Source organism: Sphingobium sp. TomTYG65, from assembly GCF_055395525.1.
Genome location: NZ_AP027332.1, coordinates 57672 through 288357, shown reverse-complemented (window position 1 = coordinate 288357; position 230686 = coordinate 57672). Strand labels below are relative to the sequence as shown.

At 60.5% G+C, this 230686-nt stretch carries 202 protein-coding genes and 12 pseudogenes (2 of these 214 only partly in view); 125 read left to right on the top strand and 89 right to left on the bottom strand.

Annotation, left to right across the window (positions count from 1 at the left end; all coding sequences use genetic code 11):
* Positions 1–408 carry the 3' portion of an acyl-CoA synthetase gene (locus tag ACZ5Y5_RS20930; RefSeq protein WP_464811744.1) on the top strand. The gene continues 1218 nt to the left of window position 1, outside the view, so only the last 408 of its 1626 coding nucleotides appear in the window; its start codon lies beyond the left edge, outside the window; the stop codon is at positions 406–408.
* Positions 409–446: 38 nt separating this feature from the next.
* Here ACZ5Y5_RS20930 and ACZ5Y5_RS20925 read toward each other — a convergent pair whose 3' ends face one another.
* The 8 genes from ACZ5Y5_RS20925 to ACZ5Y5_RS20890 form a co-directional block, all read right to left on the bottom strand.
* The gene (locus ACZ5Y5_RS20925; protein ID WP_464811743.1) at positions 447–1202 is read right to left on the bottom strand and encodes an aspartate/glutamate racemase family protein; all 756 of its coding nucleotides are present in this window, start codon (positions 1200–1202) and stop codon (positions 447–449) included.
* 70 nt (positions 1203–1272) lie between these two features.
* On the bottom strand, positions 1273–1566 hold the full coding sequence (locus ACZ5Y5_RS20920) for a hypothetical protein (protein ID WP_464811742.1): 294 nt from the start codon (positions 1564–1566) through the stop codon (positions 1273–1275).
* Positions 1567–1627: 61 nt separating this feature from the next.
* Positions 1628–2023: a PIN domain-containing protein gene (locus ACZ5Y5_RS20915; protein ID WP_464811741.1), complete on the bottom strand. Its 396-nt coding sequence runs from the start codon at positions 2021–2023 to the stop codon at positions 1628–1630.
* 2 nt (positions 2024–2025) lie between these two features.
* Positions 2026–2259 carry an antitoxin gene (locus ACZ5Y5_RS20910; RefSeq protein WP_464811740.1) on the bottom strand — a complete coding sequence of 78 codons (234 nt, stop codon included), beginning with the start codon at positions 2257–2259 and terminating at the stop codon, positions 2026–2028.
* A 165-nt stretch (positions 2260–2424) separates the two neighbouring features.
* On the bottom strand, positions 2425–2598 hold the full coding sequence (locus ACZ5Y5_RS20905; RefSeq protein WP_464811739.1) for a DUF6771 family protein: 174 nt from the start codon (positions 2596–2598) through the stop codon (positions 2425–2427).
* A 160-nt stretch (positions 2599–2758) separates the two neighbouring features.
* The gene (mobF, locus tag ACZ5Y5_RS20900) at positions 2759–5782 is read right to left on the bottom strand and encodes a MobF family relaxase (RefSeq protein ID WP_464811738.1); all 3024 of its coding nucleotides are present in this window, start codon (positions 5780–5782) and stop codon (positions 2759–2761) included.
* 3 nt (positions 5783–5785) lie between these two features.
* Positions 5786–8083 (bottom strand): type IV secretion system DNA-binding domain-containing protein, encoded by a 2298-nt coding sequence (locus ACZ5Y5_RS20895; RefSeq protein WP_464811737.1) that lies wholly within the window; start codon positions 8081–8083, stop codon positions 5786–5788.
* The gene (locus tag ACZ5Y5_RS20890) at positions 8073–8363 is read right to left on the bottom strand and encodes a hypothetical protein (RefSeq protein WP_037466103.1); all 291 of its coding nucleotides are present in this window, start codon (positions 8361–8363) and stop codon (positions 8073–8075) included. Before ACZ5Y5_RS20890 ends, ACZ5Y5_RS20895 begins: the two co-directional genes overlap by 11 nt.
* Positions 8364–8935: 572 nt before the next feature.
* Here ACZ5Y5_RS20890 and ACZ5Y5_RS20885 point away from each other — a divergent pair.
* Entirely contained in the window at positions 8936–9154 is a 219-nt protein-coding gene (locus ACZ5Y5_RS20885; RefSeq protein ID WP_037466106.1) for a hypothetical protein, read from the top strand.
* Positions 9155–9267: 113 nt separating this feature from the next.
* Here the strand turns inward: ACZ5Y5_RS20885 and ACZ5Y5_RS20880 are convergent, their stop codons facing one another.
* From ACZ5Y5_RS20880 to ACZ5Y5_RS20855, 6 genes are all read right to left on the bottom strand, one after another.
* On the bottom strand, positions 9268–9489 hold the full coding sequence (locus tag ACZ5Y5_RS20880) for a hypothetical protein (protein WP_464811736.1): 222 nt from the start codon (positions 9487–9489) through the stop codon (positions 9268–9270).
* A gap of 556 nt (positions 9490–10045) precedes the next feature.
* Positions 10046–11977 carry a ParB/RepB/Spo0J family partition protein gene (locus tag ACZ5Y5_RS20875; protein ID WP_464811735.1) on the bottom strand — a complete coding sequence of 644 codons (1932 nt, stop codon included), beginning with the start codon at positions 11975–11977 and terminating at the stop codon, positions 10046–10048.
* Between the two features lie 643 nt (positions 11978–12620).
* Positions 12621–12944, bottom strand: a complete 324-nt coding sequence (locus ACZ5Y5_RS20870; RefSeq protein ID WP_464811734.1) for a single-stranded DNA-binding protein — start codon at positions 12942–12944, stop codon at positions 12621–12623.
* A 505-nt stretch (positions 12945–13449) separates the two neighbouring features.
* The gene (locus ACZ5Y5_RS20865) at positions 13450–14424 is read right to left on the bottom strand and encodes a CHC2 zinc finger domain-containing protein (protein ID WP_464811733.1); all 975 of its coding nucleotides are present in this window, start codon (positions 14422–14424) and stop codon (positions 13450–13452) included.
* Between the two features lie 26 nt (positions 14425–14450).
* Positions 14451–14849: a thermonuclease family protein gene (locus tag ACZ5Y5_RS20860; protein ID WP_464811732.1), complete on the bottom strand. Its 399-nt coding sequence runs from the start codon at positions 14847–14849 to the stop codon at positions 14451–14453.
* 320 nt (positions 14850–15169) lie between these two features.
* Complete coding sequence (locus ACZ5Y5_RS20855; RefSeq protein WP_464811731.1) at positions 15170–16108, bottom strand: ArdC family protein; 939 nt, start codon at positions 16106–16108, stop codon at positions 15170–15172.
* Positions 16109–16417: 309 nt separating this feature from the next.
* On the opposite strand from ACZ5Y5_RS20855, the gene ACZ5Y5_RS20850 reads away from it, so the two are divergent.
* A complete protein-coding gene (locus ACZ5Y5_RS20850; protein ID WP_464811730.1) occupies positions 16418–16768 on the top strand; it encodes a hypothetical protein in 351 nt (116 codons plus the stop codon).
* Between the two features lie 134 nt (positions 16769–16902).
* Here ACZ5Y5_RS20850 and ACZ5Y5_RS20845 read toward each other — a convergent pair whose 3' ends face one another.
* A complete protein-coding gene (locus ACZ5Y5_RS20845; RefSeq protein WP_464811729.1) occupies positions 16903–17292 on the bottom strand; it encodes a DUF3768 domain-containing protein in 390 nt (129 codons plus the stop codon).
* Positions 17293–17967: 675 nt separating this feature from the next.
* Here ACZ5Y5_RS20845 and ACZ5Y5_RS20840 point away from each other — a divergent pair.
* The 3 genes from ACZ5Y5_RS20840 to ACZ5Y5_RS20830 all read left to right on the top strand — a co-directional run bounded on the left by ACZ5Y5_RS20840 (position 17968) and on the right by ACZ5Y5_RS20830 (position 21624).
* Positions 17968–19167, top strand: a complete 1200-nt coding sequence (locus ACZ5Y5_RS20840; RefSeq protein WP_464811728.1) for an AAA family ATPase — start codon at positions 17968–17970, stop codon at positions 19165–19167.
* Positions 19164–20174, top strand: coding sequence for a ParB/RepB/Spo0J family partition protein (locus ACZ5Y5_RS20835; RefSeq protein ID WP_464811727.1), 1011 nt, complete (start codon positions 19164–19166; stop codon positions 20172–20174). The genes ACZ5Y5_RS20840 and ACZ5Y5_RS20835 overlap by 4 nt, the downstream gene beginning before the upstream one ends.
* Before the next feature lie 106 nt (positions 20175–20280).
* Positions 20281–21624 carry a replication initiator protein A gene (locus tag ACZ5Y5_RS20830; RefSeq protein WP_464811726.1) on the top strand — a complete coding sequence of 448 codons (1344 nt, stop codon included), beginning with the start codon at positions 20281–20283 and terminating at the stop codon, positions 21622–21624.
* Positions 21625–23972: 2348 nt separating this feature from the next.
* Here ACZ5Y5_RS20830 and ACZ5Y5_RS20825 read toward each other — a convergent pair.
* Positions 23973–24941: a hypothetical protein gene (locus ACZ5Y5_RS20825; RefSeq protein ID WP_464811725.1), complete on the bottom strand. Its 969-nt coding sequence runs from the start codon at positions 24939–24941 to the stop codon at positions 23973–23975.
* A 179-nt stretch (positions 24942–25120) separates the two neighbouring features.
* On the opposite strand from ACZ5Y5_RS20825, the gene ACZ5Y5_RS20820 reads away from it, so the two are divergent.
* Together ACZ5Y5_RS20820 and ACZ5Y5_RS20815 are read left to right on the top strand one after the other, a co-directional pair.
* The gene (locus ACZ5Y5_RS20820; RefSeq protein WP_464811724.1) at positions 25121–26308 is read left to right on the top strand and encodes a tyrosine-type recombinase/integrase; all 1188 of its coding nucleotides are present in this window, start codon (positions 25121–25123) and stop codon (positions 26306–26308) included.
* A gap of 277 nt (positions 26309–26585) precedes the next feature.
* A complete protein-coding gene (locus ACZ5Y5_RS20815; RefSeq protein ID WP_464811723.1) occupies positions 26586–26852 on the top strand; it encodes a hypothetical protein in 267 nt (88 codons plus the stop codon).
* 171 nt (positions 26853–27023) lie between these two features.
* Here the strand turns inward: ACZ5Y5_RS20815 and ACZ5Y5_RS20810 are convergent, their stop codons facing one another.
* A complete protein-coding gene (locus tag ACZ5Y5_RS20810; protein ID WP_464811722.1) occupies positions 27024–27719 on the bottom strand; it encodes a FadR/GntR family transcriptional regulator in 696 nt (231 codons plus the stop codon).
* 222 nt (positions 27720–27941) lie between these two features.
* Between ACZ5Y5_RS20810 and ACZ5Y5_RS20805 the strand changes: the two genes are divergently transcribed.
* The 4 genes and pseudogenes from ACZ5Y5_RS20805 to ACZ5Y5_RS20790 form a co-directional block, all read left to right on the top strand.
* The gene (locus ACZ5Y5_RS20805; RefSeq protein WP_464811915.1) at positions 27942–29084 is read left to right on the top strand and encodes an NAD(P) transhydrogenase subunit alpha; all 1143 of its coding nucleotides are present in this window, start codon (positions 27942–27944) and stop codon (positions 29082–29084) included.
* Positions 29071–29361, top strand: a complete 291-nt coding sequence (locus ACZ5Y5_RS20800; RefSeq protein WP_464811721.1) for an NAD(P) transhydrogenase subunit alpha part 2 — start codon at positions 29071–29073, stop codon at positions 29359–29361. Before ACZ5Y5_RS20805 ends, ACZ5Y5_RS20800 begins: the two co-directional genes overlap by 14 nt.
* 3 nt (positions 29362–29364) lie before the next feature.
* Positions 29365–30757 (top strand): annotated as a pseudogene (locus tag ACZ5Y5_RS20795) (NAD(P)(+) transhydrogenase (Re/Si-specific) subunit beta).
* 268 nt (positions 30758–31025) lie between these two features.
* Positions 31026–31964: pseudogene (locus ACZ5Y5_RS20790) on the top strand (IS630 family transposase); the annotation flags it as partial.
* A gap of 255 nt (positions 31965–32219) precedes the next feature.
* Here the strand turns inward: ACZ5Y5_RS20790 and ACZ5Y5_RS20785 are convergent.
* Together ACZ5Y5_RS20785 and ACZ5Y5_RS20780 are read right to left on the bottom strand one after the other, a co-directional pair.
* The gene (locus ACZ5Y5_RS20785; RefSeq protein WP_464811720.1) at positions 32220–32597 is read right to left on the bottom strand and encodes a hypothetical protein; all 378 of its coding nucleotides are present in this window, start codon (positions 32595–32597) and stop codon (positions 32220–32222) included.
* 1260 nt (positions 32598–33857) lie between these two features.
* On the bottom strand, positions 33858–34736 hold the full coding sequence (locus ACZ5Y5_RS20780) for a LysR family transcriptional regulator (protein ID WP_464811719.1): 879 nt from the start codon (positions 34734–34736) through the stop codon (positions 33858–33860).
* An 86-nt stretch (positions 34737–34822) separates the two neighbouring features.
* Here ACZ5Y5_RS20780 and ACZ5Y5_RS20775 point away from each other — a divergent pair, with 86 nt between their 5' ends.
* Genes ACZ5Y5_RS20775 through ACZ5Y5_RS20755 form a run of 5 tightly spaced genes read left to right on the top strand, consistent with a single transcriptional unit; the run spans position 34823 to position 40701 of the window.
* Complete coding sequence (locus tag ACZ5Y5_RS20775; RefSeq protein ID WP_464811718.1) at positions 34823–35968, top strand: isovaleryl-CoA dehydrogenase; 1146 nt, start codon at positions 34823–34825, stop codon at positions 35966–35968.
* The gene (locus ACZ5Y5_RS20770) at positions 35965–37566 is read left to right on the top strand and encodes a carboxyl transferase domain-containing protein (protein WP_464811717.1); all 1602 of its coding nucleotides are present in this window, start codon (positions 35965–35967) and stop codon (positions 37564–37566) included. Before ACZ5Y5_RS20775 ends, ACZ5Y5_RS20770 begins: the two co-directional genes overlap by 4 nt.
* A 5-nt stretch (positions 37567–37571) precedes the next feature.
* The gene (locus tag ACZ5Y5_RS20765; RefSeq protein WP_464811716.1) at positions 37572–39416 is read left to right on the top strand and encodes an acetyl/propionyl/methylcrotonyl-CoA carboxylase subunit alpha; all 1845 of its coding nucleotides are present in this window, start codon (positions 37572–37574) and stop codon (positions 39414–39416) included.
* Positions 39416–39868: a MaoC family dehydratase gene (locus ACZ5Y5_RS20760; RefSeq protein ID WP_464811715.1), complete on the top strand. Its 453-nt coding sequence runs from the start codon at positions 39416–39418 to the stop codon at positions 39866–39868. Before ACZ5Y5_RS20765 ends, ACZ5Y5_RS20760 begins: the two co-directional genes overlap by 1 nt.
* Positions 39865–40701 carry an HpcH/HpaI aldolase/citrate lyase family protein gene (locus ACZ5Y5_RS20755; protein ID WP_464811714.1) on the top strand — a complete coding sequence of 279 codons (837 nt, stop codon included), beginning with the start codon at positions 39865–39867 and terminating at the stop codon, positions 40699–40701. Before ACZ5Y5_RS20760 ends, ACZ5Y5_RS20755 begins: the two co-directional genes overlap by 4 nt.
* Before the next feature lie 41 nt (positions 40702–40742).
* Here ACZ5Y5_RS20755 and ACZ5Y5_RS20750 read toward each other — a convergent pair whose 3' ends face one another.
* The gene (locus ACZ5Y5_RS20750) at positions 40743–41210 is read right to left on the bottom strand and encodes an Lrp/AsnC family transcriptional regulator (RefSeq protein ID WP_464811713.1); all 468 of its coding nucleotides are present in this window, start codon (positions 41208–41210) and stop codon (positions 40743–40745) included.
* 123 nt (positions 41211–41333) lie between these two features.
* Here ACZ5Y5_RS20750 and ACZ5Y5_RS20745 point away from each other — a divergent pair, with 123 nt between their 5' ends.
* From ACZ5Y5_RS20745 to ACZ5Y5_RS20720, 6 genes and pseudogenes are all read left to right on the top strand, one after another.
* On the top strand, positions 41334–42563 hold the full coding sequence (locus ACZ5Y5_RS20745; protein WP_464811712.1) for a thiamine pyrophosphate-dependent enzyme: 1230 nt from the start codon (positions 41334–41336) through the stop codon (positions 42561–42563).
* Between the two features lie 6 nt (positions 42564–42569).
* Positions 42570–43583, top strand: a pseudogene (locus ACZ5Y5_RS20740) (alpha-ketoacid dehydrogenase subunit beta).
* Positions 43584–43586: 3 nt separating this feature from the next.
* Positions 43587–44885 (top strand): dihydrolipoamide acetyltransferase family protein, encoded by a 1299-nt coding sequence (locus tag ACZ5Y5_RS20735; RefSeq protein WP_464811711.1) that lies wholly within the window; start codon positions 43587–43589, stop codon positions 44883–44885.
* Between the two features lie 3 nt (positions 44886–44888).
* Positions 44889–46289: a dihydrolipoyl dehydrogenase gene (lpdA, locus tag ACZ5Y5_RS20730; RefSeq protein WP_464811710.1), complete on the top strand. Its 1401-nt coding sequence runs from the start codon at positions 44889–44891 to the stop codon at positions 46287–46289.
* Positions 46290–46788: 499 nt separating this feature from the next.
* A complete protein-coding gene (locus tag ACZ5Y5_RS20725) occupies positions 46789–48624 on the top strand; it encodes a flavin-containing monooxygenase (protein ID WP_464811709.1) in 1836 nt (611 codons plus the stop codon).
* 79 nt (positions 48625–48703) lie between these two features.
* On the top strand, positions 48704–48844 hold the full coding sequence (locus ACZ5Y5_RS20720; protein ID WP_464811708.1) for a hypothetical protein: 141 nt from the start codon (positions 48704–48706) through the stop codon (positions 48842–48844).
* On the opposite strand, the gene ACZ5Y5_RS20715 is transcribed toward ACZ5Y5_RS20720, so the two are convergent.
* Positions 48817–49749: an Lrp/AsnC family transcriptional regulator gene (locus ACZ5Y5_RS20715; RefSeq protein ID WP_464811707.1), complete on the bottom strand. Its 933-nt coding sequence runs from the start codon at positions 49747–49749 to the stop codon at positions 48817–48819. The two genes, ACZ5Y5_RS20720 and ACZ5Y5_RS20715, sit on opposite strands and share 28 nt — an antisense overlap.
* Before the next feature lie 762 nt (positions 49750–50511).
* Between ACZ5Y5_RS20715 and ACZ5Y5_RS20710 the strand changes: the two genes are divergently transcribed.
* The 3 genes from ACZ5Y5_RS20710 to ACZ5Y5_RS20700 all read left to right on the top strand — a co-directional run bounded on the left by ACZ5Y5_RS20710 (position 50512) and on the right by ACZ5Y5_RS20700 (position 51403).
* Positions 50512–50799: an AMP-binding protein gene (locus tag ACZ5Y5_RS20710; protein WP_464811914.1), complete on the top strand. Its 288-nt coding sequence runs from the start codon at positions 50512–50514 to the stop codon at positions 50797–50799.
* On the top strand, positions 50799–51068 hold the full coding sequence (locus tag ACZ5Y5_RS20705; RefSeq protein WP_464811706.1) for a hypothetical protein: 270 nt from the start codon (positions 50799–50801) through the stop codon (positions 51066–51068). Before ACZ5Y5_RS20710 ends, ACZ5Y5_RS20705 begins: the two co-directional genes overlap by 1 nt.
* Positions 51069–51226: 158 nt before the next feature.
* A complete protein-coding gene (locus ACZ5Y5_RS20700) occupies positions 51227–51403 on the top strand; it encodes a hypothetical protein (protein WP_464811705.1) in 177 nt (58 codons plus the stop codon).
* A gap of 27 nt (positions 51404–51430) precedes the next feature.
* Here ACZ5Y5_RS20700 and ACZ5Y5_RS20695 read toward each other — a convergent pair whose 3' ends face one another.
* The 5 genes from ACZ5Y5_RS20695 to ACZ5Y5_RS20675 all read right to left on the bottom strand — a co-directional run bounded on the left by ACZ5Y5_RS20695 (position 51431) and on the right by ACZ5Y5_RS20675 (position 57720).
* Positions 51431–52078, bottom strand: a complete 648-nt coding sequence (locus ACZ5Y5_RS20695; protein WP_464811704.1) for a TetR family transcriptional regulator — start codon at positions 52076–52078, stop codon at positions 51431–51433.
* A gap of 3 nt (positions 52079–52081) precedes the next feature.
* Complete coding sequence (locus ACZ5Y5_RS20690) at positions 52082–53272, bottom strand: CaiB/BaiF CoA transferase family protein (RefSeq protein ID WP_464811703.1); 1191 nt, start codon at positions 53270–53272, stop codon at positions 52082–52084.
* On the bottom strand, positions 53269–55614 hold the full coding sequence (locus ACZ5Y5_RS20685) for an enoyl-CoA hydratase-related protein (protein ID WP_464811702.1): 2346 nt from the start codon (positions 55612–55614) through the stop codon (positions 53269–53271). The genes ACZ5Y5_RS20690 and ACZ5Y5_RS20685 overlap by 4 nt, the downstream gene beginning before the upstream one ends.
* 145 nt (positions 55615–55759) lie before the next feature.
* Positions 55760–56719 (bottom strand): SDR family NAD(P)-dependent oxidoreductase, encoded by a 960-nt coding sequence (locus ACZ5Y5_RS20680; protein ID WP_464811701.1) that lies wholly within the window; start codon positions 56717–56719, stop codon positions 55760–55762.
* Between the two features lie 392 nt (positions 56720–57111).
* Positions 57112–57720: a TetR/AcrR family transcriptional regulator gene (locus ACZ5Y5_RS20675; RefSeq protein ID WP_464811700.1), complete on the bottom strand. Its 609-nt coding sequence runs from the start codon at positions 57718–57720 to the stop codon at positions 57112–57114.
* A gap of 266 nt (positions 57721–57986) precedes the next feature.
* On the opposite strand from ACZ5Y5_RS20675, the gene ACZ5Y5_RS20670 reads away from it, so the two are divergent.
* Both ACZ5Y5_RS20670 and ACZ5Y5_RS20665 read left to right on the top strand, forming a co-directional pair.
* Positions 57987–58787 (top strand): SDR family oxidoreductase, encoded by an 801-nt coding sequence (locus tag ACZ5Y5_RS20670; RefSeq protein ID WP_464811699.1) that lies wholly within the window; start codon positions 57987–57989, stop codon positions 58785–58787.
* A gap of 47 nt (positions 58788–58834) precedes the next feature.
* On the top strand, positions 58835–59686 hold the full coding sequence (locus tag ACZ5Y5_RS20665) for an enoyl-CoA hydratase/isomerase family protein (RefSeq protein ID WP_464811698.1): 852 nt from the start codon (positions 58835–58837) through the stop codon (positions 59684–59686).
* Positions 59687–59706: 20 nt separating this feature from the next.
* Here ACZ5Y5_RS20665 and ACZ5Y5_RS20660 read toward each other — a convergent pair whose 3' ends face one another.
* Together ACZ5Y5_RS20660 and ACZ5Y5_RS20655 are read right to left on the bottom strand one after the other, a co-directional pair.
* Positions 59707–60465 carry an SDR family NAD(P)-dependent oxidoreductase gene (locus ACZ5Y5_RS20660; protein WP_464811697.1) on the bottom strand — a complete coding sequence of 253 codons (759 nt, stop codon included), beginning with the start codon at positions 60463–60465 and terminating at the stop codon, positions 59707–59709.
* A gap of 71 nt (positions 60466–60536) precedes the next feature.
* Positions 60537–62717 (bottom strand): TonB-dependent receptor, encoded by a 2181-nt coding sequence (locus tag ACZ5Y5_RS20655; RefSeq protein ID WP_464811696.1) that lies wholly within the window; start codon positions 62715–62717, stop codon positions 60537–60539.
* A 481-nt stretch (positions 62718–63198) separates the two neighbouring features.
* Here ACZ5Y5_RS20655 and gor point away from each other — a divergent pair, with 481 nt between their 5' ends.
* The gene (gene gor, locus ACZ5Y5_RS20650; protein ID WP_464811695.1) at positions 63199–64545 is read left to right on the top strand and encodes a glutathione-disulfide reductase; all 1347 of its coding nucleotides are present in this window, start codon (positions 63199–63201) and stop codon (positions 64543–64545) included.
* 47 nt (positions 64546–64592) lie between these two features.
* Here gor and ACZ5Y5_RS20645 read toward each other — a convergent pair whose 3' ends face one another.
* Positions 64593–65576, bottom strand: coding sequence for an NADPH:quinone oxidoreductase family protein (locus tag ACZ5Y5_RS20645; protein WP_464811694.1), 984 nt, complete (start codon positions 65574–65576; stop codon positions 64593–64595).
* Between the two features lie 124 nt (positions 65577–65700).
* On the opposite strand from ACZ5Y5_RS20645, the gene ACZ5Y5_RS20640 reads away from it, so the two are divergent.
* The 4 genes from ACZ5Y5_RS20640 (at position 65701) to ACZ5Y5_RS20625 (ending at position 69823) form a co-directional block, all read left to right on the top strand.
* Positions 65701–66498, top strand: a complete 798-nt coding sequence (locus ACZ5Y5_RS20640; protein WP_464811693.1) for an enoyl-CoA hydratase/isomerase family protein — start codon at positions 65701–65703, stop codon at positions 66496–66498.
* Positions 66499–66759: 261 nt separating this feature from the next.
* Positions 66760–67479 carry an SDR family NAD(P)-dependent oxidoreductase gene (locus ACZ5Y5_RS20635; RefSeq protein ID WP_464811692.1) on the top strand — a complete coding sequence of 240 codons (720 nt, stop codon included), beginning with the start codon at positions 66760–66762 and terminating at the stop codon, positions 67477–67479.
* A gap of 78 nt (positions 67480–67557) precedes the next feature.
* Complete coding sequence (locus ACZ5Y5_RS20630; RefSeq protein ID WP_464811691.1) at positions 67558–68730, top strand: acyl-CoA dehydrogenase family protein; 1173 nt, start codon at positions 67558–67560, stop codon at positions 68728–68730.
* A gap of 16 nt (positions 68731–68746) precedes the next feature.
* The gene (locus ACZ5Y5_RS20625; protein WP_464811690.1) at positions 68747–69823 is read left to right on the top strand and encodes an acyl-CoA dehydrogenase family protein; all 1077 of its coding nucleotides are present in this window, start codon (positions 68747–68749) and stop codon (positions 69821–69823) included.
* 89 nt (positions 69824–69912) lie between these two features.
* Here ACZ5Y5_RS20625 and ACZ5Y5_RS20620 read toward each other — a convergent pair whose 3' ends face one another.
* Positions 69913–70938, bottom strand: a complete 1026-nt coding sequence (locus ACZ5Y5_RS20620; RefSeq protein ID WP_464811689.1) for a zinc-dependent alcohol dehydrogenase family protein — start codon at positions 70936–70938, stop codon at positions 69913–69915.
* A gap of 236 nt (positions 70939–71174) precedes the next feature.
* Between ACZ5Y5_RS20620 and ACZ5Y5_RS20615 the strand changes: the two genes are divergently transcribed.
* The 4 genes from ACZ5Y5_RS20615 to ACZ5Y5_RS20600 all read left to right on the top strand — a co-directional run bounded on the left by ACZ5Y5_RS20615 (position 71175) and on the right by ACZ5Y5_RS20600 (position 76911).
* Entirely contained in the window at positions 71175–72317 is a 1143-nt protein-coding gene (locus ACZ5Y5_RS20615) for an acyl-CoA dehydrogenase family protein (protein ID WP_464811688.1), read from the top strand.
* Positions 72318–72360: 43 nt separating this feature from the next.
* Positions 72361–74427: a 3-hydroxyacyl-CoA dehydrogenase NAD-binding domain-containing protein gene (locus ACZ5Y5_RS20610; protein ID WP_464811687.1), complete on the top strand. Its 2067-nt coding sequence runs from the start codon at positions 72361–72363 to the stop codon at positions 74425–74427.
* Between the two features lie 123 nt (positions 74428–74550).
* Positions 74551–75294: a tyrosine-protein phosphatase gene (locus ACZ5Y5_RS20605; protein ID WP_464811686.1), complete on the top strand. Its 744-nt coding sequence runs from the start codon at positions 74551–74553 to the stop codon at positions 75292–75294.
* A gap of 60 nt (positions 75295–75354) precedes the next feature.
* A complete protein-coding gene (locus ACZ5Y5_RS20600) occupies positions 75355–76911 on the top strand; it encodes an acyl-CoA synthetase (RefSeq protein WP_464811685.1) in 1557 nt (518 codons plus the stop codon).
* A 63-nt stretch (positions 76912–76974) separates the two neighbouring features.
* On the opposite strand, the gene ACZ5Y5_RS20595 is transcribed toward ACZ5Y5_RS20600, so the two are convergent.
* Both ACZ5Y5_RS20595 and ACZ5Y5_RS20590 read right to left on the bottom strand, forming a co-directional pair.
* Positions 76975–78138: an acetyl-CoA C-acetyltransferase gene (locus ACZ5Y5_RS20595; RefSeq protein ID WP_464811684.1), complete on the bottom strand. Its 1164-nt coding sequence runs from the start codon at positions 78136–78138 to the stop codon at positions 76975–76977.
* A 122-nt stretch (positions 78139–78260) separates the two neighbouring features.
* Positions 78261–78947 (bottom strand): nitroreductase, encoded by a 687-nt coding sequence (locus ACZ5Y5_RS20590; protein WP_464811683.1) that lies wholly within the window; start codon positions 78945–78947, stop codon positions 78261–78263.
* Between the two features lie 211 nt (positions 78948–79158).
* On the opposite strand from ACZ5Y5_RS20590, the gene ACZ5Y5_RS20585 reads away from it, so the two are divergent.
* The 7 genes from ACZ5Y5_RS20585 (at position 79159) to ACZ5Y5_RS20555 (ending at position 85897) form a co-directional block, all read left to right on the top strand.
* Complete coding sequence (locus tag ACZ5Y5_RS20585; RefSeq protein WP_464811682.1) at positions 79159–80394, top strand: acetyl-CoA C-acetyltransferase; 1236 nt, start codon at positions 79159–79161, stop codon at positions 80392–80394.
* Positions 80395–80415: 21 nt separating this feature from the next.
* A complete protein-coding gene (locus ACZ5Y5_RS20580; protein WP_464811681.1) occupies positions 80416–81411 on the top strand; it encodes an NADPH:quinone oxidoreductase family protein in 996 nt (331 codons plus the stop codon).
* Between the two features lie 93 nt (positions 81412–81504).
* The gene (locus ACZ5Y5_RS20575) at positions 81505–82278 is read left to right on the top strand and encodes an enoyl-CoA hydratase-related protein (RefSeq protein ID WP_464811680.1); all 774 of its coding nucleotides are present in this window, start codon (positions 81505–81507) and stop codon (positions 82276–82278) included.
* A 17-nt stretch (positions 82279–82295) separates the two neighbouring features.
* Positions 82296–83183, top strand: a complete 888-nt coding sequence (locus ACZ5Y5_RS20570; protein ID WP_464811679.1) for a crotonase/enoyl-CoA hydratase family protein — start codon at positions 82296–82298, stop codon at positions 83181–83183.
* Positions 83184–83195: 12 nt separating this feature from the next.
* A complete protein-coding gene (locus ACZ5Y5_RS20565; protein ID WP_464811678.1) occupies positions 83196–84008 on the top strand; it encodes an SDR family oxidoreductase in 813 nt (270 codons plus the stop codon).
* An 85-nt stretch (positions 84009–84093) separates the two neighbouring features.
* Complete coding sequence (locus ACZ5Y5_RS20560) at positions 84094–85200, top strand: CaiB/BaiF CoA transferase family protein (protein ID WP_464811677.1); 1107 nt, start codon at positions 84094–84096, stop codon at positions 85198–85200.
* Positions 85201–85270: 70 nt separating this feature from the next.
* Positions 85271–85897 carry a TetR family transcriptional regulator gene (locus ACZ5Y5_RS20555; RefSeq protein ID WP_464811676.1) on the top strand — a complete coding sequence of 209 codons (627 nt, stop codon included), beginning with the start codon at positions 85271–85273 and terminating at the stop codon, positions 85895–85897.
* A gap of 175 nt (positions 85898–86072) precedes the next feature.
* Here ACZ5Y5_RS20555 and ACZ5Y5_RS20550 read toward each other — a convergent pair whose 3' ends face one another.
* The gene (locus tag ACZ5Y5_RS20550) at positions 86073–87140 is read right to left on the bottom strand and encodes a phosphotransferase (RefSeq protein ID WP_464811675.1); all 1068 of its coding nucleotides are present in this window, start codon (positions 87138–87140) and stop codon (positions 86073–86075) included.
* The gene (locus ACZ5Y5_RS20545; RefSeq protein WP_464811674.1) at positions 87137–88315 is read right to left on the bottom strand and encodes an acyl-CoA dehydrogenase family protein; all 1179 of its coding nucleotides are present in this window, start codon (positions 88313–88315) and stop codon (positions 87137–87139) included. The genes ACZ5Y5_RS20550 and ACZ5Y5_RS20545 overlap by 4 nt, the downstream gene beginning before the upstream one ends.
* Positions 88316–88472: 157 nt before the next feature.
* On the opposite strand from ACZ5Y5_RS20545, the gene ACZ5Y5_RS20540 reads away from it, so the two are divergent.
* A complete protein-coding gene (locus ACZ5Y5_RS20540) occupies positions 88473–89162 on the top strand; it encodes an SDR family NAD(P)-dependent oxidoreductase (protein ID WP_464811673.1) in 690 nt (229 codons plus the stop codon).
* 289 nt (positions 89163–89451) lie between these two features.
* Here the strand turns inward: ACZ5Y5_RS20540 and ACZ5Y5_RS20535 are convergent, their stop codons facing one another.
* The 3 genes from ACZ5Y5_RS20535 to ACZ5Y5_RS20525 form a co-directional block, all read right to left on the bottom strand.
* A complete protein-coding gene (locus ACZ5Y5_RS20535; protein ID WP_464811672.1) occupies positions 89452–90435 on the bottom strand; it encodes an NAD(P)H-dependent flavin oxidoreductase in 984 nt (327 codons plus the stop codon).
* 69 nt (positions 90436–90504) lie between these two features.
* Positions 90505–91647, bottom strand: a complete 1143-nt coding sequence (locus tag ACZ5Y5_RS20530) for an acyl-CoA dehydrogenase family protein (protein ID WP_464811671.1) — start codon at positions 91645–91647, stop codon at positions 90505–90507.
* A 27-nt stretch (positions 91648–91674) separates the two neighbouring features.
* A complete protein-coding gene (locus ACZ5Y5_RS20525) occupies positions 91675–93120 on the bottom strand; it encodes an aldehyde dehydrogenase family protein (protein ID WP_464811670.1) in 1446 nt (481 codons plus the stop codon).
* A gap of 130 nt (positions 93121–93250) precedes the next feature.
* Between ACZ5Y5_RS20525 and ACZ5Y5_RS20520 the strand changes: the two genes are divergently transcribed.
* The 4 genes from ACZ5Y5_RS20520 to ACZ5Y5_RS20505 all read left to right on the top strand — a co-directional run bounded on the left by ACZ5Y5_RS20520 (position 93251) and on the right by ACZ5Y5_RS20505 (position 97281).
* Positions 93251–94042 (top strand): enoyl-CoA hydratase/isomerase family protein, encoded by a 792-nt coding sequence (locus ACZ5Y5_RS20520; protein ID WP_464811669.1) that lies wholly within the window; start codon positions 93251–93253, stop codon positions 94040–94042.
* A gap of 21 nt (positions 94043–94063) precedes the next feature.
* Entirely contained in the window at positions 94064–95074 is a 1011-nt protein-coding gene (locus ACZ5Y5_RS20515) for an NADP-dependent oxidoreductase (protein ID WP_464811668.1), read from the top strand.
* Between the two features lie 89 nt (positions 95075–95163).
* Positions 95164–95943, top strand: coding sequence for an SDR family NAD(P)-dependent oxidoreductase (locus ACZ5Y5_RS20510; RefSeq protein ID WP_464811667.1), 780 nt, complete (start codon positions 95164–95166; stop codon positions 95941–95943).
* A gap of 114 nt (positions 95944–96057) precedes the next feature.
* Entirely contained in the window at positions 96058–97281 is a 1224-nt protein-coding gene (locus ACZ5Y5_RS20505; RefSeq protein ID WP_464811666.1) for an acyl-CoA dehydrogenase family protein, read from the top strand.
* A gap of 245 nt (positions 97282–97526) precedes the next feature.
* Here ACZ5Y5_RS20505 and ACZ5Y5_RS20500 read toward each other — a convergent pair.
* Positions 97527–100456, bottom strand: a pseudogene (locus ACZ5Y5_RS20500) (Tn3 family transposase).
* 143 nt (positions 100457–100599) lie between these two features.
* Here ACZ5Y5_RS20500 and ACZ5Y5_RS20495 point away from each other — a divergent pair.
* Together ACZ5Y5_RS20495 and ACZ5Y5_RS20490 are read left to right on the top strand one after the other, a co-directional pair.
* Complete coding sequence (locus ACZ5Y5_RS20495; RefSeq protein WP_464811665.1) at positions 100600–101193, top strand: recombinase family protein; 594 nt, start codon at positions 100600–100602, stop codon at positions 101191–101193.
* Positions 101190–102550, top strand: a pseudogene (locus ACZ5Y5_RS20490) (DUF7986 domain-containing protein). Before ACZ5Y5_RS20495 ends, ACZ5Y5_RS20490 begins: the two are co-directional and overlap by 4 nt.
* 258 nt (positions 102551–102808) lie before the next feature.
* On the opposite strand, the gene ACZ5Y5_RS20485 reads toward ACZ5Y5_RS20490, so the two are convergent.
* Positions 102809–103891, bottom strand: a complete 1083-nt coding sequence (locus tag ACZ5Y5_RS20485) for an MBL fold metallo-hydrolase (RefSeq protein ID WP_464811664.1) — start codon at positions 103889–103891, stop codon at positions 102809–102811.
* A 203-nt stretch (positions 103892–104094) separates the two neighbouring features.
* Positions 104095–106248 carry a TonB-dependent receptor gene (locus ACZ5Y5_RS20480; protein ID WP_464811663.1) on the bottom strand — a complete coding sequence of 718 codons (2154 nt, stop codon included), beginning with the start codon at positions 106246–106248 and terminating at the stop codon, positions 104095–104097.
* 147 nt (positions 106249–106395) lie between these two features.
* Here ACZ5Y5_RS20480 and ACZ5Y5_RS20475 point away from each other — a divergent pair, with 147 nt between their 5' ends.
* The 3 genes from ACZ5Y5_RS20475 (at position 106396) to ACZ5Y5_RS20465 (ending at position 109437) form a co-directional block, all read left to right on the top strand.
* Entirely contained in the window at positions 106396–107580 is a 1185-nt protein-coding gene (locus tag ACZ5Y5_RS20475) for an acyl-CoA dehydrogenase family protein (protein WP_464811662.1), read from the top strand.
* Positions 107581–107684: 104 nt separating this feature from the next.
* Entirely contained in the window at positions 107685–108458 is a 774-nt protein-coding gene (locus ACZ5Y5_RS20470; protein ID WP_464811661.1) for an SDR family NAD(P)-dependent oxidoreductase, read from the top strand.
* A 13-nt stretch (positions 108459–108471) separates the two neighbouring features.
* Positions 108472–109437 carry an oxidoreductase gene (locus ACZ5Y5_RS20465; RefSeq protein ID WP_464811660.1) on the top strand — a complete coding sequence of 322 codons (966 nt, stop codon included), beginning with the start codon at positions 108472–108474 and terminating at the stop codon, positions 109435–109437.
* A 353-nt stretch (positions 109438–109790) separates the two neighbouring features.
* On the opposite strand, the pseudogene ACZ5Y5_RS20460 reads toward ACZ5Y5_RS20465, so the two are convergent.
* From ACZ5Y5_RS20460 to ACZ5Y5_RS20450, 3 genes and pseudogenes are all read right to left on the bottom strand, one after another.
* Positions 109791–110946: pseudogene (locus ACZ5Y5_RS20460) on the bottom strand (IS110 family RNA-guided transposase).
* Positions 110947–111107: 161 nt separating this feature from the next.
* Positions 111108–111674 carry a transposase gene (locus ACZ5Y5_RS20455; RefSeq protein ID WP_464811913.1) on the bottom strand — a complete coding sequence of 189 codons (567 nt, stop codon included), beginning with the start codon at positions 111672–111674 and terminating at the stop codon, positions 111108–111110.
* Positions 111675–111695: 21 nt separating this feature from the next.
* Positions 111696–112043 carry a transposase gene (locus ACZ5Y5_RS20450; protein ID WP_464811659.1) on the bottom strand — a complete coding sequence of 116 codons (348 nt, stop codon included), beginning with the start codon at positions 112041–112043 and terminating at the stop codon, positions 111696–111698.
* Positions 112044–112190: 147 nt separating this feature from the next.
* On the opposite strand from ACZ5Y5_RS20450, the pseudogene ACZ5Y5_RS20445 reads away from it, so the two are divergent.
* A pseudogene (locus ACZ5Y5_RS20445) lies at positions 112191–113347 on the top strand (IS110 family RNA-guided transposase).
* 203 nt (positions 113348–113550) lie between these two features.
* Here the strand turns inward: ACZ5Y5_RS20445 and ACZ5Y5_RS20440 are convergent.
* The 9 genes from ACZ5Y5_RS20440 to ACZ5Y5_RS20400 form a co-directional block, all read right to left on the bottom strand.
* Complete coding sequence (locus ACZ5Y5_RS20440) at positions 113551–114426, bottom strand: enoyl-CoA hydratase (RefSeq protein ID WP_464811658.1); 876 nt, start codon at positions 114424–114426, stop codon at positions 113551–113553.
* A 45-nt stretch (positions 114427–114471) separates the two neighbouring features.
* Complete coding sequence (locus ACZ5Y5_RS20435; RefSeq protein ID WP_464811657.1) at positions 114472–114849, bottom strand: EthD domain-containing protein; 378 nt, start codon at positions 114847–114849, stop codon at positions 114472–114474.
* Positions 114850–114883: 34 nt separating this feature from the next.
* A complete protein-coding gene (locus ACZ5Y5_RS20430) occupies positions 114884–115729 on the bottom strand; it encodes an SDR family NAD(P)-dependent oxidoreductase (protein WP_464811656.1) in 846 nt (281 codons plus the stop codon).
* A gap of 78 nt (positions 115730–115807) precedes the next feature.
* Positions 115808–116683, bottom strand: coding sequence for an alpha/beta fold hydrolase (locus ACZ5Y5_RS20425; protein ID WP_464811655.1), 876 nt, complete (start codon positions 116681–116683; stop codon positions 115808–115810).
* Between the two features lie 69 nt (positions 116684–116752).
* The gene (locus tag ACZ5Y5_RS20420) at positions 116753–117940 is read right to left on the bottom strand and encodes a phosphotransferase (RefSeq protein WP_464811654.1); all 1188 of its coding nucleotides are present in this window, start codon (positions 117938–117940) and stop codon (positions 116753–116755) included.
* Positions 117941–117971: 31 nt separating this feature from the next.
* The gene (locus tag ACZ5Y5_RS20415) at positions 117972–119729 is read right to left on the bottom strand and encodes an N-acyl-D-amino-acid deacylase family protein (protein WP_464811653.1); all 1758 of its coding nucleotides are present in this window, start codon (positions 119727–119729) and stop codon (positions 117972–117974) included.
* 114 nt (positions 119730–119843) lie between these two features.
* Positions 119844–120272 carry a GFA family protein gene (locus ACZ5Y5_RS20410; RefSeq protein ID WP_464811652.1) on the bottom strand — a complete coding sequence of 143 codons (429 nt, stop codon included), beginning with the start codon at positions 120270–120272 and terminating at the stop codon, positions 119844–119846.
* Positions 120265–121026 carry an SDR family NAD(P)-dependent oxidoreductase gene (locus tag ACZ5Y5_RS20405; protein WP_464811651.1) on the bottom strand — a complete coding sequence of 254 codons (762 nt, stop codon included), beginning with the start codon at positions 121024–121026 and terminating at the stop codon, positions 120265–120267. Before ACZ5Y5_RS20405 ends, ACZ5Y5_RS20410 begins: the two co-directional genes overlap by 8 nt.
* A 67-nt stretch (positions 121027–121093) precedes the next feature.
* Positions 121094–121744, bottom strand: a complete 651-nt coding sequence (locus ACZ5Y5_RS20400) for a TetR/AcrR family transcriptional regulator (RefSeq protein ID WP_464811650.1) — start codon at positions 121742–121744, stop codon at positions 121094–121096.
* Between the two features lie 113 nt (positions 121745–121857).
* Here ACZ5Y5_RS20400 and ACZ5Y5_RS20395 point away from each other — a divergent pair, with 113 nt between their 5' ends.
* The 9 genes and pseudogenes from ACZ5Y5_RS20395 (at position 121858) to ACZ5Y5_RS20355 (ending at position 133337) form a co-directional block, all read left to right on the top strand.
* The gene (locus ACZ5Y5_RS20395; protein ID WP_464811649.1) at positions 121858–123612 is read left to right on the top strand and encodes an N-acyl-D-amino-acid deacylase family protein; all 1755 of its coding nucleotides are present in this window, start codon (positions 121858–121860) and stop codon (positions 123610–123612) included.
* 131 nt (positions 123613–123743) lie between these two features.
* Complete coding sequence (locus ACZ5Y5_RS20390) at positions 123744–125042, top strand: cytochrome P450 (RefSeq protein WP_464811648.1); 1299 nt, start codon at positions 123744–123746, stop codon at positions 125040–125042.
* Positions 125043–125052: 10 nt separating this feature from the next.
* The gene (locus ACZ5Y5_RS20385; protein WP_464811647.1) at positions 125053–126174 is read left to right on the top strand and encodes an NAD(P)-dependent alcohol dehydrogenase; all 1122 of its coding nucleotides are present in this window, start codon (positions 125053–125055) and stop codon (positions 126172–126174) included.
* On the top strand, positions 126171–127613 hold the full coding sequence (locus ACZ5Y5_RS20380) for a coniferyl aldehyde dehydrogenase (protein ID WP_464811646.1): 1443 nt from the start codon (positions 126171–126173) through the stop codon (positions 127611–127613). The genes ACZ5Y5_RS20385 and ACZ5Y5_RS20380 overlap by 4 nt, the downstream gene beginning before the upstream one ends.
* Before the next feature lie 20 nt (positions 127614–127633).
* The gene (locus ACZ5Y5_RS20375; RefSeq protein WP_464811906.1) at positions 127634–129172 is read left to right on the top strand and encodes an acyl-CoA synthetase; all 1539 of its coding nucleotides are present in this window, start codon (positions 127634–127636) and stop codon (positions 129170–129172) included.
* Positions 129169–130770 carry an AMP-binding protein gene (locus ACZ5Y5_RS20370; RefSeq protein WP_464811905.1) on the top strand — a complete coding sequence of 534 codons (1602 nt, stop codon included), beginning with the start codon at positions 129169–129171 and terminating at the stop codon, positions 130768–130770. Before ACZ5Y5_RS20375 ends, ACZ5Y5_RS20370 begins: the two co-directional genes overlap by 4 nt.
* Before the next feature lie 29 nt (positions 130771–130799).
* Positions 130800–131498 (top strand): glutathione binding-like protein, encoded by a 699-nt coding sequence (locus ACZ5Y5_RS20365; protein ID WP_464811904.1) that lies wholly within the window; start codon positions 130800–130802, stop codon positions 131496–131498.
* Complete coding sequence (locus ACZ5Y5_RS20360; protein ID WP_464811903.1) at positions 131495–132136, top strand: DsbA family protein; 642 nt, start codon at positions 131495–131497, stop codon at positions 132134–132136. The genes ACZ5Y5_RS20365 and ACZ5Y5_RS20360 overlap by 4 nt, the downstream gene beginning before the upstream one ends.
* 138 nt (positions 132137–132274) lie before the next feature.
* Positions 132275–133337: pseudogene (locus ACZ5Y5_RS20355) on the top strand (IS630 family transposase).
* A 305-nt stretch (positions 133338–133642) separates the two neighbouring features.
* Here the strand turns inward: ACZ5Y5_RS20355 and ACZ5Y5_RS20350 are convergent.
* The 6 genes from ACZ5Y5_RS20350 to ACZ5Y5_RS20325 form a co-directional block, all read right to left on the bottom strand.
* Positions 133643–134812, bottom strand: coding sequence for a tyrosine-protein phosphatase (locus tag ACZ5Y5_RS20350; RefSeq protein ID WP_464811902.1), 1170 nt, complete (start codon positions 134810–134812; stop codon positions 133643–133645).
* The gene (locus tag ACZ5Y5_RS20345; RefSeq protein WP_464811901.1) at positions 134799–137159 is read right to left on the bottom strand and encodes a TonB-dependent receptor; all 2361 of its coding nucleotides are present in this window, start codon (positions 137157–137159) and stop codon (positions 134799–134801) included. Before ACZ5Y5_RS20345 ends, ACZ5Y5_RS20350 begins: the two co-directional genes overlap by 14 nt.
* 245 nt (positions 137160–137404) lie before the next feature.
* Positions 137405–138385, bottom strand: a complete 981-nt coding sequence (locus ACZ5Y5_RS20340; RefSeq protein WP_464811900.1) for a FecR family protein — start codon at positions 138383–138385, stop codon at positions 137405–137407.
* A complete protein-coding gene (locus ACZ5Y5_RS20335; RefSeq protein ID WP_464811899.1) occupies positions 138375–138911 on the bottom strand; it encodes an RNA polymerase sigma factor in 537 nt (178 codons plus the stop codon). Before ACZ5Y5_RS20335 ends, ACZ5Y5_RS20340 begins: the two co-directional genes overlap by 11 nt.
* 360 nt (positions 138912–139271) lie before the next feature.
* Entirely contained in the window at positions 139272–139859 is a 588-nt protein-coding gene (locus ACZ5Y5_RS20330) for a TetR/AcrR family transcriptional regulator (protein WP_464811898.1), read from the bottom strand.
* 335 nt (positions 139860–140194) lie between these two features.
* Positions 140195–141280, bottom strand: a complete 1086-nt coding sequence (locus ACZ5Y5_RS20325; RefSeq protein WP_464811897.1) for an alkene reductase — start codon at positions 141278–141280, stop codon at positions 140195–140197.
* A gap of 369 nt (positions 141281–141649) precedes the next feature.
* Between ACZ5Y5_RS20325 and ACZ5Y5_RS20320 the strand changes: the two genes are divergently transcribed.
* Positions 141650–142153: a nuclear transport factor 2 family protein gene (locus ACZ5Y5_RS20320; RefSeq protein WP_464811896.1), complete on the top strand. Its 504-nt coding sequence runs from the start codon at positions 141650–141652 to the stop codon at positions 142151–142153.
* Positions 142154–142216: 63 nt separating this feature from the next.
* On the opposite strand, the gene ACZ5Y5_RS20315 is transcribed toward ACZ5Y5_RS20320, so the two are convergent.
* The 8 genes from ACZ5Y5_RS20315 to ACZ5Y5_RS20280 all read right to left on the bottom strand — a co-directional run bounded on the left by ACZ5Y5_RS20315 (position 142217) and on the right by ACZ5Y5_RS20280 (position 154026).
* Positions 142217–143026, bottom strand: a complete 810-nt coding sequence (locus ACZ5Y5_RS20315; RefSeq protein WP_464811895.1) for an IS5 family transposase — start codon at positions 143024–143026, stop codon at positions 142217–142219.
* Between the two features lie 1021 nt (positions 143027–144047).
* Positions 144048–144434, bottom strand: coding sequence for a nuclear transport factor 2 family protein (locus ACZ5Y5_RS20310; protein ID WP_464811894.1), 387 nt, complete (start codon positions 144432–144434; stop codon positions 144048–144050).
* 68 nt (positions 144435–144502) lie between these two features.
* The gene (locus ACZ5Y5_RS20305; protein WP_464811893.1) at positions 144503–144820 is read right to left on the bottom strand and encodes a 2Fe-2S iron-sulfur cluster-binding protein; all 318 of its coding nucleotides are present in this window, start codon (positions 144818–144820) and stop codon (positions 144503–144505) included.
* A gap of 28 nt (positions 144821–144848) precedes the next feature.
* Positions 144849–147218 carry a membrane-bound PQQ-dependent dehydrogenase, glucose/quinate/shikimate family gene (locus tag ACZ5Y5_RS20300; protein WP_464811892.1) on the bottom strand — a complete coding sequence of 790 codons (2370 nt, stop codon included), beginning with the start codon at positions 147216–147218 and terminating at the stop codon, positions 144849–144851.
* 67 nt (positions 147219–147285) lie between these two features.
* Positions 147286–148065, bottom strand: a complete 780-nt coding sequence (locus ACZ5Y5_RS20295; protein WP_464811891.1) for an SDR family NAD(P)-dependent oxidoreductase — start codon at positions 148063–148065, stop codon at positions 147286–147288.
* A 114-nt stretch (positions 148066–148179) separates the two neighbouring features.
* Complete coding sequence (locus tag ACZ5Y5_RS20290) at positions 148180–150042, bottom strand: flavin-containing monooxygenase (protein WP_464811890.1); 1863 nt, start codon at positions 150040–150042, stop codon at positions 148180–148182.
* A 520-nt stretch (positions 150043–150562) separates the two neighbouring features.
* The gene (locus ACZ5Y5_RS20285; RefSeq protein ID WP_464811889.1) at positions 150563–152983 is read right to left on the bottom strand and encodes a TonB-dependent receptor; all 2421 of its coding nucleotides are present in this window, start codon (positions 152981–152983) and stop codon (positions 150563–150565) included.
* A 563-nt stretch (positions 152984–153546) separates the two neighbouring features.
* Positions 153547–154026, bottom strand: a complete 480-nt coding sequence (locus ACZ5Y5_RS20280; protein ID WP_464811888.1) for an Lrp/AsnC family transcriptional regulator — start codon at positions 154024–154026, stop codon at positions 153547–153549.
* Between the two features lie 103 nt (positions 154027–154129).
* On the opposite strand from ACZ5Y5_RS20280, the gene ACZ5Y5_RS20275 reads away from it, so the two are divergent.
* Genes ACZ5Y5_RS20275 through lpdA (ACZ5Y5_RS20260) form a run of 4 tightly spaced genes read left to right on the top strand, consistent with a single transcriptional unit; the run spans position 154130 to position 159063 of the window.
* Positions 154130–155359 (top strand): thiamine pyrophosphate-dependent enzyme, encoded by a 1230-nt coding sequence (locus tag ACZ5Y5_RS20275; RefSeq protein ID WP_464811887.1) that lies wholly within the window; start codon positions 154130–154132, stop codon positions 155357–155359.
* Between the two features lie 2 nt (positions 155360–155361).
* A complete protein-coding gene (locus ACZ5Y5_RS20270; protein WP_464811886.1) occupies positions 155362–156378 on the top strand; it encodes an alpha-ketoacid dehydrogenase subunit beta in 1017 nt (338 codons plus the stop codon).
* Complete coding sequence (locus tag ACZ5Y5_RS20265) at positions 156378–157661, top strand: dihydrolipoamide acetyltransferase family protein (protein WP_464811885.1); 1284 nt, start codon at positions 156378–156380, stop codon at positions 157659–157661. The genes ACZ5Y5_RS20270 and ACZ5Y5_RS20265 overlap by 1 nt, the downstream gene beginning before the upstream one ends.
* A gap of 4 nt (positions 157662–157665) precedes the next feature.
* Positions 157666–159063, top strand: a complete 1398-nt coding sequence (lpdA, locus tag ACZ5Y5_RS20260; RefSeq protein WP_464811884.1) for a dihydrolipoyl dehydrogenase — start codon at positions 157666–157668, stop codon at positions 159061–159063.
* Between the two features lie 56 nt (positions 159064–159119).
* Here lpdA (ACZ5Y5_RS20260) and leuD read toward each other — a convergent pair whose 3' ends face one another.
* Entirely contained in the window at positions 159120–159710 is a 591-nt protein-coding gene (leuD, locus tag ACZ5Y5_RS20255; protein WP_464811883.1) for a 3-isopropylmalate dehydratase small subunit, read from the bottom strand.
* A gap of 16 nt (positions 159711–159726) precedes the next feature.
* Complete coding sequence (leuC, locus tag ACZ5Y5_RS20250) at positions 159727–161166, bottom strand: 3-isopropylmalate dehydratase large subunit (protein ID WP_464811882.1); 1440 nt, start codon at positions 161164–161166, stop codon at positions 159727–159729.
* Between the two features lie 240 nt (positions 161167–161406).
* On the opposite strand from leuC, the gene ACZ5Y5_RS20245 reads away from it, so the two are divergent.
* Both ACZ5Y5_RS20245 and ACZ5Y5_RS20240 read left to right on the top strand, forming a co-directional pair.
* The gene (locus tag ACZ5Y5_RS20245) at positions 161407–162663 is read left to right on the top strand and encodes a cytochrome P450 (protein ID WP_464811881.1); all 1257 of its coding nucleotides are present in this window, start codon (positions 161407–161409) and stop codon (positions 162661–162663) included.
* A 204-nt stretch (positions 162664–162867) separates the two neighbouring features.
* The gene (locus ACZ5Y5_RS20240) at positions 162868–163590 is read left to right on the top strand and encodes a GntR family transcriptional regulator (RefSeq protein WP_464811880.1); all 723 of its coding nucleotides are present in this window, start codon (positions 162868–162870) and stop codon (positions 163588–163590) included.
* Positions 163591–163644: 54 nt separating this feature from the next.
* On the opposite strand, the gene ACZ5Y5_RS20235 is transcribed toward ACZ5Y5_RS20240, so the two are convergent.
* The 3 genes from ACZ5Y5_RS20235 to ACZ5Y5_RS20225 are packed head-to-tail and all read right to left on the bottom strand — an operon-like array spanning position 163645 to position 167955.
* A complete protein-coding gene (locus tag ACZ5Y5_RS20235; protein ID WP_464811879.1) occupies positions 163645–164394 on the bottom strand; it encodes an SDR family NAD(P)-dependent oxidoreductase in 750 nt (249 codons plus the stop codon).
* Positions 164395–164429: 35 nt separating this feature from the next.
* Entirely contained in the window at positions 164430–166343 is a 1914-nt protein-coding gene (gene prpE, locus ACZ5Y5_RS20230) for a propionate--CoA ligase (RefSeq protein WP_464811878.1), read from the bottom strand.
* A gap of 43 nt (positions 166344–166386) precedes the next feature.
* Complete coding sequence (locus ACZ5Y5_RS20225) at positions 166387–167955, bottom strand: class I adenylate-forming enzyme family protein (protein WP_464811877.1); 1569 nt, start codon at positions 167953–167955, stop codon at positions 166387–166389.
* Positions 167956–168199: 244 nt separating this feature from the next.
* On the opposite strand from ACZ5Y5_RS20225, the gene ACZ5Y5_RS20220 reads away from it, so the two are divergent.
* The 4 genes from ACZ5Y5_RS20220 (at position 168200) to ACZ5Y5_RS20205 (ending at position 171938) form a co-directional block, all read left to right on the top strand.
* The gene (locus ACZ5Y5_RS20220; protein ID WP_464811876.1) at positions 168200–168694 is read left to right on the top strand and encodes a redoxin domain-containing protein; all 495 of its coding nucleotides are present in this window, start codon (positions 168200–168202) and stop codon (positions 168692–168694) included.
* Between the two features lie 251 nt (positions 168695–168945).
* Positions 168946–170259 carry a homogentisate 1,2-dioxygenase gene (locus ACZ5Y5_RS20215; RefSeq protein ID WP_464811875.1) on the top strand — a complete coding sequence of 438 codons (1314 nt, stop codon included), beginning with the start codon at positions 168946–168948 and terminating at the stop codon, positions 170257–170259.
* An 80-nt stretch (positions 170260–170339) separates the two neighbouring features.
* Entirely contained in the window at positions 170340–171431 is a 1092-nt protein-coding gene (gene leuB, locus ACZ5Y5_RS20210) for a 3-isopropylmalate dehydrogenase (RefSeq protein ID WP_464811912.1), read from the top strand.
* Positions 171432–171500: 69 nt separating this feature from the next.
* Positions 171501–171938, top strand: a complete 438-nt coding sequence (locus ACZ5Y5_RS20205; RefSeq protein WP_464811874.1) for a YybH family protein — start codon at positions 171501–171503, stop codon at positions 171936–171938.
* A 121-nt stretch (positions 171939–172059) separates the two neighbouring features.
* On the opposite strand, the gene ACZ5Y5_RS20200 is transcribed toward ACZ5Y5_RS20205, so the two are convergent.
* The 3 genes from ACZ5Y5_RS20200 to ACZ5Y5_RS20190 form a co-directional block, all read right to left on the bottom strand.
* Complete coding sequence (locus ACZ5Y5_RS20200) at positions 172060–172554, bottom strand: nuclear transport factor 2 family protein (protein WP_464811873.1); 495 nt, start codon at positions 172552–172554, stop codon at positions 172060–172062.
* Positions 172555–172683: 129 nt separating this feature from the next.
* A complete protein-coding gene (locus tag ACZ5Y5_RS20195; RefSeq protein ID WP_464811872.1) occupies positions 172684–173169 on the bottom strand; it encodes a VOC family protein in 486 nt (161 codons plus the stop codon).
* A gap of 52 nt (positions 173170–173221) precedes the next feature.
* Positions 173222–173653, bottom strand: a complete 432-nt coding sequence (locus ACZ5Y5_RS20190; RefSeq protein ID WP_464811871.1) for a nuclear transport factor 2 family protein — start codon at positions 173651–173653, stop codon at positions 173222–173224.
* Positions 173654–174537: 884 nt separating this feature from the next.
* Here ACZ5Y5_RS20190 and ACZ5Y5_RS20185 point away from each other — a divergent pair.
* Both ACZ5Y5_RS20185 and ACZ5Y5_RS20180 read left to right on the top strand, forming a co-directional pair.
* The gene (locus ACZ5Y5_RS20185) at positions 174538–175086 is read left to right on the top strand and encodes a c-type cytochrome (RefSeq protein WP_464811870.1); all 549 of its coding nucleotides are present in this window, start codon (positions 174538–174540) and stop codon (positions 175084–175086) included.
* Positions 175083–176621: an outer membrane protein assembly factor BamB family protein gene (locus tag ACZ5Y5_RS20180; RefSeq protein WP_464811869.1), complete on the top strand. Its 1539-nt coding sequence runs from the start codon at positions 175083–175085 to the stop codon at positions 176619–176621. The genes ACZ5Y5_RS20185 and ACZ5Y5_RS20180 overlap by 4 nt, the downstream gene beginning before the upstream one ends.
* Here the strand turns inward: ACZ5Y5_RS20180 and ACZ5Y5_RS20175 are convergent.
* Positions 176618–177913 carry a spinster family MFS transporter gene (locus ACZ5Y5_RS20175; RefSeq protein ID WP_464811868.1) on the bottom strand — a complete coding sequence of 432 codons (1296 nt, stop codon included), beginning with the start codon at positions 177911–177913 and terminating at the stop codon, positions 176618–176620. The genes ACZ5Y5_RS20180 and ACZ5Y5_RS20175 overlap by 4 nt on opposite strands.
* Before the next feature lie 436 nt (positions 177914–178349).
* On the opposite strand from ACZ5Y5_RS20175, the gene ACZ5Y5_RS20170 reads away from it, so the two are divergent.
* The 8 genes and pseudogenes from ACZ5Y5_RS20170 to ACZ5Y5_RS20135 all read left to right on the top strand — a co-directional run.
* Positions 178350–179216, top strand: coding sequence for an SDR family oxidoreductase (locus tag ACZ5Y5_RS20170; protein ID WP_464811867.1), 867 nt, complete (start codon positions 178350–178352; stop codon positions 179214–179216).
* Positions 179217–179281: 65 nt separating this feature from the next.
* Positions 179282–180454 carry an alpha/beta hydrolase gene (locus tag ACZ5Y5_RS20165; RefSeq protein ID WP_464811866.1) on the top strand — a complete coding sequence of 391 codons (1173 nt, stop codon included), beginning with the start codon at positions 179282–179284 and terminating at the stop codon, positions 180452–180454.
* A 49-nt stretch (positions 180455–180503) separates the two neighbouring features.
* Positions 180504–181301, top strand: coding sequence for an enoyl-CoA hydratase-related protein (locus ACZ5Y5_RS20160; protein ID WP_464811865.1), 798 nt, complete (start codon positions 180504–180506; stop codon positions 181299–181301).
* A 105-nt stretch (positions 181302–181406) separates the two neighbouring features.
* Complete coding sequence (locus tag ACZ5Y5_RS20155) at positions 181407–183788, top strand: TonB-dependent receptor (RefSeq protein ID WP_464811864.1); 2382 nt, start codon at positions 181407–181409, stop codon at positions 183786–183788.
* A gap of 37 nt (positions 183789–183825) precedes the next feature.
* A complete protein-coding gene (locus ACZ5Y5_RS20150) occupies positions 183826–184257 on the top strand; it encodes a nuclear transport factor 2 family protein (protein WP_464811863.1) in 432 nt (143 codons plus the stop codon).
* A gap of 105 nt (positions 184258–184362) precedes the next feature.
* Complete coding sequence (locus ACZ5Y5_RS20145) at positions 184363–185142, top strand: SDR family NAD(P)-dependent oxidoreductase (protein WP_464811862.1); 780 nt, start codon at positions 184363–184365, stop codon at positions 185140–185142.
* A 91-nt stretch (positions 185143–185233) separates the two neighbouring features.
* Positions 185234–186424, top strand: a complete 1191-nt coding sequence (locus tag ACZ5Y5_RS20140) for a cytochrome P450 (protein WP_464811861.1) — start codon at positions 185234–185236, stop codon at positions 186422–186424.
* A gap of 286 nt (positions 186425–186710) precedes the next feature.
* Positions 186711–187611: pseudogene (locus tag ACZ5Y5_RS20135) on the top strand (IS30 family transposase); the annotation flags it as partial.
* A 317-nt stretch (positions 187612–187928) separates the two neighbouring features.
* Here the strand turns inward: ACZ5Y5_RS20135 and ACZ5Y5_RS20130 are convergent.
* From ACZ5Y5_RS20130 to ACZ5Y5_RS20115, 4 genes and pseudogenes are all read right to left on the bottom strand, one after another.
* Positions 187929–189152, bottom strand: coding sequence for an IS256 family transposase (locus ACZ5Y5_RS20130; protein ID WP_464811860.1), 1224 nt, complete (start codon positions 189150–189152; stop codon positions 187929–187931).
* A 284-nt stretch (positions 189153–189436) separates the two neighbouring features.
* Positions 189437–189772, bottom strand: a pseudogene (locus tag ACZ5Y5_RS20125) (transposase); the annotation flags it as partial.
* Positions 189773–190203: 431 nt separating this feature from the next.
* The gene (locus ACZ5Y5_RS20120; RefSeq protein WP_464811911.1) at positions 190204–191451 is read right to left on the bottom strand and encodes an alpha-N-arabinofuranosidase; all 1248 of its coding nucleotides are present in this window, start codon (positions 191449–191451) and stop codon (positions 190204–190206) included.
* A gap of 209 nt (positions 191452–191660) precedes the next feature.
* Entirely contained in the window at positions 191661–192554 is an 894-nt protein-coding gene (locus tag ACZ5Y5_RS20115; RefSeq protein ID WP_464811859.1) for a LysR family transcriptional regulator, read from the bottom strand.
* A 149-nt stretch (positions 192555–192703) separates the two neighbouring features.
* On the opposite strand from ACZ5Y5_RS20115, the gene ACZ5Y5_RS20110 reads away from it, so the two are divergent.
* The 5 genes from ACZ5Y5_RS20110 (at position 192704) to istB (ending at position 197382) form a co-directional block, all read left to right on the top strand.
* Complete coding sequence (locus ACZ5Y5_RS20110) at positions 192704–193687, top strand: aldo/keto reductase (RefSeq protein WP_464811858.1); 984 nt, start codon at positions 192704–192706, stop codon at positions 193685–193687.
* 21 nt (positions 193688–193708) lie between these two features.
* Positions 193709–194566 carry an aldo/keto reductase gene (locus ACZ5Y5_RS20105; RefSeq protein ID WP_464811857.1) on the top strand — a complete coding sequence of 286 codons (858 nt, stop codon included), beginning with the start codon at positions 193709–193711 and terminating at the stop codon, positions 194564–194566.
* Positions 194566–195045 (top strand): aldo/keto reductase, encoded by a 480-nt coding sequence (locus ACZ5Y5_RS20100; protein ID WP_464811856.1) that lies wholly within the window; start codon positions 194566–194568, stop codon positions 195043–195045. The genes ACZ5Y5_RS20105 and ACZ5Y5_RS20100 overlap by 1 nt, the downstream gene beginning before the upstream one ends.
* Before the next feature lie 104 nt (positions 195046–195149).
* Positions 195150–196715 carry an IS21 family transposase gene (gene istA, locus ACZ5Y5_RS20095; protein ID WP_464807974.1) on the top strand — a complete coding sequence of 522 codons (1566 nt, stop codon included), beginning with the start codon at positions 195150–195152 and terminating at the stop codon, positions 196713–196715.
* Positions 196648–197382 (top strand): IS21-like element helper ATPase IstB, encoded by a 735-nt coding sequence (istB, locus tag ACZ5Y5_RS20090; RefSeq protein ID WP_031293458.1) that lies wholly within the window; start codon positions 196648–196650, stop codon positions 197380–197382. The genes istA and istB overlap by 68 nt, the downstream gene beginning before the upstream one ends.
* Positions 197383–197877: 495 nt before the next feature.
* On the opposite strand, the pseudogene ACZ5Y5_RS20085 reads toward istB, so the two are convergent.
* The 3 genes and pseudogenes from ACZ5Y5_RS20085 to ACZ5Y5_RS20075 all read right to left on the bottom strand — a co-directional run.
* Positions 197878–198246, bottom strand: a pseudogene (locus ACZ5Y5_RS20085) (alpha-N-arabinofuranosidase); the annotation flags it as partial.
* A 36-nt stretch (positions 198247–198282) separates the two neighbouring features.
* The gene (locus ACZ5Y5_RS20080; RefSeq protein ID WP_464811855.1) at positions 198283–200751 is read right to left on the bottom strand and encodes a glycoside hydrolase family 3 C-terminal domain-containing protein; all 2469 of its coding nucleotides are present in this window, start codon (positions 200749–200751) and stop codon (positions 198283–198285) included.
* Positions 200752–200787: 36 nt separating this feature from the next.
* Positions 200788–200952 carry a hypothetical protein gene (locus ACZ5Y5_RS20075; protein ID WP_464811854.1) on the bottom strand — a complete coding sequence of 55 codons (165 nt, stop codon included), beginning with the start codon at positions 200950–200952 and terminating at the stop codon, positions 200788–200790.
* A gap of 293 nt (positions 200953–201245) precedes the next feature.
* Here ACZ5Y5_RS20075 and ACZ5Y5_RS20070 point away from each other — a divergent pair, with 293 nt between their 5' ends.
* From ACZ5Y5_RS20070 to ACZ5Y5_RS20015, 12 genes and pseudogenes are all read left to right on the top strand, one after another.
* Positions 201246–201455 (top strand): hypothetical protein, encoded by a 210-nt coding sequence (locus ACZ5Y5_RS20070; RefSeq protein WP_464811853.1) that lies wholly within the window; start codon positions 201246–201248, stop codon positions 201453–201455.
* Positions 201456–202321: 866 nt separating this feature from the next.
* Positions 202322–202552: a type II toxin-antitoxin system VapB family antitoxin gene (vapB, locus tag ACZ5Y5_RS20065; RefSeq protein WP_464811852.1), complete on the top strand. Its 231-nt coding sequence runs from the start codon at positions 202322–202324 to the stop codon at positions 202550–202552.
* Positions 202552–202668 (top strand): annotated as a pseudogene (locus tag ACZ5Y5_RS20060) (VapC toxin family PIN domain ribonuclease); the annotation flags it as partial. The gene vapB and the pseudogene ACZ5Y5_RS20060, both read left to right, overlap by 1 nt.
* A 472-nt stretch (positions 202669–203140) precedes the next feature.
* On the top strand, positions 203141–203959 hold the full coding sequence (locus tag ACZ5Y5_RS20055) for a hypothetical protein (protein WP_464811851.1): 819 nt from the start codon (positions 203141–203143) through the stop codon (positions 203957–203959).
* A gap of 308 nt (positions 203960–204267) precedes the next feature.
* Positions 204268–204513 carry an AbrB/MazE/SpoVT family DNA-binding domain-containing protein gene (locus tag ACZ5Y5_RS20050; RefSeq protein ID WP_464811850.1) on the top strand — a complete coding sequence of 82 codons (246 nt, stop codon included), beginning with the start codon at positions 204268–204270 and terminating at the stop codon, positions 204511–204513.
* Positions 204510–204899: a type II toxin-antitoxin system VapC family toxin gene (locus ACZ5Y5_RS20045; RefSeq protein ID WP_464811849.1), complete on the top strand. Its 390-nt coding sequence runs from the start codon at positions 204510–204512 to the stop codon at positions 204897–204899. Before ACZ5Y5_RS20050 ends, ACZ5Y5_RS20045 begins: the two co-directional genes overlap by 4 nt.
* Positions 204900–205146: 247 nt before the next feature.
* Complete coding sequence (locus ACZ5Y5_RS20040) at positions 205147–205551, top strand: DUF411 domain-containing protein (protein WP_464811910.1); 405 nt, start codon at positions 205147–205149, stop codon at positions 205549–205551.
* Positions 205552–205701: 150 nt separating this feature from the next.
* Positions 205702–207039 (top strand): anti-phage deoxyguanosine triphosphatase, encoded by a 1338-nt coding sequence (locus tag ACZ5Y5_RS20035; RefSeq protein WP_464811848.1) that lies wholly within the window; start codon positions 205702–205704, stop codon positions 207037–207039.
* 466 nt (positions 207040–207505) lie between these two features.
* A complete protein-coding gene (locus ACZ5Y5_RS20030; protein WP_464811847.1) occupies positions 207506–207988 on the top strand; it encodes an Lrp/AsnC family transcriptional regulator in 483 nt (160 codons plus the stop codon).
* Positions 207989–207993: 5 nt separating this feature from the next.
* Positions 207994–208551: an Lrp/AsnC family transcriptional regulator gene (locus ACZ5Y5_RS20025; protein ID WP_464811846.1), complete on the top strand. Its 558-nt coding sequence runs from the start codon at positions 207994–207996 to the stop codon at positions 208549–208551.
* Positions 208552–208676: 125 nt separating this feature from the next.
* Complete coding sequence (locus tag ACZ5Y5_RS20020; RefSeq protein ID WP_464811845.1) at positions 208677–208940, top strand: hypothetical protein; 264 nt, start codon at positions 208677–208679, stop codon at positions 208938–208940.
* Positions 208941–208973: 33 nt separating this feature from the next.
* Complete coding sequence (locus tag ACZ5Y5_RS20015) at positions 208974–209291, top strand: 2Fe-2S iron-sulfur cluster-binding protein (RefSeq protein WP_066532176.1); 318 nt, start codon at positions 208974–208976, stop codon at positions 209289–209291.
* Between the two features lie 167 nt (positions 209292–209458).
* Here ACZ5Y5_RS20015 and ACZ5Y5_RS20010 read toward each other — a convergent pair whose 3' ends face one another.
* Together ACZ5Y5_RS20010 and ACZ5Y5_RS20005 are read right to left on the bottom strand one after the other, a co-directional pair.
* Entirely contained in the window at positions 209459–209812 is a 354-nt protein-coding gene (locus ACZ5Y5_RS20010; RefSeq protein ID WP_464811844.1) for a hypothetical protein, read from the bottom strand.
* Positions 209813–209862: 50 nt separating this feature from the next.
* Complete coding sequence (locus tag ACZ5Y5_RS20005) at positions 209863–210753, bottom strand: GGDEF domain-containing protein (protein WP_464811843.1); 891 nt, start codon at positions 210751–210753, stop codon at positions 209863–209865.
* 132 nt (positions 210754–210885) lie between these two features.
* Here ACZ5Y5_RS20005 and ACZ5Y5_RS20000 point away from each other — a divergent pair, with 132 nt between their 5' ends.
* From ACZ5Y5_RS20000 to ACZ5Y5_RS19990, 3 genes are all read left to right on the top strand, one after another.
* Positions 210886–211152, top strand: a complete 267-nt coding sequence (locus tag ACZ5Y5_RS20000; RefSeq protein WP_464811842.1) for a helix-turn-helix domain-containing protein — start codon at positions 210886–210888, stop codon at positions 211150–211152.
* 186 nt (positions 211153–211338) lie between these two features.
* Complete coding sequence (locus ACZ5Y5_RS19995) at positions 211339–212322, top strand: Ros/MucR family transcriptional regulator (RefSeq protein WP_464811841.1); 984 nt, start codon at positions 211339–211341, stop codon at positions 212320–212322.
* 133 nt (positions 212323–212455) lie between these two features.
* A complete protein-coding gene (locus ACZ5Y5_RS19990) occupies positions 212456–212878 on the top strand; it encodes an HIRAN domain-containing protein (RefSeq protein ID WP_464811840.1) in 423 nt (140 codons plus the stop codon).
* A 26-nt stretch (positions 212879–212904) separates the two neighbouring features.
* Here the strand turns inward: ACZ5Y5_RS19990 and ACZ5Y5_RS19985 are convergent, their stop codons facing one another.
* The gene (locus ACZ5Y5_RS19985) at positions 212905–213441 is read right to left on the bottom strand and encodes a hypothetical protein (RefSeq protein ID WP_464811839.1); all 537 of its coding nucleotides are present in this window, start codon (positions 213439–213441) and stop codon (positions 212905–212907) included.
* 145 nt (positions 213442–213586) lie between these two features.
* Here ACZ5Y5_RS19985 and ACZ5Y5_RS19980 point away from each other — a divergent pair, with 145 nt between their 5' ends.
* From ACZ5Y5_RS19980 to ACZ5Y5_RS19970, 3 genes are all read left to right on the top strand, one after another.
* A complete protein-coding gene (locus ACZ5Y5_RS19980) occupies positions 213587–213892 on the top strand; it encodes an HU family DNA-binding protein (protein WP_464811838.1) in 306 nt (101 codons plus the stop codon).
* 384 nt (positions 213893–214276) lie between these two features.
* Entirely contained in the window at positions 214277–214642 is a 366-nt protein-coding gene (locus ACZ5Y5_RS19975; RefSeq protein WP_464811837.1) for a DUF4186 domain-containing protein, read from the top strand.
* Positions 214643–214768: 126 nt separating this feature from the next.
* Entirely contained in the window at positions 214769–215752 is a 984-nt protein-coding gene (locus tag ACZ5Y5_RS19970; RefSeq protein WP_464811836.1) for a GSU2403 family nucleotidyltransferase fold protein, read from the top strand.
* A 240-nt stretch (positions 215753–215992) separates the two neighbouring features.
* Here ACZ5Y5_RS19970 and ACZ5Y5_RS19965 read toward each other — a convergent pair whose 3' ends face one another.
* Positions 215993–216460, bottom strand: coding sequence for a PIN domain-containing protein (locus ACZ5Y5_RS19965; protein WP_464811835.1), 468 nt, complete (start codon positions 216458–216460; stop codon positions 215993–215995).
* Complete coding sequence (locus ACZ5Y5_RS19960; RefSeq protein WP_464811834.1) at positions 216457–216687, bottom strand: type II toxin-antitoxin system Phd/YefM family antitoxin; 231 nt, start codon at positions 216685–216687, stop codon at positions 216457–216459. The genes ACZ5Y5_RS19965 and ACZ5Y5_RS19960 overlap by 4 nt, the downstream gene beginning before the upstream one ends.
* Positions 216688–216805: 118 nt before the next feature.
* Between ACZ5Y5_RS19960 and ACZ5Y5_RS19955 the strand changes: the two genes are divergently transcribed.
* The 3 genes from ACZ5Y5_RS19955 (at position 216806) to ACZ5Y5_RS19945 (ending at position 218720) form a co-directional block, all read left to right on the top strand.
* A complete protein-coding gene (locus tag ACZ5Y5_RS19955) occupies positions 216806–217144 on the top strand; it encodes a hypothetical protein (protein ID WP_464811833.1) in 339 nt (112 codons plus the stop codon).
* 52 nt (positions 217145–217196) lie between these two features.
* Complete coding sequence (gene trxC / locus ACZ5Y5_RS19950; protein ID WP_464811832.1) at positions 217197–217655, top strand: thioredoxin TrxC; 459 nt, start codon at positions 217197–217199, stop codon at positions 217653–217655.
* Positions 217656–217817: 162 nt separating this feature from the next.
* The gene (locus ACZ5Y5_RS19945; RefSeq protein WP_464811831.1) at positions 217818–218720 is read left to right on the top strand and encodes a lytic transglycosylase domain-containing protein; all 903 of its coding nucleotides are present in this window, start codon (positions 217818–217820) and stop codon (positions 218718–218720) included.
* 8 nt (positions 218721–218728) lie between these two features.
* Here the strand turns inward: ACZ5Y5_RS19945 and ACZ5Y5_RS19940 are convergent, their stop codons facing one another.
* Positions 218729–219226 (bottom strand): hypothetical protein, encoded by a 498-nt coding sequence (locus ACZ5Y5_RS19940; RefSeq protein WP_464811830.1) that lies wholly within the window; start codon positions 219224–219226, stop codon positions 218729–218731.
* A gap of 119 nt (positions 219227–219345) precedes the next feature.
* On the bottom strand, positions 219346–219723 hold the full coding sequence (locus tag ACZ5Y5_RS19935) for a hypothetical protein (protein WP_464811829.1): 378 nt from the start codon (positions 219721–219723) through the stop codon (positions 219346–219348).
* Positions 219724–220166: 443 nt separating this feature from the next.
* Here ACZ5Y5_RS19935 and ACZ5Y5_RS19930 point away from each other — a divergent pair, with 443 nt between their 5' ends.
* The 14 genes in view from ACZ5Y5_RS19930 to traU are tightly spaced (at most 59 nt apart) and all read left to right on the top strand, a layout consistent with a single transcriptional unit that may run on beyond the window.
* Entirely contained in the window at positions 220167–220406 is a 240-nt protein-coding gene (locus ACZ5Y5_RS19930) for a hypothetical protein (RefSeq protein ID WP_443019163.1), read from the top strand.
* Between the two features lie 59 nt (positions 220407–220465).
* Entirely contained in the window at positions 220466–220756 is a 291-nt protein-coding gene (traL, locus tag ACZ5Y5_RS19925; RefSeq protein ID WP_464811828.1) for a type IV conjugative transfer system protein TraL, read from the top strand.
* Position 220757: 1 nt separating this feature from the next.
* Complete coding sequence (locus ACZ5Y5_RS19920; protein WP_464811827.1) at positions 220758–221321, top strand: type IV conjugative transfer system protein TraE; 564 nt, start codon at positions 220758–220760, stop codon at positions 221319–221321.
* A complete protein-coding gene (locus ACZ5Y5_RS19915; protein WP_464811826.1) occupies positions 221321–222124 on the top strand; it encodes a type-F conjugative transfer system secretin TraK in 804 nt (267 codons plus the stop codon). Before ACZ5Y5_RS19920 ends, ACZ5Y5_RS19915 begins: the two co-directional genes overlap by 1 nt.
* Positions 222124–223440: a TraB/VirB10 family protein gene (locus ACZ5Y5_RS19910; RefSeq protein WP_464811825.1), complete on the top strand. Its 1317-nt coding sequence runs from the start codon at positions 222124–222126 to the stop codon at positions 223438–223440. Before ACZ5Y5_RS19915 ends, ACZ5Y5_RS19910 begins: the two co-directional genes overlap by 1 nt.
* Positions 223427–224296, top strand: coding sequence for a DsbC family protein (locus ACZ5Y5_RS19905; RefSeq protein ID WP_464811824.1), 870 nt, complete (start codon positions 223427–223429; stop codon positions 224294–224296). Before ACZ5Y5_RS19910 ends, ACZ5Y5_RS19905 begins: the two co-directional genes overlap by 14 nt.
* Positions 224293–225084: a TraV family lipoprotein gene (locus tag ACZ5Y5_RS19900; protein ID WP_464811823.1), complete on the top strand. Its 792-nt coding sequence runs from the start codon at positions 224293–224295 to the stop codon at positions 225082–225084. The genes ACZ5Y5_RS19905 and ACZ5Y5_RS19900 overlap by 4 nt, the downstream gene beginning before the upstream one ends.
* A complete protein-coding gene (traC, locus tag ACZ5Y5_RS19895) occupies positions 225084–227666 on the top strand; it encodes a type IV secretion system protein TraC (RefSeq protein WP_464811822.1) in 2583 nt (860 codons plus the stop codon). The genes ACZ5Y5_RS19900 and traC overlap by 1 nt, the downstream gene beginning before the upstream one ends.
* A 5-nt stretch (positions 227667–227671) precedes the next feature.
* Positions 227672–228007, top strand: coding sequence for a hypothetical protein (locus tag ACZ5Y5_RS19890; protein ID WP_464811821.1), 336 nt, complete (start codon positions 227672–227674; stop codon positions 228005–228007).
* On the top strand, positions 228000–228650 hold the full coding sequence (locus ACZ5Y5_RS19885; RefSeq protein WP_464811820.1) for a type-F conjugative transfer system protein TrbI: 651 nt from the start codon (positions 228000–228002) through the stop codon (positions 228648–228650). Before ACZ5Y5_RS19890 ends, ACZ5Y5_RS19885 begins: the two co-directional genes overlap by 8 nt.
* On the top strand, positions 228631–229167 hold the full coding sequence (locus ACZ5Y5_RS19880) for a S26 family signal peptidase (RefSeq protein WP_464811819.1): 537 nt from the start codon (positions 228631–228633) through the stop codon (positions 229165–229167). The genes ACZ5Y5_RS19885 and ACZ5Y5_RS19880 overlap by 20 nt, the downstream gene beginning before the upstream one ends.
* Entirely contained in the window at positions 229164–229820 is a 657-nt protein-coding gene (gene traW, locus ACZ5Y5_RS19875; RefSeq protein ID WP_464811818.1) for a type-F conjugative transfer system protein TraW, read from the top strand. Before ACZ5Y5_RS19880 ends, traW begins: the two co-directional genes overlap by 4 nt.
* Positions 229820–230089 (top strand): hypothetical protein, encoded by a 270-nt coding sequence (locus ACZ5Y5_RS19870; protein WP_464811817.1) that lies wholly within the window; start codon positions 229820–229822, stop codon positions 230087–230089. The genes traW and ACZ5Y5_RS19870 overlap by 1 nt, the downstream gene beginning before the upstream one ends.
* On the top strand, positions 230086–230686 hold the 5' portion of the coding sequence (gene traU / locus ACZ5Y5_RS19865) for a conjugal transfer pilus assembly protein TraU (protein ID WP_464811816.1). The gene runs 419 nt beyond the window's last position; only the first 601 of its 1020 coding nucleotides appear in the window; it begins with the start codon at positions 230086–230088; its stop codon lies beyond the right edge, outside the window. Before ACZ5Y5_RS19870 ends, traU begins: the two co-directional genes overlap by 4 nt.

Sequence of the window (230686 nt, the reverse complement as noted above, 5' to 3'; positions counted from 1 at the left end):
GCCGCCGCCACGCAGCAAGCTTTCGCTGGAGGATGGTTCCACAGCGGCGACCTCGCCGTAGTGCATCCTGATGGCTATATACAGTTGAAGGACCGATCGAAGGACATCATCATTTCCGGGGGCGAGAATATCTCCTCAATCGAAGTCGAGGACATGCTCTACAAACACCCGGCGATATCGGCCTGCGCCGTCGTAGCCCGTCCTGATGACAAATGGGGTGAGACGCCATGCGCCTTTGTCGAATTGAAATCAGGCCACGCTGCGACCGAAGCGGAGATCATCGCTTGGGCTCGTGACCATATGGCACGGTTCAAATGCCCGCGGACTGTAGTCTTTCTCGACCTCCCGCGAACAAGCACAGGCAAGATCCAGAAGTTCAGACTGCGTGAACTGGCCGCCAAGCTCTGACTTCGCGCCGGTGCCGCCCTGATGCACCGGCGGCAGTATCAGAATGCCTCAGCTACCACGCAGACGGGGCAGTTCTCGTCGGCTTCCCCAGCAATCGCGTCCACCATGCGGCGCACCAGATCGGCGCGGTCCGTCGCCACGCCTTTCGCCGCGCCGTTCCTCGCCAACACGACAGCCCTTTTCGCGGCTTCGGCAAGCGGGTTGATGACCGGCACGCTGACCGCCACCGCGACCTTGTCCGCCATGGGCGACATGCAGGTGCAGCCGAGCATGATCGCCTCGGCCCCTTCTGCGATGGCCGCGTCGATCTCGGTTACGACCTGATCCAGGATGGACGCTTCGGCCTGGTTCACGCGGCTCAGATAGCCATCGGCGCCGGCGATCATGCCGAGCACATCTTCGCGTCCGACATTGCGAATGCCAAGGCAGCTCTCAGCATGACCATGAATGTGCAGCAGGCTCTCCGCCGCGAAGTTCATGGATCGCGGCCAAACCGTAACGATGGCAAAGCGGCCATGGACGGCAGCAGCAGCCAGGCCGGCTTCGCCTGACCCGACCACGGGAATGGCGAGTGCGGCACGCAGGGCGTCCCTCCCATAATCCGCAACGCTGTCGATGACGACAGCATCGACCCCTGCCTCTGCCGCGCTGAGGCCGGCCTCCATATGGCCGATGTCCTGCATCGCGCGCTCTACCGGTGTAGAAGGGAACACGCCGATCCGAGACGGCCATGCGGACAATATAGTGCCGGCTGGCAGGTCGGCACGAAGTTCGGGCCTGATAGCGGAGCTCATGCCTCGCACTGTGCCGAGAAGACCAATTTGCATATGCCGCCCTTTCGCCATGAATTGGCTCAATCGTAGATCATTTCAGCGTGAGGAGGAACGACATTTGGTCCGTGAAAGGAGAAACCGAGAGCAGCGGCAACGCCAGTGTGAAGCGCGTCGACCCTGCAAGATACAACGCAACCGAGTGAAGCTTCGGCCCGGGCAGATCAGCTTCGGCCCCGCCACTTTCCAGATCGTCGATCGGGTCCTCAATGACCAGTTTTGGGCGCAAAACGGTGGCGATGATAAAGGTGGCGAATGTCTGCTTCCTTGGATGAACGTCCGAAAGTTGACTGTCGCGAATGTCCCAAGGCTTGCCGTTTCCGGGCATGCGATACCGCCTCACGTTCAAGCGCTCCAACCAAACCACGCTCTGGCGGCTACGCGTCAGGTTATCGAAGCCAGTTCTCGACCCGCAATCCCGGCACACGCTCAAACTCCCGGACATTGTCCGTCACGAGCGTAGCGTCGAGTGCCAGGGCATGAGCGGCAATGAACATATCGTTTCCGCCGATCGGTTTGCCTTGACGTTCCAGCTCCGCACGAAGAGCACCATAGTGGCGATCCGCGTCGTCCTCGAGCGGCAGCACAGGCAGACGTTTGAGAATCCCTTCCAGCTGCGCCGTCAACCGCTCTGATCCCCTACGCTCCGCCCCGAACCGCAGTTCGCTGGCGACAATGATGCTCGTGACAATGGTCTCGGTAGTCCCCTTCGCGATATGCGCGCCGATTACACCCCGCGGATGCCGGACCAGATCCGAAAGAATGTTGGTGTCGAGAAGGTACATGATCAGAATTTCACGGCATCCGCGGGAAGATCGTCGATCGGGCCAAAATCTTCCTCGATGTCATTAAGGGTAGCCAGATAGTCGGCCAGCGACAGGGCAGGCGCGGGTTCGATGATGAGCCGGCCGCCTTCCTTGCGCATAATGGCATCTTCCCCCGGCAACTCGAACTCGCGCGGGATACGGACGGCCTGACTGCGACCATTTTTGAACAGTTTGACGTGGCGTTCAGCGTTCATGGCGACTCCTTGGCATATGACACTAGCATATGCCAAGGGAGAAGGCGAGCAGGCAGTCAGTACGGACGCATCGTTCCCGAGCGGACCGTGATTGCGAAGAAGAACAGCCGTTCGGCGGGGATGCGGTAAATCCCGCCAAGGCGAGACCTATTAAACCGGCCGGACTCAATCCAAAGGCTGCGTGGGAGCTCCATTCGCGAGCGCATCAGCAATCATGGCGGCCAGGGTTTCTTCGGCGCGCCTGCGTGCGCTGGGGTCCTTAGCCTCTAATTCATGCCGGACCCATTGTGGCGCGCGTTCTATCACTCGCAGAATCATGTCGGTGGTATTCTCGTCCATGGGCGCAGCCTATGACGGTGGATACAGGCGAACGCAACGCGGTTGTCGGCGTTCCAAGCCGAGCTTTAACCCAGAAAGCGTCAATCGAGTTTCACCCGTGCTTCGGCTTCTTGCGCCGCCGCACGGAACTATACGTCCAACATGCGCGCGCGGCTCCCGGTCAAAGATCAAGGCCCAGACTTCGCTCAGGGAGGGCTGCCAAAGTATTGGAGCGATCCTTTTCGGTGCGCCCCTGCGCACCGCTGCCTGGCCCGCCCTTCCCTGCTGCGCCCCGATATTGCGCTTTGTCGCTCGCTCCTGATTTGGGACCATCGGGAAGGCCAAGATCCTGAGCCCTCGGCCACTCAGGACCGCCATCGGCCATATTATCGATATTAAGCCGCCCCGTGGCTTCCAGCGCCGACGTCTTGTTGCCAGCATTGCTGGCGAGCTGGCGCTCCAGCTTGGCCTTGTCGTCCACGATCATGGTCAGCTCGTCCCGAACGCGCGTGACGCCGACATTGAACAGGCGCTGATTGGAGAGGTTTGTTTCGTAGCTCGCCATGACGGTGATGGCCTTGTCCGTGGTGATCCCCTGCGCCATGTGCATGTTGAGGCTGTAGGCGAGGTCCAAACGCGACAGCATCGGGTCGGAAAGGCCCAAGGTCAGTCGCTGCCGCGAAGCCGTTTCGACCGTAACCGCATTCTCGTCCACGGCGACCACCGTCGCGATGGCGGCGTTGTGGAGATCACGCGGCTTGTCATTCGAGGTCCAGCGGATGCGATCGCCCTCGCGGATCTGAACAATCTTCTTTTCCGAAAGCTGAAGCCGATCGTGAGTTTCCTGAGGCGAGAGCTTCCGCGGATCGAAAAGGACGCGCTGGCCGCCCTTGCGAAGGTCAATCTTGCCATTGGCATGGACCTTGGCGACGTCATAGCGTCCTGCCTTGAGGCCGACATCCCGCATACCGCCGCGCCCAACCTCCAGCGTCTGCCCCTCGCGGTAGTTCTTCGCATAACGCAGCTCCTCCCGGGTGAGATTTACCCGCTCATAGACGATGACCTCGATCGCCTCGCCACGCAGCGATCCTTCAGCAACAAGGCCCTCCTGGATGCGCATGTTGATCGCTGCCCGGGCGTCTCTACCCGACGCGAACACGGCCGTACGCTCCCGATCTTGGGGCGAAAGGCCAAGCCAGCGATCGGCGGCATCTTTCGCCGGACTCTGCGACTCAATGACCTTATTCCCCAGCAGGCGAAGGGCATGGCCGGCCTTCCCGGCGTTGGCCAATGACGCGACCGTTCGCAGCAGCGTCGTGCGCTGACGGATATTCTGGTCCATCCGCGCCATGGTGCCGCCGCTGGCCTGGATCATGGCGAAAGCCTTGCCGGCATTGATCGAGGAGAGCTGCTGACGGTCCCCGACCAGCACCAGCTTATCGATGCCGAGCGACTCCACGACCTGATGCAGGGTGAGCATATCCTTTGACGACACCATCGAGCTTTCATCGACCACGATCATGCTGTTGGCGAGTGCCGCGCGCACTTCGTCATAGCGCGGTGCGCTACGTTCAGTGATGAAGTGCTGATGGGCAAGAAGGAAGGACGCGATCGTCTGGCTTTTGATGCCTGCCCCTTGCGCCATATCGGCAACCATCTTGTTCTGGAACGCAAGGCCCAACACTTTGCGGCCTTCCGCCTCGGCAACCCGCGCGACGGCGGAGAGCATGGTAGACTTGCCCGCACCCGCGATGCCCTGGACGATGACCGTGCGGTCGGCAGAGGAAATAATCAGGCTGGCGGCCGCCAGCTGCCCGGGGTTGAGCTCATGAACGCTTACCGATTGAAGTCGGTCCTGGGCATCGCCAGCAGCGACAATCGGCGTCGCCCTGCCCTTTCCCGCTTCTACCAGGTCAAGGATCTTCTCCTCGGTCGCTAAAGCATCTCTGGTGGTGACCATGGAGACGACACCATCACTTTCGCGGCCAACGCCTGGGATGAGCGAGCCGCGCTTGGTGAGCGTAGCGATGCGCTGATCGACAAGATCGACGGTGACGCCCTTCAGCCCTAGGTCGAGCGCGGTTTTGGCAAGGTCCGTCATCTTGTAGGCGGCTTCCCGCTCGGCATGAATGCGAATGGCAGATGCAACGGCAAGCTGCGCCCGCGCCGCTGCCGGCGTCTGTCCCGTGCGGGCGAGGCCACGATCGACCAGCGGATCGTCAGGTCCAAGAACATCGGAAAGTTTCTCATATGTCATCGCGATCACCTCCTTGATCGCCTGATAGCCGCGCTGAAGGGTTGACCCTGCCTGCTCCTGCATGCTGCGGGCTCGCGCGAGTTCGAGCAGATCCTTGCCGCTAAAGCCAAGCTCTGCAGCCTTGTCCTTCCAGGCTCTGCCGAGTGCATCGCGATCACCGACGTTGAGCTTTGGATCACGGGTACGAAGGGTGATGGACGCGAGGGCATCGCGCGATGTAACGCCCAGTTCAGCGGCCTTTGCTAATATGTCCTGCCTGCGCTGGCTAAAGGCATCGATCACTTCTCTTGGCACACCCGAAATTTCAAAGGTGCCGTGCTTGCCGGTCATCTCGGTCTGGTAGCCAAGCTTGCCCAGCTCTTCGCGCAGGGCGGCATGATAGATGGTGCCAATGACGCTGTTTGCTTTCCAGATCGCGCGATTGTGGAGCGCCTGCCATTTCCCGTTTGGCATTTGGGTCAGATTGGCGATCACCGCATGGACATGGCCCTGGGGATCGAGCGCCCGGCTCGTGTCATGCTCGAACAGGGCATAGACGAGGTTACCGGTGCGTGTCGGTGCTTTCTTGCCATCTATATCTTTGCGTCCCTCAGCAAGATTGGCTTCGGCCCATTTCATGGTGGATTGCACCGCGCGCAAATTGGCTGACAGGATGTTCCGGTCCCCCGCGATGTAGGCCATTATCGAGGCAGATTTGGGCATGGAGAAGGTAAGGTCAGTGCCCGCCTGCCGGTTCTCCACTTGGGCTACCCCGGTGCCGTCAGGCAGGATGCCATTCAAGATGCCTTCGAACGCATCTTTTGTGACCTGTCCCGCGAGGCCAAGCTCGCGAGCCCCCTCCCCGTCCCAGATGCTGACCTCCCCCGATCCCTCGATGGTATAATAATTGTCTTTCGCGAAATAGTTAGCGGCGCCAGAGGAGGAGCGCACGGCGGCTACCGAGAGCATGGATCAGATCCCGAAATCATTGCCATCAAGACCCGCGGACAGGTCCTGTCGCAACTCGATAAGCGTCTGATCCTCCACCACGGGAACGGCAGGTGCCTGCCTGTACCCGCGTTCGGTTTGGTCCCGCTCCTGGGGAGCCGTCTCTCGCTGCTCACCGCCTTTGGATTGGGCAGCGGCGTCGCCGCTCCGCCGCCGCGCTGCATCGACCAGCGGGTCGCGAATGGGCTCTGTGCGCACCCCATCCTGTGACTCCACCTCTCCAGCGGCGGGCCCATGGCGCTCCTGATCCTGCGCACTGCCTGGAACGGTCGGGTCAGTGACATTCTCAATGACCTGCGCGGCGCCATCACGACCACCCGCTTCACCGCTCTGCCCCTTCTCCTGGAAGGCCCCCTCCCCGCGCCGCGAGCGGATCGGCCTTACCTCCTTACGACGGACGAAGCCGACGGCCACCGACGGGTAATCCTTATACTGCAGCACAAGCCGCGCCGCCGGAAGGCCGTCCGGAAATTTGACGAAGGCATGAAGCGAGGGAAGGTTCGTGATGTCGTCCGCGATGACCAGCGGTTCGGTCTGCTTGCGCGGCGTCAGGGTCGAGGCATCACGGGTGTTGTTGTAGCCGTAGCTGTAGGCCTCATCCATCTGGCGCACCTCACGGTTGCCGATATAGCGCGCGCACTGTTCGGCCGTGTCCAAATCGGAGGTGGCGAGGATAAGTTTGGAGCGCGCAAGCGAGGCCAGATTTTTCGCGCCATGCTCGCCATAAACCTCCACCAGCTTTTCAAAACTATGGAGGCCAAGGATCATCGCGCCGCCGTAGGCACGGGCGGTCTGAAGACCGTTTTCGATCGCGGGCAGACGGTGCAGCGCGCCGAGCTCGTCGAACATGAACCAGGTGCGCAGCGAGCGCGTCCGCGGCATTGCCATCAGGTTGTTGATGGCAAGGTCCATCCACAGCGTCAGGAGTGCCTTGTTCATCGGCAGATCGAGATAATGGGAGGTGATGAACAGGATCGCGCCGGGCTTCTTCTCGCCAGTGATCCATTGACGAATAGAGAAGGGTTCGCCTTCCTCTGGAAGGAAGCGCAGCACCTGCGCATTGGTGTTGAAAACGGCGCGGATCGACTCCGCCATGCGCGCCGCTTCCGGCGCCGTGAGCGGGTCCGCGATCGTGTTGGAGAGATAGCGGTGAACGCGGGCCAGATCGGCCGTCATCAGATTTTCAGAAAGGGCAAGATTGGTGGCCTCGCCCCGCTCGATCAGCCGGATGCACATTTCGATGAACAGCGTGCGGGCAGCGAGCGCCCAGAAGGGTTCTGAGGACCCGCCGTCAGAAGGGATGAGCGCGGCCGCCGCAGAGGTGAAATCGCTATGCGTGGAGCAGTCGTTGAAGATGGACCAGGCTGGGCAACGTTCATCCATGGGATTGAGAATTGTGTCGCGCGCGGGATCGTAAAAGGACTCCACATAAGCGCCGGTCAGATCGAAGATTACAGCGCTGTCCTGCCGCGCGCGCATCTGCGCAACGAGGCTCCGCAGCTCAGTGGTCTTGCCCGAACCGGTGGTGCCGATCAGCATGACATGGGACTGCTCGAGCCGATAGGGAAAGGGGATGCCGCCAAGGCTGTACGGGTGATGGATCCCCCTCCCCTTTCGCTCGGCAAATGGGAGACGCAAAACGTCCGCAGGCTTCATGCCGGGACAGAGCTGCGCCACATCCTCTTCAAACTTGATCCGGTTATGCTCAATGATCTCCGATCGCAGCAATTCGACATCAACCAGCATGGCGCCGCGCTCATGCCGTTCCTGAAGGATCGACTTTCCCCGCCGTTTGGACATATCGACAAAGGCGATGGCTGCAGGAACGGTGATGAAGACCGACAGCAGGAAGGATCCAAGCAGCCCTTTCATGGCCACCGCCCAGGCGCGGATCACGTCCGGGATATACGGTACGGCTGACATGATGGTCCGCACGATCTTGCCGCTCGCCAGGGTGACGTTGACGCGCTTCATCGGATCGAGATCGACCCAGTCCCAAAGCTCGGCATAGACCTTCATGCAGATGAGCTGAAAACCATGCTCATCAAGCTTCACCGACATGATGCCAAACCAGCAGCTCAGGAACACAAAGAACCAAAAGATGACGGGCATTTTTGCGCCCGAAAGCCACATCATCAGTTCGTGAGAAAGGAGCTGGCTGCCGCGCGTGAAATTGCCCGAGTTTCGCTGTACTTCGCCGCGCGCCGAATGATGGCTGAGCGGGATGTTCTGCCCGTTGGTGCGGATGTCCTTACCGGCCATGGTAGAGCTCCATCCGCTTGTCGGTTTCTGCGACCACGCGGTCACGATATTGGGGGAATTGTTCGCGCAGGATGATGTCGAGCGCGAGCTGCTGAAATTCGCTGATACGCGCCAATCGCAGCCGGCTTGCATCCTCGAGCGCATCGCCCGACAAAGACTGATCGATCGCCGCGCGAATAAGATCGGCGGTCGCGACCCCACGGGCCAGAGCGTGCCGCTCAAGGCGCTGCCATTGATCCTGCTCAAGCCGGATCGTGTAACGCCGTTGTTTAACTGTCATCCACCATTCCTCCAAGCAGCGAGGTTGGTGGGGATTACGAAAGTTCGGCCTCGATACCTGATCGACTGAATGATTGCAAGTCGTCGGACATTGCACGCCGATAAACACCTCTATCGCTTATGTTTCCTCTTAGATCGGCTTACGGCAGACATTTGGCAGACATCGCAAACACGCCAAAATGCCAATATTCTGGTCTTTTCTTGAACCGAAGGTGCATACGGTGTGCTGCCTGACCACTTGGGAAGGCACTCACGCAAATGGCGCGCTGGTTACCTGTAACCGGCTCCTTCTTTCCCGGCCCAGGGCCGGGTCGCCGATCCGGCAGGGATTGGCTCCGCCCATCGGGCGGAAGGATATGGCATGGCCATATCTTCGATGCGGCATGAGGGGCTGAGCCCCTTTAGGTCGCATCGAAATGGGCCCGCCAGGGAAGCAGCAGGGCGCGACCAACTGGCGTTGATACCCCCCCAATCAGATCGGCATTTCTTCTTCATCTAGACAGGCTTGAGCGGCAGAGATCGGGAGCTATAACAGCGCTGTCCACAATCCGATCCGACTATGAAAGATGATCCATGGCCAAAGATCTGGACAAGGAACGGGCTGCCATTGCGGCGGAAGAAGCCAAGCTGGTTGAACGCAAAAAGCAGCTTGCTGAAAAGGAACGCGATGCCTCATTGAAGGTCATTGAAAAGGCGGGCCTGATGAAGCTCTCCCTGGAGGATCTGGAAGCGCTGGTCGGGCGCATCCGCAAGCTGGGGGTTGAGGAGGTTCAGCGTCGCCTAGCGGCGTGAAGAGCGATCCGATCCTCACGGATCTGGGCAGGCCGGGCTCGATGCCCAGCCTGCCCAATGACCCCAACCAAGAAAGTCATGGGGAGAGCCTCACCGGCCCTCCCCTTATCGGATCAGTAGCTGTCGTCCAGCTTGCCCGGAATGCTGTGCACCACCCGGTCGATGATCGTGATCGGCAGGGCGCCATAATCCCCTTCGTCGACGGCGAAGAACCCACCCTCTTCGTCGCGGATGATGTGCTGCGGAAAGTAGCTGCTCATCGCGCGCAGCTCGGCATGGGCAAATGCTGCGATGTAGGTGGCCTGTGCGGCGAAAGCATTGTGATTGATGTGCATTGGGTTTTCCTCCTTAGAATTAAATGATGGAGGCCAGCGGGCATGTGGGGCGCGGCTGGGTCAACGACGGCGAAGCCGCCGCGAAGCGGGGAGCGGAGGACCCGATTTTGCTGCGGCCGGAACGGAGCGCAGCGCAGTGGAGGGCGCGGCAAAATTGGAGGGGCCGCTCATCGTTGAGGCAGCCGCGATCCACATGACAGGATAGGAAATCAGTGAGATATTCCCCCCTCTCGTCGGCAGAGCGTTTCCAAGCATCGCGTCCGGCGGACTAAGGCGGCTCTGACACAGCGCTATTGACGCTCTTCGCCGGAATATTTCGCATGCGACCGAACGAAATTAGCCCCGCCTCGAAGGGGACGAGGCGGGGCTGGTCGGGACCTCCAAGGGGGAGGCGGGGGAACAATGCGCTTTCACAGATGAGTCGCCTATTTATCCTGCGCATTATATCGTCGGATTCTAGACGATGGCTGACCGTCCCTTGCGGGGCGCTCAGCCGGGAATGGCGATCTCTCGCAGCAAGCGAGCCGCCCTAGAAAAGGGCGGCTCGGTCGTCCCGCTATTCGGCGGCAACAGCAAAGGAGATATTGTCGTTCAAAGGTTCGCCATCGCTCGCCGCCCCGCATTCGGGATCATTAAGTTCTTGCGCCTCTTCATCCTCCTCGAAGGTGCCGGGCTCCTCTTCCTCCGCTTCGATTTCCGGGGCGTCCGGAGTGATAAGAGCGGGCGGCAACCAACCGCGACCGGGAATGCGTTCTGCGCAGGCAGCAGCGAGGTCGCTCTTTTTCATTTTCTCGCAGTTCGCGGCGGACTCTTCTCCGCAGGCTTCGGTGAGCGCGGAGAGCAGCGCCTTCTTGCCGATCCGATCAAAAAACTCGATCCCGCTAGCCCAATGCTGACGCATATCGAGCTTTGCAGCGCGCGCGATCCGATGGGCAGTTTCGAGCCGTGCGGGGTCGGTATATTTTGCCTGCGTGGCGGTGATGAGCGCTCCCGAACATGCCGCGAGCATCCGCAGCACATCCCGATGATCGAGCGACAAGATCCAATCAAAGCGGTTCGCCGCGTGTTGGGGTGCCGCGCCGATCAGCTCAGCCACTCCATCGAAGGGCGTCGCCATTTCCATGCTGTTGTAATCGAAGTGCTGGCACGGCTCCTGAATGTCCGCGCCAGCGCGAAGCTGCACCGCATGGTCCGGGACAAAACGCTGGGTGAGGATTGGCAACAAAGCATCCAGCAGCACAGCAAAGGCCAAGGGCTGATTGCTGGCCACTTCTGACTGGAGCGCGACGGTGCGCATCCGTGTCAGTTCCTCGGTCATCCGCGCATCATAAAGGGGTCGAGGGGCGGGGAGACCGTCACGGTCGCGGAGTGCGGCGCGCTGCGCCTTCATGCTGTAGGCGCTGCGATTGATGCCGCCCTGATGGTTGAGGACGATAAGTAGGCGACCCGATGCTCTGGCCTCCGCGGAGTAGAGGCGCTCGACCGTGCCGAGGCGCTCGATTTCTTCCTCGAGCTCAATCAGCAGGTCGTCACTCTCGGGGTCGAAATCGGGATCATTGTCGGCCCCCAACTCGGCAAGCCGTGCTTCGCGCTTTGCGCTCAGCTCATCCATCAACGCCTGCTCCGCCTCGCTATAGGTGCGGTTCGCCACGTCCGCATAGAGGCGATTCCAGCTATAGCTGTTATAGGGTGTCTCCATGGCGGCGATCACATCGCCCCAGCCCTCAGCCTTCGCTTCCTCGGCAAGCTGATCGAGCTTTTCATCGGCCAGTCGCTCGACGAGTTCAGGATCGTCGGCATAGCCCTCGCCCTCTTGCGCAAAAAGATCGCCAGTGATTGTGCCACCGGCAGCGCGATACGCGTCCATACCGATGAACTTGAACAGGCGGTTTGCCGTCGTCAGCTTCTCTTCCGTCAGCAATTCGCGAACCTGATGGGCGCTGCTCGCCCGCTTCAAAATTCGATCCTGCCGTGCATGGTCGTCGGTGAGGGTGAAAGCCTGTACGCAAGCCAGGTCGATCTTGTCAGAGGCAAGAGCATTGAGCACCTTGTAACTGACGTTGGCGAGCGCAAGATATTTGCGAACCTCCCGCAGATCATAGCCGTAGCGGTTGGCGATTGCCTCCTCACTTTGCCCCTCGCTGTGAAGCTGGCCCATGGCCCGGATCGCATCAGCAGGATGCATGGCGACCCGCTCCCGGTTCTCGGAATAGCTCATCGAGGTTGCTTCGTCGCGCTCCGCGATCTTGCAAGGAATCTCCACATCCTTGTGCCAGATCTTGTCCTTGATGAGCTTGGCGATGGCGCGGCGACGGCGCTCGCCTGCAATCACCTCGAATTTCCCGTCCTCGCGCGAGACGACCACGAGATTTTGCATCAGGCCGTCTCTCGAGGCGATGCTGGCCGCCAGTGAATCGATGCCGGTCTTGACCTTGCGGACGTTGAGCGGGGTCGGAACAAGCATGTTGAAGGGGATATTCTGGATCATCTGTCACTCCGTTGGTTCGTGGTTTGCAGCTGCTGCTGCAAACCCGAGCTCGCGCGGAGCAGCGGGGGTGTGGGGGGCAATGAGAATCCGCAGGAGTGGTGCGGGCGCAGCTTGGGGACCCAAGCGAGCCACGGTCCTGCTGATTGTCGTTGCAGGGGAGAGGGCGGCGGCGCCCCCTCTCCCCCACATCAGATGATCGTCGTTCTGCGATTTGCGCCACATCAATCCGGGGCCATTCTGGATTGCAGAGGCGGATGAAGGAACCGGCACATTTATAACAAAGGCGCGGCTATCGGAATGAGAGCCGGGCCAGTTGAAGTCTCTTAGCCCAAAGCCAGAGCCTCAGGGTCGCGCTAATCGTATAGCAGAAATGGGCGGCGCACCGAATTGGATTAACTCTGTTCACGCTTGCAGCCGGGGGCGTTGCGGGGGTGCCCCCCGCACGAGGGGGTAGGGCGAGACGCGGAACGCGGCTCGATCTCAGGGGGAAACTTCCCCCTCCCGTACTCCTTCGATCAGGTCGGTAGAGGGAGCAAGGCCCATCGCTGGATCACGGCAAGCTAAGCCTGGCAGCGGATTTCAATCAACGAGCCGGCGAGTCCTGGTGGCACTGCGAGGCGGGCCGAATGCCCGCCCCGTCGCGTCAGTCCGCACTGGCCTTGGACGAGAGAATACCGAACTTCTCGACGATCCGATCGGTTGTGAAGACAGTTTCGCCATCGCGCTCGTAGGAGGTGTCGCGCATGGTGCCCTCGGCGAAAATCAGGTCGCCCACCCGGAGACGTTCGGCGATTATTTTGCGGTAACGCTCATTGAAGATGGTGACGCGGTTCCAGTTAGTGTCATCGACCCATTCCTCGCCGTCCTTGCGGCGGAAATTGCTGGCGATCTTGAGATGCGTGACATTGCCGCTGGCCTGGATTGCGCCAACATTGCCAATGATTTCGAATTTGGCGAAATTGATCATTATGATGTCCTTCCTTCTTCCGTTGCTAACGCAAGGTTTGGCAAGCGCAGATTGAGGCGAGGACAAGTGAAAAAACGGAGGGTCCGCCGTAGGCAGGAAACCGTCGCAATGCGCAGCATTGCATTTTTTCACTAGTCCTCATTAGCCGTATCGAAGCTAGATCAATCCGGTAGCGACGAGAGAAGGAGAGATGGCGGATATCCACTCGTCCTCCGCTTGAACATGGCTATGATCTGATCCAGTTCCGTTGAAACATCATCCACATCGCAGCCGATGTGGTGCGTGGATTGAAGTTCATGGCAAATCCAATCCGTTGATCGCGGTCGCGCCGCAGGTTGCTACATCAGCTGGCGGCGGCTGTTGTGGATCGCCCACGCGCCCGATGAAACATTGTCTGGGCTGAAATGGTCGATTTCAGCAGCGTCTGCTGAAGCATGGGCAACACGGCCCTGCGCGCGCGTGCCGTTCAGCAGCACCGAACAGTCCGCCGCCGTCAGGCGGCCGCTTATTTTTTCATCCTGATGCCCCGATGCTCATCATTCCAATCCTCATATCTGCGGTCGGGGAAGATCGCATCCACCCTTTTTCCTTGGGCCTTATATTCTTCGGCCGCTCGCTCAACCGCCGCTCGTCCCGCAGCATTATGATCGCCCGCTAGCGTCACATGCTCCACCTCGTCAGGGAGGTCGACATAGGGCATCGAGCCGGTGCCCAGGGTGATCCACACAGGAGCTTTGGGCGATTTCATTCTCAGGGTCAGCCCATCCTCCGGTCCTTCGGTCAGGATGATCCGCTTTTCCGGCGGGGCAAGCCGAACCGCACTGCCACGGATCTGCCCCAGGCTGAGCTTAGGGTTTGCCATGTCGGCCTTTTGGCCGTCCTCCGTCAGGAAGATACTTTGGATGCCAACGATCTTACCGCGGCGATCCTGCGCTCCGAGCACCAGAGCCGAACAACGGCGTCCACTAGCGCCGGTCTTTTTGTCGCGCCAGAGTGCCACCCGCCCATATCGCACGGTTGCAGGAACATCAGCGGTGATGCCGCGCGAGGCGAGATAAAGCTCTGCTGGCGTGCCCTTGATGCTTCGGGCGTCCTGCCATTCGGCCTGCGCGGCCAGAACAGCCGCAGCACGGTCTGCCTTCTCCTGTCGCACCAGAGCGGCGCGATTCCGTGGTGCCGCCTCGGGCAAGCCCTCTTCTCCGAGCAGAATGGCGACCGCGTCGGCAAATTCGCGACCCTCAAAATCCATGATGAAGTCGATGGCATCGCCCCCTGCGCCGCAGCCAAAGCAATGAAATACGCCCTTCGCATCATTGACGCGGAAGCTCGGTGTCTTCTCATTATGGAAGGGGCAAAGGCCGACATGTTCATTGCCCGCTTTACGCAGCTTCACATGTCGCCCGACAATGTGGCTGAGATCAAAGCGCGCTTTCGCGCGCTCGACGTTCTGCCTGAATTGATCGCTACGCCAGTTCTTCATCACGGGTTTGCCTTACTCAATATCGCTCAACGATAGGTGGCGCCAGGACACTCGCCCGCGACCATCCTGCCGTTGTCCCATTTCGGTTTGTAGATCGCCCTCCCCGCCTCGAGTTGCAGACAAGAGAGGCTGCGGCCTCGGACATAGACCATGGCCAATGTCCGGCCATAATCGTCAGTGCTGATCCGCGTCACCCGCAAGGGGCCGGTTATGATCTGCCGCATTGACGCCTTGCTGGCGGCGGCAAGCCGCGCATCGCATACCGCGCCGGGCTTGGGATAGGGACGACAGCGGCCATTGCTGGGATCATCGGGGGCATCGATGCCAAGAAGCCGAATGCGCTCGGCGCCGCAGCGAAGGGTGTCGCCATCGACAACAGTGCAGCTGGTCGATGCGGCAGCGAGAAGCGTGAAAGCAAGAAACACATAATCTCCTGAACCGGGGAATTTCTCTTTTTCTTTGAGGCACATGGTGCCCGAAAGTGAACCCAAATGGAAGCGATAACCGATTGAAACCGTTTCCTTTTTCTCGGCTTGCAACTCCGAACGGGGCTCGGCTGCCGCGCGATCTCGGCTCTCAGAGCCAGCCCTCTGCTTACGAAGCCGAAGTCCCTCCATCAGCTGCCCCTTTGGCTATGCGGCCGGGCCGGTCACGCCAGCGCAGGACAGTCTCGGGGCTGATCTGAGCATCGTTCAATCCTTTCGCGGGAGGGAAAGTGGGCGGCGCTATGGCCGCCCAGTCCGGATCAGGCGGCGCAGGCGGTTGCAGGCGCGGCCATCTGGGCAAGGATGAATTCGCTGGCGGCCTGCGCGGCAGTCGCGGCGCGGAAAATGGCCCGCTTGTCACCGTGTAAAATCTCGAGCCAGTCCGCCACGTATGCGGCATGATCCTCGCGCTGGGTCGGCGCCATACCAAGCTGCGCGCAAAGCATGGCTGCGCCGACCTCGGCCACAAGTTCCTCGGCAGCCCGGATTGCAGTGCTTTTGCTGTATTGGTGCAACGTCTCCCGATCGAGGCGCGACTTGTGACCACTCGCGTGCACCATCTCGTGCGCTAATGTGGCGTAGAAAGCATTGCCGCTTTTGAAGGCTGCGAACGACGGCATCCGAATATTGTCGGTAGCAGGCATATAATAGGCTTCGTTGCCGCCCTCGGTATAGGGAACACCATAGCGAGTGAAGGCGGCATCAAGCTCAACGTCTCCCTCATCGCGATTTTTCACTTCGACAACTGGAGCGGGATATTGGCTCATGTCCAAGCCGTCGATCTGCTCGACGTTGAACACGACATATTTTTTCAGATAGGAACGGGCGCGGTCTTCGCCCTCCTCCCCTTCCCTTTCCTGCTCGGCTTCACCCTTTGGCGTGAAGGTGCCGGCATGGACAACAAGATTGCCTTTCTCGCCCTTCCTGACCTGCCCACCCAACTGGCTGGCCTGCCTGTACGTCATCCAATAGGGATTGGTGTATGCGCGCGACATGGACGCAGACCAAAGCAGAAGGACGTTCACGCCACGATAGGCGGTCCCCTCGTGCCGGAGCGGAAGCGATGCAGCGCCGGAGCTCCAAGTGGGCGACCATGGGCGGCTGCCCGCCTCCAGCAGGGTGATGATCTGGTTGGTCACCTCTTGGTAAACGTCGATGCGCTTGACCTCGGAACGGCGGGCGGAAGGCTTGCGGGTCATGTCGTCTATTCCTTTTTAAATGGAGCCGAAGGCGATGGCGCGCCATCGGCTTCTGCCTGCTGGCGAAGCGGGTCGGGGAATGGCGCATCGAGGGCTGATCGCGGCGGAGGGGGATCACCCGCTCTGCACGGAGCGAAGCGCAGGAAGGGCGGGGAAACCGACGCGATCACGAAGTGGAGCCGCGCAGCGGCGCAAACGGCCAGGCCCTTGCGCCAGGGGGCCGGAACAGGCCCCGGTATACGAACATGCGCGGCGGCTTGCCCGCCTCAGCTTGTCGAGCGCGGATCAGAGCCTTAAAGTCGCGCGTTAATGAGCTGCATTGATCGCATCTTTCCCCAATGGGCTGCCAGCTGGAGCAACCTCGCCCGATCCAAAGCGCTGGTTCGCTCACAGTGCCGGGACTGCGGTATTCAGTTGCGGGTCGATGCGAGGGTGCAGGCGTATAAGTTCGGGTCCACCGCCTCACCGGTCGATCAGCTCGATCCATGGAATGTTGTTGGATGCCACGGCCAGACCTTCTTCCTGGTGGCGCGCAGCTACGGTCGGCAGTGGCTCACCATGCTATCGCGTGACGATCTCCGCGACACGCTCCTGACTGCGGCACCGGCGGCCAACGCTGTGTCGTTGGATCTGTTTGGCACTGGACACTCGCGCACCTAAGCTGCTCGTTCCAGCATAGGCGCGCCCGTCGCTTGCGGCGGGTGCGCCGGATTTTTTCATGAGCAAGGGATTGCTCCCTCCTGCTGCGGCAGACTGGCGCGACGGCGAAGCCGTCGCGCGCGCACGTCATGACTTCAATATTCATCGGCGCGAAGGATGGTGAGGACACGCGCCGTTTGTGCGGGATCGGTGGGATCGTTCGATCCCCATTCCAGCTTGGGATCGTAATAGTCGATCTTCCAGAAGCAGCGGGTGCCTTGCCATTCAAAGGCTCCGAAATCGCGTTCGCCGTGCGGATCGTTTCGTTCTGAAAAGTCGCCATATTCCCTCACCAGGCGGAGTAGTTGGCGCTGGCGGCGAAAGGCCGTCCACAAGGTCGCATCTCCAATCATCGCTGATATTCCGGCCGTCACGACAATTCGGTTGAAGCCTTGCGGACGGTGGATGTGCTCACGCACGGCATCATTCAGAGCGGCGATTGTTGCCGTCGATGCTGCCGAGTTCGCTGTGTTTTTGTTGATCATGTCCTCTATCCCTTTTGAAATGGAGCCGAAGGCGATGGCGCGCCATCGGCTTCTGCCTGCTGGCGAAGCGGGTCGGGGAATGGCGCAATGAGGGCTGATCGCGGCGGAGGGGGATCACCCGTCCTGCACAGAGCGAAGCGAAGGAAGGACGGGGAAACCGACGCGATCACCAAGCGGAGCCGCGCAGCGGCGCAGACGGCCAGGCCCTTGCGCCAGGGGGCCGGAACAGGCCCCGACATCAAATAGACGCGTCGACTTGCTCGCCACCAATCATACTGGCGCTCGCTCCCCCGGTATCTCGGGTCTCGTGGATCAGGCTAAAGGAAGCTGTTGTTGGCTCACCGGAGCTGAAACGGGATCATGCGCACCGTCAGCGCACGACTTCGATCGCAGTCCCGATCTCGAGATTTTGCCAGTGGCGGTCGGCCGTAACAGCAGTCGCCTCGAGTGAGTTCGCCAGTGTCAGACAAGCCCGCCCCCCCCCACGAGAGGCCAGCAGAACGCGCAGCGGGCGCGTAACAGCTTGGTATGGATCGCGTGAATGGCGTCTCACAATCCCAAATCACGATTAGGAGTCAGTGCTCGAAACCTCTCACAGTTTGACTTCGGGACCAGATTTAGGGCATGGAACACGAACCGGATCGGAATGGTTGATCCAAAGGGAGGCTAACGGGGATGTCATACACCGTAAACACACTCCGGACGATGACGCGCTCGTGCGAGATGATGCGCGATCGGGTGAAATCAGTCGTTTTCAAACCCGAGGACCGCAAAGTTCTTGACCTCACTTTTGGACCGACAGCGGCTGCAGAACTGGTCGGGCGGACACCAGAAGCACTTGCCAAAGCTGAGAAGGAAGGAAGGCTCGCTCCTCCCAAGCAGCTCGGCAATGGGCGTCGTTATTACACGCTCGAGGACCTGACAAACATTCGTGAAGCGCTGCATATCCATCCCGGTAAAGCCTCCGATGAGGACGCCGTCGTGGTTGCTGTCCAGAACTTCAAGGGTGGCGTGGGTAAAAGCACGGTCACCAAGCATTTCGCAGACTATCTGGCACTGCATGGATACAGCGTGCTCGTTATCGATTGCGACCCGCAAGCTTCAACTACCACAATGTTTGATATTCAGCCGGAGTCACTCATCGACGAGGAAAAGACGCTCGGTAACTTTTTGTCGCCTCGAAGCACCTTTGATGATTTCCGCCAAGCCATTCATGCAACTGCATGGCCAACGATCAAGATCGTCCCATCCAGCCTCGGCCTTCAAGACGCAGAGTGGGACCTGACAGCCACTTTGCGGGAAGGCGGGCAAGCGGTCCGCGAGGGACTGCAACGGCTTCGCATTGGAATTCAAGGGGTGATCAAAGACTTCGACGTCATTCTGCTCGACCCGCCTCCGGCTATGGGTTTCCTGGGCTTGAACGTGATGGCGGCCGCAACTGGACTCCTGGTGCCGGTTCCTGCGCGACAACTCGACTACCTCTCAACGATCCACTTTATGGATACCATCGCAGATAATATCGAGATTCTTGAAGAGAATGGGACACCTGTTGACTACGGCTTTATTCGGGTGGTGTGTTCGACATACACACCGAGTAAGCCCGGCGAAGCCGATATGTGGAAAATGATGCAGGCAACCTACGCTAACTTTCTCCTGAGCCAGCCAATCTTGGCGTCCGAGGAGATCAAGAACGCCACTCAAGCGTTCCGTTCAATTTATGAAAGCAAGCCCTCTGCCGCTCATGCAACCTATCAGCGTTGCCGTGACAACCTGGACTCCGTATTCAATGAGGTTCTTCAGCAGATACGAGAGCAGTGGCCGTCGCAAAGCATCTCGAAGCGCGCCAATGACGCGGTAACGAGTGTTGCAGCATGAGCCGCCGGTCTCTCATCGGCGAAGCACTTGCGGCACCAGCGCCCTCGCTTGTGTCGGACGTCGAGGCATCCCAATCGGGAGCAGCGCGCACATTCACCGCGCGTAGGCTAGAGGGCTTCACAGAAGCCGCTCGGATGGTGAAGCGACCCACAATTCGATTGAAGCCCTCCGAATGTTCGATTTGGCCCGGGAATGCCCGCGATTATGCGCTGCTCACTGAGGATCGCGTTCGTAGTCTCATCGATTCAATTCAGGCCGAGAACGGCAACCGGATTCCCGTGGTTGTTCGCCGCACCAAGAACGCCGCGCTCGAATATGAACTCGTCATCGGGACTCGACGCCATTGGGCTATCTCTTGGCTGAACGCAAACCATTATCCCGACATTGAGCTAGTCGCGATTATCGAGGATCTCGATGATGAAGCCGCATTTAGGCTGGCGGACATCGAGAATCGGGAGCGGGAGGACATCTCCGATCTCGAGCGGGGGGCAAATTACAAGGCTGCCGTCGATGCCTACTACGATGGCGTTCAGGCGCGTCTCGCCGACAGAGTGAAGCTCTCCAAATCAATGCTGTCCCGCTATATCGGTCTCACAGAAATCCCGCAGTCGATCATTTGTGCATTTAGTTCGCCAATGGATCTGCAAGTTCGGCATGGCGACAAGCTCCTCCCCGCGCTCCGTAATCCAGTTCTTCGTGAGAAGATGGAAGCAGCAGCAAGGGAAATTGCTACTGAGCAAAGCTTCCGGCAGTCCGGTGATGAGGAACCGATCAGCGGTGCTGATGTCGTGGCCCGCCTTATTAAGGCGACAACAAGCCGAACCGGCCGGGTACAGAAGGCCACAATTGAGGCAAATGGCTCAACAATTGGCCAGGTTGAGCGCGACCGCGCCCGGGCCCTCACCATCACACTCAATCCCACCAATCTCTCTGCAGATGATATCCTGGAGGCGTTAAGGCCCTTAATCGAACGGGCGAAGATTATGAAAAGGTCCGCTCGGCAATGATGGATGTAAGCGCTCGGAAAGGGAGTGAGTTCGCCACTCTGGGAATCTGTAATTCTTCCTTATATTACAGATGGTTAGCTGCGACGTCCCGCGCGTGGGACGTCGCATGAAGACCCGAGAAGTTGAGGCAGCTCCGACGGTCGTTGGAGGACGCCGAGTCCAGTTTGAGATGTTCTTTACGCTTCCGGACTTCAGCGACATTTCGCTGCGAGACTATCAAGAGACAATGCAGCGCCCCTTCTTTAGTCTCTCTAAGAAGAAGCGGGTCAAGCCTATCGAGTATGTCAGCCCCGATAAGCAGGTCACGGTACATGTGTCTGCCAATCCAGAATACGGGATGGCGACGATTTGGGACGCAGATATCATGATCTATCTGGCCTCCCACCTGAATGAGCTGCGTGAGCGAGGCGCAAATGATCTCTCGCCTACCATCCGCCTCCAGCCTGGCGACCTTCTAAAACGAATTTGTTGGGGAGTGAGCGGACGAGCTTACGAACGCCTCATCGGTGCCCTTGACCGCCTTCAAGCTACGACCATTAAAACTAATATTCGAGCGAATTCAAAAACGCGCGAGACGACATTCTCGTGGATCGACAGTTACACTCACCTGGTGGATGAACGCACCCAACGCTCCCTGGGGATGGAGATCACGTTATCAAAGTGGTTCTTTGATGGAGTGATGGATAAGCGGAATGTTCTCGCGATCTCCCCTCTTTATTTCGAGATCACCAGCGGCCTCGGCAAATGGCTTTACCGAGCGAGCCGCAAGCACGCGGGTGGAAACGGTGCTGAAGGTTTTACGATCGGCTTCGAAACGTTGCATCAGAAGAGTGGTAGCGAAAGCTCCCTCCCCTCATTCAAAAATAAGATCTTGGAGCTCGCGCGCGCCAACGCCCTGCCCGAGATCAGTTTAGAAGTCATTGGCGCTGAAACGCCCCGGCCGAAGCTCAAGATGGTGATGCGCCGATATTTGGACGGCCATCAGGAGCTAAATTCCCGTAAAAAGGCCGCCCTCCCGTCCCCTACCCTCTCAGGCAAGGGCGAGGTGCCTTCCGCCCCCGCCGAGCGGCGCCTTAGGCCGCTATCAGGGGCCACTGCTGCCGACGTCGTCGATCCGAAGCTGACGCGTCGTCTTGTTCAGCAAGCCATTTCTGGTCTCAAGGTGATCGAACCCCATCGCAGTGGCGACCCCCACGATCCCAGTTATGCCGCAGCGGCGGCAGCAACTCCCAGGCGCCGCGGTGGACGGGCTCACGAAGTTCTCGATCCTGAAACCTATGCTGCGATCAAGGCTGAATGTCCCGGCTGGGACTTAGATGTTCTCATCAAGCAGTTCGACGCATTCCTGAACAGCAATCCAGATGAAATGCCGCGAAACTATTCTAAGCGCTTCTACGGCTTCATGAAGAAGCACCATGAGCGCAACAAGTTTAGTCTTCCAGGCTTCTAACCAGCAGAAGGCCTCGATCCCTCCACTGCAGCGCCATATCCGTTCAGCGCATTGCATTTACTGGGAGCGCGAACATATTCGCGAGTTAGCCGAGGCATAAATTCATACAAGCTGCGGACATCGCTCGGGTGGGGTTCTCCCGTTCCGTAGTGAATCCAATAGCTGATGACGCCCTTGGTCCGTACGGGCCTGACGCTGAGGCGCAATTTGCGCTCTCGGGTAGTGCAACGATCGGGCTTAAGCGAAGAAGCGGAGAATCAGAGCCCTAAGTGTCAGCAGCGTTGTTGCGGATGATTTTGGGCGACCTACTGATCGTGTTTTCGGAAATCCGCCTCGACCGCGGCGAAACGGCACCCATTGCCTATCTGCAGAGATTCTAAAAGCACGTCGACGCAACAAAGCGTCGTTTCGGATGAACGCCGGTGGGTCAAGAATTCTGGAGATGATGCCTCCTCCAAACTGAGATAATGGACCTCCCGAACTGGCGGAAGAGGGAGGCTCCCCAAGCACCATTCCTAATAACACGATCGCCAATACCGCTGACATTCCTGATAACACGCATGAATGCCACCATGCAGATGACAACTGATGTTCCGGTTTGGTCTCCGCGAACCAAAAGCGAATCGAAACACTAACCGCACCCTCACGGGATGCTACTTAAGCCGCCCCATTCACATTTAACCCCAGCGAAAGCCGGCTTCTCGTGTTATCACATTGAGGGTGTCGTGTTATTAGAATCGTGGCGTCGTGCTATCAGGTATGCCGCGTCGTGTTATTAGAATCGTTCCATCTGCTCCGAATCGCGAGATTCCCGCGATTCCGCTAAGGCGCTCCATCGGGTAACTTAATAACTCTAAGATATAACCGACTAACGTTAGCGCCTGCGGCGGATTTGAAATGATTATCTTTTATGAGAGAGATGCCGCAGAGTTGGGATAGCTCGGTCCGCCAATTCGACGCCTGGATGCCAGGGTCTCGCGTGGAAACGTCCCAATGAACCAAGCGCTAAAGCCAGCTTTTCGATGGCCACCTCAGCACGCTATTCGGCTCTTTGAGCCCGGCAATCGGGGTGCTCTCTCGAGCTTCTGGAAAGGACAATGCGAAAGCAGATAGCGCGGGTGGACGGCGCGCGGCATCAATTGTGGCCCACCAAGTGGTTGGCGCGCAAGCAGGCCCCGCAGTTTGGCGGCGCCTGCAGGGACCGAGTCCCACCGCCTCGTGTGACGATTCGCATTGCTTGCGATGGCATCGGCGCCCGCGCGGAGATTGAGACTGAACGCTCACACCTAGCGAGCCGACGAGGGGAGGAGCCGCGCTCCTCGGCCCGTGCCTGCAGCCAAGCCTGGACAATTGCATGCCGCCTTCAGGCGCGGCTAAGAGTTCGTGCACGCCCGTTTCGCGATACCTCATGAGGGCTAGGTAGCAAGGCAGCGCGAAGTCGAAGGCGGCTTTTGCAGTCCGTGGTGGGCCCCGTCTAGCCTGCCGCTCAGCTCTATTCAGATGTGGCGGCGGCCCTCTTCTGAAGCGAAAATCAGGTGGGAGCGCTTTCGCCCGCATCGTGCGAGAGACAGAGGGGAGGGGAGGGGAGGGGAGGTGGAGCCGGCATTTCTCGGCCAAGCAGGCCTCGAGATGGATTCGACTGAGGACAGTAATGACGATTCGGACCGAGGTTCAAGCGACGGTTGCCCTCGCTCCGCTATCCACCGAGGCGACACGAAATTCGATGTCAGCGAGCTGGCGAGATAATGTCAGCTGCTCCAATCCGCATCGACTTGATGAAAGCAGTTCGCGTCACAGTTGCCTGACAAAGCGACTTTGCAGCTGAATTCCCGCGCTGTAGGTGCGCCCCCGAGGGGAATTGCTGAAATTCGCCCTCAGAGCCCCGTAGGGCGCTCTCGGAGCTCCTTGGCATCCTCACCCTATCCGAAGCCTCTTTTGGCGCTCTAAGGCCCGTTTGCGGGCACTTTTGCTTCGGCAATAAAAACAATGACTTATCGAAAAGCGGCTCGTCCGAGCGCGCGAGACCAGTTTTTGGGCAGAAATTTGAGCTATCATCTGCCTTTCGAATTACGGAGGATACAGCGGCTCTCTGCTGTTCGCAGAGCACCCGCCTAAGCTCGCGCATGAGCAGGGAGGGGGAGAGATCGACCGCTAGTCGCACGGACGAGGGCGCTTCCGCTTTCTGACAATGGGCAGCCGCCATGACTCCCGGCGGCCTCCTCCAATGACCGTTCTGGCTCAGCGTCGGAGGTGACTAATGTTGCGACGGCAAGCGGGCTGAGCGAAAGTCATGTTGAGGGTCTCGGGAAACACCTTCGGGCCACGCCGCCGCCGCCAAGCAGGCGGCCTCAGCGCGGCCCGCCCTCCCACAGCTCAGGAAATGCGACAGGCAGGGTGACGGTTGTGCTGAAGGGTGCAAAGGGAGCCGGGCAGTTGGCCAAATGGTTTGCTTCCAATTGACGCAGCAGCTTCGCGGCACCGGCCTTGGTTGCGGGGAGGGCGCGGGCGAGCTGGGCCGGGGTGAGGGCACCCAGCGCAAACAGCAGCAGCCAGCTCGGCAAGAGCCGCGAGTTCGATCGCTGATCGGGAAATTCTCGCGCAAAAATCTCGGCGGCGCGGGGCAGGCGGGCGATATCGCAGGCGGTGTCGTGGAGTGCCTCGCGCAGGATCTCGGCTGCGTCGGACCGGCGGTCCTCGGGCGAGCGGTCGGCGCGGAACAAGCGGCGTTGAACGATGCCGGGGCAGGGGAGGGGGGTCGCGCTGAGATGAAAAGCCTGGCTGTTTGCTGCGGCAGCGAGGTTCACCGCCCAGCAAGGGGTGAGAGCGGTGGCTGAGAGCGGGTCATCGTCGATCGCGGTTGACGTGCGAAACCGGTCGATGAGCGCGAGCAGCCGTTCGAGTGAAGCCGAAGGCAGCACCGGATCGGTGAGGGCGGCGAGCACGGCATCTAACGTGCCGGCGCTGGCGGCGACAATCTCGGCCGCTGCGGCGGCTTCGCTGGCGAGGGGACGAATGGCGAGCCGGCGCACCGCGCCGATCGCTTGGGCGAGGGGATGCATGCGGTCCGGCAAGGCGCGCTCGAGCAGCGTCAGGAAGGCGTTGCGCTCGGCCGCGCACTCCGCGCCGATTAGCTGCGCGCCGAGGCTGATGGCGCGGTCCTGGCGATACTGCTCCCACGCGCGGGCGAGGCAGCGCAGATGGAAAGAAGCCCGCATTTCCGGGCTGTAGAGGGCAGGGGAGGCGAGCAGGGTGCGCGCCAGCGCGTCAAGCTGACCCAAGCGAAAGGCGATGGGAAGGACGTCAATCGCGGTGCGCACGGGCAGCCTCCTCGCCGTTGGGGCTAGCCGGAGCGCAAGGTGCGGTCAAGACCGAGTATACTAAAGTCTTGCTTTGGTATTCTATCTAGACGAGCGCCAAAAACGCGAATTTCCCATAATCGGAGCTTATGGTAAAATCGAGGTTGCCGAAAGGCGCTTTTTCGTCGAGGAAAACTTTCGTGGAATCCGCTTCAGATCCTCTTGTCGCTAAGGCTTCGCCCGTGCCCCTGGCGATGATGCTGCGCCTCCATGGCGGTTTGATCGACGGCAGCCGGGCCAGCCAGCTCGCGCTCGAGGCGGCCGCCGGGGCGATGGCGCCAGCGACCAAGGCGGCGGTCCTTGCCGACCTGCGCTGCTTCTTGCGCTGGTGTGGGCGGCAGAAGCCGCCGCTCCAGGCGGTGCCGGCGAGCCCCGACACCTTGGTCCATTATCTGCGCTGGCTCGGCACCGCCAAGCGCAAGCCCGCCAAAGCCGCAACGCTCGCGCGCCGGCTCGCCAGCATCGCGCGGATGCACCGGATCCTCGGCTTTGGCGAGAGTGAGCCGCTGCCAACCCAGGCGGGGATGGTGCGCGATACGCTGAAGGGCCTGCGCCGGGCCAAGCGCGCGCCTCAGCGCCAGGCGGCGCCGCTGCGCTATGGCGCAGCAATGAGCGAGGCGGAAAGCGCGCCGACGGGGGTGACGCTGCGCGCGCTGCTCGACAGCTGCGGCGGAGATTGGATTGGTCTGCGCGATGCCGCGCTGCTGTCGCTGGCCTATGATGCGGGATTGCGGGTCTCCGAACTGATTGGCGCGACCGTCGTGGACGTCGCGCGCAAGCCCGACCGCACCGGCCGCCTCACTATCCGCCATTCCAAAACCGACCAGGACGGGAAGGGGGCCTTGGCCTGGCTCTCACCCGACACGATGGCGCGGCTCTCGGCCTGGCTGCATGCCAGCGATCTCCACGACGGGCCGCTGTTCCGTCGCATCCATGTGCTGACGCGCGACGCTGCGGGGGAGGGGCAGCCGAGCGTGCGCCATTATGTGGGCGCCAAGGCGCTCACCCGCCAGGGGGTGGTGGCGATCCTGCGCCGCCGCGTGCTGCACGCGATCGATGCGGGACTGATCGAGCTCGAGCCCGGCGTTGAAGGCCAAACCCTGGCGTCGCTCAGCGCACACTCGTTCCGGGTCGGGCTGACCCAGGACCTGTTTGCGGCCGGCGAAGATGGCTCCGGCATCGCGCTCGCCTTGCGTTGGTCCTCGCCTACGACGGCGCTGCGCTATGCGCGCGACCTGGCGGCCGGCAGCAATGCGGCCGCCAGGGTGCTCGGGCGCGTGCGGGGCGGGGAGGATCGCTCGGCGGCCGATCAGGCTGGTCAGGCTTAAAGGGACGGCTGCGACCATTCCGTTCGGCAGGGCTGCACCGCGGACAAGCGGCACTCGAAAACGTCCCCGACTTTCCGGCATCGGTTAGCCTAACGATGTGGTAATTATGGAAGAGACGCGTGCGGATCTTGCTGATGATCGGCTGGCGGTGCTGAGCGCCTGGGAGCCTGCGGAGCAGCAGACCGCCGCGTCGTCGTGCACCAGCAAATAGGAAGAGCAGCCGGCCGTTCCGCACCAAGTCCGAGCCGGTCGTACAGCCGCCCCGGCGAGTTTTGCGATGCCGTCGTTTGCACTGCTGTATCCGGCCGCCAAGATCCAGTCGGTCAATAGCGGGTCAGTCGGCGGCGAAGCCACGCACGAAGTGCGCCTCGCCACCAGCTACGATGCAGCAACGGTGGCGGCCTTTTACCGCAACCGCTTTGCCGCTGAGGGAATGCAGACGAGCTCCGACTTTCTGTTCAGCGAAACCGCGATGCTGTCGGCAATGGGCAAAGCGCGCAATGCCGCCTCCCGATTACCAAAGGCGAGCGGGGCAATGTGGTGATCGTCAGTTATTCGGGGGAGTGACGTCCGACTTTTCGAGGCGAGGGCGGCAGAGATACCTCTCGGTAGAACCCTCCTCTGGTCCTGGCGAGTCAAAGCAGTAAGGGTTTGCTTATGCGGATTTGGTCACGTCTGTGGCAAGTGCTCGAGATCCGCGCCGTCTTTTCGCGTTTTATACATCAGCGTGTAGCCGACGCATGATCTCCCGGCGTCGTCTCTGCGCTTCAAATCGGGCTCGCTCCGAATCGCCATCGAGAATTGCAGATATGATCGCACGCCGTTCGCGCTTCCAACGCTTTTTACCTTCGTCGCCGCTATATACGGGTCCACGAGGATATTCGGCGTAGTGATGCACTGCGACGCGCGACAGCAACTCCATCAACGGCCGGTCCACCATGAGATAGAGAATATCAAGCATGGCCTGATCGAATGCGCCGCGCTGGTGCGCGGTGTTGCGTTCATCAACGGACTGCACCAGCTCCGCCAGTTTCTTCCGAAGCACCTCGTCCTTGGCCAGCGCGGCTGCTGCCATCAGTTCGCAATCGAGTAGGGTGATGATATCGATCGCCTCGGGATGTGCTGAGTGATGCATCGCGAGAAAACCGGAAATGGCTTGGCTCAGCCCTTCTGCATCGGGCCGCGTGCCATAATAGCCGCCGCCAGGTCCGCGACGGACCTTCAGAAAACCTTCATGCTCCAGAACCCGCGCAGCCTGTTGCACGGTGACAATGCCGACCCCAAGGATTTTGGCAACATCAGGAAGTGAGCCGATCTGTGTTTCGGGCGGCTGCTGGACAATCATGTCCCGCAGCTTCGCCACTGCTGCGGTCACTAGGCCCTCGCGGGTATTTTGCGGACGTTTGCTCATCATGCTCCTCGGAACGACGAGTGACCTTTAGCCAATTTTCGCGTCGGAGGGCACCGCCCGTTGTACACGCGGAGATATGTGCACATAATTATGCCGACATCCGCCCATACCCAGTATAAGGGGAGCACAGAAGGTGATAACAAGCGCATTTATAGAACGCGTCGGTCTTTTAGAGGCTAAGCGCGCATGAATGACGTGGCCCTTTTTTATGGAGTAGAGCAGGTGAAGATCTGCATCGTAAAAGAAATGGCTCTTGATGAGCGCCGCGTTGCCGGTACGCCGGAAACAGTCAAGAAGTTCAAGGCGCTTGGCGCCGATGTCGCTGTGGAAGCTGGCGCGGGTCTCTCCGCCGCCATCGCCGATGCCGACTATGCCGCGATGGGCGCGACGGTCGCCGATCGGGCGGCAACGGTCGCTGACGCAGACATCATATTGGGTGTGCAGGGTCCTGAAGTGGCCAGCATCGGCGGCGCCAAGCCCGGTGCGTGGATCGTCGCGGGGCTGAACCCCTTTGTCGAGCGGGCGCGTGTCGATGCCTATGCAGCTGCGGGCTATGAAGCGCTGGCCATGGAATTCATGCCGCGCATCACGCGCGCGCAGTCGATGGACATTCTTTCCTCGCAGTCGAACCTTGCCGGTTACAAGGCTGTGCTGGACGCGGCTTATGAATATGGCCGGGCCTTCCCGATGATGATGACCGCGGCAGGCACTGTCTCGCCGGCCAAGGCATTTATCATGGGCGTGGGCGTCGCAGGGCTTCAGGCGATCGCAACTGCCAAGCGTCTGGGTGCGCAGGTGTCGGCGACCGACGTCCGCTCCGCGACCAAGGAGCAGATCGAGAGCCTTGGCGCCAAGGCGGTGTTCGTCGAAAGCGTCGCTGGCATCGAAGGCGAAGGCAAGGGCGGCTATGCCACCGAGATGTCGGACGAATATCAGAAGGCGCAGGCCGAACTGGTATCCAACCACATTGCCAAGCAGGATATCGTCATCACCACAGCGCTGATCCCGGGCAAGCCCGCGCCGCGCCTCATCACCGATGCGCAGATCGCGACGATGCGGCCGGGCAGCGTGATCGTCGATCTGGCGGTGGAGCAGGGCGGCAATGTTGAGGGCGCGGTGCTGGGCCAGGTGGTCGAACGCCAGGGCGTGAAGATCGTGGGTCACAAGAATGTGCCCTCGCGCCTCGCTGCAGACTCGTCGGCCCTGTTCGCCCGTAACCTCTACAATTTCCTCTCGGCCTTTTGGAACAAGGAACAGAATGCGCCGGTGCTGGACGAGGAAATCGGCAACGCCATCCGCCTGACGCAGGGCGGCAAGGTCGTCCATGAAAGATTGTTGGGGGAGAAGATCCTTGAGTGCGCTTAATTCGGACTATCTGTTCGTCTTCATATTGGCGGCTTTCGTCGGTTTTCAGCTGATCAAGAAAGTGTCGCCACTGCTGCACTCGCCGCTGATGTCGCTGACCAACGCGATCGCGGCCGTGGTCATCGTGGGGGCGATTACGATCACGGGTGAAGAAGGCGCGACGCCTCTCGCCAAGACGCTGGGCTTTGTGGCGGTGTTCTGCGCGACCGTGAACCTGGTCAGCGGTTTCATGATCACGGATCGCATGCTCAAGATGTTCAAGCCGCGGGGGAAGTAACCGATGGACGCTTTCGTTCCTTTCGCGGCGATTGCCGCATCGACCCTGTTCATCCTCTCGCTGATGTGGATGAGCCATCCTTCGACTGCCCGGCGCGGCGTGCGCGCGGGCGAGATCGGCATGGTCATCGCCATCATCGGTGCCCTCGTCCAGCATGAGGTCGTCGATTACAACCTGATCATCATCGCCATGATCGCAGGCGCGGCTGCGGGTATCCCGATGGCGCTCCTCATGCCGATGACGGCGATCCCGCAGCGGACCGCCATCTCCCACGCCTTCGGCGCGCTCGCCGTCGGCCTGATCGGCGCGGCTGAATATTATAAGCATGCCCATGCCGAATATGCGGGCAGCTTCGTGCTGTGGGCGCTGATGTTCGAAATGGCGCTGGGTTTCCTGACCTGCACCGCTTCGGTCATCGCCTTCGCCAAGCTGCAGAACTGATGGGCAGCCGTCCGGTGTCCTTCCCCGGACAGCGCATCGTCAATGGCGGCGTGGCGCTGGCCGCGGTGGTAATCGCGATCATGCTGGCCCTCGACCCCACGCAGACCTGGCTGTTCCCGGCCTTCGTCGCGCTGGCGCTGCTCTTCGGTATCCTGCTCGTCATCCCGATCGGCGGCGCGGACATGCCGACCGTCATCGCGCTGTTGAACAGCTATGCGGGTCTTGCCGCATCGGCCATGGGCTTTGCGCTTGGCAACAAGCTGCTGATCGTGGCGGGCGCGCTTGACGGCGCGTCGGGCTTCATCCTCGCGGTCATCATGTGCAAGGCGATGAACCGCAGCTTCGCGAACGTCATGTTCGGCGGCTTCGGCACGGTGGTCGCAGGCGCTGCGGGCGGCAAGGACGACCGCGTCGTCCGCTCCGCCTCGGCCGAAGAAGCCGCGATGCAGCTGGAAAATGCCAGCACCGTCGTCATCATCCCGGGCTATGGCATGGCCGTCGCCCAGGCGCAGCACAAGGTCAGCGAACTCTATCAGGCGCTCACCAAGAAGGGCGTGGACGTCAAGTTCGCGATCCATCCGGTGGCGGGCCGCATGCCCGGCCACATGAACGTGCTGCTGGCCGAAGCCAATGTGCCCTATGAGCAACTGGTCGATCTCGACGACATCAACCCCGAACTGCCTCAGGCGGATGTCGCCGTCATCATCGGCGCGAACGACACGGTGAACCCTCGGCCCGCGACGATCCCAAGAGCGCGATCGCAGGCATGCCGATCATCGAGGCGGACCGCGCCAAGTCGGTCTTCGTCATCAAGCGCTCGATGAACGCTGGCTTCGCCGGGATCGACAATCCGATCTATTACAACGCCAACACCCAGATGCTGTTCGGCGACGCCAAGGACATGGTCGGTTCCATCGCAAAGGAACTGAGCGGCCAGGGGTCGAGGCTGCACTGAACTTGCAAACTGTCACTTTCTTCTTCTTTGGAGCATTAGCCCGCGTCATTCCGCTCGGCTTAAAATCGAGACGGAGCCGAACTTGCAGTGTTGACTGAAAGGAAGGCACACATGATCTGTTCCGTTTGCGTCAGCCCCTGGAGCTGCTGGATAGCGGCCCCAATCTGCTAGAGCATAATCCGACCTAACTGAATCTGGACGATTCCTTTTCGTTGGGAAATCTGATTCAAGATGTCAGCTGGACAAGGAGGTCAGCCTGGCATGACGAAGTCTATCTCGAGATTTACGTTCGCGGGTGATTGCGGCGGTTGACGGGGGCCTGTCACGGCGCGCAGCAGCTGAGCGTTTTGGAGTTGCGGCGGCGAGCGCGATCCGTTGGGTTCGCGAATGGCGGGAGACTGGATCGACGCGGGCGAAGCGGCAAGGCGGCGACATGCGGTCGCGGCGGATTGAAGCCCATCGCGACATTATTCTCGGTGCGGTCGAGGAGCAGGTGGACATCACGCTTGTTGAACTTGCCGAGATGCTTCGAGCGCAGCATGGGGCCGTATTTGCGCCGAGCACGATCTGGCGTTTTCTTGATCGTCACTCAATGACCGTGAAAAAAACAGCGCACGCCAGCGAGCAGGAGCGGCCCGACGTTCTCGCGCGGCGACGCGCATGGTTTAAGGCCCAACCTGATCTCGACCCGGAACGGTTGGTGTTCATCGATGAGACCGGCGCATCGACGAAAATGGCGCGTCTGCGTGGACGGGCCCAGCGCGGCATGCGCTGTCGCTCCCCAATTCCGCACGGTCATTGGAAAACCACCACCTTCACCGGCGCGCTGCGCCTAACGGGCATGACCGCACCCATGGTCTTGGACGGTCCCATGACTGGCGAATGGTTCGCTGCCTATGCAGCGCAGGTTCTGGCGCCAACGCTGCGTCCCGGCGACATCGTCATCCTCGACAATCTGCCAGCTCATAAAACGATGGCGGCCCGTGAAGCCATCGAAGCAGTCGGGGCGCGAATGCTGTTCCTGCCGCCATACAGCCCCGACTTCAATCCAATCGAAAATGCCTTCTCGAAGCTCAAGGCCATCCTGCGGAAAGCCGCCGCCCGAACCGTCCCCGACCTATGGGATGCAATTCGCGAGGCACTGCCCCGCTTCACTCCCGAAGAATGCGCAAATTACTTTACTGCCACCGGGTATGAGCCAGAGTGATCGGATTCTGCTCTAGCGACCGGATAAACATAGGGGTCTTAATGCGACGATTTGGTTCGTGTCCTTTGTATCGAAGCTTGGGTGATTGCTATCGAGGCGGGTTGAGTTGAGCCGCATCTGAATTGGGGAATCGTCGGTTCGAATCGGCCGAGCATTACGAATAGAGGAAAAGCGCCCAAGCGTCAGCTTTAAATGGACTTTGATCGGCAGCTCGATAAGTCCAATTTCGGGGCGCGGACTGTCGATCAAGGAAGGTTATCGACAACTTACATATTCGAAAGGACCACCACCATACATGCCGCCGAGCAAGGTTGCCGAGCCGTCCTGCTTGCCCTCATTATTGAAATAGCCCGGCGTACAATCCGCCTCGAACTGTTTGGTCGGGGGGCGCTTGGCGCACAGGGCGTCCTGCCACTTCTCCTCAGCCGCTTCCGTCACTTCGAACGTGCGGATACCCTCGCGCAGGCACTTGGCAACAATCTTGGCGGCGTGCGCGGCCTGAAACATCGTGACATGGGAGTAGCTGAAGGACTGCGAGGCCTGGGTATATGTGCCGACAATGTGGAAGTTGGGGACACCTGACGTCTTGGTGCCATGCACGGTCCGCGGTCCCTGCGCCCATCGATCAGCCATGTCGACGCCGTTCCGGCCGCGCAGCGTGTAGCCGCCCGACTTGTAGGAATAGGCTCCCTGCTGAAAACTCGTCGCGAAGATGACGCAATCGACCGGCTAGGATTGACCGTCCGCGATTGCGGCGCCGCGTGATGCGCTCCACACTTTAGCCGTGCCTGTCGACCAGCGACACGTTGGGACGGTTGAAGGTTCATAAATTTCGGCGCTGAATAGGGGGCGCTTACATAGCAGATTATACCAAGGCTTCAGGCTTCCGCCCATTTTCGGGACGTCGATCTGGTCTTCGAAGAAGGAGCGCAGATTCTGCATCGTGAACTAGTCGGCCATTTGCATCCGCTCCTCGACTGGCGCGTTCTGAATACCCTCGTTCCGCGACTCGCTTAGGAGGCCAAGTAATTTGGGGTCGTCGGTCCAGCAGTCGGCGACCAGATTACTCGCCGCTTTCAGACCCATCAGCTTAGGCTCGAAGTTGTCTATGCAACGCTGCTGCCAAACGTTTTCCTGGTATTCGAACCACTGTCTGTCGGAGGGCGGATTGTTGCGCCGGTCTACTGCCCGGGGTGTGCGCTAGAAGACATAGAGATGCTCGGCTGTTTCCGCGAAATGGGGCATGACCTGGATGCCGGTCGCGCCGATACTGACCAACGGGACGCGCTCGCTGCGCAGCCCGTCCGGATTGCCATAGGCTTCGCCACTGGTACAGCCATAGTCCCATCTACCGGTGTGGAACGCCTTGCCTTCGCAATCTCCAAGTCCGGGAATACCCGCAGCTTGAGGCGATGCAGCGGGCCGCCGCCGACCATGACATGGATGCGAGAATCGTGTCGTCTGCGCCGGTCAGCACTCCCAGCTTGGATTGGCGTCCACCCATCGGATGGATGGCCACGGTGCGGAACCAAGTCTGGTCATATGGGTCATATTGCGACCCAACGGGCCGAATTGCGTCTGGTTTCCGGCGTCATGGGCATATTTTTCTCAAGGCACAGTCCCAGTTCTTCCAGCCTGAAACCTAAACATAGGATCCGCTATCGACAGTCTTGGCACCCATGCGGCGCTTTGACAGCTCTGCCAGGCTCATGCCAAAGTGAGGCGGACAAGCGGCCGAGCCGATTGCGAGCACACTGATCGAATCTCGAGCATTCCTGAACAGGACTTCTGTCCTAATATGTTCGTGCGAATGTTCGTACTGCTGAGGCCGAAGGTTATATGTCGGATTATCCAGAGGCAGACATTATTGTCACGATAGTATCTCGCTTTTCTTCACTCATTCTCCGGCATTGACACCTGCCCCTGGAGAACTTCCGTAATCGCGCCAAACAGCGGATGCGTGCCATGCTTTTTGGTCGCGGTGTAAAAGCCGAGGGTCCTGCGATGCTCGAACCCGGTTAGCTTGATGTGGCGCACGCCGCTCGCGTGATGGCTGTCGGGCATGACCGTGATACCAAGACCCGCCCGCACCATCTCAAGCGCACGCTCGTCATTGATGGTGCGAAGCGAAAAATGGGGCCGCACGCCCCGTTCGAGAAAGTAGCGGCTCGTCTGCGACAATATCTCGCAATGGCGACGCACGATCATGACCTCGCTGGCCAGTTCCTCCGCGTGCAATGCGCGCCTGTCGGCCAGCGAATGATCGGAGGCCAATACCATGGCATAGCCTTCGTCCAGCACCTCCTGCGAGGGAAAATCCTGAATAGCTGGCCGAATGATCGTCAACATTGCATCCAATCTGCCGCGCGTCATTTGGCCCAGCAGTTCACGCTCGCTCGCGAACGTCAATTCGATCTGCCCGTTGGAGTTTGCCCGATAGTGCCGACCAGCCTTTGCGATCGCGGCGCTGGAGATGCTGTGCAAAATGCCGAGCCGAAGTGAATCCTGCTGGGGCGCCATGCCCAGCATGGTGAGCGCATTGTTGAATTCTTGCTCGATCCTGCGGGCGTGGACAAGAAAGCGGGTACCTGCTTCGGTCAACTCCACCCGCTGGTTGGTCCGGACGAACAGTCGGCGGTCGATGGCCTTTTCCAGCTTGGCGATGCCTACCGAAAGTGTGGGCTGCGATACATTGCAATGGCTCGCAGCACGGGAAAAGTTGCCTTGCTCGACGACGGCCAGGAAATAGCGGATCAGATAGCGGTCGATCATAGGTACGGTATATAAACTTCTTACCTAACTTCAATTTTTCACTTGTGACTGGCGGCGGTATTTCGGGATGGAAGGAGAGAGCTCCCATGACCGATTTCAATTTTGCGCTCGGCGATAATGCCGACATGATCCGCGATAGCGCGGCCCGCTTTTCAACCGACAAGATCGCGCCCCTGGCCGCTGAGATCGACGAAAAGGACTGGTTCCCGCGGGAATTGTGGCCGGCGATGGGCGAGTTGGGCCTGCACGGCATCACCGTGCCGGAAGAGGATGGGGGCCTGGGGCTTGGCTATCTGGAACATGTCGTCGCGCAAGAAGAAGTGGCCCGCGCATCAGCGTCCATTGGCCTGAGCTATGGCGCCCACTCGAACCTTTGCGTCAACCAGATCCGCCGCTGGGGCAATGAAGCGCAGAAGGCCAAATATCTTCCCAAACTGATTTCAGGCGAGCATGTTGGCTCCCTCGCCATGTCCGAGGCTGGTGCTGGCTCCGACGTTGTGTCGATGAAGCTCAAGGCCGAGAAGAAGGGTGATCTTTACATCCTCAATGGCACGAAATTCTGGATCACCAACGCCGCCTATGCGGACACACTGGTCGTCTATGCCAAAACGGGCGAAGGGTCTAGAGGCATCACCACCTTCCTCATCGAGAAGGACATGAAGGGCTTCTCGATCGGCCAGAAAATCGCGAAGGTCGGGATGCGCGGATCGCCGACGGCTGAACTGGTGTTCGAGAATTGTGAGGTGCCGCAAGAGAATATCATGGGGCCGCTCAATGGGGGCGCAGGGGTGCTGATGTCGGGCCTCGACTATGAGCGGACCGTACTGTCGGGCATTCAGCTCGGCATCATGCAGGCCTGTCTCGACGTGGTCCTGCCCTATGTCCGTGAGCGCAAGCAGTTCGGCAAGCCGATCGGCGCCTTCCAGCTCATGCAGGCGAAGATCGCGGATATGTATGTCGCGCTCAATTCGGCGCGTGCCTATGTCTATGCCGTTGCCAAGGCCTGCGATGCGGGCAAGACGACGCGTTTCGACGCTGCCGGCGCGATCCTGCTGGCTTCGGAAAATGCCATGAAGACCGCTTTAGAAGCAGTGCAGGCGCTGGGCGGCGCGGGCTATACCAAGGATTGGCCAGTCGAGCGCTACATGCGCGACGCCAAGCTGCTCGACATCGGCGCGGGAACCAACGAAATTCGCCGCATGCTGATCGGCCGGGAGTTGATCGGGGCATGAGCGGGCCTGTTCTCGACACGAAGCTTTCGTCCCAGAACGAAGGCTTCCGCGCCAACGCCGCGCACAATGCTGCGCTAGTCCAGGAACTCAAGGCCAAGGTCGCGGATGCGGCGCAAGGAGGTTCGGAAAGCGCCCGCGCCAAGCACACCGCTCGGGGCAAGCTGCTGCCCCGCGACCGCGTCGAGCGGCTGCTCGATCCGGGCTCGCCGTTCCTTGAGATCGGCCAGCTCGCCGCCAATGGCCTCTACCACAATGAGGTGCCCGGCGCGGGCATCATTGCCGGTATCGGCCATGTCTCCGGCCGGCAGGTGATGATCGCCTGCAATGACGCGACGGTGAAGGGCGGGACCTACTATCCCGTCAGCGTCAAGAAGCATCTGCGCGCGCAGGAGATTGCGCTAGAAAACCGGCTGCCCTGCGTCTATCTCGTCGATAGCGGCGGCGCAAACCTGCCCAACCAGGCAGAGGTCTTCCCCGATCGCGAGCATTTCGGCCGCATCTTCTATAATCAGGCGAACATGAGTGCGCGGGGCATCCCCCAGATCGCCTGTGTGATGGGATCGTGTACCGCCGGCGGCGCCTATGTACCGGCCATGTCGGACGAGACGGTGATCGTGCGCAATCAGGGCACGATCTTTCTCGCCGGGCCGCCATTGGTACAGGCGGCGACGGGCGAAGTCATCAGCGCAGAGGATCTGGGCGGCGGCGAGCTGCATGGCCGTAAGTCCGGCGTGGTCGACCATGTCGCGGAAAATGACGAGCATGCGCTGTCGATTGTGCGTGACATCGTCTCAACGCTGCAACCGGACTTCAAGCCGGACCTCAATCTGCATGCGCCGGTGCCGCCCAAGTTCGATCCGTCGGAGCTTTACGGCATCGTGCCTCAGGATGTGCGTGCGCCCTATGATGTGCGCGAGGTGATTGCCCGAATTGTCGATGGCTCCGAATTCCACGAGTTCAAAGCGCTGTACGGCACCACGCTGGTTTGCGGCTTTGCCCATATCTGGGGGATTCCGGTGGCGATCCTTGCGAACAATGGCGTGCTGTTCTCGGAAAGCGCGGTCAAGGGCGCCCATTTCATTGAGCTTGCCTGCCAGCGGCGTATTCCGCTGCTCTTCCTCCAGAATATCTCCGGCTTCATGGTCGGCGGCAAATATGAGGCGGAAGGGATCGCCAAGAACGGCGCGAAGCTGGTGACGGCGGTGGCGACAGCCAGCGTGCCCAAGATCACGGTGCTGATCGGTGGCAGCTTCGGCGCGGGCAATTACGGCATGTGCGGGCGCGCCTATCAGCCGCGCTTCCTCTTTACCTGGCCCAATGCCCGCATCTCGGTGATGGGTGGGGAACAGGCGGCATCGGTGCTGGCGACGGTTCACCGCGACGCCAAGAAATGGGCGCCCGAGGAGGCCGAGGCCTTCAAGGCGCCGATCCGCGAGAAATATGAGCATGAGGGCAATCCTTATTATGCCACGGCGCGCCTGTGGGACGATGGCATTATCGATCCTGCACAGACGCGCGACGTGTTGGGCCTTGCTCTTGCGGCGGCGTTGAACGCGCCGGTGCCCGAAGCGTCGAAATTCGGCATTTTCAGGATGTAAGCGTGATGATCCAGTCCCTTCTTATCGCCAATCGCGGCGAAATCGCCTGCCGGATCATCCGCACCGCGCGGAAGCTCGGCATCCGCACCGTGGCCGTCTATTCCGACGCGGATGCGAACGCCCTGCATGTCCGCTCCGCGGACGAGGCGGTCCATATCGGTCCTTCGCCGGTCCGCGAGTCCTACCTGCTGGGCGACAGGATCATCGCCGCCGCCAAGGATACCGGGACGGAGGCGATCCATCCGGGCTACGGCTTCCTCTCCGAAAATGCCGAATTCGCGCAGGCGGTGATGGATGCAGGGCTGGTCTGGGTCGGTCCCAACCCCGCGTCGATCACTGCCATGGGGCTGAAAGACGCGGCCAAGAAGCTGATGCAGGATGCGGGCGTTCCGACAACGCCCGGCTATTTGGGCGACGACCAAAGTCCGGAGCGCCTGAAGTCGGAGGCCGACAGCATAGGCTATCCCGTGCTGATCAAGGCGATCGCTGGCGGTGGCGGCAAGGGTATGCGCAAGGTCGATGCGGCAGGCGACTTCGCTGACGCGCTCCTTTCCTGCCAGCGGGAGGCGGCGTCGAGCTTCGGCAACGACCAGGTGCTGCTCGAAAAATGGGTCACGAACCCGCGCCATATCGAGGTGCAGGTGTTCGGCGACAAGCACGGCAATATCGTCCATCTGTTCGAGCGCGACTGCTCGCTCCAGCGCCGACACCAGAAGGTGATCGAGGAAGCGCCTGCGCCCGGCATGGACGCGGAAACGCGCGCAGCGGTGTGCCAGGCGGCGGTCAACGCCGCCAAGGCAGTGGACTATGTCGGCGCCGGCACGATCGAGTTCATCGCCGATGGGTCCGAAGGGCTGCGCGCCGACCACATCTGGTTCATGGAGATGAACACGCGGCTTCAGGTCGAACATCCCGTGACCGAGGAGATTACGGGCCAGGATCTGGTCGAATGGCAGCTGCGCGTTGCGTCGGGCGAACCGCTACCGAAGCGTCAGGAGGAGCTGTCGATCAACGGCTGGGCGATGGAAGCGCGCCTGTATGCCGAGGATCCGGTGAAGAGATTCCTGCCGTCGATCGGCACGCTCGACACGTTTGAATTGGGCGAGGGCTGCCGCATCGATACCGGCGTCCAACAGGGCGCGGACATCTCGCCCTTCTATGACCCGATGATTGCCAAGGTTATCGCCCATGGCCCGACCCGCGATGCTGCGCGCGAACGGCTGGCAGAGGCGCTGGATCACAGCGCGGTCTGGCCCCTCAAGACCAATGCCGGCTTCCTGGTGAAGGCGCTCATCCACCCGGATTTCGCCGCCGCGCGCCTCGACACCGGCTTCATCGCTCGCGAAGGCGACGCGCTGATGCCGCCGACGCGCCCCAGCAACGAAGCGCTGGCAGACGCCGCCGCTGCTTTGGGTACGGGGGGCGGCCTTGGCGGCTTTCGCCTCAACGCGCCGCTCAAGCGGGAAGGCAGCTTCCTGCTCGATGGTGAGGCAGTGACGGTAGCCTATGATCCGCGCGAAGGCGAAGGCGTAGCGCAGGATGACGTGCTGGTCGCCGAAAGCGGTCAGGTCTGGCGCCTTCAGCCGTTTCGCGCCGGTGGCGCAGCCGGCGCAGATGCGTCCGACGGCGCGATCCTCTCGCCGATGCCTGGCCGCATCATCGCCGTCGCGGTGGCAGCCGGCGCTGCGGTCACAAAGGGGCAAAAGCTTCTCACCCTTGAAGCCATGAAGATGGAGCACAGCCTGGTCGCGCCCTTTGACGGCACCATCCTACAGTTGAACGCCAGCGAAGGAGGGCAGGTCAGCGAAGGCGCGCTGCTGGTGAAGATCGACAAGGCGGAGGCGGTTTGATGGTAGGCAGATATTTTGACCAGTGGGCCATCGGCGATACCCTGACCCACGAACTCCGCCGCACCGTCACGGAGACCGACAATCTCCTTTTCTCGACGATGACGCATAATTCACAGCCTTTGCATATCGACGCGGAGGCGGCGAAGGCGAGCGAGTTTGGCCAGATACTCGTCAACGGCACCTTCACGTTCGCGCTGATGATCGGCCTGTCGGTGGCGGATACGACGCTTGGCACGCTAGTCGCGAACCTTGGCTATGACAAGCTCGTCATGCCAAAGCCGGTTTTCATCGGCGACACGCTGCGCGCGGAAACGGAAATCACCGACCTTAAGTCAAGCAAGTCGCGTCCGGGCGCTGGCATCGTCACCTTCACCCATCGCCTCATCAACCAGCGCGGCGATATCGTCTGCCAGTGCCTGCGCATGGCGCTGATCCGGGGCAGCGCGGCATGAAGCTGCGCTCGCTGCTCTTCGTGCCCGCCGACCGGCCGGAACGTTTCGCCAAGGCTGCGGCATCGGGGGCCGACGCGTTGATCCTCGACCTGGAGGACAGCGTCAGCGCCGAGAAGAAGGATGCAGGCCGGGCGGCCATTGCGGACTGGCTGGCGGAGGACAGGGCAGGGTGCAAGACCTTCGTACGCGTCAACCCGCTGGACGGTGATCTGACCCGCGCCGATCTGGCTGCCGTCCTGCCGGGTCGACCCGATGGCTTGATGTTGCCCAAGGCGGAAGGGGCGGCCAGCGTCGAGGCACTGTGCGCGTTGCTGGACGGCGCGTCGCTGCCGATCCTGCCCATTGCCACCGAGACCCCGTCCGCGATTTTCCAGCTGGGCAGCTATGGCGCCGTAGCTTCGCATCTCGCCGGCCTCACCTGGGGGGCAGAAGATCTGCCTGCGGCGATCGGCGCGGCCACTTCACGCGAGAGCGATGGCAGCTATACCTCGCCCTATGAGATGGTGCGCAGCCTGACCCTGTTTGGCGCGCATGCCGCGGCCACGCAGGCGATCGAAACCGTGTTCCCCCGCATCGACGCTCCGGACGCGCTGGCCGCCTATGTCGCCCGTGCGCGACGCGACGGCTTTACCGGCATGATGGCGATCCATCCCGCACAGGTGAGGATCATCAATGACGGCTTCACCCCGACCGAGGCGGACATCGCCCATGCCCGGTCCGTGATCGAAGCCTTTGCCGCAAATCCCGGCGTCGGCGCGCTCAAACTGGGCGGCCGGATGATCGACCGCCCGCATCTGGTGCAGGCGCGGCGCATCATCGGATTGCAAGACTAGGCGCGGCCGAACGATCGGGGCGGCCGGCCTTGGACTGCGCCTCAGATCGGCAATGTGGTCGTCAGTTTCACGGTTTGCAGCGCGAAGCTGGAATTGATCGACCCGACGCCGGGCAGATGCAGCAGCACCTTCTTGAGCAGCTTTTCATAGTCGGCGACGCTGCTGACCAGCACCCGCAGCAGATAGTCGCTCTGTCCGCTCATGGAAAAACATTCCACGATTTCCGAGCGCTCGCGCGTTCCTTGCTCGAAAGCTTCCAGCGTTTGTTCGTCATGCTGCTTGAGTTTGACCTCGGCAAACACGTTGACATCGAGGCCCAGCCGCCCGGGGTCGAGAAGCCATACGCGCTTTTGGATGAGGCCCTCGTCCTGCATGCGCTTGAGCCGTCGCCAGCAGGGCGTCTGCGACAGGCCGACGCGCTCACCCAGTTTCGCGATTGAGATGTCGGAATATTCCTGAAGGGCGATCAAGATTTTTCGATCAAAGGCATCTATGGGACTTTCTTTCATACAGGGCGTCTAGCGCGGAATTATCTTCTCACAAAGACCTGATTGGCGGCGCAATCAGTTGCTGATGTTCCAAAGGTTCGAAGGCATAATCGGACGAGGTCCATAGGAGAGTCGTTAGCGGATATGTCGAATCGTCCCAGGTTGAGCCTGCACATTCCCGAACCTGTCGCGAGGCCAGGCGACCTGCCCAACTTCTCGCGCTATGCTATTCCAGATGCCGGCGCGCTGCGCCGACCCGAGGTCCAGACGCCCGAGCATGAACTGCGCGACCTGCCTTATTCGCTGATCCGCGTGCTGAACGGGGAAGGACAGGCCGTTGGCCCGTGGAACCCGCGCCTTTCGCCCGACGCGCTGCGGCGTGGGCTAAGCACCATGCTGCTGACCCGAGCATTTGATGAGCGTCTGTTCCGTGCGCATCGGCAGGGCAAGACCAGCTTCTACATGAAATCGACCGGGGAGGAGGCTTATGCCGTCGCCCAGTCGATGGTGCTCGAAGATGGCGACATGTGCTTTCCGACCTATCGGGTGCTCGGATGGTTGATGGCACGGGGCTATCCGTTGGTCGATCTGGTCAACCAGATATTCTCGAACGCCAAGGACCCGCTCAAGGGGCGCCAGCTTCCCATTCTCTACTCTGCAAGGAACTATGGCTTTTACTCGCTCTCGGGCAATGTCGGCAGCCGTTTTGGCCATGCGGTCGGCTGGGCGATGGCGTCAGCCTATAAGGGCGATGACAAGATCGCGCTGGCCTATATCGGCGAGGGCACGACGGCTGAGGGCGACTTTCACGAGGCCTTGACCTTCGCGTCGGTGTATCGCGCCCCCAGCATATTGTGCGTCACCAATAACCAGTGGGCCATTTCGAGCTTTGCGGGAATTGCGGGCGCTGACGAGACGACCTTTGCCGCCAAGGCGCTCGCCTATGGCATTCCCGGGCTGCGCGTCGACGGCAATGATTTCCTGGCAGTGTGGGCCGCGACGCAATGGGCAGGGGAGCGGGCACGCAGTAACCTTGGCGCCACGCTGATCGAGATCTTCACGTATCGTGCGGCCGGTCATTCGACGAGCGACGATCCCACAAAATATCGCCCCGCCGACGAGGCGGTGCACTGGCCGCTGGGTGATCCGGTCGAGCGCCTGAAGCAGCATCTGATCGCGCTGGGCGAGTGGGACGAAGAGCGCCACGCCGCCCTGATCGCCGAACTTGACGAGGTGGTAAAGTCGGCGGTCAAGGAAGGCGAGGCCGTCGGCACGCTCGGCAAGTCCAAGCCCAGCGTGAAAGAAATGTTTGAGGGCGTGTTCAAGGAACCGGACTGGCGCGTGATCGAACAGCGGCGCGAAATGGGAATTTGAACGACTATGCCGACGATGAACATGATCCAGGCGCTAAACAATGCGCTTGACGAAAAATTGGCCAACGATCCCGATGTGCTGATCTTTGGCGAGGATGTCGGCTAGTTCGGCGGCGTCTTTCGCGTCACCGACAAGCTGCAGGAAAAGCATGGCCTCACCCGTTGCTTTGACGCGCCGATTTCCGAAGGCGGCATCATCGCCACTGCCATCGGCATGGGCGCCTATGGTCTGCGTCCGGTCGCCGAAATCCAGTTTGCCGATTATATCCTGCCAGCGTTCGACCAGCTGGTGAGCGAGGCGGCGCGATTGCGCTACCGCTCCAACGGCGAGTTCTGGGCACCGCTGACGGTGCGCTCGCCTTATGGTGGGGGAATTTTCGGCGGGCAGACGCACAGCCAGAGCCCCGAGGCAATTTTCGCGCATATCACGGGCCTCAAGACCGTGATCCCGTCCAATCCCTATGACGCCAAGGGCCTGCTGATCTCCGCGATCGAAGAGGATGATCCGGTGATCGTGCTGGAGCCCAAGCGACTCTATAATGGCCCCTTCGATGGCCGCCATGATCAGGCACTCAAGACGTGGGCCGGTCACCCGATGGCCGAGGTGCCCGAAGGGCTTTATCGCGTGCCGCTGGGCAAGGCTGCGACAGTGCGGGAAGGGCGCGATGTCACCGTGCTTGCTTATGGCACGATGGTGCATGTCGCCCTGTCTGGCATAGAGGAAGCGGGGATCGATGCGGACCTTATCGACCTGCGTTCGATCGTGCCGCTCGACATCGATGCCATTGTTGCGTCGGTGCGCAAGACCGGCCGCTGCGTGATCTTCCACGAAGCCTCGCGCTTTGGCGGGTTCGGCGGCGAGTTGTCGGCCTTGGTGCAGGAGCGCTGTTTCGATTATCTAAAAGCCCCCATCGACCGTGTCGCCGGCTGGGACACACCCTATCCCCATGCTTTTGAATGGGACTATTTCCCCGGACCCGCGCGCCTCGTCGCCGCGCTCCGCCGCGTGACGGAGTATTGACCCATGGGCCTTTTCCATTTCCGCCTGCCCGATGTGGGCGAGGGCGTGGCAGAAGCTGAAATCGTCGTCTGGCATGTAAAGCCAGGTGACGTGATCAAGGAAGATCAAAGCCTGGTCGACGTCATGACCGACAAGGCGACGGTCGACATGACGTCGCCGGTCGACGGAACGATATTGGCCATTCACGGTGCGGTCGGCGAGATGAAGCCCGTCGGTGCGGTCATTGTCGAGATCAAGGTCGAGGGAGCGGGCAATGTTGCGGAAGTCGCGGCGCCTGCTGCAACCGACGCGGAGCCACCGCCACCGCAGGACGTCTACAGGCCGAGCGAGCCGCCGCGGACCGTCCCGACCGAACCGGTCGCCGTGCCGGTCGCCGCCAGCGCCAAGGTCGCGACGCAGCCTGCGGCCTTTACCACCCGAGCTGCGGGCACTGCGCCGCTTGCCGCGCCCGCGACGCGCCGCCGTGCGCACGAACTTGGCATCCCGCTCCAGTTCGTGCCCGGCACAGGCCCGGGCGGGCGGATCACGCCGGACGATCTGGACGGCTACATCGCCAGCGGCGGCGCCGGCGGGGCAGGGGGCGATCTGCGCTACGCCGCGCGCGAGGGCGTGGAGGACAGCCGCGTCATCGGCATGCGCCGCAAGATCGCGGAGAAGATGCAGGACGCCAAGCGCCGCATCCCCCACATCGCCTATGTCGAGGAGTTCGATCTTACCGAGCTAGAAAAGCTTCGCGTCGACCTTAACGCCCATCGCACCGAGGGACAGCCAAAGCTCACCTTGTTGCCCTTCTTCGTCCGCGCGCTGGTAAAGGCGCTTCCCGACTTCCCGCAGATCAATGCGCGCTATGACGATGAACAGGGCGTGCTGCACCAATATGCCGGGGTCCATGTCGGCATCGCCGCGCAGACGCCCGCAGGCCTGATGGTGCCGGTGATCCGTCACGCCGAAACGCTCGATATCTGGGCATGCGCTACTGAACTTGGGCGGCTGAGCAAGGCGGCGCGCGACGGCACGGCAAAGCGCAAGGAGCTGAGCGGATCGACGATCACCATCACCTCGCTCGGCACGCTGGGCGGTATCACCACGACGCCCATCATCAACCACCCCGAAGTTGCGATTATCGGCCCGAACAAGCTGGTGGAACGACCGGTCGTGGAGGGCAGCTTCGTGACGGTGCGCAAGATGATGAACATCTCAAGCTCGTTCGACCACCGCATCGTCGACGGCTATGACGCCGCGCTGTTCGCGCAGCGCATGAAGCGTTTGCTCGAACATCCTGCCCTGCTTTTCATGGACTGAGCGATGACTGAAATCCTTACCCCCAAAGTGCTCGTCGTCGGCGGCGGTCCTGGCGGCTATGTCGCGGCCATCCGGGCGGGTCAGCTCGGGCTGGACACCGTGCTGGTGGAGGCCGATCGGCTGGGCGGCACCTGCCTGATCCGGGGCTGCATCCCGTCCAAGGCGATGATCCATGCCGCGTCGGTCTATGAGGAGGTGCTGGCCTCCAGCGAGGCTGGCGGGCATTTCGGCATCCGCACGGGCAGCACGCCCTCGATCGATTTTGCAGAGACGATCGGCTGGAAGGACGGAATTGTCGACAGGTTGAGCGGCGGCGTGGTCGGTTTGCTCAAGAAGGCGAAGGTGAAGACGGTTTCCGGCTGGGCTGCGTTCAGCGACGCCAAGACCTGTAATGTCGCGACCGCTGAGGGGACGCTGATGATCCAGGCCGAGCAGGTGATCCTGGCGACCGGGTCGGTTTCGACCGAACTCCCCTTCCTCCCCTTCGGAGGGAAGGTCATCGGTTCGACCGACGCCCTGACGTTGGCGCAGGTGCCAAAGCAGCTCGTGATCGTGGGCGGTGGCTATATCGGCCTTGAGATGGGCTGCGCCTTTGCAAAGCTTGGCGCCGACGTGTCCGTCGTCGAGGCGCAGGGCCGCCTGCTCCCGCTCTACGATGCGAAGCTGACCGATCCGGTGAAGAACTGGATGCTTAAGGCGGGCGTCGCGCTCCATCTGGGGGCCAAGGCGCTGGGCCTTGCCGGCGACGGGCTGGAAGTCGAAACCGATGTTGGCGAGCGGGTGATCCTGCCTGCCGACAAGATATTGGTAACGGTCGGACGCCGCCCGCTGACCCAGGGCTGGGGCCTGGAGAATATGGCGCTGGCGATGGACGGTCCGTTCGTCAAGGTTGACGATCGCTGCGCGACCTCTTCGACCAATGTCTGGGCGATCGGCGATCTGGTCGGCGAGCCGATGCTTGCGCACAAGGCATCTGCTCAAGGCGAGATGGTGGCCGAAATCATCGCAGGCAAGCGGCGTCGGTTCGATCCGGTGGCGATCGCGGCGGTGTGCTTCACCGAACCTGAAGTTGTGAGCGTTGGCTTCACGCCGGACGAGGTGCCCGCAGACGTCGAGGTCGTGACCGGCCAGTTCCCGTTCCACGCCAATGGCCGCGCGCTGTCTATGGACGCAGATGGTACGGGTGGTTTCGTACGCGTGATTGCGCGCAAGGCTGATCACCGGATCCTGGGCATTCAAGCGGTCGGCAAGCATGTGTCCGAACAGTCCAGTCAATTTGCCACGCTAATGGAAATGGGCGCGGTGCTGGAGGATGTCGCTAGTATCATCCATGTGCATCCCACGCTGGGCGAGGCGATGCACGAAAGTGCGCTCAAGGCTTTGGGGCACGCCATTCATACCTAAAAAGGCCTGTCGCCGATCGAACTTGGGAGGTCGAACAAAGCATTTACGATGTCGTTTGAGAAGATAGCATACATTGAACGACAAGGCCGGCGCGCGCTTCAATCATGGGGCGCGCCCCGGTCACTCTTGTTGACGTCGATGAACGAGCTGATGTCATCTGAATTCGATGGGTTTATGGCATGGCTCGACAATTTCTCGCTTAATCTGAGAAGGCCTGCAGCTGGCAGCGTCGATCGCTCGCGATCGACGACAGGAAGAGATTGTATGCGATTCTGCGTTGCGCCGCGCTGGTCAATCGATTAAGCCCCGTAGAGGTCGGGCGACGATGGGCGGCGGTCGCGCGGCGCGGCTGCAGTCCAGTCACCGCAACCGGCTGGCATTAAGCGACGCGGCGCGCAGGCGCAGCTTGCCGGGAGGCTCCGGTGGCGCATGCCGAGCGTCGACGACTATATATTCAGGGCGCCTCCCGATGGCGAGGCGCAAGCGAGAGGTTGTTGCCTTGATTAAGTCTAGTGACGTTCTGGCGGAATTCGGGTTCGATCCTGATGCGTTAAAGCGCAAATATCTTGAGGAGCGCGACAAGCGCCTTCGCGCCGATGGCGAGGACCAGTATGTCGATCTAGAGGGCCGGTTTGCCGACCTTGCTGCCGATCCGGCCGCCCTTCCGATGGTCCGGCACAGCGACAGCCCCAAGGAAGTTGATGTCTTCATTCTGGGCGGGGGCATGGCTGGCGTCCTTTCCGCGATCAATCTGCAGCGCGAAGGGGTCGAGAATTTCCTGATCGTCGAGCAAGGCGGCGACTTTGGCGGCACCTGGTACTGGAACAACTATCCCGGCATCCGCTGCGACATCGAATCCTATGTCTATATTCCGATGCTGGAGGAAGCAGGGACCGTCCCGTCCGAAAAATATGCCCACGGGTCGGAGATCCAGGCGCATTTCGCGGCGTTGGGCCGTATATTCGGTCTGTATGAGCGGACCTGGTTCGGGACGGTCGTCAATTCGGTCCGCTGGGTCGAGGCCGATGCGCGCTGGGAAATTCAGACCGGGGCGGGCGACACCATCCACGCCGGCCACGTTCTTGTCAGCAGCGGCCCGCTGCACCTGCCCAAGCTGCCCGGTGTCCCCGGGATCGGCACGTTCAATGGCAAAGCCTTCCATACGAGCCGCTGGGATTACAACTATACGGGCGGCGACGCGTTCGGCAACCTTACGGGGCTGCGAGGCAAGCGGGTGGCGCTGATCGGTACTGGCGCAACCGGTATCCAGGTGATGCCGCATCTCGCTGAAGCGGCCGACCATCTCTACATCTTCCAGCGGACGCCGTCCTCGGTAGACCGGCGGAACAACCGGCCCACGGACCGGGACTGGTTCACCGGGCAGGAAAGCGGCTGGCAGCAGAAGCGCATCGACAATTTCGTGCAGACGCTGATGGGCATGGAAACCGATGGCGACCTGGTCAATGACTGCTGGACCGACAATTCCAAGCTGTTGCGGCTGCTGGGAGAAGCGAAGAGCGAGTCCATCCAGAATGCGGACCTCGCGGACAAGCTGCAACTGGCCGACTATCTGAAGATGCAGCAGCTGCGTCGCATGGTGGAAGAAAAGATCGATGATCCCGCCACTGCCGAACGGCTGAAGCCCTGGTATAATCTGCTGTGCAAGCGCCCGCTGTTCAGCGACGACTATTATCCGACATTCAATCGTTCCAATGTCACGCTGGTCGACACCGACGGCAAGGGCGTCGATCGCATCACCGAGGATGCGGTGATCGTCGAGGGCGTCGCTTATCCGGTCGATTGCATCATCTTTGCGACCGGGTTCCGGGTGGGAGCCTATTCGTACAAGTCGGGCGGCTACACGCTGCACGGGCGGAACGGCGTCGACATGGCCGATCGGTGGGCGCAGGGTCCGCGAACCGTGCATGGCACCAAGACGTCGGGCTTTCCCAACTTCCACATTGTCGGTACCTATACCCAGGCGTCGCAGTCCTTCAGCTATTCCCATGTCACGATGTTCCAGACCGCGCATGCGGCCAAGATCGTCGCCAAATGCCTGCGCGAGGGTATTCGCACATTTGAAGTGACGGAAGCGGCCGAGGAAAAGTGGCAGGACGCCCTGCGCGCCAAGCGCCCCCCGACCGAGCAGTTCGAGGCGGAATGTACGCCGGGCTATTTCAACAACGAAGGGAAGCAGGACGGCTCGGCCACCCTTCTGGGCGGCATGTATGGTGGTGGCCCGTTCGAATATATCGCGCTGCTCGACCAGTGGATCGAGCAGGACATGCTCGAAGATACCAGACGCACTTATGACGAAAGCCCGGCCGTAGGCTGACAGGCCAATTATTGGGAGGGAGTGCGCCGCCCTGGGCGCTGCTCCTTCCTGTCGGCACTATCACAAGGAGAGGAACATCATGTCCAAAATCGAAGGAAAGCGCATCATCGTCACCGGCGGCGCACGCGGCATCGGCGGTGAAGCCGCGCGCTACTTCGCGCATCAGGGAGCCTGTGACCTGATGCCGCATTATCAGTCAGGCAGCACGATGCAGTTGTAGTTATGCTTAAATATCTGGAGCAGCAACTGCGCGTTAGTCCTGATGATGCCAGGCAGTGTTTCGATCTTTTCGAGAAGAAGCGTGTTGACCTCCAGAATGTCTGTTCCATGCAGCGCGGCAACGATCTGGTAACGGCCCTCGGTGACCATGATCCAGGGCAGCCAGTGCGAGAGCGTTTCGGTGATGGCCTTGAGCTGCGCAGGAGCGACGCAAATCCTCAAGAGGATGGCGTTGACGGTCAGGAACCGCTGTTCCGTTATAATGCCGAACCGGATGCGATTGTCGTTCGTCATCTTCCGGATGCGCTGGCGAACCGAAGCCTCCGACGTGCCCAACTGGCGGGCAATTTCCGCGTTACCGGTTCGGGCGTCGGATTGCAGGGCTGCAATGATCATATCATCCATCTCATCGCCGCTGCTCGGGATCCAGAGGTGCCCATGTTGTTCGAGCGAGGCGATATTAGTGGCGAAGCGAACAGTATCTACCACGCTGGTCGCTTCGCAGCATATGATGCCCGGAATGGCAGCCAAGTCTGAAAAAATCACATGCCTCAGCGTTTCGGGACTTCTAGCCACGGCGTAGGCGAAGATATGAGGAGCGCCCAGCGCCTCAACCGCGATGATGACATTTTCTACCGCGGCGATCCGCGCCGCGACTTCCTGCCTGAAGCCGCCTTGGATCGTCAGCTGGACGACTGCAAAATGATCGTAGCCAAAGGCGCGGAGATTGTGCTGCGTGGTAAATTTGATGATCCCTCTGTCGAGCATGTTCTGAATGCGCGAGGCCACTTTGGCGGGCGTGATATTCAGTTGCTGGGCTACAGAACTGGCGGGCAGCCGACAGTTGTTTTCCAAAATCGCGACAATCTCTCGATCAACCTGATCGAACACATCCTCCTTGCTCATAATTTCCTATCAGTCTGTAAAGGATTACGGGGCGTTACCAAACAAATCGCTCTAGCCGTGTCAAGCTGGCAGGCGAGCGGATTGTTCGGGCCAAACCACGCTAAATTTGAAGCGCATTCTGAAGAAGCTTAGGCCCAGGATTCGGTTGGGCAGAGGCACCGGCCGTCATTCCGCCATGCCGCCCTGCCTTCGAAGTCGAGCGGCAGCGGACAACGGCGCAGTATGGCCCGCATAATCAGGTTCGCCATGTATGATACGATCATCAGCAATAGCTATGTGGTCGATGGCACGGGCTGTGGCGGTCGATGTGCGGATATCACCATTCGCGGCGACCCGCATCAGGGGTGTCGGAAACTATGACCTGCGGAAGCTGGCGAGATCATCGATGCGCGCTGCCGGATTGTGGCGCCTGGCTATGTCATGCCCCACTCGCATTATGATACCAGGCTGTCTGGGATCCCTATTGCTCGCGGACCGGCATCAACGGCGTGACGACGGTGCTCAATGCGAATTGCGGCGTCGGCTATGCGCCGGTCCGGCCGGAGGACAGCCACAGCGGATCTGATCGGGCGCATGCAGCGGATATTGAGGGCGCGTGGCAGACGCGGTCTGGGTTGCACTGCTGACCGGAAATCGTTAGGAGGCTTGGTGTGCGAGCGGGTGGGCGCCGGCCCGGTGGTGGACCTGGGCCAGCCGGACGACATCGCCAATTAAACATCACGGGCGAAAAGACAGAGCAGGCCAAAGCCGCAGCCTGCGGTCATTCCGTTCAGTCCGCCAGCACCATCGCCATTCTCTCCGATTCGAATTACCGTCCGAGCCCGCTATCTTGCGGTCGGTCCGATCAGACATGTCACCGGAACCATGATACTGCCGACTTTCATGCGCGGCGGCAGCGTGCATCTTCTTTCGCGCTTCGATCCCGACCAGCTGTGCGCCGCGATCATGCGCCACCGCATCAACATGACGTTGCTCGTCCCCACCATAATCTGTTCCCTGCTGGACGGGGATCTCTTCACCAAGCCGATCTCTCGTCCCTGGACTTACTGATGTATGGCGGTTCCGCCATGGCTCCATCCCGACTGATCGAAGCGATCGACGGCATCGAACCGGTGTTTTCGCAGCTTTACGGTCTGACCGAACGCTATCCCATCACCGTCATGCCGCGGCGGGACCATGATCCTGCATCGCCCGAACGCTTCGCCGCCTGTGGCCACGCTGTTCCAGCTGCGACCTCCGACTGCTTGATAATGATGGCCAAGTCGTGGAGCAGGGACGGCGGGCGAAATCTGCGTGCGCGCGCCTTATGTCATAGATGAATATTTGGGCGAACCGGACCTGACGGATGAAGCGCTCGCTCATGGCTGGCTGCATACCGGGGACATCGCCCGGCAGGATGTCAGCGGCAGGCTGTTCATCGTCGATCGCAAGAAGGACATGACCGTAACGGCCGATTTCAACGTTTATCCTCGGGGAAGTGGAAAATATCCTGTCGGCCGCGCTGATCGATCTGGTCAGGCAGCTGTGCGGCAAGATCCAGTCGCCCAAGCAGGTCGGATTTGCGGATAGTCTCCCGATGACTGGCATCGGCAAGGTGGACAAAAAGGCGTTGCGCGCCCAGTTCTGGATCGGCAGTGAACGCATGGTCGGTTGAAACGCGCCTTTGGCGGAGGGCTTTGCGTCAGTCAGTCGGTCCGCTCTCGATATCTGGATCCGCCGACAGGCCGCGGATCACCAGATCGGAGACCATTTCCATATAGTGGTCCGCAAGCTGGCGATTGAGCTCGCCACCGTCAAGGATGGCGCGGCGCCCTTCATGAGACGAGAAAATATGCGCGCATGCGCCGTCTATCACGAAGCTCATCAGGCTGGCATCGACGTCCCGAAATTCGCGGCGCGCCACACCCCGCGCGATAATGGCGCGTCGCGCGTCTGCCACCGGCCTGACGAAATGGCTGCCGATCTTCGCCGAAGCCTCCGGCGAACCTTCGCGGAGAAGCTTCTGCAGCAACCGGTGCAAATAAGGGCGTCTGTAATAGGACGATATGAGGCCCTTTATATGGATGCGGATCTTGGCGGCGGACGGCATGTCGGCCGCCAGCAGCCGATCCAGATCGCCCCGGGCCTGCTTTGCGTCCGCCTCCGCGATCGCGAGCATCAGGCCCTCGCGATTGCCGAAATAATAGCTGACAAGGGCGACGTTGGTGCCCGCGCGCTGCGAGATGTCTGCCAGCGAAACCTCCAGCAGGTCGCGCTCTGTCATTAGCGCCCGCGCCGCATGGAGGATGCGGGTGGGAGCAGGATGAATGGAGGCGGCGGCCAGCGACATGGCTCAGGAGCGGTTCGTCCTGTCGCCCGCCATTTCTGCGCGAATCTGGCCGCCATGCTCGCCTATGCCCGGAACCGGCGCCGCGTGCGTTTCCAGTGGTTCTGCGAAATGGACTGGATGACTCATGGCGAAATAGTCGCCCTCGACCGCGTGCCGCTGTCGCGTGAAGAAGTTCGTCGCCATCAGGTGCGGGTCCTCCATGATGGCGCTCAAATCGCGCACGGATTGCGCCGGAATCTGCGCCGCATGGCATCTGGCCACCAGTTCTTCCGTAGTGAAGGCCGGGGTGAGACGCGCCATCTCCTGATAGAGAAGAGGAAGATTGACCGTGCGCGACTTGCGGGTGGTGAAGCCCGCGCTCTCCAGAAAGTCCGGATTTCCGAGCACTTCAAACACGATGGGCCAGGCCTCGTCCGTATAGGCTACGATGCTGATATAGCCGTCCGCGGTGGGGAAGGGCTGGCGATCGGGATCGAGTTGGCGGAAATAGCCCACCGGCGCGTTAGGGGGATCAAAGGTAAGGCCGCCCAGATGCTCGAGCAGCATGAAATTCGCGAAAGCCTCGAACATCGGAATTTCGACCTTCTGTCCCTTGCCCGTCCGCATCTTGTGAATAACCGCCGCCAGCACGGCATAGGCCGCATGCAGGCCCGCCACCTTGTCCGCAATCAAGGAGGGCAGATAGCGGGCGCGGGGATTGCCGTCGACTCGCGGAAGCAGGGTCGCGGTTCCGGTCGCAGCCTGAATCACATCGTCATAGGCCTGCAAATCCGCATAGGGGCCGTCCTGCCCGAAGCCGACGCAGTGGGCGTAGATGATGTCCGGATTGATCGCCCGCACGGGGTCATAATCCAGTCCCAGCCGTTCGACGGCCTTGCCGCGGACATTGAGGACGAACACGTCCGCATCCTTGAGCAGTTCCGTCATGCATGCCAGATCGTCGGGCCGCTTCAGATCGAGCGCGATGGACCGCTTGCCCCTGTTGATCGCCATGAAGGCAGGGCTCATCCCGGGCGTCACCGCCGCCTTGCCGGACCAGCGGAAAGCATCACCGCCATGCGGCGTTTCGACCTTGATCACGTCCGCGCCCAGTTCGGCCAGGATGTGGGTGCAATAGGGACCGAAAACGACGCTGGTCAGGTCCACGACCTTGACGCCGCTCAGCAGCGATTTGCCATCGGCAGGATTGATCATGATCCGCTCCATTCGGGTTGGCGCTTCTCGGCGAAGGCGGTGACGCCCTCCCGGAAATCCCGGGTGCGCATCAGCCGGCCGATGATCCGGCCATTGGCCGCCAGCGCCGCCGGGAGCGATTCCAGTTCGTCAAGCTTGTTCAGCGCTTCTTTCGAGGCGCGGATGGCAGAGGGGGAGACTTCGAGAATTCTCGCGGCAAGAGCGCGGGCAGCTTCCGACGCGCCGCCATCCTCCACGCGCTGGTTGATGACGCCCAGTTCCACGGCTTCCGCCGCGGTGAAGTGACGGCCGGTGAGGATCAGCTCCATCGCGGCCTTGCGGCCGATCTGCCGCGTGAGGCGCTGGACGCCGCCTGCCGCGGCGTAAAGGCCGACCTTCACCTCGGGCAGGGCGAACCGCGCCTTGTCCTCGGCCACGGCCAGATCGCAGGCGAGCACGATTTCCAAGCCACCGCCCATGGCGACCCCGTTCACGGCGGCGATGATCGGCTTGGTCCGGTCGAAGCGTTCGCAGAGGCCGGCGAAGCCAGAGGGAGGCAATGCCAAGTCGCCGTCCTTCGCCGTGACCTTGAGGTCGTTTCCGCTGCAAAAGGCGCGTTCCCCGGCACCTGTGACGATGGCGACCCAGAGATCGGCATCGCGTTCAAACTCGTCCCAGACCTCATGCAGTTCGAAATGCACCGCGCTGTGCAAGGCGTTCATCGCTTCGGGGCGATTGAGCGTGACTTCCAGCACGTGGCCCTTGCGCTCGACGATCAGATTGTCGAACCGCCGTTCGGAAAGCCCTCCTTGCATCGTCGGTTCGCCGAGGCGGCTTCCGGCCTCCAGGAAGTTGACGCCATTTTCGTGCGCAATGCGGACCCTACGTCCTCTTACATCCTCTTCATGCAGGCTCATCAGCGTCGCGCGATGGCCGGTCCGCACCCGAGCCAGCACGCGCCCCTTTTCATTGACCGCGATGACGAAGCCCCGAGATGGCCTGCCCCGCTTCCAGGTGACGCTGCTCACCTCGATCGTCGCTTCGCTATCTTCCATGAGCCGTTGCGGCGCCGCAGCCCGGTCGATTTCCTGTTGACCGCTCTTGTCCCGGCACGGCCGCCAACCCTCGACTGGCGCGGTGGAATAGACACCGGCGGCTTCCTTTGAGAGATAGCCGCCATTGGCGAGGATGAGGCCGAAGTCTCCAGGCGACGCGCGCAACCGCTCGACCATGGTGGCGATCGCGTGCATCGAATAATTATTCCCCGGCCCGCCGAAGAAAGGCAGTCCTCCGGTCACGGTGCAAGGCATGGCGCGCCAGTCGATGCCGATGATTTCGGCGGCGATCAGGACGGCGCAGGGAAAGCAGGAATAGAGGTCGAGATGGTTCAGATCGGCCGCGGACTTGCCGGCCATGGCCAACGCGCCGCGCAAGGCCACTTCCATCGCCCGCGAACGCGATAGGTCCGCCCGTTCCGTGATGAGCCGGTCTTTGGCCGCGCCATAGCCGTGCAGATAGACCCATTGCTCGCTGGGAATGTCGGCCTGCCGAGCTGCGCCCACGGAGGTCAGGACGACCGCCGCGCCCTGGTTCACGGCGTCTTGCGCGACATGCCATTTGAGATAAGGGTCGGCGAGGCGATAATTTTCCTTGCCCGGCGTTTGCAGAAATTCGCGCGACTTCTCTTCCGGGAACTGGGAATAGGCATTGTCGGCCGCAACCCGCGAGAAACCGTGCCACAGATCAGCAATCAAGGCGGCATATGCCTCCCGATTGAGGCCCATGCGATGCCGCAGCGCCTCTTCGAAAACGGGGTAGGTCTGGGTTGGGGCGCCCAGGCCATTTTTGATTTCGAAATCGGAAAGCAGCGTTGCGCCCAGTCCGCGATCCTCGAAGGGCGTGTCGACGCTGTGCGACCAGTCGAGCGACAGCCTGGATTTTAGAGCCTGCTTCAGCGTCGCCGTTGCCTCCGACCCGGCCAGAAGCACAGCCCTTGCGGACCCTGAGAAAATCTCTTCCGCAGCCTCGTTCACCAAGGCTTGCGGCTGATCGCCGCCGACGACGGAATAGACGCAGCGGGCGGAAAGGCCCAGCTCCGCGGCCAATGTGCCAGGCGGATTGGCGCATCGGCCGAACGGCTGGCGCGTTCCCTCCACCGAATCCAGCATGCTTCGAACGACCACCAGCTTGTCGATCAGCTGTTCGACCTGTTCGGGCCGACCGCTGTCCTGCAACGCTTTTCGCGACGCTTCGACCTGCAGTTGGAGCGGGCTTGGTGCGCTGGCGATTTCGTCGCCGCTCCAGTGTTGCACCGCTTGGCCGACGCCTACAAGGATCGGTGTCCGAGGATCGACTTGCGCCATGTCGCGCTCCTTCGTTTATGCTTAATTGACCAATTAAATTGTTTAAATATACATTTAAAGCTCGTCAAGCCTGTGTTTTGCGCCCCTTGCAGCAGTGCGGCAACGGCGGGGGCGGAAGCCCTACCCCCGCCCGGCCAGTGGAACCTCAGGCCAGCGGGAGCGTGCGACCCGTCAGCGTCTCGATCTTCTCCCAAAGTTGCTCGGCAACTGCAGGATCGAGGGCGTAACGCATCACGCCGGTTCGATAATCCGGCTCGTCACGAATCGCCGCGACAGCGCAATTTTCCAGATAAACGCCTCCCTTGCCAGCGAGCCTTGGCTCGGTCACCGCCCAGACGGTCGTGGCCGCGCCCTGGTCGGGACTGACGAAATCCTCGTCGGGTATCGGCCCGGTCTTGGCCAGCGCGGTCTCATAATCCTCTTCCACCATCGATCGGCCCATATCGGTGTAGATGGCTCCGGGATGCAATGCGAAAGCGTCGATGCCCCGATGCTTGAGCGCACGGTTCAGCTTGACCGCGAGCAGGACGCACCCGGTTTTGGACTGACCATAGCTGGTCCAGGCGGCATAAGGCCGGTGTTCGAAGTTGATATCCTCGAAAACGACCGGCGAATAATGATGGCCGAACGAACTGAGGCAGGCGATCCGCCCTCCATCGCGAATGGCGGGCGCTAGGTGGCTGGCAAGCACCGCATGACCAACCACGTTGGTCATGAATCCCATTTCGACGCCGATGCTGGAGAGCGCCTTCTGCCCGATGATACCGGCATTGTTGATCAGCATGTCGATTTGACCGTGATTGTCGAGGATCTGCCGCGCGGCGACATCTACGCTGTCGAGTTCTGAAAGATCAAGGCCGACACCTTCCACCCGTCCTTTCGCTTCGCGCGAAACCGTCTCCAAAGCGGTCGAGAGCTTCTGTCCTGGACGAGCGGCGATGATGACGTGGGCCCCCGCTCGCGCCAACGCAGTCGCGGTCGCGAGCCCCAACCCGCCCGATCCTCCGGTGATGACGGCCAGCTTGCCTTCAACATCTTTGCCGGCGAGTACTTCCCCAGTGCCCGGGAACTGCTCGGTTTTGGGGAAAGCGATTGCTTCTGTCATATTCCACTCCTGTTTTGATTGTCGGCATGCCGGACGCACCCGGTAAAAGGCAGTTTTTCGACTTGTTGCGTCCGTCTGCGGATCCGCCGCGCGAAATGAGCAGGCTGCGCTCAGGAAGTCAGGTCGATCCTTGTAAATGGTCACATGAACATGTGATCGATCCTGAACTGCCGACAGGCTGTGAGCCGGCGAACCAGGGGATCGGAAGCTTTGGCGATTGAGCTTATTTGTAACAGATGGATCGAGGTTGCAAGATAGTTTGTGGCGAGGATCGAGGCAGGGACGTTCCAGCCCTCCAGCGGGATGGAAGGTCGTAGATCGTCTCTGTCGCGTCTGAAATCGTCGGCGATGAACGCTCTCGGTCCGATTCCGGCAGCCGCGTCAATCTTCACTCATTTTCGAAGCGACCGGGCCACAAACTGTCTTAATATCCGGCGGCAATCGCTCTCCTCATAATCCTCCCTGAGATTCAGGATGGCGCCGATATTGCAGAGCCATTCGATAATGTCGGCATCGGAGATTTCGGGATCGATATCGCCGTTTTCCCGTGACTTCACGATCAGCGGCCCCCAAGCCGCCATCATCGCAGACTGCACGTCCTGCGTGCCGCCGAACAGGAAGGTTTTGAAATGGGCGTCGCCTTCCTGCCGAAGAATCTCGACGAGCAGCAGGTCGCTCCGACTCAAGCGGATCGAATAGGCCACGCCTTCGACAATGGCCGCTTCCAGATTGTCGAAACCAGTCAGGAACTCGCTCAGCTTCTGCGACAGAAGATTGACCCTGGCGGTGGCGATATATTCCAGCAGGGCGGGCCGGCTTTCGAAGAGGCGATAGATCGTCTGCCGGGATGCGCCGAGCATGTCCGCTATATCGCTCATCGATGTGCGTTGGATGCCGTAGCGATCAAAGCACTGAATGGCGGTCGCAGCAACCTTCTGGCGGGTGATGCGCGCTCGCGTTCCGATCCTTTTGGATAAGTTTAAAATCCCGCGTAACCCCATGCCCAAGCCTCGAACAGCCCTATTGGTTTCCGGCTGTCCAGGCAAGGTCGGCGCAGGGAGGTAGCCGCCGAACAGTTGACAAGGATTGTCCGGGGAAGAAAATCGGTCCGGATCGTGCGCCGATAAAGCGTCGGCGCCGGATGAAGCGTGATCTCCGCAAGAATGAGGTCGGTCTGCGTTCCTTTTATGGCAGCAAGTCCCTCGACAGGCGGCTCGGGCCTGCCCCGATTATTGCCAATTCAATGTTCATATGGGGTGCAATAGTGATGAATAGCGCGTTCGGCCTGACCGGCAAGGTCGCACTTGTAACCGGCGGCGGATCCGGCCTTGGCCGCGCGATCAGCGAGGCGTTGCTCGCGGCCGGCGCCGCCCGCGTCTATATCGCGTCGCGCAAGATCGATTCGCTGGAGGAAGCCGCGGCCCAGTTGGCGCCTGACGGTCGCTGCATCCCGGTCGCTGCCGATCTCTCGACCGTCGAAGGGTGCGAGGCGCTCGCCGCTTCGATCAAGGAGCGGGAGTCGGTTCTGCATATTCTGGTGAATAATTCGGGCGGCGCCTGGGCCGCGCCCTTCGGCGCTTATCCCGCAAAGGGCTGGGACAGGGTGTTCGACCTCAATTTGCGAAGCCCTTTCTTCCTCATTCAGGCGCTGCTTGAGCCAATGGCGGCGGCAGGTGCGGAGGAGGATCCCGCCCGCGTCATTAACATCGGCTCCATTGCCGGGGAGATTTCCAATGGTAGCGGCACGTTCGCCTATGGGCTGTCGAAAGGCGCGCTTCATCATGCGACGCGCATGCTGGCGCTTGAGCTGGGTCCGCGCCATGTGACGGTGAACACGATTGCTCCTGGACGCTTCGGAACGAAGATGACGGCTTCAGTGCAGGCCGACCAGGAGCGTTTTGAACGGGAACGCAAAATGATTCCGTTGCGCCGATGGGGATATGATCAGGATGTTGGCGGCATAGCGGTGTTTCTCGCGGCTCGGGCCGGGGCCTATGTAACGGGGGCGACGATCGTTGCCGACGGCGGGCTGAGCCTTTGTCATCCCCTCGCTTTGGCGGGAGATTGATTGCCGTCCGTCGTTGTTGCTAACCATTTTCTGAAAGCGCGTCCGTTATGAACACGATGAAAATTGAAGACGGCATCGCCATTATTGCGTTCGATCTGGCACCGTCGGGCATGATCGATACGCCGCACATCGAGGGTTTGAGCCAGATGCTGGCGCGCATCGAGCAAGATGCGGAGATCAGGGTGGTCATATTCACCGGAGCGGAGCCGGGCGTGTTCATTCGCCATTATGATGTGGCGGAAGAGGAAATGTTCGCTGGTCGGTTGAAGCGATCCACAAAAACCGAGGATGACTTGGTCGCTATCCTGCGGCAGGACAATCCCGTTTCCACCTGTTTTCGGGCAATCGAACACCTGTCCCGTCCGACGATCGCGGCGATCAATGGCTTCTGCCAGGGGGGCGGGTTGGAACTTGCGCTCTGTTGCGATTTTCGGATTGCGGAGGGCGAGGATTATCGGATCGGTCTGCCGGAAGTGCATCTGGGCATCGTTCCGGGCGGGGGAGCCACCTGCCGGCTGCCGGGACTGGTTGGGCTGGCCAGCGCCCTCGATCTCATCATGCGTGGTCGTGCCCTTACTCCCGCGGAAGCGCAGCGGGCGGGCCTAGTCAATGAACTGGTGCCCGACGCCATTGTGCGCGCGCGCGAATTGGCCGGAGAGCTCGTTCGGCTGCCCGCCGGCGCGCTGGCAGCGGCCAAGAAGCTGGTTCGGGACAGCATGCAGCCAATGGAAGAAAGCCTTGCCGCCGAAAGAGCGGCCTTCGGTCTGCTGCTGCGGAACGATCCGGACGCAGCGCAGCGCAGCGCGGCATTTCTGGCCGGCGGCCGCTCCATGAACGACTTCATTGCCTCGCAAAGGGACCGGTCTTGGCCAAAGGACGGAGCCGGGTCGCCCATATGAGGCAACCCGGCTGGCAACCCTTACCGCAGGATCGCCCGGCCACCATCGACCATGAAAGTGTGGCCAGTGATATAGCGGGAATCATCGCATCCCAGGAACACCGCCACAGGACCGACATCCTGTTCGCAATCTCCGATATAGCCCAAAGGCACCTGCGCAAGCACCGCCCCGAAATGTTCGGGATGCGTCGTTTCAAACCAGGTCATGCCCGGTGAATTGGCAAGCGGGCAGATCACGTTCACATTGATTCCGAACGGCCCCCATTCTTTGGCGGCGGTTCGCGTAAGCGCCCGGACCCCTTCCTTTGTCGCCGCATAGGACCCCAGATGGGCCCAGCCTTCCGTCCCGGCTTCCGACGCCAGGTTGATGATGCAGCCGCGTGTTTCTTTCAGGTGCGGCAGCGCCGCCTGCATGAACCAGAGCGTGCCGAACAGGTTGGTGTTGACGGCCTCCTGCAAATATTCGCTGGTTGTATCCTCCAGCATGAACTGCTCATAACCGGCCGCGGCATTGTTAACGACTATGTCGAGGCGCCCCCATCGGCCGATTGCTTCGCTGACCGCCTTTTCGACATGCGCCCGGTTGGCGACGTCGCAGGCGATTGCGACGGCTTCAACGCCCAGGTCGTTGATTTCCGCCCGCACCTGCTCGACCTTGGAGAGCGTTCGGCCGGCGAGAACCAGTTTCGCGCCCGCTTTCGCAAAGGCGAGCGCAATCCCCCGGCCGACCCCTTGCCCGGCGCCGGTCACGATCGCAACTTTATCGGTCAGTTTTCCCATGACATCCTCTTTTATGATTGATTGGAACATTATGCGCGTGTTTGGGAGCGCGGCTCGGATTCAGAGCCGTTTCAAAATCGATAGGTCAGTTCGAGACCCCATTCGCGGGGTTCCGAATAATTGGCGTAATAGCTGCCTAGGCCGAAGCTGGAGGCGTTGAGCTTGTAGATCTTATTGGTGACGTTGTTCACGAAAGCGCGCAGGCGTACCGTGTCGTCGCTGTTGGCGAGCGTCGCCGACAGGTTGGCGAGAGCATAGGCCCTTTGCGAGTCGTTGGGCGTTCCGAAATAGCGCAGCACCACCCGATCGCTATATTTAGCATCGCCGCGCAGGGTGAGCGAGGAAAGAAGGCCTGAGTTGAGCGGGATACGGTATGAAAGCCCCAGATTTGCGGTGAATTCGGGAGCGCGGGGAAGCTGCTTGCCATCGAGATTGGTGAGCTGTCCCGTCACCGCATCGACGCTCGCGAAATTCTTGAAACGCCCATGCGTGTAGGCTGCCGCGGCCTGGAGCGTCAGCGCAGAGACAGGGCGCCAGGCCAAGTCTATTTCAGCGCCATAGACTTTCGCATTGGCATTATTCACCTGCGTCGCCGCGGGCGGCACGACGATCGTCACTTGAAGGTTGCTATAGTCGTAATAAAAAGCGGCGAAATTGGCGGTAAGACGCCTGTCATCGCTTTGGCTTTTCAGGCCAACCTCGAAAGCATCTATTTGTTCAGGGCGATAGAAGCCGAGCGCTGGACCAAGCAACTCTCCGCCGCCGCCCGGCAGGTTGGCGCCCCCTGACTTGTAGCCTTTCGACCACTGCGCATAGCCCATGACATGATCGGCGAAATCATATTGCGCCGATATTTTGGGCAGCAGCTTTTTATTCGAAACGTCGAAAGGAACAATCGTTTGCGGGACAATCCCCGTAATAAAGAAGATTTGCCGAAAATCCTGCTTCTCTTCGTTGTAGCGAAGGCCAAGACCCAGACGCAGCCGGTCCGTGGCATCGTACGTCACATCCCCGAACAACGCCCAGGATTTCGATCTGCTGTCGACCGCTTGTCCTAATATCGTGTCTTCGGGCAGGCCCAGCACCAGTGAACCGTAGCTGCCAATGCGGACAGGTAGCGAGTTACCGGCATCCTCATGAAAATAATAGGCGCCCAACACCCATTTCAATCGGTCGCCGTTTCCGATGAAGTTGAATTCCTGAGCATAGGATTCCGACGGGCGCTGGAAGCTCTTGCTCGGCGTGTTGTAGAAATCGGTGCCGGTGCCCTCTGCATCGAAACCGATATTCGACCGGTGATCGACATAGCTGGTAATGGAGCGGACGGAAAAACTGTCCGAGACTTCCCAGTTGAGGGTCAAGTTGGAAATCAAGGTTTCGACTAACTGGTCATATTCCCGATCGGCGATGATCCGGTTTACCGCCGTCGTTTGAAGGTCGGGCGGGAACAGCGGGGACGTCGTGATCGGCTCGTTGAATGCGGTGGTTGCGGTGCTGCGTTCATATCTTACCGCCAGATCGATCGTGAGAGCATCGCTCGGTTCGAGCCGCAACGCTCCTCGCACATAATCGACGTCCGTGCCGTTGAGCCTCTGCCCGGTGTTGACGATCCGGACATATCCATCCTGAACTTCATGACCGCCGCTGACGCGGAAATAAGCGCCGTCACCCAGAGGGCCGGACAGAAAGCCGTTGACGCCGAAGGCGTCGCGGCTGCCGGTGGACAAATTGAGACCGCCGGAAAAATTCTTGGTAGGCGCCACCGAAATGAAGTTGATTGCGCCCCCAGTCGCGTTGCGGCCGTAGAGCGTGCCTTGGGGGCCGCGCAGCACTTCCACACGCTCAAGATCGACAGCCCGTAAGGTCGCGATGGTCGAGCGTGGCAGGAAGACGCCATCGATATACATGGCGACCGTCGGTTCCGTTACCCCGGAATCGACCGTGGAACCGATGCCTCGAATAGCCAACATCGTGGTTCCATTGCTTTCGCCAAATGTCAGATTTGGTATCGCTGTTGAAATGTCCTTCAAATCGCGCAATCCGCTTTGGCTGAGCGCTTCGCCGGAGAGCGCCGTCACCGACGCTGCGATATCTTGGACATTCTCGCCTCGCTTTGTCGCCGTCACGACGATGTCGCCAGGTGTCGACGCGGCCTGCAACGGCGGCTTTGCCTCGCGCGCCTCAGCGAAATTGGCGAATATATGTCCCACCGCAAGAGCTGAGATTCCTACTAGTAGCTTTACCTTTTCCATACATTCTCCCCAATTTCATCATTCAAAGGATCAGCATTATTCATATGATTATTGATTATATTGTTTTGGTCTTCGAAAGACGATCTGCTTCATCCGATTTGACAGGGATCGGGACCAAGCAACCCCAACAAATCTCAGAATCGGTGCATTAAAGGCATCGTAGACTCGAAAAAAACCAAAAAAAAGAAGAATCATCTATAAAGCGTACATATATGGCCTTTAAGACGACGATATGTCTTATGCTGGCTGTTGGCAGCGGTGTGATCGAAGCGTTGATCCTCCGGGGTGCCGCGCCTTAGTGACTAGGCAAGGATGCGGCGGACCAGCATCGAATTGTCGGGCGATTGATTGGGCAGATCAGACTGAAACATTGCTCCGCCCGCTCCCACAGCTTCGCCGATCCTCATCAAACAGGTGATTAAGGGGTTTGTCTTTTAAATGGGATGCCGCCATATCCCGCCACATCCAGAGGGAGACCGGCATGAGCGACTATGATTTTGACCTTTTCGTCATCGGTGCGGGATCCGGAGGCGTGCGGGCCTCCCGAGTGGCGGCCGCGCACGGGGCGAAGGTTGCGGTCGCGGAGGAATATCGGGTCGGGGGCACCTGCGTCATTCGCGGATGCGTGCCCAAGAAGCTGCTCATCTATGGCGCGCACTTTGCGGAGGACCTGAAGGATGCGCGGCGCTTTGGCTGGAATGTGCCCGATTGCGATTTCGAATGGAAAGTGCTGCGCGACAATGTGCTGGCCGATGTCGACCGGCTGGAGGGGCTCTACAGGAACACGCTTGAGAGCCACAAGGTCGAACTGATCTCGGAACGCGCGACCATCACCGGGCCGCATAACGTGAAGCTGGCGAGCGGGCGCGAGGTGAGCGCCAAATATATCCTCGTCGCGACCGGCGCATGGCCTGCCATCCCTGAGATGGAGGGAGCGGAGCATGGCATCACTTCCAACGAAGCCTTCCACCTGGAGGACGCACCCAAGCGCATCATCATCGTCGGCGGCGGCTATATCGCCAATGAATTTGCGGGAATCTTCAACGAATTCGGTAGCCATGTGACCATCGTCAATAGGTCGGCGACGCTGCTGCGCGGCTATGATGAGCAGATCCGCGACCGGCTGATGCAGATTTCGACGATGAAAGGCATCGTCTTCCGCTTCAATGCGCAGATGGAGCGGATCGAGAAAAATGTGGATGGAACGCTGTGCATGCATTTCAGCAATGGCGATCCCATACCTTGCGACACGATCATGTTCGCGACCGGACGGCAGCCTCATGTCGAGGGATTGGGGCTTGAGAGTGCGGGCGTTGAACTGGACGACAAGGGCGCGATCAAGGTCGATGACTATAGCCGCACCAGTTGCGAGAGCATCTATGCGGTGGGCGACGTCACCAACCGCCTGCAACTGACGCCGGTTGCGATCCGCGAGGGGCATGCCTTTGCCGATACGGTGTTCGGCGGCAATCCGCGGACGGTGGATTATGACTGCGTGCCTTCCGCCGTGTTCAGCCACCCGCCGCTGGCTGGCGTTGGCCTGACCGAGGCGCAGGCGAAGAACAAGCTTGGCACGGTCAAGGTCTATACGTCCGACTTCCGGCCGATGAAGAATGTGCTGGCCGGGCGAGAGGAGCGGGCACTCTACAAGATGGTGGTGGACGCGACCACCAATCGCGTGGTCGGTCTGCACATGATTGGCCCGGATGCGCCGGAAATCCTCCAGGCGGCGGCGGTCGCGGTGAAGGCGGGCCTCACCAAGCAGGAGTTTGACGACACGGTCGCGCTGCACCCCAGCATGGCGGAAGAGCTGGTGCTGTTGAAGTAGCCAAGCAATATTGTGGGCATTGGCAGCTATCCGGAAATTGCAGGAATTTACCGCATTCTCAAGACCACGCGTCCTACGCTATCCTTGCTGGCGCAGAGCGCATCGACAAAGCGTTCGAGCGGGAAGACCTGGGCGATGGCGGGGCTCAGCTTGCCCTGTGCATAAAGGGCGAACAGCGCGCGCATGTTGTCCGCTTGCACTTGCGGCTCGCGCTCGCCCAGTTGACGAAGATCGACGCCGATCAGCGAAGCGCCTTTGAGCAGGGGAAGGTTGACCGGCAATCGCGCAATCGCGCCGCCGGCAAACCCGACGACCAGCAAGCGTCCGTTCCACGCGAGCGACCTGAACGCCGGTTCCGTCGCGTCGCCGCCGACCGGGTCGACTACCACGTCGATCGGGCGACCGCCGTTGGCGGCTTTCACCTCCTCGCGCCAGTTGTCCGAGCGGGAGTCCACCGCCGCGTCGGCGCCGCCCTTCATCGCCAGAGCGCGCTTTTCCTCAGTGGAAGCGGAAGCGATGACGCGCGCGCCCAGCGCCTTGCCGACCTGCACCGCGGCATAGCCCACCGCGCCGCCTGCTCCTAGCACCAGCAATGTCTCGCCAGCCTTCAGATTCCCTCGCTGAACCAGTGCATAATAGGCCGTGGCGTAGCTGACGCGAAAGACGGCCGCCTCCTCGAATGACATTCCAGCCGGCAACGGCGTGACGGCTCGCGCCGGCAGGTTGATCGCATGACTGAACGCGCCCAGAAAACCCGCGCCGCAGACGGGTTGGCCGAGCAGATCGGCGGCAACGCCTTCGCCCACCGCTTCGACGATGCCGGCGCATTCATTGCCGAGGATGAAGGGCAGATGGGGCTTGAGCTGATACTCGCCCCTGCCCACCAGCGCATCGACATAGCTAATCCCGGCCGTTTCAGTGGCGATGCGCACTTGTCCCGGGCTGGGTTGCCCCGGATCATGAGGCTCAAGCCTGAGGTCTTCAAGCGGGCCAAAGGCGTTCACGGTGACGGCGAGGGGCATGTCGGTCATCGGCCAACTCCATGACGGGAAGAAGCAGAAAGCGGGATTCGCCGCACGTTTCGTTTCAATTAAATCATGAATTAAGTTTGATCCAGCGGTTCCTTGGGGTACGCTCCGCGGGCAAGAGAGATTCATGGACGAAGCCGAGATACTGATCGAGCGCCACGGTGAGATCGAAATTGTGACGCTTAACCGGCCCAGCGCGCTCAACACTCTGTCCGAAGGTCTTACCGGAGCACTTACTGAGTATTTTTCCAGTCTTCCGAACCGTCTTGACGTGCGCGTGATCATCCTGCGGGCCAATGGGCGCGCTTTCTGCGCTGGGCTCGACCTTGGTGGCTGGAAGCGGGAAGAAGGCGTGACACCCGCGCTGCATATTTTGCAGGTCCAGACCCGCATAGGCAACATCTATCGATTGATGCGCGCATGCCCTCAGCCCATCATCGCGCTCGGGCATGGCGCGGCATGCGGTGGAGGGTTTTCGCTGCTGCTTGCTTCTGACGTTCGCTTGGGTTCCCCAGACCTGCGGATGAACGCGGCCTATATCAAGGTCGGTTTGGGCGGATGCGACATGGCCGCGAGCTATCTTCTGCCGCGTCTGGTCGGCAGTTCTTTAGCGGCCGAGATGTTGCTGACCGGACGCTTCGTTCGCGCACAGCGGGCGCTTCGTCTCGGTCTGTTGAGCGAAGTCATCGAACATTCGGCGCTGCTTGACGCGGCCAAGTCGCTGGCACGAGAAATGCTGCTCACCAGTCCTTGGGGCCTGCGTCTCACCAAACAGGCGATGAACCTCAATCTGGACGCGCCGAGCATGGAGGCAACTATGGCGCTGGAAGATCGACAGCAGGTGCTCCTTTCGGTCACACAGGATCATCAGGAAGCGGTCTCCTCCTTCTTTGAAAAGCGAGCACCCATTTATCGCGGCAACTAGATTCGATCCCGCAGATCGCTCAGGCTGACGACCCCCACTCCGGGTGGATCGACTTCGATGAGGGAGATTGTAAAATCAAGGGCGCTCCACTCAGCGAACTTGCCAGACATTAGTTAGCCGCTTACATATCGCAGAAAGGGTGAAGGATGCGGCGGGATTATCTTTCAAATTGCGGATAGCTGTTTTGCGTGCACGCTGCATAACAGCTGGGCCGCGTCGCTACGGCCTTGGCGATCGCCGGTCGGTGATGAAGGAGTGTCAATGATCAAATTCGATTTCTCGGAAAAGCGCGTCGTCGTGACGGGAGGCACTCAGGGCATTGGGCTTGGCATAGCGCGCGCATTCGTGGAGGCCGGCGCGGCCGTCCACATTACCGGAACCCGTGCGTCGGCTGGCGACTATGATGATGATCTTTCCTCCTTCACCTATCACCGGTTGAGGATGGATGATCCGGCTGCCCGCGCCGCCTTTGCTGAAACGATTGGTTCGCTCGACATCCTCGTCAACAATGCGGGACAGGCGCGCAACGACGAATATGACATGGCCGGCTTTCGCAGCACGTTGGAAGTCAATCTGGCCGGTCCCGTCGAGCTGTGCTTCTTGTTCCACCCCACGCTCAAGCAGCGGCAAGGCGCGATCGTCAACGTGGGGTCAAGCGCCAGTTTCATCTCGTTGAAAGCCTATCCCTCCTACACGGCGAGCAAGACCGGCATATTGGGGTTCACCCGGTCGGTAGCGGATCAGTGGGCCCGCGATAATATCCGCGTGAACATGGTGGCGCCCGGCTTCATCGAGACGCGCATGATCGATTGGGCCGATAAGAGCCGAAAAAACCGCGACGCCATCATCAACTCGGTCCCCGCCCGACGCTGGGGAACGCCGGCGGAGGTTGCCGCTGCCGTGCTTTTCCTTGCGAGCGAGGAGGCGTCCTACATCACCGGACAAAGCATCGTCATTGATGGCGGCATGCTGCTGCGATGAATGGATGCCGGGAAAAGTGAGGCAGGATAGGCCCGGTACTGGCGGGATTGCGGTCCGGGCGACGGAAGGAACAGTGTGATGACGGATTTTCGCAGCGAGGTCCGGGCCTGGATCGAGGCCAATCTGCCGGCCTCCATGCGCACCCCGATGCGGGAGGAGGAAATCCCCTGGGGCGGGCTTCTCGCAAGCTATCCCAATCCGGACACGCGCATCTGGCTCGATGCGATGGTCGCGCAGGGCTGGACCGCGCCGACCTGGCCTGCCGCCTATGGGGGAGCAGAACTTGACGCTGCCCGAGCCATGATCCTCAAGGAGGAACTGGAACGGGCCGGCGCTCGGCCAGCGCTGTTTTCGTTCGGGCTCTGGATGCTGGGGCCGGTGCTGATCGAATATGGCTCAGAGGAACAGAAGCAGCGCTTCCTGCCGCCTATCGTGCGGGGCGAAATCCGCTGGTGCCAAGGCTATTCCGAGCCAGGCGCGGGATCGGACCTTGCTGCTCTGCGCACGCGGGCGGAGGACAAAGGCGATCATTGGCTCGTCAATGGCCAGAAGATCTGGACGACTTATGCGGACAAGTCGGATTGGATTTTCTGCCTGGTGCGCACGGACCCCGCGGCCCCCAAGCATCTGGGCATATCCTTCCTTCTCATAGACCTTGCCAGTCCGGGCGTGTCGGTTCGTCCGATCGAACTGATCTCCGGATCATCCCCTTTTTGCGAAACCTTTTTCGACGATGTGCGGGTGCCCAAGAAAAATATGGTCGGGCCGCTCAACGGCGGCTGGACTATCGCCAAGAAGCTTCTGCAATATGAGCGTCAGAATGTGTCGGCCGTGGGCTTCGGCGGCGACCGCAGCGTGCGGATCGAGCAACTGGCAAAGCGGGCGGGGGGCCAGGTCGAGGGGCGGATCGCGGACGAGGCGTTGCGGAGCAGAATTGCGCGCCTCAACCTTTACGAACAGGCGGTCGAACTGACGACGCGTCGCTCTCAGCTGGACGCGGATTCGGGAAGTGTCGGCGCGCTGACATCCGTGGTCAAATATGCCTCGGCCAAGGCCAACCAGCAACGCGGCGAACTGGCGGTTGAGTTGCTGGGGCTTGATGGCCTCGGATGGTCCGGCGACAATTTCTCCGAAAAACATCTTGTGGAAACCCGGAAGTGGCTCCGGTCGAAAGGCAATTCGATCGAAGGGGGCACGTCGGAGATCAATTTGAACGTGATTTCTAAGCGCGTGCTCGGCCTCCCGGACTAAGTTGAGGATATTGCCCATGCCGGTTTCGGCCGACGACCTGAAGATGCTAACAGAGACGGCGCGGGACTGGATGGAGCGCCATGCCCCGGCGGTGGCGGGGCTGCGCCGCGATCCCGTTCTGGCGGTCAGACAGTGGGACGGTATCGCCGAGATGGGATGGACGGCGGCTGCCGTTCCGGAGGAGCAGGGGGGCGCTGGCTTTGCCATGACGGGGCTGGGCTCGCTGTTGCACGCCGTCGGGAGGGAAATCGCGGACATACCGCTCTTGGGAAGCGCGATTGGGGCGTTTCTGGTCGCGCGTTGGGGTAGGGAGGCGGCACAGGGAGAGATGCTGTCGCGTCTCCTAAGCGGGGAAGCGCGCGCGGCGCTCGCATTCGGCGAGGGCGCCCACCACGATCGTATCGACATGTCTGCGACACGGGCAGAGCAGGGGTGGCGTCTTAATGGGCGCAAGAGCTGGGTGCAGGGCGGTGCGGATGCTGAATGGCTGCTGGTTTCCGCTCAGGCGGACGCAACCGCGATCTTCCTCGTCGAAGGCAAGGCGGTCCGTTCCGAAGCCGTCGAGAGCGTGGATGGCCGGGCGTTCGCTCACATCCTGCTCGACGATGTGATCGTCGGCGAAGATGCGTTGCTGACGGGTGGAAGCGAAACGGCGTCTCTTGCGCTCGACCTCGCCAGGGTAGGGCTCGCTGCCGAGATGGTGGGCGCAACGGAAAGGGCAATCGAGATCACCGTCGATTATCTGAAAACGCGGGAGCAGTTTGGTCGCAGTATCGGCTCCTTCCAGGCCTTGCAGCATCGGGCGGCACAGATGCTAATCGACCTGGAACTGGCGCGCTCCTGCGTGGCGGCTGCTCTGGCCGCCGCTGACGCGCACGCTCCGGATTTTGGCGAATTGGCGCTGCTCGCCAAATACATGGCGGGCGAGGCCATTCATAATGCCAGCAACGAAATGGTGCAGTTGCACGGTGGCATGGGCATGACGAGCGAGCATCTGGCCGGGAATTATCTGAAATGGGCGCGGGTCAGTGCGGCCCTTCTGGGCGGCAATGCGCAAATTGCGCAGCAATATGCTGCTTTGAAGGGCTATTGAGCGCTCAGAACGAGCCATTGGTCCATTGGTCGACAGGGATCGACTGCAATGGGCTGCGGACACCTGCCCGTCAGCAGCCCGCGCACCAGTCAATCCTTGGCGAGATCGACGACGATCTTGCCGAAATGTGCACCAGACGCCTGATAAGCGAAGGCGTCCGCAAGTTCTTCCAGAGCGAAGCTGCGGTCGACGATCGGGCGGATGCCGGTCGCCTCGATCGCGCGGATCATGTCGCATTGCTGTGCCTGGCTGCCCACCGTAACGCCATGCAGCCTTATGTTTCGGCGCATCATTTCCGCTGTGGGGATTTCCCCGGCATAGCCAGCTAGCACGCCGATCAGGACGATTCGCCCGCCAAGTCGCGTCGCCTTGATCGACTGTCCCAGAGTGCCCGCGCCGCCAATCTCCATCACGGCGTCGGCGCCCGCGCCGCCGGTCGCATCAAGCACCGCGCGGCTCCAGTCGGGCGTTTCGCGATAGTTGACTACGGCGTCGGCGCCCAGGCTCCGGAGCTTTTCCAGTTTTTCCGGGGACGATGACGTCGCGACCACCTTGGCGCCTACAGCTTTGGCAAATTGCAGCGCGAACAGCGACACGCCGCCGGTGCCTTGCGTCACCACCCAATCCCCTGCCTTGATCTGGGCCTCTCCCATCAGCGCCCGCCATGCCGTCAGGGCCGCGCAGGGCAGGGTCGCCGACTCCGCCGCGTTATAGCCCGCAGGCGCGCGGGTGAACCAATGGGCGGGAACAGTGGCGTAATCCCGCGCGAAACCCTGGCCGCGATCTCCTGGAACGGTTCGCAGATAGGCGGGCTTGATGTCCCCGTCGCGCCATTCCGGGAAGAACAGGCTGACGACCCGATCACCCACGGCAAAGGCGGTGACATCTTCACCGACGGCAGTGATGATGGCGGCGGCGTCGGACATCGGGGTCAATCCGGGCCGCTGCCCCAGCAAACCGGTCACGACCGCGAAATCATGATAATTGAGCGACGTAGCTTCGACCCTCACCTGAATTTCGCCGAGGCCCGGTGCCGAGCTCTCTTCCCGGGTCAGTGCGAACGGCCCGATTCCATCAATATTGCCCAGCCGCAAAACGCGTCCCACTTCTGCCATGGATCGTCTCCCTCCTTAGCCTCAATACGAGAAACTGGTCTGCCGGGCACCCTGTTGGTGCCGACGACGCCGCCAATGCTGCAAGATTAGTCCGTTTCGCTCGACCGTCGGTCAACAGCTAATAGATAGTTGCTCATTGCCTCCGGCTCATGTATTTAATCGACCAATTATATACCGCATAGGGCCAACAGCTTCCATGAGCAATGGGGAGCTGGCGAGGGAAGAAGGAAGTTGCAATGCTGGATGTAGCGGGTCGGACGGCCTATGATGACGATCTTCAGATGTTCCGGGATAGCGTCCGTCGCTTGTTCGAGCGCGAACTGCTGCCCAAGCTCGACAAGCATGAACAGGAAGGGATCGTCGATCGGGACTTCTGGCGGGCCTGTGGCGAGGCCGGGCTGTTGTGCCCCACCGTAGCGCCGGAATATGGCGGCCTTGGGCTCGATTTCCGCTATAATGCCGTGGTCGCCGAGGAGCTTGCCTATGCCGGTTCTTCTGCTGGCCTCACTCTCCAGAGCGACATTGTCGCCGAATATATTGAGCGATATGGCTCCGAGGAGCAAAAGCAGAAATATCTTCCGGGCATGGTAAGCGGTCATGTGATCGCCGCGATCGCGATGACCGAACCGGGCGCGGGATCGGATTTGCAGGGCGTTCGCACAACAGCCGTCAAGGATGGCGACCATTATGTGATCAACGGGTCAAAGACCTATATCACGAATGGGCAGAATGCCGATGTCTGCATCGTCGTCGCCAAGACCGACCCGACCCTCGGCGCGAAGGGCACGTCGCTGATCCTGGTCGACGCGACGACGCCGGGCTATCAGAAGGGGCGCAATCTGGACAAGATCGGCCAGCATTCCGCCGATACGTCGGAGTTGTTCTTCGAGGACGTTCGCGTGCCGTTGAGCAACGTCTTGGGGGCCGAGGGACAGGGCTTCGTCTATCTGATGAGCCAGCTGCCGCAGGAACGCCTGTCGATCGCCATTTCGGCGCAGGCCTGTGCGCAGCGCGCCTTCGATGAAGCCGTGACCTTCACCAAGGACCGCAAGGCCTTCGGCAAGCCGGTGTTCGAATTCCAGAACAGCAAGTTCACCCTTGCCGACCTGAAGACGCAATTGCAGGTCGGCTGGGCGCATATCGACTGGTGCCTGACCCGGCATGTGAAGGGCGAGCTTACCACCGCCGAGGCATCTGCCGCGAAGCTGTGGCATACGGAGATGCAGGCGCGCGTCTGCGACGCAGCGCTCCAGCTTCATGGCGGCGCGGGCTATATGAATGAATATATGATCGCCCGGTTGTGGCGCGATGCGCGCGTCACCCGCATTTTCGGCGGCACGAACGAGATCATGAAGGAGGTGGTGAGCCGCGCCATCTGAATGGCGCCGCCTCACCCCAGAACCATTTTTTTCAGGAGCTATTATGACTGACATCGCTTCGCTGGCGATCGAAAACGGTATCGGGATCCTCACGATCGACTCTCCGCCCGTCAACGCGCTGGGCTTCGCCGTCCGCAAGGGGATCGATGAGGGCATCCGAACGCTGGAAGCCGACGAGAGCGTCAAGGCCATCGTGCTGATCTGCGGCGGGCGCACCTTCTTCGCCGGTGCCGACATTTCTGAATTCGGCCGCCCGCCGGAACAGCCCGATCTCAACGTCGTGCTCAAACGCATCGAGGATTGCAGCAAGCCCGTTGTGGCGGCCATCCACGGAACGGCGCTTGGCGGCGGCCTCGAGCTGGCGCTGGTGTGCCATTACCGGATCGCCGTGCCGTCGGCGAAGGTCGGCCTGCCGGAGGTCAATCTCGGCCTGCTGCCGGGCGCGGGCGGCACCCAGCGCCTGCCGCGCATCATCGGCGCGCAAGCCGCGCTGGACCTCATCGTTTCGGGCCGTCCGATTAAGGCGAAGGAAGCCGAAGAGCTGGGCGTCGTCGATGCGTTGGCGCAAGAGGGGCGGTTGCGCGAGGACGCCGTCGCCCTTGCCGAACGCGTCGTTCGCGAAAACCGCCCGCTGATGCGCGTGCGTGACCGTCAAGACAAGGTGGAAGCCGATCGCGGCAAGCCGGAGATTTTCGCCGAATTCCGCGAGAAGAACGCCCGCGCGTTCAAAGGGTTCAAGGCGCCCGAGAATATCGTCAAGGCCATTGAGGCTGCCGTTCAGCTTCCTTTTGACGAGGGCATCGAGCGGGAGTGGGCGCTGTTCCGCGAGCTGGAATCGAGCACCGAGTCGCTGGCCCAGCGCTATGCCTTCTTCGGTGAACGCGGGACCGCCCGTGTGCCCGACGTGCCGTCTTCGACGCCCAAGATCCCGATCGCGAAGGTGGGCGTGATTGGCGCCGGGACGATGGGCGGCGGCATCGCCATGAACTTTCTCAACGCCGGGATTCCGGTCACGCTCGTGGAGATGAACCAGGAGGCGCTGGATCGCGGACTGGGCGTCATCCGGCGCAATTATGAAGCGACCGCGAAAAAGGGCCGCATGACGCAGGAGCAGGTGGACGAGCGCATGGCGCTCGTCACCCCTGCGCTGGGGCTGGAGACGCTTGCCCAAGTCGATCTGGTGATCGAGGCCGTGTTCGAGGAGATGAGCGTCAAGAAGGATATTTTCGGCAAGCTCGACAAAATCGCGAAGTCTGACGCCATTCTGGCGTCCAACACCTCCTTTCTCGACCTCGATGAGATTGCGTCCGCGACGAGCCGACCGGATATGGTCGTCGGCCTCCACTTCTTTTCGCCCGCCAACGTGATGCGCTTGCTGGAAGTGGTGCGCGGCGCGAAGACATCCCGGGAAGTCATCGCAACATCCATGCAGCTCGCTAAGAGGATTGGCAAAGTGCCGGTCCTCTCCCGCGTCTGCTTTGGCTTCATTGCCAACCGGATCATGAATCAGCGATTCGAACAGGCGAACGCACTGGTCCTCGAAGGGCCGAGCCCCTCCGAGATCGACGCCGCGATCGAGAATTACGGGTTTGCAATGGGGCCATTCCGGATGATCGATCTGGTGGGCCTAGACGTGGTCGGACGTGGGGAAAGCGAGCGGACGCTCATGGGCGACCTCGTCCGGAGGGGTCGCTTGGGCCAGAAGCAGAATGGCGGCTATTATGATTATGACGAGAAGCGGAACGCGACGCCCTCTGCCGTGGCCGCGCAGGTGATCGCAGAGGTCGCGGTCGAAAAGGGAATCGAGCGCGTGAGCCACCAGAATGAGGCGGACATAGTCGCCCGCCTGCTCTACCCAGTGGTGAACGAAGGCGCGAAGCTGCTGGAGGAAGGCATCGCGTTGCGCGCGTCCGACATCGATATGGCCGCGATCCTCGGCTATGGTTGGCCGGTGTATACGGGCGGCCCCATGTTCTGGGCCGACACGGTCGGCTTGCCGACCATCGTCAGCAAGCTCAAGGAATATCAAGTCCGTTACGGTGACGCATTCAAGCCGAGCGCTCTGCTGGAGCGCAAGGCCGCGGCCGGCGAAAGCTTCACGCGCGACTGAGGGCGGCAATATGGGCCGACGTCCTTCCCTGTCGCGGGGAAGGGCGTGGGCGCTGCACGCGCCCCGACAGCGGCGGAGAAGATAGCGCGTCGCGCGGGATGCGGGAATGCAAGGAGCAGGTGTTTGGCCAGCAGCATTGAGATTTCAGCGCCCAATTTCCGCGCCATCCGCCCTATGTTCGTTCGCTCCGGACGGCCGCTCAAATCCGGCCTGCTGTTCCGCTCCGGCGACCTGAGCGAAGTCACCCGTACGTGCGTCGCGGAGCTGCGGCGACTGGGCATCCGTTCGGTCATCGACCTGCGCAGCGAACGGGAAAGGCGGCTCCACAGCTATGCGTGGCTGCCCATGATCAACGCCGCGCTCTGGGGCGATCCGGCGGCAGATGCGTCAACATCGATCCGCGCGCTCCTCGAACGAGCCGAAATAGAGGCGGGTGACGTGAGCTTGGCCATGCAGGCGCTGTATCGCGACTTGCCATTCAGCCACGCCCAATCCTATGCCACCCTGTTCCGCTGGGTTGCCAAGGGCGAAGTGCCGATCCTGTTTGGCTGTAGCGCCGGCAAGGATCGGACGGGTGTGGCCGCGGCGCTTCTGCTATGGTCGCTCGGCGTCGATTTCGAGGATATTGCGGCGGATTATCTGCTGACCAATGAAAGTTTCGATGTGCTCAAGGCGATAGCGGAACGCAAGCACGGATGGAGCGGTCCCGAGGCGCTGGATGGCGTGCTGCGCGCGGAGCGTAGTTATCTCGATGCGGCGATCGACGCCGTTGTCACCGGTGTCGGCGGAATCGACGCCTATGTCGAACAGACGCTGGCCATCACGCAGGCAGAGCGTGAGGCGATCGAACAAGTGCTGCTCGACTAGAGAGCGACCCTGGACGATAGTGTATAACACTCGCCCAAATAATATGGAGAGGATCGCGCCGTGTATCTTACGCAGATGGTGCATCGCAACTTTCAGCAGATGGCCGACATGACGGCCATCATCGACGGCGATCGGCGCTGGACGTGGCGGGCATTCGCCGATCGCGTTTCGCGGCTTGCCAGCGGGTTGCAGAGGCTTGGCTTCATGCCGGGCGACCGGGTCGCCATGCTTGCCCTCAACAGCCATGCCTATCTTGAATATGTGTTCGGCACATTCTGGGCTGGCGGAGTCATCAACCCCGTCAACATTCGCTGGTCAGCGCATGAGATCGGTTATTCGCTGGAGAATTGCGCCACCCGCGTCCTGATCGTGGATCGGGCATTTGCCGCGATGGTCCCCGCCATCCGGGCGGCTGCGCCAGGGTTGGCGCAGGTAATCGCCATCGGAGCCGAGGTGGCGGATGCCCATGATTATGAGGTATTGATTGGGGCATCGCCGCCCGCGAACGATGCGCTGCGTTCCCGTGATGATCTGGCGGCGATCCTCTACACCGGCGGGACCACCGGCTTTCCCAAGGGCGTGATGCTGAGCCACGGCAACCTCCTCGCCTCCGCCTTCGGCGCCTTGGCGGTTGAGGAAGGACGATCCGGGCCCCGCTACCTGCATTGCGCGCCCCTATTCCATGTCGGCGCGCTGTCCGGTCTGTTCCTGGCCATGCTTTCGGGCAGCACCAATGTCATGGCGCCGATGTTTGAAGCGGGCCGCGCTCTGGACCTGATCGGGAAGGCAGGCGTCACCGATTTCTTCATGGTGCCGACCATGATCCGCCGGATGATGGACCATCCCGGTTTCGAGACCAAGGATATGAGCAATGTGCGCAATATCCGCTACGGGGCCTCAAGCATCGATGACGCGCTGCTCGATCGCGCGATGGCGGCGTTCCCCCATGCGCGCTTTTCCCAAGCCTATGGCATGACGGAGCTTGCTCCAATCTGCGCGGCGCTCTCGCCAGCCGACCATAGCGGGGAAGCCCGCGCGCAAGGGCGGGGCCGCTCGGCCGGCAAGGCGACCCCGGCCTGCGAGCTGCAGATCGTCGATGAGGCGGATCAGGAAGTCCCGCGGCGCACGGTGGGGGAAATCTGCGCGCGCGGCGCCAATGTGATGCTGGGTTATTGGGGCATGCCCGAAGCGACGGCGGAGGCGCTGCGTGGCGGGTGGATGCACACCGGCGACCTTGGCTGGATGGACGAGGACGGCTATGTGACGGTGGTCGATCGCTTGAAAGACATGATCGTCACCGGCGGCGAGAATGTCTATTCGGCGGAAGTGGAACGCGCGCTGAGCACGCATCCCGCCATTGCGCAGGCCGCGGTCATCGCGGTCCCGAACGAGCGTTTCGGCGAGCAGGTGCATGCCGTCATCGTACTCCGCGCGGGCGCTACGCCGGACGAGGCCGACATCCAGGCCCATGTCCGCGAGCGGATCGCCGGTTACAAGGTGCCCCGCAGTTTCAGTTTCGTAGAGGCGCTGCCGCTCTCTCCGGCGGGGAAAGTGCTCAAGAACGCGCTGCGCGAAGAACAGCAGCGGCGCGGCCAAACGGTGCCGGAAGCAGGCTGACCGCGATTGCCGGTCTGCGCCAAGGACGGGCGGCGGATCCGGCTTCGCCGCCCGTCCCCGCTCTTACAATGCCTCGACGATCGTGACGTTGGCGATCCCGCCGCCCTCGCACATCGTCTGCAAACCATATTTCTTGGCCCGCGCGCGCAGGCCGTGAACCAGCGTCGCCATCAGCTTCGCGCCCGTCGCGCCGAGCGGGTGGCCGAGGGAAATGGCGCCGCCGTTGACGTTGAGCTTTGCCGGATCGGCGTCTAAGTATTTGAGCCACGCCATCGGGATCGGCGCGAACGCTTCGTTCACCTCGAACAGGTCGATATCGTCGATCTTCATTCCCGCCTTCTTGAGCGCCTTTTCGGTCGCATAAAGCGGCTCTTCCAGCATGATCACCGGATCGCCGGCGGTGACCGTCAGATTGACGATGCGGGCAAGCGGCGTCAGGTCATAGTTCTTGAGCGCCCGTTCGGACACGACGAGGACGGCAGACGACCCGTCGGTGATCTGGCTGGCGGACGCTGCCGTGATGGTGCCGCCCTCGACGAGAAGCTTAACCCCGGCCATGGATTCCATCGAAACGTCGAAGCGGATTCCTTCATCGCGGACGTGGATGTCCGCCGTGCCGTCCGGCAAGGTGATCGTCACGGGCACGATCTCCTGAAAGAAGGCGCCGCTCTCAGTCGCTGCGATTGCGCGCTTGTGGCTCTCCACGCCATAGGCGTCGAGCATGTCGCGGGTGAAGCCCCATTTGCGGGCGATCATCTCGGCGCCGTCGAACTGGCTGAAGTTGGAGACATTGAAACGATCGAGCACCGAGGGCGCCCAAGGCTGAGCGCCTGTTCCGGGCAGCGAGGGCGTTCCCATCGGCACTCGCGACATGCTTTCGACGCCTCCGGCGATCACCACGTCCATCGTGCCCGACATCACTGCCTGCGCGGCAAAGTGGATCGCCTGCTGCGAGGAGCCGCACTGGCGATCGATCGTGACGGCGGGCACGCTGGCGGGCAGCTTGGAAGCGAGCACGACGTTGCGACCGATGTGCATCGACTGCTCGCCAGCCTGACTGACGCAGCCGATGATCACGTCCTCGACCACGGCGGGATCGATGCCCGACCGTTCGACCAGGGCGTTCAGCGCAACGGCGCCGAGGTCGTTAGGATGGATACCCGAAAGGCGCCCGTTGCGCCTCCCGCCGGCCGTGCGAACTGCATCGACTATATATGCTTCTGCCATCTTCTTTCTCCTGCATGACGCGCGAAGCGTCTGATCATCATTATGAGGCGATCCGCTGCGTGCCGGACCAGGCGGCCAAGGCCGACTTGGGCCATTCGGATTGGTCCGAAGCGCGCAGCAGGTCAGTCGTGAAAGTAGGTTGTGTCCTCGAGCGCCGCGCGGTTCGTCCGGGTACGATTCGCCGGATGCTCATGATCCTCATGACCAAATGCTATGCCGAACAGAACCCGCAAATCGTTCTGCACGCCCAGCTGCGCCCGCACGATGCCGGCATAATGGCCAAGCGCCCCCTGCGCGCAAGATGCGACGCCGTGATCGGCCATCGCCAGCATCAGCGTCTGGGTATACATGCCGCAATCGGCCGCTTCGCGCACGCCAGCCCAGGCCGGCATCAGGATGAACGCGACGTGCGGCGCATCGAAAAAGCGGTAGTTGCGCAGGAAGGACTGGGTTCGGGCCGAACCGTCGTTCCGCTCGACACCGGTGGCGGCGAAGAGAGCCTTGGCCGCCTCTATCTGACGATCGCGATAGACGCCGGGATAGGCGTGCGGGAAGGGATAGTCGGGCGAAGGGGGCGTTCCATTTCGCGCGGCTTCGTGCAGCCTCGCGCGAAGACGGTCAGCCGCGTTGCCCGACAGGACATGCACGATCCAGGGCTGAATATTGCAATTAGACGGAGACTGCGCCGCAAGCCGGAATATGCTCCGGATATCCTCGGTCGGTACCGGGTCGCGGCGAAATCCCCGTACCGAGCGGCGCGCCCGCAACGAGGCTTCCAGTGTTCCGGCGCCGTGCAGAGAGTCGTTCATTTCCCATTCGGTAGAGGAGCCGGGCAGCTATGTCGAGACGCAGGGGCTGAAAAATTAATCAAACGATGAAATCCAGTCGGACCGCATTGGCGATGATTAAAAATTCTGCTCAGCCGCACTTGCGAATGGGCACAAAGGTCGTCATAGTTGGTCGATTAACTAGATAGGTAGTCAGCGGAATTCCGCGCGTCATCAGGAGTGTTGAAATCCCATGCCAGAAGCATTGATCATTGATGCCGTCCGGACGCCGCGCGGCGTCGGGAAGGCTGGCAAAGGCGCTCTGGCGCACATGCATCCTCAGCAGCTTGGCGCTGTCGTGCTTAAGGCCATTGCGGAACGCAATGACTTGAATACCGCCGATGTCGATGACGTGATCTGGAGCACCAGCATGCAGGTCGACAAACAGGGCGCCGACCTGGGCCGCATGGCAGCGCTCGACGCGGGCTATGATTTCCGGTCGAGCGGCGTGACGCTGGATCGTTTCTGCGGCGGCGGCATTTCCGCGGTGAATTTCGCGGCGGCGACGATCATGTCCGGCATGGAGGATCTGGTGGTCGCGGGGGGGACCGAGATGATGTCCTACACCAATTCCCTTCCCGCATCGGGGCCGCCGATGATGGATCGGGGCAATCTGCGTCTGCGCGACACTGTTCCGCAGTCTCATCAGGGCGTCTGCGCCGATGCGATTGCGGCCATGGAGGGCATCACCCGCGAGCAGATCGACGCGCTTGGCCTTGAAAGCCAGCGCAAGGCGGCGATCGCCATTCAGGAAGGCCGGTTCGACAAGAGCCTGGTGCCGGTCCATGACGAAACGGGCGCGCTGGTGCTGGAAAAGGATGAGTATCCGCGTCCGCAGACCACGGCTGAAGGGCTCGCCGCGCTTAACCCGGCCTTCGTGAACCTGGCGGAAATGCAGCTTGACGAAAATGGCGCCAGCTACCGCAAGCTGATCAACAAGGCCTATCCCGATCTGGAATGGCAGCCGATCCATCATGCCGGCAATTCGTCCGGTGTCGTGGATGGCGCGGCTGCGGTGCTGCTCGCGTCCCCCGCCTATGCCGAAGCGCATGGCCTTAAGGCGCGGGCGAAGATCGTGGCGTTCGCCAATGTCGGCGATTGCCCGACCCTGATGTTGAACGGCCCGGTTCCGGCAGCGAAAAAGGTGCTGGAGAAGGCCGGGCTGACGGTCGACGACATCGATCTTTGGGAAATCAACGAAGCCTTCGCCGTCGTCGCGGAGAAGTTCATGCGCGACCTCAAGCTCGACCGATCGAAGGTGAACGTCAATGGCGGCGCGATCGCGCTGGGTCATCCGATCGGCGCGACGGGCGCCATCCTGATCGGCACGCTGCTCGATGAGCTGGAGCGGCAGGATCTGAAACGCGGGCTGGTGACGATGTGTGCGGCGGGCGGCATGGCGCCGGCCATCATCATCGAGCGCGTCTGACATCGACGGAGGGGCGGTCGCATGAAGATGTTGGCGAGTTTCGCCCCTGGCCCGCCCGGTTCGCTGCAACTTGCGGATTTCCCCACGCCCGATCCGGGCGGGGGGCAGGTCCGCATTCGCGTCGCAGCCTGCGGCATCAATTATCCCGACGCCCTCATGGTGGAGGACCGCTACCAATTCCGGCCGGAGCGTCCCTTTGCGCCGGGCGCTGAGATATCGGGGATTGTGGAAGCGATCGGAGAGGATGTCCCTGATCTGGCGGTCGGCGACCGGGTTCTGGCTTTCATCGGCTGGGGCGGTCTTGCCGAGCAGTTGCTGGTGAATGCCGACAAATGCTTTCCCGTTCCCGATGGTCTGCCGATGGACGAGGCCGCCGCTCTGCTGATGACCTATGGCACGTCGCTGCATGCGCTTCAGGATCGGGCAAAGCTGAGGGCGGGCGAAACCCTGCTGGTGCTGGGCGCGGCCGGCGGCGTCGGACTGGCCGCGGTCGAACTCGGCAAGCTGCTGGGCGCGCATGTGATCGGCGCGGTGTCGAGTGAAGAGAAAGCGGCGGTCGTGAAGTCCCGCGGCGCGGACGAGGTGATCGTCTATGGGCGCGAGCATATGGACAGGCAAGCGTCCCGCGCCTTGACGAACCGCATCAAGGCGATGGCGCCGGAGGGCGTCGACGTCATTTATGACGGCGTGGGCGGGGCCTATTCCGAGTCGGCCTTGCGGGCGATCGCGTGGCAGGGGCGCCTCCTGGTCGTCGGATTTCCGGCGGGGATAGCGTCCATGCCGCTCAACCTGCCCTTGCTCAAGGGCTGCGACATTCTTGGCGTGTTCTGGGGAGAGTTCATCGATCGATCGCCCGAACAGCATCGCGCAAATGTGCGGGAAATTCTGAGGCTGTGCGAATCCGGGGCTTTAAAACCGCTGGTGTCGGCACGCTATGCGCTGGCCCAAGGCGCTGAGGCGATTGCCCGTCTGGCGTCCCGATCCGTCGCGGGAAAGATCGTGGTAACAATGAGCTGACGGCTGCCGGGAACCGACGGGCTGCCGGCATATCGAGCACGCGGCCGGCCCGGCTGCCACGTCGTTCGGAAATGTTTTGAGGAGAAGATTTGCATGGCGTTCGAAAAGCTCATTGTCGAGCGGGACGGTGATGTCGCGATCATCTGCATCAATGACCCGGCGAGCTTGAACGCGCTCACCGTTGAGCTGTGCGAAGAACTGAACTCCGCGTTCGACGCGGCAGCCTGTTCATCGCGCGCCATCATCCTCACCGGAGAGGGGCGGGCATTTTGCTCGGGCGCGAACCTTGATCCGAGCATTCCGCTGCCCGAAGATTTCGGACTGGTGCTGGACACGCATGTGAATCCGCTGATGCTGAAGTTGCGCGATCTTCCGGTGCCATGGATTTCGGCCGTGCGCGGCGCAGCGGCCGGCGTCGGCTGCGCCCTTGCGCTGGCGGCAGACCTGATCGTCGCCAGCGAGAGCGCCTTCTTCCTCCAGGCGTTCGTGCGTATCGGCCTGTCCCCTGACGGCGGGTCCTCCCACCTGTTGATGCGCGCTGTCGGGCGCGCCCGCGCGATGGAGATGATGATGCTCGGCGAACGGATTGCGGCGGCGCAGGCGCTAGAATGGGGCCTTATCAACCGGCTGACATCCGAAGAACAGCTCTCGGCCGAGGCGCTTGGGCTGGCGCGGAAACTCGCGCAGGGGCCGACCCGCAGCCTGGGCCTGATCCGCAGGCTTGGCTGGACCGCCGCGGATCAAGATTTCGAAACGACGCTCAAGGCCGAACGCATCACTCAGAATAGCGCCGGCCGCACGGCGGACGCCCTGGAAGCGATTACGGCTTTTCAGGAAAAACGTCCCGCTCGTTTCACCGGCGCCTGACACCGAGGACCTGTCACATGGAATATAACAGCATCCGATACGCCGTCGCCGACGGCATTGCCACGATCACCCTGTATCGACCGGACAAGCTCAACGCCTTCACGGTCGAGATGATGAACGAGCTGATCGAGGCGTTCGACCGGATCGATGCGGACGATGATGTGCGCGCCGTCATCGTGACCGGCGACGGGCGTGCTTTCTGCGCCGGCGCCGATTTGAGTGCAGGCCCTGCGGCCTTCGTGGTGGCCGATGAGGAAGACACGCCTTTTCGCGCCGACGGATCGCTCGACTACAGCCAGGAGACGGCGCGGGACGGCGGCGGGCTGCTGACGCTGCGAATTTACAAGTGCCTCAAGCCGGTCATCGCCTGTATCAACGGGGCGGCCGTCGGCATCGGTGCCACCATGACATTGGCCATGGACGTGCGGCTGGCCAGCGATAATGCGAAGATTGGGTTTGTCTTTTCCCGCCGGGGTATCGTGCCCGAAGCCGCATCGTCCTGGTTCCTTCCGCGCGTGGTCGGCATCTCCCAGGCGCTGCAATGGTGCTATAGCGGCCGTGTCTTTTCGGCGCAGGAGGCAAAGGACGGGGGGTTGGTCAGCCAGGTTCTGCCTGCGGAGGAACTGCTGCCGGCCGCCTATGCGATTGCGCGCGAAATAGCTGACAACACGTCGCAGGTGTCTGTGGCTCTGGTCCGACAGATGATGTGGCGCGGCCTGGGGATGGCGCACCCGATGGAGGCGCACCGGATCGACAGCCGGGGCATCCTGTCGCGCGGCCGCAGCGCGGACGTTGCCGAAGGCGTGAGTTCCTTCTTCGAAAAGCGCCCGGCCGTCTACCCGGACCGGGTGTCTTCCGACATGCCGGACTTCTTCCCCTGGTGGGAAGAGCCAAGCTACAAATGAAGGATCGAGCGCATGACCGACCTGTTTGTCACTGACGCCTTCGCCGGCAAGTCCGTTTTCATTGCCGGTGGGTCCAGCGGCATCAATCTGGGCATCGGCAAGCGCTTCGCCGGCCTGGGCGCGAACGTCTCGATCATCAGCCGCGATGCCGGAAGGGTCGCAGCCGCCGTCCGCGAACTGGAAGGCGAAGGGCCGGGCAGGATGATGGGTGCGTCGGTCGACGTGCGCGACTATCCGGCGGTCGAAGCGGCGCTCAAGGCGACCTGCGATGCGTTGGGTCCGATCGACGTGCTGATATCGGGGGCGGCGGGCAATTTCCTGTCGCCGGTCGTCGGCCTGTCCGCGAACGCCTTTCGCACGGTCGTGGAGATCGATCTGATTGGCACCTTCAACGTATTCCGAGCCTCATGGGAGTATGTTCGGCGACCCGGCGCGTCGCTGATCGCGATCACGGCGGCGCAAGGATCGCGGCCCACCATGTTTCAGGCGCACGCCTGCGCGGCGAAGGCGGGCGTTAATCTTCTGACCCAGACGCTCGCGATGGAATGGGGACCAGCCGGCGTGCGCGTCAACGCCATTGCGCCCGGCCCGATCGCGGACACGGTCGGCATGGGAAAGCTGGCGACCAGCGAAGAAGCCACTGCCGCGATCAAGGGGCGCATTCCGCTGCGCAACTATGGCACGAAGCGCGATATCGCGGACATGGCCGTTTTCCTGTCGAGCGACAATGCGCCCTATGTGACCGGCGCGATCATCGATTGCGATGGCGGCCTGATCCTGGGGGACGCGTCGGGAGATGCGCTCACGCCGCTCCGGCGGTCGTGATGCTGATCGGCCGGAGCGGAACAGCATAGATATTTAGCCCGGCCGGGTAGTCGCTCTGGTCGGAGGACAAGGGGAGAAAAATATCATGGCCGGTCCTTTGCAGGGTGTTCGTATCGTTGAAATGGCGGGCATCGGCCCCGCGCCCTTCGCGGGAATGATGCTTGCCGACAACGGCGCGGAAGTGCTGCGGATCGAACGACCGGGAGCGCCGGCGGACGACTGGGATCCGCTCCTGCGGTCGCGCACGCGACTGACGCTTGATCTCAAGGCGACCGCCGACGTCGCTCGCCTGCGCGCGCTGCTGCGGACGGCGGATGGATTGATAGAAGGATTCCGGCCGGGCGTCATGGAACGGCTTGGCCTTGGACCCGACGTGCTGCTGGCTGATAATCCGAAACTGGTCTTCGGGCGGATGACGGGGTGGGGGCAGGAAGGGCCGCTCGCGCCGCTTGCCGGACATGACATCAACTACATCTCGATTTCGGGCGCGCTTGGAGCGCTGGGTCGGGCAGGCGAGCGGCCCACGCCGCCCATCAATCTGGTCGGCGACTTCGGCGGAGGAGGCATGCTGATGGCTTTCGGCATGGTGTCGGCGCTCCTTGCCGTAAGGGGAGGGGCCAAGGGGCAGGTGGTCGATTGCGCAATGACGGACGGATCGGCCCTTCTCATGGCGATGATCTGGGGATTTCGCGGCAATGGGAGCTGGCGGGAGGAGCGCGGCGTCAATCTGCTCGACACTGGCGCTCCCTATTATGACACGTTCCCGACCGCCGATGGCCATCATGTGTCGATTGGCGCGATTGAACCGCAATTTTACGCCATCCTGCGCGATCGGCTTGGCATTGCCGACGACCCGGCGCTCGACGTGCAGGATGATCCGACGCTCTGGGCTGCGCAGAAGGCCCTGATCGCGGACGCGGTCGCCCTGCGCACGCGCGAAGAATTATGCGCCCTTCTGGAAGGCGCTGACGCATGTTTTGCGCCGGTGCTTTCCATGACAGAGGCGCTGGCGCACCCGCACAACGTAGCCCGTCGCGCCTTTGTCCAGGTCAATGGCGTGGATCAACCGGCGCCGGCGCCCCGTTATTCGGCGACTCCCTGCGATCAGCCCTCGCCTGCTGTGCGGCCCGACACACGGGCCTGGTTTGAAGAAACAAGCCTCAACAGGCCTAAAGATAAAAATTCATTGTAACGGGCTGAGTGATCGCTATGAGCTGATTGATCGACCAGCTTTTATCAGTGTTTCCAGCCGGGATGGCCACATGTCCAAAGTAGCAGAAAAGGTTTCTTCAAAGGCGCTGCTGCTGCGCGCTGCCGCATCTCTTATGATCGAAAGAGGTAGTATTGAAGTATCTCTGAATGAGATTGCCCAGCGTTCGCAGTTGAATTCAGCGTTAGTTAAATATTACTTTGGCAGCAAGAACGGGCTGATGTTGGCGCTGTTGGAGGATATTCTTGGGGCGAGCCTGGAGCAACTTAAGGGGTTGATTGAAATGGACCTCCCCATCGTTGAGAAGATGAAGCTGCACATCAAGGGTATTATTAACGTTTATTATCGCTACCCCTTTGTCAATCGATTGATCCATTCCATGTTGATGGAGCAGGAAATGGCGATCCGGGTGGCAGAAAGCATCTCGCGACCCCTGGCGGAGACACAGCGCAAGCTGCTGAACGAGGGCGTCTCGAATGGCCAGTTCCGAAATGTCGACCCGATGATGTTTTACTTCATCGTACTTGGCGCGTGTGACCAACTCTTCTTCAGCCAGCATGTGCTCAAACATGCGTTTGGCATAGAAGAGATCGACGATCGTCTGAGGCAGGAATATACCGATGCTCTGCTGGAACTCGTATTGGGCGGTATTCTGAGCAACAGGGCGGTATCGGTCTGACGTCCGACCGAAGCTCAGCGGCCTTGCCGTCGAGTGACATGACGACAGGCCGGGATGCTCCTGTCGAGGCAGCCTGCTCCAAAGCAGTTTCGCGGACGCGCGATCGCCCGCCGGCCTGGAACATGCGAAGATCAGGAGCGAATCAGAGCTTGATCCGATCGAAGAGGATCATGCTTCAGGCGGCTTGTCGCGCGAGCGTCCAGGCGATCTCGGCCAGCTGCGGGAAGGCCTGCGCTCTTTCACTGGCTTGCGCCGAAGCCGCCGTGCCACGGATCACCCTTCCCTTGATGCCGTGGAAAATCGCCGCCAGCCTGAAAAAATTGAAGGCCATGTAGAAGCCGTAGTTCGGGATCGCCGCACGCCCCGTCCGCTTGCAGTAGGCGGCGACATACTCCTCCTCCGACGGGATGTTCAACCGCTGCAGCTCCGCCCCCGCAAGGCCGGCCACGATGTGGGGCGGCATGTGGTACATCATTGCATGATAGGCGAAGTCGGCGAGCGGATGGCCCAAAGTCGACAATTCCCAATCCAGCACCGCCAGGACGCGCGGTTCGGTCGGATGGAAGATCATGTTGTCGATCCGGAAGTCGCCATGAACGACGGCAGTTTCCTCACCGCCAGGAATGTGACGCGGCAACCATTCCACCAGCCTGTCCATGTTCGGATCCCGACCGGCCCGGTCGTCTTCCAGATATTGCTTCGACCACCGACTGATCTGACGTTCAAAATAATTGCCGGGCCGCCCGTAGTCACCCAGCCCAACGGCCTGATAGTCGACATTGTGGAGCGCCGCCATCGTCGCGTTCATCGCATCGAAATAGGCTGCTCGGTCCTTCGCGTCGATTTCGGGCAGTGTCGCATCCCAGAAGATGCGGCCCTCCACCATGTCCATGATGTAGAACCATGTACCAATAACGCTGTCGTCGGTGCAAAGGCCATGAAGGCCGGCGACCGGGAACTCCGCGCGGGCGAGTCCCGCCAGAACCTGCGCTTCGCGTTCGACGGCGTGCGCGCCCTTGAGCAGCTGGCCGGGCGGCTTCCGACGCAAGACATAGGTTTTCGCCGGCGTCGTCAGCTTGTAAGTGGGGTTTGACTGCCCACCCTTGAATTGCTCCACCGACATCGGTCCGGCGAAACCGGACACATGTGCGCTCATCCAGCGCGCCAGTGCTGCTTCGTCAAAGCCGTAGCCCTCGCGAACGGGAGCGGTTCCGCTATTCGCCTCGACGCCGGCGCCGCTCATGCATGCGCCCCTTCCTGTGCATGCTTGTGATCGCGCTTTATTTTCTTGGCGAGCGACCATTTATGCACTTCGGTAGGGCCATCATAGATGCGGAAAGCCCGGATCTCGCGGAAAACCTGCTCCACGATCGTGTCGCCCGACACGCCCGTCCCACCCATGACCTGAACGCAACGGTCGGCCACGCGCATCAGGGCTTCCGACACCGCCACTTTGGCCATCGAACTTTCCGCCGTTCCCAGCGATCCGCCGTCAAGAATGTCGGCGCACCAGTCGATCATCAGTTCCGCCTGTTTCAGATCGATCATGTTTTCGGCCAACATGAAGCCCACGCCCTCATGGTCGACCAGGGGCTTGCCGAAGGCGTGCCGCCGACAGGCGTAATCGCTTGCAATCTCCTGCGCCCGAGCGGCGGCGCCATACCAGCGCATGCAGTGGGACAGGCGGGCGGGGCTGAGGCGCACCTGGGCATATTTGAAACCCTCGCCGCTGCTGCCGAGCATCTGATCGGCATGCACGCGCAGTTGCTCGATTACCACCACGGAATGACCGCCCGGCATGGAACTGTCGATGGTGTCCAGCACCCGCTCGACGCGGATGGCGGGATCGGGCAGGTCGACCAGGAACATGCAGGCCCCGTCATCGGACTTGGCCATGACGATCCCCACCTTGGCGCCCATGGCGCCGGTGATGAACGCCTTGCGACCATTGATCACCCAATGATCGCCATCGCGCCGACATGTGGTCATCATCATCGAAGGGTCGGAGCCCGCGCCGCCCTCCGCAGCCGGCTCGGTCATGAAAAATGCCGAGCGCGCTCCGCCCTTGAGCAAGGGAGCCAGAAAGCGGCGCTTCTGCTCCGGCGTGCCCACCTTGTTCAGCAGATACATATTGCCTTCGTCCGGGGCCATGGTGTTCACCGCCACCGGGCCCAAGGGCGAAAGGCCCGATTTTTTGAGGACAATGGCCGTTTCGCGCTGCGTGAGATGCGATCCGTCGGGCAGGATGTGCGGGGTCATGACGCCAGCAGACCGGGCCTTGGCGCGCAGCTCTTCCACCAGTTCTTCGCTGGGACCATGCCCGTGCACCTGCAAGCGCGGATCCTTTTCGTACGGAACCACGACATTCCGCACAAAGTCCTCGACCTTGGCTGCGATTGCCATCGCCCGTTCGCTCATTCTGTCTCCGCCTTCGATATGGGACTGCGACGGCCACTATTACCGTCCACTGCTTATGGTCAGCAGCGTCGCCCGTCATTGCCTATTACGCTTTTATACATTAAGCAATTAATTTCATGCAATCGGGCGTTAGGCGTCAATAATCGGGAGTCTGGGAATGAGTGGGCGTAGGGTCGTGGTGACTGGGGGCTTCGGCGCGCTGGGCCGTGTTGTGGCGGCAGCTTTCGCAGCGCAGGGAGACAGGGTGGCGCGGATCGATTTTGCTCCTTCCGCTCCCGATGCAATCGCAGACGGTCTTGATCTTCATGCCGTGGACCTGACGGATGCTGCCGCTGTCGACAGGGCGCTGACTGACGTCAAGGCGGAGTTTGGCGGCATCGATGTTTTGGTCAACGTCGCAGGCGGTTTCACATGGGAGACGCTGGAAGGGGGAAGCCTGGCGGCCTGGAACAAGATGTACGCCGTGAACCTTCTGTCGAACGTGACAATCACGAAAGCGGCATTGCCAGAAATCAAGGCGAGCGAGAGCGGGCGCATCATCAACATCGGCGCCGGGGCAGCTATCAACGCGACCGCAGGGATGGGTTCCTATGCAGCTTCCAAGGCGGGCGTGCATCGCCTGACCGAAGCTTTGGCCGGCGAACTGGCGGACACCTGCGTCACGGTCAATGCCGTGCTGCCAAGCATCATCGACACGCCGGCCAATCGCGCGGATATGCCCGATGCGGACACAAGCGGCTGGGTCACGGCCCAAGCCGTCGCCGATGTCGTTCTTTTCCTGGCTTCGCCCGCCGCCCGATCGATTAGCGGCGCCTTGATCCCCGTCTCGCACGGAGCAGCCGACTGAGTCTCGACAGCATGTTCTGCGGAGCGGAAATGCCGTAGCCACGTCCAGACGGCGGCCATGGTTGACGAGCAAGCCGCCGTCCGTCCCGTAACGATATGGGCGGGCTGGTCGACAGAGGGGGCCGATCCGAGAGAATTCACGGTTGCCGAATTTGAAAAAGCCAGCGGCCGGAGATCGCTTTCCCCAGCGATCAGCATCGATCGCTGCTTACAAGATCGCGGTATTAGGACTGGGAGCGGCGATCCTGTCCCATCAGATTGAAAGCCGCTCTTCTGTCTCCGCTTGATTATCAGCGGTCCGGGGAACGGATGGCGCCTGTCAAACGCGCCTTTATCAGGGACGTGGCATCTTCGATGATGCTGCTGACCAACTCCTGGACAGTGGGAATGTCGTGGATCAGCCCTTGTACCATGCCCGCCGTCCACACGCCATGATCGATATCGCCGCTCAGCAGACCTTCGCGTCCCCTGGCGCCTTTGACGAGATGCGAGATGGCTTCGAAAGGGTTGCCCGCTTTTTCAATTTCCACAGCCTGCGTGCTGATCGCGTTCCGCGCGACCCGGGCGGTGTTGCGATAGCTGCGGAAAAGCAGTTCGGTCGCGCGTTCGTCATTTTCGACAATGGCGCGCTTGAAATTCTCATGTATCGGCGCTTCGCGCGTCGCGCAGAAGCGCGTCCCCATATTGATCCCCTCGGCTCCCAGCGCAAGAGCCGCCACGAGGCCGCGACCGTCCGCAAAGCCGCCACTTGCGAGCAGGGGAATCTTCACCTTATCCGCCGCAGCGGGGATGAGGACGAGGCCCGGTATATCATCTTCGCCCGGATGCCCAGCGCATTCGAAGCCGTCGATCGATACGGCGTCAACGCCCATGCGTTCGGCCGACAGGGCATGACGCACGGCGGTGCATTTGTGGATCACCTTGAGGCCGTGCGCCTTGAAGTCGTCGACATGTTCTTGCGGCTTGTAACCCGCGGTTTCGACGATCTTGACGCCGCTTTCGATGATCGCGCGACGATATTCCGAATAGGGCGGCGGATTGATCGACGGCAGGATCGTCAGGTTCACGCCGAAGGGTTTGTCCGTCATGTCGCGCGTGCGCGCGATTTCCTTCGCCAGTTCTTCGGGCGTGGGCTGGGTCAGCGCGGTGATGAAGCCGAGCGCGCCGGAATTGGCGACAGCCGAGACGAGTTCGGCCGTGCCCACCCACATCATGCCGCCCTGAACGATGGGGTGATCGACTTCGAACATCTCGGTGAAGCGGGTCTTCAGCATGTACTTATCTAGATCCTGTGAAAAGGGGTTCATATCGCTACTTACGACGCGGGGTACGTCGTGCGAAACTCACGCAGCGTTTCGGGTCAGCTCGGCATGTCTGTCGAGATGATCCTGGCCAGTCCCGAATTCGCTTTCGATCACGGTAGCGCGTTTGAAGAAATGGCCAAGCGCCAGTTCATCGGTCATGCCCATGCCTCCGTGCAGCTGGACGGCATTCTGACCGACAAAGCGCGCCGCCTCTCCCACCATATATTTCGCCGCGGAGGCCGCTCGCGCTCGCGTGGCGGCATCAGCATCGAGGCGCAACGTCACCAGGTAAGTGGCCGATCGCGCCATCTCGATCTTCATGAACATGTCGACCATCCGATGCTGGAGCACCTGAAAATCCGCCAAGGCCTGTCCAAACTGGCGCCTCTCCTTGGTATAGGCGATCGTATCCTGAAGCATATGATCCATCACGCCCACCGCTTCGGCGCACAGCCCTGCAATGGCGCGGTCGATCGTCTCGGCCACGATGGCATGGGCCGAGCCCGCTTCTCCGAGCAGCGCATCCTGGCCGATGGTCACGTCCGAGAAAATCAAATCCGACGCCCGGCGCCCGTCGATCGTCGGATAATTGAGAATCTGCAGGCCGGCGGTATCGCGGGGCACGATGAAAAGCGAAAGTCCAGCCAAGTCGCCGCGCTCGCCCGCCGTGCGCGCCGCGACCAGAAAGTGGGTCGCCCATGGGGCGGCGGCCACGACTGCCTTGGCCCCGTTCAGCACCCAAGAGTCTGCATCCTGACGCGCACTGCAGCCGATGTCGGCCGGATCATATCGCATCTCCGGCTCGGCCCATGCGAACGCCGTGACAGCCTCCCCGGCGACTATGGCGCCAAGCAGATTTCGAGCGGCAGGCGTGTCGAAGCGGCTGGCCAGGCCCGCCCCTATGATGGCCGTCTCCAGATAAGGCTCCAGAACCAGGGCGCGCCCCAATTCCTCCATGACGATCATATGTTCGACAGCGCCGCCGCCGACCCCGCCCGCGGCCTCCGGAACGCCAAGGGCCACTATCCCCAATTCATGGACAAAGGAATTCCAGATGTCCGGTCGCCACCCTTGCGGCGAGTGGGTGGCGGCCGTCCTCTCTTCGAAACTGTAGCGATCACGCAGGAAACGGCTGAGGCTTTCCCGCAGCAGAGACTGCTCGTCTGTAAGGCTGAAATCCATGCGTGATGCTCACTTCTCGTAAAAAAATTATCCGGCCTTCTTCTTCGGAATGAAGATGGTCTTGGGCTGGGTGAACTCCAGCAGCCCCGCCTTGCCGTTCTCCACGCCAAGGCCAGACGATTTGGCTCCGGCGAACGGAATATGCGGGCCATTCTGGAGGTTCTGGTTGATCCAGATCGTGCCGGTGTCGAGCTGCTTGGCAATCTCGACGCCCTTGTCCACATCGGCGGTCCAGACAGCGCCCGCGAGGCCATATTCGCTGTCGTTCGCGCGCGCGATGACATCGTCGACATCGCTGAACTTGAGCAGGGGCAGGATCGGCCCGAAGGCCTCCTCGCGCACCACCCTGGCGTCTTCGGGCGGATTGTCCACCAGCGTCAGGGGAATGAAATAGCCGTTTTCAGGAACCGCCTTCCCCTCCAACACGGTCAAACCCTGGACCTTGGCATCCTGAAGCAGATCCTGGACACGGCGATATTGCGGTTCGTTCTGGATGGGGCCGAACATCACGCCCTGATGGCTGCCGTCGCCGACGGTCGCCTCCTGGATCATCGCGTGCAGGCGATCCTTCAATTGCTCATAGACATCCTCATGGATGTAAAGCCGCTTGGTCGCCGTGCAGATCTGCGCGCTGTTGAAGAAGGCGCCGAAGAAAATCTGTTGCGCAATGGCGTCCACATCCACATCGCCCAGGACGATCGCCGCATCGTTGCCGCCCAGTTCGAGCGTCACGCGCTTGAGGTCGCGCGCCGCGGCCTCCATCACCCTCTTGCCGGTCGCGGTCGAACCGGTGAAGGAGATCTTCGCAAAGCCGGGATGCGCGGTCATCATCGGCCCGAGCGCATCTTCGCCCGAAAGGATGTTGAGGACGCCGGCGGGCAAAATGTCGCGAGACAATTCGCCGAGCTTCAGCGCGCAGAGCGGCGTGAAGGGCGAGGGCTTGAGGACCATCGTGTTGCCGGCCAGGAGCGCCGGGGCGAGCTTCCAGATGGCGAGGAGCACAGGGAAGTTCCACGGAACGATGGCCGCGACCACGCCCAGCGGCTCATGATGCACTTCGACCCGGCGGTCATCGGTATCTTCGACCACCTCCACGGGCAGATCCTCCTGCGCCACGGCCCGCAGCCAACCCGCCGCCATGACGATCTCGCTCAGCGCCATAGGCTGGGGCCGACCCTGCTCTCGCGTGAACAGCGCCGCGAATTCGTTGGCATGCGCCTCGATGCCGTCCGCCAGCTTGAGAAGGGCCTGCCGGCGGCCTGCGACGCCCGATGCCCGCCATTCGCGCGCCGCCGCTTTCGCCGCCGCGACCGCTTGATCCAGATGATCCGATTCGGCGACCGGACAATGCGCGAACACCTCACCGGTAGCGGGGTTGCGGACCGGCATCTCCCGGGCGGTAGGGGCCGCCTTGCCGCCGATGGTCAGTTCGAAACTTTCGGTAAACTGCATGATGATCGACCTGCCTTCCATAGCTTTCGCTGCGGTGAACTCCGCTCCCCGGCAATATATATTTCCCTTGATGCTTTTATTCAATCTATTAATTACACGGCATGGGGGCGAGCGAGGCCCACTGGGTCAAGCGGCTCGAAAGGAAAGCAATATGTCGTCGGACTCGGAGGGCGTCACAGTCCAGCTCGTTGACCGGGTGGCGGTGATCCGCTTCACGCCGCGCCCTGACGGTACTATCTCCAACAAAGGCGCCAGCCTGCTGGGAGAGGGTGTTGCGGATTGCCTTGCCTCCGAAGAGGTGCGGTCGCTCGTCCTTACCGGCTCTCAGGCAGGGGTTTTCATCCGCCACGCGAATGTCGAGCAGATCGTCAGGGCTGCAGCAGCGCTTCAGGCTGGGAAGATCGCACCCCAGGACTTCCTTGAAACGCCCTTCCAGCAACTGTGTCGGACGCTCGACGCTGCGCGCAAGCCGGTGATAGCCGCGATCAATGGCGTGTGCATGGGCGGGGGCTTCGAAATCGCCCTCGCATGCACCATGCGCGTGGCCGAAGCGGGCGTGACCGCGATCGGCCTGCCGGAAATCCGCATCGGCATACCTCCCGGCTGTGGCGGGCCGCAGCGGCTTGCAAGGCTTGTCGGATTTCATGGCGCGCGCCTGTTCACGCTCCAGGGCCGCGTGGTGGACGCCATGACCGCGCAGCGTCTGGGGCTGGTCGACGGCGTGGCGCAGGATGCGCTTGCCTTCTCCATGGAACAAGCGCGCATTTTTGCGCGGCGCGTCCCCGAAGCGGTGGCGGCGATCATGGAGCAGGCGCAGGTAGATGACACTTCGTCGATCAGGGAGAATGCGTCAATTTTCGCCCAAGTCCTTGAGACCGGGGCTGCCTCCGCCTCTTTGCTCGATTGGCAGACGACATGCCGGCCGCTCGATGCGCTGGAATGACTTACTTTACGGAGAATTTCGATGACCAACCAACGTTGGGTGCTTCAACGCAGGCCCGCCGGGTCGCTGTCTGCGGACGATCTGGTTCTGGTTTCCGCGCCCATGCCCGATCTTCGGGATGGGCAGATTCTCGTCCGCAACCGATATTTGTCGCTGGACCCGACCAACCGGCTGTGGATGAGCGATCGCGAGCAATATCTTCCCCCCGTGCAGATCGGCGACGTCATGCGCGGCGTCACCGTCGGCGTGGTCGAAGCGAGCAAATCCGATCGCTTCAAATCGGGCGATGTTGTCCAACCGGCCGATGGAGGATGGCAGACCTATGTGGCCACGGACGCTGCGACCACAAGGCGGATTCCGATGCAGCAGGACATTCCCCTGACTGCGCATCTCTCCGTCCTGGGCCCTACCGGGCTCACCGCCTATTTCGGCCTGCTGGAAATCTGCCGTCCGAAGGCTGGAGAGATCATAGCGGTGTCGGCCGCTGCGGGCGCGGTGGGATCGGTGGTGGGGCAGATCGCCCGGCTCAAGGGCTGCCAGGTCGTCGGCATTGCCGGCGGCGCGGCCAAGTGCGCCTGGATCAAGGATGACCTCGGCTTTTCCGCGGCTATCGACTATAAATCCGAGGATGTGGGCGGCGCCCTGGACAGGCTGTGTCCCGAAGGCATCGACATGAATTTCGAGAATGTCGGCGGACCGATCATGAATGCCGTCTTCAACCGGCTTCGCGATCATGGACGCATGGCGATCTGCGGAATGATCGCCAATTATAATGACGAAGGTCCGCTGCCCGGGCCCGACGATTTCGGCAGAATCCTGATGCGCAGGCTGACGCTTCAAGGCTTTGTGGTCATCGATTTTCTGCACAAGCGCAAGGAGGCGGCGAAGGATCTTGGCGGCTGGGTCAGCGAAGGAAAGCTCCTTTGGAAGGACTATGTGGTGGCGGGCCTGGAAAATGCGCCCGAGGCGATCGAACGTCTGTTCAGCGGCAACCATGACGGCAAGCTGATGGTCGAGATCACAGGCGAGTGACTTAATCATCCGATTGACTAACGCGGCGCGATCCGTAATATCGGAATGATCGGGCAGATGGCGTGCCAACAATTTGAGGGGTTATCGAAGTGAAGCTTTCAGGCTGTGCAGCAGTAGTCACCGGCGGGGCAAGCGGGCTTGGAGAGGCCACTGCGCGGGCTCTTGCGAAGGAAGGCGTGAAAGTAGCGCTCTTCGACGTCAACGAGGAACGCGGTACGGAAGTCGCCCGCGAAATCGGCGGTATTTTCTGCAAGGTGGACGTGACGTCCGACGAGTCGGTGGACGCAGGCTTCGCCCGCGCGCGGGAAGCGCATGGTCAGGAGCGGATCATGATCAACTGCGCAGGGACCGGCAACGCGATCAAGACGGCGTCGCGGTCCAAGACCACGGGCGCGATCCAGCATTTCCCGATAGCCGATTTCGAAAAGATCATTCGCATCAATCTTATCGGAACCTTCCGCTGCACGGCGAAGTCGGCAGCCGGCATGCTGACCCTCGATCCGATGGAGCATGGCGAACGCGGCGCCATCGTGAACACCGCTTCGGTCGCGGCCGAGGACGGGCAAATGGGGCAGGCGGCCTATGCAGCCTCGAAGGCCGGCGTCGTCGGTCTGACCCTGCCGGTCGCGCGCGACCTGATGAGCGAGGGCATTCGCGTCAACACCATTCTTCCGGGCATCTTCAACACGCCGCTGATGAACGCGGCGCCCGAAGAGGTGAAGGCGGCTCTGGCGGCCAGCGTTCCGTTCCCCAAGCGCCTTGGCGATCCGGCGGAATATGCGAACCTTGCGCTCGAGATGTGCCGCAATTCCTACTTCAACGGGGAGGATGTCCGGCTCGACGGGGCGATCCGGATGGCGCCTCGCTAAACATTCCGGACCCCACGATCGCGAACATGGGGAGGGGGAGGCTCGATGCTTCCCCCGGCCGCGTGCGGATCGAGCCGTGCCAATGACCTCTCGTCGCTACGTAAGGAACGCGAAATGAATCTGGAGTGGAGCGACGCCGATTTCGCGTTCCAGTCGGAAGTTCGGGATTTTCTCGAACGGGAGCTGACGCCCGAAATCCGTGCGGCCGGCCGGCTCATGACGAGCGTCTATGCCGCGCATGACGCGTCGATGGAATGGCAGCGCAAGCTTCATTCGGTCGGCTGGGCGGCGCCGGCATGGCCCAAGGAATATGGAGGATGCGACTGGACGGTCACGCAGCGCTATATCTACACGCGCGAGCGCGTCGCGGCGGGGGCCCCGCCGGTTTCGCCCATGGGCATCCAGATGTGCGGACCGGCGCTGATCGGCCATGGTTCCGCAGAGCAGAAGGCCTGTTTTCTGCCCCGCATGTTGAGCGGGGAGCATTTCTGGTGCCAGGGCTATTCGGAGCCCGGCTCGGGATCCGACCTCGCCTCGCTCGCCATGCGCGCAGACATCAGCGGCGATGAGCTCGTTTGCAACGGATCGAAGATCTGGACGACCCATGCAGACGTGGCGAACTGGATATTCTGCCTTGTGCGAACGTCCAAAGAGGCGCGGCCGCAGCAGGGGATCACGTTCGTGCTCATCGACATGAGCACTCCCGGCATCACCGTTCAGCCGATCATCTCTTCTTCGGGCGAGCATATCCAGAATCAGGTGTTTTTCGAAAATGTCAGCGTGCCGCTGGCCAATGTCGTTGGTGAGATCGGCAAGGGCTGGAGCGTTGCCAAATATCTGCTCGAATTCGAGCGGGGCGGCGTCGCTTACAGTCCTGAGCTTCAGGAAAAGGTGGAGCGCATCGCCAATTTTGCCGCCACCGCGCCAGGCGGCCGTGGGCAAAAGCTCCTGGATCGTCCCTGGTTCGCGCATCAGCTCGCGGCGCTTCGCATCAAGATCGAAACCCTGGAGATTTTTGAATTTCAGGCCATGGCCAGCGCCAGCCACGGCGGCTCGCCGGGCTTTGCGGGCTCCATCATGAAGATCTACGGGACCGAACTGGCGCAACAGGTCACCGAGTTGGGGATGCTCGCCGCAGGCCATTATGGCAATGCTTACCAGCCTCAGGCCACAGAGCCGGGAGGCGCGATCCATTTCGTTCATGGAGCGGATGTGCGAGGGCCGGTCGATGCGGCCGTGGCGCCGCTCCGTTATCTTAACGAGCGAGCTGGATCGATCTACGCGGGATCGAACGAAATCCAGCGAAATATCTTGGCCAAGGCAGCGCTGGGTCTTTGAACGGGGCGCGCATCGGGCAGGGGCGCCTCGCTTCGAAATTTCCGGCGCCGACGCGAATGCGAGTGCTGTAAGCGGCCCCGTTCCTTGGTTCTCAACCGCGTGTGCGTGCCTGGCGCGGCGGCGGGTGTTTCATGGCCGATCCGCCCCTTGTGCTGGAGGCGCGCCGTCGGCATAGCCAACTTCCTCGACTTCCTTCCACCGGCCCCCCGGACAGGATGGCCTCAGTGCATTATTCGGACACAGATTCACGGTAGGGGCTTGGTGCTCAGTGGCATGAAGCCGTCGGCATCGAGTTGGAGCTGTTCAGCCCAGAAATAATCGCCAGTGAGATTTATGTGGTCCCACCCCAGGGGCGAAAGGCGGCTCATCAAGGCGGGATCTATAATCGCGTTCCGGCTCTGCAATGTGCCAACGGCGCGATCGAGATAGCGGCAGTTGAACAGGATGATGGCGGCGGTGACGAGATTGAGAGCGGCTGCACGGATCTGCTGGCTTTCCAGGCCGCGGTCGCGGAAGCGGCCGAGCCGGTGGAAGGCGACGGCGCGTGCCAGGCTGTTGCGTGCCTCGCCCTTGTTCAGTTCGGCAGTTACCATGCGCCGCAGCGCCGGATCCTCGAACCAGCGTAATGTGAACAGCGTGCGTTCGATCCGCCCGACCTCGCGTAGAGCGGCCGCGAGGCTGTTTTGTTGGCGATAGGCGGACAGCTTCTTGAGGATCAGCGATGGCGTGACCGTGCGGTCTCGCATCGCGCCGATGACCTGCGCGATCTCTGACCAGTGGGCCACGATCAGGTTTCGATCGAGCTTGCGGCCGAACAGCGGAGCCAGCCTGCCATAACGTCTGGCGGGTTCAAAGGCGTAAAGGCGGCGGTCCGACAGGCGGGGAATGCGTGGCTCGAAATCGAGTCCGAGCAAATGCATGACCGCGAACACGATGTCGGAGACGCCGCCCCCGTCGACATGCAGGGCTGTGAGATCGGCGCCGCTTTCATGTCCGAGAATGCCGTCGAGCGCGTGGATCGCCTCTCCGGCGGTGCCGGCGATGACGGTCTGATGAAGCGGGGCATACCGGTCGGTGATGGTGGTGTAGATCTTCACCATCGGATCACGTCCATAATGCGCGTTGACGGTCCCGCCGGCTTCGCCGGGGCCGCCCAGATAATAAGCCTGTCCGTCGGCGGAAGCACGATGCCCGGGGCCAAACCAGGCGGCCAGCGGCTCAGCATGGATGGCATCGGTCAAGCAGGCGAGCGCGGCGCGGAAGGTTTCCTCGCGCATGTGCCATGTCTGCATGCGCAATAAGCGCGCCGCGATGCCGCGCCGCAGATTTCAGCCATGCGCGAAAGGCCAAGATTGGTTGCTTCGGCGATCAGCGTGGCGATGAAGGTGCGTTCGTCGGTCGGCGGCAACCCCGTCGAGACATGTCCAAAATGCTGGATGAAGCCCGTCCAGCGTTCGACCTGCGACAAAAGGTCGGTGATCCGTGTCGCAGGAAGCATGCCGTAGCAGGAGATCGCGAGTTTCTGATTTTCGTCATGCCCGCCATCATCCTTCGGCTCCTTGGGAAAACGCAGCCGCTCGCCGGCGAACAGCGCGGCATCGCGTTTGTCCAGGCCGCCCGCCACGTTACGCAAGGCGACGTCGAGTTGCGCGGCGCGTTCATTGATCCAGGCATGAGGATCGCCCAAGGAGAAGGCGGGCTGTCGCACGGCGGCGGCTGACGGAGCGAGCAAGGTGTCGAGGGAGCGATGCATCCGCGACGTCGGCACCCAGACATCGCCCGCCGCGAGCGCATTGGCGAGCGCGCTGTAGGTCGCCAGCTCCCAATGGGTCCGATCGATGCCGCCTGCTGTGTTGACATGGCGGCGCCAGCGTCGCTCGATATGGCCAATCGGTGCATCGGCAGGAAACGGCTTGCGCCAGTCCCCGTCGAAATCCGCCAGTATCGCCATCGCCGTGCGGAGCGGCAGGGTGCCTGCACGACCCTGAAAGTCCATGGATCGCAGGAACGCCGGGCCTGCCCGCTTGAAGGCGCGGTATTCACCGGCGATCTCATCAAGTGCGTCATCTCGATGGGGCGCGGCGGCATGTCGGATGATCGCGGCATCGGCATCGATGGTGTCGAGGGGCGCAATCACACGGACGGCGTCGGCGATATCTTCGCCTTTCCGCACAGCACGGCTGACGGCCTCCAGAACCCTGGCGACGCGGATCATGCGTTCGCGTCTTTCACGGTTCGATAAAGCCTCGCGCTGTTCGACGCGCTTGCGCGCCCGCTTGTGAGCACGGCCGATCAGCGAGCGGAACATGCCGATAGCCGCATCGGTCAGCATCATTTCCAGCTCGCGCAACGTGGCGAGCAGCACGACGCGACGACGGGAAGGTCGCATCTGCTGGAATGCCTGCGCGGTATAGCGGACGCCCGCGCGTGCATGTTGCACCAGTCGCGGTTCATATCCTGGATCGATGGGGAGCGTGGAGATTCCCGTCGAGCGGATCAACGCGATCTTCTCGACTATCTCGATAAGGGAAGCGGGCGCGACGCGCGGCTGCGGTTCGCGGAGCCAGGACAGGCGGCTCTGACGTTCATGCATTTTCTCGTCGATCAATGCATCGAGACGCTGGCCCATGTCAGCATCAAGCGTGCGCTCGATCGCGGCGATGAGGTGCGCTTCTGCGCGGTGCATCGCTTCGGCTGCCATGCGCTCGACGACGCTGACACCTGGAATAACGATATGACGCGCGCGCATCTCAACCAGAAGTCGATCGAGCAGGACGCGCCCGTCGACGGTACCCATGGCTTCACGCTCCAGCCATGCCATCATCTCGGCGCGCAGCGGCCGAGTCAGATCACGGAAACCGAAGCGCGCCTTGATTGCCGCGAGCTGATCATAGCGGGTGGGAATACGGCGGGCGAAGTCAGCGATGACTTGTGGATCGACCCCGATCTGTTCGGCGACATGGTCGAGTAAAATCGCCGGCAGCAGTTCGCCGTGGCGCAGCTGTCTGCCCGGATAGCGCAGGCAACAGAGTTGCAGGGCATAAGCGAGCCGGGTTGCCGTGGTCCGCGCGGTGCCGATCGCGGTGAGGTCCTGGGCATCGAGACTATAAAATCGCACTACCAAGGCCTCCTGATCGGGCAGCGCCAATAGCGCGGTGCGTTGCCGCTCGGTCATAGGAATGCGTCCGGGCATTATCCTCCAAAAACCTCTTTCCTTTTGGCGTCTTATTGAAAGAGGATTATGAAAGGCGAAAGCCCAGGGAAAACCGTCAGCGTTGCGGTCCCTCCAGATACGGCCGTTTGTGAAAGAGGAACGCCTTGGGCAAGACACCCTATCTGATCGGCTATGCCCGCGTGTCGAAGGGCGACGAGCAGTCCAATGCCGCGCAACGCCGCGCGCTGGATACCGCCGGCTGCAAGCGCGTGTTCGAGGAGACCGCCAGCGGCGGCCGCTGGGACCGGCCCAGGTTGCATGAGATGATCGAACAGCTCCGCCGGGGTGATGTGGTGGTGGTATGGAAGCTTGATCGCTTGTCGCGCAGCCTGAAGGATCTGCTGCATATCATGGAGCGGATCGAAACAGCCGGCGCAGGCTTCCGTTCGCTGACCGAGGCGATAGACACCACCACGGCAGCGGGCCGGATGATGATGCAGATGGTCGGGAGCTTCGCCGAGTTCGAGCGCGCGATGATCCGCGAACGCACGAGCGCGGGCCTTGCCCAGGCGCGCGCAGAGGGACGGATCGGGGGACGCCGGCGCAAGCTGGCCGAAAAGCAGCGCCGCGAAATCGCGGAATCCGTCCTGTCGGGGCGCAAGTCCGGCGCCGAAATGGCCCGCCTCTATAGCGTCAGCGAACCCACCGTCTCGCGGATCGTCGCGGCATACCGGCAAGCTGTAGGGGAACAAGCATGAAGCGCGCTCACGATCTGTCGGGACTGATGAAATTCGCCACGCGGCCCGAATGGGCCGACGATCTGCATGATGCGCTCGACGATCATCTGGGACCGGCGCTGGAGCAATTCGATATCGAGTCCGATGATCTGCCGGCCCTCATCGGCGATCATTGGACCGCAATCCTGTGGGGCTGCGCCTTCGAGGATCTGACAACCCGCATTTTCGAACCCGATGGCCGCAACCTGGTGGACAGCTATCTCAAACGCCGCGGATGGAACGAAACCGGCCCCAACAAGCTCTACATGCGTGCGCTGCAAACCTCGGTCATCAGCCTCTACGAGGTCAGCGCAATCGAACCGGGCATCGGTTTCCTCGCCCGCGATCTGATCCGAGGCGGCGACCCCGTCCAGGTCCGCGAGCGTACCGCCTCAAAGACGCTGTCGCCATGGGACCGCATCGCCGCGCGCATCATCGAAGTGGGCGGACACAGGATTTTGGCCGGCGGTGTGCTCTCCTTCACCCCTGAAGCCACCAGTGCCCTGCTCAAGGCATTGCGCATGGAGCATGACAAAGACAGTCCGAACGGGCAGCTTGCGATCAATACGGATCAACTCCGCACTATGGCACCGCTCCTTTCGACCGTCTGGCTGTTCGATATATTGCCCAGAACCGTTGAACCTGTTGACGTGCCCACACTGCATAATGCCGATGGCGAGGAGGTCGTTTTTCACCGTGTCCGCTTTCCTTTTACCCGCGGCACGACGCAGGCTCTGATCGGCGAACGCCTCGATAGGGTACCCGCCTTGCAGCGGGAGACATCGCATTTCTGGAACTGGCTGGGGGCGAAACCGGAACCCGAAAGAAAAGCGCCGGCCAGATGGCCTGGGGCGTGTCGATGGCCGATGGCACGCCGGTGCTCGGCAATCTTGAACTCAAGGGCCGTGCGCTCATCCTCGCTGTCACCTCGGCCGAGCGTGCGGCGCGCGGTGTTGCACTCATCACCCAGACGCTTGGCAACCTGGTCGGGATGCCGCTGACCGAGATAGAGACGATCGAACAAGCGATGGCCGCGCGTCGCGAAGGACGAACCGCTTCTGAACCGGCGCCAGACATTCCGGTCGATGTTGCCACCCCCCTTGTCCATGCCATGCTAGACCGGCAGTATCGTGCAACGCTCGACGAACCGGTCGGCATGCTGGGAGAGATCACCCCGCGCGAGGCTGCCCGGACCGCAGCAGGGCGTGAGCGTCTGGTGGAATGGCTCAAATATCTGGAAAATCGCAGCGGTAACCAGCTTGACCCAAAGGATCCGATGGCGACCTATAATTTCATCTGGATCTGGCGCGAACTCGGCATCGAAAAGCTCCGACAATAAAAGCCGCGCATAAAATACCGGACGTACCCTGGAGCACCATTGTCCCTACCGTGAATCTGTGTCCGAATAATGCACAGAGGCCAGGATGGCGAACGCGTCATGGAGCCGCCATGCAGGATCAACCGTCAGCTATCAAGCCGGCCTTTCGTCTCGCGCTAGAGCATTTTCGAAGCAGATGGCATCATCTGCTGGCTTGGAAAATACGGAAAACAAAAGACAAATAGAGCATGATACGATTCAATCTGATCGGATTACGCTCTAGAGGGCATCAGGACCGGTTGGCATGACTTGCTTGCCGGTTCGATCCGTCACGGCAGCCCGCCACCACCGAATACCTGCGCTGTCGATCTCCGCCGTCGCGAGCATACGGCTCTGCAAACATGCCAGATGGGCCAGACTTTCGCCGGTAGCGAGGCTCAGAACCTTCATGTCGATCTGACGCTTGAACAGGGCCGGGAAAACGTCAACGGCCCTTTTGGGCGTCGCCAGCAGTTCAAATAGTCGTTCCAGGCCGGTCTCATGGCCTTCGATCAGGGCATCGATGCGCGCATGCAGCCCGCGAAATGGCTTGCCATGCGCGGGCAGGACAAGCACATCGTCCGGCACCCGCCCCCGGATGGCGTCGAGCGTTTCGAGCCACGCGGTCAAGGGGTCCGCATCTGGTTCCAGAGGATGCACTGAAACGTTGGAAGAGATTTCGGGCAGCACCTGATCGCCCGAGATCAGCAGCTTCGCCGTTGGGCAGTAAAGCAGCGCATGTTCCGGTGAGTGACCCTGGCCCACGACGACAATCCACTCGCGACCGCCGATCATCAGCCGTTGACCGTCCTCCAGCGCGTGAAAGCTCTCGGGCAGCGGATAGAGCGCTTTCCCGAAATCGCCGAAACGGGCGCGATAATGGTCGAGCGCATCCTCGTCCCAGCCTACCGCCCTGTAGAAGCGGATTGCATCATCGGGGGCGTCCTGAGCCGTATAGGAGGCAAGCACGCGAAGCGTGAAATATTCGAGCCGGGTCATCCATAGGCGCGCCGGCTGCTTCTGCGCTAGCCAGCCGGCCATGCCGCTATGGTCGGGATGAAGATGGGTGACGATGATCCGTCGGATTGGATCGCTGCGCAAAGTAGAGGCAAATGCCTGTCGCCATGCGGCCGCGGTTTCGGTGTTGCGCAGGCCGGTGTCCACGATCGTCCAGCCATCGCCGTCGGTCAGCGCCCAAAGATTGATCGCCCCGATCTTGCCGTCCATCGGCATGCGCATCCAAAAGACACCATCGGCCACTTCAGTGGCGTTGCCATCGCCGACCGTAGGCGCTTCGATCGGCGGATAGAAGAGATCGACCATCACCTTCCTCTGAATGATTTTCTGTTTCGCATGGGCGCTCCGTAGCGGCCAGGAGCTGAAAGGGAATGCGCTCGTTAATCTCTGCGGTTGACGACTTGTCCGGCATCATGGGGGCCCATCGGACGGATAGATCAACTGCAACGACCGGACTCTCGTCAGAGAGCCCGGCCGTTGCGTTCAGAAACTGTCGCTTATCGCCACAATCAGAATTTGCGCGTTGCGGAGACGCCCCAGGTGCGCGGTGGCGCGTAGTTGCCGAAATAGGCTCCGAACGCCCCGAGATAGGTGCTGTTGCGCAAATACAGCTTGTTGCCGACATTGTTGACGAAGGCCCGAACCGTGTTCTTGCCGTCTTCGCTGGTAAGCGATGCCGACAGATTGCCCTGCCAATAGGCTTTCTGACTGTCGTTGTCCGTGCCAAAGTAGCGCAGGACCACCCGGTCGGAATAGTTGACATCGCCTCGGAGCGTCAGATCGCCGAAGACGTCGCCCGGAATCTCGATGCGATATTCGGCCGCCAGGCGAGCGGTGAAATCAGGAGCGTGCGGCAGCGCGCGACCGTTCAGATTCTGGGTTCCCAGTGCAGGATGGGCGTCGTCGAAGCTGAAGAAATCGCGGAAGCGCGCATGCAGCCAGTTGGCCGAAGCGTCGATCCTGAAGGCGTCGGTCACCCGGAAGCTGAACTCGGATTCGACGCCATAGACCCGCGCCGGCGCATTCTGAACGAAGGTGGTCGTCGGCGGAATGGTGATGGTCACCTGAAGGTCGGAATAATCATAATAAAATGCAGCGAGGTTGGCGGTGATCCGGCGATCCGCCGTCTGCGATTTCACGCCGATTTCATAGGCATCCAGCGATTCCGAACCATAAAGTCCGGCTGCGCCCAGACTGGCGCCGTCACCACCAGGCAGATTCTGTCCGCCTGATTTGAAGCCGCGCGACCATTGGGCGTAGAGATTGACGCCATCGGTCACGTCATATTGCAAGTTGACCTTCGGAAGAACTCTGTTCGACTTGAGCCTCGACTTTACATCCTGTGCGATGATGGTGACGCCGGCGGGCGACGACAGGAAGAGATCCTGGCTGAAATTCTTTTTCTCGTGATTGTAGCGAAGGCCAAGGTTGATCTTCAGCTTATCGGTCAGATCATAGGTGCCGTCGGCAAATGCCGCAAAGGACTTGGTCTTGGTATCGACCGTCTGGACGAGATAGGACGCGTCGGTCACCGGGCCCAGACCCAGCGGGATCGAGTTTCCGGCCTTCTCCTCGAAATAATAGAGGCCGACGATCCAGTTGAAGCGGTCGCTGTCGCCCAGGAAATTGATTTCCTGGCCGAAAGATTCGGAGGGACGCGAAAAATCCGTCACATAGATCGCACCGATATCGGTGGCGTCGGCATCGAAGCTCACCTTGCTCTTATGGTCGACATAGCTGGTTATCGACCGCATCGAGATCGCATCGTTGAACTTCCAGTTCACCGTTCCCGCCAGGACCAGCGTTTCGACATCGCCGTTGAACGGGGCGTCTGCGTAAAGCTTGTTTTTCGCGATGGTCTGGTTGGGCGTCGGCAGGAAAGTAGGCGTCAGCGCCTGCTGGATCGCGTTGGCGCTGGTCGACCTTTCATAGCGAGCCGAGAGATCCAGCGAGAGGTCTGCCGACGGTTCGAAGCGCAGCGCGCCGCGCACATAGTCGACATTGGTGTTTCCAAGCCGCTGACCGGTGTTGAGAACCTTTACATAGCCATCTTCTTCCTCGTGGCCGCCGCTCACGCGGAAATAGACCCCATCGGCGATCGGGCCGGAAATGAAGCCGTTGGCGCCGAAGGCATCACGGCTGCCGGTCGAGAGCGTGACGGCGCCCGTGAAATCATGCGACGGCGCCTGCGAGACGAAATTCACCGCGCCGCCGGTCGCGTTCCGGCCGTACAGCGTACCCTGCGGACCCCGCAGGACTTCGATGCGGTCGATGTCGACCGCGCGCAGCAGCGCCATGGTGGCCCTGGGCAGAAAAACGCCGTCCACATACGTCGCGACCGTCGGTTCGGTCACGCCGGAATCGACCGTGGAGCCAACGCCGCGGATGGTGATCAGGGTCGTGCCGGTATGTTCGCCGAAGTTCAGGTTCGGAACGGCGCTGGCGATATCCTCGATATTCGTGAGGCCGCGCGACTGCAGTTCCTCACCCGAGACTGCCGAGATGGCAGCCGGAATTTCCTGCAGATTCTGGCCGCGCTTCATGGCCGTGACGATGATTTCGCCACTGGATTCGCTGGACGCTTCCTGCGCCAGCGCCATATGCGGCATCAGTGCGACCAAAGCAGCCCCTACCAATCCCGAACGTAGATATGCGGATTTCATATGCTCTCCCTGCGCCTTTTCTAACGGCTGGCCTACTATGCGGCCGAACAGGTCGACCGAAAAAATTTCACCCTAATTACCCGATTAATTGCCATTTGCAAAGGGGTGTTTAGACTGCACCCCTGTTTTTTTTGGAGTCGCGTCGTCATGGACCTCGAGGTCAGCGTGGAAGATGTTGTTTTTCGGGAGGAAGTCCGAAGCTTCTTCGCGTCGGAATATCCGGCGGACATATTGGCGAAAATGCGTCGCGGGCAGTTTCTCGATCGCGACGATCATGTTCGTTCCCAACGGGCGCTGCACACCCGGGGCTGGCTCGGCGTCACCTGGCCGGCGGAATATGGCGGCACGGGCTGGTCTGCGATGCAGCGCATGATCTTCGACGAGGAACTGGAACGCGCGGGTGCGCCAAACCTCATTCCCATGGCGCTTCTTTATATAGGCCCGATCATCTGCGCATTCGGCAGTGCGGAACAAAAGGCCCGCTGGCTGCCGGATATTCTCGAGTCCCAAATTCTTTGGGCGCAGGGCTATTCCGAACCGGAAGCGGGCTCGGACCTTGCCGGTTTGCGCTTCGCGGCGCGGCGGGAAGGGAATGACTATATTCTGGACGGCGTGAAAATCTGGACCTCCGGTGCGCACTGGGCTGACTGGATATTCTGTCTGGCCCGCACCTCTCATGAAGCGCGGAGGCAGGACGGCATATCGCTCATCTGTGCGCCCATGGATCTGCCTGGGATCAGCGTTCTTCCGATCATTTCCATCGATGGGACGCATGAACTCAACCGGGTGGTGTTCGACAATGTCAAGGTGCCAGTCGCCAACAGGATCGGCGAGGAGGGGCGGGCGTGGCATTATGCCAACGTCCTTTTGAAGAATGAACGTCTCTCCTATGCCCATATCGGGCGTAAACGTATGGATCTGGACCTTCTGCAGGCCCGCTCGGTGCTGATCGCGGCGGAGCAGCGGTGGACGCCCGGCAGGATAGATGCGTTTAATCGCGCTCTTGCCGCGTGTCGGGCAGAGGTCGATATTCTGGAAATATCCGTGCTCAGAGCTTTGATAGACGACGCCAATGCGGCCACTGTGGCAGGGCTGAAAATTCTCTGCACGGAAATGGCTCAAAGGGTGACGGAATTGCAGATGGAGTTAGCGGGGCGGCTCGCGGCGCCCGCGCTGGATCGGCGCGCCAGCAATTGGGGGCGCGTTGCCCCCTTGGTGCCGGAATGGCAGATGCTGGCGGCGCCGACCTATTTGTTTGAGAGGGCGCAAACGATCTACGGCGGTGCGACCGAAGTGCAGAAGATGATCGCGTGGCGGGCGATCAACAGGTAAATTGAAGGCCGACCACATTTGCCTTCTGTCGCTGCTAAGTGTAGTTACCTGATTAATTCATTATCTGCGATGTGTCATTCGTTCCCGAGGGAGGTTCCATCAAGGTGACTGGCTTCAATTTCGATCTCCGTAACAGGACCGTGATGGTGACCGGAGCTTCATCGGGCACCGGCCGAAGATTTGCCGAAATACTCGCCGCCAACGGCGCCCGGGTGGTCCTTGCGGCGCGGCGCGTGGAGTTGCTGCTTTCCCTTCAAGAGGAAATCGAGAAGCGGGGCGGCAGGGCGGTGGCTGTGCCCATGGATGTCACGGAGGAGGAATCCACGATACAGGCATTCGACGCTGCCGAAAAGGCGCTGGGGCCGGTCGACACGGTGGTCGCGAATGCGGGCGTCAGTTCGGGAACCAGCACTTTGGGCATGCCGGTGCAGGAATTCGACAAAATTCTGGCCGCCAATGTCCGGGGTGTCTTCCTCACCTGCCGAGAGGGCGCGAAGCGGATGATCGCGCAGGGATCGCCGGAAAGACGTCATGGGCGCATCGTCATCATCTCCTCCGTCACGGCGGATTGGGTGCCAAGCTCCATCGGCGCCTATGCGGCGAGCAAGGCGGCCGCGACGCAGCTTGGCCGGACCATGGCGAAGGATTGGGCGGGGAAGGGCATCAACGTCAACATCCTGCAACCGGGATACATGGCCACGGACATGACCGACGGTCTGTGGGAGACGGAGAAGGGCAAGAAGCTGCTGGCCGGATTTCCCCGGTCGCGCCTGATGGATATCGACGCGCTGGACCCGATGCTGCTCTATCTTTGTTCCTCGATCAGCAGCCAGGTGACGGGTTCGGTATTTTCCGTCGATGACGGCCAGACCTTGTGACGGGGGCCGCCGCATGACGCCGCAACATCCGCTTCCATCCGGTTTCAGCGCCGGCAGCACGGCGGCCGACGTCATGCGCGATGTGGACATGTCGGGAAAGACGGCGATCGTCACCGGCGGCTATTCCGGTATCGGCCTCGTGACGATTCGCGCCCTTGTTGAATGCGGGGCACACGTCATCGTTCCTGCGCGGGATATCGTCAGGGCGCAGGATCGCATGACGGGCCTGGGGGGTGTGGATATATTCGCAATGGATCTGTCGGACCCGGTTTCGATCGACAGCTTCTGCGCGGATGTCATGGGGCGGAATTCCGCCATTTCCTTGTTGATCAACAGCGCGGGGATCATGGCCACTCCGCTTGCACGGGACCGTTTCGGCCGGGAGATGCAGTTCGCCACCAACCATCTTGGCCATTTCCGCCTGTTGTGCCGTCTCTGGCCCGCTTTGGCTGCCGATGGCGCGCGGGTGGTGTCCGTATCGTCGCGCGCGCACCAGATTTGCGGCGTTGATTTCGACGACATAGATTTCAAGCATAGGCCCTATGACAAATGGCAAGCCTATGGCCAGTCCAAGACGGCGAACGCGCTGTTCGCGCTCGCGCTCGATCAGCGCGGTCAGCGCCACGGCGTCAGGGCCTTTTCCGTCCATCCCGGTCAGATCGCCACGGGCCTTGCCCGGCATCTCAGTGAAGAGGAGATCGCCGCGTTCAGAACGCGGGACGACGCCGGTAATCTGATCATAGACCCGGCGCGCGATCGCAAGACGGTGGAGCAGGGCGCCGCCACCAGCCTGTGGTGCGCCACGAGTCCGGCGCTGGATGGTCTGGGCGGCGTCTATTGCGAGGATTGCGATATCGCGGCCCCGAATGTCGAGGGGCTTGGACGCAAGGGCGTCGCATCCTGGGCAACCGATCCCATGGCTGCGGAACGGCTGTGGGAACTGTCCGAAGCCATGACCGGGTGCAACCTGACGGGTTGATCGGACGGACGACGAGAAGGGGATCCGCGCCGAGCCGATGGCTACTGATGAGACCTCACATGACCAGATTGGGGTCAAGGGCAAGCTAAGGCGACATTGAGGATCTCCCGTATTTGCGTATCCGAGGCCTGAGCCCTTCGACAAGACGCGGCACGTTACCGAGCACGATCAACCTCACATTCGGTCGCCGTTCGTGACGGCTGCACCAATATCCCGCTTGCGGCGGCTGGGCTCAGGAAGACGAAACCATTCTGTGCGACGGCTTTGGAAGCCACGGTCTCATTCGGTTCGTCTACCTGGATCCGTCAGAACTGATCAGGTCCTGAGGATTGGAATGACGGTTGGATAATGGGTCAAGCGGCTTTCATCAACGCGCCCTCGATGACGACACCGGCGGAGACATATTTCCACAGCGCGACCAGCAGCTTGCGCGCCAAGGCCACGACCATCGATTTCTTTAGCCGGCCACCGTTCAGTCGGACCCGTTGCTGATACCATTGGGCAAGCGCCGATTCTGGTTGGTTGCGAAGCCACAGCCAGGCCAGTTGGATCAGCGTTGTGCGCAGCCTGGGGTTCCCCGCCTTTGACACACCCTGTTCGCGGTCCACCGATCCACTCTGCCAGGGCGTTGGCGCCAGCCCCGCATAAGCAGCGACCTGTCTCCGGTTGTCGAAATGCCGGAACGAGCCTTCCGACCAGAGAATAGCGGCGAACTCGGGGCCAATGCCCTTGATGTCGAGCAGCATTGCGGCTGGTGCCGGCATGGCGGTGGGTTCCCCGGCAAGCAGCGTGTCCCGCTCGGCCACCACCGCTCTTATCTGCTCGAGCAGCAGTTCGAGCCGGTCGAGTTCGCGGCCAATCTGGACTTTCAGATGCATCGGTAGCGGACGCCCATCGCCAGTCACGAGTTCTTCCAGCCGGTCGCGGCGCAGCGGCTGATAGCCTGTCACCCCCTGCGCGAAGAGCAGGCCTTTGACTCGATTGACGTGGCGAATCCGATCCGCGATCAGAACCTTGCGTTCGCGGCAGATACGACGTCGGTCCTCCTCTTCGGATGTTGGCACCGACCATCGCGCACACACGCGGTTCCCCTCGCTTGTGGGCTAACAAGGCCCGGACCAACGCCTCGCCGTCGATCCGGTCGGTCTTTGCGCGGCGACGACGGCGTGAGGTCGCAATTGAAGCGGGATCCACGACGTGACTTTCTATCCCCTCCTTGCACAAAACACGGTGGATCCAAAAGCCGTCAAGGCCGGCTTCCTGTATGACAATTATCGGATAGCTGCATCCTGTTCGCGCCCGCGCTTTTGCTCGCAGCTGGGTAAAGCGCGCCATTAGCCCGGCGATATCTCCGGCGCGCACTACATGCTTCGACAGCTTCTCGCCGCTGCCGGGCAAAAGCGAGGTGATCAGCCAGATAGATCGGCTCAGTTCCATTGAGACGAAAATCGCGCCAAGATCGGTCCGGATAGCGGTCGACGCTTGGGGACGGTGAGTTGCAATCTGCATATCGGCCTCCTGAGAGTGTGGTCAGCAAACTCACTCCGCCAGAGTGTCGGTCGCTATCCACCTCGTCATGGGATCTGTGCGCGGGTGGGCGTAGCACTCTTAAATCGCTCGAATATTCGACGTGTGTTCGATCCGGCGTTTGTTTCGTAGGCGGAGGCATATCACGCTGGGACGGAGAGAATATTCATTGTGCGCTTGAGGTTGTAGGCGATGGCGGTGAGGTGGACTTGGACGGCGGCTTTGGCGAGACCTCGCCATCGCATTCGGCGCAGGCCGTAGCATCGCTTCCATGTCCCGAAGATCTTCTCGATCCGACCGCGGACGCGATGGATCGGTTGACTCCATTCATGGAGCTTGCGCAGCGTTTCGGCTTCATCGCGGCCCCACATCCCGGTGGCGACGATCCGGGGAGTGCTGCCTTTTGCACGCACGGCATCGCGAAAGTGATTGCCGCGGTACGCGCTGTCGGCAAACACTTCGCCAGGGTTCTCGGGCAGTGCGTCGGGACCGGCTTTCCCATCATTGATATTCGCCGATGTGATCGACACTTCCTCGACCAGCGCCGTATCAGCATCGGCGCCGACATGGGCTTTGAACCCATGAACAGCCCGTTTTCCCTTATGCTTTACCCAGCGCGCCTCATCATCATCCTCAGTTGCCGAAACAATGATGGTGGCATCGACCAGTGTCCCGGTCTTGACCGTTACCGCCTTTGATTTGAGTTGCATGGTCACGGCTTCAAACAATGTTCAGTCAGGCTTATGGGCAACCAGTAGCCTGCGAAATCTGACGAACGCGGTACGTTCAGGCGTCGCTTCGTTCGCGGAAAATCCGCAGAACCGGCGGAAGGAGGCTCGATCGTCGAGCGCCTCGGCCAGCTTTACATCCGACAGATCGTACCAGATCGACAGCAGCAGCGCCTTTAACATCGCCAGCGGCGGCCAGGCGGGTTCGCCCTTCGCGGCCGGGTAGAGCGGATCAAGGAGCACCGCGATCGGGTTCCAATCGATCAGGGAGGCAAGCGCGTCGAGCGACGAAGTCGTCCGCTCGCGTCCAACAAAACCAAACCGCTCCTGACCAATCGAACGTTGCGCCATCCGCTGCTCTCCTTTTTGGAAAGCCCATAGAACCAGCTATCAACGCCTCTGTCTACGCCCACCCGCGCACAGATCCCATGGCGGGTGGATAGCAGCTGTTGCTCTGGCAGAGTGAGGTTTGCAGTCCAGAACCCTGTGGAGGCAACCATGCTTGTAGCTGATCGACCCGCAACGCTCGCCGCTATCCGTACCGATCTTGGCGCGATCTTTGTTTCGATGGAACTGAGTAAATCGATATGGCTGGTGACCTCGCTGTCGCCGGGTGCTGGCGAGCGGCTGTCGAAGCATAGCGTGCGTGCTGGCGACATCGCCGGTCTGCTGGCGCGCTTTGCGGATCTGCGCGGTAAGGCTAGTGCGCGCACCGGGTACGATTACGGCGTCATCGTCATTCAGGAGGCTGGCCTGGACGGCTTCTGGATCCACCGTGTGCTGGAGCAGGAGAATATCGAAAGCCATGTCGTCGATCCGGCTTCGATAGCGACCTCGCGTCGGCGTCGGCGCGCCAAGACCGATAAGATCGATGGCGAGGCGCTTGTGCGGGCGCTGCTGGCGTACAAGCGCGGCGAGCCCGTGTCTGCGCCATGGTGCGAGTGCCGAGCGCGGAGGCGGAAGACCGGCGCCGGATCACCCGCGAGCGCAAGGTTCTCATCACCGAACGAACGCGGCACATCAATCGCATCAAGGGCCTGCTCTTTGGGCAAGGCATCACCGGTTACGAGCCGATACGTCGCGACCGCCGCGAACAGCTGGAGGAACTGCGTACCGGCGATGGCCGACCGATCTCGCAGCACCTCAAGGCGCAGATCGACCGTGAACTCGACCGGTTCGAGTTGCTGATGGATCAGATCAAAGCCGTCGAGGCGGAGCGCAACTCGCTCGTGACAGCGGAGGCCAACAACACACCGGCTACGATGCTCATGTGCCTCAAAGGCATCGGCCCTGAGTTCGCCGCTATCCTTCACTCGGAAGGGCTGTTCCGCCACTTCGACAACCGGCGGCAGGTGGCCGCCTATGCGGGCTTGGCGCCCACCCCCTGGCAAAGCGGCTCCGTCAGCCACGAACAAGGCGTGTGCAAAGCCGGCAATGTCCGGCTGCGAACGACGATGGTCGAGCTGGCGTGGCTGTGGTTGCGCAACCAGCCGGAGTCGGCGCTGGCCCGCTGGTTCCACCAGCGCGTGGAGCGCAATGGCGGGCGCCTGCGCAAGCCGATGATCGTGGCTCGCGCCCGCAAGCTGCTCATTGCGCTGTGGAAATACGTCACCGCCGGCGTGGCGATCGACGGCGCGGTCTTGAAGACCACCTGACCTCGACGAGTTTTATAGTTCCCGGGGCCTGATCAGCCCCGTGGATCCAGGAAGCGAACCGAAACTGGCTGCTGGCTTCAGACGCCGACTAAAAGACTGGTCCCGCCTCCTGAGCCCGTGCCCGCCGCAAGCGGGATATTGGTGCAGCCGTTCAGAACGGCGACCGCATGTGAGCTGGACCAGGTTCGACCACTCGAGCCGCGTCATGCAAACGGGCCCAAGCCTGGATCCTGGATGCCGTGGAGATCGTCAATGCAGAGAGATGATACCTCTTGACCCGGTACCCCGTCATGTGAGGTCTCATGAGCCCGGCCCCGGCTCTGCACCTCACGCCGCCGCGCCTCGACCTGAGCCGGTTCGACCCCGGCATTGGCCTCTTTCGACGTGCGCAGTTCGATGCCCAGGGCATCGCCGAAGGAAGCGGCATACCCCTTGTCGATCAGTTGCTTGTAGTTACGCAATGTCGAAGGCTCGATACTTGCCATATCCTTGGCGAGGCCGATCGCCATCGGCAACAGGTCTGCGGGCGGCACGACATGATTGATCAGGCCCCACCGCTCGGCCGTTGCCGCGTCAAGGAAATTGCCGGTGAACGACATCTCCTTCGCGCGCGAAATACCGATCAGGCGCGACAATTTCTGCGACAGACCCCAGCCCGGCAGAATACCCACGCGCGCATGCGTGTCGGCAAAGCGCGCCTGGGTCGAGGCGATCAGCACATCGCAGGCCAGGGCGACTTCAAGCCCGCCGGTGATTGCGACGCCATTGATAGCGCCGACGATCGGTTTGCAGCACATCTCGATCGCTTTGACGGGGTTATGCTCGCCATTGTCGCTCAATGCTGCCTCCAGAGCGTCCGGGTCCGCGCCAAGCTCCTTGAGGTCGAGCCCCGCGGTGAATGCTCGCTCGCCTTCGCCGGTGAGGACGATGGCGCGCACCTCATCGTCGCTTTCCAGAGAGGAGAGGGCGTCGAACAGGGACTTGCGCATCGCGCTCGAAAGCGCGTTCATGGCCTCGGGCCGGTTGAGGGTCACCATGGCGACCGCGCCTTCCTTGCACATCTTCACCAATTCGCTCATCTGCGTCTTCCCGCCTTCCGATATGTATGAGGTCCGCTGTCCTGCTCAGGAGCCGGATATGACCACCTCTTCTTCCGTGAAGAACAGGCTCGATCTCTCCAGGTCGATGAAGTTGCGCTCATCGTTCAACAGTCGACGGCCGGCGTCGCGTCCGTCCCGGCTCGCGCCGGCGCGAAGCAGATCGTCCATGCAGCGCCACCAGAGTTCGGCAACCCCGTCATAACCGTCCGCCGATACCCCGCGAGCGGCAATCACCGGGTCCAGTTGCGCGAGCCGCTGCGGCCGGCTTTGAACATAGCGACTGATGTTCAGCAATGGCGCCACTTCCCGAACGAGCGGAGCATGGGTGTCGCGCCAATAGGTCGAGAATTGCTCGAATGTCAGCGTCGGCAGGCGCCTGATGCAAAATATCAGCTTGATCATAGTGCACTCCGTCGGAGGGCGCGTGGCCAGGGCATCAGTCCATCCGGAAACCGCCGTCGACGTTTAGCGTCTGACCGGTGACATAGGCGGCGTCCGGCCCCAGAAGATAGGCGATGGCCGCGGCCGGTTCTTCCGGACTGCCCTGACGGCGCAGCGGAATACTTTTTGCGACGGCGCTTTTGACCATGTCGAAATCCGCCCTGGTCGATCGGTCGGCCGTGCGATGGAAGGTTCCGTCCATCATGTCGGTGTCGACCGATCCTGGACAAACGGCGTTCACGCGGATGCCATGTTGCGCAAGTTCCAGCGCCAGTTGCTGGGTGAGGCCGATGAGGCCGAATTTGGAAGCGCAATATCCGCCATAATTGATCATGCCCATGCGCGACGCGAGCGATCCGATATTAACGATCGCGCCGGGCTTGCCGGATGCGCGCAGCTGCTTTCCCGCGGCACGGCAAACGCGGAAGGCGCCGTTGAGATTGATGTCGATGGCGGCCAGCCATTCGGCGTCGGACAGATCGAGCAGGGGAGCGCCGCCCGCTCCGCCGGCGGTGCCGGCGTTGTTGACGATCGCGTCGGGAATGCCGATCTCCGCTGACGCGCGCTCGAACAGGGCCTCCACCTGTCCGGTGTCGCGGACGTCGCAGTCCACTGCGATGGCCCTTCCGCCGCTTGCCGCGATCTCATCGGCGACAGACTGCGCGCCGCGCCATCCGCAAGCCTTCTCTTCGGCCGGATAGGATGAAGCATCCCTCGGCGCGGCGGATACGACCACCGCCGCGCCCTCCGACGCGAGGCGCAGGGCCGTCGCCCGCCCGATGCCCCTCATGCGGCCCGCCCCTGTGACCAGAGCGACCCGCCCGTCCAAACGTCGCGTCATTGCTGTCTCCATAGAGTTTACGATTGTCTCGGTCGCCCAGCCGGTTCGTGGGCCCACCCCGTGAGCGTCCGTTTCCTGTCAGTCCGCCAGAAAGGCGCGAACGTCGGTGATGAAAGTCTCAAATCGATCATGGTGGGGCCAGTGTCCCGCGCGCTCATACTCGATCAGATGCGCATAGTTGAAATAATCGATCCTCCCGTCGATGCGGGGGCTCGTGGCCCAACTGTCCAGTCCGTACATGAGCAGCGTGGGGCAGGTGATGGCGCGCCATAAAGCCTGTATCTGGGGGCCGTCGAGATCACAGGGGGACATCAACCGCGCGTAATTGTCGAACTTCCAGCTGTAGCTTCCGTCCTCATTCTGACTGACCCCATATCGGGTCAGATGGGTCGCCTGTTCGAGCGAAAGATTGGGATTTTCCTCCCGCATACGGTCGATGGCGCTCTCCAGCGAGCTATATCTCCTCAGGCTACGGCCCGAAAGCAGCCGGCGTTTTTCGTAAGAGGCCCGCAGCCGTTCGCGAAGGGGGGTCGCGTCCTGCTCACGTTGTAGCTTCTCGGACCATCCGAGCCCCTCGACAAGCACCAGCTTCTCAACCTTCTCGGGATAGATGGCGGCATATCGGCTCGCCACATGGCCGCCAAGGGAATGAGCGACGATACGGGCCGCTGTTTCGCGCTTTTGGTGGAGGAACTGGGCGAGGTCGGCCACAAAGCTGTCCACCGAATAGCGCCCGTCCGAAGACCAGGCGCTATCCCCGTGACCGCGCAGATCAATCGCGACGACATGCCAGTCCGGTTGCAGCCTGCGCGCCGTCCAGTCCCAGCTGCGACAATGGTCAAGGCCGCCATGGACGAGTACCACCAGAGGCGCGCCTGCATTTCCCCAGTCGACATAATGCAGCTTCAAACGGCTCGAGATATAGGAATGGCTGGTAGGGGAAAATGCGTCCACGATGGTCCTCGAACATATGATCAGATCGGAAAGGCGGCGGCGGTCGTCACCGCCGGGAACGATCCAGCGCTAGATTTCCGTCGCTCGGATGGAGTCGAGATCGTCCATCGCTACGGCAGTTCGCTGCACCAGCCTTTCCGTCGTCAGCGCCGGCTGCACCGACTGGGTCGCGCTGTTGTGGCCGATGGTGAAGGCCCATGCCATGAATGCATAGGGGATATTGGCGCGATAGGCGTCCCAAGCCTCGTCCCGATTGATCGCAGGACCGCCAGCCGCTTCCAGATCGGCGAGGTAGGATGCGAGAAGGTCGCGCTCCCATGACCGCCGATCCTCGATCTCCAGGCCCGTGCTGACGATATACGCCACGTCCCAGGCCCAGGACCCTTTCAGCAACACCTGCCAGTCCGAAAAGCCCATGCGTCCTTCTCGCGTCACATAGGTCTGCGCGATGTGCGCGTCGCCATGCAGGAGGGTGAACGGCATCGACGCAGCCGAGACGTTGTTCCAGCGCATGATGCCGTTCCAGATGTCGTCGATCCGCCCTTGGAGCCTTGCCGGGATCAGATGAGGCGCCGCCTCCATCCCGATGTCGCCCCAATGCGCCATCTGAAGGAACTGATGATTGCCGTGCAGATAGGTCACGGTATCGCGCAGCCACTTGTGGGCGGCCAGGCTCGAACTGTTCCAGAATTTGGCATGGAGACGCGCCAGGCTGCCCAACAGGTCGGCCATCTGCGCCTTTGAAACTGCTTCGCCCTGCGTATTGAACTCAGCGCCCTTCGTGGCAACGACATCTTCCATGATCACCATCGACCGCAGCGAACGGGGCGCGAGGCACGCATGATAGCCTAATGGCGCTTCCATCTCGACCTGATTGCGGAAGCTGTTGTAGAAGCCCACTTCACCGTCGACACAGTGGGATAATCCCAGCAGCAATCGTTGCATGAGGATGGGCGTGGATTTGGTGAAGATACGCTCGGGCACGCCGCCCGCGATCGCCGCGTCATTGCGGGTCAGTCGAAAACCCTGACGCGTCGATGTGCCGACCGAACCGCTGGTCGGCGCGAAGTCCAGAATTTGTCCGCCGGGCACATGGGCGCACAGGGTTGCGGTCAGCCAATCGGTGGTGACCGCTTCCCATGCATAAGGAACATCCTTGGCCGTGCGGGCCGCGGGTTTGAGAAGCCGGTCGGCGGCGACATGCGCCGCCACTTCCGACCGGCGCGCGAAGGCGCCGACATTGGCGATCAGATTCATATCAAGCTCCCCTCAGCGATGCCATGGGCGGTCATTCAGCCGCCACCGCGAATATGTCGCCGCCGTCATTGCTGCCGGAAAGGAAGCGGCCCGGTATCTCGCGCGTATATTGGTCCTGCCGGAAAGTGGTCACGCCGTTTACGAGAATCCGGTCATATCCGCCCGAATGCGCCAGCCTGCGCCAGTCGCCGCCGGGCAAATCATTGACGATGCCGAAGCGGGTGCGGTCGAAATAAAGCGCGTCGGGGTCGTAGATGAGGATATCGGCCCAGAAGCCGGGGAGGAGCGCGCCGCGGTCCTTGATGTGCAGGATGCGGGCGATCTTCAGGCTTTGCTGATGGTGCATTTGCTCGACCGTCATGGCCTTTTGCTCACGGACCATGCGCACCATCATTTCGGTGCCGTAGGAGCCGCTGGAAAAAGCCTTGGTGTGCGCGCCGCCATCGGACACGCCCGACGAAACGGCGGTGTGCCGCAGGAGACGCGCGCCGAGCTGGGCATTTTCCGCAGCCCAGGGACGCGACTTGATCTGGAGCGCGAGGTCGGTCGCCAATGCGAGGTCACAGAGCGCCTCCACGACGCTGGTCCCACGTTCCCCCGCAATATCCGCCAAGGTCATGCCGAGATATTTCTGAAGCGCGGGGTCGCTGCCCACCTCGATGACGATCTGTCCTTCAAAGCCGCCTGCGCCGTTACTTGCGCCCTTCTCCGCATATTCCGCCGCGAACTCGGCCACAAAGTCTCGATCGGCGAGCAGGGCGCGGATTTCGTCGTCATTCTGGCAGGCGATGAGCTTGCGAACGCCGTTGAGCTGGCCCGCAGCCGTATCAAGATCCCTGATCCCAGCCTCGACCCAGCCGCAGAACAGATTGGTCGCCGCCACGACGTCCAGCCCCTCGGCGCGCAAGCCGTCGATCCAGGCCAGGTCGCAATCGGTCATCTCGACCGCTTCCACGGAGGCGAGGAACGTATCATGGATCACGCGAACGCCCGATCCCTTTGCCATGCGCGCAACTTTTTCGGTGACGGCGCGATTGCCATAATGGGCGATCTGGGCGAGCAGCTGGACGATCCCTTCGCCGCGTTCCGCCAAGGCCCGCACCAGCTCAACGATATCGTCGTCATGCAGGCTGTCGGTCGGCATCGGCGAACCGTCATAATCGACATGGGAATTGCCTTCGATCCCCATCACCGACATGGAAATGCCCATGGCGCCGTGATCCATCGCCTCGTTGATCAGGCGGTGCATCTCCTTCATCTCTTCCGCAGTCGGCCGGCGCGACTTCGCCGCGTCGATGCCCATGACATAGATTAGAAGCGGGTTCATGGGCATGTAGGTCATGACGTTCACGCTTTTCGGCAAAGCGCGGACCCGCTCCAGATATTGCGGGAACGTCTCCCAGTCCCAGGGCAGGGCGATGCGCTGCTGCTCGACCGGAATCTGCTCGGTCGTCGACAGCATCTCCATGGTGCGCTCGATGTCCGCAGGGCGCACCGGCGCGATGCTGAAGCCGCAATTGGCGTAAAGGATGCTGGTCACGCCATGCTGGCCCGAATCCATGCAATGCGGACTCCAGAACAGCGCGGCGTCATAATGGGAATGCTGGGTGATATAGCCGGGCGCGACGATCTTTCCGCGAGCGTCGATCTCCTCGGCAGCGGTCGCACCCCTTAAGTTGCCAACCGCGGCGATGCGACCGTCGATGATGCCGACATCGCCGGGAAAGGCAGGCGAGCCGGTTCCATCCACGATATTGCCACGGCGGATTATGGTGTCGAATCTGGTCATGATCATCTCTCCTGTTCCGACGCAACCCGGACCGGTGAAATGGTCCCGATGTTCGCCGTCTCATTATCTTAAAGTCTCACGCGGCTGCCCTGTACTTTGGCGAATTACCTCCGGTCAGGTCTTGGCTGGAACCGTTGCGTATCCCGGCAACTGGTTCAGTTCACCGATCCACGACTGAGCGCTCCGTTGCCAGAACTGCCCGGTCGGACGGATTCCGGCAGTCTTGTCCAATGTTCCCGCCTTGATCGCGATCAATCCGGTTGATAGCCGGGAATACAGACTCGATCCGCAACGCGGGCAAAAGAAACGCTCGACCGGATTGCCGCTTTCGCTGCGGTCGTCGTAACGCGCGGGATTACCATCCAGCAATATTTGATCCGGCGTGACAAACAGATTGACCGAAAAGGCCGAGCCGCTCCCCCGCTGGCAATGGGTGCAGTGGCAGAGCACAGTGGACTTCGCCTCGCCATTGACCTTGTAACGGATCGCGCCGCAAAGGCATCCGCCGGCCAGATGTTCGTTCGGAACCGCAGGATCAGACAATGGAATAGCCTCCATCCACCACCAACTCCGTGCCCGTCATGAACTTCGATGCGTCGGACGACAGGAAAAGAACGGCGCCGGCGATATCATCGACCTCGGCCCAGCGGCCCATCGGGAAGTTCGCCGCGACAAAGGCTTTGGCCGCATCCATATCGGCGAATCGGCCGGCTGCGACGCCCGGCAGCAACCCGCTGACGCCAAGGTCGGTGTTCACAGGGCCAGGATGGACCGAATTGACGCGGATCTTCGAGCCGTTGCGGGCGAATTCCACCGCGACGCCCTTCGTCATCAGTCTGACGGCGCCCTTGGTCGCCGAGTAGGCGGCCTGCACGGGGCCGGCGATCTGTCCATAAATGGAGGACAGGTTGACGATCGATCCGCCGCCGCTCGCGGTCATCAGGGGCGCGGCCGCCTGCATGCCCATCCAGACGCTTTCGACATTGATCCGGTTGATGTTGCGGAACTCGTCGAGGCTGGTGTCGAGAAACGGCTTGTTGAGGATGATCCCCGCATTGTTGACGAGGATGTCGAGTCGGCCTTCATTGCCGGCGATGTCGGCGAGCACGGACCGCCACTGCTCCGCGTCCGTGACGTCATGCTGGAGGAAGCGTCCTGCCGACTGCTCGGCGTCAGCGGAGTTGATATCAGATGCGACGACCGTCGCGCCGCTGCTGCGCAGCATTTCGGCAATGCGGCGGCCGATGCCCTTCTGTGCGCCGGTGACGAGGGCCACCTTTCCATTGAGTTCGAACATTGGCCTCTCCTTTGACCATGCGGCGTCATCAGCGCCGATGCGCGCCGCCGGACCTGACTGACACATGTTACAACCTATGTATGTTGTCAACAAGCGCCATGCTGTAGTTGGGCAGAGGCGCGCTCTCGTCGATCAATATAGAAGGGACGAGGAAATGCGTGAAGATCTGCCGCTGTGTCTCGGCGGAATAATCATCGCGCAGCGCGATGGCTGCATGAATGTTTCTGATCCATTCGACGACCTGTTCATTGCTTAGGTTCGGGCGCAATTCGCATGCCGCGCGCGCACGCTCGATCAGCGGCGCCCAAATGCCGAGCATGCTGCCCTGGATTTCCGGCGACCCGCGAAAGCGGAATTGTTCAAGGTCGCGATCTTCGCTGTCCGAGAAAATTTCCTCCAGCAGCGGATCGTTGTACCGCGACTCGAGGGCGAGGAGCGATCCGTCGACGAGCGCTTCCCGCAACGAATGAAAATGCGCGAAATCGCATTTGAGCCGGTCGCTTAACGCCGTGATCCGCTCGTTCGCGATATATTCGAGCAGCATGATGCGATTTTCGAAGACTCTATAGAGCGTCTGGCGCGCTACTCCCAGGGCATCGGCAACCACCTTCATGGAGGTCGAGCGCACGCCGTGGCGCCGGAAGCAATCTTCGGCCGCGCGGGCCACTTGGGGGCGTTGAAGCGCGTTGCGATTGTTGCCCACTATTCCCACTTCCATTCTATGTTAATTGGATGCATAATTAATTCGTTGTCCGTCAATTGACAAGTGACGCAAAGTGTCGCATGAAGTTGCCGAGACGGAGCCGAGACTCCTTCGGATGGAGAGTTTAAATGTCGCACTTCGACAGCCTTATACGGAACGGCCGGATCATCGATGGCACCGGCACCCCGATCTTCACTGGCGACATCGGCATCAAGGGCGGCAAGGTTGCTGCCGTTGGACAGTTGGGCAAGGTCACGGCGGACGAGATCATCGACGCCGCGGGCAAGATCGTCGCGCCGGGCTACATCACCCAGCACGCCCATTATGACGCGGCTCTGTTCTGGAGTCCGCACTGCATGGATTCGGGCGAGCATGGCGTTACCACGATCCTGAACGCCAATTGCGGCTTCAGCGTCGCGCCGGTCCGCGCATCCGATCGGGAGCGCACGATGGCGATGCTCGCGACGACGGAGCAGATTCCGGTCGAGCAGCAACGCATCGCCCTCTCGTGGGACTGGGAGACTTTCCCGGAATATCTGCAACTGCTGCGCTCGCTGCCTAAGAGCGTCAACATCTTGACCTATCTGCCGCTCAACCCCTTGATGATCTATGTCATGGGCGTTGACGGCGCGAAGTCGCGTCGCCCGACCGCCGCCGAAATGGCGGAGATGCACAAGCTGATCAACGAGGCTATGGATCATGGCGCGGTCGGCATTTCGATGTCCGTCATGGGCATGGATGGCAATTCCCACCTCGATTATGACGGCACGGCGATGCCGACCGATGCCCTTCATGACGATGATATCGTCGAGATTTGCCGCGCCTTGGTCGACCGCGGCGAGGGGATCATTCAGATGCTGGCCAAAATCGGCGGCTACGGCAATGCGGGCGTGACGGAAAAGGTCGCTCGCATGGCGAAGGGTTCGGGCGTCCGCGTGATCCACAACATCTTCCTCGCCGCCGATGGCGTGCCGGAGATGATCACGGCGGACCTCGCTTGGCTGGACGGTCTGCGCGCGGACGGTCTGGATGTCATCGCTGCCACATTGCTGCACGCGGGCTGGGTGGAAGCAGGCATCCGCGACCTCGATACGGCTGCCGGCCAGCTTTGGGGCGTGCGCAAGCTGATTGGTTGCCAGTCGGATGACGAAATCCGCCAGCTGCTTGCCGACCCCGATTTCGTGCGCGAATTCGAAGAGGATTATGCGAGAGGCGGCCCCGCCAATGGCGCGGGCGGCTTCGAGGGTCAGACCATCATTCGGATGAACCAAGATCCCGCTCTTCAGAAATATGTCGGCCGGACGCTGGACGAGGTCGCTAAGGAAAACGGGCAGTCGGTCGTGGCGACGCTTTGCGACCTTGCCCTGCGTTCTGATCTCGATTTGGAGCTCAAATCCACCCCCTATTCCGCGATGGACGGCACGCTCGGCGCGCGCCTGCTGGCCCATCCGGCGGTTTCCGCTGGCGTTTCTGATGGCGGCGCGCATACCAAAGCGTTTTCGAGCGGCTGCTATGCGACCGAAATGATCATTCGCATGGTGCGCGAGCAGAAGGTGATCAGCCTTGAGGACATGCATTATCAGCTGAGCTTCAAGGTGGCGCAATGCCTCCACTTGAAGGAACGCGGCGCTCTGCTGCCGGGCTTCTGGGCCGACCTCATCATCTATGACCTCGATGACCTCTATCTCGATCGCACCCGTCACAAGATCGTGCGGGACATGCCGGGCGGAGACTGGCGTCGTCTGGTCGACTCCGGCGGCTATCACCGGGTGCTGGTCAATGGCGTGACCACGTTCATCGACGGCGTGGCGACCAAGGCCGTTCCAGGCACGCTGCTTCCCGCGAATGACGACAGCGAATTTCTGGCGACGGCCGCCGAATGACTTTGGCGAGGCGGCGGCGCACAGCCGCCGCATCAATTTGCCTGCCGCTGCGGAAGGCAGCTTGATTTGCATTTCAAATACCGCGCTTTGCGAGAGCAAAGGCTGCCATGGAAGTTGCGGAGTAATATCGAATGAATATCGAGGGTATTCCCCTGAACAGCAATGACAGCGCACGAGCGGTCGGCAACATCATTGTCGATGAGAAGCTCTACACGGAACCTGCGCGCTATCATCAGCTTTTCACGAGATTGCGTGCCGAAGCGCCGCTGCTTTGGGTCGAGCCTGATGCCTACGCGCCCTTCTGGGTCGTGAGCAAACATGCCGACGTTCAGGAAGTCGAACTCGCCAAGGACAATTTCCTCAACGCGCCGCGCACCCTTTTGCGCCGGACTGCGGTGGATGAGCAGATCAAGAAGATCACTGGGGGCCGGCCCTTCCTGCTCAACAATCTCACTAACATGGACGGCGCCAACCATATGGCCCATCGCAAGCTGACGCAGGCCTGGTTCATGCCGGCGCGGCTGAAGGCAATCGAAGGCGAGCTGCGTGGTTACGCGCGCAACTATGTCGACAAGATGATCGCCATGGGTGGCGAGTGCGACTTCATGCGCGACGTCGCGAGCTGGTATCCGCTGCGCGTGGTCATGCACATCATGGGCGTGCCGGCGGAAGACGAGCCCAAAATGCTTCAGTTGACCCAGCAGATATTCGGGCCGGACGATCCGGACATCAAAACCGAGAAGGTGGATATCATCTCGACCGTCCAGTCCTTCTTCGACTATTTCGAAGCACTGATTGCGGAACGGCGCAAGAACCCGGCCGACGATCTGGCAACCCTGATTTCGACCGCAAAGGTCAATGGCGAACCGATCGGACGCCAGGAAGCATTGTCCTATCTCATTCTCGCCGCGACGGCGGGACATGACACGACCAGTTCAACGACCGCCGGCGGACTTCTGGCGCTTATCCAGCACCCCGACCAGCTGGCGAAGCTGCGCGACGATCTCAGCCTCATGCCCTCGGCGATCGACGAGATGCTGCGCTGGGTCTCTCCGGTGACGCATTTCTTCCGGACCGCCACCAGGAATTATGAATTGCGTGGGCAGACGATCCGCGAAGGCGAGGCGCTGATGATGTGCTATCCGTCCGCCAATCGCGACGAAGATGTTTTCGAAGCGCCGTTTTCGTTCGATATCAGCCGCAAGCCGGCGCGTCATGTCGCCTTCGGCTATGGCCCGCACGTCTGCCTTGGCCAGCATCTGGCCAAGATGGAAATGCGCATCTTCTTCGAGGAATTGCTGAGCCGCGCGGAAAGTTTCGAGCTGGCGGGAGAGCCTGCCTGGGTCGAGTCGAACTTCGTGGGCGGGCTCAAGCGTTTTCCGATTAGGTTTAAGCCGCGTGCTGGCGGATCCGACAAAATTGCAGCTTGAGCAGGCAACCATGAAGCGCAAGATCAGGGCGGCTGTTTCGCGGGAGGTCGGGGGCGACTTCTCGTTAGAAGATCTGGAAATCGACACGCCCCGCGACGATGAGGTGCTCATCCGGGTCGCGGGCGTCGGCATCTGTCATACCGACCTGGCGGCCCGCGATCAGATCATTCCCGTTCCCATGCCGGTCGTGCTGGGACATGAGGCGTCCGGCGTGGTGGAACAGGTCGGCGCCGGGGTGGATGATCTTGCCGCAGGCGACACGGTCGTGCTGAGCTTTTCGTCCTGCGGGCAATGCCCCTCCTGCACGGATCATAGCCCCGCTTATTGCCGCGACTTCGCGCCCCTGAACTTCTTGGGCCGCAGGCTCGACGGGAGCACCGCCCTGAGCGACGACGCGGGCGCGATCGGCAGCCACTTTTTCGGCCAGTCCTCCTTTGCGGAGCGCGTCATCGCGCCTCGGCGAAATGTTGTGCGGGTCGAAAGCAACCTGCCCGTGGAATTGTTGGGACCGCTGGGCTGCGGCATCCAGACGGGCGCCGGCGCGGTCCTCAACGCACTTGATTGCGCGGACGGGTCTTCGCTCGTCATCTTCGGCGCGGGTTCAGTGGGGATGAGCGCCGTCATGGCAGCGGCTGCGCGGGGATGTACGGCGATCATCGTCGTAGAGCCGGTGGCCGCCCGCAGACAACTAGCCATCGAACTGGGCGCTACCCATGCGGTCGATCCGGGGGAAAGCGACGATCTTGCCGGCGAAATCAGGAGGATCGTACCGGCCGGCGCGGACTATAGCATCGACATGACGGGGGTTCCCGCCGTTATCGACGCCGCGGTCCAGTGTCTGGCGAAACGCGGCGTCTGCGCGCTGGTCGCCGCGCCGCAGAAACCCGGGCAGACGGTGTCACTGCGGTTCGGGCTCGTGGTCCAGAACGGCGCCCGGATCATCGGGGTGATGGAAGGGGACAGCGATCCCCAGATATTCATTCCCGAGCTGCTAGCGATGCAGGCGAACGGGCGCTTCCCCTTCGAGAAGCTGCTCACCACCTATCCCTTCCCGGATATAAATCAGGCGATTTCCGAGCAGGCGGCGGGCCGCTGCCTGAAGCCCATATTAGTGATGAGCGAGCAGAAATGAGCGAGAAAGAGGTGCTTCAGGACCGGCTGGCGGCGATTTTGCATGGGCAGCGCGCCGCTCACCTTGCCGATGGTTCGCCGGACGCGGCTACGCGCATCGATCGGATCGATCGCTGCATCGCGCTGCTGAAGGAAAATGCCGGTCGGTTCGAACAGGCGATCAGCGCGGATTTCGGCAATCGGTCGCTGCACGCCAGCTTGATAACGGACATCATGACGCCGGTGGCCGCCTTGCAGCATTCCCGCAAGCACCTGAAGAAATGGATGCGACCCGAACGGCGGCCTGTCGATCCTTGGCTGCTGTCGCTTTTCGGAGCGCGGGCGGTGGTGGAGTTTCAGCCCAAGGGCGTGATCGGCGTCGTGTCGCCCTGGAATTTCCCGGTGGGGCTGGTGTTCTCGCCGCTGGCGAATGTGCTGGCCGCGGGAAACAGGGCGATGGTTAAGCCTTCGGAACTGACCCCCAGGACGGCGGAGCTTCTGGAAGAACTGATCAGCAGTCGTTTCTCCGCGGCCGAGATCGCCGTGGTGAATGGCGACGCCACCGTAGGCGCCGCCTTCACCTCGCTGCCGTTCGATCATCTCATCTTCACCGGCGCCGGGTCCATCGCCAAACACGTTATGCGCGCGGCGTCAGAAAATCTCGTCCCTGTGACCCTGGAACTTGGGGGGAAGAGCCCGGTGGTGATAGGGCAGGGCGCGCATCTTGCCACGACCGCGACGCGGATCATGTCGGGCAAGATACTCAATGCTGGGCAAATCTGCCTGGCGCCCGACCATGTCTATGTCCCGCAGAGCCAAGAGGAGCGCTTCGTCGATGAGGCGCGTCGCGCGGTGGGGGAGATGCTGCCGACGATCAAGGACAATGTCGACTATACCGCGATCATCTCCAACCGGCATTTTGACCGGCTGCGCGGCTATATCGCCGATGCGCGGGCGAAGGGAGGGCGCGTGGTCGAGATTAATCCCGCCGGCGAACATTTCGAGCAGCAGCAACACCGCCGCATCGCGCCCACGTTGATCCTCGACGCACATCCGGACATGGACGTGATGAAGGACGAAATATTCGGGCCTCTGCTCCCAGTCATGCGCTATTCTTCACTTTCCGAGGTCGTCGATCAGATCAATGCCGGCGATCGTCCGCTGGCGCTCTATTATTTTGGCGCGGACAGGCAGGAAGAGCAGCTGCTTAAGTCCCATACGACGTCGGGCGGCATGTGCGTCAACGACGTGATCATGCATTGCGCGCAGGAAAACCTGCCGTTCGGCGGCATCGGCCCATCGGGCATGGGGGTCTATCACGGGCGGGACGGCTTCGTCGAATTCAGTCATCGCAAGGCCGTCTATCGGCAGATCGGTCGGGATCTCGGCCCGCTCAAAGCCTTCCGGCCGCCCTATGACGATCGCGCGCGCAAGCTTGTGAGCACTATCATCGGTCGCTGAAACATTGTGGATTTAAGGTCATGCATCCCAGTCATCACGCCAAAGAATTCCCGAACAAGCCTGCCTATGTCATGGCCGCCACTGGCAAAGCGGTTGACTATGCGACGCTGGAGGCGCGGTCCAATCGGCTTGCCCATTATTGGCGCGACCAGGGGCTGAATGTAGGCGACACCGTAGCGATCGTTCTGGAAAACCACGAATGGCTTTTCCCGCTGGTATGGTCAGCGCAGCGCTCGGGTCTTTACTATACCTGTCTTTCGCACACGCTGTCGGGCGAGGATCTGGCCTATATCCTGAACGACTGCGGCGCGCGGATCGTCGTCGGTTCGCGAAAGACGCTGCCCTTGTTGCGCGCGGCGCATGACAGCGGCGCGCAGCCGACCATGGTGCTGGTCGACGGACACGAGCCCGACGCGCCCGGCCTTACCGCAGCCGTCGCGCAATTGCCCGCGACGCCCATTTCGGACGAGATGGCGGGCACCGACATGCTCTATTCGTCGGGGACGACCGGCCGGCCGAAGGGCGTGCGCAAGCCTATCGTTCCAGGCGAGCCAATCGATGGCCAGACGCCACTGATGGCCGTGGCACGGACTCGTTTCGGCATGGGCGGGGACACAATCTATCTCTCGCCCGCGCCGCTTTACCATGCCGGACCCTTGCGCTGGGCGATGCTGATCCAGCGGCTTGGCGGTACGGTGATCGTTATGGATCGGTTCGATGCCGAGCGTGCCCTTGAGCTGATCCAGACTTACAAGATCACCGCGTCGCAATGGGTGCCGACGCACTTCAACCGCATGCTCCAACTGGACGAGGATGTCCGGCTGAAATATGACGTGTCGTCGATGCAGATCGCCTTGCATGCGGCGGCACCGTGCCCGGTGCCCGTCAAGCAGGCGATGATCGACTGGTGGGGCCCGATCATCCACGAATATTATGGCGGGACAGAAAATAACGGCCTGACCATGATTTCGCCCGAAGAATGGCTGTCGCACCGGGGCTCGGTCGGCAGGGCCTATATCGGCGCGCTCCGCGTCTGCGATGAGGAGGGCAATGTGCTGCCCGCCCGCAGCGAAGGCGCCATCTATTTCGAAGGCGGGCCCAAATTCACCTACCATAATGACGAGGCGAAGACCCGGTCAGCCTATAATAGTCATGGCTGGTCGACCCTTGGCGATATCGGCTGGGTCGATGAGGAAGGCTATCTCTATCTGACGGACCGCAAGAGCTTCATGATCATCTCCGGTGGCGTGAATATCTATCCGCAGGAAATCGAGAATATGCTGACGGTGCATCCCAAGGTGGCGGATGTTGCCGTGATCGGCGCGCCAGACCCCGACATGGGGGAAAAGGTCGTCGCAGTCGTGCAGCCGAGGAACTGGGCCGACGCCGGGCCGGAACTGGCGCAAGAACTGCGCAGCTATGCCCGTGAGCGACTGGGTGGCGTCAAGACGCCGCGGCAAATTGACTTCATGGAGGAATTGCCGCGAGAGCCGACCGGCAAACTCTTCAAGCGTTTGCTGCGCGATCAATATAAGTCTGCCGCTGGAGCCGTAGCATGACGAGGGACGCAGCCAAGCCCAACGACATCGCTCGCCTTGTCGAAGGGCAGGCAAGGCTGTTGCCCGATTTCGAGGTGCTGACCATCGTCGATCCGCTGCCGGGCGGCGGCTTCCAGGAGGACCGGCGGAGCTTTTCTCAGCTCGAACGGAACGGTCGACGTCTGGCGCTTTGGCTGCAACGCCATGGTGTGGGGGAAGGGGATCGCTTTGCGCTGATGCTCCAGAACCATGTCGAATTTGTCGAGGCGATGATCGCGGCCTCCTATATTGGCGCGGTCTTCGTGCCGGTCGATCCGCGCAGCATGGGCGAAAAGCTCACCTACATGCTGAACTTCGTCGAAAGCCCCGTGGTAATCGCCGGTCGCTACGCGCTCGATGCGCTTGGCAACGTGGCGAAGGATCTGCCCTTCCTGAAGGACGTGTTGGTGGTCGATGCCCAGGGGCAGACGATCGAGGCGAACGGTCTGCGCACCCAGCATTATGACGCAGCGCTGCCCGACGACGCCGCCGCCCTCCAGACGGTGGTGCCGGACCAGCGCTCGCCCATGTTCATGATGTTCACCTCCGGAACGACAGGGCACCCGAAGGCGGTCGTGCGTTCGCACCTGAGTTATGTGAAGTCCGCCAGAGGCTTGCGGGCGCTGGGCGTGGAGCAGGAAGACACGGTCTATACCGGGTTGCCGCTTTGCCACATTAATGCGCACTCCAGCCTGTGCATCGGCCTGTCGCTCGGCCTTCGCGTCGTCCTCAGCCGTAAATTCACCAAGACGCGGCTGTGGGATATTTGCAGACACTATGGCTGCACAGTCTTCACGCTGCTGGGCGGCATGATCCCGGAAATCTACTCGGTGCCGGAAAAGCCCGACGATGCCGACAATCCGGTTCGCCTGATCATCGCATCGGGCATGCCCGCGTCGCTTTGGGGCGAATATGAGCGGCGCTTCGGCGTGCAGATCACCGAAGTCTATGGCAGTACCGAAGCGGGCGGCGTTTTGATTAACCGGAATGGCGAGGGTCCCAAAGGTTCGATGGGCAAACCGCCGCGCGGGCTTCTGGCCGCCGTTTTCGACGAGAATGGCAACCCGTGCCCTCCCTTTGTCGGCGGCGAACTCTGCTTCCGCCCCGAAACCGGTGAGGCCGAGGCCGTCACATATTTTCGAAACGAGAGGGCTAGCGGGGACAAGACTGGCGGCGGCTGGTTCCGGACCGGCGATATCGTTCATGTCGATGAGGATGGCTGGTTCTTCTTTCGTCATCGCGCCGGTGGCGGGGTTCGCCGCAACGGCGACTTCGTCAACACGACGCTGGTCGAAACCGTGCTCGCCAAGTCGCCCCTGGTGCAGGACGCCTATGTCTATGGCGTCGCCACCCCCCAAAATGTGGCCGGGGAAAAGACGCTGGTTGCCGCTGTCGTCCTGACGCCGGGAGCCACGACTGAAGAACTGGCGAGATGGGCTGCCGGGGAATTGCAGAAGAATGAGGTGCCGGAAATCTGGCAGCCGCTGGATGTCGTTCCCAAGACCGTTTCCGAAAAGCCGATCGAACGGGAATGTATCGCCCTGCTGGAAAAGCAGGGCCTGATTCCCGTCGCGGCCTGATCTCCTTCCCTCGAAGAAAGCGCAGCTTCATGATCGATCTGTTCACCGCGCCGACCCCCAATGGCTGGAAAATCTCCATCATGCTGGAGGAGTGCGAACTTCCCTATGACGTGCGTTGGGTCCACATCGGCAAGGGCGAACAGTTCGCGCCCGACTTTCTGCGCATCAGCCCCAACAACAAGATCCCGGCCATCGTCGATCGCGCACCGGCCGATGACGGCGAACCAATCTCGATCTTCGAGACCGGCGCCATCCTGATCTACCTCGCGGAAAAGACCGGCAGGTTCATGCCCCACGATATCCGGGAACGGAAATCAGTCCTGGAATGGCTCTTCTGGCAGGTCGGCGGCCTCGGCCCGATGCTGGGGCAGCATGGCCATTTTAAGCTCTATGCACCCGAGCGGATCGCCTATGCGACGGAGCGCTATCATCGCGAGACGCTGCGCCTTTACGGCGTGCTGGACCGGCGGCTGGCGGAAACTCCCTATCTGGCCGGCCATGAATATAGCATCGCCGACATGGCGACCTTCCCTTGGGTTCAGACCTACAAAGCGCAGGAAATCGATCTTGAGGCGCATGGGCACCTGCGTCGCTGGTATGAACGATTGAAGGAACGGCCGTTGCTGCGCAAGGGCATGGATCTGGGCAGGAAGCATATCGTTCGGCGACCGCAGGACGACGCCGAAGCGCGCAAAGCTCTGTTCGGCATTGAGGAAAAGTCAATATGACTGCCGAGGTGGAATTTTTTTTCGATCTCTCGTCCCCCTGGACGCGGATAGCATTTCACAACATCCAACCTATCATCCAGGAGACCGGCGCCCGGATCATTTGGCGACCTTTCCTGGTAGGCGGTGTGTTCAACGCCGTGAACGACACAGTTTATGAAGGGCGGGCCAACCCCGACAGCCCGAAGAACCGGAACGTCTACAAGTGGCTTAAGGAATGGGCGAAGCTGGCCGACGTGTCGATGAATTTCCCTTCTCGCCATCATCCGCTGAAGGCAGTGACGCCGATGCGTTTCTGTTGCGCACTAGCGCATGATCAGCACCAATTGCATCGCTTTTGCACTGCCGCTTTCGAAGCCTATTTCGGAGAAAAGCGCAATTTGGACGATCCAGAGACGCTCGTCACTATAGCAACGGAATGTGGATTAGATGGCAGAGCGATACTTGACCGATCGAAATCCGAAGAAATCAAGGCAGCTTTACGTACGAATACGCAAGAGGCAATAGATCGGGGGGCTTTCGGATCACCGATGATTTTTGTCAACCGCAGTTTCATTTACTTCGGCAATGATCAAATTCCACTCGTTCGGCAAAGAATATTGGCGGAGCTGATTGAGTCGGCTCCAATTTCGATCGGGTGAGTTGGAAATACGAAATGTCCACCTTTATGCGGTTATGAGGCATCGCATAATACCAACCTCCAGTGATGTTGACTCACGAGGGGGATTCCCAAGGCAATAAATTTCTGAATCTATGGCTGCCCGTTGGAGGGCATGGCGATGGGTGCAGCGATCGGATTGCGGAATGACTTTGACGCGGTGGGCTTGAGGCGACTGGCGCGCGCGACAAGGAGCGCGAACCAGGGCCGGCGGCTGCTGGCATTGGCGGAAATTTATGATGGTGGGCGCCGAAGCGATGCCGCGCGTATCGGCGGCGTGACGTTGCAGATCGTGCGCGACTGGGTGGTTCGGTTCAATGCCCAGGGTCCGGACGGACTCCTCGACGGGAAGGCGCCAGGCAAGCCCCCTTTGTTGAATGATACCCAGCGCCAGGCTCTTGCGAAGATAGTTGAAAGCGGCCCGATCCCGGCGATCCATGGTGTTGTGCGCTGGCGGCTGATCGACCTGGCGCGGTGGCTCCATGACGAGTTTGGCGTGTCCCTGACGGAAACGACCGTGGGGCGGGAACTGAAGAAGCTTGGCTATGTCAAACTGACGGCGCGTCCGCGCCATCATGCCCAGAACGAATATGCGATGGAGGACTTCAAAAAGGGGGCTTTGCAGCCGAGCTGGCAAAGATCAAAGCCGCCCTCCCGCGCGGCACGCCGATAGAGGTCTGGTTCCAGGACGAGGCCCGTATCGGCCAGAAGAACAAGATTACCCGCCGTTGGGCGAGGCGCGGCACCCGGCCCTCCGCGCCCAAGGATCAGAGGACCAAATCGGCCTACATCTTCGGGGCCATTTGCCCTGAGCTTGGCAAGGGCGCTGGCCTGATCTTACCCTTTTGCATACCCAGACCATGTCGCTGCATCTGACGGAAATATCGCTCGCCATCGAACCGGGCGCCCACGGCGTGCTGTTAATGGATCAAGCTGGGTGGCATATGACCGGAAAGCTGGAAGTGCCCGAAAATATCAGCATCGTTCCGCTGCCGCCGAAATGCCCGGAACTCAATCCGGTCGAAAATATCTGGCAGTTCATGCGCGATAACTGGCTGTCCAACCGGATCTTCACAGCCCACGACAACATCATCGACCTTTGCTGCGAGGCTTGGAACCGGCTGGTCGATCAGCCGTGGCGCATCATGACAATCGGACGCCGAAAATGGGCACGTGGGTCGTGATCAATGCAGGCTGGTATAATTCCAATTTCCCACGTTGCTGATGCTAAGGCGCTTTGTGGCTGAAGTTAGGATTTCGAAAAGGACCCATCCGGTACAAGGAGTAAAACGGACTTGACTTGAACTCGCAATTAAAGGATCATTTGACAGCTGAGAAGAGGCTCAACCCATTTAGGTCGTTTTGCCAATCCGCATCCGCTAGCGTCGTACGTTACTGCCAGCCTTCACTTGCGAACGGGATCAACTACGGCGCCACATGGTGCGCGCGCGGGGACAATCAATCCCAGGCAAAGTAGCAGCGAAAGCATCTATTCGCTGATCGGATCTCCAACCAAAAACCGCGCCTTCATATCCGCTACATGTACAGCGTTCAGTTTGAGGGCTCGTTCCCTATAGGCCTCGAATGATCCATATTCCCTTTCGACCTCCCCGAAGGCCGCTTCGATATAACTTCGTCGGACGCCAAGCACCGTTTCCAGAAGCGCTTTGGGTATGGGGTCATTGCGCTTGGCCGCGGCCATATAGACGCGCTCATTCTTTGAACTGAGGGCCTTGTTGCTCTGCAGATAATCCTGGATCACGGTTTCGCGTGGAACGCCCAGCAGTGTCAGAATGACCGCGGTGGCCCAGCCGGTCCGGTCCTTCCCCGCCGTGCAATGATATACCGCCGCGGTCCCCGACGGGATGTGGCCGAGCGTTGTCAGCAGCCGCGCAAAGCCTGCCTTGGCATCGGATGAGTCGACGAATTTGCGGTAGGCCGTCTGAAGGGCTGCTTCGGCGTTGCCGGACCGCGCGATCTTTTCGACCGCGTGGACGTCCGCAGCCTCATTGTCGCCAGCCAGAACGTCGATGACCAGGCCCGCGGCACCAGAGGGGAGGCGATCGGCTCCGCGCGCCCGTTCTCCATCGGTGCGCAAATCTATGACAAGCCCCAGGTTGAGCCCGCCGATGGCAGCGAGATCATGATGATCCAGCATATCCATCTGATCGGAACGATAGAGCCTTCCGACCGCCACCCATCGCCCGTCTGACGTCCGGTATCCGCCGATATCGCGGAAGTTCGGCGCCGTTGCCAGCTCCAGGCTCCGTTCGGCGATTATCAGGCTCTTGCCATGGCGAGGAACAAGTTCGAAATATCGACGCCCGCCTCGATCCCGGTCGGCGGCAAGGATTGCGCCTGTAGCGCCGGCCCTCGCTACCAGCCTTCGCCTGCCCTGCCGGTCGGGCCGGTCCAGCGCATATATGGCCACATCGCCACTGCCGGGCGCGGACCAATATATCCGCGTCCCCTTCTTGGCCGCTTCATGTACCGCCTCGGCGCGGACGAACGGGATAGAGTTGGATGAAAGCGCGGGCCGGGAGGCCGCGTCCGGCGACGCAGCAGCCGCTGCGCCGTCGGAAATCCCTGCCAGACACGCCAGGACGGATAGTGCGATACAGGATTTTTCGATCACCAGCCGTGCCTTAGAATTTGACATTGGCTTCGATGCCGAACGTTCTTGGATCCATGAGGGACACGATGTCCTGCGTGTTCGACGCGGTATAGATCCTGAACACTTGTGCCCGGCGATTGAAGATATTCTTCCCGAATAGGGACAGGTTCAACTTGGGCCCCTGGTTCAGGCCCAGATCCGCAAGAGTCAGCCGACCGTTGATAATCAGATATTTGTCGGTCTTGGCGATATTGCTGCTGTTGGGGAACTGGCTGCCCGAATAATTGCCATCGACATGTGCCACCAGCGACGCATCGCCTAGCGGGACACGGTAGGTCACACTGGCTGAACCGGCGTTCCGGGGCGTGTTGGGTATGATCACATGTTGCGGCAACCCGGTGAAGGGATTGAGCTGGGGCGGAACATTGGCGTCGATATAGGAATGGCTGAAATTGATCAGCAGGCCGCGCACCGGGGCCAGCATCAGGTCAACCTCTATGCCCTTAACCCGGGCCACACCGGCGTTCAGCGTCTCGCTTGCCGACAGATTGGCCGGGTTGAGGAAGTCGACCAGCAATCCATGATAGCCCACGCTGAAGGCGGCCAGGTTGAAGCGGACACGACGATCAAGAAATTCCGACTTCAATCCCACTTCCCAGCTGCGCGCTTCCTCTTCGCGGAAGGACCGGAAAGTCGCCGACCTTTCGTTGGCGCCCCCCGCGCGATACGCTACGGCATATTTTACATAGGCATTGATGCTGTCGCTCAGATCATAGGCGGCCGTGATCGTGGGGTCGAGCCGCTCGGACGCGAACCGGTAGGCAAGCGTGGAAGGCAATCCGCGCAGCAGATCGACATTGCCATGCTTCCTGTCCCTCGAATAGCGCAAGCCGCCAGTCAGGTGAAAGCCGTCCCCTGCAATGGGCGGGGTCCATGTCATTTGGCCGAACAGGGCAAAGGATTTCACATGATTTTGCGTCGCGCGGTCCGGGGGCAAGCCGCCGATCGGCTGCGGGGGAATGACGAAGCCCGACCCGTCCGCATTGTATCGGTACAGGAAGCTGGCATAGGCACTGTCATGCGCATCTTCAGTGAAGAAATAGCTACCAAGAACATAGTTCAGACGGTCTGAGCTTCCTATGACCTGAAGCTCTTCACTGAACTGATCCTGCCCGAACTGGGACGCGCTCTTCCGAGCAAGATTGCCGTTGGGCTGAAATCTTATGCTGTATCCCATGTCATTGTCATCTTGGGTCTGCGACATTTTCCGGTAGGCCGTGATCGACTTCAGCGTCAGGTCATCTGACACTTCCCAGCTGAGATTGAGCGCATGTCCTTCGACCTTGGCCACGGACCAGTCCAGATTGACCGGCAGCCGCGCGGTCGTCGACCGTCCGCTTTCGATCGAGAACAGGGGGGCAAGGACGCCGCCGGGTAAAATATTGTTGAACTGCGTATAGATCGGCGCCTGGCGGGCGCGGGAGATGTCGAACGAATAATGGAGTTCCACATTTGGCAGCGGGCGCCACTGTGCCTGAGCACGGAAGCCCCATTTCCGGAACGCACCCCAATCCCGGGCGCCGGGCTGCGGATTGTCGACAAAGCCGCCGCGCTCCGCCCATATGGCATCGAATTTGGTGCTGATGCCGCCGATCTCTGGCAGGTCAAGGGACGCCTTGAGCTTATGCTGGTCGAAATTGCCAACCATCCCCGTGACCGATCCGTCCCATATACCGGTGGGCCGTTTGGTAATGATGTTCAGCGCGCCACCCACGGCATTTCGGCCGAAAAGCGTGCCCTGCGGCCCCCTCAGGACTTCGATCCGTTCCAGATCGAACATTTCGGTGCCCAGACCCTGAGCGCGGCCGAGATAGACCCCGTCAACATAGACGCCCACGGCCTGGTCGCGGCTGATCTGGCTGGGATCGCCGACACTTGCGCCTCTCATGCTGATCTGGGTGGTGGCAGGTCGGCCGCCCTGCGGCGCGATCCTGACCGAGGGCGCGGCCCCGCTGACCAGATCCTCCAGGCCCGTGATGCCGCGCTGGGCGAGTTGGTCAGAACCGAGGACCGAAATCGCGATAGGCGTGTCCTGTACATTTTCCACCCGCTTCTGCGCCGTGACGACAATCTCTTCGAGCGCTGCGGGCGGGGCGCTGTCGACCCGCGCTGGCGCGACGCGCACGGGTGAGGGCACCGGGGCGATGCTGACAGGCTGCGGGTCCACGCGCGCGGGGGCCTGCACGATCATGAACGACCCTGCAGCGCTGCGGACGGCGGAAAGGCCGCTGTTGCGCAGCGCCAACGCGATCGCTTCTGTGGGGGAATATCCTCCCTTGAGGGGGGGAGCGACCCGGCCGCGCACGGCTTCGGGCAGGAACGCGATATTCACATGCATCCTGGCGCCAATAGCACGAAGCGTCACCGCCAAGTCCTGGCTCGGCAAGTCTATATTAAATACAGCCTGAGCATATGCAGGACTGCTTAAAGCGCAAGATGCCGCCAAAATTCCGGCGGTAGCGTACAAGTTTCTCTGCTGGAAAAGCCCCATCTTCCATCCCCCAGATATTGTTCTGTCTCTGACGAACTCGTCGTCTTAAGATAAGACGTGCAGGCCAGGACATTCGGACAAGTCGGTCACGAAATTTTTTTGTCCTGAACGCTACGGATCGAAGATCCGGGCAGCAGGAGCAGCGTCGATCCGTTCTGCTCCAGTCTCAGGCCGTGCAGCGTTTTGGCCGCGAGGGCAAATTCGCGCAACTGGCCCGTGCGGAATATGCCGGAAATGCGCAGGCCGGCGATGGACGGATCAAGCACGATCGAAGAGGAGGTCGCGTAACGGTTCAATTCTTGTACCGCGTCCAGCAGCGATGCGTCCTCGAACATCACCTCGCCATTTCGCCAGGCCGTGGCAATTTCTATCGATGGCCGATCCAGGACCGTTTCGGCATCATCGATCATCGTCGCGCGATCGCCCGATCGAAGCAGTGCCAGCCTGACGCGGCGGCCCCGGTCGTTGCGCGCAATCTCAACCTTGCCTTCGGCCAGCGTGACCACTGTCATTCGCGCGTATCGGCGAACGAGGAAGCTCGTGCCGAGTGCCCGCACTTCCTTGTCGCGGCTCGCCACCAGAAACGGGTGTTGGCGGTCTTTCGCTACGTCGAACATGGCTTCGCCCCGGTCCAATCGCACCCGGCGGAAGCCATCGCCATACTGAACGCTGACCTTGCTGTTTGTGTTGAGGTCGATCCGCGACCCATCGATCAACACGATTCGCGCCCGTTCGCCCACGCCGGTTTCATAAATCTGCGAGGTGTCGCGACTGAAAAAGCCGATGGCGACCGCCAGGATGATGCTTGCCGCGATGGCCAGCGCCGCCGCAACCAGGCGGGGCGTCTTGCGGACGAGAACCTCGTCCTCTTCTTCCAGCATCGCCGCTTCAGGGATGCTGTCCCAGACGGCGCGTGCGCGTTCGAATGCGGCGCGATGCCGTTCATTCTCCTGCAGCCATGCCGCGAAGGCCAGTTCGGTGACGGGCTCGTTCCGCGTCTGCAGACGCGCGAGCCACGCCGCGGCCTGCGCGTCTATTCGCGGATCGGGTTGGTTCCTACTGCTCACCTTCAACCCATTTCATCAAAAAGAGGGTGCCGCGGGAAATCTGCTTTTCCACGGCCGCGACAGACATCCCTTCCCGCTCGGCGATGGCGGCCACACTAAGGCCGTCTAGGCGGCGGGCGAGAAGGATCTGCCGCGTCGTTTCGTTCATCTGCTTCAACCCGGCAGAGGTGCGCGCCAAACGCGCTCGCGCCGCCGCGACCTGATCCGGACCCGGCTGACTGTCTTCCACCAGTTCAATGCCGCCCCTTTTCGAGGCGAACGGCTGGCGAGCCTGTCGGCGAGCATGGTCAATCGAGATATTGACGGCAGTCTTGATAAGCACGGCATCTCTTGATCGGATCTGTTGCGTTTTTTCATATTCACTGATGCGGACGAACGCATCGTGGACAAAATCCTCTGCGTCGTCCGCAGAAACACCCCGACGACGAAGCGTCGCGGTGGCTTTTCGCAGCATCTCTCTCACCGTGGACATGATTGTTGGTTTGCCCTTCTCTCGGTAGACGAGCGAGGAGAAATCTTCGGACAAAGCGCATGATTGATGCGAACGGCAGAATGCGGCTAGTGCCCGGCCATTCGCTTCAGGGGCAAATAGACAAATTCATCCTGCTCAAGGGGTGCATCACCAAACTTGAGCGCAACCCATACGGCTGATTTTCCTATCACAAGCCTTAACAAGAATCAAGACTGGAGAGCCGCCACGACAACACGATTGAGATTGCCTTCTCCCCGCAGAAGGCAATGCTGCGCAAAGCGGGCGAGCGAACGTCAGCGGGCTTTGGGCCTGATCGAAAAGCTCGTCGATACTCCCAACCCGACGAATGCGCCAATTATGTCATATCGTGCGGATATAAACGGAATGAGTGGAATCAGCTATAAAGCAGTACCATCATAAATATTCGTCTACAAGAATAGAAGGGATCAAGAAATCATTGAAGAGTCGGCGCTGATCCTCACTGTTATAATCGTTGCGTAAAGTAACCACTGCATGAATATTTCTTATCCATTCCACAACTCTTTCATTTGACAATCCGGATCTCAACTTATCTTCGCGCCTCGCCTTATCGATCAATGGTGACCAAATTTGTAGCATGGATGATTGAATTTCAGGTGAACCACGAAATCGGAACTGCTCAAAGCCATGGTCGTCGCTGTGTTCGAATATTTCTTCCAAGAGCGAATCGCTATGCCGGGATTCTAAAGCGATCATGGATCCTTCAACCAGGGCAGTCTCTAAATTTTCGAATTGCTCGAATTCCAATTTGAGTTTCTTTCCCAGCTTAACAATCCGCTTGTTCGCGATGAATTCTAGCAGTGTAGTTCGGCTATCGAAGAGCCGATAGAGGGTTTGACGGGAAACGCCGAGCTCGTCAGCTATGTCAACCATCGACGTGCGATGCACACCGAAGCGCTTGAAACAACGTTCGGCTGATTGCGCAACCTGCGCGCACGTCAGGCTGCTACGGATACTACGCACTCTGCCTCAAACCCCTTCTATCTTGCATTTATCCTAGCGAGCTTGAATTTTGATGCAAGTGCGCCTGTGGATCGGATATGCGGCTTATACCTCGTGGCGACATATATAACCCCCGCAACAACCCATAGCAGTGAAGGCGCTGCAATCAGACGGCATCACTGACGTCGGGTTTAGGCCGGGTACGTTTTGGCGTATCAGCTCCGTAATCTCGACCACCGTATCACGCTTGAACTCATCACTGAAATAGGGCTTCCCTGTCATCGCTCCGGTCCTCAAAATTAGAACCCAAGGCGTCCAGAAATCTAGGGGCTTTCAAAAACAAAGGGCTACTCGCTTTAATCTAAAAATGGGTAGTCAATGTAACCAATTTCTTCTCCAATATAAAATGTCGAAGGATCCACTTCATTCAGCTTTTCTCTTTGCAGAAAGCGTCTGGGAAGATCTGGATTTGCGATGAAGGCAGTACCAAACGCCACCGCGTCCGCTTTACCCTCGCCTATTAGCGATTGTGCCGCGCGCGCGTCGAAACCGCCATTTGCGACAAGCGTACCATTGTAGGCTGACCGCACTAAACCGATCGGATCGATTCCTGGGTAGCTGTAATAATCCCCATAATCGGACACCTGCACATATGCCAGTCCACGATCGGACAGCATACGTGCGACATAAGCGTAAAGCGCAGTAGGATCATCATCATGCACGTCATGGAAGCGAAACGCTGGGGACAGTTTGATTGCCACGCGCCCGGCTCCGATCGCCCCGCTCACGGCATCGATCAATTCGAGCACGAAGCGTGCGCGTCCTTCTACTGATCCACCATAACGGTCTTCACGCAGGTTAGTGTTCGATGAAAGAAACTGCATCGGCAGATAGCCGCTCGCAGCGTGAAGCTCTACGCCACTCATCCCGGCATTCACAAGAAGCCGTGCAGCATCGGCATACCTGTCGATGAGCCCTGCAATTTCGTTCGTTTCGAGCGCCCGTGGCATGGGATAGGGCCCGTTCGGCTTCGGCGTGCTGAAACTCATCCCCCGGAAGTCCGGTGCAGGTGCGACGGCGGAGGGTGCAATCGGCAACGCGCCATCCGGCTGCAACTTAGGGAAAGATAAGCGGCCGCAATGCATAATCTGCGCAAAGATGCGCCCACCTTCGTGCGCCACAGTGCGCGCGACTTGACGCCAGCCGGCCTGATGCTCCAGGGTGTATGCGCCAGGCACACGATAGTAGCCGCTGCCTCGCGGCTCGGGATTGACGCCTTCGGTAATGATAAGACCCGCGCTCGCGCGCTGGCCGTAATAGGTTGCCATAAGCGAAGTCGGCACCTCATCATCATTCGCCCGATTTCGCGTGCACGGCGCCATGAAAATACGGTTCGGAAGGAGTTCGCCGCCGATTTCAATTGGGCTAAACAATGTCGGCATGTTTCAGTTCCTCTTATCTTGGCAAGAAGCGCCGCCACCTCGATTATCTGTGCCGCGAGAGGCCTCAGACCACTGCAGTGACAATGCGCATGGCGCTGGATTGCATCTGCAAGGCCGGTGCCTTTTTGTGCCGGCGAGCATGTTGCCCCGGATCATCCTTTTGACCGACCGCACTGATCGTTAAGAAATGTATGCAATAGGATGGAGCAATGAGTCAAGCTGCCCCCGAAAGCGCATCAGCAACTCCCTAATTACACACATTTCATGACGTGGTCGAGCGCTTGACAGACAGGAGAGAGATGGTACGTTGTATGCATAATGTGCGTTCGAGGATTTAGTATCGAACGAGGGCCGTTGGAGAAGAGAGAAATGGATGAGCTAACGCGTTTGTCGGAAATCGAAGCCATCCGATCGATGAAAGCAAGTTACTGGATCGGAGTCGACACAAAGGATTGGGACCTGTACAGTTCCACGCTGGCCGAAGACATCGTCATAGATTTCCGCGCGGATCGCGCGATGGCTAATGGACTGGCGAAAGCCGACGATCAGCCCTTGGACATTGCGCTGCGCGAAAAGGTGGAGGGAGTGACCCGGGGCCGCGACAATGTACTCGATGCAGCCCGAAATGTGGTGGGTCGGTGGACGACCGTCCATCAGGGCCATGCCCCGTCTATCACAATCCTCGATGATACGCGCGCGCGAGGCATCTGGCCTATGTCCGACATAATCAGCGACGGGACGCGAACGCTAAACGGCCACGGATTTTATCATGAGGACTATATCAAGCGCGACGGGCGCTGGCAAATCGCCTTTATGCGATTGTCCCGCCTGCGGATGGATGGCGAATATCCGACATCTGACTGGGCGGGATGATATGGGCGATTGAAGGGCTTGCCTTAATGTAGACGATAGCGCTCATTATCTGCCTAGAGGCTGTTATGAGCCAGCGGCGATGGCGGCAGCCTGCTTCATCATGATGCATGCGAAGGCGACGACATGCAGTCCGGCGAGTGTTTGGGCGTATCGTTCATAGTCTTTGACGAGGCGACGGAAGCGGGTTGCCCATGCGAATGATCGCTCGACGACCCAGCGGCGCGGCAGGAGCACGAAGCCGCGTTTTGCCTCGGGCAGCTTGATGACTTCCAGAGTGATGCCATGGGCGGCTGCGGCATTGGCGGCGCGCGCGCCGGTATAGCCCTGATCGACATAGGCGATGTCGATCGTGTCGCCGGTGACGGCCTGCATGGTTCGGGCGAGCCGTTCGACTTCGCCACGATCCTCGGCGCTGGCCGATGTCACATGCAGCGCGAGCAGATGGCCCAGCGTATCGACCGCCATGTGGAGCTTGGATCCCTTCTTGCGCTTGCCGCCGTCATAGCCGGCACGCTCACCACTCTCGGGTGTGGAACGCAGCGTCCGGCTGTCGATGATGGCGGCACTGGGTTCAGCGGCGCGTCCCGCAGCCAGCCGCAGCACGGCGCGCAAATCGTCCACCAGCGCCTCGAAGCAGCCCGCTGCCAGCCAGCGCTGCGTCTGCTGATAGACCGCTGCCCAGGGCGGCAGATCGTTCGGCATCCAGCGCCATGGCGCGCCCGTCTTCACGATATAGCGCAGGCCGTTGAATACTTCGCGCAGGCTATGCTCGCGCTGACCCGCATCCTCGCGCTGGAGCGTCAGATACGGCACGATCAGCAACCATTCTTCATCGGATACGTCAGACGGATAAGGCTTACGGCAAGGTTCCATCCAAGCCTTTGAATCTACTCAGACTCTCAAGTCCATAACAGCCTCTAGCGTCCCGCCCCTGCAAAGCGCGTGCCGCTTCATACTTGGCAGCAATCAGACCGCAATTCGACTTGCGTAGCCCTTCTTGGACACCCTCCCAGTCTTTTGACGCGCCTCGAGCGCCGCCTAATTTGCGACCAGCATTTGAGGGCTATCAGCGTGATCGCGCGGAGCAGCGCGCGGGTAAGGGCGCCCCAAAACCCTTCTCACCCTCACGCAAATCGAGGGCTCCAACGCCAGCTAACCTCATGATCGATCTCATAAAAAGATTGAATGTCAATCACACTCAATCGACGCGAGCATATGTTCCTCAAGCGTCTGGGCGATCGAACAGGTAATGCGCTCATTCATATCAGTCACTCTCGCGTCACTCAATATCGAAATATTCGCTGCGCCAATTTCCAACGTGGCAGTGACGACCTCGGAAGAAATCGGTGACAGTAAATTCAATCGACCGGCGTCTTTCGAGCCGGTGAACTATCAACAACCAATCCACCCAGCCCTGGCGCGAGAAATGCACCGGCCGATCCAACCTTCGAGCTGATTCCGGTCGAGCCCGGCAAACGCCGGCAGTGTTCCAGACCACGGCAAAGAAAAGCTTTCCAGGGCTCGGCATTAGATCACGCTCCTTCAACGCGGACCGGATGCCAACAGAATTGCGGTTGCTCGCACTCGTTTCCCGTGGTGGCAGTTCCGTCCTTTATGAAAACGCAGCCTCGGCATTAATAGCCGCCCCCCGTCCGTGAATTCGTCGGTGCCGAAGACGGTCATCCCTTGAGCAACGTTGATCTTGAATCGAACGATCCCGTTCCTAAGATACCCCGCGTCGATCGGCTCGACTGCGCGGCCATACTTACTGTTCAATGCAACTTTGTGCGACAGCTTTCCATGGCTGCCGCACACTGATGTAATTGCGCGATGCCATTCACCTCACCTTTATTCGGCAGCGCAATGGGCTCGTCTTGGCGTGTCGGCGCCTTGCTTATGCAAGCGGCGCGCGCAGGTGGGCCAAAGCCGTTGCCTCGAAATATTCGTCAATGCGCGTGATTTGGCTACCCGCGACCTTGCCGACCACGACCGCTGGCATCTCAATTACCTGTCCGTCGGGGCGGACCGCGATGAAAAGATGCTGCTGCACGAATCCGCCATCGAAAATGTTCAGCCTTCGGTCGACATAACTGCGCGAAACGAGCCGTTCCATGGCGCCCGCTATAGCGGTTAGGTTTTCTGCTTTCGTCTGCTCGACCTGATCATTATTGTGCCAGACAATAATATTTTCGGCATAAACCTCGGCGACAGCGCTTAAATTACCCTGTTCGACCGAGTCGAAAAGCTTTTGCACGACAGCCCGCGTTTCAGCCTCATTCATGAAAATCTCCTTGGACGCGCAGGATCAGTTTCCTACGCCCGGTAAATATATGGGAGCTAACATACACCTTAGTCTGCAGGAGCGATCGTGACCCTCACACATTCAACGTTTTCGGCAACGATTAATTGGCAGGACAGGCGGCTCCATTCGTTTCGGTGATCGGAGCTTTCGAGCAAGTCGCTTTCATCGTCGCTCATCTCAGGGAAGTCAGCCATGCTGTCTGCATCGATATAGACGTGACAGGTTGCGCAGGAACAGGCCCCACCGCACAACGCCAGTAGCTCATCATATCCATGATCACGCAATGTTTCCATGATTGATCGACCGGCAGCGACCTGGATACTGGCTTCTTCACCTGACTGACTTGTGACTAACAGGATGGGCATAGGTTTTTTCCAAGGATTTTGTGAAAAGTTAAAGGGGTGAGGTCGGTAACGCGTATGCGACAAGATAATCGCCGCGTTTGCTTTGGACGCCATAATGGCCACCCGCGGCAATAAGCACAAACTGCCGTCCGCTCTTTTTGGACAGGTAGGTCATCGGCGTAGCATTGCCGCCTGCGGGCAATTTGCTCTGCCAGACTAGCTTACCTGTCGTACTTTCAAAGGCGCGAAAGACGCCATCGCTTGTACCGCTCATGAAGGTCAGCCCGCCACGCGTGACGATCGAACCACCAAGGCTGGGCATGCCCATGGGCAGCGGCAGGCGCGATGCTATGCCAAGCGGGCCTGATCCGCGAGAATCACCTAGCCTCTGTGTCCAAACGACCTTTTGAGTGGTAAGATCAATCGCAGTCAGGTAGCCATAGTCAGGTTCCTGACACGGCACGCCCAGCGGGCTGAGGAAAGGTGCGATCCCCGCGGCATAGGGTGTGTTCGCTTGCGCCACGACACCCGCGATATTGCTGTGGCTGTTGGAGCTCATCGCCTTTACGCCCGTTTTGTTGGCCTCTGCCCGCGGTATGAGGCGCGAAGTGTTGGCCATGCGTACCGTGTTGACCATCAGCAGCTTGCGATCGGCGTCGATCGACACGCTGCCCCAGTTCATGCCGCCGCCATAGCCGGGATAGACGAGGTTGGTGTCAAGTCCGGGAGGTGTAAACGGCCCCTCATAACGCGCCTTGCGGAATGCGGTGCGGCAGAGCAGCTGGTCGAAGGGCGTCAGGCCCCACATCATCCGTTCCTCTAGCTTCGGCCCGGTGAGCGATGGCATGCCGATGGAGAAGGGCTGGGTAGGAGAAAGCCACTCGCCGGGCACGATGCCCGCTTGCGGCACGGAGCGTTCCTCCACCGGAAAGATCGGCTTACCGGTGGCGCGGTCCAGCACGAACAATTCGCCGCGCTTGGTCGCCTGTACCAGGGCCTTTCGAACGCCACCGCCGACGGGAAGGTCCACCAGCGTAGGCTGCGACGCGTTGTCATAATCCCACAGGTCGTGATGCACCGTCTGATACACCCAGCGGGGCGTGCCCTTTTCGGCATCGATCGCGACCACCGCGGTCGAATATTTGTCGTCGAACGGGCGCCGGTTACCGCCATAATAGTCCGGCACGGAATTGCCGGTGGGGGCGTAGACCAGCCCCAGTTCCTCGTCGGCGCTCATCGGCGCCCAACTGTTGGGCGTGCTCTTAGTATAGGTTTCGCCCTTGGCCGGTTCACCGGTCTGGCCGGAACGTCCCATGTCGAACGCCCAGGCGAAAGCACCTGACTTAGCGTCGAAGGCGCGGATGACGCCCGATGGTTCGCCCCAATATTGCCCGTCCGCGACCCAGCCGCCCACGACCACGCGACCGCGCACGATTGTCGGTGCGGAGGTCACGAAATAATAGCCTGGATCCAGCTTGCCCATGCCGGTGGCAAGTGACACGCGGCCCTTGTCGCCGAAATCTTCGCAAGGCTTGCCGGTCAGCGCGTCGAGCGCGACAAGATGTGCGTCCAGCGTCGCGTGGATGATCCGTTTCGCGCAGGCGCCGGTCGCGCCTGGCACCACATGATAGGCGACGCCGCGACAATTATTATAGCCAAAGCCCTTGCGGTCGATATTGGAAGCCCACCGCCAGACCTGATGCCCGGTTTCCGCGTCGATCGCGATCACGTCGCTATAGGCAGTACAGGCATAGAGCATGTCGCCGACCTTGAGCGGCGTGACCTCCAGATTGCCAAATTGTCCGTCGATGCCGGGGCCGGTCTGGAATTTCCACGCGACGTCCATCTTGCCGATATTCGATGGATTGAGCTGGTCCAGCGGGCTGAAACGCGCGCCACCTGCATCATTGCCGTAATTCAGCCAGTCGCCGCCCAGTCGCGTCGCAAGCGCGTTGCGCACCGGGGCTGCGGCCGACGCGACGCCTCGACCGAACACCGGATCGACGATGGGGCTCTGCGCGACCATGTTCAGCACGCCCCCCAGAAGGATGGCCGCCACCGTCCCAGCTACCGCAGCCTTTTTCCAGCGGCGCGGCGCCCGGCCGGTAAGCCGGTCCCGCAAGGCCCAGAAAAGCGGGGGCAATGCCAGCAGAAGAAACAGCCCCAGCCGCGGCATCAGCGGCCATCCACGGAAGCCGACTTCCCAGATGGCCCAGATGATCGTCGCCCAAAGGAATAGCGCATAACCGACCGCACCTGCCCAGCGCCCGCGCCAGCTTGCAATGGCTATGGCGACCAGTCCCAGCCCGGCCACGAGATAATAGGGTGTTCCTCCGAAACGAAGCAGGTCCACCCCTTGAAGGATGAGGGCAAGACCGAGAAGGCCGATTAATCCGGCATAGAATCTGAAGCCCAGCATCGACCGGGCACCGTTTTTCATCGTCATGCTTGAATCGGCCTTCTCAAGAAAATAAATGCGCTCTGTTTCAGCGCGTGTAGGCCAAGCCGCCGTTTACCGGAATGATCTGCGACGTGATGAAACGTGAATCGTCCGACACCAGAAAGGCCAGAACCGGGGCCAGATCGCGATACGCGTCGCCCAGCTTGCCGCCCAGCGGAACCATGTCGTGAATCTTGCCCTGATACTGGCGAACCTCTTCCGGGCTGAGCTTTGCCATGACTTCGCGTTCCAGCGGCGATTCCACGACGGGGTTCACGCTGTTCACGCGGATATTATATTGCGCCCATTCCTTCGCGAGCGTGCGGGAATAGGACATCACAGCGCCCTTCGACGCCGAATAGGCGCAGCTGTGGATCGGATCGTCCAGCAGGCCAGCATCCGACGCAAAGTTGATGATCGTTCCGCCATTGTCCTTCATGTGCGGGAAGACATTTTCACACACATAATGCAGGCCCTTGACGTTGACGGCGAGGGCGATGTCCCAATCCGTTTCCGGGATCGCGTCGGCGGGTGCGTGCGGCGCGACCCCGGCGATGTTGAACAGCGAATCCACGCCGCCCAACGTCTGCACGGCGAATGCCACCCCGGCCTTGATCGCGGAGATGTCGGTGACGTCGACGCTGCAATAGGTGACGCTGCCCGGCCCCTGTTCCGTGGCGGCCTTCGCCAGCGCCTGGCCTTCCTCGTCGCGAATGTCGAACGTCACGACCTGCGCGCCTTCATGCGCAAAATAGCGCGCGGCTTCGCCGCCGATACCGCGGGCGCCGCCCGTGACGATGATGCGCTTACCGGCAATTTTGGACATGGCAACACTCTCCTGAAATTCCTGTCGCGCAGATGATGCGCGCGGGAATGAAAATCGGGCTGCCCGGGCGGCAACGTGGGGAAACGTCACCGGCCATGGCAGTGGGGGAAGCGCTTAGCTCAGCGACATATGCTCGACATAGCTCCGCTTGGTGTCGTCGATCAGATCCTTTTCGATCCACTCATCCAGCAACGCGATATATTCGAAGGGGCCGCCGCCATACATGCCGCCCAGCAAAGTCGGAGACCCATCTTTCTTGCCCTCATTATTGAAATAGCCGGGCGTGCATTCCGCTTCGAACTGGGCAGTGTCACGCTGTCTCGCCCTCAGGGCTTCGTTCCATTTCTGCTCGGCCGCTTCGGTCACCTCGATCGTGCGGATACCATCCTTCAGGCATTTTCCGACGATCTTCGCCGCATGGGCGGTCTGGAACAGCGTGACATGGGAATAGCTGAACGATTGCGATGCCTGCGTGTAGGTGCCGACGATGTGGAAATTGGGGAAGCCCGCCGTCTTGGTGCCATGCACGGTGCGGGGGCCCTGCGCCCAGCGATCGGCCAGATCGACGCCGTCCCGGCCCAGCAGCGTATAGCCGCCCGACTTGTAGGAATAGGCGCCGACACGAAAGCCCGTGGCGAAGATGATGCAGTCGACTGGGTAGGATTGGCCGTCCACGATCACGGCATCCTCGGTGATGCGTTCCACGCCCTTGCCATGCGTATCGACCAGCGAAACATTGGTCCGGTTGAAGGTCGCATAATATTCGTCACTGAACAGCGGGCGCTTGCAGAAGAGATTATACCATGGCTTCAGTCGTTCGGCCATTTCCGGGTCGTCGATCTGCTCTTCGACAAAGGCGCGCAACTGCTGCATCTTCAGATAGTCTGCCAGTTGCATCTGTTCTTCGATCGGGGCGTTCTGGATCGATTCATTCTTTGACTCGCTCAGGAAACGAAGCAGTTTGGCATTGTCGGTCCAGCAGTCGCTGACCAGATCCTCGCCGCGTTCCAGACCCATCAGGGTACGCACGAAATTGTCGATGCGGCGCTGCTGCCAGCCGCTTTCCTGACCTTCGAACCACTGCCGGTCGGTGGGGCGGTTGTTGCGCCGGTCGACGGCGGAGGGGGTCCGCTGGAAAACATAGAGATGATCTGCGGACTCCGCGATGTGCGGCATGACCTGAATACCGGTGGCGCCGGTGCCGATCAACGCGACCCGCTTGCCGCGCAGCCCTTCCAAATTGCCGAACGCATCGCCGCCCGTGTAGCCATAATCCCAGCGGCTGGTGTGGAACGCCTTACCCTTGAAGCTTTCCAAACCGGGGATGCCCGGCAGCTTGGGCCGATGTAGCGGCCCGCTGCTGACCATGACGTGCGACGCCAGAATGGTGTCGCCCGCGCCGGTCAGCACTTCCCAGCGCGCATCCGACTCCACCCAGCGGATGGCATTGACGACGGTTCCGAACCAGGTCCGCTCATACAGATTAAACTTGCGGCCCAGCGCAGCGAAATGCGCCTGAATTTCGCTGCCATGCGCATATTTTTCGGCCGGGACGGTTCCGGTCTCTTCCAGCATGGGGATGTAGACATAGGATTCGATGTCGCAGCGGATGCCCGGATAATTGTTCCAGTACCAGGTGCCGCCGAAATCGCCACCCTGCTCGACGATCAGGAAATCGTTGACGCCTTCGCGTTGAAGGTTGATCGCCGACAGCACGCCCGCCATGCCGCCGCCCAGAATGAGCACGTCCACCTGTTTGGGAGCATCGCTGTGGCGGCCGGTTGCAGTGGATGCAGGATCGACGGCAAAGTTTGCGAAGCGTCCTTCCAGATCATGATATTGATCCTCGCCTTCCGCGCGGATGCGCAGATCGCGCTCCGCAAGATATTTCTGCTTCAGTTCGTCCGGATCGAATCCGAACTCAGCCAAAATATCGCTGGACTTGATCAAACTAACATCCTCTCGTTCACGCTTCATGGCGAAAGCGTCTCATACTTCTTGAAAGCTGCCGTGAAGGCACCGTTAGCTGATGTTTTCGTTCGGCGAGATCTATCAAGCGCTTCCTGCAAGGCTTTTACCCGGCATAATTGAACAGGCGTGCCGATGCAATCAAGAATCGCATACAATCTAACTCAAAGCGTTTTTACGTCAGGAAAGGTAACCGCGACGACGAATGCCCCGCAGGGACGGTGTTGAATCATCGAAAATAATGATATTAAAGTGAAATGTGAAATTGCGAGTCGTCTTTGATACCGACGCCCTTGAGATGTTGCTTGCATCTACTGCGCATTTGCGAATGCGTGCGACCTGCTATCAGCGCAATCAATAAAAGAATGTATGCTATCTGCGCAAATTTCTCAGTTAGCTGAGATCGTATCGTATCTTGTGTCATCGCACCTCAATTGTCCAATGAGAAAGGGCTCGTAGCGCTTCAAGGAAGACACTGCGAGCCCTGTCGCGCTCACGATACTTGGAGCCCTTCACGAACTCCGTAGGTTCAGAAGGTGAACGAGGCCGATGCGCCAAAGGTACGGGGCCGCCCCGCATAGCGCGAAAGCATGTCGCCCGCGCGGAAGATACTGGTCCAATAGTCCTTATCCCCGATATTACGGACCCACAGGGTGGCACGCCAGCCTTTGGCCGATTGCAGGCCAACCCGCAAATCTACCGTCACATAGGTGGGGTTAGCCAGAGCAGCCTCCTGGCCCAGGTCAGAATAGCTTTTCGAATACCATTGCCCTCCAGCGCCGAGGACGAGATTCAGACGATCAGCCACGGGGGTCTGATATTCAGCATCGAAGGTTGCCGACCAAGGCGGCGCATAGTTGAAATTCTTGCCGGTGGGATCGAAGGGCATACCTGTCAGACCGGAGTAAACCGTCTGCCCAGCCGCAAGCTTTTTGACCTTGGTGTCGATATAGGTGCCAGCCGCCCGAAGCGTCAAACCTGAAACCGGCTTAATCACAACGTCCGCATCAATGCCATTAACGGTGGACTTTGGAATGTTAATGATCAGCGAAGTTAGCGTCTGGAGTGAAGGGATCGGCAAATAGGTGTAGAACTGCTTGTCCCGATAATCATAGTGGAAGGCGGACACATTCAGGCGCAGATTGCGATCGAACAGTGCCAGCTTAGCGCCGATCTCATAGGACGTGAGTTGCTCCTGCCGGACCGGGACTGTGCCGGAATTGACGATGTTGGGCTGCACAGGGAACACGCCGGCCTTGAAGCCACGACTGACCGTGCCGTACAGCATGTTGTCCGGATCAATTTTGTAGCTGACGCTGGCGCGCCACGACAGATTGTCCTCCTTCTGAACGCCGTTCGCATAGATGGGGAGGAAGTCGGGAATGAGCCCTGCACCATTGGGATTGGCGACGTTGGGCACATTGTCATTGATCGTGCTGCAAGTGCCTGGCGCGAAGGCTCCTGCCGGTAGTGGACCCAAGCCTTGGGCATTGCGCACGGACTGCGAAACAAATCCGAAAATACCGCTCCAGATGCCGTTACCGCCATCGAAGGTGCAGCCATAGATCGACTGCCGCGTCCAAGTCTTGCGAAGGCCGGCACTGACGGTCAGGTTAGGAACGACCTTAAGGTCGATATTGCCGAAAATGGCGCTTGCCCGCGCGCGAAGATCATAGTTGATCCTGAAGTCTGTTCCCAGCGGAAGCGCCGACGCGCCATTGAACGTTTCGGTTACGCCTTCATTAATCCTGTCATTTGAATAGCTCGCCCCGACAACATAATCCAAGAACTTGCTCTCACCGACGGAGCCCGCGAGGCGTGCTTCCTGGTTAAATGTCTTCACATGCGCGAAAACGCCGGTATATGCGTTCGGCAGTGCGACGCCGTCGTAATTGATATTCGTTCCGTCCTGATCGAACTTGGCATAGCTGGTGAGCGAGGTGAAGGTCGCTGCGTCACTGAACTCATAATCAACGCGCAAATTTGCCTGAAGCATCTGGTTATGCGCATGGGTATTGAAACCAGAGTCGATGTCGGCATCCCGATTCTTGTTGCCTTGCGGATAGCCAACAAGTCCCGGCTGGGTGTTGGCCGGGTTGGCGATGCTGAGCAAGCCAAGCTGCGGTTGAATGCCTTCGCCATGGTCGTAATTGCCGTTTATGTTGATACCGACGGTCAGTCGCTCGCTCGGCGTCCAGTCCAACAACAGGCGGGCCGCACCGCGGTTCTGATCACCATTCTTGTTGTTGTTTAGATAATAGCCCTTTTGCCAGGCACCGAACTGCGTGGTCGATCCTGCGACGCGCGCCCGCAGCGTGTCAGTGATGGGGCCGCTGACATAGCCTTCTGTAGTCACTTCACCGAAATGGTTTACGTCGAAACGGATGCCGGCGCGCAGGTCGCTTGTGGGCTTCGCGGCGATAACGTTGACTAGGCCGCCCGTTGCATTCTGTCCAAACAACGTTCCCTGGGGGCCTTTCAGGACTTCGACGCGCTCCACATCCAGCATCATGCCGCCCGTCATGACCGAATACGGCAGCGGGGCCTGATCCACATAAACCGCGACCGCAGGAGGCGCCGATGCCTGCTGAGTGTTGAAGTTCACGCCGCGGATCGAGAAGACCTGAAAGCCGAAAACAGACGCAGCGGATGTAAAGCTGGGCGCGATCTTGCCCAACTGGGTGACGTCGGTGACGCCTGCGCTCTGCAGCTGGTCGCCAGTCGATGCAGAAATGGTAACTGGAACGTCCGACAGGCGCTCTTCGCGCTTCCGCGCAGTGACAACGATGTCGCCTGAGTCATTGGCATTCTGGGAAGCCGCCGGTGCAGATCTGTTAACTTGGAAAACGTCGAGTTGCGCGGCGGACTGTGCCAATGCGACGTTCGAAAGTGCCGCTAAACTCACTGCACTAAGCAGAGCAGAAGCCGCTCGCAAACGGATGCTGGCCATTCAATCCTCCCCAATATTTCATTTCATTCGACACCTTAGGACTTCAGCCAGAACTCGAACTCAGGCGTAGCTGGCACGTCCATTGGACAGGCCGTACGTACTGATCGAAGCAGCTGCGAGAAGCCGTAGGTGCATCGTTAAATTGCACACAATCCAGCCAGTGGCAAGGCCTTATGAATGGGCGCGATCACCCAGCCGAGAAAGGCAATCCGGTTTTCCCCCGCGCGCCGTTCTCCGGATCGGAGCAGCTAATCATATGGCTTAAAAATGACGTTTTTTCTCAACATTCTATGTAAGGATGCATTCTGGTTCGAGTGGCAATCAGCTTCCGACGGGTGGTAATCGACGGGAAAGGCCACGATTCTTCTCAGGATAGCGTATGCAATAAAATACGATCTCTCGCCCGCTCCTCTTCTGGTGGTTTCCAGTGCGATACGATTGTGAAAATCATCATACCGCGCGTGGTGGTTCGGCGAATGTACAATAGCCGGTTCCTGACTGTGCCTGCATGCCCGATCGATATTGACTCGCAACAGTCCAACATTCGCGGATATCCAGGACATCTATATCGGCAATTGCGTCGAAAGCTTGATCGTTTTCAGCGCAAAGCTGGAATTAAGTGAATCGATGCCGGGGAGGTGTAAAAGCGCCTTCTTCAATATTCGTTCATAGGATGTGATATCGCGCACGACGACGCGTAGCATATAGTCACTGTCTCCACTCATGGAGAAGCATTCGACGATTTCCCTGATCTCCCGCGTGGCCGCTTCAAAGGCTTCCAGCGTGGCTTCGTCATGCTGCTTCAGTTTGACCGCGACGAACACATTGGCGGACATGCCCAGCCGTTGACCGTCCAGTATCCAGGCGCGTTCTTTCACCGCGCCTTCCTGTTGCAGCCGTTTCAGCCGCCGCCAGCAGGGGGTTTGCGACAGGCCGACAATCTCCCCCAGTTCCGCGATCGACGCTTCGGGATAGCTTTGCAATGCAGAAAGGATTTTCCTGTCGATCGCATCAAGGGAAATTTCTTCTCCTAAATCGCTCATTTGAAAAATATTATTCTAATTTTAGGCTGTATGCAATCATAACTCGCAGATGATTTTCCACCAGCACGAAGGCATTCTTCCTGCAAAGGGAGAGCATTCCGACATGTCGAATCGACAAAAACTCAGCCTTCATATTCCAGAGCCGATAGCCCGTCCCGGCGATGCGGCAAGTTTTGACGGCATGGTCCTTCCAGCCGCTGGTGAAACGCGATGTCCGCCGGTTTTGGGCGCGGAGCCATCCATGCGCGACATGCCCTTCGGCCTTGTCCGCGTTCTCGATGAAAAGGGCGTCGCGACCGGCCCGTGGAACCCGCAATTGTCCCCCGCCGTCATGCGCGATGGCCTGAAAGCCATGTTGCTGACCCGCGCCTTTGACGAGCGGCTGTTCCGCGCACATCGGCAGGGCAAGACCAGCTTCTACATGAAGTCGACCGGGGAGGAGGCGATTGCCGTCGCCCAATCGATGGTGCTGGGCAAGGGCGACATGTGCTTTCCCACCTATCGCGTGCTGGGCTGGCTGATGGCGCGGTGTTATCCGCTGATCGATCTGGTGAATCAGATATTCTCCAACGCCCGTGATCCGCTCAAGGGGCGGCAGTTGCCGATCCTCTATTCGGCGCGGGACTATGGCTTTTATTCGCTGTCGGGCAATGTCGGCAGTCGTTTCGGCCATGCCGTGGGCTGGGCCATGGCCTCCGCCTATAAGGAAGACGACAAGATCGCGCTGGCCTATATCGGCGAGGGTACGACGGCGGAGGGCGACTTTCACGAGGCGCTGACCTTCGCCAGCGTCTATCGCGCCCCGACGCTGCTGTGCGTGACCAACAACCAGTGGGCGATCTCCACCTTTTCAGGCATTGCGGGCGCTGATCAGACGACCTTCGCGGCTAAGGCCATCGCTTACGGCATTCCCGGCATCCGGGTCGACGGCAACGATTTCCTCGCCGTCTGGGCGGCGACCCAATGGGCGGCGGAGCGGGCGCGATCCAATCTGGGCAGCACGCTGATCGAACTGTTCACCTATCGCGCCGCGGGCCATTCGACGTCCGACGACCCCACCAAATACCGCCCCGCCGACGAGGCGCAGCATTGGCCGCTGGGCGATCCGGTCGATCGGTTGAAGGCGCATCTCATCGCGCTAGGCGAGTGGGACGAGGACCGGCACGCCGCGGTGATCGAGGAATTGGACGGGCTGGTCCGGGCCGCCGTCAAGGAAGCCGAAGCTGTCGGGACTTTGGGCAAATCCAAGCCCAGCGTCGCGGAAATGTTCGAAGGTGTGTTCAAGGAGCCGGACTGGCGCGTGATTGAACAACGGCGGGAAATGGGAATCTGAACATGCCTACGATGAACATGATTCAGGCGATCAACTCGGCCCTGGACGTCAAGCTGCGCGAAGATCCCGACACGCTGATCTTCGGCGAGGATGTCGGCTATTTCGGCGGCGTCTTTCGCGTGACGGAGGGATTGCAGAAGAAATATGGCGCCAAGCGCTGCTTCGACGCCCCGATCAGTGAGGGCGGGATCATCGCGACCGCCATAGGCATGGGCGCCTATGGCTTGCGGCCGATCCCGGAAATCCAGTTTGCCGACTATATATTGCCCGCCTTCGACCAGTTGGTGTCGGAAGCGGCGCGGCTGCGCTATCGTTCCAATGGCGAGTTCTGGGCGCCGATCACGGTGCGCAGCCCCTATGGCGGCGGTATTTTCGGCGGCCAGACGCATAGCCAGAGCCCGGAGGCAATTTTCGCGCATATTACCGGGCTGAAGACGGTCATTCCATCCACCCCTTATGATGCCAAGGGTTTGCTGATCGCGGCGATCGAGGATGACGATCCGGTCATCTTCCTGGAGCCGAAGCGCCTCTATAATGGCCCCTTTGATGGCCGCCACGATCAGGCGCTGAAGACATGGGCGGGCGTGCCGGAAGCCGAAGTGCCGGAGGAACGATACGCCATTCCACTGGGCAAGGCTGCGGTCGTGCGGAAAGGTTCGGCCGTCACCGTGCTGGCCTACGGCACGATGGTCCATGTCGCCAAGGCGGGCATAGAGGAAGCGGGCGTTGACGCGGAACTGATTGATCTGCGCTCCATTGTGCCGCTGGATATCGACACCATCGTTGCGTCGGTCGCCAAGACCGGGCGCTGCGTCATCCTGCATGAAGCGTCGCGCTTCGGCGGCTTTGGCGGCGAATTGTCGGCGCTTATTCAGGAGCGCTGTTTCTGGGCGCTGCGCAGCCCGATCGAGCGGGTGGCCGGTTGGGATACACCTTACCCCCACGCCTTTGAGTGGGACTATTTCCCAGGGCCAGGACGGTTGGCCAAGGCGCTGCACCGCGTGATGGAGAATAAGTGATGGGCCTCTATGCATTTCGTCTGCCCGACGTCGGCGAGGGCGTGGCCGAGGCAGAGATCGTCGTCTGGCACGTCAAGGTTGGCGACACGGTCAAGGAAGACCAGAGTCTGGTCGATGTCATGACCGACAAAGCCACGGTGGACATGACGGCGCCGGTCGATGGTGTCGTCACGGCCATATATGGCGAGATCGGATCGATGATGTCGGTCGGGTCGGTGCTGGTCGAACTGGAGGTGGAAGGCGAGGGCAATGTGGCCGGGACCCCGGCGCAGGTCGCCGCTGCGCCTGCCGCTCCTGCGCCCGCCGCCCGGATGGAGGATATGGCTCCAGCTCCCGCTCCTGTCGTTCAGTCTGCCGCCGCTCCGCGCAGTCCGGCTGCCTCTGGTCCGGCCTTTGCTACCCGCCAGCCTGGCGATGCGCCGGTCGCTTCGCCCGCGACGCGCCGCCGTGCCCATGAACTGGGCATCTCGCTGCAATATGTGCCGGGATCCGGCCCCGGCGGGCGCATCACCGCCGAGGATCTGGACGCCTATGTCGCGTCGGACGGCAAGCTGGGCGTGGTGGGCGGCGGTCTGTCTCCGCGCACGGACATCGCCGACACGAAGATCATCGGCCTGCGCCGCAAGATCGCGGAGAAGATGCAGGACGCCAAGCGCCGCATCCCGCATATTGCCTATGTCGAGGAATGCGACCTGACGCAGCTGGAGGCGCTGCGCGTCGACCTGAATGCGCATCGCGGGGAGGGGCAACCCAAGCTGACCCTGCTGCCCTTTTTCATGCGCGCGCTGGTCAAGGCTTTGCCTGATTTTCCGCAGATCAACGCCCGCTATGATGATGAAGAGGGCGTGCTGCACAGCTATGACGGCGTGCATATCGGCATCGCCACGCAGACGCCGGGCGGCCTCATGGTGCCGGTTGTCCGTCATGCGGAGGCGCGGGACATATGGGATTGCGCCCGCGAGCTTACCCGCGTGGCTGAAGCTGCGCGTAACGGCAAGGCGAGCCGGGAGGAGCTGTCCGGTTCGACCATCACTCTCACCAGTCTTGGCCCCATTGGCGGCATCGTGACGACGCCCGTGATCAATCATCCCGAAGTCGCGATCCTTGCTCCCAACAAGCTGGTTGATCGGCCGGTGATCGAGGGCAGCTTCGTGACCGTGCGCAAGATGATGAACCTGTCCTCCTCCTTCGACCATCGCATCGTCGATGGTTGGGACGCCGCGCAGTTCATTCAGCGGATGAAGCGCCTGCTGGAACATCCCGCCCTCATTTTCATGGATTGACCCGATGACGCAGATTTTGACTCCCAAAGTGCTTGTCGTGGGCGGCGGGCCGGGCGGCTATGTTGCCGCCATCCGCGCCGGACAGTTGGGCCTGGACACCGTGCTGGTGGAGGCGGACCGGCTGGGCGGCACCTGCCTGATCCGGGGCTGTATCCCGTCCAAGGCGCTGATCCACGCCGCCGGTCTGTACGAGGAAGTGTTTGCCGCCAGCGCGCCAGAGGGGCGTTTCGGTATCCGCGCATCCGCTCCGACGCTGGACTTTGCCGAAACCATCGCGTGGAAGGCCGGGATCGTTGACAGGCTGAGCGGCGGCGTCGCGGGTCTGCTGCGCAAGGCGAAGGTCAAGGTGGTGAAGGGCTGGGCGACCTTCACCGATGCCAAATCTTGCATGGTCACGGGCGGCGATGAGGATGTCATCATCCGGCCGGAGCATGTGATCCTAGCCAACGGCTCCACTTCGGTCGAGCTGCCCTTCCTGCCATTTGGTGGGCCGGTCATCGGGTCCAATGAGGCGCTATCGCTGACGGAGGTGCCCAAGCGGCTCGTCGTAGTCGGCGGCGGCTATATCGGGCTGGAACTGGGCACAGCTTTCGCGAAAATGGGCGCCGAGGTTTCGGTGGTCGAGGCGCAGGATCGCATCCTGCCGCTCTACGACACTGGCCTGACGGACCCGGTGCGCCGCTGGCTGGAACAGCGTGGCGTGGCGCTGCATCTGGGCGCGAAGGCGCTGGGGCTGGCCGGAAGCGGGCTGGAGATTGAGAGCGCGGCGGGCGAACGCATGGTGCTGCCTGCCGATCGCATCATCGTGACGGTCGGCCGGCGTCCCCTGACCGAAGGTTGGGGGCTGGCGGCGATGGCGCTGAAAATGGACGGCCGCTTCATCGCAGTGGACGATCGTTGCGCGACCTCGACCACCAATGTCTGGGCGATCGGCGATCTGGTAGGCGAGCCAATGCTGGCGCACAAGGCGTCCGCGCAGGGTGAAATGGTGGCGGAGATCATCGCGGGCAAGCGGCGGCGCTTCGATCCGGCAGGGATCGTGGCGGTCTGTTTCACAGAACCGGAGATCGTCAGCATCGGCCTGACACCTGATAACGTCCCCGCCGATGTGGAAGTGGTCAGCGGCCAGTTTCCCTTCCAGGCCAACGGCCGGGCGCTTTCCATGGATGCGGGCGGTGTCGGCGGCTTCGTGCGTGTGGTGGCGCGCAAGGCCGATCATCGCATCCTGGGGATTCAGGCGGTCGGCAAGCATGTGTCCGAATTTGCCGGGGAATTTGCGACGCTGTTGGAAATGGGCGCGGTGCTAGGAGATGTCGCGGGCATCATCCACGCACACCCGACACTGGGCGAAGCGGTGCATGAAAGCGCGCTGAAGGCTCTGGGCCACGCCATCCATATCTGATCGATTATCGATGCCGGAAGGGGCGGCGTGCCGATCGCGCGCGGCCCCTTTTTGCTTCAGGCGATGCGCGGCAGCCAGGGCCGCTCGCGCTGGCTGCGCTCTTCAAAGGCGGTGATCTCGTCCGCCTGCGCCAGCGTCATGCCGATCTCGTCGAGGCCGTTCAGCAGGCAATGTTTGCGGAAGGCGTCGAATTCGAACGCAAAATGGTCGCCCTCTTCCGTGGAGACGCTCTGCGTGTCGAGGTCGATGGTCAGCGGCCCATTTTGCGCGGCGACCAGCAGCCGGTCCACCACAGACTGATCCAGCGTCACGGTCAGCAGGCCGTTCTTGAAGGCATTGCCCGAAAAAATGTCGGAAAAGCTGGGCGCGATCACGGCGTCGATGCCCATGTCCATGATCGCCCAGACGGCATGTTCCCGGCTGGAGCCGCAGCCGAAGTTGTCGCCCGCGACGATGATGGTCGCACCCTGATTGGCGGGTTCCTCAAAGATATTGCCGGGTTTGGCCCGGATCGATTCGAACGCCACCCGGCCAAGGCCAAGGCGGCTGATGGTCTTGAGATACGGCCCCGGAAGGATGATGTCGGTGTCGATATTCTTAAGTCCCAACGGGACGGCGCGACCGCTGATGCGGTTGACCTTCTTCATGATGATTTCCCTTGTTTCAGGCGTGTTCGATGGTGCGCACATCGGTCAGATGGCCGGTCACGGCGGCGGCCGCCGCTATGGCCGGGCTGACCAGATGGGTGCGCGATCCAGGCCCCTGCCGGTCGACGAAATTGCGGTTGGATGTCGAGGCGCAACGTTCCCCAGACGGTATCTTGTCCGGGTTCATCGCGAGGCAGGCGGAGCAGCCCGGCTCCCGCCATTCGAAGCCGGCGTCCAGAAAGACCCGGTCCAGCCCTTCGGCCTCCGCCTGCTGCTTGACGAGGCCGGAACCCGGCACCACCATCGCCTGCCGCACATTGGCCGCGACCTTGCGCCCGCGCAGGATGGCGGCGGCGGCGCGCAGATCCTCTATGCGGCTGTTGGTGCAGGAACCGATGAAGATATTCTCGATACTGACGTCCTGCATCGGCGTGCCTGGTGTCAGGTCCATATAGTCGAGCGACCGGCGGGCCGCGTTCTGTTTGGACGGATCGGCGAAGCTGCCGGGTTCGGGCACCGATCCGGTGATCGCCACGACATCCTCCGGGCTGGTGCCCCAGGTCACGCAGGGCGCGATGTTCGCCGCGTCGATCAGAACCGATCGGTCATAGGCGGCGCCCTCGTCGCTTGCCAGCGTCCGCCAATAGGCTACCGCATCATCCCAGTCCTGCCCGACGGGCGCCATGGGCCGCCCCTTCAGATAGGCGAAGGTCTTTTCGTCGGGGGCTATGATGCCGGCGCGCGCGCCCGCCTCGATCGACATGTTGCAGACGGTCAGCCGGCCTTCGACCGACATGTCGCGGAAGATATTGCCGGTATATTCGATCACATGGCCGTTGCCGCCCGCCGCGCCAAGAACGCCGATGATGTGGAGGATGACGTCCTTGGGCGTGACGCCAATGCCCAGCGTCCCTTCTACCCGCACTTCCAGCGTCCGTGAAGCGCTGAGCAGCAGGGTCTGGGTCGCCAACACATGCTCCACTTCGGACGTGCCGATGCCGAAGGCGAGCGCGCCCATGCCGCCATGAGCTGATGTGTGGCTGTCGCCGCATACGATGGTCGTGCCGGGTAGGGAAAAGCCTTGTTCCGGGCCGACGACATGAACGATGCCCTGTTCGGGCGCCAGCGCATCGAAATATTTGATGCCGAATGCGGGCGCATTTTCCGCCAGCGCCGCCAGTTGCGCCGCCGATTCCGGGTCACTGATCGGCAGCGGCGAACCGTCCGCTGCGCGGCGGCCCGTGGTGGGTAGATTGTGGTCGGGCAGCGCCAGCGTATAGTCGGGCCTTCGAACTCTGCGCCCGGCCAACCGCAGCGCTTCGAACGCTTGGGGACTGGTGACTTCATGCACCAGGTGTCGGTCGACATAGACCAGGCAGGTGTCGTCTTCGCGTCGGTTCACGACGTGGGCGTCCCATATCTTCTGGTACAGCGTGCGTGGGGTGTTGCTCGACATGGGCCGGAAACTCTTGAGAGAGGGGCGGCGATGCAGCGCCAATCAAAGTATGCAATATAAGGTTAGAAATTTCGCGTCAATGCGGCGAGCTCCATGTTCGATCACAAGGAAATAGGCGAAAATTCCTTTTAAATAATCGAAAAGGCGCCATTTTATGGCAATCCGACATGTGCGAACGGGGTTGAGCTGCTCGCTTGAGCAATTTAAAAAGGTGTGCAATATAAGAAGCAGCGAGCCGGAATGAGATACTCGACGGCCCAGTCCCAATCGAAGGACCAGATATTGTCCCATAATGCCCCTCCTATAGTCGATGCCGATCCTTTCGATGATGCGTCGTTGAGCAACCCCCATGGCTGGCAGCAGTTTTTGAGAAACGCGGGGACGGTCATCTATCTGCCGAAATATGACTGCTATGCGGTTGGCCGTTATGAAGAGGTCAAGGAAGCGCTCAGCGATCATGAGAATTTCTCTTCGGCCGACGGGACGGGCCTTGGTTCGCTCGGCAAGGGAACGGCGCAGCGTCCGCGATCGCCGATCATCGAAGTCGATCCGCCCGAACATGCCGCTGTTCGGCGGCCGATGAACAATATCCTGTCGCCCAAGCTGGTGAAGGAATGGGTAGAGGCCTTTGCTGCCAGCGCCGTGCGCGTTGTCGATCGGGCACTGGAACAGGATCAGTTCGAAATCATCAGCCAGATTGTCGAACCCTTCGTGCTGGACGCATTTCCGGATTTTCTAGGCATTGGAGAGGAAGGTAGGGAAAACTTTCTGCTGATCGGCGATTACGCGCTGAACTCTCTTGGTCCCGACAATGAACTCTATCGGAAGTCTGCTGAGGCGGCGCAGCCGGTGCTGGGCTGGATGGCATCCAAATATGATCGGGAGGCGATGACGCCGGGGCGCTTTGGCGCGCGGATCTGGAACGGGGTGGACGAGGGCAAGATCGCGCCGGGCATTGGCGCCGATCTGGTTCGAACATTCCTGCGCGGCGGCACCGACACGGTCATCAGCGGACTGGGAACGTTGCTGGCGGAGCTGGTGCGAAATCCCGATCAATGGCAGATATTGCGGGAAGACCGTTCGAAAATGACCACGGCCATCGATGAGGCGATCCGTCTGGAATCGCCCGCCCAATCCATGTTCCGCAGCACGCGGCGTCAGGTCGAACTGGGCGGCTATGTGCTGGAGGAGGGCAAGAAGATTCTTTGTTCTATCGGCGCTGCCAATCGCGATCCGGCACGCTGGCCCGATGCCGACAAGTTCAACCTCAACCGGTCGATTCAGGGGCATCTGGGCTTTGGCGTGGGGGTCCATTTCTGTATCGGCCAGCGGCTCGCCCGCGCGGAGACGGAGGCGATCCTTCAGGCTCTGCTCGACAGGGTGGAGCGTTTCGATGCGGTGAGCGAACCGGTCTGGCGGGTAAATAACGTGGCGCGACGGTTGGACAGCTTCCATGTGCGGGCCGAACGATCGCTTTCTCCGACCGTTGCACCGTAATGAACGTGGTTGTTTTGATGTGACGATTGCATGCAGTCGTGACATCCTCATCCATGCCGATGGATTGCCTTTGATGACAGTTTGAGAGGTATTACAGCAGAATTTCCAGTAAATCCGCTTGTCAATTGTTGCTGGTCCGCATACATTTGTCTGCTGAACATGCCGTAATGTCCGGCCGACGAAAATCCCGCAACAGGATAAAGAATGTCCAATTCCCGTCAACAGCAAGTGATCGATACTCTTCGGCAGATGATTCTTCATGGGATTTTTCCGGGCGGGCATCGCTTGATCGAGACGGATCTCAGCCAAAGGCTGGACATTTCCCGGACCCCCATTCGCGAAGCGCTGATCGCACTGGCGGAGGAACGGCTGGTAGAATATCGCAAAAATAAGGGTTATATCGTTCGCAGCTTCGGACTGGACGAGGTGGTGGAACGCTATGCCGTCCGGTCTGCTTTGGAAGGGCTTGCCTGCCGTCTCATAGTCGAACGCGGCATGAGCGCGGGTCTGAAGAAGCGCCTGAACGCCTGCCTTGCGGAAGGCGACGCCATTCTCGCCAAGCCGGAACTCAATGAAGGCGACACGATTTTCTGGGCGCGGATGAATGAAAATTTTCATAGCGCGATCATCGAGGAATCCGGGAACGAAACCCTGATCCAGACCTATGAGAAGGTCACGCAAATCCCCCATGCGCCGACCCGCATTCAGTGGCTGTCCGGCGCGAACAAGCGCCAGCCATTCGAAACGTTCCACAAGGATCATCATGCCTTGGTGCAGATGCTCCAGGAGAAAGGCGGCAAGGGCGCGGACTTGCTGATGCAGTCGCACATATTGGCATCGGCTGAATATATGACGGAACGGTTCCGCGCATCGATCGAGCCGAAGTCCGGCGCCAAGGGTAAAGACCGGGCGTTGATCGAATCCTGAGAGTGGAAAAGGAGTGGCGGGTGATGGATGCCGCCACCCGCCACTCCTTGCGTCTCAGCGCATCAGCATGCCGCCGTTGATGTCGAGGCATGCGCCATTGACGAAGGCGGCCTGTTCGGACGCCAGATAGAGCACCGCCGAAGCAATTTCGTCCGCGCGCGCGGGGCGGCCCGCCAGCGTCGGGCCGAACAGATCGTCAAACTGTTCGAAGGGGGTTCTTTCCCGCAACATCGGCGTGTCGACGGCGCCGGGCGCGACCGTATTCACGGTCATGCCATAGGGGGCCGCTTCGCCTGCCGCGACCTTGGTCAGCGTCAGCAGTCCGCCCTTGGAAATGACATAGGCGGCGGCGGCGACCGAAGGAATCTTCTGCGGCGCCATGGAGGAGATGGTAATGATGCGCGCATGCGCGACGGGCTTTGCCATGCGACGGCGCAGCATCTCGCGCAGGGCCAGAAAGCCGCCGCGCAAGTTGATGTTCATCACCTGGTCCCAATGATCCGACGGCGTTTCATGCAACCGGGGCATGGTGCCGTTTAGGAAACCGGCAGTGCCCGCCGCGGTGACCAATATGGTGAGGTCGCCCAGATCGCGCTCGACCTGATCGAACAGCGCCAGCACGTTGCTCTCACTTGTGATATCGCAGGCATAGGCGCGGTGATCGGGGCCAAGCTCCTCCGCAAGAGACTGGGCCGCGGGCAGGGCCAAATCGGCGACGGCGACATGCACGCCCTCCTTCGCGAAGGCGCGGGCGGTGGCTTCGCCGACGCCACTGGCGCCTCCGATGATCAGTGCGGACTTCATTCTTCTCTCCTGTTTCGTGTCGGGCGGAGCCGCGCTCATGCGGCCGTGTTTCGGTGGCGGTGAACGGTTGCGGTCAGCCCCTCCACGATGGAGGGGTCTTCCAGCGTGGACAGTTCGCCCGGATCTTTATCCTCGCAAATGGCCTTGAGCAGTCGGCGGACGATCTTGCCCGACCGCGTCTTGGGCAGGGCCGCGATGAAATATATGTCGTGCAGGGAGGCGATCGGACCGATACCGGCGCGAACGGCCTTGTTCAATTGCGCGGTCAGCGCGTCGCCGGGCGTGGCGTCGCTTTTCAGCACGACAAAGGCCACCGGCACTTCATTCTTGATCGGGTCATTGACGCCGATGACGGCGCTTTCCGCGACGGCGTCCTGTGCGTTCAGCACTTCCTCGACCTCACGCGTGCCCAGGCGGTGGCCGGCGACATTGATGATATCGTCCGACCGACCGAGCATGGTAATATAGCCTTCCGCGTCGCGGGTAGCCCAGTCGAAGGTGGAATAATATTGCCGCCCGCCCAGCGTGACGAAATAGGTTTCTTCATAATGGGCATCGTTCCGCCACAGCGTCGATAACGTTCCGGGGGGCAAGGGCGTGGCGATGGCTAGCAGGCCCTTCTCGCCCGATTCCACGACCTGTCCCGTTTGTTCATGCACGATCCGCACGTCATAGCCGTAGACGGGCAGGCCGGGCGATCCTTCTTTCGCCTCAAGCTCCGCCACGCCCCGGCAGAGCGTCAGGACGGGCCAGCCGGTTTCGGTCTGCCAATAATTGTCGACCACCGCGGTGCCGGTGGCCTTCTGCCACCAACTGGCGGTGGGCGCGTCCAGCGGCTCCCCGGCGACGAAGATGGTGTCGAGCGAAGAAAGGTCTATGCCTTCCAGCGCCGCCTCTCCACTCTTGCGCAACACGCGCAGCGCAGTGGGTGAGGTGAATAGCAATTTGGTGCGATAGCGTTCGACGATGCGCCACACTATGCTGGCATCCGGGTAGGTCGGCGCGCCTTCGAACAGGATCGTCGTCATGCCCGCCAGCAGCGGCCCGTAGACAATGTAGGAATGGCCCACCACCCAGCCGATGTCCGACGCCGTAAGCATCGCGTCGCCCGGTCCGCCGCGAAAAATATGGTCCATCGATGCGCGCAGCGCGACGGCATAGCCGCCCGTGTCCCGCTGAACGCCCTTGGGACGGCCGGTGGTGCCGCTGGTGTAGAGAATGTAGCTGGGGTGCGAGGCAGGCAGGGCGACCGGCTCGACCTTCGCTCCGCCTTGGGCGGCGAGCGTCGAGCGGGCATCAACATCGCGCTCACCACGCTCGAACGGCGCAAAGCCGCGATCCACCATGACGATATGATCGGGGCGATGCGTTGCGGCGGCCAGCGCGCCGTCCAGCAGCGGGCGATAGGGAATGACCTGGCCCATGCGGCGACCGGCATCGGCGCTGATGATCACTTTCGGTTCGGCGTCGTCGATCCGCACGGCCAGCGCGCCGCTGGCGAAGCCGCCGAAGACCACCGCGTGGATCGCCCCGATCCGCGCGCAGGCGAGCATGGCGAAGACCGCTTCCGGGATCATCGGCATGTAGATCAGCACGCGGTCGCCGACGCCCACGTTCAGGTCGCGCAGCATGGCGGCCCAGCCGTTCACCTGATGCAGCAGTTCTGCGTAGCTGAAGCGCCGTTCCTCGCCGGTTTCCCCCGATATGAAGACCAGCGCGGCCTGCTCCGGCTGCGATGCGGCCCAGCGGTCGACGGCATTATGACACAGGTTGATCGTGCCATCGGTGAACCAGTTGGAAAAGGGCGGCTGATGGTCGAGGGCACTGGAAGGCGGCGTCGACCATTCGACCTTCTTCGCCTCGCCAAGCCAGAAAGTCTCCGGATCGGATAGGGAGGCGTCGTGAAACCGGGCGTAGCTTTCCGCCGCTGTCGTCTGGACCATGATCATGTCGAACCTGAAGAATATGCTGATGAAAGAGATTGGCGCTGGATCAGTTGATTCGCCGGGCCTGATCGCTCCAAAAAGCTTCGCGCAGTTCGCGGCGCAATATCTTGCCCGACGGGGTGCGCGGTAACTGGTCGCGGAAGGTGACGGCTTTGGGGAGCTTATAGCCCGCGATCCGCTCGCGCGCCCAGTCGATGATGCTTTGCGGATCTTCGGGGCTGCCATGTCTGAGCACGACGATCGCCATGACCGTTTCACCCCATTTTGGGTCGGGCACGCCGATCACGGCGACATCGGCCACGGCAGGATGGCCGAAGATCGCATTTTCGACCTCCGCCGGATAGACATTCTCGCCGCCGGACACGATCATGTCCTTGATGCGGTCGTGCAGAAACAGATAGCCTTCGGCATTAAAGAAACCAGCATCGCCGGTCTTGAACCAGCCATCGACAAAGGCCATCGCGGTCGCTTCGGGATCGTTCCAATAGCCGGGAGTGACGTTCGCGCCGCGAATCTGGACCTCGCCCACACCGCCTACCGGCGCTGCTTCGCCATTTTCGCCGATCACGCGGATTTCGACGCCGGGGCTGGGCCGACCGCAGGATCGCAACAGGCCCTTAGCCGCGTCGTGCTCGACCGAAGGCAGGAAGGTGGCCGTGCCGGTCGTTTCGGTCAGGCCGTAAAGCTGGATGAAGTCGCAGCCGAACAGAGCCGACGCCTGCTTCAGCAATTCTTCGGAAATGGGCGCGGTGCCATAGGCTATGGTGCGCACGAAAGAGAGATCCTCTTCCTTCGCGGCCGACGCCTGGACGAGACTGAGCAGGATCGCCGGGACGAGGAAGGCGTCCGTGATCCGGTGCTGGACGATCAGGTCGAGCAGGATCGGCGCCTTGGCTTCCGTTGCGAGCACCACCGTCCCGCCGCTGGCCAGCGCGTGCAGGCTGATCGCAAGGCCCGCGACATGGAAGAGGGGCAGCGGCACCAGCACATTGCTGCCAGCATAATCCAGGCCGATCTGCGGGAAGCAGCGGAAAACGGTGGTGAAATTATCATGGGTCAGCTGGACGCCTTTAGGCCGCCCGGTTGTGCCGGAAGTATAAAGGCGCATGGCCTCCCCCTCCAGTTGGAAGTGAGGCGGCGTTGTCCTGGCATGCCTGTCGCGCCAACGCGCATATTCCGTGTCGCTCTGGTCGTCACCGTCGAGAAAGATGAGTTCGAGCGGGTAGGGCGCGGTTTCCTTCAGCGCCAACGCGGCATCGCGATAGGCTTCGTCGGCGAAAAGGATCGCCGGTTCGGACAGGCGCATGATTTCGCGCAGTTCGGGCACGGACAGGCGCCAGTTGAGCGGCAGGAAAATGTTCGCCGAACGCGCCGTGCCTAGCAATATTTCGTACAGCAGCGGGGAGGATTGCGATAGAAAGGCGATGGTCCGCGCTTTGCAGGGCATCCCGGCAAGGCCGCTCGCGACCGCATCGGCGCGTTGATCGAGCGTACCGAAGCTGATCGCGGTGTCGCGCAGGATGATTGCGTCGCGCTCGCTGTTTTCGGGATTGCGCGCAATCTCCCTGATTGAGTTGGCTATGCGCTGGATGGCGTTTTCAGTTCCGGCGGTCACGCCTATTCCTTTCCTATCGTCAGCCTATATTGTATGCAGTTTAGGGTGTGAATGGTCAAGCTTGTAAGCCGTCGGGAAGTCTGTATCTACAGAATATGCAAGAATTTTGGTGGATGATCGGCATGCTTTCTCGATTGACCGTTGTGCGGCATCGACTATTCCGTGTGCATTTATGTGATTATCTCTGACTGAAGCGCCGCCCGATCGTTGTGGCTACTCGGTTGGATCAATAGGAGGATGTTCAATGTTGATGCCAGGCAAGCCCTTTCCGGAACTGGATGTCTCCCTGTTGCGGGGCGGCCAATGGACGCTGGCCGGGTCGTCTCGTGACCTGGCGCTCATCAATGTTATTCGGGGGCATTTTTGTACCTATTGTCACGAATCGGTGGTCGACCTGAATGCGCGGGTCGACGCATTCAAAGCGATCGGCATCGACGTCGTCACGACCAGCACGGACTCGGCCGCCGCCGCCCAAGCCATGGTGAACGAACTGGCGGTCGACCATTTACAGGTTGGCTATGGGATGAGTGAGGCTGATATCCGACGGCTCGGCCTGTTCGCAACAGAGCGCGGCGGTACGGTTTTTGCCGAGCCCGCCATCCTGGTCGTAAAGCGCAGCGGAGAAGTCTATGCTGTTTTTCAAAATTCAATCAGTTGCGGACGGACGGACATTGCTCGATTGCTGGAGGGGCTGACGTTGCTGGCGCCAGCGGGCTATCCTCTTCGCGGCAATGCCTAGAGATTTTCAAAGTCGATGGCGTATCTGCCGGCTCGGACATTATGCTGGGCCAACAGAAATCAGGGTATGATGCGCTTTCATGCCGTGGTCCCTGTTCGCGGCAAAAATTATATGCATACGAAAATTCCCTGATGACATAGGTGCGTCACTCGGAATCAAACCTGCAAATGGGGATTTCGAGACTAATCCGCACTTCGAAGACTCTTGAACCAATCAAAATTGTGTGCAATCTGAGAGGTAAGGAGAGTGTGATGACCGAAGTAATGCATGACGCCGTTGCCCCACTCAATAGCGAAGCGGATCTCGCCTATCTGAACGGTTTCGGTAACGAGATGCAGTCGGAAGCCATCGCAGGCGCTCTGCCGGCGACCAACAACCCGCGTCAGGCTCCGATGGGGCTGGTGAGCGAGCTTGTGACCGGCTCTGCCTTTGTCGCAGCACGGGCGCAAAATCTGCGGAGTTACATGTTCCGCATTCGCCCTTCCACCACCCGCGGCCCTCTGGGCGAGGTGGCCTTTCCCAATTTCCTGACGCCGCCCTTCGGCGGAAAGCCCTCGCCCAACGCTATCGGCTGGTCGCATGTCGACATGGCCAGCGCATCAGGCGATTTTCTGGATGGTATCCAGACCCTCGTCGGGAACGGGTCTCCCCGGGAGCAGGCGGGCGTTGCCATCCATGTTTATGTCGCCAACAAGTCGATGACGGGTCGCGCCTTTCTGAATGCCGATGGCGAGATGATTATCGTGCCGCAAAAGGGCCGGTTGCGGATCGTGACTGAACTGGGGCGGATGGACGTCGCGCCTTCGGAAATGGCGATCATCCCGCGTGGGGTCAAATTTCGCGTGGATCTGCTAGACCCGGTGGCGCGCGGTTATGCTTGCGAGAATTTCGGAGCACCGTTGCGTCTGCCGGAGCTGGGCTTGATCGGGTCGTTCGGTCAGGCACAGATCATCGATTTCAAGGCGCCGACCGCCTGGTTCGAAGATGACGCCCAGCCAACCGAGTTTGTGACCAAATATTATGGGGGCTTCTGGGCCACCAATCTGCCCCAGTCACCGTTCGACGTCGTTGCCTGGCGTGGCAATATGGTGCCCTACAAATATGACATGAACAGGTTCATGTCTGTCGGCAGCGTCACCTACGATCATTCGGACCCATCAATCTATTGCGCGCTGACGTCGCCAAGCGATCCAGTGATGGGCGCCAACTTCGACTTCTGCATCCTGCCGCCCCGTTGGGTAGCGGGCGATCACACGTTCCGCCCGCCTGGTTACCATCGCAATTCCGTGGTGGAATTTCTGGGCCTGCTCACGGTGCCGGAAAATGCGCCGGTAGCCGCATCGACCCTGCACAATTCCTATGTGCCGCATGGCCCAGCCACACCGATATTCGAAAAGGGCAGGGAGATGGGCGATGATCCTCAATGGCTGGGTGATGGACCCAACTTCTTCATCGAGTCCCGCTATCCGCTGGAAATCGCGCAATCCGCGCTCGAGCATCCAGCGTGCATGCACAATTATCATGAGAAATGGAGCGGGTTCCAAAGCCGCTTCGGTCAGAAATAACCACGCAGACTGGCCTGGGCGGAGGCGCATGCCTGTGGTTTTCCGGCGCTTCAATCCAGAATTAAGGATATTGATTGATGGTGAAGAAGATCTTGCTGTTGCCGGGAGACGGTATAGGTCCTGAGGTGACGGCGGTCAGTCGGCGCGTGATCGATTGCCTGTCGGCATCGGGCACATTGGATGTGGAAGTCAGCGAAGCTGCGTTCGGCGGGGCGTCCTATGATCTTCACGGTGCGCCGATCGCACCTGAAGTCATCGAGCAGGCGCAGCAATCCGACGCCGTGCTCATGGGCGCGGTCGGCGGCCCGCGCTGGGCCGGGCTGTCCTATGATCTGCGACCCGAAGCGGGGTTGTTGAAATTGCGCGAGGCGATGAACGTCTACGCCAATCTGCGCCCTGCATTCTGTTTCGACACTCTGGCCGGTCTTTCATCCCTCAAGACCGAACTCGTCGCCGGACTGGATATCCTGTTCGTCCGCGAGCTTGTGGGGGGCGTCTATTTCGGTACGCCGCGCGGCATCGAAACCTTGCCGGATGGTGAGAAGCGGGGGATCAACACGCATAGCTATACGACCAGCGAGATTCAGCGCGTGGCGCGGGTCGCATTCGATATTGCGCGCCAGCGTGGCAACCGTGTCTGTTCGGTGGAGAAGGGCAACGTCATGGAAGCCGGCCTGCTTTGGCGGGAGGTCGTGACGAAATTGCATGCCGCCGAATATTCCGATGTGACTTTGAGCCACATGCTCGCCGACAATTGCGCGATGCAGCTGGTTCGCGCGCCGCAACAGTTCGACGTCATCCTGACTGACAATCTGTTCGGTGACATCCTTTCCGATATTGCCGGAATGTTGACCGGGTCCATCGGTATGCTGCCATCGGCCGCGCTCGGCGAGGCCGGGGCACCGGGACTATATGAGCCGATCCATGGATCGGCGCCCGATATTGCCGGGCGAAGGGTCGCAAATCCTTGTGCAAGCGTGCTCAGCCTGGCGATGGCCATGCGCCACAGTCTGGGTCGGCCCGACATAGCCGCCATGATCGAGAAGGCGGTTGGCGACGTTCTGGCGAGCGGCAAGCTTACCGCTGATCTTGGCGGAACGGCAGGGACGCAGGACATTGCCGATGCGCTGCTCGACATCATGGCGGGCGAACTGGTCGTGCAGGGGGTATAGCGTCCTTTTGAACTGGCGTTCCCTACACAATGCCCGCAGCCACGCCTACGGCGCGAAATGGAGAAGATGATGATGGAGGCCCAGGATTGGATCGAGACGGAAACGAAGGATGTCGTGGCTGCCATCGAAGCCTATATCGGCGCCTATAATCTGGGCGAAAGTCCGTTCGATATGGCCGCTGTCCAGTCCCACTATCGCAAGGACGGGCCGCTCATGATCGCTATTCCGGCAGCGCCTGACAGGCTGTTCCTGAGCTGGGAAGATTATTCTGCGGCCTGGTCTGGAATGCTGGAAAATTTCTCATCCTTCTATTTCAGCGCAGGCGGTGATCTGGCCGTCAGCCGGCTCGGCCGCGTCGCATGGGCCAGCCAGACCGGACAGAGCCACGGCAAGACTGCGGCGGGTGTGGTATTCCGGCGATCGCTTCGCCAGACGTTGGTGCTGGTGCAGGATGATGACGGTCTGTGGCGCATCGCGCAGGAGCATGTTTCGCTCGTCGCCAGCTAGAGCATTCTGAGGTTGGCTGGAACAGTCGACGGTTCGCACAATGTGCTAACTATTTCGGCGGTATCCTGTGGCCGTTCTGATTATCAGGGCGGCCACAGGGTAAGCCGCCGCCACGGTTCGATCAACCCTGGGCAGCGACCCGGCGGCGCGCGGCCTCTACCAGTTCCGCACCGGTCTGATGGATGATGGTACCGTGAAGTTTGTCGATTACCCAGCCATTCTCTTCGCGACGAAGATGGTGGCGATAATTCGCGAACGCTTCCCAAACGCCATCATCCATCACATGGATCGCACGAACCTGGGATCGTGACGTCGCTTCGTCGCCATCGGTCGCGATGCTGAAATTCGTGACCATGTGCTGGCGTATGGAGAAGCCGGGCATGAAGGTCGAGGCCTGCCTTCTGAATTGCGTGATCGGCATACCGAGCGGTTCCGGCCAAATTGATGCGTCATAGCCAACGAGATCGACAGTTGCGTCACTTGCATAGCAGGCCCCGGCACTGGCCCAGTCACCCAAATCCGAAAAATTGAGCGCGGCCCAGATCCTGTCCTGAATGGCCACCCTATCCTCCAGCTGCATCAATCTGCGCTGAAGCCGCTGCACTTCGTCCGGCATAATCTTACCTTCGAGAAATTGGTGAAGTCGGCCTGATCCTGTCGCGCAGGGGAAAATGGGGGATAGATACGGCAGGTGCCATGCCCAATGTGGGCCAGGCCGCCTGCCGCACCCCCCGTTTCGGGAATTTCAGGCCACGACGGGCTGATCTTCCAGCTGGACGTCCACGCTGCGTTCAAACAGCTGGATCAAATTGCCGTCCTGATCGAAAAACAGGAAGCTGCGGCCGAATGCGCCTGCATTCCACACATATTCGGTCTGCGTTTCATACCCTGCCGCACGGATTTTTTCGAACCATGCGTCGATGTCGGCAACTTCCAGTCCCAGTTCCCGAATGCCGGTCCGGTCATAGCCCAGTTCGTTCCTTGGCGTGATGACCATTTTCGGCGTGATGGTGCGATTGATTTCAAGCATCGCGCCTTCTGCATTCATCAAAAGCGTCATTTCGAACTGCGCGCCCTTGACCCTGACGATGTCATCCATCGTTTTCTGATCGACCATTTCATTATCAGGGGTAATCCGACGCTGGATGACCTGAAAGCCCATGACGTCGCGCCATAGGGCCAGAGCCTTGTCGATGTCGCTGACCATGATGCACATGTGATGAAATTTCATAATGCCTTCCGATGCAAATATATGTGACTTGAAAGATCGGGCTGAAAGCGGGTCAGCCCTGGCTGCCCACGAGCGCGGCTTCCGCTTCGATAGCTGCAAGGAGATCGTAGCAGTGTTTGGTGTCCATATATTCTTCCGCATGCACGATCAGGCCGTCGCGCACGGTGAACAGGATTTGATATTTATTGCGATATTCAAATCCGCCCTTGGTGTCGCCGACGCTGTGGCAAATCACCGCGACTTTGTCGCCTTCCGCGATCGCACTGTCCGCGATCCACTGGGGAAAGCTCTTGAACAGGCCAGCCAGCATCTCGTTATTCTTGCGGAAGACCGGCTTGGTTATGACCCCGGAAAAGGGCAAGTCGCCCAGAACCCACCATTCGATGTCATCTGCAAGCAATTCATGGGCATAAGCGATGTCGCCCGTGCTGAAGCGCCGAATATATTCGAGGGCTATCTTTTTGTTTTCTTCGCTGTCGCTCATTTTTTTCTCCGGTAAATCATTCAGGATTGTCTGGCGCCGGAATCATAATGTATGCTCCGTTGCCCTGAATATTCTTGCGCCGCATTCGAAATATTGCGGAAAATAGGCCGGTTCGTTTCCAAGGCAGCAAAGCGTGCACGATTTTGTATGCATTTTAGAACGGCCAGTGAGGCTGTCAAGCGGCGCTTCCGCCCAGACGCATATCATCCGTCCGTCCGCATCAGAGAAGGTCGGTGAGTTTTAGCCGCATCGGCGCCTGCAATCCAGGGTAGTGGGTATAACCTTCGTCGCCTTGCGTATAATAGGTCGTGGCGTCGGGCCGGGCTGTCATCTGCTCCTGATCAAAATGTGCTGCAAGCCGGAATTAGCGATAAATGGCTAGTGAAAGGTAGCAAGCCGCGTTGGCACATCTATCGAGTATGGGTGGGTCGGGCATGCGGTCGATAGGCATGTTCTGCCCAAAGGTCGCCGCCGGCATTATGCTCTGCGCCTGCGATCTTGCACCAGACTTCCTCAGGCTCGTCATTGTGCAGGCCCAGCCTGGCACACTGCGGGCGATGGATAGTCGCATTCCGTCACAATCAATGCTGCCGAAGCGCCCTGCCGATACATTCATCGCGGTCAGCATGCCGTTGAGGCTGGAGTACGGCCTTATTTTGCTTCCAACTATAATGTATGCATTAATCAACTGCTTTGACCATGTTGAAAGGGGGGCAATGTGTGCTCGGCCTTGACCATGTCTCGGGATTGAAAACTTAAGGCAACATATCAAAGAAATTCGGGAGGTTGCGGGGATGGGCTTTTCTGCATTAGCTTGGGAACGAGAAAATTCCGAGTATGCTTTTTTTTGGCGCGTCGCGCAGGGGAAGCGGCAAAGAGCGGGGTTGGCTGCCTTGCTGGTCGGCCTTTGCTCTGTCGCCGCATGGGGTTCCACGCTGGAATCCCCGACCATCGGCAGGGCCGTTTATGAAAAACAGTGCCAGGGCTGTCACGGCGCGACCCTTGGCGGCGGGTTTGGCCCGACCCTCAAAGGGCAGGAATTTGTGGAGCGGTGGGGCGAGCAGGATATGGGTGCGCTCGCCGACTATATTCGTGCGACCATGCCGCCCGCCCAACCGAACTCGCTTTCGCCGGATCAGGCGAGGGCCGTAGCCAGCCTGATCCTTCCGGCGGTGAAAGCTGCTACGCCTGTTGCTGCAACGGTGAGTGGCGAGGAGACGGCCTCTGCTCGCGTTGCCTCTGGATACCATGATGGTGCGCAGGACAACGCCGCCATTAGGCGGACCGATCCGCAGAGCGAAGCGGAGCAGGCGCGAAGGGCGCGGCTCGCTGCCGAAGTCACGCCCGTCACCGACGCGATACTGCGCAGGCCTGGAGATGCCGACTGGATCGCTGGCGTAGAACGAGCGATGCGCAGGCCCATAGTCCTTTGAAGCAGATCGACCGGCGGACGGTCGGGGGCCTAGCGGTTGAATGGAGTTTGTCGCTTGGGCAGGGGACGAACGGCGTGGCGCCGCTAGTCCACGACGGGGTGATGTATCTGGTCAGCAACCATGCTGTGCAGGCAATCGATGCGGTCAATGGCGACATTCTCTGGGTCCATGCGCGCCCCGCTGAAACCACGCGGCTGCCGCTCAGTCAGCCACGCGGCCTCGCCCTGCATGGTACGGCGCTTTATGTGCCGACGGTGGACGGCCATATGCTGGCGCTGGCCGCGCGAACCGGCGCAGTGCTGTGGGATAGCGAGGTCCGGCAGGGCAACGACGCTCTTCAGATGACTGGCGCGCCTCTGATTGCTGGTGATAAGGTGATACAGGGGCTGGCGGGATGCGCTCTCGCGGATGTGCCGGGCGGTTGCTTCATCGTCGGACTGGAGATGGCTACCGGCAAGGAAGCGTGGCGCTTTCAGACGATCGCGCGTCCAGGGGAACCGGGCGACGACAGTTGGAACGGTGCGCCGCTGGATCGGCGTTTTGGCGGATCGGTGTGGAGTGGGGGCAGCTATGACGCGCACCTGGGGCTGGTCTATTTTGGCACGGGGCAGACTTACGTTGCCTCGATGCTTTTGAATGGTGGTGGGGGCACGACGGGTTCTCACGATGCGCTCTACACGAACAGCACGGTTGCGCTTGATCCGGCGACGGGCAGGCTCGTCTGGGCCTATCAGCATTTCCCCGGCGATGTGTGGGATATGGACTGGAGCTTCGAGCAGGTGATCGTGCCGATGAAGGCGGCTCCGAGTGGGAAGGCGATCGTAACGATCGGCAAGCTGGGTATCATGGACGCCGTGGATGCCCGGACGGGCCGCTATCTCTGGTCGCAGGATCTGGGTGTCCAGACCCTCGTGACGGGCATTGATGTCATGACCGGCAGGAAAAGCCATGACGCATCGCTGGTGCCGGTACGCGACAAGGACAAGCTGATCTGTCCGAGTTCGCTCGGTGGGCGCAACTGGCCGGCAACAGCCTTCGATCCCGTCCGCTCCCTGTTATTTGTTCCGATGGTCGAGGGATGCATGACATTGTCGCTGAACGAACCGGGCGGCAGCGAATATCGCATGAAGGTGGTGCCACCCCCCGGAACCGACGGCAATTTCGGCCAGTTTGCCGCGATCGATCTGACGTCGCGAACCGTCAAATGGCGTGCAAGGCGGCGTGCTCCAGAAATGGCGGCCGCTCTTTCCACCGCCGGCGGCCTAGTCTTCGAAGGATCGCGGGATCGCTACTTCCGCGCGCTGGATGCGGATAGCGGCGAAATATTATGGCAGGCCCGCCTCGACAATGTGCCCAATGCTTTTCCTATCAGCTATGGCGATGGCGGTCGTCAATATGTCGCCGTGGTCGCGGGTGGAGGTTCGCCCTATGAGGTTGGCGTGCGCAATCTGACCCCCGAACTAGGCGAAGGAAGCGGGAACAAAACCCTATGGGTCTTCGCGCTCCCCGATAAACGCGGCCGGGGGAGACGTTAATGGAGATCAGCCTGCACCATCCCTCGATCTCGTTCGAGGCGGCGCCGGTCTTGCGCAATGCGGCGTGATGCCAAGTACAGCGTGGACGCTGCCAGCAGCATCATGGGCACCAGCCTGGCGAGCATGGCGATCCTCAGGCTGTCGTCGCCTGCCATCGGCTTAAGCGCGTCGCTCGCAGCACCTACGATCACCGGCCCCAGGCCGATCCCGATGAGGTTGACGATCACCATGAGCAGTGCGGACGTCATCGATCTGGCATCCGAAGGTGCCAGGTCCAGGCTGTAGGCGACGATCGGTGGGATGGCTGTGCTGATCATCACGATCGGCAGGAAAGCGATTGCGAGCATGGCAGGCCAGTTGTTGGCGCAAAGGGCCATGAGGAACAGGGGCGCGCAAACGAGCATCGCGGCGGCCGGTACCAGCATGTAGGCCCGCATCGATCGTCCGATAAGGCGTGAAACGATCCATCCGCTGCCAAGGGCGCCGCACATCAGGGCGAAGCCAACCACTGGGCCGAAGAAGAAGGCCACATCGCGCAGCGATGCGCCATAGCCGCGCATCATCAGGGCCGGCATCCAGCCCATGACCGCATTGCTGATGATGGCGCACAGGCCGCCTGAAAGGGCGGCCAACCCAAGGCTGGGGAGCCTGACGAACAGCATCGCCACCGATGCGAAGCTCGTCCGCTCGTTATCGGAGGCGGCTGGCGGATCGAATGTTCCTCTTCGAGGTTCCGGAGCGAGAAAGAACATGGCTGGCGCAACGATCATGCCTACAATCGCCGGCACGATGAACGCCATCCGCCAGCCATGCGCTTCAGCGATCAGCCCGCCTCCCAAAGCTCCTATCATGACGCCGACCGGCGCGAATGCGGTGAGCATCCCGATGGACCGCACCCGGAACCGGGGTGGAAAATAGTCACTGATGATCGATAGCGACGGCGACAGTCCGCCCGCTTCGCCGATCGCGACGCCAATCCTGGCCGCGGCGAGTTGCGCGAAGCTTGTCACCAGTCCGGATAACCCTGTGAACAGGCTCCATCCGAAACAGGCGAAGCTGACCAGTGGAACTCGCCGCATGCGGTCCGCCATAGCCGCGATGGGAACGCTCATGAAGGTGTAGAATATCGCAAATAATGTGCCGCTCAACAGGCCTATCTGCGTGTCGCTTATGCGCAGATCGCGCCGGATAGGCTCGATCAGCACGGCCAGCATCTGCCGGTCCACATAGTTCAGCATGTAGGCGAGCGAAAGAAACGCCAGGCCGAGATGGCGTCGCCACGGCGTCATCATGTCGCCAGGTCTCGCGTTCGCAATCGCGTCGAATTTTTCGCTATCGTCTGCCCGATTATCCCGATGCGCCACAGGCAGCGTTGCTCCGATTCAAAGGTGGCGGATTGGAAAAATATCCGCATGGCCGTCGGCAATGTATGCATGAATTGGTCTGTGCCGTCACGGTTGTCAACTGGGATGCCTGGGTTTCGGCTCCTGCTGGCCCAATCGCATTCTTTGAAAAATGCCTTAAATATAACAAAATATCAGCATGTTGTTCGATTTAACGACATGTTTTATCGCTGCTTCGCTATCGGCGACCGGCTCTTGCAAAGATATTTTCTGTATGCAATTAAAGGTCAATCGCTATGCGCGCAGCCATAGGTTGCTCGCTCGCGGTTGATCGTTGCAGGAGAGAAGAGTTGGGCCGTCGTGCTTTGGTGACAGGAGGGCGCGCATGACAGAAGCGCGTGGGCGCACCGCCTTTGTGACCGGCGGAGCCAATGGCATAGGCCTGGGCATCGCGCGCGCTCTGGCGGCCGCTGGCGTGAGGTTGGGGCTGGCTGATCTCGATGGATCCAATCTTGAGAAGGCGAAGGCCGAACTTTCCGCCGTGACGCAAGTGGAGGTTTTTCCGCTTGATGTACGGAACCGAACCGACTTCGACGTTGCGATCGATGCAATTGAGGAACGGCTGGGGCCAATCACGATCCTGATAAACAACGCAGGCGTCGCGGGTGGCGGTGACATTGACGATCTGAGCTTTGAGCTTTGGGAATGGTGCCTGGGCATCAATCTTTGGGGCGTCATCAACGGCGTTCAGGCGTTGCTGCCGCGAATGCGGGCGCGGGGCAGCGGCGGGCATATCGTGAATACGGCTTCAGCCTCAGGTCTGGTAGGGGGTACTGCTACCATTCCCTATTGCACCGCCAAATCCGCCGTGGTGGGCCTGTCGGAATCGTTGCGCTCGGAACTCAAAGGTAGCGGGATCGGGGTTAGCGTCTTGTGTCCCGGCCCGGTCGCGACGTCGATCCTGCACCATTCCGCCGCAATGATACCGTCGCAATCAGGCCCGGTCACTTCCGCCGAACGCCGTGACGAGCGCATGTCGAGCGTGTTGCAGAACGGCGTTGCGCCCGATGAGGTGGGCCGCATGGTGCTGGCCGCGATCGAGCGGAACCAATTTTATATCCATACCGACCGGGTCATGCTGCAGGCGCTGGAGGAGCGGCATCGCGAAATTGTCGATGCGATGCCCGCGGGCGAGATGAACGCCTTCACGTCCGAAATTTCATCCGCGTTCAGCACGCGACGGTCGCCCTGAAGCAAGGCAGCGACCCCTGGTTCAAGGTGAGAGCAAACATTTCAACCGATTTTCTGGAGTAGGCAATGGTCGGTCCCAAGTTTGAAATTGAGCGGCAACACATCTGCCTGAGTTATGAAGAACCGGCGACGATGCGCGAAGTCTACAGCTTTGCATCGTCGCACGGCAGTATCGGCGTGGATGGCGTGCTGATGACGCCCAAGGGGAAGCCGTCGAAGACCCTTCTGCTCTACATGCATCCTGCGGCAATGATTCACTGGCTGCCGCTGCCGATCGCGCTGGTGGAGCAAGGGTTCCACCTGATGGCGGCCGGCAGCCGTTATCTGCGCAACGACACGCCGGTCATTATGGAAAAGGTGCTGCTCGATTATGGTGCCTATGTGCGTTACGCCAAGGAAGAGCTGGGCTATGACAAGGTCATTGCCTGCGGCTGGTCGGGCGGTGGCTCGCTGACGGCCTTCTATCAGTCCCAGGCTGAAAATCCGACCGTCGATCGCCTGCCGTCGGGTGAACCCATCGACCTGACCAACCTCGTCAAAGCCGATGCTATGATGTTCCATGCCGCGCATCTTTCGCGGGCGCAGGTATTGCTGGAATTCATCGATCCATCGGTGCTGGACGAGTCCAACCCCGATCTTCGCGATCCCGAACTGGACATTTACGATCCGCGAAATCCCAATAAAGCGCCGTTCAGCGCCGACTATATCGAATATTACCGCAAGAAGCAGCTGGAGCGGGTCCGCAGGCGTACTGCGGTGGTTAAGGAACTGCTGGAAAAGATGAAGCGGGACGGCGGGGTTGAGCAGGAGCGCGGAATGCTGTTGCACCGTACGCTGGCCGATCCGCGCTGGATCGATTCCACGATCGATCGCAATGATCGCAAGCCAAACTGGTGCTTCCTGGGCGAACCGCACGGGGCCAATACCAGCCCGGCGGGCATCGCGCGCTATTCCACGCTGCGCGGCTGGCTCTCGCAATGGTCGATCGATGACACCAATGCGCTGGCGGCGAAGCATGCGCCCCATATTTCCGTTCCGCTGCTCGCGATCGAGAACACGGCCGACGAGGCGGTGCCCGCTTGGCACACCAAGGCCTTCGTCGATGCGGCCACGACCAAGGATATGACCTACAGGATCATGGACGGGGCCAATCATTATTATCACGGCCAGCCCGAACATCGCCAGCAGGCGATCGATCTCATGCACGGCTGGCTGGCCGACCGCAATCTGATCGATTGAGCGGTAGAGGAAACGCTTTCGGGCGGAATATAAATTGGAAGGATCGTGAATGGCTTTTGCACATCTTGCATTGAAGGATGAAGGCGGTGGCGTGTGGCGCGTGACGCTCCAGCGGACACCTGGAAACGCGCTTGACCAGACGATGTATCAGGAAGTCGCGGAATGTTTCAACAATCCGGATAGCTATATGACAGATGTCCGGGCCATAGTGCTGACCGGCGATGGCAAGCATTTCTGCACCGGTAACGACCTTGAGGAATTCGCCTCGATGACGCCGGAAAACGGCACGGAACGCATGTGGCGCGTCCGGGAGGCTTTCTTCGCGATCCAGGACTGTCCGGTTCCCGTGGTCGGTGCGGTTCAGGGCACGGCGATCGGGTCCGGCCTTGCCGTCGCGGCGGCGTGCGATGTAATCGTTGCGTCCACAAAGTCGCGTTTTGGCCTGCCGGAACTGTCGGTGGGTGTCATGGGCGGCGCAGCGCACCTTGCCCGCATCGGCCCCCAGCATCTGGTGCGGCTGATGTACTTCACGGGCGAACATCTTCCGCCGCAGACGATGGTGCAGATGGGGGCAGGACTGATCGTCGTGGAACCCGAAGCCTTGTTGGAAGAGGCGCTCCGCATCGCGCGCAAGAGCGCATCCTTCAGCCCGACCGCCGTGCGCGTGGCCAAGCAGGTGCTCAATCGGGTCGAAACGATGGACCTGAAGCCGGGCTATGAGTTCGAACAGGGGCTGACGGTCAAGATGAGCGGCCATCCTGACGCGAAGGAAGCTCTGCGGGCCGTGCGTGAACGCACCACGCCCCAATATCAGCCACTCAACAGGGCGTGGACGCTGGAAGGCTGACAGGTTGACGCAGCGCCACGGTGCCGCGTCAGCGCCGGATTCTGAAATCAAAGAAGCATGGTGTGGCCATAGCGGGTGACATCAGCATTGGGGGAGGACGCAGGAATGAGCAAGCGAGGTTGTGACCGGCTGGCGGTTTTGGCGGGCGCGGTGTTGATCGGTTCTGGATTGTGCCCGGCGCACGCGGCGGAACAGGCGAAGGATCAAGCCGCAACTGGCGGGACGCCTTCAGAAGAGATTGTGGTAACGGCACGCAAGCGCGAGGAAACGCTCATGTCGGTGCCTGTCGTCGTGAGCGCTATCAGTGGCGATCAACTCGCAGAGCGCGGCATCACTAATCTTGATGGCGTTTCGCGGGCGGTTCCGCAATTGCTGATCGGCGGATCGGGCAACAGCACCCAGGGCGGGACAGTGGCGATCCGCGGCGTTTCCGGTCCTGATATTCTGTCGCTGGCGGATCAGGCGGTGGCGTTCAACATCGACGGCATACAGGTTGCGCGCAGCACCGTGCGTCGCATGAGCGAAACCGATCTGGCGCAGGTAGAGGTGCTGCGCGGCCCCCAGGCACTTTTCTATGGCAAGAACAGTCCGGGTGGCATCATCACTTTACGCTCGCGTGATCCAGGCAACCGGTTCGAAATGGGTGGATCCGTTGGTTATGAAGTCAATGCGCGCGAATTCCGCGGCGAAGGCTATATTTCCGGGCCTGTCACCGAAACGCTGGGTGTCAGGCTGGCCGGGATCGTTTCCACGATGCAGGGCTGGATGAAGGATGTGACGCCAGCCAGCAACCCGTTCAAGAGCCAGGAAGATCGCAACCCCGGATCGACCGACTTTTCGTTGCGCGGCACCGTGAAGTGGGATCCTTCGCCCGACTTTGACGCCACGCTTAAACTCAATTACGGCAAGACCGATTCCGCCGGCATTGCGGGCACCAGCACCTATATCGCCTGCAATCCTTTGGGACGGCGCGCCACGGCGGGGCTTCCTTGTTCGGCCAGCGGCCGCAATACGGTGACGAAGACCGGGAATATCCCGGTCACGCCCTATGCCAATCCGCGTTCGGATGGCGAACCGTTCGCCACACAGGAACAGTTTCTTGGCAGTTTGAATCTGTCAGGTAATCTGAGCGACCAATTGCGCCTGTCCTCCACCACTGGCTATTATTACGCCAATCTGGATCATTGCAGCAACGTCCTGGCCGACCCGAACCTGGGCATTACCGCCTGCCAGATGCTGAAGGTCAAGGAGTTCTCTCAGGAAGTGCGGCTTTCTTCCGATTTCGACGGAATGATCAACTTCGTTCTCGGCGGATTTTACGGCACCGGCGACATCAATTCCTACAGCGGCAGCTATCTGCTGAGCAGCGCCGCGCCGAACGTGGCGACAGGCTTTGCGGCCTATTTCATCCACCAGAAGGGATGGTCACGATCGGCTTACGGTCAAGTCATCCTCAAGCCTGGCGAAACCATAGAGCTCGACGTTGGCGGGCGCTATTCGCAGGAGGCGAAGCGGCTACCGGACGTCTTCTATTCTCCTTCTCCGGCCAATATTCTGAACGCGCCGCTCACGGTCAGGACGTCGCGCCGCCGGTTCAACGACTTTTCGCCGGAGGTGACGGCATCCTGGCGCCCCAACAGGGAAGTGACCTTGTTCGGTTCCTACAAGGAAGGGTTTCTGTCCGGCGGGTTCAACGTGCCGACCGCTGCGATATTATGCTCCGGTGCCACCACATGCCCCGAAAACAGCTATGATCAACAGACGATCCGCGGTTTCGAGGCCGGGATAAAGGTGCAGTCTCCCGATGGCCGGCTACGGGGCACGCTGTCGGCCTATAGCTACAAGACGGACGGCATGCAGCTCAGCACATTCATCGGTGTGGTCAATATCACCCAGAATGCGGGCACTGCGCGGCTGAAGGGACTGGAGGGAGAACTAAACTATCGCACTCCGATCGACGGTTTGGATTTGCGCGCGACCGCAGCCTATAACCACGCCAATTATCTGAGCTATGCAACGGCGCCGTGCTGGCCTGGCCAGACCATAGCGCAAGGATGCACCATCAATTCGTCGGGTGTGACCACACAGAATCTGGGCGGGCAGTCGCTTCCCCGAGCGCCACGCTGGAATCTGAGCGGCGGCTTTACCTATGAACTGCCTGTTTCAGCGTCGTTGACGGCGGTCCTGGCTAGCGATGTTCGCTGGAGCAGCTATTTTTTCTCCGATCTGTCTAACGATCCGCGTGGCCGGCAGCCATCCTATACGCTGCTCGATACCTCCTTGACACTGAAGCCGGCTTCCGGTCCCTGGGAATTTGCGTTCATTGGACGAAATCTGACCAACACCTATTATTACACGCTGAGCATTGCCGATCCCTTTTCCGGCAGCGGTACTGGGACCAGCACGGGCGTGGTGGGGGATCGCCTCGCAAGCGTCAGCCGGGGAAGAGAATTGATGTTCCGGCTAAGTTATCGTTTTCGCAGTTGAAAGCCCGAGCTGAAGGCAATTTTGGAGGAACAAATTCATGGCTGCTGACCAATTATCGTCTGACGAGGCCAAGGACCTGGTCCGAAGCTGGTGGACTGCGCTAGGCAATAATGACCAGGCGCAGGTGGTCGATCTGCTGCATGACGATGTGATATGGGAAGTGAAATTCGTCGGTAAATGGTTGCCGTCCAATGGTGTTTCGCGTGGCAAGCAAGCGGTCACGAAAAACTGCATAGAATTATTCGGCCAGATGTACGACACGAACAGGCTGACCGTCCAAATCACCAATATGGTAAGCGATGGGCGTTCGGTTGTGCTGGAATTTTCGATCGACGGATTCACCGCAGCTGGCGTCCGCTACGACAGGGTGGAATATGTGGCGGTGGTCGAGCTCGAGAATGGAAAGGTCAAGCATGTGCGCGAATATATGGATGCGCTGAAGGCGGTGGAATCACACTCGCTTGCCTAAGGGGTTATGACCCCGACTGATCATGCGAAGTGAGTACGCGCGGCACGAGCGCTGTTAATAGGGTCGTTGAACAACGAAAGTTCATGGAACAAGGATCTGATGTCTATGTCGAAAATTTCTGGAAAGCGTGTCATCATCACCGGTGGCGCACGGGGTATCGGGGGCGCGGCGGCGGAATATTTCGCGAATGAGGGAGCGCGCGTCGTTACATTCGATATTCGCGATGAAGAAGGGGAAGCGCTGGCGAAGTCGGCGACCGAACGCGGGCCGGGCAATGTAGTCTACAAGCATGTGGATGTCACCAGCATCGCCGACATCAGAGATGGCGTCCAATTCGCCGCCAGCACATTGGGCGGTGTCGATGCGCTTTTCAATGTTGCGGGCGTGGCTCCCTATGCACCGGCCGAAGCCATTCCCGAAACGGACTGGGATCTTGTGCTGAACATCAATGTCAAGGGGCTGCACTATGTCTGCGCTCATGTCTTCCCTCATTTGAAGGACAATGGCGGCGTCATCGTGAACTTTGCGTCCGATGCCGGAATTTTGGATGACCCCATTCAAAGCTGTGCCTATTCTGCGTCCAAGGGCGCGGTGATATCCTACTCACGTACTTTGGCAAAAGAATGGGCTAAGTATAATATTAGAGTTAATAGTCTAAATCCTACCGTCGAATCTCCGTTGGAACGTGAAGTAATGGCAAAGTTGACTCCGGAAGAAGTTCGCCAATATCAGGGAAAGATACATGATATGATCCCGCTTGGTGGTAAACTGGGTGATGCCTATCGCGATGTCGCCCCGGTGATGGCCTTCCTTGCTTCGGATGATTCGCGATTTATCACTTCACAAATTATTCCGGTCAATGGTGGTCTTGCTTACACTCGTTAAATTAGACAAGATTGTGGTAAAATTCCGCTAATGTAATATTTCAAAGTTGTCGCGGGCTTTATAAATCCAATAAAATAATTGGAGAGGTACTATGAAAGTATTGAAAACAATTCCTGATCACGTCCCTGAATCGATTGTGCGCAATTTTGACTATACCAAATCGGTACATTTCGGAGATGGTGCAGGGCGATGGGATAAGTTGAGATCGTTTCCTGAAATATTTTGGACTCCATACAATGGCGGTCACTGGGTTTTAGGAAAGCATTCCGACATCCTCCAAATGTTGCAGGATTCGGTGAGATTTTCGTCGTCTATAATGCAACTACCGCCGACCGAAAAGCCATTCCGTATACCTCCTATCGAATATGATCCGCCGGAACATACGGCTTACCGACGGTTGCTCACACCATTTTTCTCACCAAGAAAAATAGCGGAACTTACTGAAAAAATAGCTAAACTCTCATCAGACGTAATCGATAGTATAGTAGAAAATCGATCATGTGAATTCGTTCAGGAAGTTGCCTTGACTGTTCCAATCTCTTTGTTTCTTGAGTTGGTAAACCTTCCGATTTCGGACCAACACTACTTAGTTGAATGTGCGGAGATGATTACGCGTGGCGTCAATGAAACGAAGATCGAAGGCTATCAGCGAATGTTTGAATACATCGAGATCAAGCTCGAGGAAAGGCGATCTAAACCGCGGACGGATGATATACTCACGGCTATTTCTACTGCCTCGGACGATGATGGCCGGGAATGGACGATGTCGGAAAAATTGGGCATGGGAGCAAACGTCTTAGCTGGTGGCTTGGACACGGTTGCCGGGATGATGAGTCTCATTATGATCCATTTGGCTCAAAGCGGGGAAGACAGGCTTACGCTGATCAATGCACCCGACAAAATTGGTGAGGCAGTCGAGGAGCTGCTTCGGCGCTACCAAATTATAAATGTTGCCCGTGTGCTTGTAAGCGACGCAGACATTGGCGGACGACAGATGAAAGCGGGTGATTTCGTTCTTGGAGCCACTCCGTTGGCGGGCCTGAACGAGGATGATTATGAGAGACCCCTTGATATTGATTTCAACAGGACGAAAAAACGAAGCCTGATTTTTGGAGCAGGGGCTCATATGTGCTTGGGACAGTTTCTCGCGCGCCTGGAGCTGAAAATATTCTTTGTTGAATGGCTCAAGCGCATTCCGCATTTCCATATCAAGGATGGAACCACCCCAAAATTGGTTGGCGGCCCCGTAAACTCGGTTCTGAACCTTGAGCTTGTCTGGTAGACATTAGGGAAGCTTGCTATAAATCTGAACGTGCCGCAATTATGCTAGTGGCACAATGGAAAGAACTCTTCAGCTGAATCCGAAGCTCGATTATTTTTTTGGTAGAAGCGGTTGACCGAGGCGACTATTTCGATGGCTAACTGCCGTGACGTCGGCTTCTTGGGCAGGTTGACGGCCAAATTAAGGTCATCCCGGTTATCGTTCATGCCGCCATTTGAGTGATCAAATCCTGGGGGGCGTGTCCCCCAGGATTTGATGCGCCGATGTGCCCATATGGCTGCAAGCGATCGCTCGAGGGCGTAGTAGTGAAGACGCCGCTGCGGATGCCGGTATTTCGACACCGCTGGGGCCACGTTGGTTTCGGAGTTCGGGAGGTATGCCGCCAACACATTTGGCGCCATCGGCGCCAGCACTGAGTGGGCGATTTCTGAGCTTCCAGGAACGTGAGGAAATTTTGGCGAGGTTCCGGGATACGCGCCATTGCCCGCAAACTTGGACCTTCAGCCAGTACTGTCTCGCGCGAAGTGCGGCGCAATGCCGCCACTCGTGGCGGCAATCTGGAATATCACCCGATCGCCGCGCAGTGGCATGCTCACCGCGCTGGCCGTCGCCCGCGCCCCGGGAAGCTGGCCAGCAATCCGGCATTGCGCATGTACGTAGAAGAACGCCTTACCGGTCAGATCACGGATGCAGATGATATCGGCTTTGCCGGGTCGCAGGTTATGTGGAAGAAGCGCCGTGCGGTACATCGACAAAGTCGACGATGGTCGGTGGCCTGGAGTCCTAAGCAAATCGTTCATCGGCACCCTGAGGATCCCGCCATGCGCATCAGTCATGAGGCCATCTATCAGTCCCTCTATATTCAGGGGCGAGGCGCCTTGCGACAGGAATTGACGGCATGTCTGCGCTCGGGTCGGACTCTACGAACGCCGCGTGAACGCGTACGAGGGCGCGGAAAATCCTTCATCGGTGACGCCATCATGATCAGCGAGCGTCCTGCGGAAGTCGAGGATCGGGCAGTTCCGGGGCATTGGGAAGGCGATCTCATCCTCGGGCTGCACAGTACGGCGATAGGCACCCTAGTGAAACGAAGTTCCAGATTCACCATGCTGTTGCATTTGCCGCGAGAGGACGGATATCAACGCGGACAAGGCATCAGGAACCGCCAACCGCTGGCCGGCCATGGCCCAACTTGAACAGTGCTTTCGGAAAAGGCATTTGCGTTCAATGACATGTGCGCACCGGCGCAGGTGTTACCACTACATTTTCGGGGTCGGTTGAGTTTGCAGAGGTTCAGGTTTACGGTGGCAACTCGCTGATGTTGGCCGGCAGCGCGATGCCGGTTGCCTTGAAGACATTCCCTACTTGGCCCGAGACGTGGGTACGGGTGGTAATGACCTTGCCGTCCTTTTCGATGGTGGCTTCCTGAAGACGATCGAGATCGTTGAGGAGCGGCTGCGGCGGGGACTGTCAGGATTTCCGTGTGCGGCGAGGCGGTTGATCATCAGGCCGTCATGGCCCTGATGAAACGTTCGCCGAAGAGCACGGCAAATTGCGCCTTCGCCATGTTCCACTCACGCGGCGGCATTTTCCACTCTTTCTCCGATCGGTTCAAGATCAGATAGAGCAGCTTTGTTGCGGCCTCATCATTGGGGAAATGCCCCCGCGCGCGAACAGCGCGGCGAAGCTTGGAATTGAGCGCCTCTATAGAATTTGTCGTATAGACGATCCGTCTGACTTCCTCGGGGAAGGCAAAAAATGGGATGACCTCCGGCCATGCCCGGCGCCAGCTTTGGCCGATGGCGGGATAGCGCTGCCCCCAGAAACTGGCTTCGAAGGCCGTCAGCGCTTCCTCGGCGGCCACAGCATCAACGGCACGGTAGATGGCTTTCAGGGCCATTCCGAGCGCCTTGCGATCCTTCCACGCCACGAAATCCATCGAGTTTCGCAGCAAGTGTACGATGCATGTCTGGACCATCGCTTCGGGGAAGACGGCGGTGATGGCGTCTGGGAATCCCTTCAGGCCATCGACGACAGCCAGCATAATGTCCTCGACGCCGCGGTTGCGCAGTTCGTTCATGACGCGAAGCCAGAACTTGGCGCCTTCATTCTGCTCCAGCCACAGCCCCAGGACCACCTTGGTGCCGTCAGCCATGACGCCCAGGGCAATATGGATCGCCTTGTTGCGGACCATCCCCTCGTCGCGGATCTTGACCCGGATCGCATCGAAGAAAACCAGCGGATAGGCTGGGTCGAGCGGGCGTTGCTGCCAGGCTGCGACCTCCTCCAGCACGGCGTCGGTGATCGTGCTGATCAGATCGGGCGAGGCATCAATGCCATATAGATCGCGCAGATGGCCCGTGATCTCTCGCGTGCTCATGCCGCGCGCATACATCGAGATGATTTTATCATCGAATCCGGGGAAGCGACGCTGATACTTGGCGATCAACTGCGGATCGAAACTGCCGGCCCGATCGCGCGGCACCTCGATCTCGATCCGCCCGCTGTCGGTCGTCACCGTCTTGCGACCATAGCCATTGCGGTTGTTGCCGACCTGGTCATCATGCCCGAGATGATGATCCATCTCCGCATTGAGGGCCCGTTCGGCAAAAGCCTTCTTCAGGGAATCGAGCAAACCGCCCTGGCTGAGCGCCGCCGCCGCGTCAGTGCCCGCCAGCAGCTGATCGAGGATCTCGTTCGGTATAGAAGGGTCTTTCCGTCGTGACATACTGGGTCTCCTTTTTGCCCATTATGCCTCGCCGCACACGGAAATCCTGACAGTCCCGCTGCGGCGAGCCACGCGCCGCGACAATCGCCTCAAGCCGCTTCGTGTCCGGCGCTGTGACCTCGATCTCGATACCCGTTCGCATGCCGCATCGTCGCACGGCACCGACAGCATGGGAATCCCTCAAATGGACTTATGCGTTCCGATCAATCCACTAGTTGCCAACTTCCTTGCTATGTTTCATTTAAATCAATGCGCCTTCAGTTCCGAGTTTAAAGGCTACCACAACTAATCGTCTTGTGAAGCACCGACTTCTTCGGGCACAACGCCAGGGGCAGCCGGGCAAAGGCGCGAAACGAAGATGAATCCTCGAGATGAAAGGCCAGCTCCTCGTAACTCAGCTGGCGATACTGCTTGAGCACGGCGCATCGCAGAACCGATTCCACCGGCAGACCTTGGCGCCCCGTGTCCTTGATGCCAGCCTCGCCAAGATCAGCGGCCACCAGTGTCAGCAACTCAGAGTGTGCCTCGAGCCATCCGGAAATAGCCTTGAGCTCACGTCCGATCTGGTGATCGGCAAACAGATCGAATAGCGTACTCTGGATGATGCGTTTTTGACGCATTGTCGGCTCCGGCGTGTGTTTATTATGCCATGATCTCAGTGGTTTGAGCCTACAGCATAACTGACACCGTCGGGCCTTCAAAGCCAGAATTCTATATTTAAACGCAATATTTCAATATCTTAGCGATTGTGGATGGGCACTAACTTAGCCGCAAACCTGTCCAGGAAGACGGGGCCACCTCACGCCAGTGCTTTCCCGACCAGGTCCCTCCGCTCGAAGACCCGGTTCTCCGCAAGCCAGGACCGCGTAGCCACCACCACGGCCTCCTCCCGAAAAAGGAAAAGATGTGACGCTCCCGGCCAATCAGATCGTCCGTAGTGGATGACATGATCGGCGAGGCCGACTTCAAGATCGGCAAGGAGCGTTGGGAGCATAACTACCTCCGCCTGACCGGACCGCGCATAACCTGTTATGCATCCGATTTCCCCAACCTACGGAACCAAGCGGATCACTGTAACCGATTTTGCAGGCAGGCGAATGGGCAGCTTGCCCGACACGGCAATTGACCGATATGGTCTGGGTATGACGCGCTGAGGGTCGTCGAAACTGTTGACGCTGCTGACCGCAGCAGCGGTCAATTGCTGCCCCTCGGCGGATGCAGCCTTCAGACCCGTCACCGCCAGGTCGAAGGACACCTCTTCCCTAGGATCGATGTTCGTCAAAGCGACCCACAGCGATCCATCCTTTGCACGGGCGGCCATCGCATCGACGCGCGGCAGCGTGACATCGCCCTGCCGATAAGTACCGGCGTCGATGGTCAGCGGGATCAACTGTGCATCCTGAAAAGGCAGATACATGCGATAGATATGATAGGTGGGCGTCAGCACCATCTTCGGCCCATCGGTCAGCACCATCGACTGGATGACATTGACCATCTGCGCGATGTTGCTCATCCGTACACGATCAGCATGGCGCGCAAAGCCGTTGAGCGTGACGGAGGCGAGGATGGCATCACGCAGGCTGTTCTGCTGCCGCAGCCAACCTGGATTGCGGCCCGGTTCGGGCTTCAGCCATGCGCCCCATTCGTCGATGACCATCGCGATCTTCTTTTCGGGATCGAACTGGTCCATGATCGCGCCATGCTCCGCGATCATATTTTCCATCGCATAGCCATTCTTCAGCAACTGCGCATATTCGGCCTCACCGAAATCAGTCGATGAATCCGCCATCGGCATATGGCCGACCCAGCTATAATGGTGCAGCGATATGCCATTGATATTCCAGAAATAGGGGAATTTCCGCTCCTTCCACGCCTTCATCAAGGCGCTGGTATAGGCCGTGTCGCCCAACCCCTGTCCGACCGCGATCCGCTTGGTTTCATTGGGGTTCTGGACCAGCGGCGTGCTGACCTGCGCCGGGTTCAGATTCTGCGCGAAGACCGAATAGGGCTTCATGGTCTCGACATAGGCGTCGGCGCTCATCGATCCGCCGCAGCCCCAGCTTTCAATGCCGATCCCCAGATATTTGATGCGCCACGGCGCGGCCCGGCCGTTTGCCGCGCGTTTCTTGCCGAGCGTGGTGGGCTTGTCGGTGGTCATATATTCCATCCAGTCCGACGCATCCGCCACGCTGCCAGACCCGATGTTGAGCGTGATATAGGCTTCGCTGCCGATCTGTTCGACAAAGTCCATATATTCATGGGTGCCGAACCTGTTCGGTTCCAGACTGCCGCACCAAATACCGCCGACTGCCGCCGACTTCTACGCACAGCCCGACCAGAGTACGACAGCGTAGCGTCGACGGCGTTTCCGTGCGGTGAGCGGTTCGCGTCCACCGGGGTGAAGCCGCTTAGCGCCCTATATTGCTGTCGTTCGCCGGCTCCGCGTCCACGCCCAAAAGCGGCCGCTCATTCACGTTGCGCTGGCCTGGCACACATCCCGCCAGCGGCTCAGCTGCGATAGCGCAGAGCCTCCAAAACGAGGCTGAACGCGGGAGACGGCTGCCGTCGGCTGGGATAATATAGATAGTATCCATCGAACGGCTCGCACCACGCCTCAAGCACACGGATCAACCTTCCGCTGGCCAAGTGTTCGGTGACATGGTCCTCCAGCATGAATGCGACGCCGTGCCCCGCCAGCGCCGCGGTCATGATGAGGTCAACATCGTTGAAGACGAGCTGCCCTTCGGCCCTGACCTTCAACTCCTTGCCGTCCCGCTCGAACTCCCAGGCGTATAGTCCGCCGGAGCCGGGGAAGCGCAGGTTGATGCAGCTATGGTTGGCTAGATCGTACGGCGTCTCCGGTGTTCCCCGAGCGGAGAAATAAGCGGGCGAAGCGAAGGCAGCCATGCGCAGCTTGGGGCTGATCGGAACCGCGATCATGTCCTGCTCAAGGCGTTCGCCAAGCCGAACTCCGGCGTCGTACCGGTCGGCCACGATGTCGACGAGCCCGCCCTGGATGTTCACTTCGACGTTGATGTCCGGGTTCTCCGTGGTCAACCGGTCGATCACTGGCCAGAGCAGGTCGCGCGCTGCATGCGCGCCCGCCGTGATTCGTACCGTGCCGGCCGGCCGGTCGCGAAGCTCTGTCAAAGCGGCGAGCCTCGCATCAATGTCGTCGAACGCGGGCCTCAGCGTCTCGATCAGCCGTTCGCCTGCCTCCGTCGGTGCCACGCTACGTGTTGTGCGCGTCAGCAAGCGTAGCCCAAGCTTGGTTTCAAGACGCCGCACCGAATGGCTGAGCGCCGATTGCGAAATGCCCAGCTTCGCCGCGGCCTTGGTGAAGCTGCGCTCCTCCGCCACCGCCATGAACATAGTCAGGCTGCCCAGCTCTTCACGCCGCATGTTTTATCAACCTCACTGTCAGTTTCATGACACCTTGTCATAGGCCCAAGCGATTTCACCTGTCTAATTCACGAAGGCCAATCGGTTTATATCCCTCGCATGCGGACGCCGAACCCGGGCGTCGATCGACGAATGACAGGATCGAAGACATGCAGAAGCGCGTATTGGGACGGAGCGGCCTCGAAGTATCGGCACTGGGCCTCGGCTGCATGGGGCTGAGCTACGGCTACGGGCCTGCCACTGATCGGAAGGATGCCGTTGAGCTAATCCGCGCCGCCCATGAGCGCGGCGTCACCTTCTTCGACACCGCCGAAGCCTATGGTCCCGGCCTCAACGAGGAGGTCGTCGGCGAGGCGCTGGAGCCGGTGCGTGACCAGGTCGTGATCGCGACGAAGTTCGGGTTCAAGGGTGGCAAGCCCGCCGAGGGCATGGACAGCCGACCCGAGCGCATCAGACAGGTCGCTGACGAGGCGCTACAGCGGCTGCGCACCGACCGCATCGACCTGTTCTACCAGCATCGTGTCGACCCGAACGTACCGATGGAGGACGTGGCTGGCACGGTCAAAGAGCTGATCGACGCCGGCAAGGTGAAGCATTTCGGCATGTCCGAGGCGGGTCCGGACGCTATCCGTCGCGCGCATGCGGTCCAGCCGCTCGCAGCGCTTCAGAGCGAGTATTCGATGTTCTGGCGCGAGCCTGAGTCGGAGATCCTGCCGCTCTTGGATGAACTCGGGATCGGCTTCGTGCCCTTCGCTCCCCTCGGCAAGGGCTTCCTCACCGGTAAGATCGACCCGAACACGGTCTTTGCCAAGGACGACTTCCGCAGCACCGTTCCTAGGTTCCAGACCGATGCCCTTGCAGCCAACCAGGCACTGGTCGACCTCGTTACCACTATCGCTTCGGAGAAGTCGCGGACTCCCGCGCAGATCGCCCTCGCCTGGCTGCTCGCGCAGCGCCCTTGGATCGTGCCGATTCCCGGCACTACCAAGCTGCACCGGCTGGAGGAGAACCTTGGCGGCGCCGACGTTGAGCTGACGGGCGAGGACCTCGCTCGCATCGAGGAGGCGCTTAGCCGGATCGAGGTGCAGGGCGAGCGTTATCCCGCGTCACATCAGCGCCTGATCAATCGCTGAACACAACAGGAAAGACCGACCATGACCAGCAATGTCCCTACCGTGACGCTGAACAACGGCGTCGAAATGCCGATCCTCGGTTTCGGCGTCTTCCAGGTGCCAGATCCCGCCGAGTGCGAGCGCAGCGTGCGCGACGCCATCGACGTCGGCTACCGTCTTCTCGATACCGCGACGTCATATGGCAACGAGCAGGCCGTCGGCGCTGCCATCCGCAATCATGGGATCGACCGCAGTGAGCTGTTCGTCACGACCAAGCTCTGGATCGAGGACGCAAGCTATGAAGGCGCGAAGGCCGCGTTTGAGCGCTCGCTCGACAAGCTGCAGCTCGACTATCTCGATCTGTGGCTGATCCACCAGCCTTTCGGCGACGTTTACGGCGCCTGGCGGGCGATGGAGGAGCTACATCAGTCCGGCCGCATCCGCGCGATCGGTGTCAGCAACTTCTATCCCGATCGCGTCGTGGACTTTGTGCTCCACAATGAGATCACGCCGGCGGTCAACCAGATCGAGATTCACCCCTTCCACCAGCAGGCGGACGCCCAGAAGATCCTGGCGGAGTACAAGGTCCAGCCCGAGGCGTGGGGACCATTCGCCGAGGGCAGGAACGGGCTGTTCACCAATGGGGTGCTGCAGCAGATCGCCGACAAGCACGGCAAGAGTGTCGCGCAGGTGGTGCTGCGCTGGCTTATCGATCGCGGCATCGTCGCCATCCCCAAGTCGGTGCGCAAGGAGCGGATGGCGCAGAACTTCGCCATCTTCGACTTCGACCTGGATGAGGACGATCTCGCCAAGATCGCGACGCTAGACCAGAAGGAAAGCAGCTTCTTCGACCATCGCGATCCCGAGAAGGTGAAATGGCTCGGGACGAGGAAGCTATGATGGCCGGAAGCGAGCGCCCCGACGACCGGCTGAACCGCCGCGGCCTGCTGAGCGCGGCTGGACTGGGCTTGGCCGCGGCAGCGATCGCCGGCCCGGCTGCGGCCGCCACGCGCCCGACGCCGCCGAGGGCCGCGTCCGGGAAGGGTGATCGCCGCAGGCTCGGCCAGCTTGAGGTTTCCAGCGTCGGGCTGGGCGTCCAGAACATGCACCGGACATACCAAACTACGGTCCCGAGCCGGCCCGAGATGATCCGCATCATCCGCGCCGCTTACGATCAGGGCGTCACCCTCTTCGACACCGCCGAAGCTTACGGTCCCTTCGAGGACGAACTGATCCTGGGTGAGGCTGCGCAGCCCTTCCGCGAGCACGTGGTCATCACGTCGAAGTTTGGCTGGAACATTGATCGCGATGGCAAGCGGGTCGCCAGCGACCCGCTCAACAGCCGGCCGGAGCATATCAAGACGGCGGTATGTGAATAAGCCTGCAATGTTGACCCCAGTTCTGGGGTGATAGGCGTCCAAAGTTGACCCCCTGAACGATTGCGGTTCACGCTCTTGCACTTTGCTGCGGGAGCGGGTGGGAGATGCTGATCGTGGAGACGGTAGCGCGCATCCGGCGCGAGTTTTTCGTTAAGGGCAAGTCGATCAAGGAGATTGTGCGAGACCTTGGCGTGTCGCGGAATACGGTTCGCAAGGTGCTGCGCTCGGGCGAGACGGCTTTCACATACGAACGCAGCGTGCAGCCCTTGCCGAAGTTGGGGCCTTGGGCTTCGGATCTGAACAGGCTTCTGGAGGCGAACGACCGCAAGGCCCGGCGCGAGCGGCTGACGATGGTCAGGTTGTTCGAGGAGCTGCAGGGTCTTGGCTATCGTGGCGGCTATGACGCGGTCCGACGGTACGCGGCAAACTGGCATCGCGAGCGCTCAGCGGTGACGGCGGGAGCCTATGTGCCGCTGAGCTTCGCACCTGGTGAAGCTTACCAGTTCGACTGGAGCCATGAGATCGTCGTCATTGCCGGGGCGACGACCACCGTGAAGGTCGCGCACATGCGGCTTTGTCATAGCCGGATGTTTTACGTGCGTGCCTATCCGCGCGAGAGCCAGGAGATGGTCTTCGATGCGCACGACAAGGCGTTTGCCTTCTTCGGCGGGGCCTGCCAGCGCGGCATCTACGACAACATGAAGACGGCGGTCGATGCGATCTTTGCCGGTCGCGAGCGGCAATATAATCGCCGCTTCCAGCAGATGTGCGGACATTATCTGGTCGAGCCGGTTGCCTGCACGCCGGCATCGGGGTGGGAGAAAGGCCAGGTCGAGAATCAGGTGGGCCTGGTGCGTGAACGCTTCTTCACACCCCGGCTGCGGTTCAGGAGCTACGCCGAGATGAACGCATGGCTGGAGGATCGCTGTGTGGCGCGGTCGAAGCATGCCGCCCATCCCGAGTTGAAGGACCGCACAGTCTGGGAGGTGTTCGAGACTGCGGACCGTCCCGCCCTGATCGCCTATCGCGGGCCGTTCGACGGCTTCCACGCTCTGCCCGCGTCGGTATCAAAGACGCTGCTGGTGCGGTTCGACTATAACAAATACTCGGTGCATGCATCGGCGGCGGGGCGACCGGTGGACATCCATGCTTATGCCGATCGCGTCGTCATCCGGCAGGAAGGCGAGATAGTCGGCGAACATGTCCGCCGGTTCGGCCGTGAGCAGACGATCTATGATCCCTGGCATTACGTCCCTGTGCTGGCGAGAAAGCCTGGCGCGCTGCGCAACGGCGCGCCGTTCAAGGACTGGTTGCTTCCGCCAGCAATCGAGCGGGTACGCCGCCGCCTTGGTGGCCATGCTGATGGCGACCGCCAGATGGTCGGCATCCTGACGGCGGTCCTGAGCGACGGGCTTGATGCCGTGGAAGCCGCCTGCGCCGAGGCGCTGATCGGTGGCACCGTCAGCCGCGACGTTGTGCTCAATATCCTGACCCGTCAGCGCCAGCCATCGGCGCCGCTGACCATCGCTACGCCCGAGGCGCTCCGGCTTCATCACGAGCCCGTCGCCGACTGCGCCCGTTACGATAGCCTGAGGAGGTTCTATGGAACGCCACGAGATCCTGGAGATGATGGGGACGCTCAAGCTCGCGGGCATGCGGCACGCCTATGATGAGGTGATCGCCGATGCGGTAAAGCGACAGCATGGCCCAAGCCGCGTGGTCGGCGATCTGCTGAAGGCCGAGATCGACGAAAAACAGGCGCGCTCGATCAAATATCAGATGACGATCGCCAAGCTGCCGCTGGCCAAGGAAATTACGGCGTTCGACTTTGCCGATACGCCGATCAATGAGGGACTGGTGCGCGATCTGGCGACCGGCGCCTTCCTGGCCAACCAGCGCAATGCCGTGCTGGTCGGAGGAACCGGGACCGGGAAAACCCACCTTGCCATTGCGATCGGGCGCTCCTGCGTGCGCACCGGCGCCAGGGTCCGATATTACAACACCATCGACCTGGTGAACCGGCTCGAAGCTGAAACCCGCGCCGGAAAAGCAGGGCGCATTGCCGATCATCTGTCCCGGCTCGACCTGGTGATCCTCGACGAGCTGGGCTATCTGCCGTTCGCACTGTCTGGCGGTCAGTTGCTGTTCCACCTGGTCAGCCGGCTCTACGAGCAAACCTCGATCATGGTGACCACCAACCTCGCGTTCGGCGAATGGCCCTCGGTGTTCGGCGACGCCAAGATGACCACCGCGTTGCTCGACCGGCTGACGCACCATTGCGATATCATCGAAACCGGTAACGAGAGCTGGCGCTTCAAGAACCGCGAAGCTGCCTGATAGGCCAGGAGAAACGCCATCGGCATGGGGGTGAGCCGGCTCCGGGCTACGCCCTCCGCCGCCTCACCCCCATGCCGACGATCCTGGCACACTATCAGGGGGTCAATGTTGGGCGCTTATCAGGGGTGAATATCCGGTGCCGATTGACACTCCCGCAACGTCACCAATCCTTTCATGGTTACGGAAGTCTATTCAAAGCATTCCGGTAAGTGGCGTTTGGCTCAGCTCACGTTCTCACACTTAGTCCGGCCGGTAAGGGTGGGCACTGGTAGCGATTAGCTTCCGGCAACCGTGAAGAGAGAGGCTTATACTTGGTGACTTTTACTGCGGCCGCTTTCCTAATCTTTCTGACCGAAAGCCGCCGAGCCGCAAGCGGCCCAGTATCAGCTATCGAAGCGCCCGTGGCGCCTTCCGTCGGTAAAAGGCGGTGTTTGAAGCTTCAGGGCGGCGCTAGAGAAGTGGGAACGGCGACTCATATTCGTTATCTTTATCCAGCGCGGGGCCCCAGTTGACGTTCACCCGTGCCCGTCGCGAAGAGGCCGGGCCGACACCGTCGCGCCAATGATATTGATCGGCAAAGCAGCCGCCCGGCCAGCGGACATTGGGCACCTTCAGCGCGCGCAGGGCTGCGACGACATCGCTGCGGATGCCGCGGACATTGGGGATTTTCGACTCCGGCCCAACCCACACGCCGCCATAAATGCCTTCGCCCAGCATTTCGGCGAACTGGCCGAAAATGTCGCGGCTGATGAGCGGGCCGCTTTTGGTCGCGTCCAGCGTCGCGACCGGCGCCGCCCGAACTGAAGAAAGAGGGAGGGCAAAGACCAGTGCGAGCGCCGCAACGGCAAATTTCGATCGAGACATGGATGCTCCAATGGGCATGGGTAGGGGGCGTGCGGCCTATTCGGGCAGCGTCACCCTCTGATCTATGTCGAACCCGGCACTCTGAAAGGCTACGCCGGTATCCGGCTGCCCCGATCCGACGCTCACGCGATAATGGCCTGCCAGCATTTGCCGGACACCATCCAGCGTCACGGCGCTCAGATCGCGGGCGGACAGGGTGAAGGACAGATCGCGGCTCTCGCCCGGCTTTAGTTCCACCCGCTGGAAACCGCGCAGGGCGATCCGGGGCGTCCCCTTGACGTCGGGGAAGTTCAGATAGAGCTGCGCGACTTCGGCGCCCGCGACCCTGCCGGTGTTGCGCACCTGCGTCGTCACAGTGACGACGGCATCGCCCTGCTGCGCCCGCATCACAACGACCGGCGCATAGGCGAAGCTGGTGTAGCTGAGGCCATAGCCGAACGGATAGACCGGCTTGCCCGCGAAATAGCGATAGGTCCGCCCCTCCATCCGGTAATCGTCGAAGGCGGGAAGATCGTCCACGCTGCGGTAGAAGGTCATTGGCAGGCGTCCGGACGGATTGGTCTTGCCCAGCATCGCATCGGCGACCGCCGTGCCGCCGGACTGGCCGGGATACCATGCCTCGATGATCGCGGCGGCAGGATCGCTGGGCCATTGCAGATTGATCGGGCTGCCGTTCATGGCGACGACGATCAGCGGCTTGCCCAGTTGCCGTGCCTGCTCCAGCATCGCCAGTTGATCTTGCGGCAGGTCGAGCGTGGTCTTGTCGCCACCCTTGAAGCCGGGGATTTCGACGCGGCTTTCCTCCGCCTCCATATCGGATGTCAGGCCGACGACGGCGACGATCACATCCGCCTTCTCTGCCGCTGCCTGCATATCGGCCACAGGGTCGTCGGAAATGCGCTTCCAGACGAGGTCCAGCCCGCCCATCTTGCGCGACTGGCCCGTGACGGTGATGGGATATTTATGCCCGGCGATCAGCTTCACCGTCTGTAATTTGGGCAGCGCGCCAAAGGAATCCGGGCCAAGTTCGACGAAAGCCTTGCCATCGAAGGTCATGGCGCCGTTGAAGCCCGACAGGCCGACGCGATAGCTTCCCGTTGCGGGCGGCACCAGAAATCCGGTCCACACCACCTTGTGATAATTCGTGACCTTCGCCAGATCGAGGCTGCGCCCGGCCACATCCGGTTCGATCCGGGTAACGGCCGGGGTGGAGAGTACCGCCAGCGGCGTCAGAAATTCCGGCACGCCTTCGGGCGCAGTGGATTTTGTCGGTTTTGGATCGGCATTATAGTAACGCCCCAGCAGGCCCGGCTTGCCATCCGGCGTCCGCAGGGCGCTCGTCGGAATGCGGTCGCCATCGGTATAGCTCGCGCCAAAGGGGGCAAGCGCCACATTCCCCGCACCGAGCGCTTCGCTCAGCCCTGCGGCGATGGACACGGGCTTGTTGGACAGGCTGGACGAGTAGTTGCCGCGCAGCACCCGCGTCGCATCTGCGAGCGGCCCGATCAGCGCCAGCCGCGTGCCGGGATTCAGCGGCAATATGCCGTCATTCTTGAGGAGGACGAGGCTCTGCGCCGCCGCCTTGAGCGCCAGTTGCTGGCTGGCGGGGCTGTTCACCGCCGACAGCGGGACATCCGGCTTTGCACGCAGTCCATCCAGATCGCCCACGCGATAACGGGCGGAAAACAGCCGGACCAGCGACTGGTCGATGTCCTTCTCGCTGATCAGATCGCGCTTCAGCGCGTCGCGATAGCGCGCGCTGAGGCCGGGCAGGTTGATGACCGTGCCGTTCGCGCATTCGCTGTCCACGCCCGCGCGCAGGGCGACGGCCCCAGCGGTGGCGGCATCGGGCGCATATTTATGATGGTCGGCAATGTCCTTCACCCCATCGCAGTCCGACACGACATAGCCCTTGAAACCCCATGCGCCGCGCAGCCGGTCCTTCAGCAGGAAGTCGCTGCCGCAGGCGGGCTGGCCGTCGATGCGGTTATAGGCGCACATGATCGATCCGGCATGACCATCGACGATCGCGGCGCGGAAGGCGGGCAGGTAAGTGTCCTCCATATCGTGCCGTGAAACGAAGACATTGGCGCTGTGGCGGGTGGATTCCGGGCCGCTGTGCACCGCGAAATGCTTGGGCGTCGCGATGATGTCGGGACGGTCGGGGTTCGGTCCCTGCATGCCGGTGACAAAGGCCACACCCATATGCGCGGTCAGATAGGGGTCTTCGCCATAGGTCTCTTGCCCTCGGCCCCATCGCGGATCACGGAAGATGTTGATATTGGGGGACCATGTATTGAGGCCGGTGCCGATCCGATCCATCCGGCCCGTTCTGCGGGCCAGGCCATGCAGGGCGCGCAACTCGACGCTGATATGCCTAGCGACATCCTTAACGAGCGCATCATCAAAGGTCGCCGCCAGCCCGATCGGTTCGGGAAAATTGCTGGTCGGCACGGTGCCGAGCGCGCCATGCAGCGATTCCGTCCACCAATTATATTCGGGCACGTTCAGGCGCGGGATCGCCGGAGCGGCATTGATCAGTTAATCGACCTTCTCGTCGATGGTCATTCGCGAAACGAGATTGACCGTCAATGCCTGCGCCCTGTCCTGCGGGTCGGCTTGCGCTGATGCCGGATTGGAAAGGATCACCATCGCCACGGCCAGACAGGCGGCCGATGCCAGATGAAACTGTCTCTTCTGCTCCATGATCCCCTCTCACACGCTCCATCGATGGGCGTGAGTTTACTTTGGTAGCGCTATCTTGCGCGTTTGAGCTGTAGCTGGGTCTTGGCATTTACCGCAAATACGAAAATTTGGGATTGCCATAGGGCGAGCCTATGGAATTCTGGCATTTCAACCAATACCATAAGGCGAACCCTCGCCAAATACACGCGCCGACGCATAGTTCAGCGCTATGCCTTTATGAAAAATCCATATCATGCCCATTAGGATTTTCCTGTCATCAGGCTGGGAACAGGCAAATTCAAGGGAGAGCGGATATGGCGCTGAACGTTGATCGCAGAGCTTTTGTCGGTGAGGCTCGAGCGCAAATGCCGGACACCTTACCGGATTATCACATCATGCACATCGCCCCCAATGCGCATGAGCATATCAACACCAAAGGCGTCATCACCGTTGACGTTTCGCCGCACCGGGATCAGCTCCTGGGCGGGAAACCGCCGACGGCCGGGATCACGAGCGTAATATAAAAAACCTCCAGAATGCGGGATATCAATCACTTACCGCGAGAGACGTGCTATTATATTAGCAATTCCAATGGGTTGCTTGGCAGCACTTTTGCACGGCAGTCACGAGAACCCCAAGATGAACGATCTAGCGGCTCAGGTTCTCGACGATGTCACCACGCTCATCCAATATCGTCCACGACCGACGACCATCGGGCATGACGATGCGTGCGGCCTGCCAGGGCGATCGAGAGCACCAAGTGGACACGGTGGCAGATATTGTTGGAAGGCCACCGCAATCGCAAGGTTTCCGCCATCACAATAGACATAGTTCACATGGACAGTTTGGGTATTGCTATTAACATAATTACTATTATCAATCCGGAATTTTGTAATCGGTGGATTCTAAATCGAAGTGCGAAATCCAGGTTCGAAGGGTTCGTCACCCTTTCCAGGCGCTTTCGCCACGGCGGGCGCGTCATACTTTATCGGGGTTCTGGCAACATAGCATGTGCACCAAGACAACCCGGGCGTTGTTAATGACCCCGTTCTGCGCGGCACTCGTCCGCCGCGATGGCCTCTCAGCACTTACCGTAGACAGCAATGGCGCGCCCTTCGCGGTGCCGTAGGGTCTCCGTCATCCGCTGACTGGTGTTGAGCATCCCTGGCACTGGTTACCGCGGCGAACGAGCCACATTGCAGTCCCAACTATAGACGCCGCCTTATTCCAACGCCGATGCTTTAAAGCCCGATCGGTCTTCGGACTTGCAGGAGAGCAGATCGCCGCGCTGTACCAGGAGCGGTGCGCTATGATTTGGTATATCCCATAGACATATCCCAACCAGTCCCTAAATGCCTACGATGCTCAGATAATCCTGCAGGAGGGTAGAGTGGAGCAAGGTTCTGTATTTCAGAGCAACCGCAGCCAAGCAGTGCGTTTGCCAAAGGCTGCCGCCCTTCCCCACGGCGTGAAGCGAGTTGATGTGATAGCCTCAGGTCGAACGCGTATCATCGCCCCTGCAGGTGAGGGTTGGGACAGCTGGTTTGAAGGCGAAGGTGTCACCGCAGATTTCATGTCGGAACGCGAGCAGCCGGCAGATCAGACCCGCGAGGCTTTCTGATGCTGAAGTTCATGCTTGATACCAATATCTGCATTTTCACTATCAAGGACCGGCCCTAAGAGGTGCGGAGCGCTTTTAAGCAGCACCAAGGCCAAATGTGCATTAGTTCTGTCACCAAGCCCACTGCCGTAGCTAGGACGTTGGCGCGCAAGCGGGTGATGGCGTGCGAATATCCTGATGGCCTACTTGAAATCTAGCATGACGGCCATGTGTTGCCCTAATCCCGCGCATCTCTTCCCACGATCGCGAGTCACCGTTAAAGGTCGATCGACGTCGCTTGGCTGGTCCCAAGCTTATCTCGAGGTGCGAAATCCTAGCCCTGCTCGTGAATCTCCGCCGCAGACTTGGTCTCCGTGTTGCTCATTGAGCTCTCCCAAGAGTTGGGTCAGGCGCTCAGACTGCACCAACGAAAAAGGGCCCCGTAAGGGACCCTTTAGATGGTTTAGACTCTTGCGACGTCCGCGTTACACGACTCGTGCTCCCGAAGCAGCACCATCACCCGAGTAACTTTTATGTGGCAAACGCTGGTGGAGATGTCAAGATCAGACTATCAGGCGCTTCCCCTGGACTTGAGCCGCGCCTACCTCAATGCCCACAGCCAGCCAACGCATCCTGCTCGATTTTTTTCAGCATCATCTCCATTTCACCCCGACACCCGGTCAGGTGGACCGGTTCGAGCGCGACCTGCACCTGGTCAGCCCTTACCTCATGGGTGCTGCGCTTAAGGAGGCGGCGGCGAACCGCGCTTTAATCCGGCGATCATTCGACGATCAACGCGCCGCCATCCTGAGTATCTATTATCGCAAGGTCGCAGAGCATGCGCAGCTTTTCCCCATTTTCCATACATTCGAGACGGCGTTCCGCTCCACTGTCGCGGTCGAACTAGAGACTCATTATGGCCGCGCAGCCTGGTGGATGCCGGTGCGCCTAGCGCTGCAGCGTGGAGGTAGGGCGCGCTCCATTTCGAACATCTACGGCGTCCCAATCGCGAGTGACACCGCGCACCTGATCGGTCAGATCATCTTTTCGATCGAAGGACAGCGTCTCAATAAGCCGCAGCTCGACACCGTCGTTGACGGGTACGCTTTTTCGGAACTATGCGATCTCTCGCATATCGGCGATCTCATGGCTAAACATTGGAGCGTCTTTTCACACCGCTATTTCCAAGCCGGCCAGCCCATGACGCACAACGAATTCACCGCCAAATTTCGGACGGTTCGCGAGGCACGTAACGATATTTACCACCACAAGTCCGTTGCGCGGATGAAGAATGTAGTCAATTCGGCCGAAGAGCTGCTGGATCGGATCGGCTGTTCACTGTGCTTCAGTTATCATAAAGTAACCGCTGCCAAGGTCACACCGCCCCATTTTCAGGTGAAACCAACCACGCAAAACAATCTGTTCTGAGCTCGCCCCGGCCTCGGATCGAGCGGACCGACCCAGGGAGCCTGCTTCGCTATCGCTCGACTTAGAGCATCGACAGACTTGACGCTTGCATCGCGGCTCGCGGATGGACAATTCCTCTAAATTGAGGTCGCCTAAACGCGTCAACCGACTAAAGCGCGGCACGGTGGCAAGGATCATCGATCACAAGCATCACCGGCAGGAACATTGGCTATGGCACATGCGGACGATCGTGACTAATTTTGGAGTGTATGGCACAACCACTTTCAGATGCCTTGATGCCCTTGCATCGGTCAAACTGGAGCAATGCCATGGCGGTGCAAATAACGATCACGCCCAACGGCCGGATGAGCCTGCCCGTCGACATCCGCAGGCGGCTCGGTCTTACTCGGGGCGGCGCCCTACTGGTCGAGGAGACCGAAGACGGGGTGATCCTGCGCACTGTCGCACAGTCGATCGCCCATGCTCAAGCGCTGGCCGAGCAATATACCGGTCATAATCGAGAGGCTTCTGTCGATACCTTCCTCGCCCGCCGCCGTGAGAAATCCGGCGAGTGAGCGAAACGGTGCTCGATGCCTCGGCGCTCTTGGCCCTGCTCCGGAACGAGCCCGGCGCGGCGAAGGTCGCCGACGCCATTGCCAGCGCGCGCATGTCGAGCGTCAACTACGCAGAGGTGGTCAGCCATTTCATTCGTGCCGGCATGCCTGCCGATCAGGTCGATGCCATGCTTCGGCCGCTGCCCATGAACGTTGTCGCCGCGGATCAGGCGTTGGCGACGATCGCCGGAGGATTGCGCGCTGCGACAGCGGAAGTCGGCCTGTCACTTGGCGACCGGTTTTGCTTGGCGCTTGCCCAGCGCGATGGCCTTCCCGCACTTACCGCAGATAAGCAGTGGCGCACCGTAGCGGATGCCGTGGGCGTCACGATCTCCGTGATCCGCTGATCGCGATGGGCACGGCTGGCGCTGGTCGGCAGCGAGCAGCCTACATTGCAGTCCCGGCGCTTAAGAACCCAGTCCCTGCAAGAATGATGCGTCGAAGAAAGGTCGGTAATCGTCGGATTTGCAAGACGGCAGACCGGCTGCGCTGCACCCAAGGATCGGTGGATTAAGGCTCGCAGCGCCGCTATGCCTAACGAGATTTGCAAGGAGGCTCAAAAGCGTGAAACGTCATCTCATTGCGGCCGCATTGATGCTGCTTTCCGCTGCTGCCAGCGCCGCCTCGCCCATCATCGTGCACCGTGATCCTGGCTGCGGCTGCTGCGAGAAATGGGCAAAGCAGGTGCAAGCCCAACTGGGCCGCCGCGTCACCATAATCGATGACCGAGCAAGAGCCGCTCTCCAACGCGCCCGCGGCGTCCCTGCCACACTTGCCTCCTGCCACACCGCCCTCATCGACGGGATGGTGTTTGAGGGTCACGTTCCGATTGCTGACATGCGCCGTGTTCTTGCCCAGCGACCCAAGGGTATCCGCGGTTTGGCCGTTGCGGGAATGCCGCTCGGTTCACCCGGCATGGACGTGCCAGGCCAGCCAAAACAATCTTATGTTGTGACTGCATTTGGCACGGGTGGGACGCGGATTTACGCTCGGCATTAGCTTGGAAATCCTATTCACGCCGCAATGGGCTGTGGCTTCCCAATTCCTTCGCCCACCAGTAGTTGGCCCAGCAGGAGCAGGAGCAGGAGCAGCTACGACCTCGCCGACGTGATCACACCAACACAAGCACAGATGGGGCTACCATAAGCCATGAGCTGGTCAGCGCGCCGCGAGGGCTGGAACCCGCAAAGTGAAGATGCCCGTGACGATGGCGACGTCGATTACTCGAGGGTCATCCACTCGGCCGCATTTCGGCGCCTGCAGGGCAAAACGCAGATCCTGAACCTGGGCGACAGCGACTTCTATCGGACCCGCCTCACACATTCGCTCGAAGTCGCGCAGATCGCAGGCGGCATCGCGCGCCAACTCGCAAAAAGCTTTCCCGATCATCCCGCCTCGGCGCTGCTCCCTGATCGCGGCACCATCCACTCGATCGGCTGTACCCATGATTTTGGTCATCCGCCCTTCGGGCACGGCGGCGAAATCGCGCTGAACTACTGCATGCGCGGCGCTGGGGGTTTCGAGGGCAATGGCCAGACCCTGCGTATCCTCGGCCGACTGGAAAATTTCTCCGAGAAAGCTGGGGCAAACCTTACCCGCAGGACGATGCTTGGCGTTCTCAAATATCCTGTTGCATTCAGCTGGGTGAACAATCCCGACATCCTGCCCTCCCTTCTCGATGCCCCGACCACCATCAAGATCCTCGACGGCAGAGCCTGCAAGCCGCCCAAAAGCTATCATGACAGCGAGCAGGACATCGTAGATTGGGTCTTGGCGCTCCTCTCCGCTTCTGATCGAGAAGCCTTCCAATCCTACATTTCCCCCCCAGGCAAGCATGGCCGATCGCTTCACAAGTCCTTGGATTGTTCCATCATGGATGCGGCAGATGACATCGCTTACGGCGTTCATGACCTGGAAGACGCAATCGCCCTTGGCTTGGTCGCGCGGGACGGCTTCGCCAGCGCGGTACAGGATCGTTGCCCAACCTTCCTTGATGCCCTCAAGGAGAAATATCCGGGGGAAAGCGCGAATGATGTTTTCTCGCTAATGCTCGACGGGCTCTTCGGTGGCCCTGCGTCCCGGAAGCGCTTAATGGGCCGCCTGGTCCATCATTTTCTGACCGCCGTCGAATATGTCGAGCACAAGGAATTTTCAGAGCCGCTCCTGCGCTATCGCGTGCGCGTACGAGATGGACAGCGTCAATTTCTCGATGCGCTCCAGGATTTTGTCGTGCGTGAGGTCATCACCAGCCCCGCCGTTCAGCATCTCGAGTTCAAGGGCCAAGCCATGGTGATTGCCGTCTTTGAGGCGATGCAGGCAGATCCGGTTCGCCTCTTACCACGCGACGAACTTCTGAAGTTTGAACAGGCGGACGGCGATCTGCGGATCATCTGCGACTATGTCGCAGCGATGACCGATACGCATCTCCTCAAAACATATGACCGGCTATTTTCTCCGCGAATGGGTTCTGTGTTCGATCGCTTCTAAGCCGAACGGACCGTCAGACGTGTACCGATTGAGGATGGCATCCTACCAGTCCTTGCTCGTTCCGCTGGTGAGTGGCGTCCGCCACCGCAGAAGAAGCCCCGCAGCGGGGAATACGGCGGGGCTTCCCAGGCTTGCGCCTGCCGAGAATAATAACCGATTGCCAGCGATTCTGCCACATCTCGGACAGACTAAGGGAGCGAACAGCGAGGCAGGACCTTATCCCAGCTCCGTAGCCCGCATGCAGCTCACTTCACCTCGGAAAAAAATTATAAGCAAGTTAGTACGGGGATCTTCTACGCAAGAAGAACAGAGATCAGGGATCGGATATTGATATTCGTAATTCTAAAATGCAATTTCCTGCAATCTAAGACTCGCCGCTCTCACTCTCCTGCCGAAGAGCTTGGCGTTGCTCTAGCAGCCATCATTTCTCAACGCTATGAGGCCGCGCCGTGGGAGATTTCACGACATGCGCTTAAGAAATGGCCGTCCCTCATCTGGACCTTCCCTGTCAAAACTCGACAACGAGATCATCTCGGTTTTGCGAACAAACGGCAGGGCGACCAACCAGGACATCGCTGAGCAATTATCGGTATCCGCCGCGACAGTATCGGCGCGCTTGCAGAGGATGGAAGAATCCCGCGCAATGCGCGTCGTCGCGGTCTCTGATTTCGCGGCTTGGGGCTATAATGTCATCATCGCTGTCGGGGTGCGGGTGCAAGGGCGTGACGTTCACAAGGTGGGTAGCGACCTGGCGAAATTCCCTGAGGTCCTGAGCGTAAACGTAATGAGCGGGAGTTATGATCTGGAGCTGCTAGTCGCTCTGCACGACTTCGCTGAGGTCCAGGAGTTTCTTTATAATCATATTGCTGGCGTCAAAGGCGTTTCCCAGGTCGATTCCAGGGTAGCAGTCGATATCCTTAAATATCACTTCAACGTGGTTCCCCTATGACAGATATGAGCCAACACAAGCTGGACGCAATTGACCGTCGAATAGTGGATATATTGTCGCACGATGCGCGCGTTTCGAACCGCTCAATCGCCAAAGAGTTGGGTGTTACCGAAGGCACCGTCCGGCAGCGGATCAAACGGCTTCAGAAAGATGGGTTGATCCAATTCACGGTCGTCACCGATTTCCGAATGGCCGGCTCCCCCAACCTTTGCATGATGGGCATCGACGCCGATCCCTCTCGTGTGCGCGCAATAGCGGAGCAATTGAAGCGAATTCCCGAGATCAACTGCGTCGTGTTGCTACTGGGCCGCTTCAACATCCTGGCGATGGGCCTGTTCACCAACATCGAGCAGCTTGACCGCGTAGTAAAGGCAAAGATCCGGCCCTTACCTGGCGTGCAGCGCGTGGAAACGGCAATCTCCGTCCACAACCTCAAATATGAGGCAGGCGTCGCCAAGATCATGCAGAGAGCAGAGCAGGCGGAAGGCCCTGCTCCGGAAGCTGGGTCGCTTCCAAGCGGCAAGGCGATGCGTTCGCGTCAAAGGCGTAAAGTGCCTGTCTAGGCGACAGCGTCAGGCGCTCGTCCTTCGGAAAGCTACCATATCAGGATCGAGCGGCTGCTCTTGCATTGCTCATGAGAGAGCGGAGCCGCCGCGCTTGTAAACTCATCTAGCTAGGCAGATGATAAGTGCTCGACTCACAAGAGGAGCGCCGTATGCAAGTGGAAAGTCAGACCGATCATATCGCCATGCTGGCCCTGATGATGGTTGGCGTACTCATCAAGCGGCTGGACGCTGTGGGCCAGCTTGATGATGGAACGAAACACCAGCTTCATAAACTCGCCTCCGCGGTTCGCATCCATGCTGAAAATGCGGGACACGATGATCTGCATATCCTTTTCGACAATATCGATCGGGCCCTGGGCGCTGATTCTGAAGCGGCCCCGGGCTGATCAGACTCAATGACCATCGGTGGATAACGCCAAATGCCTCAACTCATTGTCACTACCCGCAAGGGTGCAGAGATCAATATTGTGGAGTCGCGGGAGGTTTCGGTCATGGAAGCCATCCGAGACGCGGGTATCGATGAGGTGCTGGCGCTCTGCGGAGGCTGTTGTTCTTGTGCAACCTGCCATGTTCATGTTGATGAAGATTGGATCGAAAAACTGCCGCCTATGACCGATGACGAGGGCGATCTTCTGGATAGTTCGGATCACAGAACAGCAACGTCTCGCCTCTCCTGCCAGCTGCCGTTTAGCCAGGCCCTCGATGGCCTGCGGGTGACCATCGCACCGGAGGATTGAAGTTCAGTGGTGGGGCATGACAATGAGCATCGTCATGTGGGATCAGGTCGGAGCAATAAACAGGGGTGAAAGGTCGATTGCGCCAGGGTGCCGCCCCAAGCTCTGTTGCAACGCATGAAGCTTCAATTTCGTGAGCAGCCTCCCACCCCACTAGATCGCCACTGATGCTATAATCCACGACCCTCCTTAGCGACCTCATGCAAGATGCTGCTCCAACTCGCAATGATTTGTCCTTCTTCCTTAGAAGTTTCGCTGGTGACAGCAGCATAGGACGCAAGAAATCTCGCAAACTCACTGACCGACATTGGTTTTCGCCGAGCCAAGGAAGCCGCGGCGCCGGCAAGAACACCGCCGATCGCCCGCACGAGCGCCGCATGCTGCCGCGCCGCGATTGTCGACCTCCTTGGTTCTTCGGAACGCGCTTCTGCATCATACCACCCACCGGTGGGGCTGACCGTGTCGATCGCGCTTTGCAGCCGCGCAGCAGCAATGCCCTCACCCGCTTCGTCGAGCAGGACCATTGCTTCCCGCATTAGCCGGGTCGCGCGTGCGCGAAGCGAAGCAAGATCCTTCATGGCTCAAGTGGACCATTGGGCGCATCGTCTAACAGGCTGCTATTCTCGCCCGATTGCTCGGCTTGCAGAATTCGAACGGTGTTTTTGCCTGTCTTCTTTGCACTGTACATGGCGAGGTCAGCAGCGTGCATCAGTTGCTGAAAATCCCTGCGCTTGTCAGGTGCGATGAGCAGCGCACCAATGCTGCACGTCACCGGATAGCGCTCATCCGCCAGAACAGCGGTGAGATGAGCATGAAGGCTGCGCGCGACCTTCAACGAGTCCTGTGCAGATGACACCCGGGCAAGGTAGGAGAACTCATCACCCCCTACTCGGCCGACAAGACCATCGCTTCGACGCGCCGCTAGAAGGGCGTCGGCAAATCTCCGGATCACCTCGTCCCCTGCTTGATGCCCGCCCCGGCTATTCACCGCTTTGAAATCGTCGAGATCAAGGACAAGGAGGAGAAGCATGTGCCGAGCGCGGGCAGCGTCCAGTATCATGTTCTGGGCGCAGCGCTGAAACACTTCCTTGTTGAGCATGTGGGTCATGGGATCGTGGCGAGCGAGAAACCGTTCACGATCATAGGAACGCCGAAAGCTTGTGACGGTCGCGGCGAGAAACAGGAGCGCCACTACGCGGATTCCCACTTGCATCATCGCCACGTCGGAATGGGCGATGATCCCGTAACGAATTGCGGAAGTGGCACTCAGGAGCGCAGCGCTCGCCGCAACAAGATAACCTTCGCGTGCGCCCAAGCCCCAGCAGGCTCCACAGATCATCACAATGTACACCGGCGCAAGGTCCGCCGCCGGCACGCTATAGTCGAGAAAGGCAACAATCGCCGTCCCAACCACGATCGCCAACCACACTTCTTCTCTGGACAGTGCATCGAGCTGCGCGGCCAATCGGCCGCCAGGCAAATGTCTGTTCACGTACGTACCCCATTTCAAAACCGGTAGGCTCATAATAGTCGCCGCTGATGAATTGATGCTTAAAACCCGTCGCCTTATAACCATCCGGTAGGCGATTTGTGAAGCGTGAAACGCACCCACCCCGGACGGCTACGCACCATCGTGGCCACAAATGTTCGCCGATTTCGACTGGAAACCGGCCTCAGCCAGCAAGATTTTGCCTATGAAATCGAGATGGACAGGACCTATTTCGGTGGGATTGAACGGGGTGAGCGCAACGTCTCGATCGACAATATCGAGAGGATCGCAAAAGGCCTGAAGATCCAGCCGTTCCTCTTACTGGTTGAGGCTGAACCCAATGACAGGTCCAAAGGCGAGGTTTCCGAACGGTAGTTTGGGATTTTTCCGGGCCAATGCTGCGTGCATCCTAGACGATATGGTATAGGGCAAAAGTGAGAGAGCCTCAGCAGACAATACCCTAATGTCACAATTAGCCAAGATGCGAGCATTGCGACATTTTGAAGTGGCAATCGAAGTTCGCCGACCCCGAACATGCCTTTTGCCACGAGGGCTGCTCGATTGATCGGGCTGGAGATGTTCTCGCAAACTGCTGCTTCATATCACTTGAGGAATGGAAACTGTCGAACTTCGGCGGTGAACAGAGAGTCACATCAACAACGCGACATTTACATCTCTACAAATATGTTTAAAGGAGGGGCCTTCACTGATTACAGGTCCCTCCTCATGGCAGACGAAAACAAGTCCGACATCACCGCACTCACCGTTCAACTGCTAAGCGCCTTCGTATCGAAGAACACGGTTTCCAGCGAAAGTCTTGCCGAGCTGATCAAGACGACGCGGGCCGCGTTGACCGAAGAGCCCACGCCTGCTGTGAGCGAAACACCGGCACAGGAATTTGTGCCAGCAGTCTCTGTCCGCAAGAGCCTGTCTTCACCCGAGCACATCATCAGTCTCATTGACGGGAAGCCTTACAAGACGCTGAAGCGGCATCTTGCCACGCATGGGCTGACCCCAGAACAATATCGCGATCGCTATAAACTTCCCAAGTCCTACCCTTTGGTGGCTACGAGCTATTCTGACGCGCGTCGCGCTGTAGCGCAGAGACTGGGTCTTGGCCGGAAGCCCGCCGTTACCTCTGTAGCCACCAATGCCCCGGCTGTTGAAGCACCGGCAGCGGAGAGCAAGAGCGCACGAGCAGCTGCCAAGGCCGCTAAGCCGAAGGCGCCCCCCGCATCGGCCGAGAAGGCCGAGGTAAAGGCGCCTGCAGCCGCCAAGGCTGCCCCGCGCAAGCGCCTTTCGATTGCATTGGCCAAGGAAGAAAAATCCTCTACTCCGGCCGTTGCGAAAGCCGAGAAGGCTGACAGTGTGGCGAACGCTCCGCAGAGCGATGCTGGAAAGGCAGCCAAACCCAAGGCGAGCGCTGCCAAGGCAAAGCCTGCGCCGAACGTCAAGGCAGCCGGCAAGCCAAAGTCGTCAAAGGCCAATACAAAGGCTGCTGCTGCGAATATCGATGCAAAGGCCCCCGAACCCGCAACCAACTGATTAAAGAATGTGCAGCCCTGCCCTCGGGTGGGGCTGCCTCCATTTTGGGCAACTGACAGACCGACGCTTCGTTAGTCGCATTGCTCTCCTTCCGCTCTGGACAGCGCAGCGGCGTTTCGCTTAAGCGCGCCCGATGCCACAAGAACTCAGTCTTGCCGTCGTGGGAGCACTGCACCCCAATGCCGACGGCACGAACCGGCAGTTCGAGATCCGGATGCTCAATCCTGGCGATCCAATTTCGCTTATACTGGAACCCAACAACAAGACCGACAGCTCCGCCGTTGCGGTGTTCTCGTTCCGCGGATTGCAGATCGGTTATTTATCGGCAGAACGGTGCGGGTGGATTGGTTCCAAGATTAGTCAAGGTCAGGACGTCCGCGCCATTTTCCAGGCTGCCACCAAGGACGGTGCGATCATTCGAGTGCATCTTGATGGCGGCTCCCCTACCTTACCGCCGCCGCCTCCTGAGCCAGTCACGACCCACGATGAGTTGCATGAGAACAAAGCCGATCCGGATTCCGGCTTTTGGCCGGATTATATTCCACCGGATGATTGAAGCAGCGCCGGTGCGATGGCGCCGGCTCAATGCACACGCCCAAGAGCTCTCCTCGCCTCAGGGGTGATCGTATAGACAGCCTCCCGCTGCGCGCCGCGGTTCGCATGATCAACACGATACCCCTTATAGTGACGCCGCAGTAAACCCGCGCGCACGAGGTCTGATGCGGCGCGGCTGATGCTTGTCCGTCCCGACCGCAAAATCCGTGCTTTCACCTCCTCAGCGAGCAGGATCTCCGCTGCAGCGGGATCCTCCGGCAGCTGGCCTTTGGCGACCAGGTTCGCGCGCACCGCCTCTATGAGCGTGCGCCGCCTACCGTCACGCTGGGCAAGCGGAATCAGCGCCTCGCAGAGCCAATCCCGTACCGGCAGCAGCGCGCCGCCATAACGTACATAAGGTCCAACGCTATCGCCCTGCCCTACGGCCTTGTAGATGAGGTTCAGGACCATGAATGCGTAACGGGGTCGCTTGGAGACCTGCGAGATACGTTCGATGAGATCGGGCAGCGAACCCAGGGTGGACGCTGCTTCATAGGGTGCGAAAAGATCGGCCTGCTGGAACATATCAGGAATCTAGCACAAGCTGCCCGCATGTGAATCCCCCTGCACAAGTAGCAAACGACAAAAAACACACGTGTCACTTTACCGGGAGGCGCAGGACTGTCTCGCCCCGCAAATCTCATTGCCCAAGGCGAAAAAGCCGATAGATATGGCCGCTCCATTTTTAGCGGAGACCTTCATGAACAATAGCGCACTCGCCGAAGCCATCGCGACGGAGCATGGCCTTAGCAAAGCCGACGCTCGCACCTATGTCGACGCGGTGTTCAATGCCATTGCCAGCGCCGCTGCCAACGGCAATGAAGTGAGCTTGAATGGCTTTGGCAAGTTCAAGGTGAAGGATAGCCCGGCTCGTGAAGGCCGCAATCCGGCAAATGGCCAGACGATTCAGATCGCAGCGTCAAAGAAGCTGACCTTCACGCCTGCCAAGGCGGTCAAAGACCAGCTAAACGGCTAAGGAAGTGAGCGCCGTCGGACGCGGTGGCGCTCCACCCTATTTCCCGAATGTCACTTTTTCTAAGCGGGTAAAGTGACACTTCTGCCACTCCGTTCGACCGGCGGCAGCAGCTTCCATGCGGCGCCGCTTGCACTTTATGCAATCGCTCGCTCACGCTTCGCATTTGTCGGAAGGAAGATGCGATGCGAAAGGGGGGCTGCCTTTCAGGCATCCTCTCCTAAGACTCAATGGGCTGGTCGTTCTCGATCGGCCCTTTTTTTTGCCCTGTCCTACCCGGCGCGAAATTTCTATGCATCGCGTGAACGACCAGTCGTCGCACCGGCCCTCCATTTCCGCGCGGCGGCACACAGCCTCGTTCTGCAATCCAAACTGTTGAGCTGCAACATGCGCGATTTGAACATGGTTTTTGCCAGCCTGGCTCGTTCCCGCTTCCGATCCAGATTCCGGCTCGGCACTGCTGAGCTCGCCTATCTCAAGGACCGAGGCCTGCCTGTCATTTTGACGCATGCTGCCGACTTCGTTGCCAAGCGCCTCGCAACGGCGGAGCCAGCAAACGACGGGAAACAGACACCGACGCGCGGGCATCCTGTATTTATTGCTCAGCATGCTACCGCGACCTGTTGCCGTTCCTGTCTCCATAGGTGGCACGCCATTCCTAAAGGTCGGCCACTGACGCAATGCGAGAGGAGCCACATCATCGCGGCCATCGCACGTTGGCTAGAGGGAATAGGTGGAAAGCCGATCCTGTGATCATCCTGCTGGAACTTGCGCACCCTTTACCCTGCAAATGAGAAGGAAAACGTTTTGCAGGGTAAACCTTGAAATTACGTGGTTTACCCTGCAAAGTAGAAAAAGGCGCATTTTGCGGGGTAAATCATGGCCGTTCAATCATTCTCCGACGAGCAAGCAAGGGTCATCGTCAATCTTGAGCAGGCCTATCAGGTCTGGATGGAGACCCTTCGCACCCTCAACGACATGCCCTACAATATGCGCATCAAAGAAGTGTCTGGCCGGGAATATCTCTACGAAGTGACCGACCGAATGGGGAGCATGAAAAGCAAAGGCCCAGTGGATGCGGAAAAACAAGCGGAATTCGATGAGTACAAGACCGCCAAGGCCGAATTGAAAGCCCGCCTGACTCGGAGCAAAGCCACCCTAAAGGAGCAAGGCAGCCTCTATCGCGCCCTGCGGCTTCCCATGCTCCCAACGGAAGCGGGCAAGATCTTGCGCCAGGCAGATCGCATGCGCTTTCTTGGGGACCAAGCGATGGTGGTAGGCACCAATGCGCTGATTGCTTACGCGCTTGAAGCCAACGGATTCATACGCGATGCGCCGGACGCAACCCTCGATTTTGATCTCGCGCTTACCGCCACGAATGCTGATGAAGACCGTACGACGCTGTGGAAGATATTGAAGGAGGTCGATATGACCTATGCGGTCAATGCCGAACGGCCCTTCCAAGCTCGCAACGCCAGCGCTTATGAAATTGAGATCCTGTCCGCTCCAAGCCGGATCGGCGGGCAAATTGCGCGGGACAAGCCTCGACCCGTGCCACTTCCTGAGCAAGAATGGCTTCTAAACGGTCGACCGGTCGATCGGGTGGTGGGGGTGCGCGACGGCGAGGCGGCTCGCCTTGTGGCGCCTGATCCTCGATGGTTCGCTCTCCAAAAGCTGTGGATGGCACAAAAACCGGAGCGCAGTCCGCAGAAAAGGCCCAAGGATCGCCAGCAAGGCATCGCGCTACTCAACGCCGTTTGGCAGACAATGCCGCACTACGCGCTGGACGCCGCCTTCTATGAAGAATTGCCCGACGAATTGAAACCTCACTTCATTCAATGGGATGATCAAAAGCAACGGTGAAATCCGCATGGGCACGATGATGGAGAGCCCGACTACAACTGAATTCGGCCTGCCAAAATCTGCGAGCGGGCAGCACGTGCGGACGGTGCAAGTGTCAATTCTTCAGGCTAGCCGGCCTTCCGACACAGGGAGAAGCATCATGCATGGATAGTGACGTTGGGCGCGGTGATCGCTACGATCGATAGCACGCCCACGCTCCCGCGGACGATGAGGCTCGCGCTGTGGGGCGAATGAGTCTGCTTAGTGCGAGGCCTCAAGCAGCGTAGCAAGTTTAGTGTTCAGACTGTCACGTAGCGGATTGACGACCGTCAGCCCTCGCGTCACGAATCCGTCTTGCATGTCTTCGGACAGCAGCAAGGTGCAACCTGCGTCGGCTGCCGCAGTGAGGATCAATGCATCCCAGAACTGCAGCTTATGGTCCACCACTAGATCCGCGGCAGCAACTATGGTCTTGGGTTCTGAAGCCGAACTGCCAAAAGCTTGAGCAAACTCGATCAGCACCGCCCGCGCCTCGTCCGCACTCGCGCCACCCCGGCGCAACACGACGAACAGTTCGCCAAGCGTCTGCGCTGGAGCAATAAGGCTCACCCCACTACTAAGCCGCGCGATGAGATTTCTAATCTGGTCGATTTTCGCGTCGTCGCGAGCGTCACGACTGACCCCTGCGAGATAGGCCAAGATATTGGTGTCGAGGGCAACGCGCGTCATTCGTAAAGATCGTCACGCGACCAGTTTCCTGCATGCCGCACGGGCAAGGCAGCCACAAATTTCAGTAGATGCTGTATCGATCGTTGCTCGCGGGCACGGTCGACGGGCAGCACCCTTGCCACGGCGCGGCCGCGCGACATGACAGTAAAGCTCCCGCCCTCTGCAACTGCGCGTAAGAGTTCCGAGAAACGCTGATTGGCGTCACTAGCGCTGATTGCTCGTTCCATGCCACCAATCTAGTGCATAACACTAAATCTCGCAAGGTGGGGCGGGCAGCGCATGCGCCGCCTATACACAGGGGGCTTGGGCTATTGCCCATAGGTTGGAATGGAACGGGGACCCAACATGATCGTCATCCGTTACACCAGCAGCTTTGGGAGAGAGACCATGAACCGCACATCCACTTTCATCACTGCGTTCGCGATCAGCTTGGCGCTGGCAGCCTGCGGCGGAAAAGGAGACGACAAGCTGGGTGAACAGGCACAGGAAGCGATGGAAAACAAAGCGGACAAGATGGACGCGATGGCTGACAATATGAGCGGCACCGCTGAAGACATGATGGAGGCCAAGGCGGACGCGACAAGAGAAGCCGGCGAAGCCAAGGAAGAAGCAATCGACAGGGCTGACGTCAATGCAGACGCGCTGTCTGCCGCGCAGCGATCTGAAATCGTGAATGGGAATTGATGGTGTGCGCAGGCGGCTGCGCCTGCACCATTGGGAGTAAAAGCCTATCTACATGAGCGACGACAAGAGCCTGATCATCATTTGCCCGCAATGCAGCACCGCGAACCGCGTTCCGGCTCACAGGCTTCAGGCGGGCGGCACGTGCGGGCGGTGCAAGCGGCCACTCTTCGCAGGCGAGCCGATAACGCTCACCGCCGCCAATTTTGATGCGCATGCAAGTCGCAGCGGCATACCCCTGCTTGTCGATTTCTGGGCCTCTTGGTGTGGACCTTGCCGTCAGATGGCACCTGCCTTCGCAGCGGCGGTGCGCCAGCTTGAGCCCTTCATGCGCATGGGTAAGCTCGACACCGAAGCAGAGCAGGCAATTGCGGGACGCTATGGGATCCGCTCGATACCCACGATGATCCTGTTTTCGAAAGGGCGGGAAGTTGCCAGGCAGTCAGGCGCCATGCCGCAACAGGCGATAGTTACGTGGGCCAAGTCCCAATCCATGGGAGGCATGCCGCGCTGAGGCTTAGATTTGCCGGGCATAAGCCCGCCAATGCATTATCGATCAGCAGCCCAGATCGGTCCGGTTATAGCGCGGACGGCCCCCCTCCCCCGCGAACCAGCGTGCAGTTGACAAGCTCCTTCTCCTGTTCTCGGCTTCTAGCTGAACGCAGGGAGACACATCATGCAACGGATAATGGCCGTGAGCGCCACGGTCGCGGCGATCGCAAGCACGCCCACGCTCGCGCGAGACAATTCGGCGCGCGCAGTGCAGCTGATTGATCTGACGGGCAGCGCGGCCCACGCCGCTGTGCAGCCGAGCTCGGCTGCACAGGCCGAAAGCGCGCACGCGGCCAACGCCGGGACCAAAATCGCGTCCAGTGCTACGGCATTCCGCGTTCATGACCTCAGCCGCCGTTGGGTAGAGTTCCAGATGGCGAGCAGCCTTGCTGAACCTCAAGTGCCGCCTGCGCCGGCTGACGACGCCGTCTCTACGACGGAGGGTATCGCCATCCCCGCCTGGATGCGCGGTGCTTCTCCCCTCCCCTCAGCCATTTTGCCAAGCTACACCCCCGGCTGTAACCCGCTGGGCTACCGGCCAACCGGCTTTCTCACTCCCGACGCAGAAGGAAGACGCCAGAGCTATTTTGCGCTCATGAGCAGGATCGCCTGCGAACATGGCCTTCCAATCGGCCTCTTCGACGCCATGATCATCCAGGAGAGCCGCTACAATCCGCTCGCGCTTTCCCCCAAACGCGCTTTCGGCCTCGCGCAACTCATGCCGGGTACCGCCGCAATGCTCGGCGTCAATCGCTTCGACCTGGTCGATAATCTCCGCGGCGGCGCCAGATATTTGCGCAGTCACCTCGACCAGTTCGGCCGTTATGATCTCGCTCTAGCCGCCTATAACGCGGGTCCAGGGAAGGTCCGGAATGGCCGGGTGCCGCCATTCCGCGAGACGCGCGGCTATGTCGCTAACATCCTTGATTTCTGGCAGCGGCTGAGCGGACCAGTCCAGGCGCAGCCTATATTATTGCGCAGTTCAGGAGCGAGAGTCAGCCGTATCACTGCGGTATCAACCTTCTGAAGCCGGCGTCAGTTTTCCTCGAGCGCAAATTCATCGCGGACGCGGCGGCGCCGTTCGAGCTCGGCGAGCACCCGCTTGATCAGCAGTTCGGCCAATGGACGCGACCATTCCCTTCGGAACTCCACGCCTTCCAGCTCGGGCGTATTCAGCATAATCTCCGGGAACGTCGCATTGAACTCCATCAGAAACACGTAGAAGGCGTCAAAGCTCTTATCGTGCGTCATGTCTGCGGTTTCCCGCTTCTTGGCGCCGGCCCACGCGTGGATCAATTCAAAACCCAAGGCGCGCAGGATGCCGATAAATTCCGGCAGCTGCATGATGACGCGCTTCGCCGGCTGCCGATGCAGGATGATACCGAGACGGCTTTTGGAGATTTGGGAGCGGATCGCAAGATCGCGAAGCGTCATTTTCCGCTCGTCCAGCATGCCGTGAATCACTGGAATGTAGCGGTTCATTTCGGCGAGAACCGCAGAATGTTGGCCCTCATCCCGTACATTAGCGTCCATCACTTGCCCCTGTTGCGAACTGATCGCAACTCGCAAAGCATATCATCGGGCGCGTGGCAAGACCCCATTTCTGCAATAAGCTCTTGATTCTAGGTCAATATGAAGTTGATCTGACGTCACTATTTGGTTTCCATCGCGTCAACCAAAGACACTGCGGCGTGTTCAATTACATAGTCGATCAGCATCACTGTGACGGCTTGGGCGTCGCTGATCTCCTGGCCCAGATGCTCGGCGATGATCGCCTTGTGCTGCTGGAATGTTTCATGATCCGCCTCCGTCAGATCGAGCCGCACCGGCAAGGTTGCGTCACCGCTGGTGACGACGAGATAATCTCTGAGGTCGGTTGCCGAAGTCTGGGTGATCGCGCGGTTATGATTATGAAGTCGATCGGTGATGATGGAACTGACCGCATCCTCCTTTTTTGTTTCCGCCGAGAAGAGCTTGAAGCTGGCGATGGCCAGTCCATGAAGGGGAACTGAGATCTCGAACTTCAACACGACTTTACCCGATGTCATTCTCAGTCCCTACATCCATTAGTGATATTATAGTCTATTGTCTGAGCACCATGCCAGCATGTGTCTCCGGCCCGATTCGGTTCAGAACTACATCGCCCTGCACAGCTCTGATATTCGGTCCCGAATGCTCGGACAAGCCGTCCCGGTGGCCAGGACATCCGTCTTAACCTTCGGGACAAGCTGTCCCGGCTCCAAGGACGCATGACGACTTAAGGCCGCCTGAACAGAGTTTTTTTCTCGACCCTACATCTATCGGGTCGGCTTTCCATTGGCGAATGAAATCCGACCGCCGCAATCTCCTTCTCGGCACACATGATGTGCCGTCCTTCAATAAGGAATTGCTCATGCAGTCTCTCAAGAAATTCGCTCAAAGGGGCGAAGTCGCAGCGCTTGGCCTGGCCACCTGCGTTGTTGGCATTGCGGCCATGGCCTCCCCTGCCCTGGCCGGCGCTGACGCCACCTTCGACACCGCCCTCAATCAGTTCACCGGCTTTCTCGAGGGCTCGGGTGGCAAGATCATCACCGTCCTGTCTTTGGCGGGCGGCATCGTTGGCTTGGCCAGCGGCCGCTTCAGCCTTGCCCAGGTCGCCATCCCCGTGGGCGTCGGCGTGGGTGCCGGAACCGGGATTCCGATCGTCACCTCGACCGTGACCGCAACAATCTAAGGCGCTTTGGCAGGACCGGGAATAGCAGCACCGGCACTGCCATTTTGGGGGGTGGTGTTATGGCCCAGGGCAAATATGTCATACCTTCTCATCTAGACGATCCTGAACTGATCGGATTGTGGACACTGGATGAGTTCCTGGCGATGGTGGCCCCGTTCATCTGGGGGATCCTGTCTCAGCACATCATCATCGGCATAGCGTCTGGCGGCGCTGCATGGTGGGGATTACGAAAGGCTAAGGCAGGCCGCACCGCCTCATGGCTTTTGCACTGGGCCTATTGGCATCTTCCGGCCGGGCTTACTGGCCTTAGAGCCACACCACCTTCCTACCTCCGCCTGATGGCAGGCTGATATGGACCTCTCATTCCAACATTCCCAAGCGCAGCGCATCCTGCGCCAGCGCAACATCCTGGCAGCAACCAGCGTCGCTTTGAGCGGTCTCGCCCTCGTGATGGTGTTCATCAGCATGTCACGTGACCGCGAAATCATTCTGCAACCTGTACTGCGCTCTCCAGTGACGGTGAGCAGCGCCGGTGTCAGCCGGGAATATCTCGAGATGATCACGCGCGATGTCGTGGTGCTAACGCTCGATCGCAGCCCGCAGAATCTCGACTATTGGATGAAAGCAGTGCTCGATATCACAGCGCCGCGCGTCCACGGCAAGATCAAGGCCGATCTCCTCAAAATTGTGGAGGAACAACGCGGGTCCTCGATTGCGCAGTTCTTCACCATCCAGTCGATGAAGCTCGACCCTGCCGGTCTGCACTCGGAGGTGGCAGGCGATCTCACGACCATCGTCGGCAGCAAGGTCGTTTCCAGGCAGCCGCGCACATTCCGCTACGACTGGGAATATTCAGGCCTGAGCTTGAAGCTGATCGGCTTCGGCGTCGTGGAAAAAGAAGAAGTCAAGTATTGATGATGTCCTATTTTGCCTTCGGCAGCGCCGCGACGGGCGCCGCCCTGCTGTCGCGCCCATGCATCGGTCGCCGGACGATCGGCGCGTCCTTGTTGCTGATCGCCGCTGCGTTCGCAGTGCCGTCCGCTTGGGCGGACCAAAATATCGTCGCCGACGATAGTGCGCAGGTCGATTGCCAGGCTTCGGCCAAGGATCTGACCCGCATCAGCCTGGTGGAAGACGAATTCGCCAGCGTCTCCAAAATCTCGACCGGCAATAGCACGGATGATTTTTCAGTGGTCAATGAACCGGTGCGCGGCGACATTTATCTCTCGGTGCCCGACGGGTTCAAGCGGCCGATGCTCTCCTTCTTCGGCGCCAGCAAGCGCGGCTATGTCTACAAATTCGCGTGCCGCATCGCGGGCGACGAGGCCGTGCAACTGTTCGTCTCCAATCCCGCCATTGCGCGGGAGAAGGCGGCCGAAGCGGCACCCGGCGACGGGGCGCCCGATCCCCAGGAAGCCGCCGTGCAGTTGATGCAGGCCATGTATGCGGGCGGCGCGACGGCCGGCTATGACATGCTCCAGCGCTCGCTGCGGCCCGTCTATGTAGGCGACCTAAAGGTTCAGATGATCGCGGAATATCGCGGCGCCGACCTTACGGGCAAGGTGCTACGCATCGAGAATAAGGGCAAAGCGCCCATTGAACTTAATGAAGCGACCGTCGCGCCAGCCAGCGCGCTCGCCGTTTCGATCGCGCAGCCCAAGCTCGCTCCAGGCAAGGTCACGACCGCCTATCTCGTATCGCAAAATGGGAGGCCATGATGGCGCTCGCCGATCTCTTTTCGCGTAAAGTCAAATCCGCCATTCCGCCAAGCGACGGCGTATCGCCCGTCGCAGCTGACCTCCAGGCCAACGAGAATGTGCGGCGCAAGCAAATGACCCTGCTCGCCGGGGTTGCGGGCGTCGGCCTCATCGCATCCTGCTTCTGGATCTTCAGCGACGACAAAAAGGCGGACGAGGTCGAAACGGGCAGCGTCACGGATGTCGATGTCTCCACCAAGGATCTCGTGAACCGCAACCTCTCCCAGCAAGAGTGGATGGCGATGTCGGAGAACCAGTTTCAAGCCCAGGAAAATCAGCTCAAAGCCGTTGGCGGCCAGCAGGAGCGCATGGACGCGCTGACGGCGCAAGTAGAGGCATTGAAAGGACAGAACCAGGCCATGCAGGCCGACGGGCAGCGGGTGCTCTCTGCCTATCAGGCTGAGAATGATCAGCTGCGCCGTCAAGTCTCCCAAGCGCGGCCTGCACCAGCAGCAGGGCCCGGAGCCCTTTATGGCCCTGGCGGCACGCAGGCCTACCAGCGGCCTGAGGGCTCCCAAGGCAACGGCGCGCCCTTAGCGGTCGGCCGCGCCAATGAAGTGAAGATGGTGAGCTTCGCTGGCGGCGAGGGCGGGACGGCTTCCAAGGTCGAGAGGGGTAATACCGTCTATACCGACAGTCCCAACTATCTTCCGCCCAACAGCTTTGCGCGGGCGCGCGTGATCGTTGGCGTTGATGCCAGCGCCGGGGTCAACAGCCAGACCGATCCACTGCCGGTGGTCCTGCGCGTCACGGGCCCCGCTCGCTCGGTCTTTGCCAATGGCAAGCTGCTCACGACCAAGATCGAGGGCTGCCTCGTCAATGGCGCGGCGCGCGGCGATCTCTCGAGCGAGAAGGTCTATGTGAAGCTCCAGAAAATGACCTGTCCGCAGCCCGGCGGCCGCTATGCTGTGTCAGAGGTGAAGGGCTTCATCGCTTTTGCAGGCAAGACCGGCGTGCGCGGCCGCGTCGTGTCGCGCGAAGGATCGCTGGTCACCCAGGCATTCCTCGCCGGCATGATGGGCGGCTTTGGCCGGGGCTTCTCCGCCAACAGCAACAGCATCTTCCAGGGCACCAACATCTCAACCGACGGCAAACGGCCTAAGCTCTCCACCGGCGATATTCTCGAAGGCGGCATTGGCGAGGGCGTCGCCCAGACCGGCGACATGGTGTCCAAATATCTGATCGAACGGGCCGAACAATATCAGCCGGTGATCGAGATGCCGACCGGCATCGATGTCGAGATTGTCTTCCTGGAGGGTGTCTATGTCCGCAACTAAGCTGGTTCGCCGGATGGGCGGGCTTGTCCGTCCCTCGCGCGTCGTCATCGCCGCGTCCGCCTGCGTTGGCCTTGCCAGCCTCGCCCTTGCCGCTGACGTTAGCAACGAGAGCAGCGCGGTCCGGGCCTTACTGAAAGCTCGGCTCCCCAAGACAGCGGTGAGCGGCGTCGATTGCACCAAGATCCGGGGCCTGTGCGAAGTGACCGCCGGCTCCAACCTCTTCTATGTGGATGGCTCAGCGCGGTATCTCATCATCGGCCGCGTCTATGACATGGAAACGCGGCAGGACATTACAGCGGCGCGCCTGCTCGAAATGAACCCCGACATGCTGGTGGGCGCTGCTGCGTCCGCCAATGCGGCGGCGACCAGCGGCGAGGTACAAAAGGCCGCTGCAGACGCTGCGCGCGGCGACAATGTCGTGCCCGACTCCCCGCGCATCCTGCCGCTCGCCGAACTGCCCAAGGAGGGCGCGATCGTCTGGGGCCATAGCGCCGCACCTTCGGTGACCGTCTTCTCGGATTTTCGCTGCAGCTATTGCCGTGCGCTCTCTACCGTCCTGCGCGCGATGAACGTTCGGGTGATCGAGCGCCCCATTTCCTCGCTTGGCAGCCGCGATCTCTCCGACCGCGTCTATTGCGCGAAGAACAGGGAAGAAGCGCTGCACGCGGCCTATGCCGGCGAGCCGATCAAGGCCGGTCCCGCCTGCGATACCAGCGGGCTCGACGCCAATGAAGCCTTCGCGCGCAAACATGGTCTTAACGGCACGCCCGTGATCGTGCGCAGCGATGGCGCCGTGCTCGAGGGCTATCGGCCGAGGCCCTTCCTCGAGAAATGGCTGAAGGAAGGCCGGTCATGATGCGCCCTAATAAGCCACGCCCTTTTAGCTGGCCGCAGGCCCTCGCCGGTCTCTTCGCCATCACCACCCTGTCCGGCTGCGTTGGCCTTAGCGGCAACATCAAGGGCAGCTTTGCCTGCCAGGCCCCCGATGGCATCTGTGCGCCGAGCGCCGTGATCGATGATCGCGCCCTTCGCCTGATCAGCGACGATCCCTCGGCCACGCCGGCACCCGCCGGGACGTACCGGCCAGAGGGTAAGCCTCCAACGGCAAAAAGCACATCGGCGGCACGGGTCGCCGCTGTTCAGCCGGTGCGCGGCCCGGTCAGCACAACGCCCGGCCGCTCGAATGAGCGGGTGCTGCGGATCGTCTTTCCTGCCCATATTGATGCGCGCGGGCGGCTGCACGAGGCGAGCGCTGTTCATGCCGTCGTTTCCCAAGGCGAATGGCTGACATCGACCGACGATAACGCGGCGCCGACCCGCAATGCGATGTCCGCCGCACCGGACATGCCGAGCCTCGCTGAAGCACTGGCCAGCAAAGAGGCTGCGCCTTTGGAGGTTGATCCAAACTTGCCCGATCCGGCCGTTGTGGCGGCAGCGCGGGCGCGCAAGGCCGATCCGGTCGCGGCCATTAAGGCGGAGGTCGCAGGGCGGCTGAGGCCTTCGCCGCGGTCTGCGGCCGATGATGTCGCGCCATCTACGGGCGGGCAGTCCACAATATCTGCAGCCGAGCAGCCGACAACCGCCGCTGTTCGGACGACCGTGCAGGCAGCCTCCTTCCCCGCAGCGGTTGCGGAGGACAACTGATGCCAGGACTATTTCAGCGCCTGATGACCAATATGCTCGGCGATACCGATAAGCCTGATGCGGATCGGCCGGACATTGGCGTGCCGATGCTCGCCCATTGGCTCCCCTATCGCAGCTATGATCCCAAGACGGGCATCTTCTACAACAGCGCTTCACGCGGCTTTGTGCTGGAGGTCGCGCCGATGGTGGGCGCAGACGAACGCACCGGCGAGATCCTATCGCAGTTCATCTCCGAAGCCATTCCTACGCCTGGCTGTCTCCAGTTCCACCAATGGATGTCGCCGCGTGTGGGGGAACATCTCTCCAGATGGAATGTCCCCCGCTATCTTGCCCGCGGCGTTTATGAACGCATGGCCAAGCACCGGGTCGAATTTCTGACCGAGGGCGTCTGGTCCTCGCTGTCGGCCGACGCGCCCTTTTATCTGCGCGATCATCGCGTGGCGATATCTTATTCCACACCGGAATCCTCGGGCGAGTCCAATGAGGAGATTATAGGCGTGATGGAGGGGATGATCTCCGCCCTCGCCTCGATCAACGTCACTGCCCGCAAAATGGACCCGGTGAAGCTCATCGCCTGGATCGACGATCTCACCTCGCCCACCACCGCGCCCGGCGACGATGCCGTGAGCTACAGCCCCTATGACAGCATTGCCGACCAAGCCATCCGCCGCGACATCGAGATGCGGATCGAGGCGGACAAAATCCTGCTGCGTACCGAGCGCTTCCGCCCGACCGGCAAGGAGGTCGACGGCACGCCCGAGATCGGCGAAATCTACCCCGACACCTTCGACGTCCGCTCCTTTTCTGTACGCAACCTCCCCCAGCGCTGGGCGCCCTGGGACATGACCCGCCTCATCGGCGACATGTTCACCGACAAGCTGCGCATGCCCTGCCCCGTTGCCACCAATCTTTGCATCGATTTTCCCGATGTGGAGGCCGCATCGAGCAAGGCCGGCATGAAATATATGCGCACCACCAGCCTTGCGGACAGCAAATCGGCAAGATTCCTGCCCCAGCTCAAGGAGCAGAGCCAGGAATGGGCGCGGGTAAATGATGAGCTCAAGCAAGGCAGCAAGCTTGTCAAACTCTTCTATTCGGTCACTGCCTTCTCGCCCCAGGGCAAGGGCGATGCCAATGAGCGGGTCCTAAAATCGGTCTACCGCGCCTGTGGCTGGGATCTGCTCGACGACCGCTATCTCCAGATCATGGGCCTGCTCTGCGCCATGCCGATGACGATGGCGAACGGGCTGTCCAAGGATCTCATGCGCATGAAGCGGATGCGCACCCAGCTGACCAGCACCGCTGCGAACCTGGCGCCGATCCAGGGCGAATATCTGGGCGGCCATGTGCCCCATATGCTGCTGATCGGCAGGCGCGGGCAGCCCTTTTTCTGGTCCCCCTTCGAAAATGCCGCGGGCAACCATAATGTCGCAGTGTTCGGCAAATCCGGCTCGGGCAAATCGGTTGCGCTTCAGGAACTCTGCGCATCGCTCTGCGGCGCGGGCGCGCGCGTGGTCGTGATCGACGATGGCCGGTCCTTTGAGCATAGCGCCAAGCTCCAGGGCGGCGCCTTTGTCGAGTTCACCATGTCGTCGGGCTTTTGCCTCAATCCCTTCAGCATGATCGATGCCGAGCTCGCCGCGCGCGACGAGGATTATCTGCTCGACTGCATGGCGATGCTGAAGGCGATCATGAACCAGATGGCCCGGCATATCGACACCCTGAATGACACCGAACGCGGGCTGATCGATGGCGCGGTCAATGAAGTCTGGGAAGCCCGAGGCCGGGATGGGTCCATCGACGCGGTGATCGGGGCGCTCGAGCAGACCGGCAATGTGCTCGCCACCAATCTCGCCATCGCCATGCGGCCCTTCTCATCGAAGGGCACATATGCGAAATTTTTCGAGGGCGAGGCATCGTTCGAACTGTCAGCGCAGCTGACCGTCTTCGAGCTTTCGGATCTTTCCACCCGCGAGGAACTGCGCAGCGTCGTCCTGACCGCGATCATGTTCATGGCGCAGCAGATGATGCGCAAGGTCGATCGCGCCGTTCCCAAAGCCCTGCTCCTGGACGAAGCCTGGCAATTGTTGCGCGGTGGCGCGATGGCCGACTTTATCGAAACCTATGCGCGCACCTGCCGGAAATATGGCGCGTCGCTGGTAACAGCAACCCAGTCGCTCAACGACTATTATAAGTCGGCAGGTTCCATTGCTGCGCTGGAAAATAGCGACTGGTTCGTAATCCTCCAGCAGAAGCCGGAAACCATTGCCGACTTCAAGAAGCATGATCGCTTCGAGATGGACGATTATACCGACGCCTTGCTGCGATCGTTGAAGCGCAACGGCTTTGAATATTCCGACGTCATGATCAAGGGACCCGACACTTTGGCGGTTGGCCGCCTGGTGCTCGACCCCTATTCGGCCACCCTCTTCTCCTCGAGCCCGAAGACCTTCGCCGCGATCGAGAGAATGATGCAGGACGGGCTCACCATGGAGGAGGCGATCGAACGCATCGCTTATCCCGACAGCCCGGACAAATGGACCGGCGGCAGCGCGGCGCCGCTGGCCCTGGCGGCGGAGTGACGGCCATGGCGATCCCTTTCGACCAGCCACGGTCCTTTGATTGGCGGCACACCGCTTATTATCTGCTGCACCTCTCGGGCACGATCACATCCACGCTGCTGATGAGCTGGGGCCTTCTTGTCCTTTTCTTCCTGATGCTGGGCGACTTCAGCTTCGATGGGCTGATGCACCAGCTGCATAATCTAACCTCGCGCTACATGGCCGCCGATCGCGAGCGCGCGACTGCCTTCTTCGCATTGATTGCCGGCGTCCAGCTGTTCCTTCTCGCCTGCCTCCTTCTTCTCCGCCGCCATTCGATCGTGCCGCGCCGCGCAGCGCGCAGGAGCCATATCCATGTCTGAACAAGACCAACTGCACCTGCCTCACATCCCCATTGCTGCTGCTCCTACCGCACCGAAGCTTCAGCAAAGCCGACAGACAGCGTTTGCCGGTCTCAGCCGCTCCCAGATCGCTGCTGGCACGCTCATCCTGGGCACCGCCATCTGGGGCATGTGGGTGACCAAGACGCTGGTCACGCCCAAACAGGACCATATCGTCTCCGCCCGGCTCTCCGCGATCGTGGGCGATTATGTGCAGGCGCAAGCCCGTTCCGCCACGCCGGCTCCCCAGGTCGAGGGGGAGATGCGCCGTTTCATGGCGGCGCTCGACAAGGAAATGCAGCGACGCTCCGACAAAGGCGAGATCATCATGGTGGGAGAAGCGGTGCTGACCAAAAATGTGCCAGACATCACCGACAGCATCAAAAAGGCGGTCTATGCCTCGGGCATCGCCTATCCGCGCCAGGCGTCGGCTCAAGACATGCAGGCGCTGGCCCGGCAGACGGGCGCCCTACCCGCCCCCACCGCAGCACCGCCACCGGCGGTCCCAGCTGCCCCGATCGCGATGACGGGGGAGGATGCCGCCGCGTCGGCTTTGGCCCCACTCCCTGCCGGCTCTGCCCCAGCTCCCGCTTTTGGAGGCTATGATGGCGCAAGCGGCCAGTGACATGCCCGCTGCCGGTTGGCGTCCGCGTTGGCATCTGTGGGGCGCGTTAGGGCTCAGCCTGGTGGCGATCGGCGGCTATCGGGCAATCAGCGAGTGGCGCGACGCCCATGCGTTGTTGATCAACCGCACCGACTCTCTGCCGAACTGGGCGTTCGTCATCCACAGAGCCACGACCCCGCTGCGGGGCGATTACGTCTTCTTCACCCCGCCGAAAACGGCGCTGGTGCGCCGGCATTTTGGGGAGCAAGCGCAGCCCTTCGGCAAGCGCGTCTATGGCATGCCCGGCGACATCGTCAGCCATGACGGCGCCACCGTCACCATCAATGGCAAGCCCGTTGCCCGCATGAAGCCTGCGACGCGGTGGGGTGAAATGCTGACGCCCGGCGCGACCGGGCCGATACCGCAAGGCTGCTACTATGTCGGGACACCGCACAAAGATGGTTTCGATAGCCGTTATGCGGATATCGGCTTTGTCTGTGCGCGGCAGATCATCGGCACGGGCTTTCCAATCTTATGAAAGCGATGCTGGCAGGCATGGCTGGGGCGGCTGCGCTCCTTGGCGCGCTGTTCACCGTTGGCCCGATGCGGGGACAGGCCAAGGATTTTGGCCAAGCCGGAGAAAGTTTTCCCATCATCGAACCCGATCTGCTCGCGACGATCGAAGCCCGGCTGAAGCGGGCGGAAGCCACCGGCGAGTTGGCGCGGATGAATGCGCAGTTCGCCAAGCGGGTAGAGGCCAAGGTCCGTCGGCCCCATCCGGTAACTGGCATCACACAGACTGAGCAGCCACGGTCATGGGTCTTTGACCCGACCGTCACGCTGGAGCAGGATATTCGCGACCAGAAGGGCCAGCTCATCGCGGCCGCGGGGCAGCGCATCAATCCGCTCGATTTCGTGCGCATCGCCCAAGAGTTGGTGTTCATCAACGGCGACGATGAAGCACAGATGGCATGGGCAACGGCGCGCTATAGCGATGCCCAAGCCAAGCTCATCCTTGTTGCCGGGTCACCCATTGACGAGATGACCCACCGCCAGCGCCGCTTTTATTTCGATCAGGAGGGGCGCCTCACGACCAGGTTTGGCATCGAGCATGTCCCGGCAGTGGTGAAGCCTGCGGGCAAGGTCATGCGCGTAAGTGAGATTGCGCTTCCCAAAGAGAAGGCGAGCTAATGCCGCTTTGGCTAGACCTGCTGCGCACACCGATGGCAGCGCGAGAGACGCGCCGCCTTCGGCGCATGCGCTTGGGCTGGCAGATCCTCTGCCTCTTCACCGCTGTAGCCGTCAGCCTGATAGCGCCACTGCGTGCCCTGTTGGGCCAAGCCGCCCCGTGCATCGCCGCAGCGCTGATCGCACTGACGCTGATCCAGAGCGTGATCTACTGGGTCGCCAAGCAGCGGGCGGACAGCGCCACCCTCGATCTTCGGGAGAAGTCCGAATGATCAGGCTGCATCAGCGCGGCATCCTGCTCGTCGCGGCGCTCCTGCTCGGATCCATCCTGTCGCCAGCAGCGCAGGCAGCGCCCACCTGCAACGGGAAGTTCGTCAATCCGATCACGGACGTCTGCTGGTCCTGCCTATTCCCCTTGTCCGTCGGGGGCCTCAAAATCTGGCCCGGCGGTCGGCCCGACGCGTCGAACCCCTCCTCGCCGATCTGCGCGTGCAGCGATCCGATCCCGCGCGTGGGTATCTCAGTCGGCTTCTGGGAACCGGCGCGTCTTGCCGACGTCACCATGAAGCCTTGGTGCTTCCCTAACCTCGGCGGCGTGCGCATCGCGCCGGGCTTCGATATCGGTCAGGGCTATATGGCTGGTCCCTCCATGGTCGGCGGCCGATCGCAGAGCACCGCCAAATGGCACGTCCATTGGTATGTTTATCCGCTGCTCTATTGGATGGAGCTGTTGACCGATTTCGTCTGCTTCGAGCAGGCAAAGTTCGACATCGCCTATATGACCGAGGTCGATCCGCTCTGGCAGGATGACGCGCTCTCCGGCCTCATCAATCCCGAAGCCATCGTCTTTGCCAATCCCATCGCGCAAG

Bases quoted from the DNA above. Each gene is read 5' to 3' on its own strand.
- ACZ5Y5_RS20925 (WP_464811743.1), bottom strand. From the start codon at position 1,202: ATGAGCTCCGCTATCAGGCCCGAACTTCGTGCCGACCTGCCAGCCGGC.
- ACZ5Y5_RS20920 (WP_464811742.1), bottom strand. From the start codon at position 1,566: ATGCCCGGAAACGGCAAGCCTTGGGACATTCGCGACAGTCAACTTTCG.
- ACZ5Y5_RS20915 (WP_464811741.1), bottom strand. From the start codon at position 2,023: ATGTACCTTCTCGACACCAACATTCTTTCGGATCTGGTCCGGCATCCG.
- ACZ5Y5_RS20910 (WP_464811740.1), bottom strand. From the start codon at position 2,259: ATGAACGCTGAACGCCACGTCAAACTGTTCAAAAATGGTCGCAGTCAG.
- ACZ5Y5_RS20905 (WP_464811739.1), bottom strand. From the start codon at position 2,598: ATGGACGAGAATACCACCGACATGATTCTGCGAGTGATAGAACGCGCG.
- mobF (WP_464811738.1), bottom strand. From the start codon at position 5,782: ATGCTCTCGGTAGCCGCCGTGCGCTCCTCCTCTGGCGCCGCTAACTAT.
- ACZ5Y5_RS20895 (WP_464811737.1), bottom strand. From the start codon at position 8,083: ATGGCCGGTAAGGACATCCGCACCAACGGGCAGAACATCCCGCTCAGC.
- ACZ5Y5_RS20890 (WP_037466103.1), bottom strand. From the start codon at position 8,363: ATGACAGTTAAACAACGGCGTTACACGATCCGGCTTGAGCAGGATCAA.
- ACZ5Y5_RS20885 (WP_037466106.1), top strand. From the start codon at position 8,936: ATGGCCAAAGATCTGGACAAGGAACGGGCTGCCATTGCGGCGGAAGAA.
- ACZ5Y5_RS20880 (WP_464811736.1), bottom strand. From the start codon at position 9,489: ATGCACATCAATCACAATGCTTTCGCCGCACAGGCCACCTACATCGCA.
- ACZ5Y5_RS20875 (WP_464811735.1), bottom strand. From the start codon at position 11,977: ATGATCCAGAATATCCCCTTCAACATGCTTGTTCCGACCCCGCTCAAC.
- ACZ5Y5_RS20870 (WP_464811734.1), bottom strand. From the start codon at position 12,944: ATGATCAATTTCGCCAAATTCGAAATCATTGGCAATGTTGGCGCAATC.
- ACZ5Y5_RS20865 (WP_464811733.1), bottom strand. From the start codon at position 14,424: ATGAAGAACTGGCGTAGCGATCAATTCAGGCAGAACGTCGAGCGCGCG.
- ACZ5Y5_RS20855 (WP_464811731.1), bottom strand. From the start codon at position 16,108: ATGACCCGCAAGCCTTCCGCCCGCCGTTCCGAGGTCAAGCGCATCGAC.
- ACZ5Y5_RS20850 (WP_464811730.1), top strand. From the start codon at position 16,418: ATGAGCTGCATTGATCGCATCTTTCCCCAATGGGCTGCCAGCTGGAGC.
- ACZ5Y5_RS20845 (WP_464811729.1), bottom strand. From the start codon at position 17,292: ATGATCAACAAAAACACAGCGAACTCGGCAGCATCGACGGCAACAATC.
- ACZ5Y5_RS20840 (WP_464811728.1), top strand. From the start codon at position 17,968: ATGTCATACACCGTAAACACACTCCGGACGATGACGCGCTCGTGCGAG.
- ACZ5Y5_RS20835 (WP_464811727.1), top strand. From the start codon at position 19,164: ATGAGCCGCCGGTCTCTCATCGGCGAAGCACTTGCGGCACCAGCGCCC.
- ACZ5Y5_RS20830 (WP_464811726.1), top strand. From the start codon at position 20,281: ATGAAGACCCGAGAAGTTGAGGCAGCTCCGACGGTCGTTGGAGGACGC.
- ACZ5Y5_RS20815 (WP_464811723.1), top strand. From the start codon at position 26,586: ATGCCGTCGTTTGCACTGCTGTATCCGGCCGCCAAGATCCAGTCGGTC.
- ACZ5Y5_RS20810 (WP_464811722.1), bottom strand. From the start codon at position 27,719: ATGAGCAAACGTCCGCAAAATACCCGCGAGGGCCTAGTGACCGCAGCA.
- ACZ5Y5_RS20785 (WP_464811720.1), bottom strand. From the start codon at position 32,597: ATGGCTGATCGATGGGCGCAGGGACCGCGGACCGTGCATGGCACCAAG.
- ACZ5Y5_RS20780 (WP_464811719.1), bottom strand. From the start codon at position 34,736: ATGATCGACCGCTATCTGATCCGCTATTTCCTGGCCGTCGTCGAGCAA.
- ACZ5Y5_RS20775 (WP_464811718.1), top strand. From the start codon at position 34,823: ATGACCGATTTCAATTTTGCGCTCGGCGATAATGCCGACATGATCCGC.
- ACZ5Y5_RS20770 (WP_464811717.1), top strand. From the start codon at position 35,965: ATGAGCGGGCCTGTTCTCGACACGAAGCTTTCGTCCCAGAACGAAGGC.
- ACZ5Y5_RS20765 (WP_464811716.1), top strand. From the start codon at position 37,572: ATGATCCAGTCCCTTCTTATCGCCAATCGCGGCGAAATCGCCTGCCGG.
- ACZ5Y5_RS20760 (WP_464811715.1), top strand. From the start codon at position 39,416: ATGGTAGGCAGATATTTTGACCAGTGGGCCATCGGCGATACCCTGACC.
- ACZ5Y5_RS20755 (WP_464811714.1), top strand. From the start codon at position 39,865: ATGAAGCTGCGCTCGCTGCTCTTCGTGCCCGCCGACCGGCCGGAACGT.
- ACZ5Y5_RS20750 (WP_464811713.1), bottom strand. From the start codon at position 41,210: ATGAAAGAAAGTCCCATAGATGCCTTTGATCGAAAAATCTTGATCGCC.
- ACZ5Y5_RS20745 (WP_464811712.1), top strand. From the start codon at position 41,334: ATGTCGAATCGTCCCAGGTTGAGCCTGCACATTCCCGAACCTGTCGCG.
- ACZ5Y5_RS20735 (WP_464811711.1), top strand. From the start codon at position 43,587: ATGGGCCTTTTCCATTTCCGCCTGCCCGATGTGGGCGAGGGCGTGGCA.
- lpdA (WP_464811710.1), top strand. From the start codon at position 44,889: ATGACTGAAATCCTTACCCCCAAAGTGCTCGTCGTCGGCGGCGGTCCT.
- ACZ5Y5_RS20720 (WP_464811708.1), top strand. From the start codon at position 48,704: ATGTCCAAAATCGAAGGAAAGCGCATCATCGTCACCGGCGGCGCACGC.
- ACZ5Y5_RS20715 (WP_464811707.1), bottom strand. From the start codon at position 49,749: ATGAGCAAGGAGGATGTGTTCGATCAGGTTGATCGAGAGATTGTCGCG.
- ACZ5Y5_RS20705 (WP_464811706.1), top strand. From the start codon at position 50,799: ATGTATGGCGGTTCCGCCATGGCTCCATCCCGACTGATCGAAGCGATC.
- ACZ5Y5_RS20695 (WP_464811704.1), bottom strand. From the start codon at position 52,078: ATGTCGCTGGCCGCCGCCTCCATTCATCCTGCTCCCACCCGCATCCTC.
- ACZ5Y5_RS20690 (WP_464811703.1), bottom strand. From the start codon at position 53,272: ATGATCAATCCTGCCGATGGCAAATCGCTGCTGAGCGGCGTCAAGGTC.
- ACZ5Y5_RS20685 (WP_464811702.1), bottom strand. From the start codon at position 55,614: ATGGCGCAAGTCGATCCTCGGACACCGATCCTTGTAGGCGTCGGCCAA.
- ACZ5Y5_RS20680 (WP_464811701.1), bottom strand. From the start codon at position 56,719: ATGACAGAAGCAATCGCTTTCCCCAAAACCGAGCAGTTCCCGGGCACT.
- ACZ5Y5_RS20675 (WP_464811700.1), bottom strand. From the start codon at position 57,720: ATGGGGTTACGCGGGATTTTAAACTTATCCAAAAGGATCGGAACGCGA.
- ACZ5Y5_RS20670 (WP_464811699.1), top strand. From the start codon at position 57,987: ATGAATAGCGCGTTCGGCCTGACCGGCAAGGTCGCACTTGTAACCGGC.
- ACZ5Y5_RS20665 (WP_464811698.1), top strand. From the start codon at position 58,835: ATGAACACGATGAAAATTGAAGACGGCATCGCCATTATTGCGTTCGAT.
- ACZ5Y5_RS20660 (WP_464811697.1), bottom strand. From the start codon at position 60,465: ATGGGAAAACTGACCGATAAAGTTGCGATCGTGACCGGCGCCGGGCAA.
- ACZ5Y5_RS20655 (WP_464811696.1), bottom strand. From the start codon at position 62,717: ATGGAAAAGGTAAAGCTACTAGTAGGAATCTCAGCTCTTGCGGTGGGA.
- gor (WP_464811695.1), top strand. From the start codon at position 63,199: ATGAGCGACTATGATTTTGACCTTTTCGTCATCGGTGCGGGATCCGGA.
- ACZ5Y5_RS20645 (WP_464811694.1), bottom strand. From the start codon at position 65,576: ATGACCGACATGCCCCTCGCCGTCACCGTGAACGCCTTTGGCCCGCTT.
- ACZ5Y5_RS20640 (WP_464811693.1), top strand. From the start codon at position 65,701: ATGGACGAAGCCGAGATACTGATCGAGCGCCACGGTGAGATCGAAATT.
- ACZ5Y5_RS20635 (WP_464811692.1), top strand. From the start codon at position 66,760: ATGATCAAATTCGATTTCTCGGAAAAGCGCGTCGTCGTGACGGGAGGC.
- ACZ5Y5_RS20630 (WP_464811691.1), top strand. From the start codon at position 67,558: ATGACGGATTTTCGCAGCGAGGTCCGGGCCTGGATCGAGGCCAATCTG.
- ACZ5Y5_RS20625 (WP_464811690.1), top strand. From the start codon at position 68,747: ATGCCGGTTTCGGCCGACGACCTGAAGATGCTAACAGAGACGGCGCGG.
- ACZ5Y5_RS20620 (WP_464811689.1), bottom strand. From the start codon at position 70,938: ATGGCAGAAGTGGGACGCGTTTTGCGGCTGGGCAATATTGATGGAATC.
- ACZ5Y5_RS20615 (WP_464811688.1), top strand. From the start codon at position 71,175: ATGCTGGATGTAGCGGGTCGGACGGCCTATGATGACGATCTTCAGATG.
- ACZ5Y5_RS20610 (WP_464811687.1), top strand. From the start codon at position 72,361: ATGACTGACATCGCTTCGCTGGCGATCGAAAACGGTATCGGGATCCTC.
- ACZ5Y5_RS20595 (WP_464811684.1), bottom strand. From the start codon at position 78,138: ATGGCAGAAGCATATATAGTCGATGCAGTTCGCACGGCCGGCGGGAGG.
- ACZ5Y5_RS20590 (WP_464811683.1), bottom strand. From the start codon at position 78,947: ATGAACGACTCTCTGCACGGCGCCGGAACACTGGAAGCCTCGTTGCGG.
- ACZ5Y5_RS20585 (WP_464811682.1), top strand. From the start codon at position 79,159: ATGCCAGAAGCATTGATCATTGATGCCGTCCGGACGCCGCGCGGCGTC.
- ACZ5Y5_RS20580 (WP_464811681.1), top strand. From the start codon at position 80,416: ATGAAGATGTTGGCGAGTTTCGCCCCTGGCCCGCCCGGTTCGCTGCAA.
- ACZ5Y5_RS20575 (WP_464811680.1), top strand. From the start codon at position 81,505: ATGGCGTTCGAAAAGCTCATTGTCGAGCGGGACGGTGATGTCGCGATC.
- ACZ5Y5_RS20570 (WP_464811679.1), top strand. From the start codon at position 82,296: ATGGAATATAACAGCATCCGATACGCCGTCGCCGACGGCATTGCCACG.
- ACZ5Y5_RS20565 (WP_464811678.1), top strand. From the start codon at position 83,196: ATGACCGACCTGTTTGTCACTGACGCCTTCGCCGGCAAGTCCGTTTTC.
- ACZ5Y5_RS20560 (WP_464811677.1), top strand. From the start codon at position 84,094: ATGGCCGGTCCTTTGCAGGGTGTTCGTATCGTTGAAATGGCGGGCATC.
- ACZ5Y5_RS20555 (WP_464811676.1), top strand. From the start codon at position 85,271: ATGTCCAAAGTAGCAGAAAAGGTTTCTTCAAAGGCGCTGCTGCTGCGC.
- ACZ5Y5_RS20550 (WP_464811675.1), bottom strand. From the start codon at position 87,140: ATGAGCGGCGCCGGCGTCGAGGCGAATAGCGGAACCGCTCCCGTTCGC.
- ACZ5Y5_RS20545 (WP_464811674.1), bottom strand. From the start codon at position 88,315: ATGAGCGAACGGGCGATGGCAATCGCAGCCAAGGTCGAGGACTTTGTG.
- ACZ5Y5_RS20540 (WP_464811673.1), top strand. From the start codon at position 88,473: ATGAGTGGGCGTAGGGTCGTGGTGACTGGGGGCTTCGGCGCGCTGGGC.
- ACZ5Y5_RS20535 (WP_464811672.1), bottom strand. From the start codon at position 90,435: ATGCTGAAGACCCGCTTCACCGAGATGTTCGAAGTCGATCACCCCATC.
- ACZ5Y5_RS20530 (WP_464811671.1), bottom strand. From the start codon at position 91,647: ATGGATTTCAGCCTTACAGACGAGCAGTCTCTGCTGCGGGAAAGCCTC.
- ACZ5Y5_RS20525 (WP_464811670.1), bottom strand. From the start codon at position 93,120: ATGGAAGGCAGGTCGATCATCATGCAGTTTACCGAAAGTTTCGAACTG.
- ACZ5Y5_RS20520 (WP_464811669.1), top strand. From the start codon at position 93,251: ATGTCGTCGGACTCGGAGGGCGTCACAGTCCAGCTCGTTGACCGGGTG.
- ACZ5Y5_RS20515 (WP_464811668.1), top strand. From the start codon at position 94,064: ATGACCAACCAACGTTGGGTGCTTCAACGCAGGCCCGCCGGGTCGCTG.
- ACZ5Y5_RS20505 (WP_464811666.1), top strand. From the start codon at position 96,058: ATGAATCTGGAGTGGAGCGACGCCGATTTCGCGTTCCAGTCGGAAGTT.
- ACZ5Y5_RS20485 (WP_464811664.1), bottom strand. From the start codon at position 103,891: ATGGTCGATCTCTTCTATCCGCCGATCGAAGCGCCTACGGTCGGCGAT.
- ACZ5Y5_RS20480 (WP_464811663.1), bottom strand. From the start codon at position 106,248: ATGAAATCCGCATATCTACGTTCGGGATTGGTAGGGGCTGCTTTGGTC.
- ACZ5Y5_RS20475 (WP_464811662.1), top strand. From the start codon at position 106,396: ATGGACCTCGAGGTCAGCGTGGAAGATGTTGTTTTTCGGGAGGAAGTC.
- ACZ5Y5_RS20465 (WP_464811660.1), top strand. From the start codon at position 108,472: ATGACGCCGCAACATCCGCTTCCATCCGGTTTCAGCGCCGGCAGCACG.
- ACZ5Y5_RS20455 (WP_464811913.1), bottom strand. From the start codon at position 111,674: ATGCAACTCAAATCAAAGGCGGTAACGGTCAAGACCGGGACACTGGTC.
- ACZ5Y5_RS20450 (WP_464811659.1), bottom strand. From the start codon at position 112,043: ATGGCGCAACGTTCGATTGGTCAGGAGCGGTTTGGTTTTGTTGGACGC.
- ACZ5Y5_RS20440 (WP_464811658.1), bottom strand. From the start codon at position 114,426: ATGAGCGAATTGGTGAAGATGTGCAAGGAAGGCGCGGTCGCCATGGTG.
- ACZ5Y5_RS20435 (WP_464811657.1), bottom strand. From the start codon at position 114,849: ATGATCAAGCTGATATTTTGCATCAGGCGCCTGCCGACGCTGACATTC.
- ACZ5Y5_RS20430 (WP_464811656.1), bottom strand. From the start codon at position 115,729: ATGACGCGACGTTTGGACGGGCGGGTCGCTCTGGTCACAGGGGCGGGC.
- ACZ5Y5_RS20420 (WP_464811654.1), bottom strand. From the start codon at position 117,940: ATGAATCTGATCGCCAATGTCGGCGCCTTCGCGCGCCGGTCGGAAGTG.
- ACZ5Y5_RS20415 (WP_464811653.1), bottom strand. From the start codon at position 119,729: ATGACCAGATTCGACACCATAATCCGCCGTGGCAATATCGTGGATGGA.
- ACZ5Y5_RS20405 (WP_464811651.1), bottom strand. From the start codon at position 121,026: ATGTTCGAACTCAATGGAAAGGTGGCCCTCGTCACCGGCGCACAGAAG.
- ACZ5Y5_RS20400 (WP_464811650.1), bottom strand. From the start codon at position 121,744: ATGGAAGTGGGAATAGTGGGCAACAATCGCAACGCGCTTCAACGCCCC.
- ACZ5Y5_RS20395 (WP_464811649.1), top strand. From the start codon at position 121,858: ATGTCGCACTTCGACAGCCTTATACGGAACGGCCGGATCATCGATGGC.
- ACZ5Y5_RS20390 (WP_464811648.1), top strand. From the start codon at position 123,744: ATGAATATCGAGGGTATTCCCCTGAACAGCAATGACAGCGCACGAGCG.
- ACZ5Y5_RS20385 (WP_464811647.1), top strand. From the start codon at position 125,053: ATGAAGCGCAAGATCAGGGCGGCTGTTTCGCGGGAGGTCGGGGGCGAC.
- ACZ5Y5_RS20380 (WP_464811646.1), top strand. From the start codon at position 126,171: ATGAGCGAGAAAGAGGTGCTTCAGGACCGGCTGGCGGCGATTTTGCAT.
- ACZ5Y5_RS20375 (WP_464811906.1), top strand. From the start codon at position 127,634: ATGCATCCCAGTCATCACGCCAAAGAATTCCCGAACAAGCCTGCCTAT.
- ACZ5Y5_RS20370 (WP_464811905.1), top strand. From the start codon at position 129,169: ATGACGAGGGACGCAGCCAAGCCCAACGACATCGCTCGCCTTGTCGAA.
- ACZ5Y5_RS20365 (WP_464811904.1), top strand. From the start codon at position 130,800: ATGATCGATCTGTTCACCGCGCCGACCCCCAATGGCTGGAAAATCTCC.
- ACZ5Y5_RS20360 (WP_464811903.1), top strand. From the start codon at position 131,495: ATGACTGCCGAGGTGGAATTTTTTTTCGATCTCTCGTCCCCCTGGACG.
- ACZ5Y5_RS20350 (WP_464811902.1), bottom strand. From the start codon at position 134,812: ATGTCAAATTCTAAGGCACGGCTGGTGATCGAAAAATCCTGTATCGCA.
- ACZ5Y5_RS20325 (WP_464811897.1), bottom strand. From the start codon at position 141,280: ATGCCGACATTGTTTAGCCCAATTGAAATCGGCGGCGAACTCCTTCCG.
- ACZ5Y5_RS20320 (WP_464811896.1), top strand. From the start codon at position 141,650: ATGGATGAGCTAACGCGTTTGTCGGAAATCGAAGCCATCCGATCGATG.
- ACZ5Y5_RS20315 (WP_464811895.1), bottom strand. From the start codon at position 143,026: ATGGAACCTTGCCGTAAGCCTTATCCGTCTGACGTATCCGATGAAGAA.
- ACZ5Y5_RS20310 (WP_464811894.1), bottom strand. From the start codon at position 144,434: ATGAATGAGGCTGAAACGCGGGCTGTCGTGCAAAAGCTTTTCGACTCG.
- ACZ5Y5_RS20305 (WP_464811893.1), bottom strand. From the start codon at position 144,820: ATGCCCATCCTGTTAGTCACAAGTCAGTCAGGTGAAGAAGCCAGTATC.
- ACZ5Y5_RS20300 (WP_464811892.1), bottom strand. From the start codon at position 147,218: ATGCTGGGCTTCAGATTCTATGCCGGATTAATCGGCCTTCTCGGTCTT.
- ACZ5Y5_RS20295 (WP_464811891.1), bottom strand. From the start codon at position 148,065: ATGTCCAAAATTGCCGGTAAGCGCATCATCGTCACGGGCGGCGCCCGC.
- ACZ5Y5_RS20290 (WP_464811890.1), bottom strand. From the start codon at position 150,042: ATGAAGCGTGAACGAGAGGATGTTAGTTTGATCAAGTCCAGCGATATT.
- ACZ5Y5_RS20285 (WP_464811889.1), bottom strand. From the start codon at position 152,983: ATGGCCAGCATCCGTTTGCGAGCGGCTTCTGCTCTGCTTAGTGCAGTG.
- ACZ5Y5_RS20280 (WP_464811888.1), bottom strand. From the start codon at position 154,026: ATGAGCGATTTAGGAGAAGAAATTTCCCTTGATGCGATCGACAGGAAA.
- ACZ5Y5_RS20275 (WP_464811887.1), top strand. From the start codon at position 154,130: ATGTCGAATCGACAAAAACTCAGCCTTCATATTCCAGAGCCGATAGCC.
- ACZ5Y5_RS20270 (WP_464811886.1), top strand. From the start codon at position 155,362: ATGCCTACGATGAACATGATTCAGGCGATCAACTCGGCCCTGGACGTC.
- ACZ5Y5_RS20265 (WP_464811885.1), top strand. From the start codon at position 156,378: ATGGGCCTCTATGCATTTCGTCTGCCCGACGTCGGCGAGGGCGTGGCC.
- lpdA (WP_464811884.1), top strand. From the start codon at position 157,666: ATGACGCAGATTTTGACTCCCAAAGTGCTTGTCGTGGGCGGCGGGCCG.
- leuD (WP_464811883.1), bottom strand. From the start codon at position 159,710: ATGAAGAAGGTCAACCGCATCAGCGGTCGCGCCGTCCCGTTGGGACTT.
- leuC (WP_464811882.1), bottom strand. From the start codon at position 161,166: ATGTCGAGCAACACCCCACGCACGCTGTACCAGAAGATATGGGACGCC.
- ACZ5Y5_RS20245 (WP_464811881.1), top strand. From the start codon at position 161,407: ATGAGATACTCGACGGCCCAGTCCCAATCGAAGGACCAGATATTGTCC.
- ACZ5Y5_RS20240 (WP_464811880.1), top strand. From the start codon at position 162,868: ATGTCCAATTCCCGTCAACAGCAAGTGATCGATACTCTTCGGCAGATG.
- ACZ5Y5_RS20235 (WP_464811879.1), bottom strand. From the start codon at position 164,394: ATGAAGTCCGCACTGATCATCGGAGGCGCCAGTGGCGTCGGCGAAGCC.
- prpE (WP_464811878.1), bottom strand. From the start codon at position 166,343: ATGATCATGGTCCAGACGACAGCGGCGGAAAGCTACGCCCGGTTTCAC.
- ACZ5Y5_RS20220 (WP_464811876.1), top strand. From the start codon at position 168,200: ATGTTGATGCCAGGCAAGCCCTTTCCGGAACTGGATGTCTCCCTGTTG.
- ACZ5Y5_RS20215 (WP_464811875.1), top strand. From the start codon at position 168,946: ATGACCGAAGTAATGCATGACGCCGTTGCCCCACTCAATAGCGAAGCG.
- ACZ5Y5_RS20205 (WP_464811874.1), top strand. From the start codon at position 171,501: ATGATGGAGGCCCAGGATTGGATCGAGACGGAAACGAAGGATGTCGTG.
- ACZ5Y5_RS20200 (WP_464811873.1), bottom strand. From the start codon at position 172,554: ATGCCGGACGAAGTGCAGCGGCTTCAGCGCAGATTGATGCAGCTGGAG.
- ACZ5Y5_RS20195 (WP_464811872.1), bottom strand. From the start codon at position 173,169: ATGAAATTTCATCACATGTGCATCATGGTCAGCGACATCGACAAGGCT.
- ACZ5Y5_RS20190 (WP_464811871.1), bottom strand. From the start codon at position 173,653: ATGAGCGACAGCGAAGAAAACAAAAAGATAGCCCTCGAATATATTCGG.
- ACZ5Y5_RS20175 (WP_464811868.1), bottom strand. From the start codon at position 177,913: ATGATGACGCCGTGGCGACGCCATCTCGGCCTGGCGTTTCTTTCGCTC.
- ACZ5Y5_RS20170 (WP_464811867.1), top strand. From the start codon at position 178,350: ATGACAGAAGCGCGTGGGCGCACCGCCTTTGTGACCGGCGGAGCCAAT.
- ACZ5Y5_RS20165 (WP_464811866.1), top strand. From the start codon at position 179,282: ATGGTCGGTCCCAAGTTTGAAATTGAGCGGCAACACATCTGCCTGAGT.
- ACZ5Y5_RS20160 (WP_464811865.1), top strand. From the start codon at position 180,504: ATGGCTTTTGCACATCTTGCATTGAAGGATGAAGGCGGTGGCGTGTGG.
- ACZ5Y5_RS20155 (WP_464811864.1), top strand. From the start codon at position 181,407: ATGAGCAAGCGAGGTTGTGACCGGCTGGCGGTTTTGGCGGGCGCGGTG.
- ACZ5Y5_RS20150 (WP_464811863.1), top strand. From the start codon at position 183,826: ATGGCTGCTGACCAATTATCGTCTGACGAGGCCAAGGACCTGGTCCGA.
- ACZ5Y5_RS20145 (WP_464811862.1), top strand. From the start codon at position 184,363: ATGTCGAAAATTTCTGGAAAGCGTGTCATCATCACCGGTGGCGCACGG.
- ACZ5Y5_RS20140 (WP_464811861.1), top strand. From the start codon at position 185,234: ATGAAAGTATTGAAAACAATTCCTGATCACGTCCCTGAATCGATTGTG.
- ACZ5Y5_RS20130 (WP_464811860.1), bottom strand. From the start codon at position 189,152: ATGTCACGACGGAAAGACCCTTCTATACCGAACGAGATCCTCGATCAG.
- ACZ5Y5_RS20115 (WP_464811859.1), bottom strand. From the start codon at position 192,554: ATGCGGCGTGAAGAGCTGGGCAGCCTGACTATGTTCATGGCGGTGGCG.
- ACZ5Y5_RS20110 (WP_464811858.1), top strand. From the start codon at position 192,704: ATGCAGAAGCGCGTATTGGGACGGAGCGGCCTCGAAGTATCGGCACTG.
- ACZ5Y5_RS20105 (WP_464811857.1), top strand. From the start codon at position 193,709: ATGACCAGCAATGTCCCTACCGTGACGCTGAACAACGGCGTCGAAATG.
- ACZ5Y5_RS20100 (WP_464811856.1), top strand. From the start codon at position 194,566: ATGGCCGGAAGCGAGCGCCCCGACGACCGGCTGAACCGCCGCGGCCTG.
- istA (WP_464807974.1), top strand. From the start codon at position 195,150: ATGCTGATCGTGGAGACGGTAGCGCGCATCCGGCGCGAGTTTTTCGTT.
- istB (WP_031293458.1), top strand. From the start codon at position 196,648: ATGGAACGCCACGAGATCCTGGAGATGATGGGGACGCTCAAGCTCGCG.
- ACZ5Y5_RS20075 (WP_464811854.1), bottom strand. From the start codon at position 200,952: ATGGAGCAGAAGAGACAGTTTCATCTGGCATCGGCCGCCTGTCTGGCC.
- ACZ5Y5_RS20070 (WP_464811853.1), top strand. From the start codon at position 201,246: ATGGCGCTGAACGTTGATCGCAGAGCTTTTGTCGGTGAGGCTCGAGCG.
- ACZ5Y5_RS20055 (WP_464811851.1), top strand. From the start codon at position 203,141: ATGCCCACAGCCAGCCAACGCATCCTGCTCGATTTTTTTCAGCATCAT.
- ACZ5Y5_RS20050 (WP_464811850.1), top strand. From the start codon at position 204,268: ATGGCGGTGCAAATAACGATCACGCCCAACGGCCGGATGAGCCTGCCC.
- ACZ5Y5_RS20040 (WP_464811910.1), top strand. From the start codon at position 205,147: ATGCTGCTTTCCGCTGCTGCCAGCGCCGCCTCGCCCATCATCGTGCAC.
- ACZ5Y5_RS20035 (WP_464811848.1), top strand. From the start codon at position 205,702: ATGAGCTGGTCAGCGCGCCGCGAGGGCTGGAACCCGCAAAGTGAAGAT.
- ACZ5Y5_RS20030 (WP_464811847.1), top strand. From the start codon at position 207,506: ATGCGCTTAAGAAATGGCCGTCCCTCATCTGGACCTTCCCTGTCAAAA.
- ACZ5Y5_RS20025 (WP_464811846.1), top strand. From the start codon at position 207,994: ATGAGCCAACACAAGCTGGACGCAATTGACCGTCGAATAGTGGATATA.
- ACZ5Y5_RS20015 (WP_066532176.1), top strand. From the start codon at position 208,974: ATGCCTCAACTCATTGTCACTACCCGCAAGGGTGCAGAGATCAATATT.
- ACZ5Y5_RS20010 (WP_464811844.1), bottom strand. From the start codon at position 209,812: ATGGTCCTGCTCGACGAAGCGGGTGAGGGCATTGCTGCTGCGCGGCTG.
- ACZ5Y5_RS19990 (WP_464811840.1), top strand. From the start codon at position 212,456: ATGCCACAAGAACTCAGTCTTGCCGTCGTGGGAGCACTGCACCCCAAT.
- ACZ5Y5_RS19985 (WP_464811839.1), bottom strand. From the start codon at position 213,441: ATGTTCCAGCAGGCCGATCTTTTCGCACCCTATGAAGCAGCGTCCACC.
- ACZ5Y5_RS19980 (WP_464811838.1), top strand. From the start codon at position 213,587: ATGGCCGCTCCATTTTTAGCGGAGACCTTCATGAACAATAGCGCACTC.
- ACZ5Y5_RS19975 (WP_464811837.1), top strand. From the start codon at position 214,277: ATGCGCGATTTGAACATGGTTTTTGCCAGCCTGGCTCGTTCCCGCTTC.
- ACZ5Y5_RS19970 (WP_464811836.1), top strand. From the start codon at position 214,769: ATGGCCGTTCAATCATTCTCCGACGAGCAAGCAAGGGTCATCGTCAAT.
- ACZ5Y5_RS19965 (WP_464811835.1), bottom strand. From the start codon at position 216,460: ATGACGCGCGTTGCCCTCGACACCAATATCTTGGCCTATCTCGCAGGG.
- ACZ5Y5_RS19960 (WP_464811834.1), bottom strand. From the start codon at position 216,687: ATGGAACGAGCAATCAGCGCTAGTGACGCCAATCAGCGTTTCTCGGAA.
- ACZ5Y5_RS19955 (WP_464811833.1), top strand. From the start codon at position 216,806: ATGATCGTCATCCGTTACACCAGCAGCTTTGGGAGAGAGACCATGAAC.
- trxC (WP_464811832.1), top strand. From the start codon at position 217,197: ATGAGCGACGACAAGAGCCTGATCATCATTTGCCCGCAATGCAGCACC.
- ACZ5Y5_RS19945 (WP_464811831.1), top strand. From the start codon at position 217,818: ATGCAACGGATAATGGCCGTGAGCGCCACGGTCGCGGCGATCGCAAGC.
- ACZ5Y5_RS19940 (WP_464811830.1), bottom strand. From the start codon at position 219,226: ATGGACGCTAATGTACGGGATGAGGGCCAACATTCTGCGGTTCTCGCC.
- ACZ5Y5_RS19930 (WP_443019163.1), top strand. From the start codon at position 220,167: ATGGCCTCCCCTGCCCTGGCCGGCGCTGACGCCACCTTCGACACCGCC.
- traL (WP_464811828.1), top strand. From the start codon at position 220,466: ATGGCCCAGGGCAAATATGTCATACCTTCTCATCTAGACGATCCTGAA.
- ACZ5Y5_RS19920 (WP_464811827.1), top strand. From the start codon at position 220,758: ATGGACCTCTCATTCCAACATTCCCAAGCGCAGCGCATCCTGCGCCAG.
- ACZ5Y5_RS19915 (WP_464811826.1), top strand. From the start codon at position 221,321: ATGATGTCCTATTTTGCCTTCGGCAGCGCCGCGACGGGCGCCGCCCTG.
- ACZ5Y5_RS19910 (WP_464811825.1), top strand. From the start codon at position 222,124: ATGGCGCTCGCCGATCTCTTTTCGCGTAAAGTCAAATCCGCCATTCCG.
- ACZ5Y5_RS19905 (WP_464811824.1), top strand. From the start codon at position 223,427: ATGTCCGCAACTAAGCTGGTTCGCCGGATGGGCGGGCTTGTCCGTCCC.
- ACZ5Y5_RS19900 (WP_464811823.1), top strand. From the start codon at position 224,293: ATGATGCGCCCTAATAAGCCACGCCCTTTTAGCTGGCCGCAGGCCCTC.
- traC (WP_464811822.1), top strand. From the start codon at position 225,084: ATGCCAGGACTATTTCAGCGCCTGATGACCAATATGCTCGGCGATACC.
- ACZ5Y5_RS19890 (WP_464811821.1), top strand. From the start codon at position 227,672: ATGGCGATCCCTTTCGACCAGCCACGGTCCTTTGATTGGCGGCACACC.
- ACZ5Y5_RS19885 (WP_464811820.1), top strand. From the start codon at position 228,000: ATGTCTGAACAAGACCAACTGCACCTGCCTCACATCCCCATTGCTGCT.
- ACZ5Y5_RS19880 (WP_464811819.1), top strand. From the start codon at position 228,631: ATGGCGCAAGCGGCCAGTGACATGCCCGCTGCCGGTTGGCGTCCGCGT.
- traW (WP_464811818.1), top strand. From the start codon at position 229,164: ATGAAAGCGATGCTGGCAGGCATGGCTGGGGCGGCTGCGCTCCTTGGC.
- ACZ5Y5_RS19870 (WP_464811817.1), top strand. From the start codon at position 229,820: ATGCCGCTTTGGCTAGACCTGCTGCGCACACCGATGGCAGCGCGAGAG.